This is a genomic window from Gemmatimonadota bacterium (genome assembly GCA_041390105.1).
GTDB lineage: Bacteria > Gemmatimonadota > Gemmatimonadetes > Longimicrobiales > Gaopeijiaceae > JAGQIF01.
Genome location: JAWKQO010000001.1, coordinates 560001 through 790686, shown reverse-complemented (window position 1 = coordinate 790686; position 230686 = coordinate 560001). Strand labels below are relative to the sequence as shown.

Annotated in this window: 216 protein-coding genes, 3 tRNA genes and 2 rRNA genes (2 of these 221 only partly in view); 123 read left to right on the top strand and 98 right to left on the bottom strand. The window is 67.5% G+C overall.

What is annotated here, in order from left to right; genetic code table 11:
• Positions 1-1928: the 5' portion of an aconitate hydratase AcnA gene (gene acnA, locus R3E10_03590; protein MEZ4414811.1), read on the bottom strand. 820 nt of this gene lie to the left of the window's left edge; only the first 1928 of its 2748 coding nucleotides appear in the window; its start codon is at positions 1926-1928; its stop codon lies beyond the left edge, outside the window.
• Positions 1929-2093: 165 nt separating this feature from the next.
• Between acnA and R3E10_03585 the strand changes: the two genes are divergently transcribed.
• The 3 genes from R3E10_03585 to R3E10_03575 all read left to right on the top strand — a co-directional run bounded on the left by R3E10_03585 (position 2094) and on the right by R3E10_03575 (position 4548).
• Positions 2094-2177: transfer RNA gene (locus tag R3E10_03585), tRNA-Leu, on the top strand.
• Between the two features lie 96 nt (positions 2178-2273).
• Positions 2274-3572 (top strand): citrate synthase, encoded by a 1299-nt coding sequence (locus R3E10_03580; GenBank protein MEZ4414810.1) that lies wholly within the window; start codon positions 2274-2276, stop codon positions 3570-3572.
• Positions 3490-4548: an MBL fold metallo-hydrolase gene (locus R3E10_03575; GenBank protein ID MEZ4414809.1), complete on the top strand. Its 1059-nt coding sequence runs from the start codon at positions 3490-3492 to the stop codon at positions 4546-4548. Before R3E10_03580 ends, R3E10_03575 begins: the two co-directional genes overlap by 83 nt.
• On the opposite strand, the gene R3E10_03570 is transcribed toward R3E10_03575, so the two are convergent.
• Complete coding sequence (locus R3E10_03570; GenBank protein MEZ4414808.1) at positions 4512-5321, bottom strand: enoyl-CoA hydratase-related protein; 810 nt, start codon at positions 5319-5321, stop codon at positions 4512-4514. The two genes, R3E10_03575 and R3E10_03570, sit on opposite strands and share 37 nt — an antisense overlap.
• Positions 5322-5404: 83 nt before the next feature.
• Here R3E10_03570 and R3E10_03565 point away from each other — a divergent pair, with 83 nt between their 5' ends.
• Positions 5405-5998 (top strand): ECF-type sigma factor, encoded by a 594-nt coding sequence (locus R3E10_03565; GenBank protein MEZ4414807.1) that lies wholly within the window; start codon positions 5405-5407, stop codon positions 5996-5998.
• Positions 5999-6010: 12 nt separating this feature from the next.
• Here R3E10_03565 and R3E10_03560 read toward each other — a convergent pair whose 3' ends face one another.
• Positions 6011-9424, bottom strand: a complete 3414-nt coding sequence (locus tag R3E10_03560; protein MEZ4414806.1) for a DNA polymerase III subunit alpha — start codon at positions 9422-9424, stop codon at positions 6011-6013.
• A gap of 174 nt (positions 9425-9598) precedes the next feature.
• Positions 9599-10024, bottom strand: coding sequence for a hypothetical protein (locus R3E10_03555; protein ID MEZ4414805.1), 426 nt, complete (start codon positions 10022-10024; stop codon positions 9599-9601).
• Between the two features lie 158 nt (positions 10025-10182).
• Here R3E10_03555 and R3E10_03550 point away from each other — a divergent pair, with 158 nt between their 5' ends.
• From R3E10_03550 to R3E10_03530, 5 genes are all read left to right on the top strand, one after another.
• Positions 10183-11697, top strand: coding sequence for a D-aminoacylase (locus R3E10_03550; GenBank protein MEZ4414804.1), 1515 nt, complete (start codon positions 10183-10185; stop codon positions 11695-11697).
• Complete coding sequence (locus R3E10_03545; GenBank protein MEZ4414803.1) at positions 11694-12440, top strand: hypothetical protein; 747 nt, start codon at positions 11694-11696, stop codon at positions 12438-12440. The genes R3E10_03550 and R3E10_03545 overlap by 4 nt, the downstream gene beginning before the upstream one ends.
• The gene (locus tag R3E10_03540) at positions 12440-13177 is read left to right on the top strand and encodes a ZIP family metal transporter (GenBank protein MEZ4414802.1); all 738 of its coding nucleotides are present in this window, start codon (positions 12440-12442) and stop codon (positions 13175-13177) included. The genes R3E10_03545 and R3E10_03540 overlap by 1 nt, the downstream gene beginning before the upstream one ends.
• Positions 13178-13205: 28 nt before the next feature.
• A complete protein-coding gene (locus R3E10_03535; GenBank protein ID MEZ4414801.1) occupies positions 13206-13964 on the top strand; it encodes a ZIP family metal transporter in 759 nt (252 codons plus the stop codon).
• A 462-nt stretch (positions 13965-14426) separates the two neighbouring features.
• Complete coding sequence (locus tag R3E10_03530; protein MEZ4414800.1) at positions 14427-14621, top strand: hypothetical protein; 195 nt, start codon at positions 14427-14429, stop codon at positions 14619-14621.
• Between the two features lie 78 nt (positions 14622-14699).
• Here R3E10_03530 and R3E10_03525 read toward each other — a convergent pair whose 3' ends face one another.
• From R3E10_03525 to R3E10_03510, 4 genes are read right to left on the bottom strand one after another with little or no spacing between them, the layout of a single operon-like run.
• A complete protein-coding gene (locus R3E10_03525) occupies positions 14700-15200 on the bottom strand; it encodes a hypothetical protein (protein MEZ4414799.1) in 501 nt (166 codons plus the stop codon).
• A gap of 56 nt (positions 15201-15256) precedes the next feature.
• A complete protein-coding gene (locus R3E10_03520) occupies positions 15257-16006 on the bottom strand; it encodes a succinate dehydrogenase/fumarate reductase iron-sulfur subunit (GenBank protein ID MEZ4414798.1) in 750 nt (249 codons plus the stop codon).
• 42 nt (positions 16007-16048) lie between these two features.
• Positions 16049-17860, bottom strand: coding sequence for a fumarate reductase/succinate dehydrogenase flavoprotein subunit (locus R3E10_03515; GenBank protein ID MEZ4414797.1), 1812 nt, complete (start codon positions 17858-17860; stop codon positions 16049-16051).
• Positions 17860-18663, bottom strand: a complete 804-nt coding sequence (locus R3E10_03510; protein MEZ4414796.1) for a succinate dehydrogenase — start codon at positions 18661-18663, stop codon at positions 17860-17862. The genes R3E10_03515 and R3E10_03510 overlap by 1 nt, the downstream gene beginning before the upstream one ends.
• Positions 18664-18758: 95 nt before the next feature.
• On the opposite strand from R3E10_03510, the gene R3E10_03505 reads away from it, so the two are divergent.
• The 6 genes from R3E10_03505 (at position 18759) to R3E10_03480 (ending at position 25148) form a co-directional block, all read left to right on the top strand.
• A complete protein-coding gene (locus R3E10_03505) occupies positions 18759-19424 on the top strand; it encodes a methyltransferase domain-containing protein (protein MEZ4414795.1) in 666 nt (221 codons plus the stop codon).
• A 187-nt stretch (positions 19425-19611) separates the two neighbouring features.
• On the top strand, positions 19612-21006 hold the full coding sequence (locus tag R3E10_03500) for an MBL fold metallo-hydrolase (GenBank protein ID MEZ4414794.1): 1395 nt from the start codon (positions 19612-19614) through the stop codon (positions 21004-21006).
• A gap of 35 nt (positions 21007-21041) precedes the next feature.
• Entirely contained in the window at positions 21042-21509 is a 468-nt protein-coding gene (locus R3E10_03495; GenBank protein ID MEZ4414793.1) for a cupin domain-containing protein, read from the top strand.
• Positions 21506-22657: an aminotransferase class V-fold PLP-dependent enzyme gene (locus tag R3E10_03490; GenBank protein ID MEZ4414792.1), complete on the top strand. Its 1152-nt coding sequence runs from the start codon at positions 21506-21508 to the stop codon at positions 22655-22657. The genes R3E10_03495 and R3E10_03490 overlap by 4 nt, the downstream gene beginning before the upstream one ends.
• Positions 22654-24000, top strand: a complete 1347-nt coding sequence (locus R3E10_03485) for a sodium-dependent transporter (protein ID MEZ4414791.1) — start codon at positions 22654-22656, stop codon at positions 23998-24000. The genes R3E10_03490 and R3E10_03485 overlap by 4 nt, the downstream gene beginning before the upstream one ends.
• A gap of 50 nt (positions 24001-24050) precedes the next feature.
• Positions 24051-25148 (top strand): serine hydrolase, encoded by a 1098-nt coding sequence (locus tag R3E10_03480; GenBank protein MEZ4414790.1) that lies wholly within the window; start codon positions 24051-24053, stop codon positions 25146-25148.
• Positions 25149-25156: 8 nt separating this feature from the next.
• Here the strand turns inward: R3E10_03480 and R3E10_03475 are convergent, their stop codons facing one another.
• Positions 25157-26953 carry a M1 family metallopeptidase gene (locus R3E10_03475; GenBank protein MEZ4414789.1) on the bottom strand — a complete coding sequence of 599 codons (1797 nt, stop codon included), beginning with the start codon at positions 26951-26953 and terminating at the stop codon, positions 25157-25159.
• A gap of 138 nt (positions 26954-27091) precedes the next feature.
• Here R3E10_03475 and R3E10_03470 point away from each other — a divergent pair, with 138 nt between their 5' ends.
• The 5 genes from R3E10_03470 (at position 27092) to R3E10_03450 (ending at position 33690) form a co-directional block, all read left to right on the top strand.
• Entirely contained in the window at positions 27092-28738 is a 1647-nt protein-coding gene (locus tag R3E10_03470) for an amidohydrolase family protein (protein ID MEZ4414788.1), read from the top strand.
• 221 nt (positions 28739-28959) lie between these two features.
• The gene (locus R3E10_03465; protein ID MEZ4414787.1) at positions 28960-29619 is read left to right on the top strand and encodes a TetR/AcrR family transcriptional regulator; all 660 of its coding nucleotides are present in this window, start codon (positions 28960-28962) and stop codon (positions 29617-29619) included.
• Positions 29616-30965, top strand: a complete 1350-nt coding sequence (locus tag R3E10_03460) for a TolC family protein (protein MEZ4414786.1) — start codon at positions 29616-29618, stop codon at positions 30963-30965. Before R3E10_03465 ends, R3E10_03460 begins: the two co-directional genes overlap by 4 nt.
• Before the next feature lie 18 nt (positions 30966-30983).
• Positions 30984-32090: an HlyD family secretion protein gene (locus R3E10_03455; protein ID MEZ4414785.1), complete on the top strand. Its 1107-nt coding sequence runs from the start codon at positions 30984-30986 to the stop codon at positions 32088-32090.
• A gap of 13 nt (positions 32091-32103) precedes the next feature.
• Complete coding sequence (locus R3E10_03450) at positions 32104-33690, top strand: DHA2 family efflux MFS transporter permease subunit (GenBank protein ID MEZ4414784.1); 1587 nt, start codon at positions 32104-32106, stop codon at positions 33688-33690.
• Between the two features lie 103 nt (positions 33691-33793).
• On the opposite strand, the gene R3E10_03445 is transcribed toward R3E10_03450, so the two are convergent.
• Both R3E10_03445 and R3E10_03440 read right to left on the bottom strand, forming a co-directional pair.
• Entirely contained in the window at positions 33794-34126 is a 333-nt protein-coding gene (locus R3E10_03445) for a type B 50S ribosomal protein L31 (GenBank protein MEZ4414783.1), read from the bottom strand.
• A 169-nt stretch (positions 34127-34295) separates the two neighbouring features.
• Positions 34296-37376 (bottom strand): hypothetical protein, encoded by a 3081-nt coding sequence (locus tag R3E10_03440; protein ID MEZ4414782.1) that lies wholly within the window; start codon positions 37374-37376, stop codon positions 34296-34298.
• Positions 37377-37515: 139 nt separating this feature from the next.
• Between R3E10_03440 and R3E10_03435 the strand changes: the two genes are divergently transcribed.
• Positions 37516-38238 carry an SIMPL domain-containing protein gene (locus R3E10_03435; protein ID MEZ4414781.1) on the top strand — a complete coding sequence of 241 codons (723 nt, stop codon included), beginning with the start codon at positions 37516-37518 and terminating at the stop codon, positions 38236-38238.
• A gap of 47 nt (positions 38239-38285) precedes the next feature.
• Here R3E10_03435 and R3E10_03430 read toward each other — a convergent pair whose 3' ends face one another.
• The 4 genes from R3E10_03430 to R3E10_03415 all read right to left on the bottom strand — a co-directional run bounded on the left by R3E10_03430 (position 38286) and on the right by R3E10_03415 (position 41358).
• Positions 38286-38720, bottom strand: a complete 435-nt coding sequence (locus R3E10_03430) for a DUF126 domain-containing protein (protein MEZ4414780.1) — start codon at positions 38718-38720, stop codon at positions 38286-38288.
• Complete coding sequence (locus R3E10_03425) at positions 38711-39982, bottom strand: aconitase X catalytic domain-containing protein (GenBank protein MEZ4414779.1); 1272 nt, start codon at positions 39980-39982, stop codon at positions 38711-38713. The genes R3E10_03430 and R3E10_03425 overlap by 10 nt, the downstream gene beginning before the upstream one ends.
• The gene (locus R3E10_03420; protein MEZ4414778.1) at positions 39972-40205 is read right to left on the bottom strand and encodes a hypothetical protein; all 234 of its coding nucleotides are present in this window, start codon (positions 40203-40205) and stop codon (positions 39972-39974) included. Before R3E10_03420 ends, R3E10_03425 begins: the two co-directional genes overlap by 11 nt.
• Positions 40206-40269: 64 nt before the next feature.
• Positions 40270-41358, bottom strand: a complete 1089-nt coding sequence (locus R3E10_03415; protein MEZ4414777.1) for an aromatic ring-hydroxylating dioxygenase subunit alpha — start codon at positions 41356-41358, stop codon at positions 40270-40272.
• Positions 41359-41480: 122 nt separating this feature from the next.
• On the opposite strand from R3E10_03415, the gene R3E10_03410 reads away from it, so the two are divergent.
• From R3E10_03410 to R3E10_03395, 4 genes are read left to right on the top strand one after another with little or no spacing between them, the layout of a single operon-like run.
• Entirely contained in the window at positions 41481-42710 is a 1230-nt protein-coding gene (locus R3E10_03410; protein ID MEZ4414776.1) for a membrane dipeptidase, read from the top strand.
• Positions 42701-43384: a hypothetical protein gene (locus tag R3E10_03405; GenBank protein ID MEZ4414775.1), complete on the top strand. Its 684-nt coding sequence runs from the start codon at positions 42701-42703 to the stop codon at positions 43382-43384. The genes R3E10_03410 and R3E10_03405 overlap by 10 nt, the downstream gene beginning before the upstream one ends.
• A 10-nt stretch (positions 43385-43394) precedes the next feature.
• Positions 43395-43541, top strand: a complete 147-nt coding sequence (locus R3E10_03400; protein MEZ4414774.1) for a hypothetical protein — start codon at positions 43395-43397, stop codon at positions 43539-43541.
• Positions 43538-44968 carry a sodium/solute symporter gene (locus R3E10_03395; protein ID MEZ4414773.1) on the top strand — a complete coding sequence of 477 codons (1431 nt, stop codon included), beginning with the start codon at positions 43538-43540 and terminating at the stop codon, positions 44966-44968. Before R3E10_03400 ends, R3E10_03395 begins: the two co-directional genes overlap by 4 nt.
• A 62-nt stretch (positions 44969-45030) precedes the next feature.
• On the opposite strand, the gene R3E10_03390 is transcribed toward R3E10_03395, so the two are convergent.
• Genes R3E10_03390 through R3E10_03380 form a run of 3 tightly spaced genes read right to left on the bottom strand, consistent with a single transcriptional unit; the run spans position 45031 to position 46679 of the window.
• Positions 45031-45228: a hypothetical protein gene (locus R3E10_03390; protein ID MEZ4414772.1), complete on the bottom strand. Its 198-nt coding sequence runs from the start codon at positions 45226-45228 to the stop codon at positions 45031-45033.
• 40 nt (positions 45229-45268) lie between these two features.
• A complete protein-coding gene (locus tag R3E10_03385) occupies positions 45269-46237 on the bottom strand; it encodes a helix-turn-helix domain-containing protein (GenBank protein ID MEZ4414771.1) in 969 nt (322 codons plus the stop codon).
• A gap of 34 nt (positions 46238-46271) precedes the next feature.
• Complete coding sequence (locus R3E10_03380; GenBank protein ID MEZ4414770.1) at positions 46272-46679, bottom strand: hypothetical protein; 408 nt, start codon at positions 46677-46679, stop codon at positions 46272-46274.
• Positions 46680-46997: 318 nt separating this feature from the next.
• On the opposite strand from R3E10_03380, the gene R3E10_03375 reads away from it, so the two are divergent.
• Positions 46998-47426, top strand: coding sequence for a carboxypeptidase-like regulatory domain-containing protein (locus tag R3E10_03375; GenBank protein MEZ4414769.1), 429 nt, complete (start codon positions 46998-47000; stop codon positions 47424-47426).
• A gap of 102 nt (positions 47427-47528) precedes the next feature.
• On the opposite strand, the gene R3E10_03370 is transcribed toward R3E10_03375, so the two are convergent.
• A complete protein-coding gene (locus R3E10_03370; protein ID MEZ4414768.1) occupies positions 47529-48869 on the bottom strand; it encodes a DNA polymerase Y family protein in 1341 nt (446 codons plus the stop codon).
• A 699-nt stretch (positions 48870-49568) separates the two neighbouring features.
• Here R3E10_03370 and R3E10_03365 point away from each other — a divergent pair.
• From R3E10_03365 to lipB, 21 genes are all read left to right on the top strand, one after another.
• The gene (locus R3E10_03365; protein ID MEZ4414767.1) at positions 49569-51059 is read left to right on the top strand and encodes a leucyl aminopeptidase; all 1491 of its coding nucleotides are present in this window, start codon (positions 49569-49571) and stop codon (positions 51057-51059) included.
• Positions 51035-52882: a TonB-dependent receptor gene (locus R3E10_03360; GenBank protein ID MEZ4414766.1), complete on the top strand. Its 1848-nt coding sequence runs from the start codon at positions 51035-51037 to the stop codon at positions 52880-52882. The genes R3E10_03365 and R3E10_03360 overlap by 25 nt, the downstream gene beginning before the upstream one ends.
• A gap of 45 nt (positions 52883-52927) precedes the next feature.
• Positions 52928-53818, top strand: a complete 891-nt coding sequence (locus R3E10_03355) for a YicC/YloC family endoribonuclease (protein MEZ4414765.1) — start codon at positions 52928-52930, stop codon at positions 53816-53818.
• Positions 53815-54498: a guanylate kinase gene (gene gmk / locus R3E10_03350; GenBank protein ID MEZ4414764.1), complete on the top strand. Its 684-nt coding sequence runs from the start codon at positions 53815-53817 to the stop codon at positions 54496-54498. Before R3E10_03355 ends, gmk begins: the two co-directional genes overlap by 4 nt.
• A gap of 42 nt (positions 54499-54540) precedes the next feature.
• The gene (rpoZ, locus tag R3E10_03345; protein ID MEZ4414763.1) at positions 54541-54756 is read left to right on the top strand and encodes a DNA-directed RNA polymerase subunit omega; all 216 of its coding nucleotides are present in this window, start codon (positions 54541-54543) and stop codon (positions 54754-54756) included.
• A 4-nt stretch (positions 54757-54760) separates the two neighbouring features.
• Positions 54761-56002, top strand: a complete 1242-nt coding sequence (coaBC, locus tag R3E10_03340; protein MEZ4414762.1) for a bifunctional phosphopantothenoylcysteine decarboxylase/phosphopantothenate--cysteine ligase CoaBC — start codon at positions 54761-54763, stop codon at positions 56000-56002.
• On the top strand, positions 55999-56742 hold the full coding sequence (locus R3E10_03335) for a uracil-DNA glycosylase (protein ID MEZ4414761.1): 744 nt from the start codon (positions 55999-56001) through the stop codon (positions 56740-56742). Before coaBC ends, R3E10_03335 begins: the two co-directional genes overlap by 4 nt.
• Positions 56739-58175 (top strand): replicative DNA helicase, encoded by a 1437-nt coding sequence (gene dnaB, locus R3E10_03330; protein MEZ4414760.1) that lies wholly within the window; start codon positions 56739-56741, stop codon positions 58173-58175. Before R3E10_03335 ends, dnaB begins: the two co-directional genes overlap by 4 nt.
• Positions 58176-58199: 24 nt before the next feature.
• Positions 58200-59525, top strand: a complete 1326-nt coding sequence (ispD, locus tag R3E10_03325; GenBank protein MEZ4414759.1) for a 2-C-methyl-D-erythritol 4-phosphate cytidylyltransferase — start codon at positions 58200-58202, stop codon at positions 59523-59525.
• Positions 59518-60015: a low molecular weight protein arginine phosphatase gene (locus R3E10_03320; protein MEZ4414758.1), complete on the top strand. Its 498-nt coding sequence runs from the start codon at positions 59518-59520 to the stop codon at positions 60013-60015. The genes ispD and R3E10_03320 overlap by 8 nt, the downstream gene beginning before the upstream one ends.
• Positions 60012-60833, top strand: coding sequence for a shikimate dehydrogenase (gene aroE, locus R3E10_03315; protein ID MEZ4414757.1), 822 nt, complete (start codon positions 60012-60014; stop codon positions 60831-60833). The genes R3E10_03320 and aroE overlap by 4 nt, the downstream gene beginning before the upstream one ends.
• A gap of 765 nt (positions 60834-61598) precedes the next feature.
• On the top strand, positions 61599-62621 hold the full coding sequence (gene gap / locus R3E10_03310; GenBank protein MEZ4414756.1) for a type I glyceraldehyde-3-phosphate dehydrogenase: 1023 nt from the start codon (positions 61599-61601) through the stop codon (positions 62619-62621).
• A gap of 73 nt (positions 62622-62694) precedes the next feature.
• Entirely contained in the window at positions 62695-63273 is a 579-nt protein-coding gene (locus R3E10_03305; GenBank protein MEZ4414755.1) for a sigma-70 family RNA polymerase sigma factor, read from the top strand.
• 17 nt (positions 63274-63290) lie between these two features.
• Positions 63291-64052, top strand: a complete 762-nt coding sequence (locus tag R3E10_03300) for an energy transducer TonB (GenBank protein ID MEZ4414754.1) — start codon at positions 63291-63293, stop codon at positions 64050-64052.
• A 93-nt stretch (positions 64053-64145) separates the two neighbouring features.
• Positions 64146-65360: a phosphoglycerate kinase gene (locus R3E10_03295; GenBank protein MEZ4414753.1), complete on the top strand. Its 1215-nt coding sequence runs from the start codon at positions 64146-64148 to the stop codon at positions 65358-65360.
• The gene (gene tpiA, locus R3E10_03290) at positions 65357-66106 is read left to right on the top strand and encodes a triose-phosphate isomerase (protein ID MEZ4414752.1); all 750 of its coding nucleotides are present in this window, start codon (positions 65357-65359) and stop codon (positions 66104-66106) included. Before R3E10_03295 ends, tpiA begins: the two co-directional genes overlap by 4 nt.
• 107 nt (positions 66107-66213) lie before the next feature.
• Entirely contained in the window at positions 66214-66597 is a 384-nt protein-coding gene (gene secG, locus R3E10_03285; protein ID MEZ4414751.1) for a preprotein translocase subunit SecG, read from the top strand.
• Positions 66598-66607: 10 nt separating this feature from the next.
• Positions 66608-67666 (top strand): thiamine pyrophosphate-dependent dehydrogenase E1 component subunit alpha, encoded by a 1059-nt coding sequence (locus tag R3E10_03280; GenBank protein ID MEZ4414750.1) that lies wholly within the window; start codon positions 66608-66610, stop codon positions 67664-67666.
• A 53-nt stretch (positions 67667-67719) separates the two neighbouring features.
• Positions 67720-68739: an alpha-ketoacid dehydrogenase subunit beta gene (locus R3E10_03275; GenBank protein ID MEZ4414749.1), complete on the top strand. Its 1020-nt coding sequence runs from the start codon at positions 67720-67722 to the stop codon at positions 68737-68739.
• Between the two features lie 120 nt (positions 68740-68859).
• The gene (locus tag R3E10_03270; GenBank protein MEZ4414748.1) at positions 68860-70254 is read left to right on the top strand and encodes a dihydrolipoamide acetyltransferase family protein; all 1395 of its coding nucleotides are present in this window, start codon (positions 68860-68862) and stop codon (positions 70252-70254) included.
• Between the two features lie 19 nt (positions 70255-70273).
• Complete coding sequence (gene lipB / locus R3E10_03265) at positions 70274-70948, top strand: lipoyl(octanoyl) transferase LipB (GenBank protein MEZ4414747.1); 675 nt, start codon at positions 70274-70276, stop codon at positions 70946-70948.
• 81 nt (positions 70949-71029) lie between these two features.
• Here lipB and R3E10_03260 read toward each other — a convergent pair whose 3' ends face one another.
• The gene (locus R3E10_03260; protein ID MEZ4414746.1) at positions 71030-71581 is read right to left on the bottom strand and encodes an RNase H family protein; all 552 of its coding nucleotides are present in this window, start codon (positions 71579-71581) and stop codon (positions 71030-71032) included.
• Between the two features lie 108 nt (positions 71582-71689).
• Between R3E10_03260 and carA the strand changes: the two genes are divergently transcribed.
• The 12 genes from carA (at position 71690) to R3E10_03200 (ending at position 82899) form a co-directional block, all read left to right on the top strand.
• Positions 71690-72826, top strand: a complete 1137-nt coding sequence (carA, locus tag R3E10_03255; GenBank protein MEZ4414745.1) for a glutamine-hydrolyzing carbamoyl-phosphate synthase small subunit — start codon at positions 71690-71692, stop codon at positions 72824-72826.
• Between the two features lie 13 nt (positions 72827-72839).
• A complete protein-coding gene (locus tag R3E10_03250; protein MEZ4414744.1) occupies positions 72840-73262 on the top strand; it encodes an HU family DNA-binding protein in 423 nt (140 codons plus the stop codon).
• Positions 73263-73389: 127 nt separating this feature from the next.
• A complete protein-coding gene (locus R3E10_03245) occupies positions 73390-73638 on the top strand; it encodes a MoaD/ThiS family protein (protein MEZ4414743.1) in 249 nt (82 codons plus the stop codon).
• A 5-nt stretch (positions 73639-73643) separates the two neighbouring features.
• The gene (locus R3E10_03240) at positions 73644-74792 is read left to right on the top strand and encodes a glycosyltransferase family 9 protein (GenBank protein MEZ4414742.1); all 1149 of its coding nucleotides are present in this window, start codon (positions 73644-73646) and stop codon (positions 74790-74792) included.
• Positions 74789-75211, top strand: a complete 423-nt coding sequence (locus R3E10_03235; protein ID MEZ4414741.1) for a molybdenum cofactor biosynthesis protein MoaE — start codon at positions 74789-74791, stop codon at positions 75209-75211. The genes R3E10_03240 and R3E10_03235 overlap by 4 nt, the downstream gene beginning before the upstream one ends.
• Positions 75208-76206 (top strand): GTP 3',8-cyclase MoaA, encoded by a 999-nt coding sequence (moaA, locus tag R3E10_03230; GenBank protein MEZ4414740.1) that lies wholly within the window; start codon positions 75208-75210, stop codon positions 76204-76206. The genes R3E10_03235 and moaA overlap by 4 nt, the downstream gene beginning before the upstream one ends.
• A 130-nt stretch (positions 76207-76336) precedes the next feature.
• Positions 76337-77266, top strand: coding sequence for a malate dehydrogenase (mdh, locus tag R3E10_03225; GenBank protein MEZ4414739.1), 930 nt, complete (start codon positions 76337-76339; stop codon positions 77264-77266).
• A 32-nt stretch (positions 77267-77298) separates the two neighbouring features.
• Positions 77299-77982, top strand: coding sequence for a succinate dehydrogenase cytochrome b subunit (locus R3E10_03220; GenBank protein MEZ4414738.1), 684 nt, complete (start codon positions 77299-77301; stop codon positions 77980-77982).
• A gap of 5 nt (positions 77983-77987) precedes the next feature.
• Positions 77988-79901 carry a fumarate reductase/succinate dehydrogenase flavoprotein subunit gene (locus R3E10_03215; GenBank protein MEZ4414737.1) on the top strand — a complete coding sequence of 638 codons (1914 nt, stop codon included), beginning with the start codon at positions 77988-77990 and terminating at the stop codon, positions 79899-79901.
• Positions 79901-80653, top strand: a complete 753-nt coding sequence (locus R3E10_03210; GenBank protein MEZ4414736.1) for a succinate dehydrogenase/fumarate reductase iron-sulfur subunit — start codon at positions 79901-79903, stop codon at positions 80651-80653. Before R3E10_03215 ends, R3E10_03210 begins: the two co-directional genes overlap by 1 nt.
• A complete protein-coding gene (locus R3E10_03205; GenBank protein ID MEZ4414735.1) occupies positions 80650-82413 on the top strand; it encodes an amidohydrolase in 1764 nt (587 codons plus the stop codon). The genes R3E10_03210 and R3E10_03205 overlap by 4 nt, the downstream gene beginning before the upstream one ends.
• Positions 82414-82422: 9 nt before the next feature.
• The gene (locus R3E10_03200) at positions 82423-82899 is read left to right on the top strand and encodes an FKBP-type peptidyl-prolyl cis-trans isomerase (GenBank protein MEZ4414734.1); all 477 of its coding nucleotides are present in this window, start codon (positions 82423-82425) and stop codon (positions 82897-82899) included.
• A gap of 90 nt (positions 82900-82989) precedes the next feature.
• Here the strand turns inward: R3E10_03200 and dcd are convergent, their stop codons facing one another.
• Complete coding sequence (gene dcd / locus R3E10_03195; protein MEZ4414733.1) at positions 82990-83544, bottom strand: dCTP deaminase; 555 nt, start codon at positions 83542-83544, stop codon at positions 82990-82992.
• A gap of 217 nt (positions 83545-83761) precedes the next feature.
• Here dcd and ndhC point away from each other — a divergent pair, with 217 nt between their 5' ends.
• From ndhC to xerD, 31 genes are all read left to right on the top strand, one after another.
• Entirely contained in the window at positions 83762-84118 is a 357-nt protein-coding gene (ndhC, locus tag R3E10_03190) for an NADH-quinone oxidoreductase subunit A (protein MEZ4414732.1), read from the top strand.
• On the top strand, positions 84109-84777 hold the full coding sequence (gene nuoB, locus R3E10_03185; GenBank protein MEZ4414731.1) for an NADH-quinone oxidoreductase subunit NuoB: 669 nt from the start codon (positions 84109-84111) through the stop codon (positions 84775-84777). Before ndhC ends, nuoB begins: the two co-directional genes overlap by 10 nt.
• 15 nt (positions 84778-84792) lie before the next feature.
• Positions 84793-85488, top strand: coding sequence for an NADH-quinone oxidoreductase subunit C (locus R3E10_03180; GenBank protein ID MEZ4414730.1), 696 nt, complete (start codon positions 84793-84795; stop codon positions 85486-85488).
• A 115-nt stretch (positions 85489-85603) separates the two neighbouring features.
• On the top strand, positions 85604-86758 hold the full coding sequence (gene nuoD, locus R3E10_03175; protein ID MEZ4414729.1) for an NADH dehydrogenase (quinone) subunit D: 1155 nt from the start codon (positions 85604-85606) through the stop codon (positions 86756-86758).
• Positions 86755-87417, top strand: coding sequence for an NAD(P)H-dependent oxidoreductase subunit E (locus R3E10_03170; protein ID MEZ4414728.1), 663 nt, complete (start codon positions 86755-86757; stop codon positions 87415-87417). Before nuoD ends, R3E10_03170 begins: the two co-directional genes overlap by 4 nt.
• A gap of 3 nt (positions 87418-87420) precedes the next feature.
• Complete coding sequence (nuoF, locus tag R3E10_03165) at positions 87421-88713, top strand: NADH-quinone oxidoreductase subunit NuoF (GenBank protein ID MEZ4414727.1); 1293 nt, start codon at positions 87421-87423, stop codon at positions 88711-88713.
• Positions 88714-88732: 19 nt separating this feature from the next.
• Positions 88733-90340: a 2Fe-2S iron-sulfur cluster-binding protein gene (locus R3E10_03160; protein MEZ4414726.1), complete on the top strand. Its 1608-nt coding sequence runs from the start codon at positions 88733-88735 to the stop codon at positions 90338-90340.
• On the top strand, positions 90341-91633 hold the full coding sequence (gene nuoH / locus R3E10_03155; protein MEZ4414725.1) for an NADH-quinone oxidoreductase subunit NuoH: 1293 nt from the start codon (positions 90341-90343) through the stop codon (positions 91631-91633).
• The gene (locus R3E10_03150; protein ID MEZ4414724.1) at positions 91624-92124 is read left to right on the top strand and encodes an NADH-quinone oxidoreductase subunit I; all 501 of its coding nucleotides are present in this window, start codon (positions 91624-91626) and stop codon (positions 92122-92124) included. The genes nuoH and R3E10_03150 overlap by 10 nt, the downstream gene beginning before the upstream one ends.
• Before the next feature lie 10 nt (positions 92125-92134).
• Positions 92135-92653 (top strand): NADH-quinone oxidoreductase subunit J, encoded by a 519-nt coding sequence (locus R3E10_03145; GenBank protein MEZ4414723.1) that lies wholly within the window; start codon positions 92135-92137, stop codon positions 92651-92653.
• 3 nt (positions 92654-92656) lie between these two features.
• Positions 92657-92950, top strand: a complete 294-nt coding sequence (gene nuoK / locus R3E10_03140) for an NADH-quinone oxidoreductase subunit NuoK (GenBank protein ID MEZ4414722.1) — start codon at positions 92657-92659, stop codon at positions 92948-92950.
• Between the two features lie 4 nt (positions 92951-92954).
• The gene (gene nuoL, locus R3E10_03135) at positions 92955-95096 is read left to right on the top strand and encodes an NADH-quinone oxidoreductase subunit L (protein ID MEZ4414721.1); all 2142 of its coding nucleotides are present in this window, start codon (positions 92955-92957) and stop codon (positions 95094-95096) included.
• A 6-nt stretch (positions 95097-95102) separates the two neighbouring features.
• The gene (locus R3E10_03130) at positions 95103-96719 is read left to right on the top strand and encodes an NADH-quinone oxidoreductase subunit M (protein MEZ4414720.1); all 1617 of its coding nucleotides are present in this window, start codon (positions 95103-95105) and stop codon (positions 96717-96719) included.
• 1 nt (position 96720) lies between these two features.
• Positions 96721-98229, top strand: a complete 1509-nt coding sequence (locus tag R3E10_03125) for an NADH-quinone oxidoreductase subunit N (GenBank protein ID MEZ4414719.1) — start codon at positions 96721-96723, stop codon at positions 98227-98229.
• A gap of 86 nt (positions 98230-98315) precedes the next feature.
• Positions 98316-99680 carry a phosphomannomutase/phosphoglucomutase gene (locus R3E10_03120; protein ID MEZ4414718.1) on the top strand — a complete coding sequence of 455 codons (1365 nt, stop codon included), beginning with the start codon at positions 98316-98318 and terminating at the stop codon, positions 99678-99680.
• The gene (locus R3E10_03115; GenBank protein ID MEZ4414717.1) at positions 99673-102429 is read left to right on the top strand and encodes a UPF0182 family protein; all 2757 of its coding nucleotides are present in this window, start codon (positions 99673-99675) and stop codon (positions 102427-102429) included. The genes R3E10_03120 and R3E10_03115 overlap by 8 nt, the downstream gene beginning before the upstream one ends.
• Before the next feature lie 96 nt (positions 102430-102525).
• Positions 102526-103659, top strand: a complete 1134-nt coding sequence (gene sucC / locus R3E10_03110; GenBank protein ID MEZ4414716.1) for an ADP-forming succinate--CoA ligase subunit beta — start codon at positions 102526-102528, stop codon at positions 103657-103659.
• A 6-nt stretch (positions 103660-103665) separates the two neighbouring features.
• Complete coding sequence (gene sucD / locus R3E10_03105; protein ID MEZ4414715.1) at positions 103666-104553, top strand: succinate--CoA ligase subunit alpha; 888 nt, start codon at positions 103666-103668, stop codon at positions 104551-104553.
• Between the two features lie 52 nt (positions 104554-104605).
• Positions 104606-105469 (top strand): CBS domain-containing protein, encoded by an 864-nt coding sequence (locus tag R3E10_03100; GenBank protein MEZ4414714.1) that lies wholly within the window; start codon positions 104606-104608, stop codon positions 105467-105469.
• A 68-nt stretch (positions 105470-105537) separates the two neighbouring features.
• Entirely contained in the window at positions 105538-105963 is a 426-nt protein-coding gene (gene ndk, locus R3E10_03095) for a nucleoside-diphosphate kinase (GenBank protein ID MEZ4414713.1), read from the top strand.
• Positions 105964-106207: 244 nt separating this feature from the next.
• Complete coding sequence (locus R3E10_03090) at positions 106208-106594, top strand: DUF177 domain-containing protein (protein MEZ4414712.1); 387 nt, start codon at positions 106208-106210, stop codon at positions 106592-106594.
• Positions 106595-106600: 6 nt separating this feature from the next.
• Positions 106601-106783, top strand: coding sequence for a 50S ribosomal protein L32 (gene rpmF, locus R3E10_03085; GenBank protein MEZ4414711.1), 183 nt, complete (start codon positions 106601-106603; stop codon positions 106781-106783).
• A 16-nt stretch (positions 106784-106799) separates the two neighbouring features.
• Positions 106800-107795 (top strand): phosphate acyltransferase PlsX, encoded by a 996-nt coding sequence (gene plsX / locus R3E10_03080; protein MEZ4414710.1) that lies wholly within the window; start codon positions 106800-106802, stop codon positions 107793-107795.
• On the top strand, positions 107792-108784 hold the full coding sequence (locus R3E10_03075) for a beta-ketoacyl-ACP synthase III (protein ID MEZ4414709.1): 993 nt from the start codon (positions 107792-107794) through the stop codon (positions 108782-108784). The genes plsX and R3E10_03075 overlap by 4 nt, the downstream gene beginning before the upstream one ends.
• A 4-nt stretch (positions 108785-108788) precedes the next feature.
• Positions 108789-109724 (top strand): ACP S-malonyltransferase, encoded by a 936-nt coding sequence (fabD, locus tag R3E10_03070; GenBank protein ID MEZ4414708.1) that lies wholly within the window; start codon positions 108789-108791, stop codon positions 109722-109724.
• Positions 109721-110461 (top strand): 3-oxoacyl-[acyl-carrier-protein] reductase, encoded by a 741-nt coding sequence (gene fabG / locus R3E10_03065; protein ID MEZ4414707.1) that lies wholly within the window; start codon positions 109721-109723, stop codon positions 110459-110461. The genes fabD and fabG overlap by 4 nt, the downstream gene beginning before the upstream one ends.
• 59 nt (positions 110462-110520) lie before the next feature.
• On the top strand, positions 110521-110769 hold the full coding sequence (locus R3E10_03060; protein MEZ4414706.1) for an acyl carrier protein: 249 nt from the start codon (positions 110521-110523) through the stop codon (positions 110767-110769).
• A 21-nt stretch (positions 110770-110790) separates the two neighbouring features.
• Positions 110791-112050 carry a beta-ketoacyl-ACP synthase II gene (gene fabF / locus R3E10_03055; GenBank protein MEZ4414705.1) on the top strand — a complete coding sequence of 420 codons (1260 nt, stop codon included), beginning with the start codon at positions 110791-110793 and terminating at the stop codon, positions 112048-112050.
• A 15-nt stretch (positions 112051-112065) separates the two neighbouring features.
• Complete coding sequence (gene ispF, locus R3E10_03050; protein ID MEZ4414704.1) at positions 112066-112539, top strand: 2-C-methyl-D-erythritol 2,4-cyclodiphosphate synthase; 474 nt, start codon at positions 112066-112068, stop codon at positions 112537-112539.
• A complete protein-coding gene (locus R3E10_03045) occupies positions 112536-113180 on the top strand; it encodes a DedA family protein (GenBank protein ID MEZ4414703.1) in 645 nt (214 codons plus the stop codon). The genes ispF and R3E10_03045 overlap by 4 nt, the downstream gene beginning before the upstream one ends.
• A complete protein-coding gene (gene xerD, locus R3E10_03040; GenBank protein ID MEZ4414702.1) occupies positions 113173-114081 on the top strand; it encodes a site-specific tyrosine recombinase XerD in 909 nt (302 codons plus the stop codon). The genes R3E10_03045 and xerD overlap by 8 nt, the downstream gene beginning before the upstream one ends.
• 68 nt (positions 114082-114149) lie before the next feature.
• On the opposite strand, the gene R3E10_03035 is transcribed toward xerD, so the two are convergent.
• Entirely contained in the window at positions 114150-115778 is a 1629-nt protein-coding gene (locus R3E10_03035) for a S41 family peptidase (GenBank protein ID MEZ4414701.1), read from the bottom strand.
• Positions 115779-115905: 127 nt separating this feature from the next.
• Between R3E10_03035 and nadE the strand changes: the two genes are divergently transcribed.
• Entirely contained in the window at positions 115906-117684 is a 1779-nt protein-coding gene (gene nadE, locus R3E10_03030; GenBank protein ID MEZ4414700.1) for an NAD(+) synthase, read from the top strand.
• Between the two features lie 97 nt (positions 117685-117781).
• Here nadE and R3E10_03025 read toward each other — a convergent pair whose 3' ends face one another.
• Positions 117782-118813, bottom strand: coding sequence for a hypothetical protein (locus R3E10_03025; GenBank protein ID MEZ4414699.1), 1032 nt, complete (start codon positions 118811-118813; stop codon positions 117782-117784).
• A gap of 234 nt (positions 118814-119047) precedes the next feature.
• On the opposite strand from R3E10_03025, the gene kdsB reads away from it, so the two are divergent.
• The 22 genes from kdsB (at position 119048) to R3E10_02915 (ending at position 142470) form a co-directional block, all read left to right on the top strand.
• Positions 119048-119818 (top strand): 3-deoxy-manno-octulosonate cytidylyltransferase, encoded by a 771-nt coding sequence (gene kdsB / locus R3E10_03020; GenBank protein ID MEZ4414698.1) that lies wholly within the window; start codon positions 119048-119050, stop codon positions 119816-119818.
• A gap of 33 nt (positions 119819-119851) precedes the next feature.
• The gene (locus R3E10_03015; GenBank protein MEZ4414697.1) at positions 119852-121552 is read left to right on the top strand and encodes a CTP synthase; all 1701 of its coding nucleotides are present in this window, start codon (positions 119852-119854) and stop codon (positions 121550-121552) included.
• An 18-nt stretch (positions 121553-121570) separates the two neighbouring features.
• A complete protein-coding gene (gene kdsA, locus R3E10_03010; protein ID MEZ4414696.1) occupies positions 121571-122368 on the top strand; it encodes a 3-deoxy-8-phosphooctulonate synthase in 798 nt (265 codons plus the stop codon).
• Positions 122365-122958 (top strand): HAD family hydrolase, encoded by a 594-nt coding sequence (locus tag R3E10_03005; protein MEZ4414695.1) that lies wholly within the window; start codon positions 122365-122367, stop codon positions 122956-122958. The genes kdsA and R3E10_03005 overlap by 4 nt, the downstream gene beginning before the upstream one ends.
• On the top strand, positions 122951-123982 hold the full coding sequence (locus R3E10_03000) for a KpsF/GutQ family sugar-phosphate isomerase (protein MEZ4414694.1): 1032 nt from the start codon (positions 122951-122953) through the stop codon (positions 123980-123982). Before R3E10_03005 ends, R3E10_03000 begins: the two co-directional genes overlap by 8 nt.
• Positions 123979-124521: an LPS export ABC transporter periplasmic protein LptC gene (gene lptC, locus R3E10_02995; protein ID MEZ4414693.1), complete on the top strand. Its 543-nt coding sequence runs from the start codon at positions 123979-123981 to the stop codon at positions 124519-124521. Before R3E10_03000 ends, lptC begins: the two co-directional genes overlap by 4 nt.
• Before the next feature lie 20 nt (positions 124522-124541).
• Positions 124542-126410, top strand: coding sequence for a hypothetical protein (locus R3E10_02990; protein MEZ4414692.1), 1869 nt, complete (start codon positions 124542-124544; stop codon positions 126408-126410).
• Positions 126407-127249, top strand: a complete 843-nt coding sequence (gene lptB, locus R3E10_02985; protein ID MEZ4414691.1) for an LPS export ABC transporter ATP-binding protein — start codon at positions 126407-126409, stop codon at positions 127247-127249. Before R3E10_02990 ends, lptB begins: the two co-directional genes overlap by 4 nt.
• Positions 127250-127273: 24 nt before the next feature.
• On the top strand, positions 127274-128782 hold the full coding sequence (gene rpoN / locus R3E10_02980; GenBank protein MEZ4414690.1) for an RNA polymerase factor sigma-54: 1509 nt from the start codon (positions 127274-127276) through the stop codon (positions 128780-128782).
• Between the two features lie 8 nt (positions 128783-128790).
• Positions 128791-129735 (top strand): glycosyltransferase family 2 protein, encoded by a 945-nt coding sequence (locus R3E10_02975; protein MEZ4414689.1) that lies wholly within the window; start codon positions 128791-128793, stop codon positions 129733-129735.
• A complete protein-coding gene (gene wecB, locus R3E10_02970) occupies positions 129732-130895 on the top strand; it encodes a UDP-N-acetylglucosamine 2-epimerase (non-hydrolyzing) (GenBank protein ID MEZ4414688.1) in 1164 nt (387 codons plus the stop codon). The genes R3E10_02975 and wecB overlap by 4 nt, the downstream gene beginning before the upstream one ends.
• Positions 130892-132028: a glycosyltransferase family 4 protein gene (locus R3E10_02965; GenBank protein MEZ4414687.1), complete on the top strand. Its 1137-nt coding sequence runs from the start codon at positions 130892-130894 to the stop codon at positions 132026-132028. The genes wecB and R3E10_02965 overlap by 4 nt, the downstream gene beginning before the upstream one ends.
• 12 nt (positions 132029-132040) lie before the next feature.
• Positions 132041-134491: a hypothetical protein gene (locus R3E10_02960; protein MEZ4414686.1), complete on the top strand. Its 2451-nt coding sequence runs from the start codon at positions 132041-132043 to the stop codon at positions 134489-134491.
• Positions 134484-135449, top strand: coding sequence for a hypothetical protein (locus R3E10_02955; GenBank protein ID MEZ4414685.1), 966 nt, complete (start codon positions 134484-134486; stop codon positions 135447-135449). Before R3E10_02960 ends, R3E10_02955 begins: the two co-directional genes overlap by 8 nt.
• Positions 135446-136174 (top strand): polyprenol monophosphomannose synthase, encoded by a 729-nt coding sequence (locus R3E10_02950; protein MEZ4414684.1) that lies wholly within the window; start codon positions 135446-135448, stop codon positions 136172-136174. Before R3E10_02955 ends, R3E10_02950 begins: the two co-directional genes overlap by 4 nt.
• A 97-nt stretch (positions 136175-136271) precedes the next feature.
• Complete coding sequence (locus tag R3E10_02945; protein ID MEZ4414683.1) at positions 136272-136838, top strand: hypothetical protein; 567 nt, start codon at positions 136272-136274, stop codon at positions 136836-136838.
• A gap of 41 nt (positions 136839-136879) precedes the next feature.
• The gene (locus R3E10_02940) at positions 136880-137560 is read left to right on the top strand and encodes a lysophospholipid acyltransferase family protein (protein ID MEZ4414682.1); all 681 of its coding nucleotides are present in this window, start codon (positions 136880-136882) and stop codon (positions 137558-137560) included.
• On the top strand, positions 137557-138270 hold the full coding sequence (locus R3E10_02935) for a class I SAM-dependent methyltransferase (protein MEZ4414681.1): 714 nt from the start codon (positions 137557-137559) through the stop codon (positions 138268-138270). Before R3E10_02940 ends, R3E10_02935 begins: the two co-directional genes overlap by 4 nt.
• Positions 138271-138401: 131 nt before the next feature.
• Complete coding sequence (locus R3E10_02930) at positions 138402-140660, top strand: S9 family peptidase (GenBank protein ID MEZ4414680.1); 2259 nt, start codon at positions 138402-138404, stop codon at positions 140658-140660.
• Entirely contained in the window at positions 140657-140839 is a 183-nt protein-coding gene (locus R3E10_02925; GenBank protein MEZ4414679.1) for a hypothetical protein, read from the top strand. The genes R3E10_02930 and R3E10_02925 overlap by 4 nt, the downstream gene beginning before the upstream one ends.
• Positions 140840-140887: 48 nt before the next feature.
• The gene (locus R3E10_02920) at positions 140888-141751 is read left to right on the top strand and encodes a hypothetical protein (protein MEZ4414678.1); all 864 of its coding nucleotides are present in this window, start codon (positions 140888-140890) and stop codon (positions 141749-141751) included.
• Entirely contained in the window at positions 141748-142470 is a 723-nt protein-coding gene (locus R3E10_02915) for a hypothetical protein (GenBank protein MEZ4414677.1), read from the top strand. Before R3E10_02920 ends, R3E10_02915 begins: the two co-directional genes overlap by 4 nt.
• Positions 142471-142662: 192 nt before the next feature.
• On the opposite strand, the gene R3E10_02910 is transcribed toward R3E10_02915, so the two are convergent.
• Together R3E10_02910 and R3E10_02905 are read right to left on the bottom strand one after the other, a co-directional pair.
• Positions 142663-143349, bottom strand: coding sequence for a tetratricopeptide repeat protein (locus R3E10_02910; GenBank protein MEZ4414676.1), 687 nt, complete (start codon positions 143347-143349; stop codon positions 142663-142665).
• Between the two features lie 101 nt (positions 143350-143450).
• Positions 143451-144662, bottom strand: a complete 1212-nt coding sequence (locus R3E10_02905) for an MFS transporter (GenBank protein ID MEZ4414675.1) — start codon at positions 144660-144662, stop codon at positions 143451-143453.
• A 159-nt stretch (positions 144663-144821) separates the two neighbouring features.
• On the opposite strand from R3E10_02905, the gene ggt reads away from it, so the two are divergent.
• Entirely contained in the window at positions 144822-146555 is a 1734-nt protein-coding gene (gene ggt, locus R3E10_02900) for a gamma-glutamyltransferase (GenBank protein ID MEZ4414674.1), read from the top strand.
• Between the two features lie 3 nt (positions 146556-146558).
• The gene (locus R3E10_02895; protein MEZ4414673.1) at positions 146559-146966 is read left to right on the top strand and encodes a DUF423 domain-containing protein; all 408 of its coding nucleotides are present in this window, start codon (positions 146559-146561) and stop codon (positions 146964-146966) included.
• A gap of 69 nt (positions 146967-147035) precedes the next feature.
• Here R3E10_02895 and R3E10_02890 read toward each other — a convergent pair whose 3' ends face one another.
• The 8 genes from R3E10_02890 to R3E10_02855 form a co-directional block, all read right to left on the bottom strand.
• Positions 147036-147419 carry a hypothetical protein gene (locus R3E10_02890; GenBank protein ID MEZ4414672.1) on the bottom strand — a complete coding sequence of 128 codons (384 nt, stop codon included), beginning with the start codon at positions 147417-147419 and terminating at the stop codon, positions 147036-147038.
• Positions 147420-147441: 22 nt separating this feature from the next.
• Positions 147442-148365, bottom strand: coding sequence for an acetylglutamate kinase (argB, locus tag R3E10_02885; protein MEZ4414671.1), 924 nt, complete (start codon positions 148363-148365; stop codon positions 147442-147444).
• Positions 148362-149369, bottom strand: a complete 1008-nt coding sequence (locus tag R3E10_02880) for an N-acetylornithine carbamoyltransferase (GenBank protein ID MEZ4414670.1) — start codon at positions 149367-149369, stop codon at positions 148362-148364. The genes argB and R3E10_02880 overlap by 4 nt, the downstream gene beginning before the upstream one ends.
• A 16-nt stretch (positions 149370-149385) precedes the next feature.
• On the bottom strand, positions 149386-150534 hold the full coding sequence (locus tag R3E10_02875; protein MEZ4414669.1) for an aminotransferase class III-fold pyridoxal phosphate-dependent enzyme: 1149 nt from the start codon (positions 150532-150534) through the stop codon (positions 149386-149388).
• Positions 150525-151610, bottom strand: a complete 1086-nt coding sequence (gene argC, locus R3E10_02870) for an N-acetyl-gamma-glutamyl-phosphate reductase (protein MEZ4414668.1) — start codon at positions 151608-151610, stop codon at positions 150525-150527. The genes R3E10_02875 and argC overlap by 10 nt, the downstream gene beginning before the upstream one ends.
• Positions 151582-152655: a hypothetical protein gene (locus tag R3E10_02865; protein MEZ4414667.1), complete on the bottom strand. Its 1074-nt coding sequence runs from the start codon at positions 152653-152655 to the stop codon at positions 151582-151584. Before R3E10_02865 ends, argC begins: the two co-directional genes overlap by 29 nt.
• Positions 152652-153134 (bottom strand): arginine repressor, encoded by a 483-nt coding sequence (locus R3E10_02860; protein ID MEZ4414666.1) that lies wholly within the window; start codon positions 153132-153134, stop codon positions 152652-152654. Before R3E10_02860 ends, R3E10_02865 begins: the two co-directional genes overlap by 4 nt.
• A gap of 165 nt (positions 153135-153299) precedes the next feature.
• A complete protein-coding gene (locus tag R3E10_02855) occupies positions 153300-155639 on the bottom strand; it encodes an aminotransferase class III-fold pyridoxal phosphate-dependent enzyme (GenBank protein MEZ4414665.1) in 2340 nt (779 codons plus the stop codon).
• Positions 155640-155769: 130 nt separating this feature from the next.
• On the opposite strand from R3E10_02855, the gene R3E10_02850 reads away from it, so the two are divergent.
• Positions 155770-158391 (top strand): hypothetical protein, encoded by a 2622-nt coding sequence (locus R3E10_02850; protein ID MEZ4414664.1) that lies wholly within the window; start codon positions 155770-155772, stop codon positions 158389-158391.
• Positions 158392-158488: 97 nt separating this feature from the next.
• Here the strand turns inward: R3E10_02850 and R3E10_02845 are convergent, their stop codons facing one another.
• The 17 genes from R3E10_02845 to R3E10_02765 form a co-directional block, all read right to left on the bottom strand.
• A complete protein-coding gene (locus R3E10_02845) occupies positions 158489-160414 on the bottom strand; it encodes a hypothetical protein (protein ID MEZ4414663.1) in 1926 nt (641 codons plus the stop codon).
• A gap of 12 nt (positions 160415-160426) precedes the next feature.
• A complete protein-coding gene (locus tag R3E10_02840) occupies positions 160427-160834 on the bottom strand; it encodes a hypothetical protein (GenBank protein ID MEZ4414662.1) in 408 nt (135 codons plus the stop codon).
• 41 nt (positions 160835-160875) lie between these two features.
• Positions 160876-161280, bottom strand: a complete 405-nt coding sequence (locus R3E10_02835; protein ID MEZ4414661.1) for a hypothetical protein — start codon at positions 161278-161280, stop codon at positions 160876-160878.
• 5 nt (positions 161281-161285) lie between these two features.
• Positions 161286-162395, bottom strand: coding sequence for a hypothetical protein (locus R3E10_02830; protein ID MEZ4414660.1), 1110 nt, complete (start codon positions 162393-162395; stop codon positions 161286-161288).
• A 40-nt stretch (positions 162396-162435) separates the two neighbouring features.
• A complete protein-coding gene (locus R3E10_02825; protein MEZ4414659.1) occupies positions 162436-163260 on the bottom strand; it encodes a prepilin-type N-terminal cleavage/methylation domain-containing protein in 825 nt (274 codons plus the stop codon).
• Positions 163257-163643 carry a prepilin-type N-terminal cleavage/methylation domain-containing protein gene (locus R3E10_02820; protein ID MEZ4414658.1) on the bottom strand — a complete coding sequence of 129 codons (387 nt, stop codon included), beginning with the start codon at positions 163641-163643 and terminating at the stop codon, positions 163257-163259. Before R3E10_02820 ends, R3E10_02825 begins: the two co-directional genes overlap by 4 nt.
• On the bottom strand, positions 163640-164092 hold the full coding sequence (locus R3E10_02815) for a prepilin-type N-terminal cleavage/methylation domain-containing protein (protein MEZ4414657.1): 453 nt from the start codon (positions 164090-164092) through the stop codon (positions 163640-163642). Before R3E10_02815 ends, R3E10_02820 begins: the two co-directional genes overlap by 4 nt.
• 56 nt (positions 164093-164148) lie before the next feature.
• A tRNA-Arg gene (locus R3E10_02810) sits at positions 164149-164222 on the bottom strand.
• Between the two features lie 179 nt (positions 164223-164401).
• The gene (locus R3E10_02805) at positions 164402-165031 is read right to left on the bottom strand and encodes a YqaA family protein (GenBank protein MEZ4414656.1); all 630 of its coding nucleotides are present in this window, start codon (positions 165029-165031) and stop codon (positions 164402-164404) included.
• Complete coding sequence (locus tag R3E10_02800; protein MEZ4414655.1) at positions 165028-165705, bottom strand: protein-L-isoaspartate(D-aspartate) O-methyltransferase; 678 nt, start codon at positions 165703-165705, stop codon at positions 165028-165030. The genes R3E10_02805 and R3E10_02800 overlap by 4 nt, the downstream gene beginning before the upstream one ends.
• The gene (surE, locus tag R3E10_02795) at positions 165687-166439 is read right to left on the bottom strand and encodes a 5'/3'-nucleotidase SurE (GenBank protein ID MEZ4414654.1); all 753 of its coding nucleotides are present in this window, start codon (positions 166437-166439) and stop codon (positions 165687-165689) included. The genes R3E10_02800 and surE overlap by 19 nt, the downstream gene beginning before the upstream one ends.
• A gap of 11 nt (positions 166440-166450) precedes the next feature.
• The gene (locus R3E10_02790) at positions 166451-166834 is read right to left on the bottom strand and encodes a MerR family transcriptional regulator (GenBank protein MEZ4414653.1); all 384 of its coding nucleotides are present in this window, start codon (positions 166832-166834) and stop codon (positions 166451-166453) included.
• Positions 166831-167847, bottom strand: a complete 1017-nt coding sequence (locus R3E10_02785) for an NAD(P)H-dependent glycerol-3-phosphate dehydrogenase (GenBank protein MEZ4414652.1) — start codon at positions 167845-167847, stop codon at positions 166831-166833. The genes R3E10_02790 and R3E10_02785 overlap by 4 nt, the downstream gene beginning before the upstream one ends.
• Complete coding sequence (gene plsY / locus R3E10_02780) at positions 167844-168458, bottom strand: glycerol-3-phosphate 1-O-acyltransferase PlsY (protein MEZ4414651.1); 615 nt, start codon at positions 168456-168458, stop codon at positions 167844-167846. The genes R3E10_02785 and plsY overlap by 4 nt, the downstream gene beginning before the upstream one ends.
• Positions 168455-169780 (bottom strand): ribosome biogenesis GTPase Der, encoded by a 1326-nt coding sequence (der, locus tag R3E10_02775; protein ID MEZ4414650.1) that lies wholly within the window; start codon positions 169778-169780, stop codon positions 168455-168457. Before der ends, plsY begins: the two co-directional genes overlap by 4 nt.
• The gene (locus R3E10_02770) at positions 169777-171048 is read right to left on the bottom strand and encodes a DUF512 domain-containing protein (GenBank protein MEZ4414649.1); all 1272 of its coding nucleotides are present in this window, start codon (positions 171046-171048) and stop codon (positions 169777-169779) included. Before R3E10_02770 ends, der begins: the two co-directional genes overlap by 4 nt.
• 70 nt (positions 171049-171118) lie before the next feature.
• Complete coding sequence (locus R3E10_02765; protein ID MEZ4414648.1) at positions 171119-172108, bottom strand: tetratricopeptide repeat protein; 990 nt, start codon at positions 172106-172108, stop codon at positions 171119-171121.
• 61 nt (positions 172109-172169) lie between these two features.
• On the opposite strand from R3E10_02765, the gene R3E10_02760 reads away from it, so the two are divergent.
• Positions 172170-172616 carry a hypothetical protein gene (locus tag R3E10_02760; protein ID MEZ4414647.1) on the top strand — a complete coding sequence of 149 codons (447 nt, stop codon included), beginning with the start codon at positions 172170-172172 and terminating at the stop codon, positions 172614-172616.
• A 49-nt stretch (positions 172617-172665) separates the two neighbouring features.
• Here R3E10_02760 and R3E10_02755 read toward each other — a convergent pair whose 3' ends face one another.
• From R3E10_02755 to R3E10_02745, 3 genes are read right to left on the bottom strand one after another with little or no spacing between them, the layout of a single operon-like run.
• Positions 172666-174336, bottom strand: coding sequence for a GMC family oxidoreductase (locus R3E10_02755; protein MEZ4414646.1), 1671 nt, complete (start codon positions 174334-174336; stop codon positions 172666-172668).
• Positions 174333-174935 (bottom strand): gluconate 2-dehydrogenase subunit 3 family protein, encoded by a 603-nt coding sequence (locus tag R3E10_02750; GenBank protein ID MEZ4414645.1) that lies wholly within the window; start codon positions 174933-174935, stop codon positions 174333-174335. Before R3E10_02750 ends, R3E10_02755 begins: the two co-directional genes overlap by 4 nt.
• A gap of 3 nt (positions 174936-174938) precedes the next feature.
• Positions 174939-176681, bottom strand: a complete 1743-nt coding sequence (locus R3E10_02745; GenBank protein MEZ4414644.1) for an amidohydrolase — start codon at positions 176679-176681, stop codon at positions 174939-174941.
• Between the two features lie 162 nt (positions 176682-176843).
• Between R3E10_02745 and R3E10_02740 the strand changes: the two genes are divergently transcribed.
• Positions 176844-178178 (top strand): M23 family metallopeptidase, encoded by a 1335-nt coding sequence (locus R3E10_02740; GenBank protein ID MEZ4414643.1) that lies wholly within the window; start codon positions 176844-176846, stop codon positions 178176-178178.
• 13 nt (positions 178179-178191) lie between these two features.
• Here the strand turns inward: R3E10_02740 and R3E10_02735 are convergent, their stop codons facing one another.
• Positions 178192-178842, bottom strand: a complete 651-nt coding sequence (locus R3E10_02735; GenBank protein ID MEZ4414642.1) for a porin family protein — start codon at positions 178840-178842, stop codon at positions 178192-178194.
• Positions 178843-179263: 421 nt separating this feature from the next.
• On the opposite strand from R3E10_02735, the gene R3E10_02730 reads away from it, so the two are divergent.
• Positions 179264-179767, top strand: a complete 504-nt coding sequence (locus R3E10_02730; GenBank protein ID MEZ4414641.1) for a hypothetical protein — start codon at positions 179264-179266, stop codon at positions 179765-179767.
• A gap of 16 nt (positions 179768-179783) precedes the next feature.
• Here R3E10_02730 and R3E10_02725 read toward each other — a convergent pair whose 3' ends face one another.
• The 10 genes from R3E10_02725 to R3E10_02680 all read right to left on the bottom strand — a co-directional run bounded on the left by R3E10_02725 (position 179784) and on the right by R3E10_02680 (position 190452).
• Entirely contained in the window at positions 179784-180464 is a 681-nt protein-coding gene (locus tag R3E10_02725; GenBank protein MEZ4414640.1) for a hypothetical protein, read from the bottom strand.
• Positions 180465-180467: 3 nt separating this feature from the next.
• A complete protein-coding gene (locus tag R3E10_02720; GenBank protein ID MEZ4414639.1) occupies positions 180468-181670 on the bottom strand; it encodes a phage major capsid protein in 1203 nt (400 codons plus the stop codon).
• 37 nt (positions 181671-181707) lie between these two features.
• The gene (locus tag R3E10_02715; protein MEZ4414638.1) at positions 181708-183615 is read right to left on the bottom strand and encodes a hypothetical protein; all 1908 of its coding nucleotides are present in this window, start codon (positions 183613-183615) and stop codon (positions 181708-181710) included.
• Positions 183616-183621: 6 nt separating this feature from the next.
• Positions 183622-184668 (bottom strand): phage major capsid protein, encoded by a 1047-nt coding sequence (locus tag R3E10_02710; GenBank protein MEZ4414637.1) that lies wholly within the window; start codon positions 184666-184668, stop codon positions 183622-183624.
• 328 nt (positions 184669-184996) lie between these two features.
• Complete coding sequence (locus R3E10_02705; GenBank protein MEZ4414636.1) at positions 184997-185509, bottom strand: hypothetical protein; 513 nt, start codon at positions 185507-185509, stop codon at positions 184997-184999.
• Between the two features lie 100 nt (positions 185510-185609).
• A complete protein-coding gene (locus R3E10_02700; GenBank protein MEZ4414635.1) occupies positions 185610-186611 on the bottom strand; it encodes a Rad52/Rad22 family DNA repair protein in 1002 nt (333 codons plus the stop codon).
• Complete coding sequence (locus tag R3E10_02695; protein ID MEZ4414634.1) at positions 186608-186907, bottom strand: hypothetical protein; 300 nt, start codon at positions 186905-186907, stop codon at positions 186608-186610. The genes R3E10_02700 and R3E10_02695 overlap by 4 nt, the downstream gene beginning before the upstream one ends.
• Positions 186900-188525 (bottom strand): AAA family ATPase, encoded by a 1626-nt coding sequence (locus R3E10_02690; GenBank protein ID MEZ4414633.1) that lies wholly within the window; start codon positions 188523-188525, stop codon positions 186900-186902. Before R3E10_02690 ends, R3E10_02695 begins: the two co-directional genes overlap by 8 nt.
• Positions 188526-188862: 337 nt before the next feature.
• Positions 188863-189057 carry a DUF1778 domain-containing protein gene (locus R3E10_02685; protein MEZ4414632.1) on the bottom strand — a complete coding sequence of 65 codons (195 nt, stop codon included), beginning with the start codon at positions 189055-189057 and terminating at the stop codon, positions 188863-188865.
• A gap of 948 nt (positions 189058-190005) precedes the next feature.
• Complete coding sequence (locus R3E10_02680) at positions 190006-190452, bottom strand: hypothetical protein (protein ID MEZ4414631.1); 447 nt, start codon at positions 190450-190452, stop codon at positions 190006-190008.
• A gap of 87 nt (positions 190453-190539) precedes the next feature.
• Here R3E10_02680 and R3E10_02675 point away from each other — a divergent pair, with 87 nt between their 5' ends.
• From R3E10_02675 to R3E10_02665, 3 genes are all read left to right on the top strand, one after another.
• Positions 190540-190971 carry a hypothetical protein gene (locus tag R3E10_02675; GenBank protein ID MEZ4414630.1) on the top strand — a complete coding sequence of 144 codons (432 nt, stop codon included), beginning with the start codon at positions 190540-190542 and terminating at the stop codon, positions 190969-190971.
• A 356-nt stretch (positions 190972-191327) separates the two neighbouring features.
• Complete coding sequence (locus tag R3E10_02670; GenBank protein ID MEZ4414629.1) at positions 191328-191675, top strand: hypothetical protein; 348 nt, start codon at positions 191328-191330, stop codon at positions 191673-191675.
• Between the two features lie 6 nt (positions 191676-191681).
• The gene (locus R3E10_02665) at positions 191682-192986 is read left to right on the top strand and encodes a site-specific integrase (GenBank protein MEZ4414628.1); all 1305 of its coding nucleotides are present in this window, start codon (positions 191682-191684) and stop codon (positions 192984-192986) included.
• Here R3E10_02665 and R3E10_02660 read toward each other — a convergent pair.
• From R3E10_02660 to R3E10_02530, 27 genes are all read right to left on the bottom strand, one after another.
• On the bottom strand, positions 192965-193369 hold the full coding sequence (locus R3E10_02660; GenBank protein MEZ4414627.1) for a hypothetical protein: 405 nt from the start codon (positions 193367-193369) through the stop codon (positions 192965-192967). The two genes, R3E10_02665 and R3E10_02660, sit on opposite strands and share 22 nt — an antisense overlap.
• Before the next feature lie 229 nt (positions 193370-193598).
• Positions 193599-194654 (bottom strand): hypothetical protein, encoded by a 1056-nt coding sequence (locus R3E10_02655; protein MEZ4414626.1) that lies wholly within the window; start codon positions 194652-194654, stop codon positions 193599-193601.
• A gap of 72 nt (positions 194655-194726) precedes the next feature.
• Positions 194727-194799, bottom strand: a tRNA-Gly gene (locus tag R3E10_02650).
• A 191-nt stretch (positions 194800-194990) separates the two neighbouring features.
• Complete coding sequence (locus R3E10_02645) at positions 194991-196400, bottom strand: hypothetical protein (GenBank protein ID MEZ4414625.1); 1410 nt, start codon at positions 196398-196400, stop codon at positions 194991-194993.
• Positions 196401-196582: 182 nt separating this feature from the next.
• Entirely contained in the window at positions 196583-198421 is a 1839-nt protein-coding gene (gene uvrC / locus R3E10_02640) for an excinuclease ABC subunit UvrC (protein ID MEZ4414624.1), read from the bottom strand.
• 23 nt (positions 198422-198444) lie between these two features.
• A complete protein-coding gene (gene murJ / locus R3E10_02635) occupies positions 198445-199995 on the bottom strand; it encodes a murein biosynthesis integral membrane protein MurJ (protein MEZ4414623.1) in 1551 nt (516 codons plus the stop codon).
• Positions 199992-200276, bottom strand: a complete 285-nt coding sequence (locus R3E10_02630) for a hypothetical protein (protein MEZ4414622.1) — start codon at positions 200274-200276, stop codon at positions 199992-199994. The genes murJ and R3E10_02630 overlap by 4 nt, the downstream gene beginning before the upstream one ends.
• Positions 200277-200285: 9 nt before the next feature.
• Positions 200286-201908: a bacillithiol biosynthesis cysteine-adding enzyme BshC gene (bshC, locus tag R3E10_02625; GenBank protein ID MEZ4414621.1), complete on the bottom strand. Its 1623-nt coding sequence runs from the start codon at positions 201906-201908 to the stop codon at positions 200286-200288.
• Complete coding sequence (locus R3E10_02620) at positions 201905-202375, bottom strand: 23S rRNA (pseudouridine(1915)-N(3))-methyltransferase RlmH (protein MEZ4414620.1); 471 nt, start codon at positions 202373-202375, stop codon at positions 201905-201907. Before R3E10_02620 ends, bshC begins: the two co-directional genes overlap by 4 nt.
• Before the next feature lie 2 nt (positions 202376-202377).
• Positions 202378-203376 carry a tetraacyldisaccharide 4'-kinase gene (gene lpxK / locus R3E10_02615; GenBank protein ID MEZ4414619.1) on the bottom strand — a complete coding sequence of 333 codons (999 nt, stop codon included), beginning with the start codon at positions 203374-203376 and terminating at the stop codon, positions 202378-202380.
• Positions 203369-203995: a lysophospholipid acyltransferase family protein gene (locus R3E10_02610; protein ID MEZ4414618.1), complete on the bottom strand. Its 627-nt coding sequence runs from the start codon at positions 203993-203995 to the stop codon at positions 203369-203371. The genes lpxK and R3E10_02610 overlap by 8 nt, the downstream gene beginning before the upstream one ends.
• A gap of 53 nt (positions 203996-204048) precedes the next feature.
• Positions 204049-205116 carry a lipid-A-disaccharide synthase gene (gene lpxB / locus R3E10_02605; GenBank protein MEZ4414617.1) on the bottom strand — a complete coding sequence of 356 codons (1068 nt, stop codon included), beginning with the start codon at positions 205114-205116 and terminating at the stop codon, positions 204049-204051.
• 65 nt (positions 205117-205181) lie between these two features.
• On the bottom strand, positions 205182-205316 hold the full coding sequence (locus tag R3E10_02600) for a hypothetical protein (GenBank protein MEZ4414616.1): 135 nt from the start codon (positions 205314-205316) through the stop codon (positions 205182-205184).
• Positions 205291-206316, bottom strand: coding sequence for a Gfo/Idh/MocA family oxidoreductase (locus tag R3E10_02595; protein MEZ4414615.1), 1026 nt, complete (start codon positions 206314-206316; stop codon positions 205291-205293). Before R3E10_02595 ends, R3E10_02600 begins: the two co-directional genes overlap by 26 nt.
• Positions 206316-207107, bottom strand: coding sequence for an acyl-ACP--UDP-N-acetylglucosamine O-acyltransferase (lpxA, locus tag R3E10_02590; GenBank protein MEZ4414614.1), 792 nt, complete (start codon positions 207105-207107; stop codon positions 206316-206318). The genes R3E10_02595 and lpxA overlap by 1 nt, the downstream gene beginning before the upstream one ends.
• Positions 207097-208407 (bottom strand): bifunctional UDP-3-O-[3-hydroxymyristoyl] N-acetylglucosamine deacetylase/3-hydroxyacyl-ACP dehydratase, encoded by a 1311-nt coding sequence (locus tag R3E10_02585; GenBank protein MEZ4414613.1) that lies wholly within the window; start codon positions 208405-208407, stop codon positions 207097-207099. Before R3E10_02585 ends, lpxA begins: the two co-directional genes overlap by 11 nt.
• A 106-nt stretch (positions 208408-208513) precedes the next feature.
• Positions 208514-209536: a UDP-3-O-(3-hydroxymyristoyl)glucosamine N-acyltransferase gene (gene lpxD / locus R3E10_02580; protein MEZ4414612.1), complete on the bottom strand. Its 1023-nt coding sequence runs from the start codon at positions 209534-209536 to the stop codon at positions 208514-208516.
• Positions 209537-209669: 133 nt separating this feature from the next.
• Positions 209670-210212: an OmpH family outer membrane protein gene (locus tag R3E10_02575; GenBank protein ID MEZ4414611.1), complete on the bottom strand. Its 543-nt coding sequence runs from the start codon at positions 210210-210212 to the stop codon at positions 209670-209672.
• A 71-nt stretch (positions 210213-210283) separates the two neighbouring features.
• The gene (bamA, locus tag R3E10_02570) at positions 210284-212677 is read right to left on the bottom strand and encodes an outer membrane protein assembly factor BamA (GenBank protein MEZ4414610.1); all 2394 of its coding nucleotides are present in this window, start codon (positions 212675-212677) and stop codon (positions 210284-210286) included.
• An 8-nt stretch (positions 212678-212685) separates the two neighbouring features.
• The gene (locus R3E10_02565) at positions 212686-215163 is read right to left on the bottom strand and encodes an ATP-dependent Clp protease ATP-binding subunit (protein ID MEZ4414609.1); all 2478 of its coding nucleotides are present in this window, start codon (positions 215161-215163) and stop codon (positions 212686-212688) included.
• A 78-nt stretch (positions 215164-215241) separates the two neighbouring features.
• On the bottom strand, positions 215242-216330 hold the full coding sequence (locus tag R3E10_02560) for a protein arginine kinase (GenBank protein MEZ4414608.1): 1089 nt from the start codon (positions 216328-216330) through the stop codon (positions 215242-215244).
• 8 nt (positions 216331-216338) lie between these two features.
• Positions 216339-216833, bottom strand: coding sequence for a UvrB/UvrC motif-containing protein (locus R3E10_02555; GenBank protein ID MEZ4414607.1), 495 nt, complete (start codon positions 216831-216833; stop codon positions 216339-216341).
• Entirely contained in the window at positions 216830-217540 is a 711-nt protein-coding gene (locus tag R3E10_02550) for an ABC transporter ATP-binding protein (protein MEZ4414606.1), read from the bottom strand. The genes R3E10_02555 and R3E10_02550 overlap by 4 nt, the downstream gene beginning before the upstream one ends.
• Entirely contained in the window at positions 217533-218783 is a 1251-nt protein-coding gene (locus R3E10_02545; protein MEZ4414605.1) for an ABC transporter permease, read from the bottom strand. The genes R3E10_02550 and R3E10_02545 overlap by 8 nt, the downstream gene beginning before the upstream one ends.
• Positions 218784-218787: 4 nt before the next feature.
• The gene (gene lysS, locus R3E10_02540; GenBank protein ID MEZ4414604.1) at positions 218788-220362 is read right to left on the bottom strand and encodes a lysine--tRNA ligase; all 1575 of its coding nucleotides are present in this window, start codon (positions 220360-220362) and stop codon (positions 218788-218790) included.
• A gap of 5 nt (positions 220363-220367) precedes the next feature.
• Positions 220368-221484 (bottom strand): peptide chain release factor 2 gene (gene prfB, locus R3E10_02535; GenBank protein ID MEZ4414603.1). Its coding sequence is split into 2 segments (ribosomal slippage): positions 220368-221414 and positions 221416-221484, totalling 1116 coding nucleotides; the frame shifts between segments, so codons are not numbered across the junction.
• A 160-nt stretch (positions 221485-221644) separates the two neighbouring features.
• Positions 221645-221800, bottom strand: a complete 156-nt coding sequence (locus tag R3E10_02530) for a hypothetical protein (GenBank protein ID MEZ4414602.1) — start codon at positions 221798-221800, stop codon at positions 221645-221647.
• Positions 221801-222128: 328 nt separating this feature from the next.
• Here R3E10_02530 and R3E10_02525 point away from each other — a divergent pair, with 328 nt between their 5' ends.
• Positions 222129-222266, top strand: coding sequence for a hypothetical protein (locus R3E10_02525; GenBank protein ID MEZ4414601.1), 138 nt, complete (start codon positions 222129-222131; stop codon positions 222264-222266).
• 112 nt (positions 222267-222378) lie between these two features.
• Here the strand turns inward: R3E10_02525 and R3E10_02520 are convergent, their stop codons facing one another.
• The 7 genes from R3E10_02520 to R3E10_02490 all read right to left on the bottom strand — a co-directional run.
• Positions 222379-223347, bottom strand: a complete 969-nt coding sequence (locus R3E10_02520; GenBank protein ID MEZ4414600.1) for a diguanylate cyclase — start codon at positions 223345-223347, stop codon at positions 222379-222381.
• A gap of 60 nt (positions 223348-223407) precedes the next feature.
• On the bottom strand, positions 223408-225534 hold the full coding sequence (gene rnr, locus R3E10_02515) for a ribonuclease R (protein ID MEZ4414599.1): 2127 nt from the start codon (positions 225532-225534) through the stop codon (positions 223408-223410).
• Positions 225531-226319: a hypothetical protein gene (locus R3E10_02510; GenBank protein MEZ4414598.1), complete on the bottom strand. Its 789-nt coding sequence runs from the start codon at positions 226317-226319 to the stop codon at positions 225531-225533. The genes rnr and R3E10_02510 overlap by 4 nt, the downstream gene beginning before the upstream one ends.
• A gap of 22 nt (positions 226320-226341) precedes the next feature.
• On the bottom strand, positions 226342-227307 hold the full coding sequence (locus R3E10_02505; GenBank protein MEZ4414597.1) for a PorV/PorQ family protein: 966 nt from the start codon (positions 227305-227307) through the stop codon (positions 226342-226344).
• Positions 227304-228203: a GTPase Era gene (era, locus tag R3E10_02500; GenBank protein MEZ4414596.1), complete on the bottom strand. Its 900-nt coding sequence runs from the start codon at positions 228201-228203 to the stop codon at positions 227304-227306. The genes R3E10_02505 and era overlap by 4 nt, the downstream gene beginning before the upstream one ends.
• A gap of 237 nt (positions 228204-228440) precedes the next feature.
• Positions 228441-228557 (bottom strand): 5S ribosomal RNA (gene rrf, locus R3E10_02495).
• A gap of 410 nt (positions 228558-228967) precedes the next feature.
• Positions 228968-230686, bottom strand: a 23S ribosomal RNA gene (locus R3E10_02490) (it continues 1258 nt past the right edge of the window).

Here is a 230686-nt window from a genome sequence, read left to right as displayed (position 1 = left end):
AGCGGAAGCGAACGCCAGTGCTCGTCTCCCTGGAACACCTCGCCGTAGCGCTGAACGTACATGTCCGGCTTCAACGCAGCCTGGATGGTGTCGTGGATGAGGCGAGGCGACGGCCAAAGATCCGCGAGGAACACCGGCTTCCCCTCCCGGTCGTGTCCCAGGGGCTCGTTGTACAGATCGATGTCCACCCGGCCGGCCAACGCGTAGGCGACCACCAGCACCGGCGAGGCCAGGTAGTTGGCGCGCACATGGGGGTGGATCCGCGCTTCGAAGTTCCGATTCCCGGAAAGCACCGCCGCGACCACGAGCTGGTTGTCCTTCACAGCGCCCTCGATGGGCTCGGGCAAGGGTCCGGAGTTGCCGATGCACGTGGTGCAGCCGTAGCCCACCACCTGGAACTTGAGCTGCTCCAGGTAGGGCAGCAGGCCGGCAGCGGTGAGATAGTCCGTCACCACCTGTGATCCGGGCGCGAGGCTGGTCTTGACCCAGGGCTGCACGTCGAGGCCTCGCTCTACCGCGGCTTTGGCCAGCAGCCCGGCGCCCACCATGACCGACGGATTCGAGGTGTTCGTGCAGCTCGTGATCGCGGCAATCACCACCGAGCCGTCGCCCACCGGCATGGTCTCACCGTCCAGCGCCACTTCCACCTCGCGCCGGGTCTCGGTGGCAACGGCGGTGCCTCCGTTCCCGGCGGCGGAGAGGCTGGCCCCCTGGGGCAGCAGCCCCGGGAGATCGCGCTGGAACGTGGACTTCATGTCGGAGAGGCGAACGCGATCCTGCGGCCGCTTGGGCCCGGCCAGACTCGGCTCCACCGTGCTGATGTCGAGCTCGAGCCGCGACGTGTAGTCGGGGTCGGGCGTGTCGTCGGTTCGGAACAGGCCCGTCTCCTTGGCGACCCGCTCCACGCGGTCGACCAGGTCGGGGTTGCGGCCGGTGGCCCGGAGATAGCGCAGCGTCTCGGCGTCGACCGGGAAGAAGCCGATCGTGGCCCCGTACTCGGGTGCCATGTTGCCGATCGTGGCTCGGTCCGCCAGGGGAAGGTTGGAGAGGCCGGACCCGTAGAACTCCACAAAGCGCCCGACGACGCCGTGCTTGCGCAGCATCTCGGTGACGCGCAGCACCAGATCCGTGGCCGTGGCCCCCTCGGGCAGGTGCCCGGTGAGCTTCACCCCCACCACCTCGGGCAGCAGCATGTAGTAGGGCTGGCCGAGCAACACCGCTTCGGCCTCGATCCCCCCAACGCCCCAGCCCACCACCCCCAGGCCGTTGATCATGGTGGTGTGCGAGTCCGTGCCCACGCAGGTGTCGGGGTAGGCCACCCAATCGCCCTGGTCGGGGCGGCGGTGCACCACGGAGGCCAGGTACTCCAGGTTGACCTGGTGCACGATGCCGGTACCCGGCGGCACCACCCGGAAATCCTCGAAGGCCGTCTGGGCCCAACGCAGGAGCTGGTAGCGCTCCCGGTTGCGTTCGTACTCCCGCTCCACATTGAGGCGGTAGGCGTCTCCCCGGCCGAAGTAGTCCACCTGGACGGAGTGGTCGATCACCAGATCCGCCGGAACCACCGGGTTGATGCGATCCGCCTTGCCGCCCAGTCGGGCCAGCCCGTCCCGCATGGCGGCCAGGTCCACCACGGCGGGGACGCCGGTGAAATCCTGGAGGACCACCCGGGTGGGCATGAACGGGAAGTCGGCGCCGCTCCGGGTCGGCGACCAGGCCGCTACCGCGCCCACGTCCTCCTCCGTCACATAGCCCCGGCCGGCATGGCGCAGGACGCACTCGAGCAGGATCCGGATGGAGAAGGGAAGTCGGTCGAAGGAGGCCAGACCGTGCCGCTCGACGACCTGGGGGCGGTACACGGTGGTCGGTCCCTCGGGGAGGTCCAGTCGGGTGCGAGCGCCAAAGGGGTCCGAGGTCGGCTGAGCCACGCTTGTTTCTCCAGGGCTGCGCGCTGGCCGGGAGGCGCGCCACGTACGAGGTCCAGATCGCCGGCCCGTGGGAAGCTATCGTCTGCCCCGGGTCGGGTACAACGGCGGAGCGGTTGAGGCTGCAACCTCCATCCCATTATGCTTATGGGCTGATTCGTCGGGTGAGCCGGGGTGGCGGAACTGGCAGACGCGACAGACTCAAAATCTGTTGTCCTCACGGGCGTGCGGGTTCGAGTCCCGCCTCCGGCACTGACCCGCACAGCGCTCCGAGCCGCCGCACCCAGGTGCGGCTGGCCCGGGGATCCTTCAACACGGTGACGTGCACGAGTCCAGGGGGAGACGCACATGACGGAGAACGCCCGGAATAGCCTGACCATCCGGGACAACCGCACCGGTCGCGAGTACGAGGTCGACATTCTCGAAGGGGACGTCATCCGCGCGCTCGATCTGCGCAAGATCAAGGTGTCGGACGACGATTTCGGGATGATGACGTACGACCCCGGCTTCACGAACACGGCGTCGACACGAAGCACCATCACCTACATCGACGGCGACAAGGGTATCCTGCGCTACCGCGGCTATCCCATCGAGCAGCTCGCTGAGCAAGCCAGCCACCTCGAGGTGTCGTACCTGCTGCTCAAGGGCGAGCTGCCCACGCAGGCCGAGCTCGACGCCTTCGTCTCCGATGTCACCTTCCACACCTACGTACACGAGAACATCCTCGAGCTACTCGGCGGGTTCCGCTACGACGCCCACGCCATGGGGATGATGATCTCTGCCGTGGCGGCGCTCTCCACGTTCTATCCAGACGCCAAGGACATCGAGGATACCGAATCGCGCTGGCGCCAGATCGTACGCATCATCGCCAAGATGCCGACGCTGGCGGCGTTCACGTATCGGCATCATCGCGGGCTGCCCTACGTCTACCCGGAGAACGAGCTTTCCTACACGGCCAACTTCCTGAACATGCTGTTCCGGATCGGCGTGCGGGACTACAAGCCCAATCCGGTCCTCGAGCGTGCGTTGGACATCCTGTTCATCCTGCACGCCGACCATGAGCAGAACTGCTCGACCAGCACCATGCGCGTGATCGGGAGTGCGCATGCCGACCCGTTCTCGTCCATGGCCGGGGCCATGGCCGCGCTGTATGGGCCGCTCCATGGCGGCGCCAATGAAGCCGTATTGCGGATGTTGACCCGTATCGGCTCGGTCGAGAACGTGCCGGCTTTCCTCGAAGGGGTGAAGCGCCGTGAGGAGCGCCTGATGGGATTCGGGCACCGGGTCTACAAGTCGTATGATCCGCGCGCCAAGATCATCAAGCGCACGGCCGACGAGGTCTTCGCGGTGACGGGCCGCAATCCGCTGCTCGACATCGCCCTGGAGTTGGAGAAGATCGCGCTCAACGAGGACTATTTCGTCGAGCGGAACCTCTATCCCAACGTCGACTTCTATTCCGGCATCATCTATCAAGCCATGGGCTTCCCGGTGGAGCTCTTCCCGGTGCTGTTCGCGATTCCGCGGGCGGTGGGTTGGCTGACCCAGTGGGAGGAGTTGTTGGCCGATTCCGAGCAGCGCATCGCGCGGCCGCGCCAGGTGTACCTGGGAGCGCAGGAGCGCGACTTCGTGCCGCTCTCCAAACGCTGAGCGCAGCAGGCGCGCAGCGGGGCGTGTAGGCAGGGGCGGCTCCCAGGGGAGCCGCCCCTTTCGTTTCCTGGAGGAGATTCTGGACATTCACGCGATCGATCTGCGCGTAGACGGGCTCGACGGGGCCATCAGCACCTATCTGCTCCTCGGGCCGGAGCCCGCGCTGGTCGATCCCGGGCCCTCCACGTGCCTTCCGCGCCTCGAGGCCGAGCTTGCGGCTCACGGGTTGACGGCCGAGGAGCTCAAGCGGGTCTTCCTGACGCACATCCACCTCGACCACGCCGGCGTCACCGGTCACCTGGCAGAGCGGGCGCCCGGGTTGCAGGTGGTGGTACACGAGGAGGGAGCCCCCCATCTCGCCGATCCCGAGCGCCTGGTACGCAGCACTCGGCGTACGTTCGGAGATGAGGCCCATGAGCGGCTCTGGGGTGAGGTGCGCCCTCTCCGGGAGGGTCAGCTCCGGCCCTGGCGACCGGGTCTGCCTTCGGTGGCCGGACTCCTCCCCATCCCGACGCCGGGGCACATCGCCCACCACCTGGCCTACCTGGACCAGGCCTCCGGCACGCTGTTCTCGGGCGACGCGCTCGGCATCCTACTGGCGCCCGGTGCGCCCGTGCACCCTCCGACTCCGCCGCCCAGCCTGGACGCCGCGGCCTGGGCCCTGACGCTGAGGATGCTCGAAGAGGTCGAGGCAACACGCATCGCCGCGGCCCACTTCGGCTTCCACGACGACCCCCGGGGGCGCGCGGCAGAGTTGGCCGCGCGGCTCGAGGAGTTGGTTGCCGCCGTCGCCGCGGCTCGCAGCGCCGGAGACGGGGACGCGGGCGCGCGCTACGAACGGGCGGTGCGCGACCGCCTGGCGCCGAGCGTGGGTCGGGCGCAGATCGAGCGCTACTTCGACACCTTCCCGGCGGAGACGGATTGGAAAGGAGTCGTGCTCTACCTCGAGCGACTGGAGCGCCAGTCGACCTCCTGAGGCGCGTCATGGGCCGCAGGGGCCCGCAGTACGTGATCGCGAGCCAGGCGGACCCGCACCTCGACGGCGGGCTCCAGCAGCTCGGCGCAGAATCGCTTCATCTGGGAGACCGCCTCGCGCGACAACGCTCCCAGGCGGCGACCGAGCGCTTCTACGTGGGCGTCCAGGTGCCCCGGCTCGATCACCTCATCCACCAGCCCCAGGCTGCGGGCCTGTTCCGCTCCCAACCGGCGGCCCGTCAGAAGGAGGTGGCGGAAGGCGCCGGGGCTCAAGCGGCCCGGAACCAGAAAGGCAGCAGCCGGCGCCGGCGCCAGGTGCTCGAAGGCATCCGCGAAGTCGAACTCGGCGTCCCGCGTGGCCAGGACCACATCGGCGGCGCCGAGCAGCGCGACGGCCGCGGCCGGAAGGGGCTCTGGTCCCATGGTCGTCGCGACGACGGGGACCGGGCTGGAGCGCAGCGCGCTGAGCAGGCCGATCGCTTCGTCCACCCGCCGCTCTCGACGATGGAGGCGCCAGGGGGGAGGGAGGGGGTCGAGGACCCCCGTGGCCGGTTCGGGCGCGGCTTCGTGGTGTTGGAGGAGCCGCGCCGCGCGCCGCAGCGTGGCCCGGTCCAGCAGAAGCGCGCGAACACCCGCCTGCGCGGAGAGCATGGCCACCGTGGCCGTCAAGCTGGACAAGGAGTCGTCGGCCGGAGCGGCCGGGAGCGCGCGCAGCGGTCCGACCCGTGTGCATGCGTGGGCGTCCGGAGAGGCGCCGAGATCATAGGAGGGCATGACTGGATCGCGTCGTGTCACCCGGATTGGTGGACATCTTGCCCGCAGAGGGGGTGTGGGCCAAGCTCGACCCGAACCCTAGCGTGAAGAGCGTGAAGCCAAGCGAACCCGTCACCAGTTGGATCCAGCGCCTGGGCGCCGGGGACCCCCGGGCGCTCGAAGCGGTTATCCCTCTGCTCTACAACGAGTTGCGTGCCGTAGCCGGACATCAGCTCAAGCTGGAACGGGCAGATCACACCCTGTCGGCGACGGCGCTGGTCCATGAGGCCTGGTTCCGCCTCGCGCGGCAGCGGCGCATCGCAGCCGAGGACCGACTGCAGTTTCTGTCGATCGCGGGCCACACCATGCGGCGTGTGCTGGTGGACTGGGCCCGTTCCAAGAAGCGGGCAAAACGGGGAGGTGGACAGGCCGACCTCCCCCTCGACGAGGTCGAGCCCTTCCTGACCGTGGAGGAGGCCGACGAGCTCCTCGCCCTGGACGAGGCGTTGGAGCGGTTGGCCGCCGTGAACGAGCGAGGAGCCAAGGTCGTCGAGCATCGGTTCTTCGCGGGTCTCTCCCAGGACGAGACGGCCGAAGCGCTGGGGATCTCCCCCAAGACCGTGCAGCGAGATTGGATCGCCGCTCGGGCCTGGCTGCGGAAAGAGGTGCAGCGGGATCTCTCGGTCGATCCGTCCTGACGTCGCAGGGTGTCAGCCGAAGCTCTTCACGTCAGGTGGGCTTTGCCGGAGCGCCGTCAGGTATCCCGTAGGTGAGGAGGTGGGGGCAGGAGGAGGAGCCGCGCCCCAGTACTCGAGTGTGGGTGGCCCGTCGCTGGGGAGCGCGTCTCCGCGGTCACTGCGCAAACCGCGCACATCGTAGGCGATCACGTTGGTGGTCGCACCATCTTTGCGCAGCCTGCCTCGCACCAAGAGGAACGGTTCCATGCGCACTGCCATGCGGTCCCGTTCGTAGATCTCCGGCTTGACGATCACGTTGATGGCGCCCGCTTCGTCCTCCATGAGGATGAACGTGTATCCGTTCGCCGTCTGGGGGCGCTGCCGGGCCACCACCACACCCGCTACCGTGACGGTAGCGTTCTGTCGGAGCTGCTCGAACCGATCCGAGAGCACCCGGTCGGCGGGGAGCGAGCCTCGCACGAAGAGCAGGGGATGGAGCGCGGTGGAAAAGCGCAGCATGCGATACTCGGCCAACAGGCGTTCGTGCTCCCCGACCTGCTCGAAGGCGATCGCCGCGTGGGGAGTGTCGAGATCCAGTCCGAGTTGGGCATGGTTCTCCCGTTCGCTGCTGCGACGGTCATCGCTCTCGGGGCCCAGCCAGAGTCCAACCTGCCAGATCAACTCTCTGCGGGACAGACCCAACGAATCCATACCGCCCACCCAGATCAAGTTTTCGATCGCGGGTCGCTTGAGGGTCGAGGGCGTACGGCGAAGGAAGTCGAGGAGAGAACGGTAGGAGCCGCGCGCGTTCCGCTCCCGGACCACGTGATCCGCGATGTCGGCTCCCCAGCCCCGCACGAAGCCAAGGCCGACGCGTAGATCCTGTTCCTCGGCCGTGCAGGCGACCTCGCTGCGGTTGAGATCAGGCAGATGGACGCGGATGCCGTTCCGGCGTGCGTCCCGCACGAGGGCATCCAGCGAATAGAATCCCATTGGCTGGTTGTTGAAGAGGGCCACGTAGTACTCGGTGGGAAAGTAGTGGCGCAACCAGGCCGACTGGTACGCAAGCAACCCGAAAGCGGCTGCGTGCGATTTGGGGAAACCGAACTCCGAGAACGCCACGACCTGCTGGAAGACGGTACGTGCGGTTTCCTCACCCACTCCCTTGCGCGCGGCTCCGACCCGGAATGCTTCCCAGTAGCTCTTCATGGCGTCACGCGAGCGCTTGCGGCTCATGGCCCGACGCAGGCCTTCTGCCTGTCCATCGCTGAACCCGGCGAGCGCGCGGCATACGAGCAGTACCTGGTCCTGGAAGATGATCACGCCCAAGGTATCCGCCAGGGCCTCGGCCAGCAGGGGATGGTCATAGGGGATCTGGAACGACGGGTCCTGGCGCAGCTGTTCGCGACGACGCACGTAGGGATTGACGGCTCCGGCCACGATGGGCCCCGGGCGCACGATGGCGACCTGGATGGAGAGCTCCTCGAGGGTCCGAGGTTGGGAGCGGCGCAGCATCTGGATCTGGGCGCGGCTTTCCACCTGGAACATGCCCACGGTGTCCCCGGCACAGATCCGGTCGTAGACGACCGAGTCCTCGAAGTCGATGCGGGACAGATCTGGAGTACTGCCGTGTCGTTCGGCGATGAGGTCCATGGACTCCTCCACCAGCGACAGCATCCCGAGCGCCAGGAAGTCGATCTTGATGAAACGAGCGTCGTCGCAGGAGTCCTTGTCCCACTGACAGAGCACCCGTCCTTCCCAGGCGGCGGGCTCCAGGGGGACGATCTCGACCAGGGGCCGACTGGAGATGATCATCCCGCCCACATGTTGGGAGACATGGCGGGGGAGCCCTTTGACCATGCGGGCCAACTCGGCCAGGTGCCTCCAGAGTGGGGAATCTTTGCGGCCTTTGAGCTCGGGGATCCGTTCGAGCTCCTCTTCCAGGGCCGTGTGCCGCTCGGCCACCTTCGCGACCTTCTCGATGTCGCCCAGGGGGAGATCGAGCGCCTTGCCCACGTCACGCACCGCCGAACGCAGACGGTAGGTGGGAAATGTGCAGACCAGGCCAGCGTGTTCGGCGCCGTACTTCTCATAGACTGCGAGGATGAGCTCCTCGCGGATGTCACGTGCGAAGTCGAGATCGATGTCGGGTACCGAACTCATCGCTTCGTTCAGGAAGCGGCCCAGGAAGAGGTTGTTGGCCACAGGGTCGATGTGGCTGAGGCCGATCAAGTAGCAGACGATGGACGAGACGGAGGAGCCGCGCCCTCGTCCCGGGGGAAGGCCGGATGACGCGCGAGGGGCGCTGCCCCGGACTCGGGCGGCGACCTCGTGTCCGAGGTTGAGGATATCCCGATACACCAGGAAGAAGCCGCTGAGACCGTGGCGTTCCACCAGGGACAGCTCCTGCTCCAGGCGGAGCTGCGCATCGGTGCGGAGCAGAGAACCCGGCGGATACTTCTCATCCAACCTCGCGTGACAGACCCGGTGCAGGACCTGGGCGGCGCTACCTTGTTCGCTTCCTTCGAAATCCGGAAAGGCGTAGCCCAGGTCCTGGGTCAGGTCGAAGGCGGCACAGCGCTCGGCGATGTGCAGGGTATTGGTGAGCGCGTCCGGACGACTCTGGAAGCGCCAGGCCATCTCGAGGGGAGGGACCAGCGCATAGTTGTGGTTGGGCCTGCGGACATCATGGGCTCCATCCAGCGTGGTCCGGTGGCGCACGGCCACCAACACGTCCTGCAGACGTGCGCGCTCCGGGTGGTGGTAGTGGACGTTCCCGGTCGCCACGACTGGAATGCCAAGACGGTCCGCCAGTCGGCCCAGCGCACGGTTGCGGGGTCCTTCCCCGCGGGCCTGGTTGACCTGGAGCTCTATGAAGAACCGTCCGGGACCGAGCGCCTCCCAGAGTCGTCGGGCCATGGCTTCTCCGTCCGCTATCGAGCGCTCCAGCGCGCGGGCCAGAGGCCCGTTCGCACACCCACTCAGCACGATCAAGCCCTCGCTGCGCCCCAGCAGGGCGTCGAGCGTCAACCAGGGATCGCGGCGGTGGTTGCCGCGCGCTTCGCTGATCGCGCGACAGAGATTGGCGTAGCCGGTCGGGGTCTCCGCCAACACGGTCAGGTGGGGGCGGAATACGCTGGCGGTGCCCACCCCGGGGTCGTCCGGAGCCGGGGGAGCGTACGGGTCCCAGCGTGCCGGAGGAGGGGCGCCGGGCTGATCCTCGTCCGCCAGGGTGAGCTCGGCTCCGGTGATGGGCTGCAGGCCCTCCGACTTGGCGAGCTGCGCGAACTCCATCGAGCCGTAGAGTCCGTCGTGGTCCGTGAGCGCGAGGGCGGGATAGCCCAACTCCCGGGCTCGCAGCACCAGCTCCTCGGGATGGGAGGCCCCATCCAGAAAGGAAAAGGCGGAGTGGCAGTGCAACTCGATGTAGGGGGGGGTCGGTCTCACGGGGTGCCTCCGAGACCGAATATAAACCGAAAGTCCGGGCCCGCCAGGCAGCCACGGACCCGATGCGCCCATCATGGCAAGCCGGAAGGGAGTCCTTGTCCAGGAGCCGGCCCCACCCAAAAAAAACCGCGCCCCCCCAAGGGAGGCGCGGTTGCACGCCGCAGGCGGGATACCCTAGACGAGATCGATCGTGTAGGCCACGCGCCAGTTCGACATGTTCTCGGGATCGTCCGCTCCCTCGTCCATCGGGTGGTAGCGTCCGGCCCAGTTGGCGGGGGGCCCCGCGAACGTCCGGGAATAGTGATCGAGGAAGTCGCTGGAGGAGAGCTTGTCCAGCTCCTCGCCCACGAGCTCCAAGGTCATCCCGGTCGCGATCTCGCCTTCCCACAGCACGCGATCGAGCTTGACGAAATTCCAGCCGGGCTTCGAAGAGAGCGGATAGTAGCCTTCCTCCGGGAACCGGATCTCCTCGGAAAAACCACCGCGATCGCTGCTGGTGACCTTGGCGGTGAAGCGGAACTGCCCCTCGTCTCCCATGTCGAGACTGTCGAGGAGCTTGATCCAGTTGAGCGTGATTCGAACCCGCTGGCCTTCCGCCATATCCGACTTTCTCCTTGGGCGCGCTGAGACGATACCGAAGGGCGGCAGCTTAGGCCCGGAACCCGGGGTTTGTCCAGGGTCGGGGCCGTCCAGCCGGCCCTGGTCCGGGGGGTGGGTGGCGTTGCCGGCCCCCCCGGGGGCCTGATATTTCGGTCCGCATGCAGCGATCCTCGGTTCTCCTCGTTCTGGCATTGGCGGCCTGCTCGCCCGCGGGCGTTGCTTCTCCCCAGGTCCTGGTTCGCGGCGCCCGCGTGCTGGACGGGACGGGCGCGCCGGAGCAGCGGGTGGACGTGCGCTGGGTCGGGGACCGCATCACCGAGGTCGGGGCCCTCCAGCCGGCCGCCGGCGAGACCGTGATCGATGCGCAGGGGGCGGTGCTGGCGCCGGGGTTCATCGACACGCACAGCCATCACGACCGCTCTCTCCCTGAGGAGCCCGGCGCGTTGGGGGCCGTCAGCCAAGGCATCACCACGATCGTGGTCGGCCAGGACGGAGGGTCCTCGTTCCCTCTCTCCGAGTGGTTTCGCGAGCGTGAGGCCCGGCCTTCCGCGATCAACGTCGCGTCCTATTCGGGTCACAACACCTTGCGGGCTCTCGTGCTGGGCGACGACTTCCAGCGGGAGGCGACGTCGGAGGAAGTGGATTCCATGATCCGCTTGCTGGAGGCCGACCTGGCGGCGGGGGGCCTGGGGCTGTCCAGCGGACTGGAATACGATCCGGGCATCTACGCGAGCCCGGACGAGGTGCTGGCGCTGGCGCGCCGGACCGCTCGTGAGGGTGGCCGCTACATCTCTCACCTGCGCAGTGAGGATCGCGCGCTCTGGGACGCGGTCGAGGAGATCCTGACCATCGGACGGGAGACCGGGATGCCGGTCCAGATCTCCCACATGAAGCTCGCCATGCGCGCGCTTTGGGGGCGAGCCCCCGAGCTGTTGGCGCGCTTGGACCAGGCGCGCGCCCAGGGCATCGACGTCACCGCGGATGTGTACCCCTACACGTTCTGGCAGTCGACCATGACCGTGCTCCTCACCGAGCGCGACTTCGACGATCGCGACGCATTTGCCTATGCCCTGTCGGAGATGGTGGCGCCCGAAGGCATGGTGTTGGCGCGCTTCGCTCCCGCTCCCGAGCTCGAGGGCCGCACATTGGCCGAGATCGCGACGGGGAAGGGCCTCGATCCCGTCGATGCGTACATGTGGCTGGTCGCGGAGCGGGAGCGCACCCGGACGAGTGGCGGAGACGCGGCGGAGAGCATCCTGGCCACGAGCATGGATGAGGCGGACGTAGCGGCGTTGCTCCGCTGGCCCCACAGCAACGTATCGTCGGATGGAGCGCTCGCGGGTGCCCATCCCCGTGGATTCGGGGCTTTCCCTCGCGTGTTGGCCGCCGTCCGGGAGGACGACCTGTTCCCGCTGGCCGAGGCCGTCCATCGCATGACAGGATTGGCAGCGGAACACATGGGCTTCGAGGACCGAGGCACGCTGCGCCCCGGCGCAGTGGCCGACCTCGTCCTGTTCGATCCCGATGTCGTCGTGGACCGTGCTACCACCGACGCGCCCCACCAGCCGGCGGCGGGGATCCTCCGCGTGTGGGTGGCGGGCCAGCCGGTCTATGAGGACGGTGGCGTGACTGGGGCACGGCCTGGCCGAGTGCTGCGCCGGAGCGGCACTTGAGCCCTTTCTCGACGGTCGTGGACGAGCGGTATCGTGCGCTCGACGTAGAGCACATCGTCCGCACGATCCGCACCTTGCGACAACGGATCGACGAACGCTTCCCTGGCGCCGGCCTGGCCGAGGTGTGCGCCACCCTGGAGACGCTGGCGGAGAAAGCGCGCCGGGCCACCGAATGGGCCAGCCGTCCGCACTATTGGCTGCGCACGCTCAGCGGTATGCTCATCGCCGTGGTCGTGGCGGGTCTGGTCGTCACCATCTACGGATTGTCCGCACCGTCGGAGCCACTCACCTGGAGCGAGTTCGTCCAGACCCTGGAAGCGGGCATCAACGACATGGTCCTGATCGGCCTCGGGATCTTCTTCCTGAGCACGCTGGAACGCCGGATGAAACGGAGGCGGGTTCTGCTGGCACTCCATGAGCTCCGCTCCCTGGCCCACATCGTGGACATGCACCAGTTGACCAAGGACCCTGCGCGTCGGCGTATGGTGGTGGTCGACACACCCTCTTCCCCCAAGCGCACCCTGGCTCCGGCCGACCTGGCCCGCTACCTGGACTACTGCTCGGAGATGCTTTCCCTGACGGGAAAGGTGGCCGCACTGTACATCCAGACCCTCCAGGACGATGTGGTGTTGACCGCCGTGAACGAGGTCGAGGGGCTCACCACTGGACTCTCCGGGAAGATCTGGCAGAAGCTGGTGATCCTCGAATCGAACTGGGGGCCCCAGGGCTCCCCGCAGGTCTGATGCTCTCCACGCCGATTCTCTCGGTGCTGGTGTGGAGCGCCGTGGCCGCCGGCGTGGCAGGCATTGCCGGCCTCGCGTTCCTGGGTCGGTCGGACGTGGCCCCGCGCTGGCTGGGTTGGTCCAATGCGTTGGCTGCGGGGCTGATGTTCGGCGCAGCGTATGCGCTGATACTGGCCACGTTCGCTCAGGCGGTCTGGCCGGCGGTGGCGGGCGCGTTCCTGGGCGTGGCCCTGGTGCACGGCACCCATCGCTGGTCGGGAACCGCGGAGCTGGAGCTGAATCGCCAGCACGAGCCCGATCCGATCTACGGGTATCAGGTCTTCATGGTGCAGGCCCTGCACTCCGCGTGGGAAGGTGTGGCCATCGGGGCGGCGGCGGCACTCGACCTGGAGCTGGGCCTGATCCTGATCGGCGTGCTGGCCGTGCACAACATCGCGGAGGCTGTGCTGTTGTTGGCCGTGCTCCGCTCCCGTGGCGTGCCGATCGGACTCGCCTCCACGTTGGCGGTGTTGTCCAACGGCGCCCAGGTGCTCCTGGCCGTGGCAACCATGGCCGTGTTGACCAGCACGCCTGCGGTCTTGCCCTGGGTGGCGGGCTTCGCCGTCGGTGCACTCGTGCACCTTGTACTGGTGGAGCTGCTGCCCGAGGCGTACCGGGAGGCCGGCCCCACCAGCATCGCGTTGCTCACCAGCGCCGCCATCGGGGTGGCCATTCTCCTGCTGGGGCTCGGGGCGTGAGGCAACGGTCCGCTCGCAGGGTGCGGCCATGAGCGCCGCCTGGCTGGCGTGGGCCGAGGTACACCCGGTTCTGACGGTCTTCCTGCTTGCCCTGGTCACGGCGCTGGCCACAGGCCTGGGCGCGCTGCCCTTCCTCTTCCTGAAGACGGTTTCGGAGCGCGCCGTCGCCTATTCGAATGCGGTGGCGGCGGGCCTCATGTTGGGTGCGAGCTTCGGCCTGCTCGTGGAGGGGTCGCGGTACGGTCCGGTGCAGGCGGTGGCGGGTGCGAACCTGGGTGTTTTGTTCGTGCTGGTGCTCTCGCGCGTCCTGGAGGGCCACGACGTCGAGTTCGGTCGCGTCAAGGGTCTGGGGGCGCGTCGCATGCTCCTGATCGTGGCGGTGATGACCGTCCACTCCTTCTCGGAGGGAGTTGCGGTGGGAGCGTCCTTCGCGGGTGGGGCGGCGCTGGCGACGCTGATCACGATCGCGATCGCCGTGCACAACATCCCGGAGGGGCTGGCGATCTCGGCGGTGCTGCGGCCGCAGGGTCAGAGTGTGTTGGCCTGCGCCTGGTGGAGCATCTTCTCATCCCTGCCGCAGCCACTCATGGCGGTACCCGCGTTCCTGTTCGTAGAGGCGTTCCACCCCTCCTTGCCCTACGCCATGGGCTTCGCAGGCGGTGCCATGGTCCTCATGGTGCTCTACGAGCTGCTCCCGGAAGCGTACGAGGAGGGGCGCCGGGCGTCGGTGGGCTTGGTGGTCTCGCTGACGCTGTTCGCCATGATCCTGTTCCAGGAGTGGCTCTAGCCTCAATGTGGGACGACGTACGCGTGGGCATCCGGTTTCTGGGCGGACTCCCCCGCTTCCTGAGACGTCCTCTGTCCGTGCAGGAGGCTCGCTCCCGTCTGCAGGGACGACTCTCCACGCGTAGCCAGAGCCTTCTCAGCCTGCTTCGCGAATTCTATGTCAGGACTCCCAAGTCCCCGTACGCCCGCCTGCTCGGAGCGTGCGGATGCGAGTACGGCGACGCCGAAGCGCTCATTCAGCGCGAAGGCGTCGAGGGGGCCCTTTCCACCTTCCTGGCCAACGGAGTCTACCTCACGGGAAACGAGTTCAAGGGGCGGGTCGCCACCGTACGGGGCAGCGAGACCTTCACCATCGACCCCGGTGAGCTCCTCAACCCGAACGCGGTCGTGCACGGGCTTTCCGAAAGCTCAGCTCGTGGAGCGCGTCGGCGACGATGGGGGTCGGCCGCGAGTGTCCCTCCGGGTGAGCCCCGCCGTGGACCCCATCGACCTGGAAGCCGTTCGGGAGGCGTTCCTGGACGCGATGGGCGGCGGCAGCGGGGGGGAGCGCCTGATGGAACTGCAGTGGCGAGGGGCCGGTGTCCTGGATGTGGTGCACGAACGCCCGCGTCACACGCCTTCAGGGAAGATCCTGCATCTGCACGTGGAGCGCGATTAGCGGAGCGGCGCCCCTTCGGCAGCCCGCGATGGTTGGTGCCCCGCCGTGAGCGGTCGCTCCCGCGCTCTACGCCTCCACCTACTCGAGCAGATGGGGCACGTGCGAGTGTTCGCCAGGCCGCACGTGCGGATGCTTCTGGATGAGACGGGCGCAGGTGTTCCAGCGGAGCAGGGCGTCGTCGTTTCCCTGTGGGCGGGTCTTCTCCGCCTGCTCGTAGTGCTCCATGGCCTGCCGCAGCCAGTCGTAGGCGACGGGCCCCGTGCCCGCGGTCAGCCGGTGGAGGTAGGCCTTGCCCTTCCGCTCGCAGACGATGCCGGCGTAGTACTCCCGATCGTACTCGCTGGTCAGGTGCTGCAGGAGGACGCGGGCATCCGACAGCGTGCTGCCTCCCGCGATCGAGAACTGATCGGTGATCGAGAGGATCAGCGTGATCAGCGCCTCCTGGTGATCGGGAGCCACCGCCAGGATGTCCCGACAGATGCTCTCTGCCAGGAACGGCTCGTTCAGCAGGCGGTACCGCACCGCCTTCTTCAAGGCCGCTTCGACACCGTCATTGGAGAGGGGCTTCAGATCGAACACGGGACCTCCTGGGACGACGTGAGAACCGTTGGTCCCGAGCTGGGGACCGATGCTCATCATCCCTTTCTTCCGGTGAGCACGCGCAGGACCCTTCGCACCGGGTCATAGGCGTCGTCGACGACACGTTCCTTGAGCGGGATGATCGCGTTGTCCGTAATGGTGATGTGCTCCGGGCACACCTTCGTGCAACACTTGGTGATGTTGCAGTAGCCGATTCCGTGAGCCTGACGCAGGTCCTCCCGTCGGTCCTCCACGTCCAGCGGATGCATCTCCAGCTGGCCCACGTGCACGAAGAAGCGCGGGCCGATGAACTTCTCATGGAGGTGGTGATCGCGGAGAACGTGGCAAACATCCTGGCAAAGGAAGCACTCGATGCACTTGCGGAACTCCTGGGCTCGCTCCACGTCGCGCTGCTGCATGCGCCAGGTTCCGTCGGGCGCGTCCGGAGTCCGAGGCTTGAACGGCTTGATGCTCCTTTTGGCGGCATAGTTCCACGACACGTCGGTGACCAGGTCCCGCATGACGGGAAAAGACCGCATCGGCTCGATGGTGATCGGGTTCTCGGCAGGGAGGCTGTTCATGCGCGTCATGCACATGAGCTTGGGCATGCCGTTCACCTCCGCCGAGCAGGAGCCGCACTTTCCGGCTTTGCAGTTCCAGCGTACCGCGAGGTCGTTGGCTTGCTCGGCCTGGATCTTGTGCACCACATCCAGGACCACCATCCCCCGATCATACTCGGTCTCGAACGTCTGGAAGTCGCCACCGGTCGCGTCACCGCGCCAGATCTTGAACGTCGCTCTCGGCATCCTCACTCCGCCGGTTGGATTGCGTGGTCGGCGCTGCGCCGATCAGCCCATGTCTTCGATGATGGTCTTCAGGTCTTCAGGCAGGGCTGGAATGGAACGCCGCTCGATCTCCATCCGCCCATCGGCGCCGCGCTTCAGCACCAGGTTCACACTGCCCCACGCCTTGTCCTTGCTCGGGTAGTCGTCCCGCGTGTGAGCTCCGCGACTCTCGGTACGCTCATGGGCGGCGCGGGCCACCATCTCGGAGACCGTCAAGAGGTTGTGCAGGTCGAGGGCCGTGTGCCAACCCGGGTTGTATTCCCGGTTTCCGAGAACGCCGACCCGCTCGGCCCGGGCTCGGAGCTGGGCGATCTGGTCGACGGCGGACGACAGCTCCTCGGCCGTGCGGATGATGCCGACCTGGTTCTGCATCAACTCTTGCAGCGCGTACTGGATCTCATATGGCCCGGTGCCGTTACCGGACCGCTCGAAGGGCTCGAGGGCGGCCGTGGCGCACGATTGTACGGCGCGGTCGTCCAGCGTCGCCGACCCCTGCGCGGCGGCGAAGTCAGCCGCGTGGCGGCCGGCCCGCTCTCCGAACACCAAGAGGTCGGACAGAGAATTGCCGCCGAGACGGTTGGCCCCGTGCAGGCCGGCAGCACACTCGCCGGCGGCGAAGAGGCCGGGGACCGTAGACATCTGCGTGTCGCCCTCGACGCGGATTCCGCCCATCACGTAGTGGGTGGTGGGGCCCACCTCCATGGGCTCTTCCGTGATGTCCAGGTCGGCCAGTTGCTTGAACTGGTGGTACATGCTGGGGAGCTTCTTGCGGATATGCTCGGCACCTCCCGACACCTGGCCCTTGATCCAGGCGATGTCCAGGAACGCTCCCCCGTGAGGGCTGCCGCGACCCTCACGCACCTCCCGCAGGATCATGCGGGCGACGTGGTCCCGGGTCAGGAGCTCGGGCGGACGACGGGCGTCGCGGTCCCCCTGGACATAGCGCCACCCCTCTTCCTCGTTGTCCGCCACCTGGTTGCGGTAGAGCTCCGGAATGTTCTCGAACATGAAGCGACGGCCTTCGGAGTTCTTCAGCACTCCGCCTTCGCCGCGAACCCCCTCCGTCACCAGGATGCCGCGAACGCTCGGCGGCCACACCATGCCGGTGGGGTGGAACTGCACGAACTCCATGTCCTGCAGCTCGGCTCCGGCGTCGTAGGCCAGCGTATGTCCGTCTCCGGTATACTCCCAGGAGTTCGACGTGATCTTGAAGGCTCGACCGATGCCTCCGGTGGCCATCACCACGGCGTTGGCCTGGAAGACGCGGAAACGGCCCAGTTCCCGATCGTAGCCGAACGCGCCCGCCACCCGGCTGCCATCCTTGATCAGGCGGGTGACGGTGCACTCCATGTGGAAGGAGATGCCCTGGTGGATCCCGTGGTCCTGGAGCGTGCGAATCATCTCCAGGCCCGTGCGATCCCCCACGTGCGCGAGTCGCGGGTAGGCGTGGCCTCCGAAGTTCCTCTGCAGGATGCGACCGTCGGCAGTGCGGTCGAAGAGCGCGCCCCAGGCTTCCAGCTCACGGACGCGGTCGGGCGCTTCCTGGGCGTGGAGTTGTGCCATACGCCAGTTGTTGATGTACTGACCACCGCGCATGGTGTCGGCGAAGTGGACGCGCCAGCTGTCGCGCTCGTCGACGTTGGCCATGGCTGCAGCCATGCCGCCCTCGGCCATCACCGTGTGCGCCTTGCCCAGCAGCGATTTGGAAACCACCCCGACGCGTGCGCCCGTGGCGGAAGCGGCGATGGCGGCACGGAGTCCGGCGCCTCCCGCCCCGATGACCAGGACATCGTATTGATGACGTTCCACGCCCATCAGAACAGCCTCCAGTCCGTCCAGATCCCCATCGCGCACAGCCGCACGTAGAGGTCGCTGAAGCCAACCCAGACGAGGCTGAGCCACGCGAACCGCATGTGCCGGGCGTTGAGGCAGGTGACGCACCGCCAGGCCTGGAACTGGGCCGGGCGGTCGGAGAAGCGGTTGAGGCGGCCTCCCACCAGATGGCGGAGGGAGTGGCAGCCCAGGGTGTAGGATCCCAGGAAGACGACATTGAGCGTAAGGACCAACGTGCCCACGCCGATGCCGAACTGGCTCCCGCCACTTGGAGCTTCGAACCACATCGCCATCCAGGCATCGTGTGCCAGGAAGAGCAGGAAGAGCAGCGCGAAGTAGAGGAAGTAGCGGTGAATGTTCTGCAGGATGAGTGGGAAATGCCGCTCACCCAGGTAGCTCTTGCGCGGCTCCCCGACCGCGCACGACGGAGGGTCCGCCCAGAAGGCCTTGTAGTAGGCGCCCCGGTAGTAATAGCAGGTGAGGCGGAAGCCCAACGGGAAGATCAGGATGATGAGGGCCGGCGAAAACGGGAGAAACCCAGGCCACCAAGCCGGCTTGGGTCCCAGAAGCGCGTGAGGGCTGCTCCCCCAGATCTCTGGCGAGTAGAACGGAGAGAGGTAGTTTCCGTACGTATAGTTGGCGTTCTGGAAGGCGGCCCAGGTCGCGTAGGCACCGAAGGCGGAGAGCCCGAGGAACACCGCGAGGGGCGTCACCCACCACGGATCGGTGCGCGATGTCTGGGCGAACCCCCGGCGAGGTTGAAGTTGCGTGACAGCGTGGGGCATTCCCTCTCCCTGACTTCCGTTGCGGCGGACGAGACGGGGCCGAAGATAGGCCGGCCGTGGGGGAGCGGCCAGCGGCCCTCATGGGGAGCACAACGGTGACCTGTGCGCATTGTCAGGGGGCCGGCCGTGTGTTCGGCCGGCGGGTCGCGGCCGCCGAGCTTCGTCGCTTCCGGAAGCGGGGCCTCAGGCCCACCAGCCGGGAGCTGGTCGAGGGGCTCGCGGGGATCGGAGTTCCGGGGCGCACCCTGCTGGACATCGGCGGTGGCGTGGGAGCCGTCCAGCTGGCGCTGTTCGAGCGGGGGTTGGCCGAGGCCACCAGCGTGGACGCCAGTGCGGGGTACGTCCAGGTGGCGCAAGACGCGGCCCTGGAGGCGGGGGTGGGCGACCGCGTGGAGTACCGCCGCGGCGACTTCGTGGATCTCGCCGGGGAGCTCGGGGACTTCGATCTGGTGAGCCTGGATCGTGTGGTGTGCTGCTACCCCGACCCCGAGCGATTGCTCAGTGCCTCGGCGGCTCGGACCCGCCGTAGGCTCGGCCTGGTCTGGCCCCTCGACCGGTGGTGGGTGCGCCTGGCATTGGGCTTCGTCAATCTCTATCTACGCGCCACCCGCAATCCGTTCCGCGTCTTCGTCCATCCGGACTCGGTCGTGGACGAGTCCGTTCGGAGTCGGGGCCTGGCTCGGGTCCATCACGCCCGACGGGGGCTCTGGCAGGTCGCCATCTATGCCCGCCCCGACCCCGAGGCGGCGCCCGTCGCCTAGGAACCTCGGGTACGGGCAAGGCCGAGTCCGGCGCTGTGCGGACAGCGGCTCTGGGGGCTCCGCCACCCGGGGGCAACGGCCGCCGTCCTCAACGGTTGTCGGCGTGGTCCTCGTTGGCCTATGGTAGCATCCGCCTCACGCCGGGGGGCGTCCGTTCACCGTAGCCGTTTCGGAGATCCGTGCGTCCATGAGACTGACCTTCTGGGGTGCTGCCCGCACCGTGACCGGCTCCATGCACCTGCTCGAGCTCGACGATGGGCGCCGGCTCCTCCTGGATTGCGGGCTCTACCAGGGCCGGCGAGCGGACGCCTTTCGCATCAACTCCGAGCTGCCCTTTCCAGCGTCCAGCATCGATGCCGTGGTCCTCTCCCATGCTCATATCGACCACTCCGGACTGCTGCCGCGCCTCTATCGCGACGGATTCAGGGGTCGGATCTGGGCCACGCACGCCACGTACGATCTGTGCGCTATCATGCTGCTCGATTCCGCGCACATCCAGGAGAAGGATGCGGAGTGGCTGCGCCGGCGCCGACGAGGCCGACGCTCGGAGGTCGAGCTGTTGTATTCGATGGCCGACGCCGAGCACGTGCTCGACCTCTTCGTGGCGGCGGGCTACCGCCAGATCTTCTCCCCCGTCCCCGGCGTGCGCGTCGAATTCCGCGACGCGGGACACATCCTGGGCTCCGCGACGGTGCACCTGCAGATCGACGAGCACGGCACCACCAAGCGACTGGGCTTCACGGGAGACGTGGGGCGGCCCGACCGCCCCATTCTCCGCGACCCCCAGACCATGGCGGATTGCGACTGGTTGATCTGCGAATCGACGTACGGAGGAAAGACACACGAGCCCAGGGACCGCGCTCAGGCTCGGCTCGAGAAGGTGGTCGCGGAGACCTCCAGCCGGGGAGGCCGCGTGCTGATTCCAGCCTTCGCGGTCGGGAGGACACAGGAGATCGTCCATGCGCTCGACCAGTTGTCGCGCCAGGGGCGCCTGCCGCGCATCCCGGTCTTCGTGGACTCCCCCCTGGCCGTCAGTGCTACGTCGGTCTATCAGCTTCATCCCGAGTGCTTCGACCGGGAGATGCACGAGTACCTTCGCACGGATCCGGACCCGTTCGGCTTCGAACAGCTCACCTACATCCGCGATGCGGCAGACTCCAAGAAGTTGAACGAGTCACGCATTCCGATGGTGATCATCTCCGCGTCCGGCATGTGCGAGGCGGGGCGCATCCTTCACCATCTGAAGAATGGAATCGAGGACCCGCGCAACACCATCATGATCGTCGGGTTCTGTGCCGAGCACACGCTCGGGCGTCGCATCGTGGAGCGCAGCCCGGAGGTGCGGATCTTCGGCGAGCCCTATGCGCTGCGTGCACAGGTGGAGGTGATGAACAGCTACTCCGCGCACGCCGACGAGCCCGAGCTCGTGGAGTTCCTCGCCCCCCTGGATCGGGAGCGGCTACAACGGGTGTTCCTCGTGCATGGGGACTTCGAGCGACAGCAGGCGCTGAAGACCCGTTTGACCGCCGAAGGGTATGCGGACGTGCAGATCCCGGAGCGTGGGGAGTCGGTGACCCTTTGAACGCCTGACACCATCGTTCAACACGAGGAGGCGCCATGGACGAGCAGGGGCGGCCGCGCTTGGTGCGGAACCGCGAAGCGGAGCAGGGGGAGCGCGCACCGGTGGAGAACCTGGACGGAATCCAGGTCATCCGGGGCGGCGGCGGCAGTCGCGCCTGGAACGGCATCCGCTACCGAACCGGGATGTTCGCGGGAAACGTGGGCGCCGGTGCACTCTCGATGAACGTGGCCACGATTCCGCCGGGCGCCGTGGCGGGTGCCCATATCCACGTGGACTTCGAGGTGATGCTGTACATCCTGCAGGGGAGCGTGCGACACGACTACGGGCCCGGGCTCTCGCGGTCGGTGGTGAACGAGGCCGGCGACTTCATCTACATCGAGGCGGGCGTCCCGCACGAGGTCCACAACCTGAGCGAGACCGAGCCAGTGGTGGCGGTGGTAGCCCGCTCCGACGCCAGCGAGTGGGAGAACATCGCCCCCTACGATCCCCGTCAGGACGGGTGATCTCGTTGCCCGAGCCGCCCTACGCGCTCGAACCGCTGCGCGCCCAGGTACCGCTGCTGGACCGATTCACGCCCATGAACCACTGTTCACAGGCGCCCCAGTCTCTCCGGACGCGGGCAGCGGGGCTCGCCTATCTGGATGGATGGGATGAGCGCGGCATGGATTGGGATGCCTGGATGGCGGAGGTGGAGGCCGCGCGGACGGCCTTCGCTCGCCTGGTGGGGGCGGCTCCTGGAGACGTGGCGGTGGGGAGCTCGGTCTCACAGCTGGTCAGTAGCCTCGCGACTGCTCTCCCCTTCACGGGCCCCCGTACTCGCGTGCTCGCCAGCACCGGCGAGTTCCCGACGGTCACGCACGCGTGGAAAGCTCAAGCGCGTCGCGGGGCTGTCGTCGAGCTGGTGTCCACCCGGGCCGGGACGGTCGACGTCGGCGAGTTCGTCGAGCGCCTCGACGAGCGTGTCCAGGTGGTCTCCATCTCGCACGGACTCTACGAATCCGGGTTCGTGATGGACGTGGAGGCGATCCAGGCCGCCGCCGCGCGTGTCGGGGCGCTGACCGTGGTGGACGCCTACCAGACGCTCGGTACCCGACCCGTCGACGTCCATGCGCTGGGCGTCGACGTCCTGGTGGGCGGCTGTCTCAAGTACCTCATGGGCGTACCGGGTCTGGCGTTCATGTACGTGCGCCCCGAGGTGGCCATCGGGTTGCAGCCAGGCATCACGGGTTGGTTCGGGCGCTCCCACCCCTTCGCTTTCGACAGCACGCTGGATTGGGCGGAGGGCGCCCGACGCTTCGAGCTCGGGACACCCCCCATCTTCGAAGCCCATGTATGCCGGGCGGGCATCGAGTGGATCTCGGAGGTCGGGCCTGCGGCCATCTACACCTGGACCTCGGTGCTGTCGGACGCGCTCATCGAGGGCGGACGGGCTCAGGGCCTGAAGCTGCACGGTACGGGTCAGAGTCGGGACAAGTCACCGAGCACTGCCTTCCGAGTGAACGATGCAGCAGCGTTGGAGCAGGCACTACGGGGGCGGGGCGTCCTGGCGTCCGCCCGGGGGCCCGTCTTGCGCTTGGCACCCCACTTCTACTCTACGCTGGAGGACGTGGAGCGCTCGTTGATCGCACTACAGGGCGTGCGCCCGAGGTGAGCATCGAAGAGGGAGCGGCCCGCGCTCGCTTCGCGACGTCCCTCGGCACGATGCTCACGATGATCGGCGTGGCGGTGGGACTGGGCAACGTCTGGCGGTTTCCCTACATGGTGGGGCGGTTCGGAGGCGCCGCCTTCGTGGTCGTGTACCTGCTGCTGGTCGCCCTGATCGGCGTGCCCGCCCTGTTGGCGGAGTGGACGCTGGGCCGCAACACCCGTCGCGGAACGGTCGGGGCCTTCGAGCGAGCGGGGTTACCGGGGGGACGCGCGCTCGGGTGGGCCTTCTTTTTCGTCGTGGCCGCAGCCACGGCGTACTACACGAACGTGGTCGGGTGGGTGGGTTTCTACGCCCTCAGCGAAGTGGCTCGACTGCTGGGGGCGACGCTGGAGGCCGCGCGTGTGCTTCCCTCGGAATCGACGCCCGTGCTGGGGTCCGTGCTTCGCCAGGTGCTGTGCACAGGCATCGTCGTGCTGTCCTGCGCGGTCGTGCTGAGGCGGGGCGTGGCGGCGGGCACCGAACGCGTCAGCCGTTGGGTGATGCCGCTGGTGTTCGGCATCCTGCTGGTGCTGGTCCTGCGCAGCGTCACGTTGCCCGGGTCGAAGGCGGGCCTGCTTTGGTATCTGGGCCACTTCGAGTGGGCGGCCCTCACACCAGCGGTGGTGCTGGCGGCTCTGGGACAAGCCGTGTTCTCGCTCTCGCTCGGGGGCACGTTCATGGTGGTCTACGGATCGTACCTCGGTGAGGAGCAGCCGCTGGTGGGCAGCGCACTGATCACGGCGCTGGGCGACGCCGGGGCCGGTCTCCTGGCGGGCCTGGCGATCTTTCCAGCGCTCTTCGCCCTGGGCGGGGAGCCGGGCAGCGGGCCCGGCCTCGTCTTCGTCACACTCCCGCAGGTCTTCGAGGCGATGCCCTGGGGAGCGCTGTTCGGACTGCTCTTCTTCCTGGGTCTTGCAGGGGCTGCCTTCCTTTCGGACGTGGCCGCCTTCGAAGTGCTTGTCGCCGGCCTGACAGACAATACCCGCCTGACGCGTACGCAGGCCGTGTGGTCGGTGGTGCTGCTGGTCTCGATCCTGGCGCTGCCGCCCATGCTCAGCATGCGGATCTTCGCCCCGTGGGATCTGGTGTTCGGATCCGGCATGCAGACGCTGGGTCTGCTGCTGGCCGTCTTGACCGTGGGGTGGTGCCTGGATCGAGGTCGGGCGCTGCAGAGCATGGTGGGAACGGAGACGGGGCTGGCGGCGCGGCTCCTCTGGTGGTGGGTACGCTTCCTCATTCCGGCCGCTGTGGTGGCGGTGGGAGTGTGGTGGGTCTGGACGGAGGTGCTGCGCCGCGGCGGTTGGTAGTGCTGGGCCCGCTCGCTCGTTGAGGGAGTGGACCGAACGCCGGAGGGGGGATGGGAATGGGAGTGGAGGTGGGGAAGCGACGTTGGGCGCTGCTGCTCTTCATCGGGTTGGCCGCTTGCTCGGAGCCGAGTGGACCCTCGGCGCTCGAGGGTGGCATGCTGTCGGAACCGTGGCCCGTGGGCTCCGCGGCGGCGCACGGGTTCGATGCGGTGGGGTTGGAGGCGGCTCTCGCCGCAGGGCAGGGGATCGCGCGTTTGCAGAGCCTCCTTGTCGTGCGCCACGGCGTGATCGTCGCCGAACGGTACTACCGCGGCGGAGCGCGCGACGTGCGCGCGGACGTGCGGTCGGTGACCAAGAGCATCGTCTCGACCTTGGTGGGTATCGCGTTGGCCAGGGGGGATCTGCCCAGCCTCGACCTGACCCTCGGACAGGTGATGCCCGCCGAGCTCGAGGGCCGCGAGCCCGAGAAGGCGGGGATCACCATCCGCGATCTTCTCACCATGAGCTCCGGCTTCCAGTGGCACGAAGTCGGGGCCGACGGCTATTCGGATTGGATCACGTCGGGGCGACCGGTCGAGTATCTGCTCGATCAGCCGCTGGTGGCGGAGCCGGGGGCGGAGTTCGAATACAACTCCGCCGCGGTGCACGTGCTCGGCGTCGTGCTCGAGCGGGTGCTGGGTCGCGACCTGGACAGCTATGCTCGCGAGGTTCTCTTCACGCCCCTGGGCATCACTGCAGCGGTGTGGGAGCCCTTCGCGGACGGTACGGTGAACGGAGGTTCAGGATTGGACCTCCTCCCCAGAGATGTCGCGAAGGTCGCGCAGCTTGCCCTGCAGAACGGGTGGACGGGCACCGAGCAGCTCACCGAGCCGGCCTGGTTCCAGGAAGCGAGTGCACCCCACTTCGCCTGGCGTGCGCGGGTCGCCTCCATGCCGTCCGTCAGCTACGGCTACCTCTGGTGGGTGAGCGACACGCCCGGCGCCTTCTTCGCCTGGGGCTACGGCGGCCAGTTCGCCTATGTGGTCCCGGGCCGCGACCTCGTCGTGGTGGCCACCAGCGAGTGGCGCGCGGCTGGAGCAGCCCCCTCCGAGGTGGAGCGAGCCGTCCTGGACCTCATCGTGCAGAAGGTCGTGCCGACCGCGCGCTGAGCTCAGCGTTACCGTTCGCTTGGTTGCCAGACGTTGTTGCTGCGGTCCGTATCGAGGATCTTGCGGTCGGGATCGAGCTCGATCCGCATCGGCCGCTCCTCCGTCTCCACAGTGAGCGTCTGCGCGGCTTCACGGCCGCTGACCTGGAATTGGCGACCCCCCACTTGCACCGTGAGTGGCATCCAGGCATTCCCAGAGCGGGTGATCTGCACCGTCGTGCGCCAACCGCCCGCGCTGCTCTCAGACGAGGCGTTGGCGATGGCGTAGTCCAAGGTCGCCGCCGAGTTGATCCATTGGTCGAAGAACCACGCCAGCTCCCGCCCCGACACCCACTCCATCGCGCTGCGCAGGTCCGCTTGCGTGACATGCTGGAGGGCGCTGCGCGCGAAATACGCCCGTAGACCCCTCAGAAAGACGTCCTCTCCCAGTTCCTCCCGCAACATGTACAGGACCGCGGAGGGCTTCGTGTAGGTGAGCAGGCTGTAGGTGCGGAAGTCGGGGAAATCCTCGGAGCGCCCGTCGATCGCATGCGAGAGGGGCAGGGCCCCCACCTGGTCTACGAGTCGATTCCAGACGGCACCCCGGTCGGCCCCTCCGCGGCGCTCCGCATACCAGCTCGTGATGAACGACGCCATTCCCTCGTCCATCCAGCCTTCGCGCCATTCGTTGTTGGCCAGGACGCCGTGGGCGTATTGATGGGCGCTCTCGTGCAGGATCAGACCCTGCCCGGCGTCGCCGTCCATGATCATCATGGGGAACTCGGTGCCGCCGCCCTCCAGGCGGTGCACGTTGGTGAGCTGCGGCCACGGGTAGGGTCCGAAGACTTCGTTCAGGAACGAAAGCGCGCGGGCCGTCCGCTCCACGGCCACACCCGCGCCCCAGTCCGCCTCGTCGCCCGGTTGGTAGAGCACGTGGATCGCGATGTCGCCCCAGCGACCGGCCTCGTAGCGGTACTCGGGGTTGGCGGTCCAGGCGAAGTGGTGCACGCGCTCGGCCCGAAAGCGGACCTGCTTGCGGTCGGAGGTCGGCGTGGCCGCGAGGTGGCCCAACCGCGTCGGGGTGGCCTCCCCGTAGGCGTCGCGCTGGAACGGTGCCTCGCTCGAGGGACTGCCCGCTGCCGGGCGCCAACCAGGGTCGCCCTCGACGACCACGCCGGTGCCTCCGAGGACCTGATCGGCTGCGACCTCCAGAGTGACGTCGTAGTCAGCGAACTCCCCGTAGAACTCGCCCTGCGGAAACAGGGTGTGCGCTTGCCACCCGCCGCGGTCGTACGTCGCGATCCGGGGATACCACTGGGCGAAGTCGTAGTGTCGCCCCTTGCGACATTGCCTGCGGCAGAGCGTGGACAAGCGTCCGTCCCACTCGATGCGCACGACGACGCTCTGCCCCGGCGCCAGTGGCGTGGCGAGCGGCACGCGCATCACCACGGAATCGGGTGCACCCGGGTACTCGGGCGGCACGGGACGGCCGCCCACCGTGAGGGACCGCACGCGTTCGAACCCGTAGTCGGGGTCCTGAAGGTGCTGAAAGTCGTATTCGGCGCGTTGTTCCACCTGGGCCCAGCGGCTCCCGGGTCGAAACGCGTTCAAGTACTGGTGGAAGTAGAGCTCGTTCAGGGTCTGGGGAGACCGATTGGTGTACTCCACCTCGGCTGCGCCGCTCAACACGCCGGACCCTTCGTCCAGCGTCGCTTCGATGGTGTAGCGGACGTCCTGTTGCCAGTAGGCATCCTGACCCGCGAGGGGAGCGCCCCCTCCCAGAGAGGCGAGGAGCAACAGGGGTCGGACGGCGTGGCGACCAGGCATGTGGGCAGCTCTCTGCAAGGGAATCGCGACCGAGCATGCGTACGGCCGGGCGGGCCGCCTGGTTCCCTGGGCGCGCCTCGCGGAGGGGCAGCCGGCGACCTATCTTCGGCCGCGATTTCCCCATCCTGGAGGAGGACCATGAGCGACCGCACCGTCACTCGGGCGGCGATTCGTCTGCTGGCGGCCGGCCTGATGATGCTCGGCACGGCCCTGGGCGCGCTGGCTCAGATGGCGCCCACCACGCTTCGCCGTCCCGACGAGGGGGACGGGCCCCATGAGCGCCTGATCATCCGCGGCGCCACCGTGATCGACGGAACGGGGGCTCCGCCGCGCGGACCCATGGACATCGTCATCGAGGGTGACCGCATCGTTGAGGTCCGTTCGGTGGGCTTCCCCGGCGTGGAGATCCGGGACCGCAGCCGGCCCCAGAACGCCACTCGGGAGATCGACGGCACGGGGATGTTCGTGATGCCCGGGCTGGTCGACATGCACGCGCATACCGGCGGGGCCGGCAAGGCGCCGCAGGCCGAGTATGTCTACAAGCTGTGGATGGGGAACGGGATCACGACTTCGCGTGGCGTTCCCCACGGCGAGTTCGAATGGCAGCTGCGGGAAAAAGCCGCTGCGGCGCGCAACGAGATCGTGGCACCGCGGATGTTCGCGTATGTGCGACCGGGGTCGGGTGAGGGATGGGGGGGGCGACCCATCGACACGCCGCAAGCCGCACGGGAATGGGTGCGCTGGGCGGCAGCCCAGGAGATCGAGGGCCAGCACATCGACGGGCTCAAGCTGGGCGCGTTCGACCCGGACATCATGGAAGCGCTCATCGACGAGGCGCACCAGCACCAGCTCGAGACCGTGGCCCACCTGGACCAGATGGGGATCGCCCGCATGACTGCCTTGGATGCGGCGGAGCTGGGTCTCGACATGATGACCCACTATTACGGGCTGATGGAGTCGATGCTGAAGGGCTATTCCATCCAGGACTGGCCGCTCGACTACAACTACAACGATGAGCAGCACCGGTTCGGGAACGTGGCTCGGCTCTGGTATCAGGCTGCGGAGCCGGGCAGCGAGCAGTGGAACGCGCTCATCCAGAAGTTCCTCGATCTGGATTTTGCCCTCGATCCCACCATGACGATCTACGAGGCCAGTCGGGACGTCATGCGGGCCCGAGAGGCGGAATGGCACGACGAGTACACGCTGCCGTCCCAGATGGAGTACTACGAGCCCAGCCGCGAGGCGCACGGGTCGTACTGGTTCTACTGGACCAGCGAAGACGAATACCACTGGAAGAAGTTCTACGAGAAGTGGATGCACTTCCTCAACGACTACAAGAACGCCGGCGGGATCGTGACGACCGGCTCCGACTCCGGCTTCATCTACAAGCTGTACGGATTCGACTACCTGCGGGAGCTGGAGCTGCTGCGGGAGGCGGGGTTCCACCCCATCGAGGTTCTCCGTTCGGCGACCATGTATGGTGCGCAACAGCTCTACAAGTACTCCGACACGGCGCCCGACTTCGGCATCATCCGCCCCGGCATGAAGGCGGATCTGATCATGGTCGAGGAGAACCCCCTCGAGAATCTGAAAGTCCTCTACGGGACGGGTGCTGTGAAGCTGAACGACGAGACGGGGGAAGTGGAGCGTATCGGCGGGATCAAGTACACGATCAAAGACGGCATCGTCTACGATGCCAAGAAGCTATTGGAGGACGTCCGCGAGATGGTGCGTAGGGCGAAGGCCGAGGTCGCCGTCTCCGACGGAAACCAGTCGGCAAACTGAAGCTGAGCTAGGACCCTCGGCGCCCGGGCGCCGGGGTCGAGGGGCGCGTCCGAGGTGGAGGGCGCGGAGGCGGCACAGGCTGCTTCCGCGCCTTCTTCTTGGGAGGGCGCTTCAACGTTCCTGTTCGCGAGGGGCCGGAGTCGCACACAGCGGTTGACCGCGGTTCCATGGGCAATAAATTACCGACCGGTCAGTCATATATCAACAGACAGGGCAGAGGCATGAAGAGGCGGACCGCGCCGCGCTGGCGGAGACGACCCGACGACCGTCCCGACGAGATCCTCGCGGCGGCGCTCGAGGTGTTCGTGGAGCAGGGGCTGGCAGGCGCTCGCGTGGACGAGATCGCTCAGCGGGCCGGGATCTCCAAGGGAACGCTCTACCTCTACTTCTCCGGGAAGGAAGAGCTGTTCAAGGAGGCGATCCGCGCCCGGGCTCGTGCGACCCTGGAGGCGCTCGAGACGGTCTCAGGGGGCGGCGATCCCTGGAATCGCCTGAGCCGCTTCGTCGACGCCTACTGGGCGCGCCTGCGCCGTCCCGCCTTTGCGGGTTTGTATCGGCTCGTCCTGGCGGAGTTGCACCAGTTCCCCGAGCTGACCCGCTTCTGGGCCGACGAGGTCTCCGGCCGCGTGATCGAGCGCATCGCGCCACTCCTGCGCGAGGGGATCCAGGCGGGCGTCTTCAGGGACATCGACCCGGAGGTCTCCGGGCGGATGATCGTGGGGTTGCTGGCCCAGCATGCCGTCTGGGCCAGTCGGCCCGAGTTGTTCCCCCACGTGAGCGGGCGGAGCGACACCGAGCTGGTGCGCGAGATCAAGGACTTCCTTTCGGCTGCACTCGCTTCGTCCGGAGAGGCCTCACGGATGGTGGAGGCGGAGCGATGAGGCGGATCCCCAAGGGTGGGCCGATCGCGGCTCTTCTGCTGACCCTCCTGCCCTCGGTGGTGTGCGCGCAAGCGACGACCGTGCACCGGCTGAGCCTCGGGGACGCGGCTCGTCGAGCCGCAGCGGAGAGCGCACCCGTGCTGGAGGCGCGCGCACGCATCGAGGCGGCACAGGCCCGGGTGAGCCAGCGGACGGGAGCCCTGCTCCCTCGCATCGATGCCGACGTGACCCGGGGCGCGCGCACGTTCAACACGGCCTCCTTCGGGTTGGAGTTTCCCACCGCGCCGGGAACCGAGCCCTTCTTCGATCCTCGTGGCGAGGTGGTGGGGCCGGTACGGAGCGCCGACGTGCGCACCCGTGCCGAGATTCCTGTCGTGGATCCCGGTGCGCTGGGGCGCCGACGGAGTGCGCAGGCGGGTGTCGAGGCGGCTCGCGCCGATGCGCGGGCCCGCGCAGATGCCGCTGCCGCGACGGCGGCGCGCGCCTACGTGGCCGCGTTGCGCGCTACCGCCGAGGTGGAGGCGCGTGAGGAGGATCTCTCGCTCGCTCACGAGCTGCTCGAGATCGCGCGCGGTCAGTTCGATGCCGGTGTGGGGGTGGCCATCGACGTGACGCGGGCCGAGTCCCAGGTGGCCACGATCCAGGCTCAACTCCTCGCTGCCCGGCACCGCGTGGAGGCATCCCAGTCCGCGTTGCGATACGTGCTGCGCCTTCCCGATGAAGAGCGCATCGAGTTGACCGATGCCCTCGAGGAGCAACAGACGCGGGTGCCGGACGAAGGTGCGGTGGTCGCGGAGGCGCTGGAACGGCGTTCCGATCTCGGCGCGGTACGGGCGGCCTCGACCGTCGCTCAGGCGACCGTGGCCGCGGAGCGGGCGACCCGGCTCCCGCGGGTCAGCGTCGCAGTCGATGAAGGAGTCTACGGGCGGGGGTTCGAGCGCATGCTCAACACCTACTCCTGGGGCCTTCGCGTCACTGTACCGCTTTTCGACGGGCTGCAGCGGTCGGCGCGGGTCCGCGAAGGGGAGGCCATCCGCCGGGAGATGGACCTCCGCGCCGAAGACCTCGAGGCGCAGGTGCGCTTCCAGGTGCGCGACGCGCTCCTGGCTGTGCAGTCCGCGGAGGAGCAGGTGCGTGCGTTGCAGGAACGCCTGCGTCTGGCCCGCCTCGAGGTGGATCAGGAGGAAGAGCGCGTGCGAGCGGGCGTGGCAGGGACCGGGGACGTTGTGCGTGCCGCGATGCGCTTGAACGATGCACGAACCGCGTATCTGGACGTGCTGTCGGCCCTGCACAACGCACGCATCGGATTGGCGGCGGCGACGGGGACGGTCACCGAGCTCCCCTGAGCACCCGGAACTACGAGCATGAACGACGGAGAGGAGTCCGTGGGCGAAGTCATGAGCATGGAGCAGGAAGGGATCGGACGAACCGCCGGGCGCAAGCGGATCGGACTGGCTGTCTTGAGCGCGTTGGTCGTGGTGGGTGCGGTCTGGGGTGGAGCGCGCGTGCGGTACGCGCGCGCCCACATCTCGACGGAGAACGCGCAGGTCGACGGACAGATCGTGCCGGTGCTGGCGAAGGTCGGTGGATACGTGCAGCTGGTCTCCGTGTCGGAGAACCAACCCGTCGAGCGCGGAGCGGCCGTGGTGGTACTCGACGACCGTGAGTTGCGCGTCCGGCTCAGCGAGGCGGAGGCGGATCTGGCCGGCGCTCGCGCTGCCGCAGGCTTCGAGGGCGTGGCGGGTCAGGCGGAGGCGGATGCGTCGGCGAGCCACGCGCGACGGCTGGCCCTGGAAGCACGGTTGGCTTCGGCGCGCACGGTGCACGATCGCTTGACGAAGGATCTGGCTCGGGTGCAGGAGCTCGCCGGGAAGCGTATCGCTTCCCGGCAGCAGCTGGACGCCGCCGAGGCGGCCGTGGAGTCGGCCGCGGCCGAAGTGACCGCTTTGGAGCAGGACGTGCTGGCGGCGCGCGCGGCGGAGTCGTCGGCGGGGGCTTCCTCACGTGCCGCCGATGCGCGGTTGGCGCGGGCGGAGGCCGCGCTCGCCCGCGCTCGCCTGGAGCTGTCCTACGCCGAGGTGACGGCGCCGGCGTCGGGCATCGTGTCCCGCACCCAGGTCGAGGTCGGACAGCTCGTACAGCCTGGACAGCCGTTGGCGGCGGTCGTCGGCGACTCCGCGGTCTGGGTGACCGCCAACCTGAAGGAGACCGAGACCGCCCGCGTTCGCGCGGGACAGCCCGTGCAGATCGACGTCGACGCCTATCCGGGCTGCGAGGTGGTCGGCGTCGTGGAGAGCATGAGTCCAGCGACAGGATCGAAGTTCGCGCTCCTCCCACCTGACAACGCGACGGGGAACTTCACCAAGGTCGTGCAGCGGCTGCCGGTGCGCATCGCGGTTCGGGAAGGGTGCGGTGAGCAGCGTCCGCTGCGCCCCGGCATGTCCGTGGTCGCCCACATCGACGTGCGCTGAAGGCGGGACTCCGATGAGTGCAGTGGAGCGCGTCGAAACCCTGGAGGAGCGCGTCTATCGACATCGCTACATCATTGCCGCGGCAGTCGCGCTCGCGTCGATGATGCAGGTGATCGATACCTCGATCGTCAACGTCGCCATCCCTCACATGATGGGGAATCTGGGGGCCACTGTCGAAGAGGTATCCTGGGTTTCTACCGGATACATCATCGCTGCGGCCATCGTCATTCCGTTGACCGGGTGGCTGGCCGGTTTCTTCGGACGCAAGCGCTACTTCGTCGGCTCCATCATTCTGTTCACCGTGGCTTCGCTCCTGTGCGGCCTCTCGGCCAGCCTCGAACAGCTGGTCTTCTGGCGCATCGTCCAGGGAGTCGGGGGTGGGGCACTGATCTCCACGTCGCAGGCCATCCTGTGGGAGTCGTTTCCTCGTGAAGAGGTCGGCACAGGCATGGCCTTCTTCGGGATCGGCGTGATGGTGGGACCCACGCTGGGGCCGACCCTGGGGGGGTGGCTCACCGACAACTACTCCTGGCCCTGGATCTTCTTCATCAACGTACCGGTGGGGGCGCTGGCGGTCGCCATGATCATGGCGTACGTGCACGACAATCCCGAGCAGAAGCGGTCCCGCCGGGTGGACGGCATGGGAATCGCCCTGCTGGCCATCGCGGTGGGGTCCGTCCAGCTCATGCTGGAGCGGGGAGAGCGCCTGGACTGGTTCGACGCGCCGCTGGTGGTTGGCTTGGCCGCGCTGACCCTCGTCTCCGGCGTCGGGCTGGTGGTTCACGAGCTGAGGGTCAAAGAACCCGTGGTGAACCTACGCCTGTTGGCCCAGCCGCAGTTCACGGCTGGTTCCTTGATGGGGATCGTCCTGGGTGCCGGGCTCTTCGGTTCGGTGTTCATCCTTCCCATCTTCCTGCAGGGCATGCTGCACATGACGGCGTGGCAGACGGGGCTGATCATTCTCCCGGGTGCCTTGGCCACCGCCGTGTCGATGGGGTTCGTCGGGCGCTTGAGCGCCACGGTCGACAACCGCCTGCTCATCCTGGTGGGGTCGCTGTTCTTTGGGGTGGGAATGCTGCAACTCACCCGCATCACGGCCCTGACCGGGGCCAACGATCTCTTCTGGCCGTTGATCTGGAGGGGCTTGGGATTGGGGCTGATCTTCGTGCCGCTGACCAACCTGACGCTGTTGGAGATCCGGCCGGCGGACCTGGCCCAGGCCACCGGGCTCAACAACTTCTTTCGGCAATTGGGGGGCTCCTTCAGCATCGCAGCCATGGCGTCGCTGCTTACGCGCTTCATCAGTCAGGAGCACCAGATCCTCGGCGCGCAGTTGTCGGCCTTCTCGCCGCAGGCCCGCGAGCAACTGGGGGTTCTCACGCGTGGGTTCATGGCGCGGGGCCTGGATGCCACCAGCGCCGCTACGGCGGCGCTGCGAGCGATGGACGGTCGCGTGCAGCTGCAGGCCAGCGTGCTGGCGTTCGCGAAGATCTACCTGCTCAGCGGTGCGCTGTTGGTGGGCTCGCTACCGTTGCTGTTGCTGTTCCGGCAGGGAAGACCCGCCCCTCGCGGCGGCCGGCCCGCCGTCCACGCGGAGTGAACGCCGACCGTCCGCGTGTGTGCGCTGTAGAGAACGAAGAACGCGGCCCGACCGGAGTCGGCCCGCGTTCTTGGGACCTGCGTCGGGGCACCCGCCAGGGTGCCTACTTGCCGGTGGCCTTCTTCGCCTTCGGAGTGGCCTTGCTGGTAGCCTTCTTCGCGGGCGTCTTGGCCGGAGCGTCCTCGGACTTGCCGAGGCTGCTGTAGCGCTGGGCAAACCTCTCCACGCGGCCGGCGGTGTCGAGCATCCGCTGGGTCCCCGTGTAGAAGGGATGCGAGGCTGCCGAGATCTCGAGGGTGTAGAGGGGATACTCGTTCCCGTCTTCCCACTTGATGGTCTTGTCGGTGTGGATGGTCGAGCGGGTCAGGAAGGCCTGCCCGTTGGAGGCATCGCGGAAGACGACCGGGCGGTACTCGGGGTGGATTCCAGGCTTCATCGCGTGATCCGGCTGGGGCGCGGCCCAGGCCGCGCGCGGTACAATCGAGCCTTCAAGGCTATCCAAAGGGCCCGGGTCGGTCAATATGGCGGAGGGATGGACGGGGGCTGGCACGCCCCAGGGACGACGGGCCCCGTGGCCCATCGCCCCCTGGGGCGTTGCCCTCCCGTCAGTTCTGCTCGGTCACCGTGCGGAGCACGCGCTCCAGGTCGCGCATATAGGTCTGGAGGAGCGTGTACAGCTCGTCATAGCGCATCTCCGCCTCCTCCCCCGGTGCTTGATCCGCGCTGAGGAGGTTGCCGTACAGGTACTCGAGCTGGTCCACCAGCATCGGGCGACTGTAGCGGATGGGGGAGGTCTCCATCAGGGCGTGGATCTCCTCGATGGTTCGGCGGGCACGGCCGCTCACCCCTCCCTCCAACGCCTGGTTCATGCGGGCCACGGCCATACGAGCCTCGGTCAGGGCATCCCGGGCCTCGAGGGCCATGTCCACCTGCTCGTAGAGGTCCGCGATCGTCACGCCGTTCTCGATGACGCGCGGATCGGGGAGCACCTCGAACCGTTGCGTCTCGCTCCAGCTCCCCACCGTGAGGCGGGCCTGATAGGACCCTGGCTTCACCATGGGGCCCGATGCACCGAAGCGGCGCGGATTCGGGTCCCACGGTCCCGGCAGCCGCAGGTCCCACACGAAGCGATGGGCTCCGGCCGTCTTGGGGACCCGAGCGGTGCCCAGCGTCAACGTCTGGAACTCCCGCATGGTAGGCACCGAGACCGTGGTCTGGCCCGCCCCCTCGCTGGAATAGCTGCGGATCACCGAGCCCTGACCGTCGAGGATCTCGATCTTCACCTCGCCCGCCACGTCGGAGCCGAGCGCATAGTCGATCATCGCACCCGCGGGTGGATTCTCGGGCTCGTGTGGCAGTCGGCCACCGAACCCACCGCCCAGACGCAAACGATAGGCGTCGGACACCGAGAAGAGGTGGGCGGTGGCACTGGCCAGCGTCGGCTGCACTTCCCGCAGCGGCTGCAGGTTGTCCAGGATCCAGAACGAGCGCCCCATGGTCGAGATGGCGAGGTCGGTCTTGCGCACGATGTTCAGATCGGTGATGGGGGTCACGGGCAGGTTCAGCTGGAACGACTGCCAGTGCGCGCCATCGTCGAAGGAGATGAACATCCCGAACTCGGTGCCGGCGAACAGCAGCCCCTCACGGACCGGATCCTCGCGGATCACCCGCACGGGGTAGTCCGCCGGGATCCCGTTGCTCCCCGTGGTGATCCGCGTCCAGCTCTGGCCGTAGTCCTCCGTCTTCCATCCATACGGTGCAAAGTCCCCGTCCACCTGCTGGCGCAAGACCGTGACGTAGGCCTTGGCAGGGTTGTGCGGTGACACTTCGATGTTCTGCACCCGTCCGAAGGGCGCCATCGGCGGCGTCACGTTCGTCCAATTGCGGCCGTTGTCCCGCGTGACGTGCACCGGCCCGTCGTTGGCTCCGGCCCAGATGACACCGGGCTCGGAGGGGGACTCCTGGATATCGTAGAGTACGCTGTAGTGCTCCTCGCCCGTGATATCCCGGGTGATGGGTTCACCGGAGGCAACCTGGTACTCCGGCGGGAAGGCGGTGAGGTCCGGAGAGATGGTCTCCCAGGTGCGCCCGCCGTCGCGGGTGCGGTGCACGAACTGGGACCCGTGGTAGACGGTGTTGGGGTCGTGCGGTGATACGTGCACAGGAACCACGCGCTGAAAGCGATACTTGAGGTCCTTGGGGTTGGTGCCGTAGAGGTTTTCGAAGCCGACGTAGAACTGTTGCTCCTGCCCAGTGCGTCGGTTGTAGAGCCCGAAGCGCCCCTTGCAGTTCGCGTAGACAATGTCGGGATCGCCGGGCTTCGGCACCGCCGGGCCCGTCTCGCAGCCGCCGTGGATCTCCCAATGTCCTTCTGCGCCCGTCGGAGAATCGAACGGCGCGAAGGCGGGCACCGAGATGGTGGTATTGTCCTGCTGGCCCGCATAGAGCCGGTAGGGGAACCCCGTATCCACGTCAACCTGATAGAGCTCGGCGGTGGGCTGGTTGTTCTGGGTCGACCACGTCTTGCCCCCGTCGAGGCTCACGTTCGCCCCGCCATCGTTGGACTGGATCATGATGTCCGGGTCGTCCGGGTTGATCCAGAGATCGTGGTTGTCTCCGTGTGGCGTGCGCTGCGCGTTCCAGGTCCTTCCGCCGTCGGTGGACTGGTAGTATCCCTCGGCCATGCCCCAGAGAATGTCCGCGTTCTGGGGATGTGCGTTCAGATTGGTGTAGTAGAACGGTCGGTTGCGGATGGGCTGGAAGTCGCTCACCTGCGTCCAGGTCTCTCCGCGGTCGTTGGAGCGGTAGACCCCTCCCTCGTCGTCCGGCGCTTCGAACAGCACATACACGCGGTCGGGGTCCGCGGGCGACACGGCCAGGTCCGCCTTGCCGCGGAGATCCCCCGGGAGACCCTGGGTCTTCAAGGTCCAGGTGTCGCCCCCGTCGGTGGATTTGTACAGGCCACCCTCCCGTGAGCCGGAGATGATCGTCCACGGCTTCCGGTCCACCGTCCAGGTGGTTGCGTATACCGTGTTCGGATCGTCAGGGGCGAACTCCAGGTCCACGGCCCCGGTGGAGTCGGACACGAACAGCACCTTGTCCCAGGACCGGCCGCCATCGCGCGTGCGGAAGACCCCGCGCTCCGGGTTGTCCTTGTGCGGGTTCCCGATGGCCGCCACGTACGCGATGTCGGGGTTGGCGGGATGGATCAGCACCGCACCGGTGTTGGCGGTGTTCTCGAGCCCCAGGTGTGTCCAGGTCTTCCCGCCGTCGGTCGATTTGTAGACGCCCTTGCCGATGATGATGTTGGAGCGGATCCCGTCCGAGCCGGTCGAGACGTAGACGATGTCCGGGTTGGATTCGGCGACCGCGATGGCCCCGATGGAACCCGTGGCGAAGTAGCCGTCCGAGACGTTGTTCCACGTGGTTCCCGCGTCCGTGGTCTTCCACACCCCGCCGCCGGTCGCGCCCATGTAGAAGGTGTGCGGCTGCCCCCGGTGCCCGGCGACCGCGGTCACGCGTCCGCCGCGCGAGGGACCGACCAGACGGTAACGGAGGCCCGTGAGGAGGGAGCTCGGAATGGGCTCGGCAGAGGCCATCGTGCCCTGAGCCGTGAGCGGTGCTCCTCCGACCGCGAGCGAGGCGGCGGCGAGGAGACCGATTGCCATCGAGGATGCGCGCTTCATCGGTGCCCTTCGTGGTTGGGGTTCGTTGGGGTCAGAATGCTTCCGGGTCCCTGAGCGGGCAAGGCGCTCCGCCGGCCGAACCGCGGCCCTCAGTCCGGGTATCGAGGAGAGTGCTGGGGTTCTCACGGAGGATTGGACGATGACGGGTCGGCGGGGGAGCGCGGTTCCTGCGGCGGTGGTGCTGGCGCTGGGGATGATGGCGGCCGCGGCAGTCTTCGGAGCGTTCTTCGTGCGCGCTCGCCGGGGCGACCAAACGGTCCAGGTGGTAGGGGCAGCCACACAGGCCTTCGAGTCGGACGTGGTCAAGTGGAGCCTGTCGGTGACACGCTCGGTCTCGCTGACCGGTCTGCAGGCTGGATACGGGGACGTGCAGGGAGATGTGCAGCACCTGCTGGACCGGTTGGAAGCGGCCGGTGTGGAGCGAGGCCAGATCACCGTGCAGCCGGTCACCGTCAATCAGACCTGGGGCAACGGCGGCGAGGTCACGGGCTACCAGCTCTGGCAGCCGCTCTTCCTCGTGTCGAGCGCCGTCGATGCGGTCGAGGAGCTGGCGCGAAGTCCGGGTGACCTGCTGCGACAGGGCGTTGTATTGCAGTCGTCGCAATTGGAGTACTACTACAGCGGGATCACCGAGTTGAAGCACTCGCTGCTGGCGGCGGCCACGCAGGATGCCCTGGCGCGGGCCGAGGAGATCGTCGGGAGCGCGAATGGGACGGTCGGGAGCATGTCTTCGGCCCGGGCCGGTGTGTTCCAGATCCGCGAGCCGTACTCGACCGAGGTAGAGGGATACGGAATGCACTCGACCGCGACGCGCTCCAAGGAGATCACCGTGACGGTGCACGCCACCTTCCGGGTGCGCTGAGAGCGCACGCCGCCTGTGTGGGCCGCGGGCTCCGGGTGCGACCGGCCTCAGCCTGCGTCGAGCAGGACCTGCCCGGAGGAGCCGACCGCTTCGACGCGGAGGACGTCTCCCGTTCGGGGCTCCAGCGGTCCCCAGTCGATCTCCAGGACGGGACAGGGCGCGTAGCCGAGCTCCTCCGCTACGACCGCACCGAGCGGGAGCACGGCGTCCAGGGTTCGGAGAAGCAATGCCGCTGGACCGAGGCCCTGTCGTAGAAGCTCCAACAGGATCGAGCTCGATGAGCTCGATCCAACGGTCTCGGCAATCAGCAACACCGTGCCGGTGAGGGTCGCTCCATGTTGGGGGTGACGGGGATCGACGATGCGTCCATCGCCGGGGCTCACTCCGCCCCAGAAACTGATCGGTGCATCCAGCACCAGGGCTTCTCCCCGGGCTCGTCCGGGGATCAACACCCGACCGGTGACCATTCGCGTCAACGCCACAAGGTCGCGTCCCGCTGCACGTGGCCGGCGCTGGCAGAACGCACGCATTCGGCCAGGCTTCCGAAGACGACGTCGTATCCCGTGGTCCCGGGCGTGTAGTGCGCGAACTTGCCCGAGTTCGTCATGAGCGTGCCACCGGCCGCGTCGAGGATGGGTGCCACCACGACACAGGTGTCGGTGATGACGCGGACTCCCGCCGCCTCGAAGCGCGAGAGGCGTCCGGCGCGAGCGAGCGCATCCAACACGCCACGGCCTGTGCACACGTAGAACGGCAGTCGGAAGGGTTCGCTGGGCAACAGCCCTTCCAGCGCGTCGAACTCGGACAGGGAGAAGTGCGGGCTTCCCAGGGCGATGGCGTCGAGCTCCGGTCCCTTCGTGGTCTCCAGCCTGCCGAGCTCGTCCCGTAGGTCGCGGCCCGTGGGCCGCAGGATCTCCATCGGCGGAACGCCGCCGAGGGCGGTGTCGAGATCGGGGGCTTCCGGGGTGCTTCCTACCACGTGGAAGAGCGCCACCGCTCCGGTGGAAGCAGCGGCAGCACCCAGCGCCTTGAGTCGATCCTCCCCAACCGGGCCGTCGAGGCCGTTGATGACGGGAACGCGACCGTGGGTCCTGCGCCCCAGCCAGGACCCGAGGACCGGGTAGAGGACGTCTGCGTCCTGGAGTGCCGGAGAGAGCGTACTGACGTCGATGACCAACGTAGCTCGGCGGCCTTCGTCCGTGTGCAGCCCGGCATAGGGGGCACGACCGGTGATGGCGCAGGCCAGATCGAGGAAGTCTCCATACCGATTGGTGCGAGCTCCCAGGACGGAATTCGCGAAGGCGACCGCATTCGACTCGCCCCAAGCGATCTGGCTGCCGGTCTGGGGGCGATGTCCGGCCTGGTAGGGCGCGCAGGTCCAGGTGGGTTGGCATCCCATATGGAGGTGAGCCTCCATGAGACGGCGGGCCATGTGGGTCGCGTGTCCCTGGTTTCGCACCCGGTCCGGGTGCAGGAGGTCGAGGGCACCGACGTTCAAGGTGGTGGGCACCGCGACGCGGGCCCCTTCCTGAAGGAGGCGCTCCGCGTATTCGACGCCGCCATCTCCGTGATAAAGGCAGCCGTCGACGTGGGCGGATTCGATCGGCACCAACCGGTCGGCGCGCAGGAAACGGGCGGCGGCCACCACGACCCGCAGGGCCCGCGCGGGTCCGGGACCGGCTTCGCCGCGCAGGACGGACTCCTCCTCGGGCGTCAGCGTCAGCGGGTGCGGGTCAGTGGGCAAACCACCTCCGGGCGATCCGATCGTGGAAGAGCGTCAGGGAGCGTCCGTTCTCGAGCACGACCTCGTAATAGAGGCGCGAGATGGGCGCACGCCACCACTCGTCGTCGATCCGCCAGGACTCCCTGATGTGGGCGACCACCTCCGCGCGGCCCTGGGGGCGGCGGATGCGCAGGGGCCCACCGGCCTGGTCGGTCTCGACGCGGAGCTCGGAAGGGGCACCCAATGGGCGGAGACGCTGGGAAGTCGGAGGTCGTCGCATAACCGAACAAAAACCGAATATAGAGCGTTCAGGAGGGGTCTGCCAGGGCCTGCTCGAGCAGCGTGTGGAAGTGGTGGACCCCGACCTCCCGCCGCGGAGAGAACCGCCCCCGGTCGTACAATCGTGAGCGCACCCCGCGCTGGACGGACTCTACGACTTCCTCGTCCTCCATCTCCACTCGATGGAGATCGCCTCCCACACCCCTCCGTCGGGCGGCGTCCCAGACGTAGGGGCGGAAGCGGACGCGCGTCCGCGCCGGCCCCAGGGGCTCCACGACGTTCAAGGACAGTCCCCAGGGATAGACGTTGAGCATCGTCGCGGGGAACAGCCAGAAGTAGAACGCGGCTACCCGCTCTCCGGAATGTGGATGGTCCTCGGGGAGTGTGAAGAGCTCCTCGTCCTCCCGTCCGATGCCGAGCTGCAGATTGCCCCACTCGAAGCACTCGGTCCGGTAGGCGCTGTAATCCAAGCCCTGGAGACTGGTAGCGTGGACGTAGGGGACGTGGAACTCCTCCAGATAGTTGTCCACGTAAAGCGCCCAGTGCGCTGCCACCGTGTAGTCCTGGGCGGTGGCTGCATCGAAGACCGCGCGTTCGAACGGTAGGAAGCCGGCCAGCTGCTGGACCGGCCGGATCCAATCCGCGAAGGAGATGGAGGGATCGATCCCGCTGAAGAGCAGGGGACCGAACGTCTCCAACGGCAACTCGGGCAGGTCGTCACAGGCGGAAGGGAAGCCCTCCACCTGCTCGAACTCGGGCATGGAGTGAAACCCGCCTTCCAGCGTGAAGCGGCGCCCGTGATAGCGGCAGCGCAGGGTGTGCTGGTGTCCTTCGCCCTCCACGACCAAGGCTCCCCGGTGCGTGCACACGTTGGAGAGGCAGCGCGTGGTCCCGTCCTGTCCACAGGAGAGGAAGAGAGGCTCGTCCAGACAGCCTTCCAACAGCGTGAATGGGAGCACGTGACCCGGTGCTTTCACACGGCCCCGGTCGCACACCCACTGCCAGGAGTGCGCGAACACTCGGTCGCACTGTCTGCGGTAGTGCTCGGGGGCATGGTAGGTCTCCGACGAGACCGTCCACGAGCGTCGGATATCGGGAAGGACGCGGCGTTCGCTCACTCCGCGTTGATAGCCCGGAGCGCTCTGCCGTGCAAGGCCCGAGGCTCTCGCTCGCCAGAGTCGCCGCCCGTAGGTTAGCGCGACACCGAGGTCGTCGACCCCCCTCCTGCATCGAGGCACCCATGGCCGTGAAGGCTGGCTATCGTGGCGATCGCTCCTTCGAGTACCTGGAGCCGGGCGCGGACTACCGGGCGTTCGAGTTGGCGCCCGAGTTGGGGCGGGTCCCGCCCTTCGTCGTGCCGCTCAGCGCGGAGCAGGAGGCACAAGCCCAGCGCCTGGCGGCGAGCACGCCCATGATCTCGCTGCACGAGCACCTCGGCACGTTCCCGGCCGACATCCAGCAGACCCCCGACATGGTGCGCACCGGCCGGATGCCCACGGCATACGAGGGGCTCGCCCACGGGCTGTGGGATGCGGTGTTCGACAACCTCATGGACGGGATCTGCACGATCCACTCCCACTCCGGCTGGAAGTGGACCGAGGTCGTGCACGACCTGGGGATGCGGTTGTGCGACCTCGCCCACCAGGGCTTCGTTTTCCACGCCACGCGTGTCGACGACATCCACCGCGCCAAGCGGGAGGGGCGGGTCGCCTGGATCGCGTCGATGGAAGGCGCCGCCATGATCGAGAACGAGCTCGATCGCATCGAGCTCCTGTTCGGCTTGGGCGTGCGAGCGCTGGGCATCGCCTACAGCGAGGGCAACCAGTTGGGCGCGGGCCTCAAGGAGCCGCGCGATGGGGGTCTCACCGTGTTCGGGCGGCGTGCCGTGGAACGGATGAACAAGGTGGGCATGCTGATCGATTGCTCACACTGTGGGGATCTGACCACGTTGGATACGATCGAGTGCTCGGAGCACCCCATCGTGCTCTCGCACATCGGGGCGCGTGCGCTGTGGGACTCGAACCGGCTGGCCCCGGACGAAGTCCTGGAGGCGTGCGCAGCGAAAGGAGGCGTCATCGGCATCGAGTGCGCACCGCATACGACCGTGAGTCCGGCGCACCCGAAACACTCCCTCGAGTCCTTCATGGATCACTTCGAGTACATCCGCGCGCTCGTCGGGATCGATCATGTGGCGTTCGGGCCCGATACCCTCTACGGGGACCACGTCGGACTGCACGATGTGTACGCCGCCAACCTTTCCATCAAAGAATCGCGCTCGGGTCGCGAGCGTGAAGCGAAGCCGGCCGTGCCCGGGTTCGAGCGGGTGCCCTGGGTCGAGGGGCTCGAGAATCCCACCGAGGGGTCCCACAACATCCTCCGCTGGCTGGTGCGGTCGGGGTACGGTGACGCCGACATCGCCAAGGTGATGGGGGGGAACGTGCTCCGCGTGCTCGGTCAGGTGTGGCCCTGAGCCTGACGCTCCTGGTCACGGGTCTGACGGGTGCCGGACTCGGGGCTGCGAGCGCTCAGGCACCCGATTCCAGCGTGCTGCAGGAGGTCCGGCTCGAGGTCGATCTCCGTGGGGCGCAGGCGGAGGCGGTCCTGACCGCGACGCTGTCCCAGGTCCGTGGACCGGTGAGGCTTCGCATGCTCGCCTTCGACGATGGGGTACCGGAGTGGATCGAGCTGCGGCTCCCCGCGGGGCCTCCGACTCGCGTGCCCGTGGAACGCAATGGTCCACGGGCCGAGGCGCTGCTCCCGCTCGAGTCCTCCGACACTGTGCGCTTCGAGTTGCGCTACGGGCTGCCTTTGCGGCGGGACTCCCGTGGTGACGTGCAGGTCGCTCTTCCCGTTCCGACGGTGGGCACCGCGGCGGCTTCGGCGCGCGCCGACTTCTTCGGCGGCGACCTGGTGCTGCCGGCCGGCTTCCGGGTGGCCGAGAGCTTTCCCTCCGTCTTCGGCGACGCGGACGAGAACGGCGTCGTCCGGGGCACCCTGTCGACGGTGCCGTCGCTGGTGCGGGTGCGGCTCCGACCGTCTGATCGGGGGCGCGTCGACGGGCTCGTCGTCTTCGAGGCCGCCGTGGTGGTGCTTATCGGCCTCCTGGGGTGGGCGGGATGGCGCCACTTGAGCGCGCGCGTGTAGGGTCGCCCGTATGGACCGCTTCGTCTTCTGGGGACTCTTCGTGGCGTTCGCCGGGATCATCGTCGGGTACGTGGTCTGGATGCGCCGGACCGAGCGGACCCAAGAACGCGCGGGCGAGAGCGGGGCAGACAACACGGCAGCGGGAGAAGGCCCATGACCCTCCGCGCCGTCGTCTTCGCGCTCTACTTCATCCTCGTGTTCGCGATCGGCCTGTACAGTCTGAAGCGGACACGGGACGAGGCCGACTACTGGATCGCGGGCGGGCGTCTGGGTTGGCTGGTCGGGGGCGCCACCATCGCGGCCACCCACGTCAGTGCGGGCACGTTCATCGGCACGATCGGGGTGATCTACACCGTGGGCTGGTCATTCACCTGGTTGGTCCTGACCATCCCGTTGGCGTATTGGTTCCTCGCAGCCGTGCTGGCTCCGCGCTTCACTCGGGTTCGGCAGTTGACGCTACCTGCGTTCATCGAACGGCGCTACTACTCGAAACGCGTGCGCGGGTTGGCTGCAGCGATCATCCTGATCGCCACGGTCGTCTACATCCAGGCGCAGATCGTCGCGGGTGGACTCATCGCCCACACCATCTTCGGAATCGACACTTCGGTGGGAATGGTGGGCTTCACGGCCATTCTTCTCGTGTATACGGTCGTGGGCGGAATGATCGCCGTCGTCTACACGGATTTCCTGCAGTTGCTCATCATGGGGGTCGGAGCCCTCTGCGCCGTTCCACTGGCGCTCCGTCAGGTGGGAGGCGCTACGGCGCTGTTCGAACTGGTGGAAGCCGCCAATCCACTGGTCTTCACCTGGGAGGGGCTACCCCCCGCGCTGCTGTTCACCATGGGCTTGTCGTTCCTCCTCGGCTCGGTTGCGACGCCGGAACGGCTGGTGCGCCTCCTCGCGATGCGGGACATGGCGCAGGTGCGTCGCGGCATCCTGTTCGCGATCCTGATGAGCACGGGCATCAACCTTCTGGTGTTCGTGCTCGCGCTGGCGAGCATCGTGCTCTTTCCGCTGCTCCCTACCGGCGACCTGGCCATGCCCATGGTGGCGAGCGCGGTGCTGCCTCCGGTGATGGGAACCATCCTGCTGGCCGCGATCCTGTCCGCCATGATGTCGACGGTGGATTCGCTGCTGATCGTGGCCGGGTCGGCCCTGTCCGTCGACCTCTACCAGAACCTCGTCGCGCCCGACACCAGCGAGCTCCGTCGTCGCTGGGTGGATCGGCTGGGGATCGTGGTGGTGGGGACGACGCCTGTGATCCTCGTCCTGTCCGGTGTAGGCGAAGGGGAATTGGTGCAGTTCATCGTGCTGCTGTTCACGGCGCTGATGGCCGCGTGCTTCTTCATGCCGGTCGTCGGCGGCGTGCTGTGGAAGCGCGCCACCCGCGAAGGCGCGACCGCGGCCATGATCGGCGGCCTGGTGACGACGCTTCTCTGGAAGCGGTTCGGATCGGCGGGCCTGGATCCGGTGCTACCCGGCTTCCTGGTGTCCGCCCTGGCGCTGGTGGTGGTGAGTCTTGTGACCCCACCGCCGCCTGACGACGCTGTCGAGCCCTACTTCCGGACGCGGCAGAACTCCTAGCGGCATCGCCCCGGGCGCGGTCACGCGCGCACCGAAGGGGACCCGGTCTCCGGCGCTACGACTCAGTGGTCGTCGGGCGCCACCACGTCGTGCGCGTAGAGTCGAACCTCGCGGGCGAGCTCAGGATCGCCCGAACGCTCCCAGTACTCGGCGAGATCGGCGAGGACCATGCGCAGCGATCTGCGGTCGTTGGTGCGGAGGGCGTGTTGCCCTTCCGCTGCCAGATGTGCGAAGCAACTGGTGAAGGGGGATGCGAGCATGGGGGTCGGGGTCAGGGGGTGAGGGTGGTGGAAGTGGATCCTAGCTGCGATCGGCCCCGTACTGGCGGATCTTCCGCAGAAGGGTCGGACGTGAGATTCCCAGCAAGCGAGCTGCAGCGGTGCGGTTCCCACGCGTGAGCCGGAGCGTCTGCCGAACGGCATCCGCTTCGATCTCGGCGAGGGAACGTCCCTCCAGGCGCAGGCGCTCCGGATCGGACGAAACGGCGCGCAGCGCCGGCGTGCGCGCCTGGATGGCCAGGTGTTCCAGCTCGATGGTGTTCGGCGCCCGTAGTGCCGCTTTGCGAATGACGCTGCGTAGCTCGCGGACGTTTCCCGGCCAGCGGTGCGACGCCAGTGCGAAGCGGGCTTGCGCGGACACGTCTCGTGCGCCGACGCCGGCGTGGGCGAGGAAGTGGTCCGTCAGCGCCTCAAGGTCCTCTCCGCGGAGTCGCAGCGGGGGAAGTGTGAGCGCGCGATCCTCGAACACCGCTCCCAGCACCGCCCCACCGGCGCTGCCATAGGAGTCGGCACCGTACGGCACTCTCCAGGTCCCGATCAGGCGCGGGCGGCGTGACTCGGGCATCGATGTGAAGGTGCGCCGCAGGCGGCGCATCGTCCGCGCTGCCAGGACGTCCATCCGTCGGAGCACCAGCGTGCCGCCGGCAGACACGTCCAGGAGACCCATGGTATGGGGGTCTCCGAACAGCTCTCGCTCGATCAGGTCCGGTTCCAGCTCCGAGCAGTCCATTCCAAGCAGGGGACCGGCCCGTAGTGGCTCCAAGCGGTGGAGCACATGTGCGGTCAGTCGCTTGCCGGTCCCGGGCTCACCGAGGAGCAGGAGCGGTCGGGGATCGCGGGAGGCCTGCTCGATCTGAGCGAGCACATCCCGAAAGACGGGATTGGAGCCGACCAGGTCGGACAGCAGCGCGGGCGCGTGGGTCGGCGTCCGGCCCGAAGAGCCGAGCGGGGCAGGGTGCTCGAACTCCCCGGACCGGACGGACCCGATCATCGTGGTCACGATGAGGTCTGAAACGCTCCTGAGGTCAGGATCCGCAGCCCGACGCGGTGGCGTCCGCCGCTCCGTTCAGGCCCGTGGAACCGGTCGTCCCGGTGGTCGAGGTCAGGCTCTGCGTCGTCGAGCTGCTGGTCGTCCCGGTCTTGAGCAGGGTTCCCCAGCCACCCTTCTTCCCCTTCGGGCTCTCGAAGTCCTCCTGGGCACCGGTGAGCGGGATCGCCGGGCAGGGTTCGGGCATGGGGGCGACGACCGGGTCGATCTCGGTCAGGTCGGGTCCCAGCGGACCGGAATCGGCGCAGGCGGCCAGGGCGCCCGTCAGGGCGATGAGCGCCAGGGGGCGGCTCCGTCGGGTCGAGTGCATCAGAAGCTCCATCGAGTTGGGGGCGCCGGTCACACCCTCGTGTCCGGCTCGGGAGGAGAGCAGGGCAAATGACATTCCCCGATCGAGCCGCGGTGGACGCGCGTCTGTAACAGACTGTGAATGTGTCGGTTACATATTGTGATATCAGAATCGAGATGATCTGTAGGCCGTCAAGAAAAGTGACGTCTGTTGTGGAGGCGCATCGCCACATGGAGACGTCCACACCACAGACTGACACGTTCCTTTACGGGTGGGTGAGGGGGGCAGGTGTCGACCAGTCAGGTCGAAGGAGTCGGGGAAGACAGTCGGGTCAGGTCCGTGGCTCGCGCGCCGGGCGTGGCGGTGCTATTCGTAGGGCGGGGTCGCTTCACATCCCTACGGAGTCGTCACCAGATGTGGTCTTATCATTTCGGGCCTCTCCGCGCCCGCCGTCTCTTTGCGCCCGTTCGTGCCGGGACGCTTGCCCTCTTTGTCAGCGCGATCGTGCTTTCGTTCGGGGCCTCGGCCTGTCGGGACGGGGAGGCCGGGTTCCTGCTCTCGTTCGGGGAGGGTGGCTCGGTGGAGGGAGAGGTCCTCGATGCCCAGGGGGCCGGTATCGCGGGTGTACGGGTCACGTTGAGTGACGGAGCCGGCGACGTGCGCTCCACGGCCACCGATACCTCGGGCACCTACCGTTTTGGAACCGTCGAGACCGGTAGTTGGACATTGACGGTCGAGACACCCTCGGGATTCGTTCCAGCCAGCGGCGAAAGCCTGCAGCGGCAATTCGAGGTGGGGCCGGACGCGGTGGTGCGCCAGAACTTCCGACTCACCCGTCTCTAGCAGCGCGAAGAAGAGGGATCCCCGCGCAGGAAGGGCCCCGCGACCGGAGTTCGCGGGGCCCTTTCGCGCCGATCCCGGTCGTGCGCTCGGGTCCCCCCGCACTCACGGGTCGAACTCCAGAAGCGCGTGACGTCGTTCGGGAAGGCGTGACCAGGGATCGACCTCCACGACGCGGAAGAGCGGTGAAAACCCGATCTTCAGCTTGAGTTCGCGCACGGCCTCGCGAAGTCCCTGGGGGACTTCTCCTGCGGCCAGGCCATGTCCTTCCGCTGCACGGCCCGTGGTTTCCCTGCGTGCGAACAGCTCGGCTTGGGAAGCAGGCGCTCCGAACTCGAAGAACTCGACGATCAAGGTCTCCACCGCACGGGGAGGGGACGAGAGCGCCATCTTGTTCTTGAGTACGAACCCCAGGCGTGCTCGCTCGGACGTGGGTTCCTTGAGCACCGCTTCCACCCCCCAGGAGCCGCCTCCTTCGAGCCGGGCGGCCAGGCGGAGCCCCTGTACGCTCCGTCCTCGCCGTTCGGGACGTCCCAGCGCCCGTTCCAGCAACCGATCCAGTGCGCCGTGCAGCGTATCGGATTGGCCGATGGGGGTCGAGAAATCGATCGCGGTCCGGATCGGACGAGGTCGGTGCCAGGGCCGGACCGGATCGATGCGGCGGCCGGTCCCCCAGGCATGGGCGTTGGCACCGTCTTCTCCGAATTGTGCGACCAGCGCGGATTCGGGGAGCGCACACAACTCACCCAGCGTGCCGATGGCCAGGCGGTCGAGACGCTCCAGGGTGAGGGGTTCCAGGGGGAGCGCGCTCACCGGGCAGCGGGCCAGGAATCCGACCAGCTCCTCCTCGCGCACGATGCGAGGCCGTCCTGGGTCGGCGGAGACGGCGGCGACCCAGGCGCCGAAACGGCCCGGTGCCCAGCCGACGCGGAGTGCGGCGACCAGGGGACGAGGAAGGACCTGGAGCAGGGCCCGCAGGGCGCGAGTCGCCTGGTACTCCGGAGCGCCGTACAGCCTCCCCAGACCGTCCATGCCCAGGTAGATCCTCCCTCGGCCTGCCGGCTCCAGAACCGGGCTCACGGCCGAGAGAGCCTCCATCATCTCTTCCATGGCCGCGTCGTAGTGGGCAGGGTCGGGCTCGAGCAGAGTCAGGGAGGGGGAGAGGCCCACCGCTTTGGAGACGAGCATTCCAGGGCGGACACCGGCTTCCGCGGCGCGCTCGGAAACCTGCCAGATCTCACGACGCGCTCCCTCACGGGGAGACAGCAGGGCGACCGAGGTCGAATCCAGCTCGGGGGTACGGGCGAGCTCCAGTCGGAGCTCGAAAGTGGGCATCCACAGACACAGGGCCAGGCGGCTTCCAGAGGCGCGGGTGCGTTCCGTGTGTGCGTAGCGACCCTGGCGGATCGACAGTTGGGACAGGTGCGCATGGAGGGCGTCCGACATGGGCTGACCGACCGACGGTGACCGAATAAAAACCGAAAGTCGAAGATAGGAGATTGCCCGAGCACGCGGCAAGATGCGAGGGGGGGAGAACGCAGTTCGTTGAACCGCTACCGCAGATTCCTGAATGTCCCTGACCCGGGACCGGAAACGAGAAGTCGGCTTCCAAGAGACGGGATCCGATCACAGGGCCCGGTTCAAAACCCTGCGCCGGCAATGCTTTCCCGGTCGTCAGTTCTCTTGGAAGCCGACTCGTAGTCTCGCGTTGTGGCGGTACAACATTCGATCTCTCGGTCGCCGCCGTCAAGCGTAACTGGCACGAAACGGGCCAGGGGGTGTCCGGAAGCGGTCAGTGCCGGTCGAATCCCGGGCTGTCACTGCTCCAGATTCGTGCCCATCGATGCTCGGATGCCCTGCCGGGTGCGTTCCCCAGTTGGCCCAGCACCCTCCGCTCTCGCGGTGCGGAGCACCTCCGTGGGCACAGTCACTCCCGTGCCTTGCCCTTCCTGCGCCCTTGCCTACGTTCGAGGTTTGCTCACCGCCCGGCAGAGCGCCACTCCGTCAGGGCGGGTCGTTGGGACCCGCCATCCCGAGGCCCTGAGTGCCCCCATCCGACGTCCTGGCCTGGAGTGGATGGGGAGGGCGGCCAGCCACCGAAGAAGTTCCGGAACCGCGATCATCGAGAGCATGTAGAGGGGGGTCATGGAAGTCTCTTTGAGCACCCGGTCCACGCCGGCCCGTACATCACCTTCATTCGTTGCCTTCGGGCTTTTCTCCGGCGAGTCCTCCTGCCCGTCTGTCCTTCCCGATGCAGTCCGGGAGGTCGTTGAAGACGCCCTCGCCGCCGGAGAGGTGCGCACCGATGGCGGTGAGAAGGTGCTGCTCCATGGCGGCAAGTCCGAAGCGCGCTTCCGGGTCCTGATCCTCGGCCTGGGTGCCAAGGCGGAGTTCGACGAGGAGCAGATGCGTCGCGCGGCTGGACGCGCCGTCCGTGCGGCCGAGGAAGCGCGTTGTCCGAACCTCACCCTGGTTCTGCCGTCCGTGGCCAAGCGTGCCGGCGAGATGGGCCGGTCCGCGGTCGAAGGCGTCGTGCTGGGAGCATGGTCCTTCACCGAGCTCAAGGCTCCCCCCGAGCCAGGCAAGGAGAAGGTGAGTGTGACCCACCTGGAGCTGCTGGCTCCCGGAGGGAACCGCTCGACGCTCAATCGGGAAATCAGGGACGGGCTGGCGGCGGCCGAGGGGACCAACCTCGCGCGGACCCTCCAATCCCGGCCCGGGAATCTGGTCACTCCCACTCGGCTTGCCGAGGAAGCGCGGCAGATGGCCGAGGAGATGGGGCTGGAGATCGAGATCTTCGACAAGAAGAAGCTCGAGAAGGCCGGCATGCATGCCATCCTCGCCGTCTCGCGGGGCTCGGTGGAGGAACCGCGCCTGATCGTGATGCGGCACCAGGGTGGCAGGGGCAGCGAACCGCCGTTGGTTCTGGTCGGGAAGGGACTCACGTTCGATGCCGGCGGCATCTCCCTCAAGCCCCCCAGCGGCATGGAGGACATGAAGTACGATATGTCCGGAGGTGCCGCGGTCATCGGCGCCATGCGCGCCATCGCGCAGGCCAAGGTGAGGGCCAACGTGATCGGGATCGTGCCCTCCAGCGAGAACCTCCCGTCCGGAAGCGCAACCAAGCCGGGCGACGTGATCCAGAGCTATGCGGGCAAGAGCATCGAGGTCATCAACACCGATGCCGAGGGTCGCCTTATCCTGGCGGACGCGTTGGCGTACGCGGTCGAGCAGAGTCCCGCGGCCATCGTCGATTGCGCCACCTTGACCGGGGCGGTGGTCATCGCGCTGGGGCATCAGGCCAGCGCCGTCCTGGGTACCGACGACCGCCTGGTTTCGGAGTTGGAGAAGGCCGGCGCGCGCACGGGTGAACGGGTCTGGCGTCTCCCGCTCTACGCCGAGTACCGAAAGCAGCTCGACAGCGAAGTCGCCGACCTGAAGAACGTGGGTGGCCGGCCCGCGGGCACCATCACCGCGGCGACGTTCCTCAAGGAGTTCGTGGGAGACCTCCCCTGGGCGCATCTCGACATCGCGGGCACGGCCTACGGCGACGGTTCACTCCCCTACCAGCGCAAGGGTGCGCTGGGCGTCCCGACCCGACTTCTCTTCGAATGGGTCCGGAGCAGGTCCGCCTGATCACCGCGAAGGGTGGAAGCGCGCTCCGGTCCGGCTTGTGCCGGGCCGGGGCGCTCGTCGTTCTCTTGGCGGCTCCGGGGATCGGGGCCCAGGAGAGGCCGGACACGGTAGACGTTTCGGCGGATACGCTGCGTGTGCGGGCGATCCCGGACTCTCTGCGTGTCGTGAACCTCCCGTCCATCGAAGACGCCACGGCACGGAGACCCGAGCGAGCGGGCGTGTGGCTCTGGAACCGCGGTGAGATTCTCTTTGCGCCGGGGCTCACGCTGGCGGATCTGCTACGGGATGTTCCCGGCCTGCGCGTCGTGCAGGGCGGGGACTACGGCGCCCCCGCCGTGCCCGTCGCGTTCTCCGCGACAGCAGGCCGGATCCGCGTCTTGCAGGACGGCATCGAGCTGGTGCCGCTCGGCGGAGACGTGGTCGACCTCTCCGAGATCGGCCTGGCTGGTCTCGAGTCCGTTCGGGTGGAGCGCTCGCCCGGCGGGATCGAGATCGCCCTGACCAGCCGTCGCTTCCAGGACCCGCGACCCTACACGCAGATCGAAGCCGGTACGGGCGACCTGGAGACCAACTTCTTCCGTGGCACCTTCGCGCTGCCGCGCGCGCCTGGCGGATCGCTCCTGCTCACGCTGGATCGCGTGGACACCCGGGGACGCTCCGGCGACGACAACGGTTCCGTCAACGGCGTGTTGGCGCGCTACACCCTGGCTCCCTCCGACCGTTTCGGGGGGGAAGTCACGCTCCTCAAGCGCAGCGTGACCCGAAGCTTCTATCCGCCGGCCGAGCGGGACCGGACGGATTGGCTGGCGCGACTGCGTGCCATGCCGTCCCAGGGTCTGACGCTCGGCGCCTTCGCGGGTTCGGCTCGTCTTTCCACGTCCGATTCTCTCGAGACTCCTCAAGTTCGTCAGCTCGGCCTGGAAGCGGGGTGGGCGGGGGAGCGCGTCCAGGTTGGAGTCTCCGGCAGGCGGTTGGATGGTGAAGGCCTCCCCACCTGGACTCTGGATGGAGAGGCCGCGGTCGAGTCGACCGCCCTCGGGGGCGCCAGCGTCCACCTGCGGCGTGAGTCCTGGGAGGGAGAGGGGGCATTGCGCTCCCGCGCTGCCGCCTGGACCGCGCCCCGCTTCGGGTTCTCCGCGTTCGCAGAGCTGGATCGAGGTCGGGTCGGCGTCCCGTATCGCGGATTCACCGTCGCGGGGGACAGCGCCTTCGCCGGGTTCCCCCGCACGCCGCGCTTTTTCGATGAGCGGGACACGCGCCGCCTGGGCGCCGCGTTCGAACGGGGGGGTGTGCTGTTGCGCGGCGCACGCGTGTCGGTCGACGTCGACTCGCTGGCGCGCTTCGGCCTGGCCTTCGACGAGGGCTCCAGCCGAGTGGCCGGTGGGAAGCGTATGGGCTGGGACGTCGAAGCCCACGTCCCTCTCCTCGTCTTCGACGGTCTGTCGGCGCGTGGGAGCGTCGTGCGCTGGGACGATGAGGAGGCGTGGCCCTACACGCCTCGCCTCCAGTACGATGCGCGGGTGCTGTTCCACGATACCTTCCTCCCGACAGGGAACTTCGAGCTGCTCGTCGAAGGAGGAGTGCGCGAGCGCGAGCCGATGAACGTGTTCGTGGCCGAGGAGGCGCCGGGTGATCCTGCGGTTCTCGCGACGGTTCCGTTCCAGCAGAGCTGGTTCGCCCGACTCCATATCCGCATCGTGTCGGTGCAGTTGTTCGTCATCTGGGAGAACCTCACGCTCCGCCGTGAGAATCAAGACTTTCCGGAGCGGCTCCTCCCCCTGACTCGTGCGGCCTATGGGGTGCGTTGGGGGCTGTGGAACTGAGTCTGAAGCGAACCGTTGGTGTCCTGAACGAGCGAGTCGGAAGACATGGTCCGTAGCATGACGGGGTTCGGGGAGAGCACGCGTGAGGGAGAGCGCGGCACCCTGCGCGTCGAGATCAAGAGCGTGAACCACCGGTTCTTCAACTCGAACATCCGACTTCCCAACGGAGCCGATCGTTGGGAGGCCAAAGTGGTCGAGTTGCTCAAGGAGTCGGTGCAGCGTGGCCACGTGAGCTACACGCTCGGCTTCGATCGTGCGGCCGGTCCGCGCGAGGTCCCGCTCCCCGAGCTGGATGTGGAGCGAGCCCGAGCCTATCAGTCGGCGCTTCGCCGTCTGCAGGACGAGTTGGGTCTGCCCGGTGAGGTGGACGTGTCTTTGTTGGCGCGCTTCAACGAGATCTTCCGCGCCGATCCGAGCGCTCGCGTCTTCGAGATCGAAGAGGAGCAGCTGGTGGGCATGACCCGCGATGCCCTGGCCGGACTCGTTGAGCAGAGGCGTGCCGAGGGACGTCGCTTGGAGGAGGACCTCCGGCGAGCACTGGCGGTGCTGCTCGAGCTGGCTGCGGTCGTGGAGCGTCGTGCGCCCGAGCGCCTGTTGGCCGAGCGCGAGCGTCTGCGCGCACAGGTGCGCGACCTGTCGGAAGCGGTGGAGGTCGACGAGGATCGCCTGGCCCGCGAGATCGCGTACCTGGCCGAGCGCTGGGACATCAACGAAGAGCTGGTTCGTCTCCGGTCCCATGTCCACCTCTTCACCGAGGCGCTGGACGGGCCCGAGCACGAAGGCGTCGGCAAACGACTCGGATTCATCGTTCAGGAGATGAACCGCGAAGTGAACACGATCGCCTCCAAGGCCAACGACTCCGCGATTCAGCGAGCCGCCGTCAGCATGAAGGAGGAGATCGAGCGGGTGCGCGAGCAGGTCGAGAACATCGAGTGAGCTCCGCGGCCCCGTGTCCGGCGTTGGCCCTGGTCGCACCCAGCGGGACGGGCAAGACCACGGTCGCCCATGCCCTGGTGCAACGTTCCGAGCGCTTCCGCTTCTCGGTTTCCGCCACCACCCGCAGACCCCGAGGTCGCGAGGTCGACGGCGTCGACTACCACTTCCTCGATGAGGCGACCTTCCGTGCCTGGATCGAGCAGGGCCGCTTCGCCGAGTGGGCTGCCGTCCACGGGCGTCTCTACGGCACGCCGCTGGCCAACTTCGAGGTGGCGCGTCAGGAAGGTGTGACGCTTCTGCTGGACATCGACGTCCAGGGTGCCCTGGAGATCCAGGAACGGGTGCCGGATGCCCTGGTGATCTTCCTGCTCCCCCCTACGGGCCGGGCGTTGTTGGAACGACTGCGCGGCCGCGGTACGGAAACCCGCCAGGAGCTGGCCGCGCGTCTGAGGACCGCCCTGGCGGAGCTGGACCTGGCCCCCCGCTTCCCGATCCAGCTCGTGAATCAGAACGTCGACGAGACGGCCCGGGTCCTGGAGGCCCTGGTGGATCGGCCCGCCCTGCGCTCCGGAGCGTTCGACGAAGGCGCTCGGGTCGCGGAGATCGCCGCCACGCTGAGGGAGGAGCTGGAGCGCCTGGAGGAGGGGTCCCGCGAAGCCGGGTCCCTAGATTATACTTGAGATCTGCCCGGATTCTGGCAGGTACCCTGGAAGGAGATCCAGATGCGTGTGTTCACGCCGGCTGAGCTCGCGAGCAATACCCAGAGCAAGTACCTGGGTGTGCTGGTGGCGGCCAAGTACGCCCGCGAGCTCAACGCGCTTCCTCATGAGGCCATGAGCCTCGGGGAGCAGAAGAAGCTCACCACCCGCGCCCTGGAGGCGCTGACCTCGGGCCAGATCGAGTTCCGGCTCGTGAAGCGGCGCCGCCGCGTCGAGTAGCTCCTTGCCCCGGCGTGTGCTCATCCCGCGCCGCCCCTGGCGGGGGCGCCGGGTGGTGCTGGGCGTCGCCGGAGGCATCGCGGCCTACAAGTCCGTCCAGCTCGCACGTGACCTCACCCGCCTGGGCTGCGAGGTCGACGTGATCCTCACCGAAGGGGCGCGTCGCTTCGTGCAGCCGCTGTCCTTCGAGGGCGTGACCGGCCGGCCGGTCCACACCGATCTCTTCGCCACCGACGGGGCCGCCCTCCACATCCGCCTGGGGCAAGAGGCGGAAGCCGTCGTGGTCGCCCCCGCCACTGCCGATCTCATCGCCCGGGTCGCGCAGGGTCGGGCCGACGACCTTCTGACCACCACGCTCCTCGCCACCCGCGCTCCCGTGGTGCTGTGTCCGGCCATGAACACCGCGATGTGGGAGCATCCCCAGACGCAGAGCAACATCCAGCACGTGAAAGAGGTGCTGGGGATCTGGGTGGCAGGGCCCGACGAAGGCCCGCTTGCCCACGGAGAGCACGGTGGCGCCGGGCGCCTTCTGGAACCGGACGACATCGTCGAGCACGTCGGGCGGGCGCTGACGCCGGCCAGCACCTTGACGGGTGCGCGTGTGCTCGTGACGGCGGGCCCCACCCGTGAGCCCCTCGATCCAGTCCGCTACCTGGGAAACCGGTCGTCCGGCAAGATGGGGTATGCCTTGGCGCAGGCCGCTTGGCGGCGCGGTGCCCAGGTCACGCTCATCTCGGGCCCCAGCGCGCTGTCCGATCCGGTCGGTGTCGAGGTGGAGCGGGTGGAACGTGCTGCGGATATGCTGGCGTGCGCGGCTCGGCATGCGCCGGACGCCGATCTTCTCGTGTTCGCCGCCGCGGTAGCCGACTACCGTCCCGCCGCCGTCCACCCTCGCAAGCTCAAGCGCGAGCTCGGCCCGCCGGTGGTCACGACGGAAGAGAACCCCGACGTCGCGGCTGAGGTGGGATCGCTGCGGAAGAAGGGGAGCATGGCGATCGGGTTCGCTCTCGAGACAAACGACCTGGAGACCAACGCGGAGCGCAAGCTCGCCCGCAAGGGGTTCGACTGGATCGTTGCCAATCCCGCGGGGGAGCCGGGTGCCGGAATCGAGGCCGATGCCAATCGCGCTGTCCTGATCGCGGCGGATGGAAGCCGCGAGTCACTGCCCCTGCAGAGCAAACAGGAGCTTGCCGACGTCATCCTCGACCGAGTGACCTCACGGCGCGGCCCAGAGCCAGCCGAGTGAACGACGCGCTAAGGCGGTACCTGGCCCAACAGGTCGAGCTGGGTGGCTCCGAGTTGTTCCTGGAGAGGCACGTCGCCGGAGATGCGCGGGCGCGCCTGGCCGAGTGGACCCCGGCGCTTCCCGTGCAGACCGAGGCCCCGGACTCGCGCGGTGGAGCGGATGCCGCCGCCGGACCCGCGCTGCCGACCGGCTACGAGGCGTTGCGCGAGGAGGCGCTGCACTGCACCCGGTGTCGACTGGCCGAATCGCGGACCCACGTCGTCTTCTCCGACGGCAATCCCCAGGGCCGGCTGGTCGTAGTGGGGGAGGCACCCGGAGCGAACGAGGACGCCACCGGCTTGCCCTTCGTCGGTGCCGCTGGTCAGCTCCTGGATCTCTTGTTGGCGGCGATCGACCTGTCTCGCCAGGACTCGGTCTACATCTGCAACGTGCTCAAGTGCAGGCCTCCCGGGAACCGAAATCCGCTCCCGGACGAGATCGAAGCCTGCTCGCCGTTCCTCCTCCGTCAGCTCGAGTTGGTCCGGCCCCAGGCACTGCTGGCGGTTGGGACCTTCGCAGCACAACTTCTCACCGGTACGTCCAATCCGATCGGTCGTCTCCGGGGTAGCGTCCACACCTATCACGGCACTCCATTGGTGGTGACCTACCATCCCGCGGCGCTGCTGAGGAATCAATCGTGGACTCGCGCGACGTGGGATGATCTGCAGTTGCTTCGCCAGGTGATGGACAGGTCCTCATGAGCGCTCTACCCGAACCGATGTCGGTGGCTACCGCGCCACGATACGACCGCAACCCTCCCTTCTCTCCCGAAGCGGAGGCGTCGGTGCTGGGCGGGATGCTCATCGATCCCGACTCCGTGACGAAGGTCGTGGAGCTCCTGAACGACGCGATGTTCCACCGGGAGGCGCACCGCCGGTTGTTCCGGGCCATGCTCCGCCTGTTCCAGGCCGGACAGGTGATCGATGTGATCACCGTGTCGGAGGAGCTCAAGAAGACCAACGAGCTCGAGATCGCGGGCGGGGTAGGGTATCTGGCCGACCTGCTGGATGCCGTACCCACGGCTGCCAACATCACCTACCATGCGCGCATCGTGCGCGACAAGGCCTTGCTGCGCCGCTTGATCGACCAGGCGTCCTCGATTCTGCAGGATGCCTATGATCAGGGTGATCGCAGCGTCGAAGAGATTCTCGACGAGGCCGAGGCGAAGGTGTTCCAGGTGGCCCAGAGCCACGAGCGCGAGGGGTTCGTCTGGATCAAGGAGATCCTCTGGCCGGCCTTCGAGCACATCGAGCACCTGCAACAATCGAAGTCGGGCATCACCGGTGTGCCGAGCGGATTCCCCGACCTCGACAAGATGACGTCGGGTCTCCAGCGCGGTGACCTCGTCATCGTGGCAGCGCGTCCCTCCATGGGGAAGACGTCCTGGGTGCTGAACGTGGCCCAGAACGCCGCGATCGACCACCAGATCAAGGTGGGCATCTTCTCCCTCGAGATGTCGAAGGAGCAGCTGGTGCAGCGCCTGCTCTGTGCCGAGGGGCGCATCGATCTGCAGAAGCTGCGCAAAGGCCAATTGGACGCCGACGAGTACCAACGCCTGGCGGCGTCCGCGGCCCATTTGAACACGGCACCCATCTGGATCGACGATCAGGCGGGCATCTCGCTCCTGGAGATGCGAGCCAAGGCCCGTCGCCTGAAAGCGGAGACCGACCTGGGACTCATCGTGGTCGACTACCTGCAGCTGATGTCCGGAGGAAGGCGCTCCGAGAACCGCCAGCAAGAGGTCAGCGAGATCTCACGCGGGCTGAAAGCCCTGGCCAAGGAGCTGGATGTGCCCGTCATCGCCCTGAGCCAGTTGAGCCGGGCCACGGAGCAGCGCACCGGCAACCGCCCCCAGCTCTCCGACCTCCGTGAGTCCGGGTCCATCGAGCAGGATGCCGATGTGGTCATGTTCCTGTACCGCGAGGAATACTATCTCATCCAGGCGGGCGAGATCGACCAGGCCCGCGAGGTGGAAGGGCAGGCGGACCTCATCGTGGCGAAACAGCGCAATGGACCGACGGGCCGGGTGGAGCTCTACTTCAACAAGGCCTACACGCGCTTCGACTCCGTGGATCGGCATGCCGCGACTCCGGCCGGGCCTCCGCCCGATTCGTTTGCGGACAGCCCGTTCTGACGGCCGGTGGGGCCGGCGCTGCGGATGAGCCGCGCTGCGTCGCCCTCGCTGGGCGTGGTGATCCCCGCTGCGGGTTCCGGGGAGCGAATGGGGGGCGTTCAGAAGGCTTTCCTGGAGGTTGGGGGGCGGCCGCTCCTGCGCTGGTCGTTGGATGCGTTTCTCGACGATCCCCGGGTCGTGCGCGTCAGCGTGGTCCTGCCTCCCGCCTCGGAGCGGCCCTCCTGGTTGTCCGCGCTGGCGCCGCGTGTCGCGGTGGTCGATGGCGGCACGACCCGTACGGCCTCGGTGGCCGCCGGTCTTGCGGCGTTGGGCCCCGACGTGGAGGTCGTGGTGGTCCATGACGCAGCCCGTCCCCTCGTGGACCGGCGAGCCCTCGACGCGTGCATCGAGCGCGCTGCAGCGGGTGGGGCGGCCGTGGTGGGCCATCCGGTCGTCGATACGCTCAAGGAGGTACGCGACCGGCACATCGTGGGCAGCCCCGATCGTGCGTCGGTCTGGCAGGTGCAGACGCCCCAGGTCTTCGCGCGCCGGTTGCTGGAGCGTGCTTACCACGAAGCGATCGGACTGGGCACCGGAGCGACCGACTGCGCGGCGCTCGTCGAACGCCTGGGCGAGGCGGTTCAGGTGATCGAGGGGAGCCGCTGGAACGTGAAGGTGACCTATCCCGAGGATCGCGTCATCGCAGAATGCCTGTTGGCCGAGAGCCAGCGCCCCCGGCAGGTGCCGGTCCCACACACGGAGTGGGAATGGGACCGCGTGGTCGGCCACCTCCGTCGCGGAGGGCTTCTCGCCTATCCGACCGGCACGGTGTACGGCTTCGGGGGGCGCGCTACGGCGGAGGGGTTGCAGGCGCTGGCGCGCCTGAAGATGCGCAACGTGGCCGATCGGCCGTTCCTGATCCTGATCGACCAGGTCGAGCGCGCGCGTATGCTGCGCTGGAACGACTTCGCCGAGCGTCTGGCCACCACGTTCTGGCCCGGGCCGCTCACGCTCATCCTGGACGATCCCGAGGGTCGCTTCCCGACCGGGGTGCGGGGACCGGAGGGTGGCGTGGCCGTCCGCCTCGACGCCCACCCCGTGCCGGCCGAGATTGTGCGCCGTCTCGGCGAGCCCATCACGTCGTCGAGTGCCAATCGGCCCGGTCGGCCCCCCGCCCGCACCGCCGCCGAGGCCCGTGCGGCCCTCCGGGAACTGGAGGGCGGGGGAGACGTGCTGGTCGTCGACGGCGGCCCCAGCGGTGCCGGAGCTCCATCCACCCTGGTGGACCTCACCGGACCGGTGCCACGCGTCGTACGGGAGGGCGCCATCTCGTCTGGGCGCATCGCCGAGCTGGTGCCCCTCCATGCCTGACAGCGAGGGGAGGGGCGAGGGGCTGCGCGAGCCGTTCCGGATCGTCTTCGTCTGCACGGGCAATACGTGTCGCAGCCCGATGGCAGAAGCCATTGCCAGGGACCGCCTGGCCCGTCGCGGGTGGACACACGTGGAGGTGACGTCCGCGGGTACGTTCGGCGCCGCGGGCGCCCCCGCGGCAGACGATGCGATCGAAGTGGCCCGGGAACATGGGATGGACCTGACCGGCCACCGGTCACGCGCGCTGGATGCGGGGGAGCTGGCGCGAGCCGACCTGATCCTCGGGATGACGCTGAGTCACGTGCAGCGCGCGTTGGAGATGGGCGCTGGGGAGCGCGTGGCCCTCCTGGGTGTGCTCGCCACCGGCGAGGAGCGCTCGGTGCCCGATCCCATCGGACAGGGGTTGGCCACCTACCGCGAAACCTGGTCGGTGTTGTCGGCGTGGATCGATGCGGCACTCACACGCTTGGAGCCTCTCCTTTCGCCATGACCGTTACTTCACGGACCCGCGTGTATGCGCTCCTGGGCGACCCCGTGGCCCATTCGAGCTCTCCAGTGATGCAGAACGCGGCCTTCCGGGCGGCGGGCAAGGACGCGGTCTACGTGGCCCTGCGCTCCGACGAGCTCGGGTTCGCGCCTTTGCTGCGCGGGATCGCGTTGGCCGGTGGTGGAGGCAACGTCACGTTGCCGCACAAGGAACGTGCGGCGCGCGTGATCGACGAAGCCACGGAGGACGTCCGCCGGACCGGGGCCTGCAACACCTTCTGGCTGCAGGACGGACGAGTCCACGGCGACAACACCGACGTCGAGGGCTTCCGCCGGGCGCTTGATCTGGCGTTCCCGGGCTCCCGCGTCGGGTGGCGGGTGCTGCTGCTGGGTGCAGGAGGTGCTGCGCGCGCGGTCCTGGTGGCGCTGCTGGACGAAGGCGTCGAACACGTTACGCTACACAACCGCACGGTCGAGCGGGCCCGTTCGGTGGCGCGGCGCATCGGGGGCGAACGAGTGCGGGTGGCGGAGTCGGCGGAATCGTTCTCGGGGGACCGGTTCGATCTGGTGGTCAACTCCACCTCGCTCGGGCTGCGGCCGTCGGATGCACTGCCGTTGTCCATCCGCCAGCTGCGCGAGGTCGGTGCGGTGATCGACCTGCTCTACGGGACGGAGACGCCGTTGGTCGCGGAGGCCCGGGGCGCGGGAATTCCCGTGGCCGACGGTCGCGGTATGCTGCTTCACCAGGGTGCGGTCGCTTTCGAGCGTTGGTGGTCCGAGCCTGCGCCGCTCGAGGCGATGGACGACGCGCTCCCGGGGTGACGGCCGTGGCGTGGCGTTCGGCGCTGGAGCGGCTGTTCCTGCCGCCCGCCTGCCTCGCCTGCGAAGGTGCGTTGCCGCCGGACGAGGCCCTGGGCCTGTGCCGACGTTGCCGGACCCGGCTCGACCCACTCCCCTGGCCGCGCTGCGCCCGCTGCGACGCGCCGAGGGGGACCGGCTCCGAGGGGCTTCCTTGCCGGGAATGCTCAGAGTGGCCTCCGCGGGTGCAGTGGGTACGCAGCGGCGTGGCCTTCGGAGAGGTTGCCGCGGCCCTCGTGCACGGGCTGAAATACAGGGGATGGTGGCGGGCCGCCGAGATCATGGCTCGTTCCATGGCCCCATTGCTGGACGGGGTCCGAAGCCCCTCAGGCAGCACCCTGGTTCCCGTGCCCACCACCCCGGGGCGCGCCCGGCTGCGCGGCTACAACCAATCTGAGCTCATCACTCGCAGGTTGTCGGAGATCAAGCACTTACCATGGTTGGACGGACTCGAGCGTTTGCCCTCGAGACGGTCCCAGGTCGCCTTGCCGCGGTCGGACCGTCTGGCTAACGTGTTGCAGGCCTTTCGAGTCCGCCCGTCGCTGCGAGGCAGGCTCCGGGGGGCCCATGTCATTTTGGTGGATGATGTGCTGACCACGGGGGCCACCGCTCTGGCGGTTGCCGGGGCCTTGGCACGGGTCGGCGTCGCCGGCATTTCGATCGTCACGTTCGCTCGGGCCCTACCTCCTGGAACCCGAGCGGCGCCTTGATAGAAGGAGCGCTGTAGCCATGCCCATTCGCGTAGCCATCAACGGATTCGGTCGCATCGGTCGCAATGTCCTGCGCGCCGCCAAGGAGACCGGCCGCACGGACCTCGACTTCGTGGCGGTCAACGACCTGACCGACAACGCGACCCTCGCCCATCTCCTGAAGTACGATTCCGTGCATCGGGCCTATCCCGGCACGGTCGAGCTCGCTTCGGACGGGCTGGTGGTGGACGGCGACGCCTTGAAGGTCCTCTCGGAGCGGGATCCCGCCAACCTCCCCTGGAAGGACCTGGGCATCGACATCGTGATCGAGTCCACGGGCCGCTTCACGGATCGGGAGAAGGCTGCGGCCCACCTCGACGCCGGGGCGCGCAAGGTGATCATCTCCGCGCCGGGGAAGAAGGAGGACATCACCGTGGTCATGGGCGTCAACCACGAAGCCTACGATCCCGACAAGCACCACGTGATCTCCAACGCCAGCTGCACCACGAATTGCCTGGCGCCCGTCGTGAAGGTGCTGCTGGACGCCTTCGGGTTCGAGAACGGGTTCATGACCACAGTGCATGCCTACACCAACGACCAGCAGATTCTCGACGCCCCGCACAAAGACCTTCGGAGGGCGCGTGCCGCCGGCATGTCCATCATCCCCACCACCACCGGTGCGGCCAAGGCCACGGGCCTGGTCCTTCCGGCGGTGAAGGGCCGCATCGACGGAATCGCGATGCGGGTGCCCACGCCGGACGTGTCGGTGGTGGATCTCGTGGCGAACGTGGGACGTTCCACCACCACGGAAGAGGTCAACCAGGCGCTGGCCGCTGCAGCGGAAGGGCCGCTCCAGGGAATCCTGGCCTACTCCGACGAGCCCCTCGTTTCCGTGGACTACACGGGACACCCGGCCAGCTCCATCGTGGACGGCCTCTCCACCAACGTCGCCGGGGGCACGCTGGTGAAGGTCATGTCCTGGTACGACAACGAATGGGGATACTCGAATCGGGTCGTGGACCTGACGGCCTACGTCGGGGAACGCCTGCCGGTCGGCGTCTGAGCCACCGATGTCTCGGCGACGGCCGCCACGCAAAGGTGTAACGCCGGACGCGGCGTCGCGTATGGTCCGGCCGATGCGAGACTTCGAGATTCGAGACACCCAGGGGGCCGCGTCGCCGGCCCGGGACAGTGCCCTGCCGGCTGATTTTGCCGCCTGGTACGACGACCACCGGTCGACGGTATTCCGGTACGTCCGTTTCCGGCTGGCGACCCGCGAGGCTGCCGAGGACGTCACGTCGGAGGTGTTCGTCAAGGCGCTGCGCTCCTTCGCGCGCTACGACCCCTCCAAGGCCTCGCCGCGCACCTGGCTCCTCCGCATCGCACGCAACGCGGTGACGGACCACCTCAGGGCGCTGCGCCGCCGTGGCGCGTTGCATGTCTCTCTCGACAAGGTTCCGGACCTGGTCTCGGGTGAGGACTCACCCGAGCTCCGCCTGGTCCGCGAGGAGCGCGTGCAGCGCATCCTGAACGCCAGCGGGCGCCTGCGCCGCGCCGATCAGGAGATCCTCTCGTTGCGGTACGGTTCTGGCCTCTCCAATCAGGAGATCGCCGAAGCCATGGATGTCAGCCAGAACGCGGTCGCGGTGCGGATCCACCGTGCGCTGCGCCGGCTGCGTGATGCGCTCGACCGGGAAGGCGTCGGGCACAATTGATGGAGAACGAGGACGACATGCTCGCCTCTAGAGATAGAGAAGGACTCTCCGAGGAGCTTCGTACGCTCCGTGGGGAGTTGGAATCGATCGAGTTCCAGGAACGACCGTCCTTCGGGCCTGAGCTGCGCGCCGAGCTGGAAGCGGTGGCCCGGGCGGAAGGGGTGTACGGCCGCCGTCGGGCCCCCTTCGTGCGGCCGGCGTTGCTGGCCGCCTCTGCGGTGCTGCTCACGGGTCTGTTTGCCGTTCCTTCGGCACGGGCATCCATCGTGGAGTTGATCGGCTCGGTCCAGACCCGCTTCCGCGCCGAGCCCCCCACTCCGGCACCGGTTCCGGTCGCCTTGGACCCCCCGGGGAGCAGCGACCTCGAGCGGGATCCGGTCTTCATCCCGCTGGCGTCGGTCAGCAGGGAAGAGCAGGCTCCCGAGGCGCCGGCCCCCTCCCTTTGGGACGGAGACCTCTCCGACGTGGCTCCTTTCGACGCCTACCCGGTCCTGTTGGATCGGGAGGGCGTGGACGAGCTGGTGCGGTGGTTCTATCCCGATCGACTGGAAGACCAGGGTGTCGTGGGTGTGGTACGGCTCATCCTGTGGGTCGAGGCCGACGGGAGCGTCGATGATCGCCAGATCTCGAGCAGCTCAGGGATTGCGGAGCTCGATACGGCCGCCCTCAAGGCAGCCGAGCACTTCCGCTTCACGCCGGCGCGTCGTCGAGGACAGCCCGTGGGCACCTGGGTGGAGTTCGACGTGAACGTCCAGTCGGTGGCACGTCGCGGGAGCTAGGGCGGCGGCACGCTTCCCTTCGAGGGCGTGCGCTGCCAGCTTCGAGTTCTGCCCGGGGATGCGCCCCGGGGTGCTCGCACGCCCTCCGATCCCATGCGACGCAAAACCATTGAAGACCTACCCCAGGGCGCGCTGCGCGGACGAGTCGTCGCGCTACGCCTGGATCTGAACGTCCCCGTCGCCGACGGCGTCGTCCAGGACGACACCCGTATCGACGCCGTGCTCCCCACGTTGCGCAGGCTTCGTGAGGCGGGAGCACGGATCGTGATGCTCTCGCACTTCGGACGTCCCAAGGACGGACCGGACCCGCGGTACTCCCTGGCACCGGTGGCCACCCGCCTGGCGGAGCGCCTGGAGGTCCCCGTGCACTTCCTGGATCAGTGGCGCGGGCCGGCCGTGGATGCCGCGGTCGCCGAGGTCGCCGACGGTGGGTTGCTCCTCTTGGAGAACACGCGCTTCGACCCGGGAGAGACCGCCAACGACGCGGAGCTGGGTGCGGAGTGGGCGCGCTGGGCGGACGTCTACGTGAACGATGCCTTCGGCACCGCGCATCGTGCCCATGCCTCCACGGAGGCGCTCCCGCGGGCGGTGCGGGCGAAGGGCGGAGAGGCCCTGGCAGGCTTGCTGATGGAGCGCGAACTGCGGTTCCTGGGAAGCGCTCTGTCGGACCCTGAGCGCCCCTTCGTGGCGGTGTTGGGCGGCGCCAAGATCTCGGGGAAGATCGACGTCGTGCAGGCCCTGCTCGATCGCGTCGACCGCCTCATCATCGGCGGGGCGATGGCCAACACCTTCTTCCTGGCGCTGGGGCTCGAGACCGGTGACTCGCTCGTGGAGCAGGACCGTGTTCCGATGGCGGCTGACCTGCTGGCGCGGGCGGGTGAGCGGCTTCTGCTCCCTGTCGACTGCCGCGTCTCCGATGTGATCTCTCCCGAGGCCGCCACGCGCATCGTAGAGCGCACGCAGGTCGAGCCGGGCGACCGGATCGGCGACATCGGGCCGGCCACCGAGACGCTCTACGGCACCGAGTTGGCTCGCGCCCGCACGATCGTGTGGAATGGTCCCATGGGTGTGTTCGAGATGGCCCCCTTCGCTCAAGGGACCCTGTCGGTCGCCGAGTCGATCGCCGAAGCCGCGGATCGGGGCGCGCTCGCCGTGGTCGGGGGTGGCGATTCGGCGTTGGCCGCCGAGGTGGCCGGCGTGTCGGAGCGGATGACCCACGTCTCCACCGGGGGCGGAGCCTCCCTGGAGCTCCTGGCCGGGGAGACCCTGCCGGGCGTCGACGTACTCACGATGGTGGAGGGAACATGAGCGCTCGCCCGGTGGTGGCTGGCAACTGGAAGATGCACCACGGCCCGGACGCGACCGCCTCGTTCTTCCGGCAGTTGCCCGACCTGTCGAGGGCCCAGGCCCGGGTGCTGGTGTTCCCGCCGGCGCTGAGCTTCGCGGCGGCCCGCGAGAGTGCTCCAGCCGGGGTGGAGCTGGGCGTCCAGAACGTGTACTGGGAGGCCCAGGGGGCCTTCACCGGGGAGGTCTCGGCGGGCATGGCCGCCGAGGCCGGAGCGCGCCACGTCCTGATCGGCCACTCGGAGCGCCGGCACGTGTTCGGCGAGACCGACGAGCAGGTAGCCCTGAAGACCGCCAGCGTCCTGGCCGTCGGGCTGACCCCGGTCGTTTGCGTGGGCGAAACGCTGCAGGAACGCCGCTCGGGCCGGCTCGAGCAGGTCATCGGCACCCAGTTGGACGCCGTCCTGGGAGCGTTCGCGGATGCGTCTGCGGCCGAGGTGATGGTGGCCTATGAGCCGGTTTGGGCGATCGGAACCGGCGAAACGGCGACGCCCGCCGACGCGCAGGAGGCCCAGCGCTTCCTGCGGGAACGACTGGCGGCGCGCCTGGGTTCGGCCCGATCCGTCACCATCCCCATTCTCTACGGCGGCAGTGTCAAGCCGGGGAACGCCGGCGAGCTCCTGGCCCAGGCCGACGTCGACGGGCTGCTGGTCGGGGGAGCCAGCCTGGAACCCCAGAGCTTTGCTCAGATCGTGGCCGCTGGCGGCTGAGGGGCTGCTCCTGCCAACGGGTTGACGGGCTACGGAGGGGTTGAGAGCTTTTTCGACTGTCCGGCCGTCCACTCGAACCACGCCCGCAGTCCGGGGCACCCAGGCACATGTACGCACTTCTGCTGGTCCTGCTCGTTCTCGTCGGCATCTTTCTCGGCGTCGTGATCCTCCTGCAATCCGGGAAGGGTGGTGGCCTGGCGGCCATGGGGGGTGGTGCGGCCGCGTCAGACGTCCTCGGCGGGCGGCAAGCCACGACTGTGCTGACGCGCGCCACCTGGACGGCCGGCGCCATCTTCATGGCGCTGTCCTTGATCCTCTCGATCATGTCCTCGCGCGCGCAGACGCCGCGCTCGATCCTGGAGCCGGCCGCGCCCACGAACACCGCCCCCACACCGGTGCTTCCGGGTTTGACCGACACGCCCGACACCGGTAGCGAGCCGCCCGCCGGTGAAACGGCCCCCGCGACGGAACCGGGCAACCCCGGACTCTAGCCACACACCTGTGACGGCATTGGAGACGGACGAACCGGACTGGGCCGGTCTCGACCGGTCCGAGCTGCTGGAGGTCTTTCGCGCGCTGGTCCTGAATCGGGCCGCCGAAGAGCGCCTCGATCTCCTGTTCAAGCAGGGGCACATCAAAGGCGGCGTCTATCGATCGTTGGGGCAGGAGGCGTGCGCCGTGGGTGCCGCTTATGCGTTGCGCCGACGCGACGATGGAACCGGCGACGTCGTGGGGCAGACCGTGCGAGCCACCGGTGCTGTCTTCCTGATGGGAGGGACGCCGCTCGATCTCTTCCGGCAGTATCTCTCGCGCGCCACCGGACCCACCCGGGGCCGGGAAGCCAATGTGCATTGGAGCGACTTCGAGCGGGGGCTGGTGGGCCCGGTCTCCCCGCTGGGGGTGATGGCGGAGGTCATGGCTGGAGTCGCGCTCGCGTTCAAGCTCCGCGGCGAAGACCGTGTCGGACTCGTGTTCGGTGGCGACGGCCAGACTTCGACAGGTGCCTGGCACGAGGGCGTGAACCTGGCAGCCGCACTCCGCTGTCCGTTGGTGATCGCCGTGGAACACAACCAATGGGCGTTCTCCACGCCAACGACGAAGCAGACGCGTTTGGCGAGCTTCACCGAGAAGGCGCCCGGGTATGGTTTGTGGGCAGAGTCGGTGGATGGGAACGACGTGCTCGCAGTGTTCAGCGCGGCGCGGCGCGCGATCGCGCATGCGCGCAGCGGAGCGGGGCCTGCGCTGCTGGAGATGCGCACGTACCGACGCCTCGGGCATGCCCAACACGATGCGCAGGAGTATGTCGCGGCCGAGGAGCTGGCATCGTGGGCGGCCCGCGATCCCATCGACCGGTTTCGGCGTCGCCTCGAAGAGCATGCCGGCGTAGCTGCCACCGAACTCGATGCCATCGTGGGCGCCGTGGAGAGCGAGGTGCAGGATGCCGCCGAGCAGGCGGTGGCCGAGCCTTCCCCCACGCCGAACGACGCGTTGCAGGACGTCTACTCCGGGATGGACGCGCTGCTGCCCTGGACGCGAACGCCAGTGGCGGCGGCACGGTGAGGAACGCGATGGCGTTGACCGCAGAAGGTACCCGCAGGGGCGAGGGAACCACGATGGACCGACCCGAGCATGTGTCGCGCACCGCCCGTCGAGAGCCCGTGACGTTGCTCGAGGCGATCGCCGAGGCACTCTGGGAAGAGATGGAGGCGGACGATCGCGTCTTCCTCATGGGAGAGGACATCGGCGTGTACGGGGGAGCCTTCAAGGTCACGAAGGGCTTCCTCGATCGTTTCGGGACCCACCGGGTGATCGACACGCCGATCTCGGAGGCGGGCTTCACCGGCGCAGCCGCGGGAGCCGCCCACATGGGTCTCAGACCCGTGGTGGAGATGCAGTTCATGGACTTCATCTCGCCGGCCTACGATGTCATCACCAACTACATCGCCACGTCGCTGTATCGCGGCAGTGGGGCGATGCCGCTGGTCATCCGCGGACCCGTGGGCGGCGGCAACCGCGGCGGGCCGTTCCACTCCCAGAACGTGGAGATGGCCTTCTTCCACACGCCGGGGCTGAAGATCGTCTACCCCTCGACACCGTACGACGCCAAAGGGCTTCTCAAAGCGGCGATCCGGGATCCCGATCCGGTCATCTTCGAGGAGCACAAGGGGCTCTACCGGGCGCCAGCCCTCCGCGAAGTGCTGCCGGACGAGGACTTCATCGTGGAACTGGGCAAGGCACGCGTCGTGCGAGAGGGAAGCGACCTGACTGTGGTGACGTACGGTCAGATGGTACACCGGAGCCTGGAGGCGGCCGAGGCCCTCGCCCGCGAAGACGGGATCTCGCTGGAGATCCTGGACCTGCGCACGCTCCTCCCCCTCGACGACGAGGCCATCGCCGCGTCGGTGAGGAAGACCGGCCGCTTGCTCATCGTGCACGAAGACACCCGCACGGGCGGCATCGCCGGAGAAATCGCCATGCGGGTCAACGAGCAGGCCTTCGAATGGTTGGACGCGCCCATCCTGCGCGTCACCGCGATCGACGCTCCGGTGCCGTATGCGGGCACCCTGGAGGATTTCTTCCTGCCACAGTCGGGGGACATCGTGTCGGCCAGCCGCTACCTGGCGCGATACTAGCAGAAGGGCAGAGGCCGCGGCGACCAGGGCGGCGGCGAAGGAAACCCGTGCCAGCCGGGGGGTATGTGGGCTCCGCCCGCCGACCGGCCACAGACGACCCAACGAAACGGAGTGACGAGCGTGGCTCGCATCGAGGTTCCGATGCCCCAGATGGGGGAATCGATCGCTGAGGGAACGGTGTCGAAGTGGCTCAAGCAGGTGGGTGAGCCCGTGCAGCGCGACGAGCCCATCCTGGAGATCTCGACCGACAAGGTCGACGCCGAGATCCCGGCTCCGTCCGCGGGCGTCCTGGCCGAGGTGAAGGTGGCCGAGGGGGAGACCGTGGAAGTGGGGACGGTCGTGGCCTACATCGAGACCGACGCGTCTGCTGCCGCCGCGCCGGCGCCTGCTGTCGCGCCGGCCCCGGCTGCACCCGAGCCCACCCCGGCTCCCGCGCCGGCGGCTGCCCCCGTCGCGACCGCCGTGGCCACGGCACCGGCCTCCGCGCCCGCCACCCAGGCGCCGGCCGCCGAATCGCCATCATCGGTAGAGGAGCGGCTCCGCCAGCGCTCCACGCCCGTCGTGCGAAAGATCGCCGAGGAGCACGGAATCGACATCGCCGCCGTCTCCGGGAGCGGGCACGCAGGGCGAGTCACCAAGTCAGATATCCTCAAACACATCGAGCAGGGGCCTGTCGCGCCTCCGAGCCCGGCGGCGGCGCCTGCGGCGCGCCCGGCACCGGCCGTCGCCGCGCCGGCCGCGGCCACTGCGCCCTCCGACCTCTGGCAGCGGTTCTACAATGAGGTGCAGCACCCCGAGTTCCCCGTGCGCGAGGGAGACCGGGTCGAGACGATGGACAAGATCCGTCGCCTCACGGCGGAGCACATGGTGTTGGCCAAACGCGTGGCGCCCCACGTCCACTCGTTCATCGAGATCGACTTTTCGCGCATCGATGATCTGCGACGTGCGCACAAGACGGCGTGGGCGGAGCAGGGCGCGAAGGTCAGCTACACCACATTCGTGGCCTGGGCTTGTGCGCGTACACTGGCGCGCTACCCGATGGTCAACGCGGCCGTGTCGGGGAACAACGTCATCTATCGCGGGCGCGTGAACCTGGGAATGGCGGTCGATCTCAATCCCGGGCTCATCGTTCCCGTCATCCACGACGCCGCGGACCTTTCTCTGGTCGGCCTGGCTCGACGCATCATCGACCTGGCCGAGCGCGCCCGTGCCCGGCAGCTCCAGCCGCAGGAGATCCAGGGTGCCAGCTTCTCCATCACCAACCCCGGTGTGTTGGGAACGATGGTGGGCATGCCGATCATTCCCAAGGGCACGTCGGCGATCCTGGGCACTGGGTCGATCGATAAGCGGGTGGTGGTGGTCACGGACCCGACGACGGGAGCGGACTCCATCGCGATCCGCAAGCGTTCCTTCTTCTCGCTGGGCTACGACCACCGCATCGTGGATGGCGCCGACGCTGCGCGATTCCTGTCGGACCTGAAGGATCTGCTGGAGGCGTTCCCCGAAGACGCTTGAGGGTGCGGCGCATGAAGGCATGAGCGCGTCGATCGAGGGTGCGCGGATACTGCAGGTGCGGCGGCTGGGCACCGTCGGGTACGACGAGGCCTTGAAGCTGCAGGCGGAGTTGGTCGGTCAGCGGCGCAGTGGAGCGCTCCCCGATCAGTTGCTGCTCCTGGAGCATCCGCACGTGATCACGTTGGGCACCTCGGCCGCGCCCGACCACGTGCTGGTCGACGAAGGGGAGCGTGCCCGTCTCGGCATTGCGATGCACGAGGTGGGGCGGGGTGGGGACGTCACCTATCATGGCCCCGGTCAGCTGGTGGGCTACCCCATCCTCGACCTGAAGCCCGACCGCAAGGACCTGCATCGCTACCTTCGCGACCTGGAGCAGGTCCTCATCCTGGCCGTCACCCGGCTGGGCGTTGCGAACGCTGGGCGGCGTCCGGGCTGGACCGGCGTCTGGACTCCGGAAGGGAAGATCGCTGCCATTGGAGTGCGCGTCTCGTCTGGATGGATCACCAGCCACGGCTTCGCGCTCAACGTGGATCCCGACCTCGACTACTTCTCCACCATCGTGCCCTGCGGCATCGCGGAGGCGTCCGTCACCAGCCTGGCGCGGGTGCTGGGAAGGGAGGTGCGTATGGACGAGGTGATCGAGGCGGTCCTTGACGGTTTCACGCGCGTGTTCGGACGCGCGCTGCACGCCTAGGGGAGTGTGGGGCGTTCCCCACAAAGGGGGCCGCCGTGTTCTGGCTCCCGGGCGTGCACCGGGGCGCTTTGGGGAGCGGGGTCAGAACACGTCGGGATCGTAGTCGAGGTAGCGGCCCCGAGCGCGTTCCCCGGCCAGCCACTCCAGAAACCCGGAGTCCACGAGGCCGCCCGATTGGTCCTGCACCTGCGCGGCGCGCGTCGCCAGATGATTGGCGTACTCGTTCTTCGGATGCCCGGCATGCCCGCGCACCCAGACCCAGCGGATCGTGTGGGCTTGGGCGACCCGATCGAGCCGTTGCCACAGCTCGAGATTCTCGATGGCGCCTCCCTTGCGCTGCCACCCTCTGCGCTTCCATCCGTGGATCCACTCGTTCATGCCCTTCACCAGATACTGGCTGTCGGACACCAGCTCCACGGTGCGGGGACGGGAGAGGGAGCCGAGCGTCTCGAGGGCGCTTTTCAGCGCCATCCGGTTGTTGGTGGTATCCGGTTCCGAGATCCACAGGTCGCGGCGGGCGATCTCGCCGTCGGAGCGAACCTCCAGGAGTCCCCCGGCGCCACCCGGGGTGCTGCGGTCCTGGAACTGGTTGCCGAGGCAGGACTCATCGACGTGGATGACCACTGGGTTCATGGGCAGGCGGTAGCGGGAAACGGGAAGGGCGCACGAACTTGGGCCCTGGGTGCCGTTCCGGTCCAGACCGCTTGACCACTTCCTCTGGTCTTCTACATTCGGGCCGTCATGAGTACGCCCTGGGGCGCCCCCGCCTATCTCCTCCTCGAAGACGGTCGTCGCTTCGAAGGCATCGCTCTCGGCGCCAACGGCGTCGCGGTCGGTGAAGTCGTCTTCAATACGTGCATGAGCGGGTACCAGGAGGTACTCACCGACCCGTCCTATACGGGTCAGCTCGTCACGATGACCTACCCGTTGATCGGCAACTACGGGGTCAACCCGGAGGACGAAGAGTCGCCGGGCCCCAAGGTGGCCGGCTTCATCGTCCGTGAGATTTCGCGCATCCGTTCCTCCTGGCGTGCCAACGAGGGGTTGCCGGAGTACCTCGAGCGGCATGGGGTCGTGGGGATCACCGAGATCGACACCAGAGCGCTGACGCGACACATCCGCGCGGCGGGCGCGATGCGCGGCGCTATCGCCCCGGCCGGTGCAGATCCGGATGCGGTGCTTGCTCAGATCGAAGCCCATCCGCGCATGGAGGGCCTCGACCTAGCGAGCGGCGTGTCGACGTTCGAGCCCTACGAGGTTCCCGCCCGCGGCACCGAGCGCTTCCACGTGGTCGCGTACGACTTCGGCGTCAAGGCCAACTCGCCCCACCTCCTTTCAGAGCGGGGATGCCGGGTGACGGTGATCCCGGCGTCGTACGGGCTCGCCGAAATCGAGCGCATGGCGCCCGACGGGTTGTTCGTCTCGAACGGTCCTGGCGACCCCGCCACAGTCGATCAGGCGGCGACCGCCATCGTGAAGCTCTCCGAGCGCGGGGTACCGGTGTTCGGGATCTGCCTGGGGCATCAGCTGATCTGCCGGGCATTCGGTGCTTCGACCTTCAAGCTTCCCTTCGGACACCACGGCGGAAACCACCCGGTGCGAAATCTGGATCGGGGCACCGTCGAAATCACATCGCAGAACCACGGATTCGCGGTGCGCATGGGCGAGGAGCGGGACATCCCTGGAGCACCCGACCTGGTGCTCACGCACGTGAACCTCTATGACGGAACCTGCGAGGGCGTTCGCCACCGCGACCGGCCGGTCTTCTGCGTCCAATACCATCCCGAGGCCGCCCCGGGACCCCACGACAGCCAATACCTGTTCGACGATTTCCTGGGCCTGCTCGAGGCGAGGACCGCCGGGGTGCCGGCAGCGTAGGTCCGCTTCAGGCTTGACGTTCCGAGGAACGGCCCGTTACCCTTCCGCGCAGGCCGGGACCCTCTCCACGCCCCGGCGACGGCCCTACCCCCGGGGCGCCGGACCCGGCCCCAGGGCTTCACGGGAGGGTGGCATGACGAAAGCCGATCTGGTGGAACAGGTGGCCGAGGCCATCGGGCCGGGGGTCACGAAGAAGGACTGTGCCCTCGTCGTCGACGCGTTCCTGAACGCGCTCAAGGGAGCGCTCGCCAAAGGCGAGAACATCGAGATCCGTGGGTTCGGGACCTTCAAGGTCCGGAGTCGGCGGACCCGCATGGCCCGCAACCCCCGCACCGGCGACGCGGTTCGCGTTCCCTCGCGCGCGGTACCGGTCTTCAAGCCCTCGAAGCATCTACGTGCCCGGGTCGCTCGCTTGGAGCTACCGGACGAGGACTGACGGGCCGAGGTTCGCAGGTGATTGATCGAGCGGGACTTGAGTGCTCTGATCTCACGTTGGATCAAGATCGAGAGCCCCGGCGGCTGCCCCTGAGGCGGACGCCTCGAACCATCGCTGCCCCTCGGGGATGATGCGAGTCCAGACCCTCCTCTTTGCCTCCTATCGCGACCTGACCGGCGCGTCGTCCGTCGAGGTCGAGGTCCCGGCGGGTGCCACCGTGGCCGATCTGGTGACGGCGCTGCGGGCGCAGGGGGGCCGCTGGGCCGAATTGCCCGCCACGCCCACCGTCGCCGTCAATCGACGGTACGCCCGCAGCGACGCGCGCCTGGAGCCGTCCGATGAGGTCGCGTTGATCCCGCCCGTGGCGGGCGGGTAGGGCGCTTGGAGCGGTTCGAGGATCAACCGCTCGGCGAGCGGCCCCACCTCGCGGTTTTCTCCAGCACCAAGGTCGGGAACTTCGTCGTCCTGACTCCGCTGCTGCGAGGCCTCAAGGAGAAGTATCCCGGCGCGGTGCTCGACTTCTTCGGAAGCGAGGTGACGCGCGGGTTCGAGGAGGCTGACCCGAACATCGACTTCCGGCACAGCCTCTACGGCGAGGCCGACTTTCTGCCCGCCTTCCTGGAGGCGCTCCGTCGTCGGCGCGAGGCGTACGGGCCCTACGATCTCGCCATCAACTGTGACGAGTTCGCGGAGTTGAACCTCGTGGCGGTGACCGCGCTCGCGCCTCGCTACATTGCCGGTGCCGCTCTCGCTCCGGGCCTTACCGGGAAGCTTCCCCCGGGTCGTCGCCCGGAGCAGCGGATGTTGCAGGACCCGGACTGGAACAGCCCGGAGTTCCTGCAACGGTATGCGGAGGTGCTGGAGACCAATTACATCGCCGAGATCTTCTGTCGGATGGCGTACGTCCGCACCGACTACTTCCGTCTCCAGCTCGGCAGCGCCCCTCCCTCCTTTGTCGTGCCGGACGTTCTCCTGCACGTTACGACGACGCGCAGCGCCAAGATGTGGCTCCTGGCGGGCTGGCAGCGCGTGGCGGACTGGTGTCGACAGGAGGGGCTGTCGATGGGCCTGATCGGCAGCGCCCCCGACCGGCAGCGAGCCCTCTACCACGCGGGGGAGGACGAGGACCGGTTGTTGGAGGGGGGAGGGATCGCGGACCTTCGCGGGCGCACGCCGCTGCTGGAGCTGGCGGGGGCGCTGGAGCGGGCACGGGCGCTGGTGACGGTCGACGCGGGGCCACTGCACGTAGCCGCGGCGGTGGGTTGTCCCACGGTCGCCCTGTTCGGGAACGATGAGGCCGGGCACGGCGCCAGCCCCCTCCACCTGTGGGCCCCCCGGGTTGCGCACGTACGGGTGGTGCGCAGCCGCCACCAGTGTCGGGTGTGCGAGGAGAACCGCTTCCGGAACGAGGGGTGCCTGGTGGCGGGACACCCCTGCATGCGCGAGCTTTCAACGGAGGATGTCCTGGCGGCGCTGGCAGCCGCCCTCGCTGATGGCCAGGGCCGGTCACACCGCACACGCTCGCCATGATTCGGATCACCGATCGAGAAATCGACCCGACCACCGTGCTGTCGGAGGTCGGCTCGCTGAGCGACGGGGCGCAGATCCTGTTCCTGGGAACCGTGCGCAACCACAACGAGCAGCGATCGGTGGAGGGGCTGCGCTACGAGGCCTATCCGGAGATGGCGCTGACCGAGCTGGAAGCCATCGTGGCCGAGGCGAGGGACAAGTTCGAGTCCCCGCGCATCGCGGTCGTGCATCGGATCGGACGGCTCGAGGTGGGGGACGTGGCGGTGGCCGTCGCGGTGTCGACGCCTCATCGAGCGGAAGCCTTCGGGGCTGCCCGCTACATCATGGAGGAGTTGAAGCAGCGATTGCCCATCTGGAAGGAAGAAGCGTACCTCGGAGGGGAGACCGCCTGGGTCGAGGGTCGGGAGCCGATGCCGTGAGCGGGCTCCGACCCATGGAGGACGGTTTCGGCCGCCGGATCGAGTATCTCCGCATCTCGGTGACGGACAAGTGCAACCTCCGCTGCGTCTACTGCATGCCCGAAGAGGGGCTGGAGTGGCTGACCCGCTCGGAGATCCTGCGCTACGAAGAAATCACGGGGATCGTCCGGACCATGGCCGGCATGGGACTTCGCCGCGTCCGGATCACGGGCGGCGAGCCGCTGGTGCGCAAGGACCTCCCGCGTCTGATCTCGGCGATCGCCGAGGTGCCGGGGATCGAAGACATCTCGCTCTCGACCAATGCCGTGCTGCTGGCGGCGCAGGCCGACGCCCTGCGCTCCGCGGGAGTACGACGGGTGAACGTCTCCCTGGATTCGCTGGTGCCTGAGCGGCTGGATCGCATCGTCCGACGTCCCGGCGCCTTCGACGCCATCCTGCAGGGACTCGATGCTGCCGAGCGCGTCGGCTTCGATCCCATCAAGATCAATGTCGTGCTCATGCGTGGGCAGAACGACGACGAGATCACATCGTTCGCGGAGGTGACCCGCAGTCGTCCCTGGCATGTACGCTTCATCGAGGTGATGCCAACCGGAGCGAACCTCGATCTGAGCGTCAGCGGGTTCGTCTCCTGCACGGAGGCGCTGGAACGGGTGCGGGCCATCGGCCCGCTGCAACCGGTGCAGGGTCCAACCGGAAACGGGCCGGCGACCTACTATCGGTTCCCCGGCGCGGCGGGCACCATCGGCGTGATCACGCCTATGAGCCACAACTTCTGCCACCGCTGCAACCGACTTCGCCTTACGGCCGACGGCCATCTGCGGCCCTGCCTGTTCGGCGACCTGCAGACCAATCTCCGCGACCCGCTGCGGCGAGGAGAGGATTTGCTGCCCCTCATTCTCGAGACGCTTCAGATCAAGCCGGAACGGCATCACCTGGTGCAGGGAAGCGCGGCGGGATCGGGGGGCTTGGTGGCCTTGTCCCAGACGGGGGGGTAGCCGGGAACGTCTCTCATCACAACGGGTAGCGGTCCGCCGTGCCCGAACCCGACGTCTCGCCGGCCAGGCCGGCCGGTCCGACCGACGCGACGACGGATCAACCGAACAGAAGAGAAGGAATCCGAAGACGATGAGCACCGGGAAGATCACGGTTGTCGGAGCCGGACATGTCGGGGCGACCTGCGCGCAGCGCATCGCCGAGAAGTCGTTGGCGCGCGAGGTCGTCCTCGTCGATATCGTCGAGGGGATACCGCAGGGGAAGGGTCTCGACCAGTGGGAGAGCGCTCCCATCGAAGGGTTCGACACCCGGGTCGTGGGTTCGAACGACTACGGGCCTGCGGAAGGGTCGGACATCTTCGTGGTGACCGCCGGTATCGCCCGCAAGCCGGGGATGAGCCGTGACGATCTCCTCAAGACCAACGCGGGGATCGTCCAGGCCGTCTCCAAGGAGATCAAGCGCGTTGCACCGGACGCCATCATCATCATGGTCTCCAACCCGCTCGATGTGATGTCGTGGGTGGCCATGGAGACCACCGGATTTCCCCGCGAGCGCGTGATCGGCATGGCCGGTGTGCTGGACACCGCCCGCTACCGCTCCTTCATCGCCCTTGAGCTCGACGTGTCGGTCGAGGACATCCAGGCGCTGGTGCTGGGGGGACACGGAGACACCATGGTTCCTCTGGTCTCGTACACCACCGTCGCGGGAATCCCGCTGACGCAGTTGTTGGCGCAGGATCGGATCGATGCGCTGATCGATCGGACACGCAAAGGTGGCGCAGAGATCGTGGGCTACCTCAAGACAGGCAGCGCCTACTACGCACCGTCTTCCGCGGCGGTCCAGATGGTCGAAGCCATCGTGCACGACAAGAAGCGCATCCTGCCGTGCGCGGCCTATCTCACCGGGGAGTACGGTGAGAAGGACATCTTCCTCGGCGTTCCGTGCAAGTTGGGTGCGGCCGGTCTGGAGCAGATTCTGGAGGTCGAGTTGACCGACGCCGAGCGCACCGAGTTGGCCAGCAGCGCCGAAGCGGTGCGCAGCACCATCGCGGTCGTCCGCTGACCCCCACCCCGTAGAGAGAACGGAGGGATCCGGTGCCGAAGAGCCCGGGGCTCTGGAATAGCACGGTCGGGAAGAAGATCGTGATGGCGGGATCAGGGATCCTGCTGGTCGGTTTCGTGCTGGGGCACATGGCGGGGAATCTCAAGGTCTTCTTGGGAGCCGCAGCCTTCAACCACTATGCCGAATGGCTGCGGGAGGTGGGCGAGCCCGCCTTGCCGCGCGGGGTGGCGCTCTGGTTGGTGCGGGCTCTGCTCCTGGCAGCCGTGCTCGTGCACATCGTAGCAGCCTGGCAATTGGCACGTCGCAGCCGGGCCGCCCGGCCGACCGGCTACCAGAAGGAGCAGGCGCTGTCGTTCAGCTACGCGTCCCGCACGATGCGCTGGGGTGGCGTGATCCTGCTCCTGTTCATCGTCTATCACCTCCTGCATTTCACCATCGGGACCGTCCATCCCGACTTCGATCGTGCCGATCCCTTCCGCAATCTGGTGATCGGCTTCTCCAATCCCCTCATCGTGCTGGTGTACGCCGTGGCGATGGGTGCGCTGTGCTTCCACCTCTATCACGGTGTCTGGAGCGTCTTCCAGACGCTGGGCTTCGTAGGGGAGCACCGGGGTGGGTGGCGCCGGAGCTTGGCGGCTGCGATCGCCCTCGGGCTCTTCGCCGGCTTTATGTCGGTTCCGCTCGCGGTGACCTTCGGGCTGGTGGGGCTCCCATGAGTCAGATGAAGCTCGATGCCCGGATTCCGGCGGGCCCCATTCAGGAGAAGTGGGAGCGCCACCGCTTCGAGATGAAGCTGGTCAATCCCGCCAACAAGCGCCGCTTCGATGTGATCGTGGTCGGAACCGGGCTGGCTGGCGCGGCGGCGTCCGCCACCTTGGCCGAGTTGGGCTATCAGGTCCAGACCTTCACCTTCCATGACTCGCCCCGGCGCGCGCATTCCATCGCCGCCCAGGGCGGAATCAACGCCGCCAAGAACTACCAAAGCGACGGGGACTCCGTCTTCCGTCTCTTCTACGACACAGTGAAGGGTGGGGACTTCCGCTCCCGGGAGGCCAACGTCTATCGCTTGGCCGAGCTCAGCCTCGAGATCATCGACCAGGCCGTGGCGCAGGGGGTGCCGTTCGCACGGGAGTACGGTGGGCTACTGGCCAATCGCTCGTTCGGCGGCGCTCAGGTGTCCCGGACGTTCTACGCCCGCGGCCAGACCGGTCAGCAGCTGTTGCTAGGTGCCTATCAGGCCCTGATGCGGCAGGTCGCGTCCGGCCAGGTGCGCTTGCACAACCGCTCCGAGCTCCTGGACATCGTGGTGGTGGATGGTCGTGCCCGCGGCATCGTGACGCGTGACCTGCTGTCCGGGCGCGTGGAGTCGCACGCGGCGGACGCGGTGGTCTTGGCGACGGGCGGGTACTCCAACGTGTTCTTCCTGTCGACGAACGCCAAGAAGTGCAACGTGACGGCCACGTGGAGAGCGCATCGCAAGGGCGCCGCCTTCGCCAACCCGTGCTTCACCCAGATCCACCCGACCTGCATTCCCACCAACGGCGAGTATCAGTCCAAGCTCACGTTGATGAGCGAGTCGCTCCGGAACGACGGTCGGATCTGGGTGCCTGCCGAGGCCGGTGATCAGCGCGCGCCGGAGCAGATCCCGGACGCCGAACGCGACTACTACCTGGAGCGCATCTACCCGAGCTTCGGCAACCTGAGCCCGCGCGACATCGCTTCGCGCCGGGCCAAGGAGATGGTCGACAAAGGGCATGGTGTGGGCGCCTTGCACAACGGTGTCTACCTCGACTTCCGCGACGCCATTCAGCGCATCGGTCGCAGCGCCGTCTCGGAGCGTTACGGGAATCTCTTCGCCATGTACGAGAAGATTACCGGCGAGGATCCGTATAGGACGCCCATGCGCATCTATCCGGCACCCCACTACACCATGGGTGGGCTGTGGGTGGACTACGACCTGATGACCACGGTCCCTGGTCTGTTCGCCATCGGCGAGGCGAACTTCTCGGACCACGGCGCCAACCGGCTGGGCGCTTCAGCGCTGATGCAGGGCCTTGCCGACGGCTACTTCATCCTTCCGTTGACCGTAGGGAACTTCCTGGCGCGTATCCGGACGGACGAGCTGGATACGCACCACAGCGCGTTCGTGGAGGCCGAGGCGCAGGTCGCGGCCCGGTCGAAGCGTCTCCTCGATACCAAGGGGAGCCGCACCGTGGATTCCTTCCACATGGAGCTGGGCCGTTTGATGTGGAACGCGTGCGGCATGGAGCGCTCCCGCGAAGGGCTCACGGCGGCCCTTCAGCAGATCCCGGCCTTGCGGGAGCAGTTCTGGGCCGAAGTCAACGTGCCCGGCAGTTCCGAGTCGCTCAACGAGTCCCTGGAGAAGGCTGGGCGACTCGCCGACTTCTTCGAGTTCGCGGAACTGATGTGCCTCGACGCGCTGACGCGCGACGAGTCGTGCGGTGCGCACTACCGGGTGGAGCACACGACCGACGAGGGCGAGGCGCGGCGCGACGACGTGGCCTTTGCCCACGTCGCTGCGTGGGAGTACACGGGTGATCCGTCGGTGCCGCGCCGCCACCAGGAGGAGCTCATGTTCGACTACGTGCCCTTCTCGCAGCGGAGCTACAAGTAGTGGACCTCACACTGCGTGTATGGCGACAGGAATCTCCGACTGCGCGGGGGCGCTTCGAGCGCTACACCGCATCCGACATCTCGCCGGACATGTCGTTCCTCGACATGCTCGACCTGGTGAACGAGGGAATCACCAAGGACGGGGGTGAGCCCATCCAGTTCGAGCACGATTGTCGTGAGGGCATCTGCGGATCCTGTGGCATGGTGGTCAACGGGCGGCCCCATGGGCCCAACGAGCGGACCACCGCGTGCCAGTTGCACATGCGCAGCTTCAAGCATGGCGACGAGATCTGGATCGAGCCGTTTCGTGCGGCCGCCTTTCCAGTCATCCGCGACCTGGTGGTGGACCGTGCCGCGCTGGACCGGATCGTGGAGGCGGGGGGCTTCATCTCGGTCCGCACCGGGAGTGCCCCGGATGCGAACTCCATTCCCGTGCGCAAGCAGGACGCGGACGAAGCGTTCGACGCGGCGACCTGCATTGGCTGCGGCGCTTGCGTGGCGGCCTGTCCCAACGCCTCGGCCATGCTGTTCACGTCGGCGAAGGCGACGCATCTGGCGCTCCTCCCCCAGGGACAGCCGGAACGGTACGAGCGCACCGTGGCCATGGTGGCGACCCACGATGAGGAGGGGTTCGGCAACTGCACCAATCACGGCGCCTGCGAGAATGCATGCCCCAAGGGCATCTCGCTGCGGAACATCGCACATCTCAACCGCGATCTGCTGCGGGCGTTGACCGGCTCCATCGGCGGATGAGCGGGAGCACGCTCCGGTCCCGAGTCGTGGCCTTGGCCGGAACATTGGCGCTGCTGGCACCCCTCGGTTGCCTGCCCGCGCCCGCAGGAGAGGGAGCGGACCTCCTGCTCGTCGGGGGTACGCTCTGGACAGGGGTCGAGGGAGCGCCCGCGGCGGACGCACTGGCGATGCGCGGGGGACGGATCGTCTACGTGGGGTCCTCGTCGGCGGCTCGCCGGCTGCTGGGGCCATCCACACACGTGATCGAGCTGGACGGCCGCTTCGTCGCGCCCGGCTTCATCGACAACCACACCCACTTCAACCGCGCTGGAGAGCTCCTGCTGGGAGTGAACCTCCTGGACGTCTCGGACGCCGACGGCCTCAGGGCGGCCGTGGCAGCGGCGGCGGAGCGCTTGCCCGACGGGGCGTGGATGGTCGGCGGGATGTGGGGCGCCTACGCGCAGTGGGCTCAGGGCTCCACCGGTCGTGACGAGGCGCAGGTTCGGACACCCTTCCGACCCGACCGCAGCGTGATCGATGACGTGTCGGCCGACAATCCAGCGGTGCTCTGGAACTGGGACCAGAGCCAGTTCCTCGCCAACGGAGCGGCACTTGCGGCCGCCGAGGCCGACTGCAGCTGGGCGGGCGTGGAGTGCGAGGGCGGACGCCCGACCGGCAGGATCTCCAACACCGTCCGTGACCGCATCCGGGAGGCCATCCCGGAGAAGACCATGGAGCAGCGCCTGGCGGAGGCTCGGGTGGCGCTTCGGCAGCTCCGCGAGCTCGGTGTCACGACCTTCTTCGACATCACGCCGCCGGAGCAACTGCCGGTCTTCCAGGCACTGCGCGAGGCCGGCGAGCTGACGGCCCGTGTGAACGTGCGACCGGTGCTCGACACCTGGGACGAGTTGGCTGATGTGGGGATCGGCCACGGATTCGGGGACGACTGGATCCGCTTCGGGGGCCTGAAGGGCTTCTCGGATGGGATCATGGGCAACTCATCGGCCCGGTTCTACGAGCCCTACCTGACCACCGGCGTGCGTGGCTCCTGGCGGGACGCCACCAATACGGGACATGTAACCGGGAACGGATCCGGGATGGCCCCGACCGGCAACATGCGGCGGCTGCTCTTCGGTGCGGACTCCATCGGGTTGTCGCCGCGCATCCACGCCATCGGGGACGAGGCCATCGACAGCGTCATCGACCTGATGGAAGAGGTGATCCGGGTCCATGGACCCCGAGCGGATCGGCGCTTCGCCATCATCCACACCCAGGTTCTGTCGGGGCCGGAGGTCGCGGAGCGCATGGCCCGCCTGGGCATCATCGCCGAGGTGCAGCCCTATCATGCCATCGACGACATGCGTTGGATGGAGGAGCGCATCGGCGCGCGGGCTCGCTGGGCCTATGCCTTCCGCACGCTCCACGATGCCGGTGTGATGCTGTCGTTCGGCAGCGACTGGCCCGGGACCAATGCCGCCTGGTACACCGCGGATCCGCTCCAGGGGATGTATGCCGCGGTGACGCGTCAGACCCTGGACGGACAACCCGAGGGCGGCTGGTTCCCCGAGGAGCGGATCGACATCGAAACGGCCCTGCGAGCGTACACCGTGGGAAATGCCTTCGCCGCCGGCGAGGAGGACCGCAAGGGCACGTTGGAGGTAGGAAAGCTGGCGGACGTGGTGGTATTGGACCGCAGTCCCCTTACCGCCCATCCGTCCGAGCTGAAGGACATCCGCGTGGACTACACCATCGTGGACGGTCGGATCGTCCATCAACGTTGAGGAGCATCGATGCTCGGGATCGAGTCGAGGGCACGGCTGGGCGCGTTGGCGCTGGCCTTCGCGGTTGTGGCCGGCTGTGGGGACGATGGCGGTCCCGAGATGGGGACCGGCACCCCCGAGAACACGACCTTCTCCTCCATCCTGAACGTGGATCTGGCCCAGATGACCCGCCTGGACGGCGGCCTCTACATCCAGGACCTGCGCGTGGGGACGGGGGCGGAAGCGAGCGTGGGTGACGGTGTGCAGATGGGGTATACCGGGTGGCTGCCGGACGGCACGCTGTTCGACGGCGGAACGATTTCGTTCTCACTGGGGCAAGGCAGGGTCATCCAAGGGTGGGAGCGGGGGATCCCGGGCATGCGCGTGGGTGGCCTGCGCAAGCTCGTGATTCCCGCGTCACTCGGGTATGGGAATCAGGGCATTGGCCCCATCCCGCCCAATTCGGTGCTGGTCTTCGACGTGGAGTTGCTCCAGATCGTCCCCTGAGCCGAGGACGGCGGCTGCGGCGCCCTCCGCCAGGGGGGGCGGGGCGGCCCAGCGGCCCGGACTCAGGCGCCACAGCGGGCGCGAAGCCGACTAGAGACGGGGCAGTGTGACTCCGGTCTGCTTCTGGTACTTGCCCCGACGGTCGGCGTACGCGATCTCGGGCGGCTCGTTCCCTCGGAAGAACAACAGCTGGCTGATCCCTTCGTTGGCGTAGATCTTCGCCGGCAGCGGCGTCGTGTTGGAGATCTCCAGCGTCAAGAACCCCTCCCAGGTGGGTTCGAGCGGCGTGACGTTCACGATGATCCCACAACGGGCGTAGGTGGACTTGCCCAGGCAGATCACCAGGACGTCGCGCGGAATGCGGAAGTACTCCACCGTGCGAGCGAGCGCGAAGGAGTTGGGGGGGATGATGCACTCATCCGCCTGCACGTCCACGAACGAACGATCGTCGAACTGCTTGGGGTCGACCACGACGTTGTGGACGTTGGTGAACACCTTGAATTCGGGCGCCACCCGGATGTCGTATCCGTACGACGAAAGACCGTAGGAGATCACGCCTTCCCGGACCTGGCCGGCCTCGAAGGGCTCGATCATGCCGTGCTCTTCCGCCATCTGCCGGATCCAACGGTCGTTCTGAATCGCCATTCTGCGTCTCGTCGAGCCTCGGGTTCCCTCGGGGATCTGAACCGTGGTGCCTCCCCGGGGTAGGCCTGCCCGGGAAGGGCGGGCGGCAAGATAGACGGGGTAGGGAGGGGCGGCAAACCCCTATATACGGGGGGTCCCGCGCGCTTGCCGGCACCCCCTCGTTGCCGGTAGATTCTCGCCGCTCCGACTCGTGAACGTTTTCACAAAAAGCGGGGGCATGTCGGGAACCTACATCCCGGTACTCATCCTTCTCGGTATTTCGGTTGCACAGGCCGTGGGCATGGTCATCGCCTCCCACCTGTTGTCCAACCGACGGCCCACGCCGGAGAAGGAGATGCCATACGAATCGGGAATGGTGCCGCTGGGTTCGACCCGGCACCGTTTCTCGGTGAAGTTCTACCTCGTCGCCATCAGCTTCATCGTCTTCGATCTCGAGGCGGTCTTCCTCATTCCCTGGGCCGTGCGGATGCGCGAGCTGGGGTGGGGACCCTTCCTGGCCGTCAGCCTGTTCGTGGTGGTCCTCACGCTGGGGCTGGTCTACGAATGGAAGAAGGGAGGCCTCGAATGGGAATAGAGCCCGGGTCGACGCAGGGGGCGGGGTTCGCCGGCGAGGGCAGCCCGACCTTTCTGACCACGAAGCTGGACTTCATCGTCAACTGGGCCAGGCGGAACTCGCTGTGGCCCATGCCGTTCGGGACGGCGTGCTGCGCCATCGAGATGATGGCTTCCGCAGCCAGCAATTTCGACCTGGCGCGCTTCGGCATGGAGCGCATGTCTTTCAGTCCGCGCCAGGCGGATGTGCTGATCTGCGCCGGCCGCGTGCCCTACAAGCTCGCGCCCGTGCTGCGACGCATCTGGGACCAGATGCCGCAGCCCAAGTGGTGCGTATCCATGGGTGCCTGCGCCAGTTCCGGCGGGGTCTTCGACGTCTACTCCATGGTCCAGGGGATCGATACCATCGTCCCAGTCGACGTCTATGTGCCTGGATGCCCCCCTCGTCCGGAGGGGCTCATCTACGGTCTGATGATGATCCAGGAGAAGATCCGGGAGGAGAGCCTCAGCCGGATGGACGTGCTGCGCGCCGAGGACGCGTCGGCCGTGGGGCGGCCACGCGCCGACGATGCGCTGGTGGCCCAACTCACGGGTCCCTTCGGCAACTCGACGAAGCAGAATCGGGCGAGCGGCAACGTCGACACCCACGCCCAGAGCCGCCCCAAGGACCGGATTCCCTGAAGGCCGAGGTAGATCGTGAGCGCCGATGACCGCCGTCCCCGCTTCGAGCACCTCGATGCGGGACCGTCCCGACCGCCGGAAGCCGGCCCCGAGCCCAGGGCGGCGGACGTCGAGGTCCCGTCCCATCCCAGTGTCGATGCGTTGCGGGCCCAGTTCGGGGAGGCTGTTCTGCAGCATGAGGTCTGTGCGGGAGATCAGCACGTCGTCTACGTGGCGCCGGATCGCAACATCGAGATCCTGACGTTCCTGAAGACGGATCCCGCGCACCACTACGATTTCCTCGCGGACGTGACGGCCGTCGACCACGGCGGAGGCGCTCCGCTGCAGGTGGTCTATCAGCTCTGGTCGATCCCGCACCGGCGCGCACTGCGCGTCAAGTGCCGGCTGCCGCTGGACGGCTTGCGCATCCGCTCTACGGTGCCGCTGTGGAACTCGGCCAATTGGCTCGAGCGTGAGGTCTACGATCTGTTCGGCATCACGTTCGAGGGTCATCCGGACCTGCGGCGGATCCTCATGCCCGAGAACTACGCCGAAGGTCATCCGCTCCGGAAGGACTTCCCGCTCCGTGGGCGCTTCAGCCGGGCGGAGCAGACCCGTCGCGCGCTCCTGCAGGACCCCTACGCGGACTACACGGCGTTCGAACTGAGCCGGGGCGGGACGCCGCAGTTGATCGAGGGCGGCCCCGTCGCCCCAGGGAGTGAGGATGAGTAGTCGCACCGTCGAGTTCTCCGTACGCCGGGCCCCGGAGTTGGGGGTGGACGGGCGGCCGGCCTGGGGGCCGCTGGCCCCTGTCGACGTGGCGGAGCCACGGTTCGACTCCGAGCACATGCTCATCAACATCGGCCCCCAGCATCCGGCCACCCACGGCGTATTGCGTCTGGTCTGTGAGCTCGACGGCGAGACGGTGCTGAGGGTGATTCCCCACATCGGCTATCTCCACTCGTCGTTCGAGAAGCTGGGTGAATACCGGACTTTCAATCAGATCGTCCCGCTCACCGACCGCATGGACTACCTGGCGCCGTTGATCTACAACTGCGCCTATGCCATGGCGGTGGAGAAGCTGATGGGAATCGAGGTCACCGAGCGCTGCAAGGTGACCCGCGTGATCCTGATGGAGCTGGACCGGATCTTCAGTCACCTGCTCTGGTTGGGGACGACGGCCATCGACGTGGGCGCCTTCACGCCTTTCCTGTACAGCTTTCAGCAGCGAGAGAAGATCTACAAGCTGCACGAATCGCTCACGGGAGCCCGCATCACCACGTCCGCGACACGTGTGGGCGGCATGATGGCCGATCTCCCGGAGGGGTGGGTAGAGAGCCTGCAGGAGTTCATCGACCACTTCCCGCAGACCCTGTACGAAGTGGATCGCCTGCTCACCAACAACGCCATCCATCTCGGCCGGACCCAGGACGTGGGGGTCATCTCGGCGGAGGACGCGATCAACTTTGGTTTGAGTGGCCCCAACCTGCGGGCCGCCGGGGTCACCTACGACATCCGCAAGGACCGCCCATACTACGACTACGAGACGTACGACTTCGAGGTCCCCGTGGGCACGCACGGCGACTGCTATGATCGCTATCTGGTCCGCTTCGAAGAGATGCGTCAGAGCCTCCGAATCCTGCAACAGGCCGTGGACCGACTCCCCGACGGTCCCATGAACGTCGAGGATCCCCGCGTGTCGCTGCCGTCGAAGACCGACTGCATGAACGATATGGAGTCCATGATCCACCACTTCAAGCTGATCATGGAGGGAATCCACGCACCACCCGAGGACTGCTACTTCTCGGTGGAAGGCTCGAAGGGTGAACTGGGGATGTACCTGGTCGGGGACGGCGGCCCCAAGCCGGTGCGTTGGCGTGTGCGACCGCCGTCCTTCGTGAATCTGTCCGCCATCGCAAAGCTGGCGGAGGGACACCTGGTGTCCGACCTCATCATGATCAATGCGAGCCTCGACATCGTGCTGGGAGAGATCGACCGGTGAGCTCAGGCAGCGACGCGCCGTTCCGCAATCCGGGATGGGCAGGAAACACGGGTGAGTTCGACCTGGGCGAGGCCGAGGTCAGAGGGGACTCCTACGTGGGGCTTCGACCGCTGGAGGGTGGACACGCTGCGGCCGCGGCCAGCTATCCCTACATGAAGGTCGAGAAGCACCCGGAGGCTCCCCTCTTCGAGGGGCCCTACCAGGTGCGCTTCGACAAGATCCGGACCCGGTACCCGACGGCTCGCGCCGCCCTCCTGCCAGCGCTGAACCTGGCGCAGGAGGTCCGCGGTCACATCTCTCCGGAGACGATGGACCAGGTTGCCGCACTGCTCGGGTTGTCCGAGGCGTATGTCCGCGGCGTCGCCACCTTCTACACGATGTACAACAAGCGCCCCGTCGGGCGCTTTCTCGTGCAGGTCTGCACCAACATCTCGTGCAATCTCTGTGGCGCCGACGAGGTGCTGGAGGCGTTCCTGGCCCATACGGACACGGAGCTGGGCGACACCAGCACGGACGGGGACTTCACCGTGGTGGAGGCCGAATGCCTGGCGGCGTGCGGGTTTCCCACCTGCGTGCAGATCAACTCCCGCTACTACGAGAACGTGACGGCGGATCAGGTTCCGGACCTGATCGCTCGCCTCCGGGAGCGGGGGGAATAGACCATGGCCTACCCGTACCGACATCCAAGTGAAGTGCGGCTGCTCAGCGAGCACTTCGGCGACCCCAGCGCCCGCACGTTGGCCGGTTGGCAGGCACGCGGCGGATACGCGGCGCTCAAGAAAGCGTTGGAGATCGGCCGAGAGAAGGTCATCGAAGAGGTCAAGGCCTCGGGTCTGCGGGGCAGGGGAGGCGCGGGCTTCCCCACCGGCGTGAAGTGGGGCTTCATGCCCAAGAACAGTGGGAAGCCTCACTACCTGTGCTGCAACGCGGACGAATCGGAGCCCGGGACCTTCAAGGATCGCGAGCTGATCCGCTGGACCCCGCATCAGGTCATCGAAGGATGCTTGATCGGTGCGTTCGCGATCGGCGCGCAGCATGCCTACATCTACCTGCGTGGTGAGTTCTTCGAGGCCACGCAGGTCCTGGCGAAGGCCTTGGAAGAGGTCTACGCGGCCGGCCTGGCCGGTGAGGACGTGCTGGGGTCCGGTGAGCGGATCGATGTGACGCTGCACGTGGGCGCCGGCGCCTACATCTGCGGCGAAGAGACCGGGCTGATGAACTCGCTCGAGGGCCGGCGGGGTCAGCCCCGGGTCAAGCCCCCGTTTCCGGCAGCGGTAGGCGCGTTCGGCATGCCCACCACGGTCAACAACGTCGAGACGCTATCGACGGTGCCCCACATCGTCACCCATGGTGGCCAGTGGTACCGGCAGTGGGGGACGGAGAAGAGCCCTGGCACCAAGCTGTTCTGCGTGAGCGGTCACGTCCGGCGCCCCGGGAACTACGAGCTTCCGCTCGGCTTCCCGCTCATATCGCTGATCGAGGACGTATGCGGCGGGATGCGGGACGGTCGCTCACTGAAGGCGGTCATCCCCGGAGGGTCTTCGGTTCCCCTGATGAACGTCGAGGACTGCAGCAGCTGCAGCCTCGACTACGAGGGGGTGGCGGCCTGCGGCTCGATGCTCGGGTGCGCATCGGTGATCGTCATGGACGATTCCACCGACATCGTCAAGCAGGTCCGTCGCATGGTGCAGTTCTATGCACACGAGTCCTGCGGGCAGTGCACACCCTGTCGGGAAGGTACGGCCTGGATGACGACCATCCTTCAGCGCATCGAGGGCGGACGCGGCACGGAGGATGACCTCAACACCCTGTTGGACATGAGTGAGCAGATGACGGGCACCACGATCTGCGTGTTGTCGGACTCGGCAGCCGCCCCCGTGGTCTCGTCCATCCGCAAGTTCAAGGACGAATACCTGGCCCTCATCCGCCGTGGTGAGCGGGTGGGTGTGGCGTGACGAGGGCGGACGCGAGCCGATGAGCGAAAACGGGACCACCGAGCAGGTCACCCTCACCATCGATGGCCAGGAGGTCACGGTGCCGAAGGGCACCACCCTCCTGCAGGCCGCGCAATCGATGGGCGTGACGGTGCCCCACTACTGCTACCATCCGGGCCTGTCCTCGCCGGCCATGTGCCGCCTATGCCTGGTCGAGATCGAGGGGGCGCCCAAGCTGCAACCGTCGTGCGTGACACAGGCCATGCCCGGCCAGGTCGTGCACACCCACAGCGACAAGTCGCTGGAGATGCGGCGCGGGGTGCTGGAGTTCTACTTGGTCAACCACCCGCTCGACTGTCCGATCTGCGATCAGTCGGGAGAGTGCAAGCTCCAGGACTACGTGAACCTGGAGGGGCGCCCGCACGGCCGGAGTCGTGAGCCCAAGCGGGTGTTCGGTCGGGACGACTTCGGCGGCGATGTCTATTTCTATGGTGACCGCTGTGTGATGTGCACGCGCTGCGTGCGCTTCATGACCGAGGTCGCGCAGGATGCGCGCCTGACCGTCGTGGAGCGAGGCAACCGTTCGGTGATCGACACCTTCTTCGAGAAGGGACTGGACGGCTCCCCCTTCGCCGGAAACATCGTCGACATCTGCCCGGTGGGCGCCCTGGTCTCCAAGGACTTCCTCTACAAAGCCCGCGCCTGGGACCTCGATCATACGCCATCGGTGTGTTCGAGCTGCAGCCAGGGATGCAACATCGACATCCACACGCGGGACAACCTGGTGCAGCGCCTGAAGCCGCGAGAGAACCTCCAGGTCAACGGCCACTGGATGTGCGATTTCGGGCGCCACAACTACGAGTGGCTCAACCGCTCGGATCGGATCGAGGCGCCGCTGGTTCGGCGGGACTCGGGGCTGCGAGCGACGGACTGGTCGGATGCATTGGGGAGCCTCTACGACCGGCTGGCGGCGCTGGGGGAAACTTCGGTGACGTTGATCGCGAGTGCTCATGCGTCCAATGAAGATCTGACGGTTCTCCGGCACCTGGGCGACCGCATCGGGACAGGCGTGGTGCGCTTGTTCCGTTCGCGCCGCGCAGAGGACGAGGTTCCCCTGCCGGGGTTCCCCAAGCTGATCCGCCGCGCGGAGTTGAGCCCCAACGAGAGGGGAGCCACCGTGCTCGGCTATGCCCGTACCGGAGACAAGGATGGCACCGGCGGGGTCGAGCGTGTGGGCGGCGGCGTGGTGTTCGTACTCGGGGACGCGCTGGAGGACCTGCCCGCCGACCGGCTGGAGAACGCCGACCTGGTGGTCTACCTGGGCTGGTGGCGCTCCGGCCTCGAGGCCACGGCGGACTTCGTGCTTCCCATCTGCACGTTCGCGGAGCAGGACGGAACGTTCACCAATCATGAGGGGCGGGTCCAGCGCTTCCACAAGGCGATGAATGCTCCGGGTGCGGCGCGTCCCGCTTGGTTCGTGCTGGGTGCGCTGGACGCGGCCCTGGGGAACCAGGAAGCGCCCACGCGTGTGGACCTGGCTTTCCAGCGGGCGGGTGAGGTGGCGCCGGAGTTCCGCGGATTGACCTATCTCGAGATCGGGGAGCGCGGGGCGCTCCTGAACGAGCCCACCCTGCTGGCGAGGGGATAGATGGAGCCGATCACCGCGGCCGCGGGCCTTTGGTACTGGGTCGCCATGTTGGTCAAGATCCTGGCAGGCTTCGGCGCCGTCATGTTGGGCGTCGCCTACACGACGCTGGCGGAACGACGGGTGTCTGCGTTCATCCAGGACCGCCTGGGCCCCAACCGAGTCGGCCCCTTCGGGCTGCTGCAGCCGATCGCCGACGGCATCAAGAACTTCCTGAAGGAAGAGACCCTCCCGGGGACATCGTCCAAGTTCTATTTCATCCTGGGCCCCATGGTCTCCATCACGCCCGCGGTGGTCACCTGGGCGGTCATTCCGTTCGCGGCTCCGCTACCGACCCCATTCGGCGTGGTAGACATGGTGGTCGCCGATCTCCCCATCGGGATCCTCTTCATCCTCGCGTTCGCGTCCCTGGGAGTGTACGGGCTCTTCTTGGGTGGTTGGGCTTCCAACAACAAGTACGCGTTCCTGGGCGCGCTGCGCTCGTCGGCGCAGATGGTCAGCTATGAGGTGGCGTTGGGGCTCAGCCTCATCACCGTGCTCATGCTGGCGGGCAACGTCACCCTCAGCGAGATCATCTGGAAGCAGCAGCAGTTGGACTTCTGGTTCGCCTTCCCGCTCTCCCTGGCGTTTCTCTTCTTCGTGATCTCTGCGTTCGCAGAGACCAATCGGCTGCCCTTCGACATGCCCGAGGCGGAATCCGAGTTGGTGACCGGATATCACACCGAGTACTCGGCCATGAAGTTCTCGATGTTCTTCATCGCCGAATACGCGCACGTGCTCACCTCCTCCGCGTTGATGGCCACGCTGTTCTTCGGAGGCTGGGACCTGCCCGGGCATTGGGACGACGCGTTCTGGTGGCAGGGCATGTTGATTTCAGGATTCGACGCGTCCGGTGCGCCCATCGCTGCGAACCCCGCCTGGTGGAAAACGCTGCTCACCCTGGGCGCCTTCAGCGTCAAGACACTGTTCTTCGTGGTGCTCTACATCTGGATTCGCTGGACGCTGCCGCGCTTCCGCTACGACCAGGTGATGAGTCTGGGGTGGAAGGTCCTGCTGCCGGTTTCCCTGGCGTACACGATGCTCGTGGCCGGTACGATCCTGGTGCTCGACCAACTCGGGATTCCTTACGGCTTCCTCTTCGGTCTGGTATTGACCGCGGTCAGTGGCGCAGCGCTCCTGGCGTTCATCTTCGTCCTCGATCGCGGCCGCATCATCAAGGGGGCGGCGGCTCGCAAGGCCGTCGCGGGAGGTGACATCCACTTGCTGCCGCAAGCGGGAGGCGACGCGTGGCGGTAACCGTCAAGGTGCTTCGGCGTCCAGCGCCGGAGAAGAACTCCTATCTGAGGGCTACGCTGAAAGGCATGGCGTTGACCTTCAAGCACATGATCCGGCCGGACAAGATCACACAGCAGTACCCGGAGGAGCCCACGCAGCTCAGCCCGCGCTGGCGGGGCACCCACCGCATGGAGGTTCATGCGGACGGGCGGCCCAAGTGCGTGGCCTGCGGCCTGTGTCCCACCGTCTGCCCAGCCAACTGCATCCGCTTGGTGGGGGGCGAAGACGATCAGGGGAACCGGTATCCGATCGTATACGAGATCGACGAGTTCCGCTGCATCTTTTGCGGGATGTGCCAGGAGGTTTGTCCGGTCGAAGCGATCCATGTGGGCCGCCACTTCGAGAACGCCGAGTACACTCGCGACCGCTTTGTCTACGACCTCGATCGGCTGATGGACCAGGATCATCCCACGACGTTGCTCTGGGATCCCTCCGATCCACGCTCCGAGTAGAGGAGGCCCCTTGGTCGACATCTTCTTCTACGTCTTCGGTGCTCTCGCCATCGGTTGCGGGCTCGGCGTGGTAGCCGCTCGGAATCCGGTGGCCAGCCTTCTGTTCATGGTTGTGGCCCTGGCGAGTCTGGCTGGCATCTTCGTTCTGCTGGAGGCGCACTTTCTTGCCGCCATCCAGGTGCTCGTCTACGCCGGCGCCATCATGGTGCTGTTCCTGTTCGTCATCATGCTCCTGAACCTGGGCCACGAAGCGTCCTCCGACCTGAGGAGCGGAGTCTGGTTGATCGCTGGCTTCGCCCTGACCGGAGGCATCGTGGGCGCCATCATGCGCGCCTTGGGGCGGGCGAGCCTGGGCTCCCAGGGCGAGCCGGCCGCGATGGCCCTCGACGCCCTGGTGGCGGAGAAGGGTGCCGTCGGTGTCATCGCCGACCCGTTGTTCACCACGTACGTGGTGCCGTTCGAACTGACCGGCATCCTCCTGCTCATCGCCGTGGTCGGGGCCATCGCCCTGGCCAAGAGAAAGGTCTGAGCCATGGTCGTTCCATCGCTCTGGGTGAGCGCGATTCTCTTCGCGATCGGTGCGCTGGGCGTCATCATCCGCCGAAACGCCATCATCATGTTCCTGTCCGTCGAGTTGCAGTTGAACGCCGTGAATCTGGCGTTTGTGGCCCTTTCCAGGCTGTGGGGCATCGACGGCCAGGTGTTCGTGTTCTTCGTGATGACGGTAGCGGCCGCCGAGGCGGCCGTCGGCCTTGCCATCATCATCTCGATCTTCCGCCACTACGAGACCGTCAACGTGGACTCGTTCAACCAGCTGAAGTGGTAGGGCCATGACCCTGGCGACCCTCGCGCTTCCCCAGGAACACGCCGTTGCAGGCGCGTTCGAGCCCTGGCTCGTGGGCTGGGTGGTGCTCCTCCCGCTGCTCGGCTTCCTGCTGAACGGCATGCTGGCGCTGCGCCATGCGCAGGCCTCAGCCGCCGCGGTGCGGGCCGGAGGAGAACTCTCCCTCGAGCCCAAACCCTTTACGCACACGCTGCCCACCTGGATCGGGCCGGGCGTCCTGTTGGGTGCCTTCCTGATCACCGTGGTCAACTTCACGCGCATGTTGGGCGTGGAGCTCCACGAGCCCGCGGTGGTCCACTACGGCACGTGGATGGCGACCAGCACGCTGAGCGTGAGTTGGGCGCTGCAGTTGGATCAGCTGTCCATGGTCATGATGATGGTCGTGACCGGCGTGGGCTTTCTGATCCACGTGTTCAGTGTCGGGTACATGAAGGAGGATGCGGGCTACCCCCGCTACTTCGCGTACCTCAATCTGTTCGTGTTCTTCATGCTGGTCCTGGTCATGGGGGCCAGCTATCCGGTCTTGTTCGTGGGCTGGGAGGGCGTCGGCCTCTGCAGCTACCTCCTGATCGGCTTCTGGTTCGGAGACCGGGAGAAGGCGGACGCCGGAAAGAAGGCCTTCATCGTCAACCGGATCGGGGACTTCGGGTTCCTGATCGCGATGTTCCTGTTGTTCGGGGTCTTCGGGACGCTGGACTTCGTCCCGATCTTCGAGCATGCCCCGGGTACGCTCGAGTACGGGGGCAGCCTGGTGACCTGGATCACGCTCGCCTTCCTGCTCGGGTGCGCGGGTAAGAGTGCCCAGATCCCGCTCTACGTCTGGTTGCCGGATGCCATGGCCGGCCCCACTCCGGTCTCCGCCCTGATCCACGCGGCTACCATGGTGACGGCTGGTGTGTATCTGGTGGCCCGCTCGTCGGTCCTGTTCGCGCTGGCCCCGGTCGGGTCTGCGGCGGTGGCCGGGATCGGAGCACTGACGGCCCTGTTCGCGGCGACCATCGCGGTGCAGCAATACGACATCAAGAAGGTCCTGGCCTACTCCACGGTCTCCCAATTGGGATACATGTTCTTGGGAGTGGGGGTGGGGGCCTATGCGGCAGGCGTCTTCCATCTGATGACGCACGCCTTCTTCAAGGCACTGCTCTTCCTCGGGTCCGGTGCGGTGATCCACGCGATGCACCATGCGCTGCACCACACGCACTCGCACGAGGATCCGCAGGACATGCGCAACATGGGTGGCCTGAGGCGCTATCTCCCCATCACCTGGATCACGATGTGGATCGCCACCCTGGCCATCGCTGGGGTCTGGCCTTTCGCGGGATTCTTCTCCAAAGACGAGATCATCTGGTCGGCGGCGGCCTGGGCGGGCGCCGAGGGCAACGCCTTCTCCGGGCTCTATACGGTCTATTGGATCGTCGCTTTGGCGGCGGCCATGCTCACGGCCTACTACATGACCCGCATGATGGTCATGACCTTCCACGGCCCCAATCGGACCGGGGAAGCGGAGAGCAAGCACCTCCATCGCTCCCCTGCGGTGATGTGGATCCCGCTGGCCATCCTTGCCGTCCTGTCGGTCTTTGGTGGTTGGATCAACGTACCAGAGGCGCTTCAGGAGTCCTTCTTCGGCTTGGGTGGCGCGCTCCCCATGAGCGAGTGGCTGCACCACTGGCTGGAGCCCCTCACGCACGCCGCGGACGAGGTCCGAATCGAACACATGGGCGAGATGTCACACACGGCGCCGTTTGGGGGCGGCGAGGTCATGTGGGCCGGGATCTCGACGGCGTTGGCCCTGGCGGTGGTGTTGCTGTCCGCCCGGCTGGTGGGCGCGCGCAAGGTGGTCCCCGCCCGCGACGACGCGGCACCCACCGGATTCGGGCGGGTGCTCTACAACAAGTGGTACGTGGACGAGCTCTACGACCGGATCATCGTGCAGCCGGTGGTGCGGATCTCCCGCTTCGCCTGGCGCATCATCGACGCCACGATCATCGACGGAGTCGTCAACGCAGTGGGGTACGTCGCTCGGGTGCTGGGGTGGGTGGTCACACTCGTCCAGACCGGGTCGCTCAACACGTATGCGCTGGTCCTCATGCTCGGGGTCCTTTGGATCCTGGGCTCGGTGATCTGGTAGGGGGCGATGGGCACGCTACTGACGCAGTTCGGCATGGACGGCTGGATCCTCCACGCGTTGATCTGGCTACCCCTCCTGGGGATGGCGGTCGTCCTGGCGCTCCCGGAAGAACGGGCCAAGACGGTGGCTTTCTGGTGGAGCCTCGCGGTGTTCGTCCTGAGCCTGGGACTCTGGTGGCTGTTCGATCCCGCTGGGCCCCGTATGCAGATGGTGAGCTCGAGGCCCTGGATCGAGATGTGGGGCATCCACTACTCGATCGGCATCGACGGGATCTCGCTGTTCATGATCCTGCTGACCACGCTCACGACTCCGATCGCCATCCTGGGGGCATTCAACTACATCGCGAAGCGGGAAAAGGCCTTCTATGCCCTGATGCTGCTGTTGGAGGTCGGCGTGATCGGCGTCTTCGCGGCGACCGATCTGTTCCTCTTCTACGTGTTCTTCGAGCTCACGCTGGTTCCCATGTACTTCATCGTGGGGGTGTGGGGTGGAGAGCGACGCATCTACGCGGCCATCAAGTTCTTCCTCTACACCGCGTTCGGGTCGCTCTTGATGTTGGTGGCCATCCTCTATCTGTCTTTCCGCGCGCGAGGCGTGCTCGGCGTTCCGAGCTTCAGCTACGACGCGTTTCTATCCCTTCCCCTGACGATGAGGGAACAGCTCTTCCTGTTCTCCGCCTTCGCGCTCGCCTTCGCCATCAAGGTGCCGGTCTTTCCGCTGCATACCTGGCTGCCGGACGCGCACGTGGAGGCGCCGACGCCGGGCTCGGTGGTGCTGGCGGCGGTGCTGCTCAAGATGGGCACGTACGGATTCGTGCGATTCCTGCTGCCGCTTTTTCCGGCGGCATCGCAGCATCCGACCGTGGTGACGATCATGCTGGTACTGGGAGTCATCGGCATCGTGTACGCCGCCTGGGTCGCGGCCGTTCAGCCGGACGCCAAGAAGCTGGTCGCCTATACGTCCGTTGCCCACATGGGGTTCGTGGTGATCGGGACCTTCGCCATGACCGTGAACGGCCTGCAGGGTGGCCTCTTGGTCATGATCTCCCACGGTGTGTCCACGGGAGCGCTGTTCCTCCTCCTGGGCATGCTCTACGAGCGCAGACACAGCCGCCAGATCGAGGATTTCGGCGGCCTGGGCCGGGTGGCGCCATGGTTCGCCACCGCATTCGTCATCACCGCTCTGGCCTCCATCGGACTTCCGGGCACCTCGGGGTTCGTCGGTGAGTTCCTGGCCCTGCTGGGGACCTTCGAGGCGCGCCCGGGGCTGGCCATCATCGCGTCGACCGGGGTCATCTTCGCCGCCTACTACATGCTGCCGATGGTCCAGCGGGTCTTCTTCAACCGCCTGGACAAGGACGAGAATCGGAAGGTCATGGACCTGTCCGGGCGCGAGCTCGCGGTGCTGGCGCCATTGCTGGCCCTGATGATCTGGATCGGCGTGCGCCCGACGCCCTTCCTGGAGCGAATGGAGCCGGCGGTCCAGGCCGTGATGGAGCGGCTCGCCGCTCAGCGCACCGCTGCAGCGGGAGGGTCGGACGGCTCAGGTCCGTCCGTCGTGGAGCTGGAGACGGACCAGGGGGAGAGCCTCCTCCTGGCGTGGGCCGGACAGCGGGAGAACTAAGGTGACCCTCGACTTCAGCAGGCAGCTCCACTACGTCTGGGCGCTCCTTCCGGAGATCGTCCTGTGCATCAGCGGGTTGGGGATCCTTCTGGCTGGTGCCCGACCCCCGCGTGGCGACACGCCGGTCGACGACGAGTGGCTGGGCTGGATCGCGCTGCTCGGAATCGGTCTGGCGGCGGCGGCCAACGGATGGCTGCACGGCATCGGTGAGGTGGGCAACTCCGCCATGGTGGCCACGGACGGAGTCCGCCTCTTTGCCAACTGGGTGCTCCTCCTGGGGACGGCCCTGGCCATCCTCATCTCCTTCGACTACGTCAGCCGTCAGCGGCTGCAGGCTGCCGAGTTCTACGGGCTGATGTTGTTTTCCGTGGTCGGCATGATGACCATGGCTGGGGCCCGGGACCTCATCCTGATGTTCATCGGGCTCGAGGTCATGTCGATCGCCGTCTACGTCTTGGCGGCGTTCAACCGCCGGGACCGCAAGTCGGCGGAGGCGGGTCTCAAGTACTTCCTGCTCGGTGCCTTCGCTTCCGGCTTCTTCCTCTACGGCGTCGCACTGACCTACGGCGCCACGGGGAGCACCAACATCGAGCACGTGGCCGAAGCGCTGGCGGCGGGAACGGCCAACCGGGGGCTCCTTACGCTGGGGGCGGTGCTCCTGACCATCGGCTTCGGATTCAAGGTCTCGCTGGTCCCGTTCCATATGTGGACCCCGGACGTCTACGAGGGCTCCCCGACGCCGGTGACCGCGTTCATGTCGGCCGGGGTCAAGGCCGCCGCGTTCGTTGCCTTCCTGCGTGTGTTCCTGGTCGCCTTCGCAGGGACAGCCGAGGCGTGGCACACCGTGCTCTGGTGGTTGGCCGCCATCACCATGGTCGGAGCCAATCTGATGGCGTTGGCCCAGAGCAACGTGAAACGCATGTTGGCGTACTCGAGCATCGCGCACGCCGGGTATCTGCTGGTCGCCATCGTCGCCTTGAACCAGACGGCGGCCGCGGCCCTGCTGTTCTACCTGCTCGTCTACACCGTGATGAACCTGGGGGCCTTCGCGGTCGTCATCGCCGTGTCCAACCATGGCGAGGAACGGCAGCGCATCGAGGACTACGCGGGCTTCGGGTGGCAGCAGCCCGGCCTGGCCGTGGCTCTGACGGTCTTCCTGCTGTCCTTGGCTGGCTTCCCGGGCACGGGGGGCTTCATGGCCAAGGTCTACCTGCTGCTGGGGGCCCGGGATGCGCAGCTGTGGACCCTGGCGGTACTCCTTGTCCTGACCACGATCGCGTCCTACTGGTACTACCTGCGTCTGGCCTGGACCATGTGGATGCGGGAGGGCCGGAGCCCGGAGAGTCATGCGGCCGTCTTCGCACCGTTGGCCATGCGGTTTGCCATGGTCGCCGGAGTGGTCCTGATCCTGCTGACCGGGCTGTTCCCCGAGTCGGCACTGAGCCTGGCCGGCCGGAGCGTCGCGGACCTGGGTGGTGGAGCGGCGACCCTCTTGGGGCTGGGCCACTAGAGTCCCCAGCACCGGGTACACGAGCCCCTCAGGGGAGCAGCCCCGGCCCGCTCCCGTGATTTCCGATGCCTACGAGCGAACCGAGCATGCCGTTTCCTGCACATATTTTCCGTCAGTACGACATCCGGGGCGTGGTGGGCAGCGACCTCCACGAGGGTGTCGCCCGTGCCGTCGGGCGCGCGTACGCGACCGAGCTGCGGGCCGAGATCGCGAAGCCGACCGTCGTGGTGGGTCAGGACAATCGGCCCAGCTCGCCTGGCCTGGCCGCAGCCCTGATCGAGGGCTTGCGCGCCAGCGGTGTCGATGTGGTCGACCTGTCGACCGTTCCGACACCGCTGGTCTACTGGGCGGAGAAGATGCTGGGCAGCGACGGCGCCCTTCAGGTCACGGGGTCGCACAACCCGGCGGAGTACAATGGGATCAAAATGACCGTCGGGGGACGGTCACTGTACGGGGATCGGATCCAGGGTCTGCGTAACCGGATCGAGCGGGAAGAGTACAGTCAGGGGGGCGGGGGATACCGCCAGGAAGCGATCATCGATCGCTACATCGACGACATTCGCGGCCGGATCCACCTGGCGCGGCCGGTACGGGTCGCGGTGGACTGCGGAAACGGTGCGGGCGCACTCCTGGCCGTGCAACTGTTGGAGGCGGTGGGAGCCGAAGTCACGCCCCTGTTCTGCGAGTCGGACGGCACATTTCCCAACCACCACCCGGACCCGACCGTCGACGAGTATCTGGTGGACCTGATCCGAACGGTACAGGATGGAGGATTGGAGCTCGGGATCGGCTTCGATGGTGACGCAGATCGGGTCGGGGCCATCGACGATCGCGGCCGTGTTGTTCGTGGAGACATCCTTCTCCTGCTCTTTGGACTGGACTTGCTGGAACGGAAGGGTCCGGGGCAGAAGCTCGTCTTCGACGTGAAATGCTCGCAGGTGCTGCCCGAGGTGTTCGAGGCCCACGGGGGAGAAGCGATCATGTGGAAGACCGGTCACTCGCTCATGAAGGAGAAGATGCGGGAGACCGGGGCGCCGATCGCGGGGGAGCTTTCGGGGCATATCTGTATCGCCGACGACTACCTCGGCTTCGACGATGCGCTCTACGATGCCTGCCGTCTCCTTCAGATCGTCTCGCATATGGACGGCCCGCTGTCGGGCGCCGTCGATGCGTTTCCACAGTATGTTTCGACTCCGGAGATCCGGATCGACGTGACGGAAGATGTGAAGTTCGGTTTGGTGGAGCGGGCCACCTCCCATTTCCGGGCGCGCTACGACGTAATCGACGTCGACGGAGTGCGCGTGCAGTTCGGAGATGGCTGGGGGCTGCTGCGCGCGTCCAATACGCAGCCTGTCCTGGTCGCGCGCTACGAGGCGCAGACCACCGAGCGCCTTGCCCAGATTCGTGCCGAGATCGAGGAATGGCTCCGTGATCAAGGGGTCGATGTCTGAGGGTGCTCGACGACGACTCCCTTCGGGCCGAACGCTTCTCTGGCTCCTCGCCGGCGTGGCAGGCGCCCTGGTCGTGTTACGCCTGTTGTCCGGCTTCTTGGTCGAAGTCCTCTGGTTCCGCAGCGTTGGCCAATCGGGCGTGCTGTGGACCCGCACGCTCTGGGAGCTGGCAGCGCGTCTGACGGTGACGGGCGTCGCCGCGCTCGCCGCTCTCGTCAACCTGCGGCAGGTCGCCGCGACCCTGGGAGCCATACGGATCCGGCGCCGCTTCGGCGACCTGGAGATCTCTGAACAGGTTCCCAGGCGCACCGTGCTGTTGGCATTGGCCGTGGTCTCCGTTCTGTTCGGTCTCTGGTTCGGTGCCGCGCTGCCCAGCGGTACGGGGATCGACGCGCTGCTGGCCGTGCGAGCACCGGCGTGGGGCCTCGTGGACCCGTTCTTCGGGAAGGATGTGGGGTTCTTCGTGTTTGCCCTGCCGCTCTTGCGGGGAGGGGTCGCGCTGGGGCTGGCACTCGCCTTCTTGCTGCTGGCGCTGTGTGTGGCGGGCTACGCAGCCACGGGCGCCCTGGCCGCAGACCGGGGCCGCATTCGAGTGGCGCCGGGCGCCACGCGTCACCTCTTGCTTCTGCTGGCGTCCTTCGTCGGGCTTCTGGCTCTTCGCTTCTGGTTCGAGCGCCATCACCTCCTCGTTGCGGGCTCGTCGCAGGTCCAGGGGATCTTCGGCTTCACCGACGCGCAGGCGCGAGGGCCGGCCCTGCAGGGGCTGGCCGGTATCGCGCTGCTGGCCGCGGTCGCAATCGGGTGGGCCGGTCTGCGGGATCGCGTGGCGGTTGCCGTCGGCGCGCTCGGAAGTCTTCTGGTCGCGTGGCTCCTGCTGGCGCAGGCCTATCCGTCCCTGATCCAACGCTTTCGGGTAGAGCCGAACGAACTGGCCGCCGAGAGCCCGTTCATCGAAACGAACCTGCGGTTCACCCGCGAGGCGTACGGTATTTCCGGCGTGCAGCGCAGCCAACTGGCGCCGGGACCGGCAGACGCAGAGACGTGGGCGGCTGCTGCGGAGCGCCTCGAGGGCCTACCCGTGTGGAGCCGGACCGCTCTCGCCAACACGTTTCAGCGCCGCGAGGCCCGTTTCGGGTACTACGACTTCGCTGTCGTGGCCATCGATCGCTATCCTGGTCCCGGCGGCACGGTCCCGACGGCCGTGTCCGTGCGCGAGATCGATGCCAGCCGCATTCCGGATCCAAACTGGCAGAACCTGCATCTGCGAGAGCGATTCGTTCGGGGCATGGGGGCCGTCGTGGCCCAGGCGTCCGGCGCTCCGGTGGACTTCGGTCCGCGCTTGCTGCTCTCCGGAATCCCCCCTCGTCCGGCTGCGCAGGCACCCGAGGCGTTGGCGCTCGACCGCTCGGCCATCTTCTTCGGCTCCCGACAACAGCCCTACGCAATCGTCACTCCCTCGGACAGCGCGTTTCTCGCACCCGATTCGACACGGGGCCTCGAGGCCATCGACTACCCGCGCGGCATCCAGCTACACTCGTGGCTGCGGACGCTGCTGCTGTCCTGGCGGTTCCGCGACGCAAACTTGCTGTTCGCCGGTGAAGTGGGAGACTCCAGCCGCTTCGTGTTTCGCCGCGAGGTGAGGGAAAGGGCCACCGCGATCGCGCCATTCCTGCGCTATCCGTCAGCGCCCGTGCCCGTGCTACACGAAGGGCGCGTCCTCTGGATGCTGGAAGGATACACGCAATCGCGGGAGTTTCCGCTGTCTCGCGCCTACGCTTTCGAGGAGCGGCGTCCTGTCCGCTACGTGCGCAACTCCGTGAAGGCGACCGTAGACGCCATCTCCGGGGAGGTGCGCTTCTATGTGGCCGACCCAGCCGATCCGATCATCGCGGCGTATCGGCGCGTGTTTCCGGATCTCTTCTCTTCGCTCGATGACATGCCGGACGGCTTGCGGGCACACCTGCGCTATCCGAGAGAGCTCCTGCAACTCCAGGCGCAGGTGCTGTACCGTTACCACCAGGAGACGCCGGCCCAGTTCCATGCCCAGCAGGACGTGTGGGCGGGTGCTCAACAACTGACCGAAGGCGCCGCGCCCACGCCGTATGTCCCCGAGTACGGTTGGTACCGGCTCCCGGGCGAGGAGCAGGAGGAGTTTCTCCTCACCACCGCGCTGGTTCCCACCGGCCGCCAGAACCTGGCGGCTCTTCTGGTGGCGCGCTCCGATCCCGGTGTCTACGGCGAGCTCCGACTCATCGAGACTCCGGTCGGCACCGAGGTGCCCGGTCCGGAGATGGTGGAGGCCCGGGTGGAGCAGGATCCCGTCATCTCCCAGCAGTTCTCGCTGTGGCGGCAGGGGGGCAGTCAGGTCTGGTTGGGTCACCTCCACATCGTGCCCGTAGCAGGTTCGCTTCTGTACGCTGAAGCGCTCTACCTGGCCGCCGAAGCAGGAGCCATCCCCGAGTTGCGGCGGTTTGTGGTCAGCGACGGGCAACGGGTGGCCATGGAGCCCACGCTTGCGGACGCCATCTCGGCGCTCTCAGGGCGTAGCTTGGCGGCCGCGGGTTCCGCCGGCCCGCCGGCCTCCGGGGAGCCGGCCGCGGAGGCGCGGATCCCCCAACGTGCCCTGGAGATCCTGGATGAGGCGGAGCGGCTGCTCCGCAGCGGGGACTACGCCGGCTTCGGGCAACAGATGCAGCGTCTGCGCGAGGTACTCCAGAGCGCCCGGGTGGGTGAGCCGCCCGGCCATTGATCGCCCTCCGGAGCGGACCTACCTTGGGGCGCCGATCGGCCGGGGGCGGCCGCAGGCGCGCCGCGCGGGTCCACCAACCTGCCAACCCGAGCTGATATGAACCTGCACGAGTACCAAGCCAAAGAGATCTTCGTCTCCGTCGGGATGCCTGTCCCTCCCGGAGGAGTCGCGACCACCTCCGACGAGGCCGAGGCGCTGGCCCGGCAGTTCGGTGGCAAGGTCGTCGTGAAGGCGCAGGTCCACTCTGGCGGGCGGGGCAAGGCCGGTGGTGTGAAGCTGGCCAAGACGCCTGCGGAGGCCCGTCAGCACGCCGAGGCGATCCTCGGGATGGAGATCAAGGGCCTCCCGGTCGAGAAGGTTCTGATCACGCCCGCCGAAGACATCGCCTCGGAGTCGTACGTGGGGCTACTCGTCGACCGTGCCTCCCAGGCTCCGATCTTCATGGTGTCGCGGGAAGGCGGGATGGACATCGAAGAGGTGGCGGCCACCAAGCCCGACGCCATCGTGCGTCTGTCGGTCGATCCCCGGTACGGACTCCTGGGGCATCAAGCGGAATGGTTGGCCCGGTCTCTGTACGATGATCCCGGCCACATCAAGCAGGCTGCGAAGATCATGCGACAGCTGTACCAGGCTTTCGTGAAGGTCGGCGCGAGCATGACCGAGATCAATCCGCTGATCACGACTCCGGCCGGTGAGCTCAAGGCCATCGACGCCAAGATGAGCATCGATGACAACGAGCTGTTCCGGAAGCCCGAGATCGCAGCCCTGCGCGACCTGAGCGCCGAACCGATCGCGGAGACGCGAGCGCGTGAAGCAGGCTTGTCCTTCGTGAAGCTGGACGGCAACGTGGGCTGCTGCGTCAATGGCGCCGGTCTGGCCATGGCGACCATGGACCTCGTGAAGTTCTATGGCGGCGAGCCGGCGAACTTCTTGGACATCGGTGGATCGTCCAACCCGGACAAAGTGGTGGCCGCGCTCGAGATCATCACCGCGGATCCGAACGTGAAGGTGATTCTCTTCAATATCTTCGGGGGCATCACCCGCACCGATGATGTAGCGCACGGCATCGTGACGGCCATGCAACGCACCAAGATCGATCAGCCCATCGTGATCCGGCTGACGGGCACCAATGAGAAGGAAGCACTGCGCATCCTCGAGGAGGCAGGCTTCAGCGCACACACGTCCATGGACTCGGTCGTCGAAGCGGCGGTCGAACTGGCGAACAGGTAGGCCGAGATGTCCATCTTCATCGACCAGAACACGCGCCTCGTTGTTCAGGGCATCACCGGCCGCGATGGCTCGTTCCACACGTCACAGATGATCGAATACGGCACCCAGGTGGTGGCCGGTGTGACGCCGGGGAAGGGAGGGCAGGTCTTCGAGGGGCCGAAGGGCGCGCGGGTCCCGATCTACCACGGCGTCAATGAGGCCGTACGTGAAGCCGGTGCCAACACCGCTGTGATCTACGTTCCGCCGGCCTTCGCCGCCGGCGCCATCATGGAGGCTGCGGACGCGGGCATCGAGTTCATCGTGGCGATCACCGAGGGGATTCCGGTGCTCGACATGACCCGAGCCCACGCCTACGCGAGGGACCGGGGCGCGCGCGTCCTCGGCCCCAACTGTCCGGGTCTGATCTCGCCAGGAAAGAGCAAGGTGGGGATCCTTCCCGCGCAGATCGTGACCCCGGGGCCGGTGGGCGTCGTTTCGCGTTCCGGAACGCTGACCTACGAAGCCGTCTTCCAGTTGACCGAGGCCGGCATCGGCCAGACGACCTGTGTGGGGATCGGCGGGGATCCGCTGATCGGAACGAACTTCGTCGACTGCCTGCAGGCCTTCGCCGACGACCCCGAGACCGAAGCGGTCGTGATGATCGGGGAGATCGGCGGCTCCGACGAGCAGGATGCAGCAGCCTTCGTGAAGGCGAACCTCGACATCCCCGTCGTCGGCTTCATCGCGGGCCAGACCGCCCCTCCCGGGCGGCGCATGGGGCACGCGGGCGCCATCATCTCAGGCTCCTCGGGGACGGCGGCGGAGAAGATGCAGGCCTTCGAAGAGAATGGGATTCCGGTGGCCAAGCGGCCGGCGGACATCGTGGGCCTGATCCGGGATGCGCTGGGGCGCTGACCCGTCGAGCGATGCCCACTCAACCGGGGCCACCACGCCTCGAGCCGTTCCGATGAAGCTGGCCGATCTGCTCGCGCCGGACCGCATCCGGCTGGACCTGCAGCCTGCCGACCTGGTCGGGGCGGTCCTGGAAGGGCTCAGCCAGCTGAGCGGACTCGCCAAGGACCTGCCCGAGCTTGCCGCTCGCGTCGTCGAGGGGGCCGCCGGTGCCGCCGTGCGCGTCAACGAGCAGGTCATCCTGGTCGCGGCGGTCGATGCGGTGAGGAACCCGGAGGCAGCGCTCGTCGTCGGCAGGGAACCGTTCGCGGCTCCCATCCCCGTCGACGACGCCGTAGCCCGGGCGGTGCTTCTGCTCTTCGTGCCCGGCTCGCTCAAGACGCTCAAGGTCCAGTGGTTCCCGGCGCTGAGTCGCGCGATCCGCGAGGGGGACACGACCGCGCGCTTGCTGAGCGCGCGTTCGCCGGAAGCGGTGCTCGCCATCGAGCCGCTCATGAGCACGCCGCTCCGCCGTCAGCTGTTGGTCGAGGACGTCATGGCGCCCCTCTCCTACCGCGTCTACCCGGAAACCCCCATGGCGGAGGTCGTCGATCTGATCGTGCGTCGCTCCGTTCCCGCCGTTCCGGTGGTGGGTGAGGCACACGAGCTTCTGGGGATGATCACGGCCGGTGACGCGCTGGCCGAGATGCTTCCGGACCGACTCGGCGGGGAAGACGACGAGACGCCGGAGCGGAAGGCCCGGACGGCGCGCGACGTCATGACCCGGACCGTCATGTGCGTCGGGGAAGGGCAGCAGCTTCTGGAAGCCGCCCACCTGATGGTGAAGCGCGGAGTGGAGCAACTTCCCGTGGTGCGGGAGGGCCAATTGGTTGGATTCGTAGGGCGCGATGCGCTGCTGAAGACCTTGAGCGAGCTGTAGGTTCGATCCGGCGAGGCCCGTCGCGCGTCGACGGCCACCGGCCTGTTCACCCGAACATGTTGAAATCGATGAGACACACGCTGGCCATCATCAAGCCCGATGCGGTCGCCGCCGGTCGGGCCGGGAAGATCCTCGCCCACCTCGAGGGCAAGGGGTTCACCGTGCGTTCCCTCCAGATGGTACGGTTGAGCCGCCGACAGGCGGAGGCGTTCTATGAGGTCCATCGCGAGCGTCCCTTCTACGGGGCCCTGGTGGAGTTCATGACCTCTGGGCCGGCCATCCCGATGGTCCTAGAGGCCGAGGGGGCCGTGGCGCGCCTGCGGGAGGCCATCGGGGCCACGGACCCGGCTGAGGCCGCGGAGGGGACTGTACGGAAGCTCTACGCGGAGTCCAAGGAGAGGAATGCCATCCACGCCTCGGACTCGGACGAAAACGCGGCCCGCGAGATCGCGTTCTTCTTCTCCGAGCGGGAGCGACTGGGCCTGGGCGGGTAGGGAGGCTCGGCGACGGCCTGCTGCCCTCTGCCGGAGCGGCCGGGCCGCCGCGGGTCCGCGCCGTCGCGGGCAGGCAGGGGAGGCCCGGTTTCGTTGACCGCCCCATGCCCACGGGCTACCTTTCTGGACTATGCTCCAGTTGGATCTGGCGGCACTGAGCCGGGCAGGAGCCCTGCCAGTGGTTGGTCGGCTCCCAGAGGACGGCCCTGAGTGGGGAGCCGACGCACCCCGCTTCGAGGGGCCGGTGTCCGTCGAGGGCCGGGCGCAAGCGCTGACCGAGGACGATGTACTGGTCCGGGTCACCGTCGAGGGGGCAGTGGTCGGGGAATGCTCGCGTTGCCTGGCGCCGGTCCAGGACCGCTTCCGCTATTCCTTCGATCTCTACTTCTCGTCGGTGGCGGATGAGGACGACGGTGAGGTGCGGCCGCTTCCGCCGGAGGCCGTGTCGTTGGATCTGGCTGCGCCGTTGCGGGAGGAGTTGCTCTTGGCGCTCCCCACGTACCGGTTGTGTCGTGAAGACTGTGCCGGGCTCTGCCCGAGTTGTGGAGCCAACCGAAACGAAAGTCCGTGCGGTTGCTCGACGGAGGAGATCGACCCTCGTTGGGCTGCGCTGCGGACGTTGAACGAGTGAGAAGAGATGGCAGTCCCCAAGAGGCGGACCTCGAAGCAGCGCAAGCGTAAGCGCCGGACCCACTACAAAGCGGAGGCGGTGACCATCTCCGCCTGCCCGAAGTGCGGGGACCCGAGGCGGCCCCACCATGTCTGTGGAACCTGCGGGTTCTATCGGGACGAGGCCGTTCTGAACGTCGAAGCCGACTGACACGGGCGCCGCTCCTGTGCGGATCGCCATCGATGCGATGGGCACCGACGGGGCGCCCGGCCCCGAGGTGGCCGGGGCTCTCCTGGCCCTCCGGGAGTTGCCTCCGCACATCACTCTGATCCTCGTCGGCGACGAGCCTGCGGTCCGGGCCGAATTGGCCCGCCACACCGAGGACCTCCCCCAGCGGCTGGAGTTCGTGTCCGCGGCGGATCGGATCCTGCCCGGCGAGCCGCCCGCCCAGGCCTTCCGGCGCAAGCCGGAATCGTCCATCGCGGTCGGTTTGCGCTTGCTCAAGGAGAAGCAGGCCGATGCCTTCATCTCCGCCGGCTCCACGGGCGCTGTCATGGCGGGGTCTCTGCTCACGCTGCGTCCGCTGCCCGGCGTTGACCGCCCGGCGATCGGGACCTTGCTCCCGACAGCCGACCGCCCCGTCCTGATGCTCGATGCGGGAGCCAATGTCGACTGCCGACCTTCGCACCTCGTGCAGTTCGCGCAACTCGGGCACATCTACGCGCAGGACCTGATGGGTGTCGAGCGGCCCCGGATCGGCCTCCTCAACATCGGTGAGGAGGAAGAGAAGGGGAACGAGGTGGCCGTCGAGGCACATCGCCTCCTCAAGGAGAGCGGGCTGAACTTCGTCGGCAACGTGGAGGGCAGCGACGTGATCCACGGGCGCTGCGAAGTCTGCGTCTGCGACGGATTCGTCGGAAACGTGCTCCTGAAGTTCTACGAGTCGGTGGCGGCGTTCATCGCCACGCTCCTCCGGCGTCAGGCCGAGGCCGTGCTCCAACACATCGAACTCGAGCCCGTCTTCCGCGTGCTGGACTATGCCGAGTACGGAGGTGCCCCCCTTCTCGGCGTCAACGGAGTATCGGTGATCTGCCACGGCCGCTCCCCGCCGAAGGCGATCCTCAACGCCATCAAGCTTGCGGTTCGGGCCGTGGAGACCGACATGGTGGGGGACATGGCACGCGAACTCTCCAATGGGGAGCCCTCCAAGGAGGCCTCGTGAAGAGCCCGACCCCCCTGGTGGCCATCACCGCCACCGGCCGGTTCCTCCCTGAGCGGGTGGTCACCAACGACGACCTGGCTCGGATGGTCGACACCTCGGATGAGTGGATCCGGGAGCGGACCGGAATCCGGGAGCGGCGTATCGCTCCGGAGACCATGCTGGCCGCCGAGATGGGGACGGAAGCCGCCCGGCAGGCGTTGGATCGCGCCGGCTTGACCGCGGGCGAGGTGGACATGCTGGTCGTGACCACCGCGACCCCCGACCGCTGGCTTCCCTCCACCGCGTGCGACATCCAGGCACTGCTCGGCGCGACCAATGCGTTTGCATATGACTTGAGCGCGGCCTGCACCGGTTTCCTCTACGGCTTGTCCATGGCGGAAGGGTACCTCGCCGCCGGTCGAGGTGAGGTGGCGTTGGTGGTTTCGGCGGAGAAGATGAGCGCGATCGTGGATTGGACGGACCGCTCGACGTGCGTGCTCTTCGGGGACGGGGCGGGTGCCGCGGTGCTGCGCAAGTCGGACGGAACGCGCGGGATCCTGGCCAGCCACTTCGGATCGGATGGCGCGCTCGCAGAGCTCCTGTACCGCCCCGCCGGCGGCGTGAAGCTGGCGATCGACACGGACGCATTGGATCGCCGCGACCACCTGCTGAAGATGCATGGCCGGGAGGTCTTCAAGAACGCGGTGCGCAACATGGCGGAGGCCTCGGACATCACGCTGCAGAAGGCCGGACTCACGCCAGCGGATGTGGATCTGATGGTGCCACACCAGGCGAACATCCGCATCATCGAGGCGACTGCGAAGTACGCGGGCATCCCCATGGAGAAGGTGTTCGTCAACGTGGACCGCTACGGCAACATGAGTTCCGCGACGGTGCCGATAGCGCTCGATGAAGCTCTGGAGCAGGGCCGCATCGGACCGGGCGCCAACATCTTGAGCGCAGCATTCGGCGCCGGCTTGACCTGGGGCGCCATGGCTCTGCGCTGGTAGTCCCATGTCGCTTGCGGTGGTGTTTCCGGGACAAGGCTCCCAATTCGTGGGCATGGGTGCCGATCTGGTGCAGCGCTTCGCAGAGGCGCGGCGCACGTTCGAAGAGGCCGATGCCGAATTGGGTTTCGCGCTGTCCCGCCTGGCCTTTGCAGGACCCGCAGAGGAACTGACCGCGACCCGCAACGCGCAGCCCGCGATCCTCGTGCACTCGGTCGCGGTACTCCGGGTCCTGGGGGAGCGCCTGGGTCCCGTGGGATCGACGGCAGGGCACTCGCTCGGCGAGTTCTCTGCCCACGTGTGCGCCGGGACGCTGAGCTTCGTCGACGCGCTCACCGCCGTGCACGTGCGGGGCAGCCTCATGTATGAGGCGGGTCTCGCGCGTCCAGGGGGGATGGCCGCGGTCCTCGGACTGGATGACGCCGCCCTCGTCGCGGTCTGTGACGAGGTCTCCACGCCCGACTCCGTCGTTGTCCCTGCCAACTTCAACAGTGCGGGTCAGGTCGTGGTGAGCGGTGATCGGGACGCAGTGGAACGGGCCATGGCCCCGCTGCAGCAGGCAGGCGCCAAACGGGTCGTGCCGCTCCAGGTCTCGGGAGCCTTCCATTCCCCGCTCATGGTGCCCGCCCAGGAGGGGCTTCGCCGCCACCTGGAGGGGCTGGACTTCCACGACCCCCGCGTACCGGTCTTCTCCAACGTCACCGCAGCGCCGGTCCAGGGCGGAGCGGATGCCCGCGCCCGTCTGGTGGAGCAGCTCACCGCGCCCGTACGTTGGGCCGAGTCGGTTGCGGCCCAGGTCGCTCACGGTGCGGACCGCTTCCTGGAACTCGGCCCCGGCTCGGTCCTCACGGGCCTGGGTCGGCGCAACGCGAAGGGAGTGCCGGCCCGGGCCGTCGGCACGGCAGCCGAGCTCGAGGAGTTCCTCCGGGAGGAGACGGGATGAGCGAGGAGTTGGCAGGCACCGTCGCGCTGGTGACGGGCGGCTCTCGTGGGATTGGACGAGCCATCGCCGAGGCCTTGGCCCATGCCGGTGCCCGGGTGGCCGTGGTCGCCCGCGACGAGGAGAGAGCGCGCGCGGTGGCCGCCAGCCTACCGGGGGGCGGACATCAGGGCTTCGCTTGCGACGTCGCCGACGAAGGTCAGAGCAAGGGTGTGGTGGCGAGCGTCCAAGAGGCGCTGGGCGACATCGGAATTCTGGTCAACAATGCCGGCGTGACGCGGGACAATCTCGTCATGCGAATCGACGACGAGGCCTGGGATCAGGTGCTCGATACGAACCTGAAAGGTGCCTTCCACATGATTCGCGCGGTCAGCCGCGGGATGATGAAGCGGAAGGCGGGCGTGATCATCAATATCTCGTCGGTGGTGGGGATCATGGGCAACGCCGGCCAGGCCAACTACGCGGCATCCAAGGCGGGGTTGCTCGGTCTGACCAAGAGCGTAGCCAAGGAACTGGCCTCGCGAGGCATCCGCTGCAACGCGGTGGCCCCTGGGTACATCTCCACGGACATGACGGCAGAGCTCGGTGCGGAGGCCGCGGAGGCGCTCCGGGCCCGGATCCCCCTGGGACGGCTCGGGGAACCCCGTGACGTAGCCGGGTTAGTGCGCTTCCTGGCCGGACCGGAGGCTCATTACATTACCGGCCAGGTGATCGCCGTGGACGGCGGAATGGTGATGTAGCACAGCGTTGGGCCTCTCCTCGGGGCGGCCTGAAATCCTCAGAAACGAAAGGTGGAAGCATGGCGGACAGCGTGGAGTCGAAGGTCAGAGAGATCATCGTGAACGAGCTCGGTGTCGAGGCGGAGAAGGTGTCCCGCAACGCCTCGTTCGTCGAGGATCTCGGTGCGGACTCCCTCGACACGGTCGAGCTCGTCATGGCGTTCGAGGAGGAGTTCGGCATCGACATCCCCGACGAAGACGCGGAGCAGATGCGCACCGTCGGCGATGCGATCGACTACCTCGAGAAGAACGCGACCAGCGCCGATTGAGCGGGCGGCGCTGAAGCCTCTATGAACCAGGCGCGCAAGCGGGTCGTCATCACCGGGATCGGAGTCGTGACTCCCGTCGGTGTCGGGATGGAGCAGACGTGGACCGCACTCATCGCAGGGCGGAGCGGCGGCGGACCCATCACGCACTTCGAGGCGACCGAAGATTACCCCACTCGCATCGCGTGTGAGGTCAAGGACTTCGACGCGTCGGGCGTCCTCGATGCCAAAGAGGCGCGGCGCTACGACCGCTTCGCGCAGTTCGCGCTGGTCGCCACCCAGGAGGCCATGGGCAACGCGGGCCTGGAAGGGCCTCCGCCCGGAACCGACCCGTCGCGTTTTGGGGTCATCTACGGCAGCGGCATCGGAGGGATCCAGACCTTCGAGGAGCAGTGCCGCACGCTGATCGAACGAGGCCCCAAGCGCGTAAGCCCGTTCTTCGTGCCGATGTTCATCCCGGACATCGCTGCCGGGCTCATCTCCATCCGCTGGGGCCTCAAGGGCACCAACTATGCGACGGTGTCTGCGTGCGCGTCCTCCGCGCATGCCATCGGCGAGGCGACGCGCACCATCCAGCGAGGCGATGCGGATGCAATGGTCGCTGGTGGTACCGAGGCGACCATCACCCCGTTGACGATCGCCGGATTCGCCGCCATGAAGGCGATGTCCACGCGCAACGACGATCCTACCACGGCCAGCCGGCCTTTCTGCGGGGAGCGCGACGGCTTCGTCATCGGCGAGGGAGCGGGTACCGTCGTCCTGGAGTCGCTCGAGCACGCAGAGGCCCGAGGGGCGCAGGTGCTGGCGGAAATCGTCGGCTATGGCGCTTCGGCAGATGCCTACCACATCACCAGCCCGGCGCCCGAGCATGCCGGGGCCCAGGTGGCGATGAGCGGTGCGCTGAAGGATGCACAGCTGTCTCCCGAGGACGTCGACTACATCAACGCGCACGGGACGTCCACCCAGCTGAACGATGCTCGGGAGACCGAGGCGATCAAGGCCGTCTTCGGGGAACACGCCTACCGGCTGGTCGCGAGCTCCACCAAGTCGATGACCGGCCACCTCCTGGGTGCGGCCGGCGGCCTGGAGGCGGCCGTCTGTGTGCAGGTCTGTCGCACGGGCATCGTTCCACCCACGATCAACTGCACGAGTCGCGACCCCGAGTGTGACCTGGACTACGCCCACGGCGGTGCCATCGAACGCGATGTGCGCGTGGTTCTCTCGAACTCGTTCGGGTTCGGTGGGCACAACGTCTGTCTGGCCCTCCGGCGCTGGGACGCCTAGGCGGCAGCAGCACGTATGAGGATCGGCTTCGGATACGATTCACACCGTTTCGACGCCGCACGTCCGCTGATTCTCGGCGGCGTCCGCATCGAAGGCGCGCCGGGTCTGGCGGGCCATTCCGACGGGGATGCCATTGCCCATGCAGTGACGGATGCCCTCCTGGGTGCCACTGCGCTCGGGGACATCGGACGGCACTTCCCGCCCTCGGATTCACGCTGGAAGGACGCGGACTCGATCGACCTCCTGCGGCGCGCGGTGGCACTTCTGAAGGCGGAAGGCTACGCGATCGGCAATGTCGACGTGACGGTTGTCACAGAGCGCGTGCGGATCGCACCGCATGCGTTGTCCATGCGTGAAGCGCTGGCCGCCGCGCTCGACATACCGGTGTCCGCGGTTTCCGTGAAGGGCAAGACGAACGAAGGGATGGGCTGGACCGGGGAAGGCGTAGGCCTGGCGGCGTACGCGGTCGCCTTGGTTCGTACGACATGACCGAGATCGCGGCGCTCTTCGGGCTGACGTCGGAGCCCGGCGTCGCGACGATCTACCTGCTCCTCGCGCTGGGCGCGGCGGTGGAGAACGTGGTGCCGCCGGTTCCCGCCGATACCTTTGTCGTCCTCGGAGGGGTGCTGGCGTCACGCGGGATCTTGAAAGCCGAGTGGGTCTTCGCGCTCACATGGGCCGCGAATCTCACGTCTGCGGCGGCTGTTTACGGCCTCGGAAGGCGGTACGGCGAGCGGTTCTTCTCGGGCCGGGTCGGTGCGTGGCTGCTGTCTCCCGACCAGCTTCATCACGTCCACCGCTTCTTCGGCCGTTGGGGCGTACCGGCGCTGCTGCTCACGCGCTTTCTTCCCGGTCTTCGGGCGGTCGTCCCGGCCTTCGCGGGCGTGAGCCGCCTACGCGCAACCATCGTGCTCCCGGCCCTTGGCATCGCATCCGCCGCTTGGTACGGCGGACTCGTCTGGGTCGGGACCGTGGCGGGCGACAACCTACCGGCATTTCTCGAGGCGCTCGGCAAGGTCAACCGCGGACTCCTGATCGTGGCCCTTCTCGTGTTCGTCGTGGGGGTGCTTTGGTGGCGTCGGTCGAGGGGCAGCCCGGCCGAACGGGGCGACGGTGACCCAGGTGCCTGAATCGTCAGCCGCCTATCATCTGAAGGCCTACGACGAGTACCTCCGTTTCGAGCGAGGCCTCTCCGAGCGCACGGTGCAAGCCTACGAGGGCGACGTGCACCGGCTCACGACCTGGCTCGCCGAGCAGGGCGTGAAGAGCGCCCCGGCCGTGGACTCCAGCCGCCTGAGCAGGTTCATGATCGCGCTCAAGGACGAAGGGCTGGAGCCTACCTCCATTCGACGCATCCAATCCTCGCTCCGCTCCTACTTCGGCTTTCTCACGGCCGAGGGCTACCTCGATGCCGATCCCACCGAACGGCTGGAGGCTCCACGGGCGTGGCGGCGCTTGCCTCGCGTGTTGGCAGTGGACGAGGTCGTGCAGCTTCTGGAAGCCGGAGACCTGGACCACCCCCTGTACTGGCGTGATCGGGCCATTCTGGAGGTGCTCTACGGTGGCGGGCTGCGCGTGTCGGAAGTGACTTCCCTGAAGATCAGCGACGTAGACCTCGAGGAGGGCGTGTGCCTCGTCTTCGGTAAGGGCGCCAAGGAGCGCATCGTCCCCATCGGAAGGCCTGCCCAGCGCGCGGTGGAGCGCTACCTGAGAGACGTGCGCCCCTTACTCGATCGGGGTCGGGGTGAGGGAGTGGTGTTCCTGAGCCAGAAGGGACGTCCGCTATCGCGCATGACGGTCTGGACCCTGGTGCAAACGCACGCGCAGCGAGCGGGTCTCACCAAGAAGGTCTCTCCCCACACGTTGCGGCATTCATTCGCGACGCACCTTCTGGAGGGCGGGGCGGACCTGGCGGCCGTTCAAGAACTCCTCGGACATGCGGACATCTCCACCACCCAGATCTACACCCATGTGGATCGGGCCTACCTCCGGGACGTCCACCGTGCGTACCACCCGCGCAACCAGGAGTAGCGCCAACCAGGAGTAGCGCTGGGCCGTAGCGCCCCGAACGTGGGACGCGCCGCGAGTGCTGGGCTTCCCTAGTGCTGCAGGGCCCCCGTGCGTGAGCTGGAGGGCGCCCCCGCACGCGCCATGGCTTCGGAGAAGAGCTGTCGCTGGCTGCTGACCCCCTGGAGCAGTTCGACCGCGGCGGTAAGCACCGGATCGCGCTCCATGCGGACTTCCATCGAGAGGCCCAGCGCGTCCGCTCGCTCGGCCGCCGCCACCCGGCTGCGCCAGTACAGGTATTCGCGGACGCCGGTCTCGTTCAGAGCCGCGGTGGGGAGGCCTTCGGCGACCAACCCGTCGACGAACTCATCGAATTCGGCACGGGCCACCTCCGGCCGCTGGCTCTCCGAAAGGCTGCGGCGCGCGACGCGCAACGCGAACTCGGCGATGCGCAGGTTCAGGGGCACGCCCTCCTGCGCTGCCGCGGTGAAGAGCTCGCGCTCGGCCAACGTCAGCGTATCGTCCCGCACCTCGAGATCGGGGGAGACGCCGCCACCGGCCTTGATCTGGCGGCCCAGTGCCGTGGCCACCAACGGGATGGAGTCGAGGTCCTGCGGCTGCAGGTGCCCCTCTCGATCCCGCGGACGGTGCAGGGAGCGACCAAGGGGGGTGTACCACTCCCCCGTGGTCAAGCGAATGACCCTCCCGGCGGGAAGGGGGAGCAGAGTCTGAACCACGCCTTTGCCGAAGGTACGGTTGCCGATGATCAGGGCCCGGTCGTGGTCCTGCCAGGCACCGGCAACGATCTCGGCGGCCGAGGCGGTGTTCTCATCCACCAACACGACCATCGGCATGTTCGGTAGCAGACTGGGGCGGCTGTCATCGTAGCTCTCCTCGGCGCGCTCACCGTTGCGCCCCACGGCGCGGCTACGGACGCTGGCCAGCTTCTGACCCGGCGAGAGTAGGAGGTCCGAGATCCAGAGGGATTCGTCCAGGTATCCGCCGAGGTTGCGGCGTAGGTCGAGGATGATGCCCTTGGCGCCGCTCAACTGGGCCAGAGCAGCGCCGATTTCCGCGGCCGACCCACGGGCCACCCTATCGAGGAGGATGTAGCCGATGGAGTCGTGCACGAAACCCGAATGCACCGCCTCGACGTGCACGGTGCCACGCGTGATGGTGAAGGGAATGGGCTGGCCCGCTCCCTCGCGTTGGATCTCGATGTCCACAGGAGTGCCCGGGCGTCCGCGAATCCGGTCCGAGACGTCCGATGTGCTCCATCCCTCTGTGCTCTCACCGTTGACCGTGACGATGCGGTCTCCCACGAGCAGGCCGACATCGTCGGCCGGCGTGCCCTTGAAGACGATGGTCACGGCGATGGTGTTCTCGAGCCCGGAGATCTGTACGCCGATGCCGGCGTAGTCCCCGGTGGTCTCTTCCTGGAATTGCGCCAGCTCATCCGGCGTGAAGACGGTGGCGTAGGGGTCGTCGATCTTCTCGATCAGCCCCTGGATGGCGCGCTCCCACAGGGCGGAGTCTCCGAGAGACTGGATGTAGTAGTCTCGGATGGTCTCGAACGTCTGTTGGAAGACCTGGGCCTCCTCCCCGGAGGCGGCGGGCCTGGGCCGGGAGCGGGTCGACACCCGGTCCTGCTGCTGGCCAACGGCGGCCTGTGGGAGGATCAGGATACCCAGAAGGGCAGCGGTCGCTATCTTACCGGCCATGCGTCGACTCGCGGGTTGAAGCCACGTTGTCGGTGAAACCCCGGGGCGCCGAGAGTTGTTTCCGCGCGCCCCCGACCGCACCGGCCCGTCTCCGCGCAAGAACCGAGCCCTGAGAGGAAGGGACGTCGTGGAAGGTCACAGGGGAGCAGCCACCCTACGCCTCGCGCTGGCGCAATTCAAGCCCGCCAAGGCGGAGGTCGAGGCCAATCTCGATCGGATTCGGGAGCGGATCTCCGAGTCCAGCGATGCCGTCGACCTCCTGGTTTTCCCGGAGTGCGCACTCAGTGGGTACTTCCTGGAGGGCGGAGTCGCCGAGGTGGCGTTGTCGAGCGAGGCGTTGGCCGAGCGGCTGGGAAGGCCACCCGTGGGCGCCCCGGACGTGGTCGTGGGCTTCTACGAGCGCTGGCGCCATCGGCTCTACAATGCCGTGGCCCATTTCACCCCGGTGGGTGATCGCTGGCAGATCGTGCATGTCCACCGGAAGATGTTCCTGCCGACCTACGGCGTGTTCGACGAGGACCGCTTCGTCGAGGCGGGGGCGGCGCTGACGGCGTATTCGTCTCGCTTCGGCCGCATGGGCCTGCTGATCTGTGAGGAGGCGTGGCATTCGTTGCCCGGTGCGGTCCTGGCCGTGGGGGGGGCCGAGCTGATCCTCATCGTCAGCGCCTCCCCGGCACGTGACTTCGGGGCCGGATCCGGGCGCCCCGGGAATCTGGAGCGCTGGGAGGCTCTGGCCCCGGCCCTGGCCGCCGAGCATGGCGTGTTCGTGGCAGTGGCCCAGCTCGTCGGCTCGGAGGGCGGGAAGTTCTTCGCCGGGGGCTCATTGGTGATCGGCCCCGACGGCGTGGTGCTGGAGCGCGGACCGCTCATGGAGGAGGGCTTGGTGCGGGCGGACCTGGATGGCTCCGCCATCGACCGGGTCCGCTTCGACGCGCCGCTCCTGGGGGATCTGGAGCGGGCGCTGCCTCACCTGCAGCGCTCGTTGGAGCGCGCCTTCCGGGAGGGAGCGGCAGAGGGCGCCCCGGCCCTCGCGATACGGCTACAGGGCGGTGGGGTGCGCGCCAGCGGCGCGCCCGACCCCGCGGACGCCTCGATGCTCGACCTCGACCTGGATCTGGTCGAACACACGTTGGTGGAGTTCATCCGGGACGAGGTCGTGCGCCGCAGGGGCTTCGAGCGGGTCGTGGTAGGGGTTTCCGGGGGCGTGGACTCGGCCGTCTCGCTCTTTCTGGCGGCGCGGGCCCTGGGCGCGGAGAACGTGCACGGCTTCCGGCTTCCGTACCGCACCTCGAGCCAAGACTCCCTCGATCATGCCCGCTTGGCGCTGGAGGCGGTGGGGGCCCCGGAGCGGACCATCGAGATCACCGGACCCGTCGATGCCTACATCGAGGCGTTCGAGCCGGAGATCTCGCCACTGCGCAGAGGAAACGTCTGCGCGCGCCTCCGGGCGGTCACGCTGTTCGACCAGTCCGCCAAGCTCGGTGCGCTTCCGCTCGGTACCGGGAACAAGAGCGAACGCTTGCTGGGATACTACACATGGCACGCGGACGATTCGCCGCCCATCAATCCGCTCGGTGATCTGTTCAAGACACAGGTCTGGGCGCTCGCTCGCCACCTCGGTGTGCCGGGCGTGATCGTGGACAAGCCAGCCAGCGCGGACCTGGTCATCGGCGTGCACGACGAGGACGAGCTCGGCGTCGCCTATCCGGAGGCGGATCGAATCCTCTTCTGGCTGTTGAAGGGCTACACCGAGGAGGAATTGGTGCGGGCCGGCTTCCACGCTGGAGCCGTCTCGCTGGTCGTGCGTCGGCTCGATGGCACCCATTGGAAGAGAGAGCTGCCCACTGTGGCGGTGCTCTCGAGTAGCGCCATCGGGGAGTTCTATCTTCGGCCCGTGGACTATTAGGGGCAGTCCGCAAGAGTGGGGCACCGGCGCGCAGGGGACACGCACGCCTGTGCGAGGCGGACCTGCGATGGTCGGCGGAGTGATGCTGCGAGCGGCGTCAGATCCAGCTCGAAAGCCGACGCCGGAGTGTCTCGACTGCGGGAAGGGGAGTGAGTTCCCCGTCGATGATGTCGGCCAGCTCCTCCTCGGTGCGCCAGTGCGCCTCCAACTCGGCGAGCTCCAGCTCCAACAGGCGTTGCTCCGCTGCGTCATTGGCGGCGATCTCGAGCGCGATGGCGCCGGTCCGACGCAGGTCGCCGAGCCGGCGGCCCTCGTGGCCCAGTACGATCCGCTTGAGATCGGCGGCCGACCCCGCCTCGGAGATGAGCCGGGCGGCCGAACGCACCCTCCCTTCCGAAGCGCCTGAGAAGTGGTGGTAGGCGAGCACCCGTTGCGCGGTCCGCTCTGCTTCTCTCCCCGAGAGATGGAAGCCCCCGCCCCGGAGACTGCGGCAGCGTGGACAGCGCTGGCGAAGGGTGAGCGACCCCGAGTCGCCTGCGGAGGGACCGAGAATCAACCCCTCGCGCTCGGCGAATCCGACCTTGTCGAAGAGGAAGCCACACTCGGAGCAGGCCTGCCGGCCCCGCCAGGCAGCTCCTCCAAACCGCAGCCAACGCGCGCTCTTGAGTACGCCCTCCGGCGCGTGTTCCCAAAGCATCCAGGCGCCCATCCATCCCATCCCGCCCCAGATGCCCCCGACCAGGAGTGCACCGACGCCGAACGACGCCCCGACACTGATGCGCCGGTAGCTGCGTCGGCGCTCCAGGAGCTGACGTCCGTAACGCCACCACGCTTCCTCCGTGAGGTTGGCCCGTCCCACGCGCACGATTTCCAAAGGACCGGCCTTGAGCAGCGCGATGTTGTCGGTCTGGGAAAGAAGCCGGGCGCGGTCCGTCGTGAGCCGGTCCAGCTCCTCCAGCGCCTCCCAACGTTCCTCGATGGGGGCCAGGCTCCACCGCTTGCAGCTGCGGCAGATGGTCCAGAGGCGACCCCGAGCCGGATCGAAGGCGACACGCAAGCCTGAGCGGAAATGCTCGAGGACGTCATTGTCCTCGAAGGGAGCGGCGCAGATCAGGCAGCGGGTGAACAACGTGACGGTCCGTTGGGTTCCGGGGTCTCCGGCGCGTTCCCGAGCGCCGGGAGGGTACCCACATTCTAACTACGGCGAGCGCCAGGGGTTTCTTCGGGGTCCCAGGGGGGGCACGGCGACGCGCGCGCCATCCGTTCCTGGCGCGGGGTGTTGCCGCCCCACGGACCCTCGCGGTACCTTGACGGGCGTGCATGTCACCGGGCGCGCTTCCGCACTCGGCGCGCGAGGCGCCGCGTGAGCGATCAGGTGCTGGGGATCATCCCGGCGCGGATCGCGTCGACCCGCCTCCCCCAAAAACCCCTGCATCGCATCGCGGGCCGCCCTCTTCTCGAGTGGGTGTGGCGTCGCGTCCGCGCGATCGACCTCCTCGATACCCTGGTGATCGCCACTGATTCCGACGAGGTCGCGAGTGTGGCCCGCGACTTCGGGGCGGACGTGGTGCTCACGTCTGCTGACCATCCCTCCGGCACCGACCGCGTGGCCGAAGTGGCGTTCTCCGCTCCTTTCGCGGATCACGAGATCATCGTGAACGTGCAGGGGGACGAGCCACTCCTCTCCTCGCTGGCGTTGCAAGGCGCGCTGGATTGTGTTCACGGTGGAGGATGGGACATCGGCACCTGCGCCACGCCGCTCCAGGACCAGGCGGAATGGCGAGATCCCTCGGTGGTCAAGGTGGTGACGGGGGCGCGAGGCCGAGCGCTCTACTTCTCCCGGGCGCCCATCCCTCATCCGCGTGAAGGCGAGCCCCGCTTCGGGATCGAGGGGCCGTGGCTGAGACACGTCGGCCTCTATGTCTACCGCAGGGGGGCGCTCCGGTCCTGGGTGGATCTCGAGCCCTCCCGGCTGGAGCGCGTCGAGCTGCTCGAGCAGCTGCGCCCACTGGAGGCGGGGTTGGGGATCGGGGTGGCCGTGGTGCCCGAGGCCGAGGGGGGCGTCGATACCTTGGACGATGCGCGTCGGGTCGAGGCCCGGCTGATCGAGTGGGAACGGAGCGGTTATGTTTAGCGAGTCCCCGAACGGACTGTGGATCGAGGCGAGATGAGCGACACGAATCGGACGACCAAGTACATCTTCGTCACGGGCGGCGTGGTGTCGTCGCTGGGGAAGGGGATCGCTGCGGCCTCCTTGGGCCTGATCCTGAAGGAGCGGGGCCTCAAGGTCACGCTGCAGAAGTTCGATCCCTACATCAACGTGGATCCGGGCACGCTGTCCCCCTTCCAGCACGGGGAGGTCTTCGTCACCGACGACGGAGCCGAGACGGACCTGGACCTGGGCCACTACGAGCGCTTCCTGGACCAGTCGCTGTCGCAGGCGAACAACATCACGACGGGGCGCATCTACCAGACCGTGATCACCAAGGAGCGCCGCGGTGACTACCTCGGCTCCACGGTACAGGTGATTCCCCACATCACGGACGAGATCAAGCGCGCCGTGCGCCGGCTTTCTGTCGACCACGATGTGGTGATCACCGAGATCGGAGGCACGGTCGGCGACATCGAGTCCTTGCCTTTCCTCGAGGCCATTCGGCAGTTCCGTCAGGATGTCGGTCGGGACAACGTCATCTTCATCCATTTGACGCTGGTCCCCTATATCGCGGCAGCTGGAGAGTTGAAGACCAAGCCGACCCAGCACTCCGTGCGCGAGCTGATGCAGATCGGGATCCAGCCGGACGTTCTGATCTGTCGGACGGAGCATCCGCTGGACGCGGATATCCGCCGGAAGATCGCCCTCTTCACGAACGTCGAGCCGGACGCGGTCATCGAAGCCCAGGATGTGGAGAGCATCTATCAGGTGCCGCTGGAGCTGCGCGAGCAGCGCCTGGACGATGTCGTCTTGCGGCGCTTCGGGCTCGATCTGCCGCCGCCGGACCTGGCTCCCTGGACCTCCATGGTGGAGACGTCGATGCACCCCCACCGCGGAGCCGTCCGAATCGCCGTGGTGGGCAAATACACGTCGCTGGTCGACTCCTACAAGTCCGTGCAACAAGCCTTGCTGCACGGTGGGATCGCCAACGATGTGGGCGTGGAGATCGACTGGCTGTCCAGTGAGGCCTTCGATGAGTCGTCCGCTGCGTCCCGCCTGGCTCCCTACGATGGACTCTTGATTCCAGGGGGCTTCGGGCCGCGTGGCGTGGAGGGCATGGTGGCAGCCATCCGTCACGCGCGCGAGAGCGGTCTGCCGTTCTTCGGAATCTGTCTGGGCCTGCAGTGCGCCGTCATCGAGTTCGCTCGCAACGTCTGTGGCCTGGTGGAATCGCACTCTCTCGAGTTTGCGGAGGACTCGCCCCATCCGGTGATCTGCCTCATGGATTCCCAGCAGAATGTCACGCGCAAAGGCGGCACCATGCGCCTGGGCGCCTACCGGGCAGATCTGGAACCTGGCTCGCTGGCGGCGCGGATCTACGGTCAATCGTCGATCAGCGAACGGCACCGGCATCGCTTCGAGGTCAACAACGACTATCGCGCGCTCCTGGAACAACACGGCCTCAAGGTGAGCGGCGTCTGGCCCGACGGCGGTCTGGTCGAGATCATCGAGCTGCCGCAGCATCCGTGGTTCCTGGCGGGCCAGTTCCATCCGGAGTTGAAGAGCCGACCGATGCGGCCCCATCCGCTGTTCGCGTCCTTCATTGCGGCGGCCGTGCGGCGGCGGGACGGAATCCAGCCGGGCCCCAGGACGGTTGAGGGAACTGTGGAGGAGCCGAAGGGCAGGGGTGCCCCCGTCGACGCCCCGGTCCTCTGAGGCCTGGAAGATCGCTCGATGTTCGATCGCTTCTTCCTCATCGCGGGTCCGTGCGTCCTCGAGGACGACGCCCTGAACCAGACGGTCGGCGAAGCGCTGGCCCGCTTGGCGGCAGACCTGGATCTTCCCGTCATCTTCAAGGCCTCCTTCGACAAGGCCAATCGGTCCAGGCTCCAGGCGGCCCGCGGGCCCGGCCTGGACGCGGGGCTGGAGGCCCTGGCTCGCGTCCGCTCCTCGACCGGCCTACCCCTGCTGACCGACATCCACGCATCGGAGCAGGCCGGCCCCGCCGCCGAGGTGGTGCAGGTGCTGCAGATCCCGGCGTTCTTGTGCCGCCAGACGGACCTCCTGGTCGCGGCCGGGCGCACGGGGGCGGCCGTGAACATCAAGAAGGGCCAGTGGATGGAGCCGGAGGAAATGGCCGGGGCCGTCGACAAGGCGCGGTCCGCCGGCGCGGGTCCTCTCGCGGTGACGGAGCGGGGCACGTTCTTCGGCTACGGGGACCTCGTGGTGGACATGAGGAGCTTTCGTCGGCTGCGGGGCGCCACGGGCGTGCCCGCGGTCTTCGACGGCACCCACTCGGTTCAGCGCCCCGGGCGGGGAGGTGGGCGGAGCGGGGGTGACCCGGAGTTCATCCCGGCACTGGTACAGGCCGCGGTGGCCGCCGGGTGCGACGGTCTGTTCCTGGAGACGCACCCGGACCCGGCCCGAGCGCCGTCGGACGCCACGAACATGTTGCCGCTCGACTCGCTGCGCGCGCTGATCGAGCGGGTGCTGGAACTGCGATCGGTCCTTTCAGGGTCCGGCACCGCGTGACCCCGCCCCTGAGCGGCACGCCGCGCGTGCCGCCTCCGGTCGCGTCCGAGCGCGCGGCTCGCGTCCAGCTGGTGGTCTTCGACGTGGACGGCGTGCTGACGGATGGGGCCATCTATGTCGGCATGGGGCAAGACAATAAGCCTGTTGAGCTAAAGCGGTTTGATATCCTGGATGGCCTCGGCATCACGCTTCTGATCGCTGCGGGGATCGAGGTTGCGCTCGTCTCGGGGCGAGACTCGAATGCCACCCGCTTACGGGCGGCGGAGCTTGGGGTCGCCGAGGTCCACCACGTGGACGGGGCACGCAAGGTGCCTGTGATCGAGGAGCTGCTGCGCCGACGAGGGCTGGAGTGGGAGCACGTCGCCTTTCTGGGCGACGATCTCCCCGACCTTCCTGCTCTGCGACGTGTAGGACTTCCGGCTGCAGTACGCGACGCCTCGCCCGAGGTTCAGGCGCTGGCATTGTGGACGGGTACCCGACCGGGTGGGCGGGGCGCAGCTCGCGAGTTTGCGGAGGCACTTCTGAGGGCCAGGGGGGTCTGGAGCGCCGTCGTGGAAGAGTACTGTGGAGACCGGGACGGAGATGCTTGAGACGAGGACACCGGCACAGCCGCGTGGCCACGGGACTGGGACGCTGAGCTCCGAGGACGGAGGGCCCCGTGGGCAGGCGCTGGCCACCGGCCGGCGCGTGTTGGCGCTGGAGGGCCAGGCCGTCCTGTCGCTCGCCGAGCGGATCGGTCCGTCGTTCGCGGACGCGGTCGAGTGCCTCGAGCGCGAGTCGGGGCGGATCGTGGTTTCCGGGATCGGCAAGAGCGGCATCGTCGCGCGCAAGATCGCTGCGACGCTGACGTCCACCGGGACCCCCGCGGTGTTTCTGCACCCGGTCGAGGGGCTGCATGGGGACCTCGGGATCGTCGGTCATCAGGACGTGGCCCTGTTGGTATCCAAGAGCGGGGAGACCGAAGAGCTGTACCCGCTGCTCAGTTTCCTCTCGCGGGCCGGTGTACCCGTGGTGGCCCTGACCGCCCCCGATTCAGGCCTGGCTCGGCACGCGGCAGTCTGGCTCGACTGCAGCGTATCCGAAGAGGCCTGCCCCATGGATCTGGCGCCGACGGCCTCGACCACAGCGGCACTGGCCATGGGAGACGCATTGGCCATGGCGCTGCTGGAGCGGAAAGGGTTCCGGGCGGAGGACTTCGCCCGGCTCCACCCCGGGGGCGCGTTGGGCCGACGGCTGACCGTGCGCGTCGAGGACGTCATGGTGGCGGAGGGCTATCCTGCCCTCCCTGAGGGTTGTGTGATGAAGGACTGCATCGTGCCCCTGGCGGAGCAGCGGGGCACGGTTCCGATCGTGGATGAGGAGCGCCGGGTGGTGGGAGTGATCACCGCGGGCGACCTCACGCGCCTGATGGAGCACCAAGCGGAGTTCCTGCAGGTCCCGGTCGCGGATGTCATGACCCGGTCACCCAAGGTGGGCCGCGTGGGAGATCTGGGCTCCGTGGCCGCGCGTCTCATGCAGGCCCACGGCGTCATGGCGCTGCCGGTCGTGGACGAACGAGGCACCTTGCACGGTGTCGTCCATCTGCACGACCTCATGCGCGCGGGGGTGCTATGAGCAGGTGGAGAAGGGTTCTGCTGGCGACCACGATCTTGTCGGCGGCCTGTGAGCAGGCGACGACCACGAACGTGGTACCACCCGAGCTCGTGAACCTGCAGGCGGACAACCTGGTCCTGGGGATGGAGCACGAGATCACGCAGAACGGCGTCCGTTACGCGACCTTGCACGCCGACACGGCGTACTACTTCAAGGACGACGGCAAGTACGAGCTGTTGAGCGTGAGCCTCCAGGTCTTCACGACCACCGGGGTCGAGCGGGCTACCATGACGTCGGAGTGGGGCGAGTTGACCGAAGCCACGGAAGCGATGGTGGCGCGCCGCAATGTGGTGTTGCTCCTCCCGGATCGGGACGGTCGCTTGGAGACCTCGGAGCTGAACTACGACCCGATGAACGAGAAGTTCTGGAGCGATTCGGCGACCGTGTTCACCGAGGCGGGGAGGGTCACGCGCGGCACTGGCTTCGAGGCCGATCTGAACTTCACCAACATCCGGGTCCGCGGCGCGAGCATCCGCGGCCGTGGTGTCGTCCGGTTCTGACCCCGCACGGGTGAGCCGGCATGCCCTCCAGCGTCCGCCACCTCGCCCGCTTCGTCGGCCTTTTCCTCGGCCTGGGGCTGGTGAGGCCGGCCCCGGCGGCAGGACAGAACGGGTGTGAGATCGTCTCCTCCGACTACTGGCAGGCGCTTCGCCAGGGGACACCCACCGAGACCCACATCTTCAGGCGGGTCTCCGTGGCCTGTGAGGACGGACTGAGGATCTACGCCGATTCGGCGGTGATCCTGCCGCCTCAAAACCTCTCGCGCCTGTTCGGACGCGTACGCTTCGACGAGGGCGTACGGCTGCTGACGGCGGACCGCGCGGACTACTACTCCGCGGATGAGCGCCTACTCGCGTGGGGCTCTGTGGTCCTGGCCGACGCCGGGCAGGGCTCGCGCATGGAGGGGGCCGAGATGGTCTACCTCCGACAGACGAGTGCGCGACCCCGACAACGGATCACCATGACGGGGACCAATGTGCGGGCGACGTTGTATCCGCGGCAGGCGTCCCGGCGCACGGCGGAGGCAGCACCACCGTCCCCACCGCCCCCCGATTCGGCCGGTGCCGAGGCCGTATCGACGATCCGGGTGCCCGCGGGACCGGGCCCCGAGGTCCCACGGGCCTTCCGCTTCCATTGGTTGTGGGAGCAGGTGATCGCGCTCCTGGCCGACGTGCTTCCCCGCAGGGTTCCCGAGTCCGTCATGGCGGCCGTGCCCGACAGCGCCGCAGTCCCGGCCGCAGTGCCGACGCCCACGGAGGCCCCGGAGCCGTCGGTCCAACCGACCACCGCTCCTCCCGACACGACCCGACCGCCGTATCATGTCACGGCGCATCGCCGGATCGTGATCGACGGGGAGAGCGCCTTCGAAGCGGAAGGGCAGGTAGAGATCGAGCGAGAGGGCCTGCATGCGTTCGGGGAGCGCCTTCGCTACGACGACGAGTGGGGGCAACTCCACCTTCTCGGCGCGGCTCGCTCCGAGGGTGAGGGCTATCAGCTGACGGCCGATGCGATCGCCCTCATGCTGGTGGAGCAGGAGGTGGAGGAGGTCATTGCCCGAGACCGGGCCCAGCTCTCGACCGACGACATCGACCTGAACGCCCCCCGGATCCGCGTGTTCGTGGAGGACTCGACGGTCAACCGACTGGCAGCGGGCCTGTTGGGCGCCAACGATACCGTACCGGTGATCGGGTCCGGTGGCGGCCAGGGAGCCGTCTCCTGGGTCCAGCTCACGCCGACGCCTGGGGATTCCACCCGGCCGGTAGCGGTGGCGGAGGAGTTCCGTTTGGAGGCGGACTCCCTGGATGTGCTGACGCCGGGGGAGCAGTTGGACCGAGTCACGGCCATCGGGCGGGCCCGGGGCGACTCCTTCACCCGGGATTCGCTGAACACGGCCGAGACGCCCGCATTGATCCGCAACGACTGGCTCGAGGGCGATACCATCATCGCCACGTTCGTCAAGGACTCGACCGCGGTCGCCGAAGGCGATACGCTCCAGACGGCAGAGGGCGGAGGCTACACCCTCGAGCGGCTGGATGCTCGTGGGGCCGCCCGCAGCTTGTATCGCATGGAGCCCTCCGACTCCACCCGGGTCGGGGAAGCGAGGCTCGCGTTGCACTACGTGGTGGGCAACGCCATCACCATCGTGATGGTGGACGGGGACGTCGACCACATGGAAGTTCAGGGGCAGACGAAAGGGATCCACCTGGAGCCGTTGGCTCCGGTGCCGGACTCCCTCGCCGATTCCACGGCCGTGCGGCCGGATACGGCGAGAGTGGGTCAGGAGCAGCCTCCGGGGCCACCGCGGCCCGGTGCTCCCGACCGGGAGTCCGGAGCACCGTGGGCGGGCCAGGGCTCCCGCCGAGAACCGAGAGCGAGGAACACGCGATGAGCGAGGGGTTCGACAGCGACTGGAGTCCTCCATCCGGAGGGGACCAGCCGAGTCCGGACACCTCGGCCATTGCGACGGTCAAGGATACCGGCAGCCGTCTGTGGGCCGAAGGCCTGACCAAGGTCTACCGGAAGCGCCGCGTGGTGGACGGCGTCGCCATCGAGGTGGGGCAGGGCGAAATCGTGGGCCTGCTGGGTCCCAACGGCGCCGGCAAGACGACCACCTTCTACATGATCGTGGGTCTGATCCCCCCGGACGAAGGCCGCGTCCACCTCGATGACGAGGACCTCACCGACGTCCCCATGTACAAACGGGCCCGCAAGGGCGTCGGGTACCTCGCCCAGGAGCCTTCGGTCTTCCGGAAGCTGACGGTCGAGGAGAACGTCCTGGCCATCCTGGAGACGCTCCGGCTGCCCAAGGCCGAGCAGAAGGCCCGCCTCGAGGAGCTTCTGGCCGAGCTCTCTTTGTCCCACCTGCGTGACTCCAAGGCCTATTCGTTGTCTGGGGGGGAGCGACGGCGGCTGGAGATCACCCGGGCGCTGGTGCAGAGGCCCAAGTTCATGCTCCTGGACGAGCCCTTCGCAGGGATCGACCCGATCGCCGTCAACGACATCCAGACGATCGTGCGGGAGCTCAAGACCCGGCATATCGGGGTCATCATCTCGGACCACAACGTTGAGCAGACCCTTGAGATCGTGGACCGGGCATACATCATGTATGAGGGACGCATCCGCGTGTCCGGATCCGTCTCGGAGCTCGTCTGGAACGACGAGGTCGCAGAGATCTACCTCGGTCCGACGCTGACGGCGCGCATGCGGCAGCGCTACTCCAAGCCCTAGGAAAGGAGCCCGACGGGGCAGGCCATGGCCTTCAATACGAAGCTGTACCAGAGCGCGCAGCTGAAGCAGGAGATGAAGATCAACCCTCGCCTGTACCAGGCGATGGAGTTGCTCTACATGCCCCTGCTCGACCTGCAGCAGCACTTGAAGGAGGAGATGGCTGAGAATCCCTTCCTGGAGATGCAGGAGGCCGACGTCGAAGAAGACGTGGAGGTCAATGAGGAAGGGAAGGAGGAGAAGGACGAGGACGAGATGGACTGGGAGGAGATCCTCCTGGACGGGTTCGACGTGGGTGGCCGCCGCCAGCAGTACGAGCAGCGCGAGTTCTTCCAGCCCACGCCCGTCGCTTCCCAGGATCTACAGGACCACCTTTTCGAACAGCTGCGACACTCCGATCTCTCTGAGCGGGATATGCGCATGGGAGAGGAGATCATCGGCAACATCGATGACGACGGCTCCCTGTCCTGCGCTTTGGACCAGGTGGTGATCGGCGTCAACGATTGGTTGGACGAAGCTCGCGCCGTTTCGCGCGATCGCATCGCGGGACTGGCGGACGAGGACGAGACCGAATACCGCAACGAACTCGCCTTGCTGGACGAGATCTTCAATCCGTACACCATCGAGGATGCCGAGCGGGTGCTGAAGACCATCCAGGCCTTCGACCCGCCCGGGGTCGCTGCGCGCGATCTGCGAGAATCCATCATGATCCAGCTCCGACAATTGGGTCTGGGAGACACGCTGGCCGCTCGCATCGTGGAGACTCAGTTCGACGACCTGCTGAACCACCGCTGGTCGGATATCGCCAAGGCGATGTCGATCTCGCCACGAGAGGTGCAGGATGCCGCGGATGAGATCTCCAAGCTGGATCCCAAGCCGGGCCTCAAGTACTCGGCAGCCCCCGATCACTATGTCATTCCAGATCTCATCGTCGAAGAGATCGACGGCGAGTACATGGTGTTCGTGAATGATACCAACCTCCCACGACTGCGGATTTCGCAAGCGTACAGGGAGGTCGCGCGGGACAAGAACCAGTTCAAGGGGGAGAACAAGGAGTTCATCTCCTCGAAGCTCAATTCTGCGAACTGGATGATCCAGGCGATCGAGCAGCGGCGTCAGACGATGCTCAAGGTCATGAACTACATTGTCGATCGCCAGCGGGCGTTCTTCGACAAGGGCGTGCAGCACCTCAAGCCGCTGACTCTGCGTGAGGTCGCCGAGCACATCGATATGCACGAATCCACGGTGTCGCGCGTCACCAACGAGAAGTTCGTGCAGACGCCGCGCGGGGTCTACTCGCTCAAATTCTTCTTCTCCAGCGGGCTGTCGACGGCAACGGGAGAGGACATCTCTGCCCGGGGCGTGAAGGCCAAGATCAAGAAGCTGGTGGACGAGGAGGATCCGAAGAAGCCGCTCACCGACCAGACCATCGTCAATCTCCTCAAGTCGGACGGAGTGAAGATCGCGCGGCGCACCGTGGCCAAGTACCGCGACCAGCTCGGGATCCTCCCCGCGCGGATGCGGAAGCGAGTCTGAGCGGGCACGTGCGCCGGCACGACTTCGCGGTGGTGGTGCCTGCCTTCAATGAGGCGCCCGTCATCCCCGACCTGATCCGCGAGCTCAAGGCGGCGTTCGCCGCCCACGACCTGGATGGCGAGGTGCTCCTGGTCGATGACGGCTCCACGGACGGCACGGCCGAGCTGGCGGAGCGGGAGGCCTCGGACTGGCCCAACCTGCGCGTGCTGCGCCACCGGACCAATCGCGGCAAGACCGAGGCGATGGTCACCGCCGCGGAGAACACCGACCGGTCGGTGCTCGTCCTGTTCGATGCCGACCTCCAGCACAGTCCCGAGGAGATCCCGCGGTTCCTCGATAAGCTCGACGAGGGGTGGGATATCGTGACGGGCCGGAAGATCGGTGCCTACGACAAGCGCGCCGTGTCCTCCGTGTACAACCGGCTCAGTCGCTGGATCTTCCAGGTGCCCGTCTCGGACCTCAACTCGATGAAGGCGTTCCGGCGCGAGATCCTCACGGAGATCCCGCTTCGTCACGACTGGCACCGATTCTTCGTGGTCATGGCCTATGCGCGAGGCTACTCGGTGACGGAGATCGACGTCACACTTCACCCGCGCCGGGCCGGCGAGTCGAAGTACCGGGGCCCCCTACGGGTGGTGGTGGGGCTACTGGATCTGGTTTCCGTCTGGTTCCTGCTGCTCTTCTCGCGCAAGCCGCTGATCCTCTTCGGCGCCAGTGGGCTCGTCCTCATCGCGCTCGGGATCGTGGTGGCGGCGGTGGCGTTCTACTGGAGGTTCGTGGTGGGGCAGGGCTTCCGGCCGCTGCTCTACCTGGTCATCCTGTTGGAGACGGTCGGATTCCTGCTGCTGGGCTTCGGGCTGGTCTCGGAGATGATCGCCCAGGTGTCCACCGAGATGGAGCGCCTCAAGCGGGACGTGGAACGCCTACGGGCTCCGCGAGGCGAAGGCGGGTGAGCGTCCAGGACGGACGTCCTCGCGTCCTGACCGTGGTCGGCACGCGGCCGGAGGCCATCAAGATGGCCCCGGTGATCCAGGCGCTGGAGGCCCGGGGCAGCGAAGTGGAGACCGTGGTGGCGCTCACCGGGCAACACACCACCATGGTGGATCAGGTCCTGGAGGTATTCGGGTACGCACCACAGTTCGACCTCGAATTGATGCGGCAGGACCAGACGCTCTACGACGTCGCGACAGGATGCCTCGATGGACTGCGCAGGGTGGTGCAGGAGGTTCGCCCCCATGCATTGGTCGTGCAGGGCGACACCGCGACCGTGTTCTTCGGTGCCCTCGTTTCGTTCTTCGAGCGCGTTCGTGTCGGCCACGTGGAAGCCGGGTTACGGAGCCACGACAAGTGGGCCCCCTATCCGGAAGAGATCTTCCGGCGCCTGACCGACGTGGTCACCGACTTCTATTTCGCGCCCACGGCGGGTGCACAAAACAACCTGCTGGCGGAAGACGTGGCGCCGGAGCAGGTGCACGTGACCGGCAACACGGTTGTCGATGCGCTCCAGCACGTGGCCGCCTCGGACCGCAAAGCCCGCCATCCCGACGTACAGCGCTTGCTGGCGGCCGGCCGGCCACTGGTGCTGCTGACCGCCCATCGCCGCGAGTCGTTCGGAGCGCCCTTGGAAGGTGTCTTTCGGGTGCTGCGGCAGTTGGCGGATCAGCACACGGGGGTCGAGTTCTTGTACCCGGTCCACCCCAACCCCAACGTACAAGAGCCGGCGCGTAGGCTGCTGTCGGACCACCCTCGCATCCACCTCACGGATCCGCTGGACTATGTGGATCTCGTCCGCGTGCTGGAGAGGGCGACGCTGGTGCTCACCGATTCCGGGGGCATCCAGGAAGAGGCTCCCACGTTCGGCACGCCCGTGCTGGTGCTGCGCGAGGTGACGGAGCGGCCCGAAGGCCTGGCCGCGGGCGCGGCGGTTCTGGTGGGGACCGACCCGGCCCGGATCCGCCGGGAGGTCTCCCGAGTGATCGATGGGGGCCCGGGCCACCGGCGCACCTCCAGCAACCCGTATGGCGACGGCCGAGCCGGTGAGCGCATCGCCGACATCATTGTCTCCTCGTTGACGGGGAGCGCCCGGCGTACCGGAGATTGGCTGGGCCCATGAACATCGTCATGCACTGCGTCTACTTCCCCCCGGAAGTCGGCGGCCTGGAGAGCCACGTCTACTACCTCGGTCGGGCGCTGGTGCGAGCTGGGCACTCGGTGGCGGTCGTGACCTCGCGCTCGTTGCCGGAAGCTCCGGCCTACGAGGTCATGGAGGGCATCGAGGTCTATCGCACCTGGTTCCCAGCCCGCAATCCCGTCGGGTGGATGGTGCACGCCGCGGGCTCGGTGCCCGTGACACGCCGACTCGCCTACCGCGCGGACATCATCCACGCCCAGGCGTTCCAGTCCGTACCGCCCTGCGCACTGGCGCGACGGGGCAGGAAGGTGCCGCTGGTGGCGACATTGCACACCTCGCACTTCTTGATGCGCGCCCAGAAGCCTGCCTGGAAGCCTGTCCTCAAACGCATCGTCACCGCGCCCGACCATGTGTTCGCGGCCAGCGGCGAGATCGCGGCGGTCGCCGAGTCGCTGGCGCCGGGAGTGCGCGTGGAGCCCCTTACCAACGGTGTGGAGACCGACCTGTTCCGTCCGGTGAAGGCTGCGTTTCCGCCGGGTAGCCGCAGACGGATCGTGGTGCCACGCAGGCTCTTTCCCAAGAACGGTGTGGAGTACTTCATCCGGGCTCTGCCCACAATCGTGGCCGGTGCGGACGTGGAGGCCCTGCTGGTCGGCGACGGGCCCGAGCGCGAACGGCTCGAGCAGCTGGCACAGGAGTTGGGTGTGGCGGATCGGGTACGCTTCCTGGGTCGACAGCCCAACGAAGAGATGCCGTCCCTGCTGTGCTCGGCCGAGCTCGCCGTCTTCCCCTCCTTGATGGAGGCGACCTCCGTGGCGGCGTTGGAAAGCATGGCCTGTGAGCGTCCCGTCGCGGCGTCCCGCGTCGGCGGGTTGCCCGAGATCGTGGATGACGAGGTGGGCGGGTTGTTCGCGCCGGCCGACCCCGAGGATCTGGCGCGGGTGGTCCTGGGCCTGCTCCGTCGTCCGGACCTGCGCGAGCTGGGGGCGAGGGGACGACAGCGCGTGGAATCGCATTGGAGCAACCGACGGTTGGCAGAGCGCCATCTGGACGTGTACCAGGACTTGTTGCGCCGTGCGCGAGGTCACGAGTGGAGCAAAGCGCATCCCCACTGAGGCGTTCGAGCGATGACGCGTAGACACCCGCGACGCGAGGCGGGCACGCCCGCGCCCACGCCCGACGATAAGCGGTGGCCCCGTTGGCTGCCCGCGGTCGTGTACGCGCTCGTCACCTTGGTCCTGTTCCGGAAGTTCGTGTTCTCGTCCGACATGTTGTTGGGCACGGATACGCTCTCGCTGGGCTACGCGGCCCGAAAGTTCTTCGCCGAGGCGTTGCGCTCGGGCACCTTTCCGCTGTGGAATCCCCTGATCCTCGGGGGAACGCCCTTCCTGGATTCGTTGGCGGGCGGTGATTCACTGTATCCGACGTCCCTGCTGTTGCTGGTGATGGAGCCGTACCGGGCTCTGGGCTGGAAGCTGGTGCTGCACGTGTTCCTGGCCGGGGTCTTCATGTACGGCTGGGTGCGCGCTCTGGGCGGGGGGCCAGCCGGTTCTTTCGTGGCGGGTCTGGCCTACCTGATGGCGCCCTTCATGGTGTCGCTCGTCTACCCGGGGCACGATGGCAAGATCTTCGTGACGGCCCTCACGCCGCTCGCATTCTGGACCACGGAGCGCATGCTCGCCGGTGGGGGCGCTCGCTGGATGGCTGCGCAGGCGGCCACGGTCGGGCTGGTCTTGCTCACGACCCACTTCCAGATGGCGTATTTCCTGTTCGGGGCGCTCGGCCTCTACGCGGTGGCCCGCACCGTGGTGCGACTCCGGTCCGAAGCGAGTGAGCGCTCTCGGGCCGCCCTTCGCTTCGGGGGGTTCCTGGGGGCAGCGCTCTTGGGGGCGGGGATCGCCGCCATTCAACTGCTACCGGCCGTGCGCTACGTGAACGATTTCTCCCGTCGGACCGCCACCACCAGCGAGGTGGCCTCGGAGGAGACGCGCCTCAATTACTCGAGTAGCTACTCGTTGCATCCCGAGGAGGTGATGGGCTTCCTGGCGCCGGAGTTCGTCGGGAACGGCATCGGCGATGGCGCGCCGTGGGCGGCGGGCACCTACTGGGGGCGCAACGACATCAAGCTCGGGCACCTCTACTTCGGCGTCGTGGTGCTGCTGTTGGCGGGCATCGGACTGCTGGGTCGGCGGCGCGACGCGCGGGCCTGGACCCTGGCAGGGCTCGGGGTCCTGGCCGTGCTCTACGGTCTGGGGCGGCACACACCGGTGTGGCGGCTCTTCTACGAAGTGGTCCCCGGCGTCTCGCTGTTCCGGGCCCCGGACATGGTGGCCTTCCTCACGGGGTTCGCAGCCGTCACGCTGGGTGGCCTGGGCGTGGATGCGCTCCTCGACCGCTCCAACATGCGCTGGACCGGTGCCTTGCGCTGGGCCTGGGGTCTCACGGCGGTCCTCGGCCTGCTCACTGTGTTGGCAGCGGCCGGGATCCTGGAGTCGTTGTGGTTGTCGGTGGTCTATCCGCAGGCGGGTGAACGCGCGCGCGCCGCGCTTGCCGTGCTCCACCCCCATCTGGTGCGTGGCTTCGGGATCTCGTTCTTCCTCAGTGCCGGCACGGCCGGTGCCGTGCACTTCTGGAGGTCGGGAAGCTTGCCCGTGGCCGGCCTGGTGGGAGGCCTGGCGGTGCTTCTGGGGCTGGACGCGTTCCGGGCCGACGATCCCTTCATCCAGACCTTCGACGTCCGCCGCTGGGAGGCTCCCGACGCGAACATGCGCTACCTGGAGGCTTTGCCGGACGCAGAGCCCTCCCGGCTCTTGTCTCTCATGACCCAGGATGCACAGGACGTCAAACCCGCGTTGTACGGCGTGGAGCTGGTGGCGGGCCACCACCCCAACGATCTGGCCCGCTACCGCGAGCTGATCGGCATGCAAGGAAGTGGGCCCCCGGAGAACCTCCTGGCCAACCCGCGCCTCACCGCCTTGCTGAACGTGGGGTACCTCCTGTGGCCGGAGGCCGCGTATGGGCAGCCTCCGGCCCAGGGAATGAGCCCGGTGGCGGCGCAGCAGCTCGGGGACGGCCGCATCTACACGGGCCTCTACCCCTGGAACGGGCTGCCCCGCGCTCGGCTGGTGGGTGACGTCGTGGTGCGCGGCGACGCAGAGGCGGTTCCCTACATGTTGTCCCCCGAGTTCGATCCCGCGACCCAGGTCGTGTTGGCCGAGGCGCCGGAGCCAGCGTTGCCGCCTGGCCCAGTGAGTGGCGACGTACGTTGGGTGGAGCGCGGCCTGAACCGCATGCGGCTGGCGGTACGCTCCGATCGCGAGGCCCTGCTCGTCGTCGCCGACAACTGGTATCCCGCGTGGCGGGCCCGTGTCGACGGAGCCGAGACCCCGGTGCTCCGCGCGTACCACACGCTGCGCGCGGTGCGGGTGCCGGCGGGCCAGAGCGAGGTGGAGATGTACTATTCCGCCGCGACGCTCCGCGCGCCTCTGTTCCTGACCACACTCTCCCTGCTGGGCGTGCTCGTGCTGCTCGCCGTTCCGCTGCTCGCCGGGCGCAAGCCGACGTCAACGCGTGACTGACGCCGGAGGAAATGCTGCGGCGCAACGCCCCGGCCGCCTGTGGCGGCGAGTGGGGCAGTGGACCGCCACCGTGCTGGTCACCTGGTTCATCCTCGATCGTCTCGGGGTGTCCGTATCCGAGGTGCGCTCGCTGGAAGCCCGTTGGTGGAGCCCGGACCTCGTCGGTCTGGGAGGTGCCTCTTTGCTGCTGGTGGCCTGCTACGCCCTTTCCGGGGCCCTTTGGGTGGGGATGACGCGTGAGCTCGGCGGCGGCTCGTTGGGCGTGGGCGCGGGGGTGGGTGTCTACCTCATCGCGAACCTGGGTCGCTACGTTCCCGGCAAGGTCTGGCAGATCCTGGGGCTGGCCTACCTGGCTGGCCGGCGCGGCGTCCCGTCTTCGGTGGCGACTTCGGCAGCGGTGCTCGGGCAGGCGCTGAGTCTGGCCGGTGCGGCCCTGGTGGGGAGCTTCGCGCTGTTCAGCCTCGACGGTGCGGAACGTCGCTTGGCGCCCTGGGTGCTGGGGATTGTCGTCGCCGGCATCGTGCTCACTCTGTCGAGGGGCTTCATGCAACGTGCCCTGGGGCTATGGACCCGAGTGCTGAAGGCCAGCGAGGTGCCGCGCGTGCCCGGTGTGACGTTCGGGCTGCGGTGGTCGCTCGCCTACGCGCTCAACTGGCTGGGCTACGGTCTGGCCTTCGTGCTGTTCGTAGCGGCGTTCGGGGTGTCGGCTCCGGCGGGGGCCGTGGCGTCCGCCTTCGTGGCGGCCTACGTGCTCGGCTATCTCGCGCTCTTCGCACCCGCAGGGATCGGTGTTCGCGAGGGGTTTCTGGTCGCCTTCCTCACCGGATCGCTCGGCGGCGGTGCCGTGGCGGTCGCGGCGCTGTCGCGTCTTTGGCTCACGGCCGTTGAGGTGGTGGCGGCCCTGGCCTTTGGTGGACGGGAGTTGAAACGGAACGCTCGGACGGGGGCGCGCGCATGAGCCGCGAGGAGCGCTTTCTGGTGGTCATCCCGACCTACAACGAGCGGAGGAACATCGGACAGATCGTCCCCTTGGTGGCGGGACAGGACCCGCGGATCCACGTCCTGATCGTCGATGACAATTCGCCGGACGGCACCGGGATCGAGGCGGACCGGCTCGCCAGGGACAACCCGCGGGTCCACGTGCTCCATCGTGAGGGGAAGGGTGGGCTGGGTCAGGCCTACATCGCGGGGTTCAAGTGGGGGCTCGAGCGCGACTATCAGCTCTTCTTCGAAATGGACGCAGACCTCTCCCATCCGGCGGACCAGCTGACCGCCTTCATCGCGAAGGCGGCGGAATGCCCGGTGGTGGTGGGCTCCCGCTACGTGGGTGGCCGGGTGGCCGTGGTGAATTGGCCCCTCAGTCGGCTCATGTTGAGTCTCTTCGGAAGCTTCTATGCACGTGTCATCACACGACTTCCGCTGTCTGACGCCACGGGCGGCTTCAACTGCTTTCGGCGGGAGGTCCTGGAGGCTGTGAACCTCGACCGCATCCAGTCGACCGGCTACACCTTCCAGATCGAGTTGAAGCTGAGAGCCTGGCGGAAGGGGTTTCAGATCTGTGAGATTCCCGTGATCTTCACGGAACGGGCCGAGGGCGAATCGAAGATGTCGAAGCGGATCGTCCGTGAAGCCGTGTGGAGGGTCTGGAAACTCCGGATGTTGGATCTGTTCGGCAGGCTTTGACGGGCTGGGCCGGGTTGCCGGCCGGAGGCTCGGGAGATCGCTTCCTTTGGCGCTGCACCATCTGCTCTACCGCTGCCCCCGTTGTGGGGCCGATCCGATGCAAGGAGAGCGCGACCGCGCAGTCTGCCCCACCTGCGGGCGTACGTTCGTGCGTGTGCGCGAGGGACGGCGCATTCGCATTCTCGACGCGGCGGGGAAGGTTGAGAACGCGCTCGTGCAGACCTTGGTCGGGGATATCGAGCGCCTGGGCGGCTCGTTGACCACTGCGCGTCAGGAGGACGGACGCGTGGAGTATTCGGCGCGGGTGGCCGTGCGCCGGAGCCTCAGCGAGGACCCGGTCGAGCATGAGGGTCGGTTGCTGGGCTACATCGAGCGATTGGGGGAGCCGGAGCAGGGGACGCTGACCATCACCGAAGACGCGCTGCGCTTCCAGCCGGACGTCGGGGATGCGGCCGCCTGGGCGTTGATGGATCTCGGAGCGGTGCAGACCAGCTCGGCTGCGCTGCAGATCTCCCCGCTGCGAGCACCGGTGGTGGAATTCCGGTTTCTGGGGGACTCTCCCTTCCGCTGGGAAGATCTCTTGCGGACCCTGCTCACCGAGGCATACCGCCGCGAGGGAAGGGGCGAGATCATCGAGTTCCAACCGCGGATCGTAGCGGCATGAGCGGGCGTATGCCGTCTCCCGCCGCTCGTTGGACTGCGAGCATGTACAGGCCGGTCAAGCGACTCATGCGCTACGTGCTCATGCCGCTTCTGGCCAAGGTGGACGTGGAAGGGCGGGAGCACATCCCCAGGCAGGGGCCCTTCTTCCTGATTCCCAATCACCAGAGCGTGCTCGACCCGCTCATCGTACAAGCTCTGTGCCGACGCACGGTCTTCTCCATGACCAAGAGCACGCAGTTCTCGAGCAAGCTCATGCGCTGGCTGCTTCCTCGCATCGGCGCGTTTCCCGTGCGCCGCTACCGCATCGACGCGCAGGCGGTGCGCACCGTGCTGCGCCTGATCGAAGAAGGGCAGGGGGTGGGCATCTACCCGGAAGGGGAGCGGTCCTGGGACGGGCAGCTTCAGCCCCTGCGGCGAGGCACCATCCGCGTCTTGCTCAAGGCAGGGGTTCCCATCATCCCGGTCGGCATCGCGGGCTCCTACGACGTGTGGCCGCGCTGGAGCCGCCGACCGCGCCGCTGCCGGGTCCGGCTGCGCTACGGAGAGCCGATCGTATTCGGTCCGCACGCCGATCGGCGGGCTCGCGAAGCGGCGCTGCCCGCAGCTCGCAAGCGTCTCGAGGCCGCGCTCAGGGAGCTGGTGGACGAAACCAGCGGCGCCCGTGAGGGTGAGGAACGCGTTCCGGAGCGTGCTCGCCCGGATCCGAAGGAGCGCTGGGCTTGAGCGACCAGGTCATCGGCAAGGAGTACTACGACCGCTCGGACTACTTCGAAGGGGGCACGGGTCACCTGACGGACCTCGAGAGCCCCTTTCAGCAGTATCGCATCCGCAAGGTGTTGGAGATCCACCGGCCGGCGCCGGCGGATCGGGTGGTGGACCTCGGGTGCGGCTGGGGCACGTTCTGTTTCGCGCTGGCTCCTGCCGTGACGGAAGTCGTGGGCGTCGACTTCTCGGAGAAGTCGATCGAGCTGTGCGAGCGTAGGCTGGCGGACTCCCGCTTCGAGAACGTGCGCTTTGTCTGCGCCGACGCCGGAGAGACGGGGCTGCCCGGCAGCGTCTATGACGTGGTGTTGGCCGCGGATCTGTTCGAGCATCTGTATCCGGAGGATTCGGCGCGAGTGTTCGCGGAGGCGTACCGGCTCCTGGCCCCCGGGGGGCGCTTCGTCATCTGGACGCCGCATCGCGGACATATCCTCGAGGTCCTCAAGAACAACGACATCCTGCTCAAGCGTGACATCAGCCACGTCGACTACAAGTCGATGGAGCGCCTGCTGGAGTATGCCCGGGGAGCAGGGTTCGACATCGAGCGGGCATACTATGCCGAGTCGCACGTGCCGGGGCTCTCCGGGATCGAGCGGGCCCTGCAGGGGGTCGTGCCCCTGCTGCGGCGGCGAATTGCCGTACTGGCCAGGAAGCCCATTCGGGGCGTCTGAGGGGCCCCATCCCGTCAGGCCGTGCCTTCCCGGCGCGGCCGCTGTAGACTCCATCTGCGGCCCTCGCCGCGCGGCCGTCCGCTCGTCCAGGGGCGCTTCCGAGTCGCACGTCACTTCCACCGATGCTGCCCATGCGAATCCTGAGACTCCTCCTCGTTCTCGCAGTGCTCACGCCCTCGCTGCTGGCTGCGCAGGCGCAGCGCCCGATGACCTTCCTGGACATGCAGTATCTCAAGCGGGCGGGCTCGTGGGCTCCCAGCCCCGACGGACGCTGGATGCTCTACACCGTAACGACCCCGAACTGGGAGGAGGATCGGCAGCAGTCCGATCTCTACCTCGTGTCCCTGGCGGACGGTATCGCCTCCGGCAGGCAGCTGACGTTCACAGATGAGAACGATGAGGACTCACCGGCGTGGTCGCGCGATGGCCGCTGGTTCGCGTTCCTCTCCGATCGAGATGCTCCCACCGGCGGCAATGGGGGAGCGGGCAGGAACCAGCTCTACCTCATGCGCCCGGATGGGGGCGAGGCCCGCAAGCTGACGGACGCCAAAGACGGCGTCCGGGACTTCGCGTTCAGTCCCGATGGCCGTTGGGTGAGCTACCGGGCGGGCAAAGAGCTCGACGCCCAGCTGTTTCGGCTGCCCATGGACCGTGTGTTCGAGGCGGAAGCGGAGCAGCTGACCGAGACGGAAGCCGGTGTGGAGCAGTGGAAGTGGTCACCCGACGGGGGGCGTATCTACTTCACGACGCCGGACTCCCGGAATCGGGACGAGGAGCTCCGCCGGGAGAAGGGATTCACGGTCAACATCCGCAATGCGGAGACGCCGCTGTCGTCCTTGTGGGTGATCGAAGCGCCTACGGGCGCCGTGTCCCGCCTCACGCACGATGAGAGCATCTCGGTCGACGGCTTCACCATCTCGCCGGACAGTCGTTGGGTGGGCTTCCGCGGGATCTCCGCCGATCGATACGAGCGCAACATCACCGAAGAAGGCATCAACGCCGACCTCTTCCTTCTGGAGGTGGCTTCCGGGCAGATCGAGAGACTGACGCACAACGAAGAGGTCCCCGAGAGGGGGCCGGACTTCTCTCCGGACAGTCGCTGGATCGCGTTCTCAGCGCCGGACGAGCTGACCCGCTATTCCATGACCAACGAGCGCCTCTACCTGCGTGAGACCTCGGCCCGGGGTGCCACCTTCCAGAAGTTGGGGAGTGGATTCGACGGGGATCTGTCGATCGGGTTCTGGTCGGAAGACGGGAAGACGATCTACTTCAACGAAGGGTGGAAGGCCACGCGGCAGCTCTTCGCCCTGGACATCGCCAAAGACGCTGTGCGGCAGGTCACCGACGAGGCCGCCGCCCTGGCAGTTTCGCAGGACGAAGACACGGGTGTGCTGCTGATCAACTATCAGGACCCGAGCACGCCGCCCACGCTGTTCACGGTGGCGCGCCTGGACCGCATCGCCCGGCGGGCGGAGTGGACGCAGCTCGTCGACGTGAACCCGCAGGTGCGTGACCTGGCCTTGGGTACCGAAGAGGAGATCACCTGGACCTCGACCGACGGCAGGGAAGTGGGCGGCGTGCTGGTCAAGCCGGTCGGGTACCAGGAGGGTCAGCGCTATCCCTTGATCGTCGCCATCCACGGCGGCCCGGCCTCGGCCGACGTGTTGGGATTCAACGGCGGCTATGGTGCGCAGGCGTATGCAGGTGCGGGATATGCGGTGCTGCGGCCCAATTATCGCGGATCCACCAACTACGGGCAGGAGCACCGTACCGCGATCGTGGGCGACTACTTCCCGCAGGGCTATGACGACATCATGACCGGTGTCGACCATCTCATCGCCCAGGGCATCGTGGACGAAGACCGCATGGGCGTGCTGGGGTGGAGCGCCGGCGGACACTGGTCCAACTGGATCCTCACCCATACGGACCGCTTCAAAGCGATCAGCTCCGGTGCGGGCACCATGAACTGGATCAGCATGTACGCGCAGAGCGACGTGCAACGGAATCGCCAGTTCTACCTCGGCGATGGTCTGATGTATGACGACTTCGAACCGTATTGGGAGCAGTCGCCGATCCAGTACATCCGCAACGCCAAGACGCCGACCATGGTGCACGTCGTGGAGGGAGATCCTCGGGTGCCCAGCCCGCAATCCGTAGAGCTGCACATGGCGCTCAAGAAGCTGGGCGTGCCCACCGAGCTCTTCATGTATCCGGGCCGCAGTCACGGTATTCCCGATGCGCGCAACCGGCTCGTCAAGTCCGTCAGCGAGATGGCCTGGATGGACTACTACGTCCGCGGCCAGGGCAACAAGTTCGACTGGCGCCAGGTGCTCGAGACCCTGCCGGGGAACGGTGAGCGGCCTAGGGCCGCGACGGAGCAGGGGAGATGAAGGCGTATCTCTACACGAGCGGGCTCCTGTTCGCGCTGGTCGTTCTGGCGCACGGGGCACGGTTGCTCGCGGAGGGGCGGTGGCTCCTTCGTGATCCGGTGTGGCTCCTGCTCACGGCGCTGGCAGCGGCGATGGCGGTTTGGGCGTGGCGACTCGTGCGCTCCTTGCAGCAACGGTAGCGCGCCCCGGCCGCGGGAACTCAGGCATCCTCGCCTCGTGTAGGATCCATGATGGGATCGCGACTAGGGTGCGTGTGCGGGTTGGTGGCGTGCATGCTGTTGCCGCCCCGCGGCGGCGTTGCTCAGTCCGACCTGGGAGACGATCGGCCTGACGTGTACGCTCACCTCGGGGACCTGGCCTTGAACGGACTGGTCGGAGGTGTGATTGCTGGAGTCCGACGGGAGTTGCGCGGCGGTGCCTTCCGCAGTGCGTTCCTGGACGGAATCCTCGGTGGCGGACTGTCGTACGGGGGGAAGTGGATCGCTTCCCGCGAGTTCGATGGCGCAGGTCTCCTGGGCCGAGAGCTCGCGGCAGTGGGTCACTCGGTCATTCGGAATGCCGGAGCGGGGGAGCCCCGCCTGGGACGGATCAGCTTTCCTCTCTGGTTCACCCGACTCGAGTGGGATCGAGGAGAGGGCCGCGTGCGTCCGGGAGTTCAGTGGTCCGAGCTGACGGCCCTCGCCTGGGCGATTTCCAACGAACATCTGCAGGTGAACGGGGCCCAGTCCCTTTCCGCCGGCGCAATGGTCTTCGACGCGCCCCGGCGTCTGATCCGTGTCAACGGCGAACCCATCGATGGATTCGAGCTGGAAGGGGTGATCGCGCTATCTGCGGTGCGCCTGCAAAGCTACGGCGAAAACCTCGCTCACGAGCGGGCGCACGTGCTTCAGGGCGACCTGATGCAGAGCACCATAGGCGATCCGCTGGAGACCTGGATGGCCCGGAGACTGGGGGTCGCCTGGGTGCGCGCGCTCGGTCCCATCGGTGCTTTGATCCCGCTCGGTTGGGGACCCATCAACGGCGTGGTTTTCGGAGAGCCTGGGTCAGGTCCGTTCGAGAAGGAAGCGCGCCTGCTGGCGGGACATCGATGAGCCGGAGCATCCGCTGGTGGGCAGTGGCGCTCATTGGGGTCTCGCTGAGTGGCTGTGACATCACGTTCCAGGAAGTCTCACTCGCTCGGGGCGCGTCGGCGACCGTGGCCGTCACATACTCCGATTCCCTCGGGACTGAACGATCCGAACTGGAGGTCTTCTATCGACCTCCCATCGACGTGGACCGAGTGAGTCTGCGGGTCGGGGACCCGACGTTCGAGGTGGGCGCGCGGCGTGTGCTCCTGAGCGTCCTGAAAGACGTCGCCGGGATCGGCTACGGAGCGCAATCGCCCGACGGACCGACGCCCGACGACATCCGCACGCCTCTGCGCGTGCGCGCGCCGGTAGTCCGCCAGGGCGACACTGTGCAAGGGTATCTGCCCGCGTTGCGCCAGCGCTCGACCGACCCGGCCATCACGCCAACGGGCGACCTCTCAGTGGGCTGGGGCACGACACCCGGACCTGCCGGCACCGACGGAGTGAGCTGGAGGCTGCAGATCGAGCCGCTACAGCCGGATACGGGGAGCGGCGGTCAGGAGACACTCGTGTGGTCGGGGACCGGAGAACCGACCGTACCGTTGGTCATCCCAGCGGCTCAGCTGCCCCCGGGGCGGCCTTGGTCCGTGAACCTCCGATTCGACGAGCGATCGAGTGGAGGCACGACCGCCGGGGTGTTGTCGCTCGCCGCTCAAAGCCAGTTGTGGTGGGTCGTTCCCTGAGAAGGGAGAACACCCCGGGCCGGGACGTCGGTTCGGCCCAGGCCCACGGTAGGGGTGGACGGCGTGGCGGAGAACGCGGCTTGGAGGTGCTGACAATGAGGGGCACTGATCCATGACTTTACATAATATGTATTATGCGACGTTCTGGATCAGCCGCTCCGGGGGGACAGCGGTTCTTTTCTTTGTGGTTTCCTAGGAGGCCCTGGCGCGTGCCTCGGCCAGGCGCATCTCGACCTCGGCCCGCTCCAGTGACGCTTCGTCCATCCCGTCCAGGACCTCCTGGTACAGAACTGCGGCCGCTCCAGCATCGCCTTCGGCTTCCAGGAGGCGCGCGGCCGCCATCTTGGCATCGGTGACCTGGAACGGCAGCGTTGCCGAGGAACCCACGCGGCGGTAGACGCGCACGGCGTCCTGCAAGCGGCCGGCGTTCTCATAGGCGGCCCCCAGCAGCATCGCTGCCTGGATGTTTACGGGCTCGTCCAGGTCGCCCATGGCCGGCTCCAGCACCACGATGGCCTGGGCGGCGTCGCCAGCCTCCAGATTGAGTTGGCCGAGCATCATCCGCGCTTCCGCCGCTGAACGGCTCCCACCGAACCGCTCGAGGAAAGCACCCAGCTCTCCACGGGCGGCGTCGCGGTCCCCGAGCCCGATGGTCGACTGGATTCGCTCCAACTCCCCGACGGCCTGGGTCTCCACGCCGCGCTGGAACGACCGCCAGTACCAGGCGCCACCCAGGATCACCAGCAAAGCCACGACGCCGATGGTCAGGATCTGTCGGTTCTTCTGCGCCCAGTCCGAGGCTTGGACGACGCCACTGATGAACGCGTCATCGGGATTGTCTTCGATGCGGGCGGAAGCCGCTGTGGAGCGCTTGGCCATCGGGACGCTTCAGCTCTGCAGAATGGTTGGAGAACAGACCATCAAACCTAAGAGCCGCCCCCTCCCGGTCAATGCGACCGAGCGGCGCCAGCGCATCGGGATCAGCCCGCGGTCGCCGTGGCCCGGCGCAGCGACGGGTGCAGCGCCAGGAGCGTTCCCACCAGAAGAACCGGCGCACAGAGCTGGCCGGCCCGCACCGGACCCACCAGGTCACCCAGCCAGCCGGGGATGATGAGAGCCACGGAGGCCACCGACCACGCCAGCCCCATGACGATGCCGGATCCGACGGCTGCACCCGCGGGCAGGAGCTCCTGTGCCGTGACCACGATCGGCGGTAGCAGCGCCATGTTCAGGAACCCGGCTGCCAGGATGGCCGCCACCCCGCCGACCGAGTCCGGAGGCAGAGTGATTGCCAGCCAGTGGGCGGGAGCGCCCAGCAAGGTCAAGCCCACCAGCAGGCGGCCCCGGTCCATCCGGTCGGTGAGGAAGCCCGAGGTCAGCGTCCCCATGGCCTGGGCGCTCAGGTACACGGTGAGCGCCACGGCGCGAGCGCCCTGGGAACCCCCGCCTTGATCGATGATGATGGGTTCCAGGGTCAGAAAGGTCCGCTGCACGAACGCGCCGAGCGCGCTGATCGCGAACAGCAGCCCCAACGGGCCTCCGAGGTGGCGGATCAGCTCGCCCGGCCGCGGCGGCATGGGCATGCGGCCGTCCGAAGTGCCCCCCGGGACGAGGGGCCAGAGCAGCGCGCACAGGAGCAACCCCGGGATCATCGCCAGCCACAGGCCCTCCAGCCCGAAGAGGTCCACGGCTCCCACAGCCAGAAGCGGCCCCAGCGCATACCCGGCGGCGCCGCCGAACGAGAAAATGGAAAGGCGCACCCCGCTTCCCCGCCCTTCGTTCACGCGGGTGGCGAGGGAGGCGCCCGGAGGATGGAAGGCGGCCGCCCCCAGTCCGCCGACCAGGAGGAGCGCCACCAGCGTCACGTACGTGGGTGCCAGCCCCATGAGGGAGAGCAGGCCTGCCGAAAGGGCCGGCCCCAGGATCACGAACGGCTTCCGACCGATGCGGTCGGCGAGATAGCCCAGGAACGGCTGCGGAAACGATGTCGCCAGCGAGAGCAGCATGGCGAGGGTCGAGGCCCCGGCGATCGACAGACCGTGCTTCGCCATCAGGTCGGGCAGCAGGGGCGGCAGGAAGCCCACGTAGGCGTCCGTCACACCGTGCGCCAGAGCGATGGCGAAGGCGGCCTGGGTGGTGCGGACGGCCAAGCGCTGAACGGCGGCGTCGGACGTCGGGACGCTGGTCTGCACGGGCGGGTGGCTTCCCTTCTTGCTGGGAAAGGCGACAGGAACCCCGGGTGGCGCCGGCGGTTCCCGGGCACCATGCTACGTGGATTCCACCCGTTGCGCCCCCCGGGTCCTCTCCCGGAAGGGCCCCCGGGCTCTTCGACTTCTGGAGGACCGACACCGATGTCCAGGGTCCGCCGCCTCGCTGCGGCTGCGCTCGGTTCCGCGCTGTTGGTTGCGTGTGCTCCCCCACCCGATCTCCCCGGAGAGCCGGAGGCGGTGGTCTTCCCTGCCCAGAACCGGCCGGATGTCCGCGGCACCAGCGGAGCGCTCTCGTCCGACCATCCATTGGCCACGGCCGCTGGCTACGAGGTCCTGCTCCGCGGGGGGAACGCCATCGACGCTGCCATCACCATGGCAGGTGTCCTGGCAGTGGTCCGCCCCCACATGAACGGCGTGGGGGGCGATGCCTTCATGCTGTACTACGATGCGGCCGGCGGCGCGGTCTCCGCGCTCAACGGCAGCGGCCGCGCCGGTGCCCTGGCCACTCCCGCGTTCTTTCAGGAGGCCGGGGACACGACGATGCCCCAGGTGGGCCCCCGCAGCGTGAGCGTTCCCGGCGCCGTGCGGGCCTGGGAAGACGCCCTTGCTCGCTTCGGTACGATTTCTCTGGCAGAAGCGTTGGCCCCGGGCATCCGCTACGCCCGCGAGGGCTTCCCGGTCTCCACGCGCTTGGCAGCGGACATCGAGGAGCAGAGCGGCTCCTTGGATGACGCGGGGCGTGAGCAATACCTGCCGGCGGGCGCCCCCCCTCCCGTGGGAAGCCTGCTCAAGAACCCGGCGCTGGCCCGCACCCTGGAGCGGATCGCCCGGGAGGGGGCCGACGGCTTCTATCAGGGGCCGGTCGCCCAGAGCCTCTCGGCTCTCCTGGAGGCACGCGGAGGCTATCTGCGCACGGGCGATTTCCGGGCCCACCAGTCCCAATGGGTCGAGCCGTTGGAGGGGCGCTATCAGGGCTACCGCATGTTGGTGATGCCCCCCAACACCCAGGGCTTCGCGCAGCTTCAACAGTTCGCGATGGCGGAGGACTTCGATCTGGTGGGCATGGGCTGGGGAAGCGCCGACTATTGGCATACCCTCCTCGAGATCAAGAAACTGGCGTTCGCTGACCGGGACGCCTGGGCTGCCGATCCGGACAAGGCGCAAGTGCCCTTGAGTCAATTGCTTGATCCTGAGTATCTCACAGAGCGCGCGAGGATGGTGGACCCCGCGCACGCGGCTTCCGACGTGACCACTGGAGTGCCCCGCGCCGGGGCGATCGCGGCGGGGGGTGGGCATGGGGACGAGGCGGACGGTGGGGACACCGTCTACCTGACGGTCGTGGATCGCTGGGGGAACGCGGTGAGCTGGATCCAAAGCCTGTTCGCGGGCTTCGGGTCGGGGGTCTTCGATCCGGAGACCGGCGTGGTTCTCCAGAATCGCGGGGCGCTCTTTACGCTAGAGGAGGGTCACCCCAACCAGGTGGCCCCCGGCAAGCGGCCCTACCACACGCTGAGTCCCATGATGGCCCTGCACGGGGACGGTGCTCTGGCGTTCACGTTGGGGACCCCCGGCGGGGACTCGCAGACCCAATCGATCCTGGCCATCACCAACAACCTGCTGCTCTTCGGCATGACCCCGCAGGAGGCCATCGAAGCGCCGCGCTATCGCGGCAATCCCGGCTTCTCGGTCTCGCTGGAGGACCGGATTCCCGCGGATGTGCGGATGGAGTTGGAGCAGCGCGGACACCGCATCCGGGTGGTGCACGGGTGGACCGCCACCTTCGGCGGCGCCCAGATGATCCTGGTCGATCGAGACAACGGAGTGCGGACCGCCGCGTCGGATCCCCGGCGCGAGGCCTATTCCATCGCCTACTGACCCATGGCCACCGGCACATCCCTCCAGTCTCGTTTCGGTCTCCTCGGCGCCATCCTCGGCTTCCTGGGCGTGGCCCTGGGTGCGTTCGGTACGCACGCCCTGGCCGGCTCGCTGCCCGCCGCGCGCCTGGCCACGTTCGAGACCGCGGTCCGGTACCAGCTGATCCACGCGGTCGCATTGGTGGCCCTGTCGGCCGTGGCCCGACGGGCGCCCACCCGGGCGCTGGCGCTGGCGGGCCTCATGATGGCCCTGGGCGCCCTGATCTTCTGCGGCTCGCTCTACCTGCTCGTGCTGCTGGACCAGCCGGCCCTGGGGGCGGTCACGCCTCTGGGTGGAGTCTGCTTTCTTGTTGGATGGATGTCACTTGCGGCGCATTATCTCGCGTTGCGTCGCATGCCTGTGCGGGGTTGAGACGACCCTGATCCCGCCTGGGACTTGGGGGTCGGGGCGCTCCCGCCGCGGGGGCCCCCCCAGGGTTCTCTAGTGCGCTACGAGGCGCGCACGGAAGCTCGAGTCGACCGTGAGGGTGAGGTGGTCGTCCGGCCCCACGTTTTCCACGCGGTTGGACGCGGTGCGACGTCCTCTGGGATCGAACACCAGGGCCCGGGCGCTGCTGGCGTCCCGAAACACCGGGACCGTCGTCCGCTGACCCTGGTCCACCGTGGCGAGGAGCTCGGTGTCCAGGCGGGGTCCCCACTGCAGGCGCACCTGGATCGGCGTCTCGAACTCGTTGACGATCTCGAGGGTCAGCGGGTTCCCTCCTCCGGGCTCCATCCCGAAGTCGCCTCCGCTCGAGGGGGTCGCGCACGCAGCGGCAAGGCCCAGGGAGACCAGCGAGATCAGCATGCCGGTGCGACGCATCACGGCCTCGAGTCCTCCCTTCCTGCTAGCCGGCCACCTCCGCGGGTGCCATCTGGGACACGTCCGGCACGACCAGGGTTCCTGACCCCTCGTTCGTGAAGATCTCGAGCAGCAGGGAGTCCGGCACCCGATAGGAGATCACGTGCACCCTCCGCACCCCCGCCTCGATGGCGGTGCGGATGGCGGCGGCCTTGGGGAGCATCCCCCCCGCGAGCGAGCCAGCTGCGGCCAAACGGTCGAGACCCTCCAGGTCCGTATAGGACACCAACGAGTCGGGGTCGGAGGGGTCCCTCAGCACGCCGGGCGCCCCGGTCATGATGATCCACTTCTCCGCCTTGATGGCGGCCGCCAGCGCCGAGGCGATCGTGTCCGCGTTGATGTTGAGGATCTCGCCCTGGTCGTCCGCCGAGATCGGACTCACCACCGGGACAAAGCCTTCATCCAGGATGCGCCGCAGCACATTGGCATCGACCGAGACCACATCTCCCACGAAGCCGTAGTCGACGAGGTGCCCCTCGGGCGTGGTCTTCGGCGGACGCCGCACGGCACGCACCAGTCCAGCGTCCACTCCGGAGATGCCCAGGGCCGGGACGTCCAGCTCACGGCAGCGAGCCACGATAGCGGTATTGACCGTGCCGTTCAGCACCATGGTCGCGACGTCGCGCATACCCGAATCGGTCACGCGCCGGCCGTCCACGAACGGGGCGGCCACGCCCAACGACTCCGCCACGTCGGTCATCTGGCGGCCTCCGCCATGCACCAGGACGATGCGGATGCCGAGGCGGTGGAGGATTCCCACCTGCTCCAGGAGCGAGCGTCCCAGCGCGGGGTCGGTGAACACCTCCCCGCCGGCCTTGATCACGAACACCTTGCCCTGGAAGAGGCGCAGATAGGGCACGGCGCGGCGAAGCGCGAAAACGGCGCTGACCGGGCCGTCGGGTGCGGTCATCGAGATCCTCCGAGTAGATCGAGCAGAATGGCTTTCTGGACGTGCAGGCGGTTGGCTGCCTGAGGCACGACCCGCGACCGAGGGCCGTCGAGAACCTCGTCCGCTACGACGACGTTCCTGCGGACGGGCAGGCAGTGCATGAAGATGGCGTCGGACCGCGCGGGTCGGAACCAGGACTCCTGGACACACCACTCGCGGAACTCCGAGCGCAGCGCCGATTCGCCGTTGGGGTCGCCATAGTAGCGAGGCGATTGCCACGACTTGGCATAGAGGACGTGAGCGCCTTCCAGGGCCCCCTCGCGGTCCTCGGTCTCCTGGACGCTCCCCCCCGCCCCGGCGGCGAGCGCCCGGGCCCGCTCCATGACCGGCGCCGGCAGCCCGAACCCGTCGGGCCGGAGCACGGTGACGTCCATGCCGCGCATCGCACCCATCTTCAGCACGGCGGCCGGAACGGCCAGCGGGAGGGCTTTCGGATGCCAGGCCCAGGAGAGCACCATGCGTCCACCCCGCCGGGGGACCCCCGTGTCATCCAGGGTCTTCCAGTCCCCCAGCGCCTGACAGGGGTGATCCATGGCCGACTCGAGGTTGACGAGCGGCTTGCAGGTGTGGCGCAGCAGTGAGGCGAGCAGGGGCTCGGAAAGGTCGTGCTCGAGCGACTTCCCTTCCGGGAACGCGCGGACCCCCAGGACGTCGGCATACTGACCCAACACCGGGATCGCCTCCCGGATGTGCTCGGCGGCGTCTCCATCCATCACGACGCCGTCCCTGACCTCCAGCTTCCAGGTTCCCTGCCCGGGCGCGAGGACGAAGGAGGATCCGCCCAGCTGAGCCATGCCGGCCTGAAATGACGACAGGGTCCGGAGCGATGGATTGAAGAAGACCAGCCCCAGTACCTTGCCCCTGAGGGTCTCGCGCAGAGGCTCGGCCTCCAGTTCCTGGGCCGACTCCAGCAACCTCTCGATGGCAGCGGCGTCGAGCGCTGCCAGATCCGTGAAGTGTCGCACCGGCCGCGGCTCCCGCTCAGCCACCGAGCCGGGACAGTGCCGCGGCCAGCGCATCGACGTGCTGGCGCTCGATGACCAGGGGCGGCATGAGTCGCACGACGGCAGGATCCTTGGAGGTGCCGGCCAGGATGCCCTGGTCGCGGAGACCAGCCACCACCTGGGCCGCCGGTCGGTCGCACCGCAGACCGACCAGCAGGCCGCGACCCTGGATGGCCGAGACGGGACCCACCTGGCAGGTCTCCCGGACTCGGGCGCCCATCTCGGTGACGTGATCGAGGAAGCCGGGTACGGAGAGCTCGTCCGCCACCGCCACGATGAGGGCCGCTGCCAGGGGGCCACCCCCGAATGTGGTTCCCAGGTCACCCGTCCCCACCGTCGCCGCCACTGCCTCGGTCATGAGCACCGCACCTGCCGGGAACCCTCCGGCCAGGCCCTTGGCGGTCGTGACCAGGTCGGGATCGACGCCCGCGTGCTCGATTGCGAAGATCTTGCCAGTGCGTCCCATACCGCACTGGATCTCATCTGCGATCAGAAGTGCTCCGGCCCGTCGGACGCGCTGGTGGGCCTCCTGCAAGAAGTCGATCGGGACGTCGAGCGCCCCCTGGACGCCTTGGACAGCCTCGACGATGAGGGCGGCCACGTCGCCGCCCGCCAGGGCACGCTCCAGCGCCGGCAGATCCCCAAGTGGAATCCAGGTCACGTCGAAGGGCGTGCGAGGGAAGCCGTACCACTTCTCGCTTCCGTAGGTTACGGCAGCGGAGGCGGCGGTCCGGCCGTGGAAGGCACCTTCCAGGGCCAGCACACGAGTGCGACCGGTGGCCCGCAATGCCAGGCGCAGGGCATTCTCGTTGGCCTCTGCCCCCGAGTTGACCAGGAACACCTTGGTCAAGCCGGCCGGAGCCAGCTCCACCAAGCGCTCATGCGCCCGGGTGCGGATGGCCACGTCGACCAGGTTGGTCTGGAAGAAGAGCCGATCGGCCTGTTCGCGCAGGGCGCGCACCAGGGCCGGATGCCCATAGCCCAGCAGGGCCGTGGCGTGACCGCCATAGAAGTCGAGGTAGCGCTCCCCGGTCGACGAGGTGACCTCGACCCCTTGCCCCTCATTGATCTCGATCCCGAGGCGCGAGTAGACCGGCACCTCCGCCTTCGTCGTGGCTAGCTCCATCCCAGTCCCGGTGTCAGCAGGCCGGTCGACTCGGGGAGTCCGGCCAGACGGTTCATCCACTGCACGGCGCCCCCGGCGGCGCCCTTCACGAGATTGTCGAGCGTCGAGACGACCACCGCCTGGTCACCGTCGACGACGGCGGAGATCCGGCAGCGATTGGTGCCGACCACCTCCTTGAGGGACGGGGGGTCGGCCGATACGTGCACAAAGGGAGATCCGCTGTAAAAGGCCTGCATGGAAGAGACTAGCTCGCTCGAGCTCATTGAATGCGAGAGCTCCATGTGGAGCGTCGCGTGGATGCCGCGAGCGAAGGGTCCCGAGGTGGGGACGAACAGGACGCGAGGATCCTCGCCGTCGGTCAGCCGTCCGAGCAGCATCTCCATCTCGGGTCGGTGCCGATGGGTGAGCGGCTTGTAGACCTTCATGGACCCGTGCCGATCGGGGTGGTGCGTTCCCGCGGTCGGAGTGCGGCCGCTCCCGGTGCTCCCGGTCACTGCGCTCACGCGGATCGGTCCGGCGAGCAGCCCCTGCGCGTGCAGGGCCGCCGCCCCCAGGGTCACGCAGGTGGTGAAGCACCCTGGATGGGCGATGGGCCCCTCGGGGGTGTCCGCCCTGAGCTCGGGGAGGGCGCACGTGAAGTCCGCGATGCGTCCGGGGGCCGGGTGGTCGTGGCCGTAGACGGCTTTGTAGGCATCGGCCGTCGGAAGCCGGAAGTCCGCGGAAAGGTCGACCAGCAACAGGTCCTTGCCCGCCCCCTGAGCGGCGCTGAGCAGCTGGTCGAGCGTCGCGGCCGTCGCCCCATGCGGGAGGCAGGAGAAGACCGCCACTCGGGGGCCGCCCCCCAAGATCCGGTCGAGCTCGCTGGACGGCAGGAAGGTGCCGCCCGGCAGCACGCCGTGGAGATGCGGAAACAGCTCCTCGATCGAGCCTCCGGCCTGTCCGTGGGCGAAGGCCCCCTGAAGGCGGAGCAGCGGATGGCCCCAGAGGAGGCGCATCACCTCGGCGCCCACGTATCCACTTCCGCCCAGCACCCAGGCCGGGATCTGCTCAGCCGCCACCGTTTGCCCTCCGCGCATGGATTCCCGCACCCTCCAGGACCACGTCCGCCAGCTCGGACGGGGATACCCTGGCATTGATGGCCCGCACGCCAAAGCGTGCCTCGATCACCTCGGTGCCGGCGGCGTTGTCGGTGGCGGGTCCGGTGACCACGGTGGCCCGGATCCCGTAGGTCTCCTCGAGGACCCGCAGGCCTCCGTAGGCGCCTACGGGGTCGGTGGCCGCCAAGACCACCGCCGAGAAGGACCGGCGCAGCGCCTCGTCGTCCAGGATGGCATCGACGCCGTAGTCGCCGAAGAGCCCGTCGCCCAGTTCCAGCACCAGGACGTCCGGGCGGTCCTCCGCCAGCGTGGTGAGGATGGCCCGCGCCAGCGACGGCGCGTTCTCCCTGCGGGTCGTCACCACCCCGAAATCCGTGAAGACCGCCGTGCGAACCGCTCCCGAGTCCTCCATGTGCAGGACGTCCCGGCGCAGGCTGACCCCGGTGGTCTTCCCCCCGTGCACGCGCAGATTACGGTGCGCGAGCTCCTGAATGAGGCTCGAGCACGCCAGGGTCTTCCCGGCGTTCATCGAGGTGCCGACCACGGCGATGACCGGCGTGGTGCCTACCTCCAGGCGCTCGGGCATCGGGAGGGCCTTGCGGCGGATGTTGGCCGGGATGCCGATGCGTTCGCCCAGGTAGGGGAATGACAGGACCTGTCCCAGCACCTCGCACTCGAAGGGCGGCCCCACTTCGGGGCTGTAGGAGGTGCAGGTGCCGATCACGCCACCCAGGTTCAGGATGTTGGTGGTGGCGCCCGTGGCGAGGCTCGTCGGAATGTGGCCGGCATAGCCGCCCAACGCCCGACGATGCCCCAGGGCACCGACGACCACGTCGCCGGGCTTCAAGGACGAGAAACGCCCCGTGGGGAGCTCCAACTGATTGTAGGTGCTCTTGCGCGTGAGGATGCGCACGGCCACCACGTCCCCTTCCACGCAGGGGAATTCATCCCCCACCCACACGGAACGGCCCACGGACGCGTTGCGGGTCACCGACGCGATCTTGTCGACCACGAGCTGTCTCACTCGGCGGTCTCCTCTGGATTCTTCATCTCGATGGTGTTGTCCTGCTTTTCATTGGAGGCCCACACCTCCAGTCGACTGCGAATACGGGGCAGCGCGTCCGGGACCGCCACGGCGATGAAGATTGTGTCATCTCCCGCGATGGTCCCCACCACCTCGGGCCACCCGGCCTCGTCGATGGCCACGCCGACGGGTTGGGCCGCACCGACCCGCGTGCGAACGACCATCAGGTGGTCGCCCGCCGGGACCGCGGCCTCGATCAGGCCGAGGATCGCGGATGGGATCCGGCGCGGATCGTCCGGCAGCTGATAGACGCCGCGCACCTTGGTGACGGCGAGCGCCCTCAGGTCCCGGGAGATCGAGGCCTGCGTGATGTCGTGCCCCTGCTCCCGCAGGCGGGCCACCAGCCGCGCCTGGGTGCGGATCCGTTCCCGACTCAGCAGCTCCCGGATCGCCCGGTGCCGAATCTCCCGCTCGTCCACGGCCTCCTCTCCTGGTCCGCGCTCCCTCGGCGGAACGAAACAGAGCGGCCCCCCGGGTAGTCCGGCGGGCCGCTCCATGCATCAGTATGCGCATAATATTCAGGTACGCGCGGCCGCGCAAGGGGCGCTTCAAGGGTCGGTTCGAGACGCAGGTCGGCGTGGGCCTCAGGGGAGCGCGGCCAGGCCCGCCCGCAGTGCGTCCAGGAGGCGCTCTCCGTCCTCCGCGGAAAACGGCAGGGGCGGCTTGATCTTGAGGACGTTGTGGTCCGGCCCGTCCGTGCTCAAGAGGATCTGCCGCTCTTCCTTCACCCACTCGACCAGTCTACGGGCGCGCACGGCATCGGGGGTGCGGCCCGCCCGGTCCTCGACGATCTCCAACCCCAGAAACAGGCCCCTGCCCCGGGCCTGCCCCGCATGGGGGCTGGCGCCCTCGAGGTCGGCCAGCCCGTGGAGCAGACGCTCGCCGACCCCGAGGGCGTGTTCCCGAAGGCGCTCCTCCTCCAGAACGTCGAGCACGGCCAGCCCCACCGCACAGGAGACCGGATTCCCACCGAAGGTGTTGAAGTACTCCATGCCGTTGGCGAAGGCGTCGGCGACCGATCGGGTGGTGACGACGGCCCCCATGGGATGCCCGTTTCCGATGGGCTTGCCCAGGGTGACGATGTCCGGGCGGGCCCCCGCCTGCTCCCAGCCCCACCAATGGGACCCCACGCGTCCAAACCCGACCTGGACTTCGTCGGCCACCACGACTCCGCCCCGGGCGCGGACCTCGTGGAAGGCTTGTTGAAGGAACCCCGCCGGGGGCACGATCTGGCCGCCGCAGCTCAGGATGGCCTCCGCGAAGAAGGCGGCCAGGCCGGAGCGCCCGCCGCGCGCCCGCTCGGCTGCCTCGGCCACCGCGGCCGCGTAGGCGACCCCGGCGCGCTCCCCGCGGTGCCGGCCGCGGTAGGGGTCCGGCAGCGGGGCTTCCTCGACCCAGTCCGGCCGGCCCCGCCCGCCCCTGCCCTTGTATTTGTAGGGGCTCATCTCCACCAACGCGGACGTGTTGCCATGGTAGGCGCCGTCCAACACCACTACGCCGTGCGCGCCTGTCACCGCGCGCGCCATGCGCAGGGCCAGCTCATTGGCCTCGCTTCCCGAGCAGACGAGGTAGCACACCTCGAAGGGTGGCCCGAAACGCTCGAGCAGGCGCTCGCAATAGCGCGGCAGCAGCTCGTGCAGGTAGCGGGTATTCGTGTTGAGCAGTGACGCTTGCTCACTGAGGGCCTCGACCACGCGGGGATGCTCGTGCCCCACGTGTGCCACGTTGTTCACGCAGTCCAACCAGGCCCTCCCCTCCGGGTCGTAGAGGAAGGCACCCCGACCGCGCACGATGTGAAGAGGTCGGCGGTAGGACAGGCTGAGCGCTTTGCCGGCGACCTGCGTGCGTGCGCGCTCGATGGCGCCCCTCGCCCGCGTGGGTCGGGCAGGCCTGCTCGCTTCCCCACTGAGTCGGCGGAAGACGCGTCGGTCGTCGAGGAGCGTCAACGTGGCCAACGTGCGGCGCACGCCCGCCTGGCTGACCACCAGGTAGTCGTCGTTCCGCTCTCCAGCGTCGGCGGCCAGGGCGGCCATGGCGATGCTCACGCACATCCGCAGGCGAATCAGGGGAAGCAGGAGCTCGCGCTCCAGCTCCGTCGGCACCAGTGAACGCCCGTAGCCCTCCAGCATCTGAGCCAGGACCCCGACGGGATCGGGAGTCTCCAGCAACAGATAGGTGGCAGCGATGACGAGGTCGGCCACGCGCAGGCTGTGGACCAGATCCCCGAGATCGATCACTCCGATCAGGTTCCGCTCCGAGCCCACCAGCAGGTTGTGGTCGTTGAGGTCGTTGTGGGCCACTCCCCTGGGCAAGGAAGGGAGCAGCGGCTGAGTGTGGGCCTGAAAGCGCGTGAGCTCGTCGCGCACCAAGGTACGAAGCGCGGGGTCCGTGAGGAGCGCGCTGCCCCGTTCCACGACCTCAGGCCCTTGCAGGAGGTCCCAGGCGAGGTAGCGGTGGCAGCCCGGGTGGTCGAACTCCGTGAGGGCGCGGGTGATCTCGGCGACGTGTGCGCCGACCGGGCCCGGCCCCGGCCGGGCCCCGGGGGGCGTCTCGGCGAGCGGCGTGCCCGGAACCCAGCGCAGCAGTCGGACGCGATGGAGTGCTCCCCCGTGGGTCGGGAGCCCCGGGAGGTCCTCTCCCCCGAGCGAGGGCCTGGGAGCGGGGAACCGCAGTTGGGGGAGTGCGGCCTGGAGGTGCCGCATGGCGGCGTTCTCGGCCTCGAGCGCGACCAGGGGCGTGTTGGCGTTCGCGATCTTTAGGACCCACTCATCCGCCACGCGGAAGTTCTGGTCCTGGTAGCTGGGAAGCTCCTGAGCTGCGCCGTCTACGCCGAACAACGCCCTGGCCACCCGCCGCGCCTCTGCGGCGGTCAGCGAGGGCCGCCCATCGCCCCGGGCAGGAGGGAACTCGACGGCGTCGGACATGAGGAACCTTGGCCCCGCGGTTCGGGTCTTCAATTTGCATCGAACGTTCGCAAACACCTGCCCGCAGGGCCCGGTGGCGCCGCGCAATATACCGAGCGCCACCCCATTCGACACACAACGAGGCACGGCCATGACTCGTCTTCTGGTGGCGTTCATCGCGAGCGCCCTGGTGCTCGCCGCATGCGACGGGGGGACGTCCCCGCCGGTCGCCACCACTGTTCAGGTAACCCCGTCGACGGCTTCGTTCAGCAGCGTCGGCGAAACCGAGCAGTTCTCGGCTCAGGTGTTGGACCAGGATGGCAACCCCATGTCGGGGGTGTCCGTGACCTGGACGAGCACTGACATCGGCGTAGCCAACGTGGGACCGTCCGGCCTCGCGACATCGACCGGCAACGGCACCGCGCAGATCCGCGCGACCGCCCAGGTCCAGGTGTCCACCGGGGGCAGCGTTTCGGGCGCCGCCTCCGTCAGCGTCGATCAGGTTCCTGAGTCGTTGCTCAAGACGGCTGGCGATGCCCAGACGGGCGAAGTCGGCGAAGCGCTTCCCATCAGTCCCACCGTGGAGCTCAAGGACGCCCTTGGGACGGCGGTCATCGGGAAGGCCGTGACCTTCGAAGTCGTGGGTGGCGGCGGATCGGTGGGCACGAGCACCGTTCTCACCGGACCGACCGGGCGGGCGGCAACCAGTTGGGTGTTGGGTGGCACGGTGGGCGCGCAGCTCATGCGTGCCACCGTGGGTACGCTCTCGGTGGACTTCACCGCGACCGGCGAGGTAGGGATCCTGGCGGTGAGTACCAGCGCGTTGGATCGCGGACGGCAGACACTGCCCTACGCGGAGACGCTTCTCGCCAAGGGCGGCAATGGCGGAGGGTACACCTGGTCGCTGGCCAGCGGAGCGCTCCCCGGCGGGATCAGCCTGTCGGCCTCCGGCACGCTCACCGGTACGCCGAGCGTGGCCGGCACGTTCACACCCACGTTCCGCGTCCAGGACGGCGCCGGTGGAAGTGCCACCCGCGCGTTGACACTCACCGTGTGTGATGCGCCCCTGTCCCTCGGCGTGGGCGCGCACATGGTGGTCGACGCGTCGACGTTGAGCACGTGTGGGTTCTATCTCCCCTCCAGCGCTGGCGCGGGCTACCGGGTCGGCGTCACCTACCCGCTCGCCTCCGAGTCCAGCACGTCGGTGGCGGTGAATCTGCAGATGCGCGGCGACGGGGTCACCACGACCTCGGCAGCACCGCAGGTCAGCACCACGTTCGCCGCCGATGCCTTCGCTGGACCGGTGCTGTCGGCCTCCGCACCGGCCGTACGCGGGCTGGAGCGTGCGGTGGCGCTCTCGGAGAGCACGGAGCGCTTCCATTTGGCTTTGCGCAATCAGGAGGAACGCCTCGTCGCCAGCCTGCCGCGCAGTGGTGTGAAGCCTGCCCAGGGGACGCCGCTGCGGGCCGCCTTCGACCTCGCGGCGGCGGCCCAGGCCGCCCCGGACACCGTGGTGCTCACCGTCCCCACGGACGCGTCCACCTGCAGCTTGAGCTCGGCCAAGTCGAACACGGCCGTCAAGCTCGGGGAGAACCAGTACGTCGCCATCTATCAGACGGTCTCGCAGCGGACGAGCGCACCGGTTTCACAGGGCAGTGTGAATCTGATGCTGTCGTTCTACGAGAACTACGGGCGCGAAGTGATCGAGAAGTACTTCGGTGGTACGACCGACATCAATGGCGATGGCCTGATCACCGTGCTGGTGACGCCCGACATCGGCGAGCAGGTGGCGGCCTTCGTCTGGAGCGGCGACTTCTTCTCCAATGCCACCAACGTCTGCCCGGCGTCGAACGAACGAGAGCTGATCTACTTCAACGCCAGCGTCATCAATGACATGGACGATGAGACCAGCTTCCAGGCGCTGGCCACGCTGGTCCACGAGGCCAAGCACGTGTCCTCGCTCTACCATCGGGTCGCCAACCAACCCTTCCACCCGAGCTTCATCGAGGAAGGCACAGCCGAGATTGCGGGTGAGATCGCGACCCGCCTGGCCTGGGCCGCCACCGGAGGGCCTGCGGTAACCGCCAAGGCTACGCGCAACGACTTCGTCGTCGGTGGGCAGACCGACATCCGCGCCGAGAACTACGGGATCTTCCTGCGCATGGCCCGCGTCACCTGGTATCTGGCCGCGCAGCCGAACGGTCTGAGCGCTTCGCTCACCTCCCAGCAGAATGGCATCTACGGGTCGGGTTGGCTTTTCCACCGGTTCCTGGGGGATGCCTACGGGAACGCAGGGTCCGCGACGCTCGGAGATCAGACGCTGTTCCGTATGCAGAACGACTCGTCGACCGTAAGCGGCTTCAGCGGCTTCACCACCTTCACGGGCAAGTCGTTCGTCGACTTGGAGCTCGAGTACGCCATCGCCGTGACCTTCGGCGGGACGGGGGTAGCCACGGCGCGTGACTTCACCACCTACGACTTCCGGAACGTGGCCGAGCTGTTCCGCAATCCGGATCCGGCCGGCTCATTCCCCTGGCCCGTCACGCGGACCTGCAACGGTGGCCCTTGCCCCACGGGCTTGGATTCGTCCACGACGGACAACGACGACGGAGTGGTCCACGCGGCGCAGTTCGGGAACCGCACGTATGCGGGGTCCCTGGGTCCGGGTGGTATCCGTGTCCACGAGTTCGAGTCCGATGGCAGCGGTCGTGGTGCGGAGTTCGACGTCACGGCCACGTCGGGCGTGAAGGTGATCATCGCTCGCGTGCGCTAGCCCCCGGCGCCCGGGGAGCGGCAGAAGGGGCCGCGGGGGACGGATCCCCCGCGGCCCCTCTCATTTCCCCCACGCGCTGCGGCGTGAGTCCGTCCGCTCAGGAGACCGGGCGTGAGCGCGGGGCCAACTGGGTGATCCAGAGGCCCGAGTTGAGGTCGGAGGAGTAGATGCGGCCCTTGAAGATCTGGGCTCCCCAGGCCATCGGCCAGTTGGCGACCGTGGTCTGGGCATCGGTGGTTCGGTAGCTCGCGATCTCCCGTCCCTGTGCGTAGAGATCGCCACGCAGTTCTCCCGAGATGTCCACCACCCGCAGGCCGGCCTGGTAGTATCCCACGTAGAGCTTCTCATCGTCCACCCAGACGTTGTGGGCTCCGGCCTCGGGCACCTCGTAGAACGCCACCTCCTGTGGGTTCTCGATATCGGATACATCGACCACATGGATGTACCCACGCGCCTCGATGGGGCGATCGGCGTTCCAGTCGTCTGGGAAGATCTCGTCGCCGAGGAACAAATAGCGGCCGGAGCGCCAGGCGACGTGCGTGTTTCCGATGGGATAGGCGTAGCGACTCACGAACGCAGGCGCGCGCGGCGTTCCTCCGTGCGTCCCCGCCCCCACGTCCAGGATGACGACTCCGTCGTCCCAATACGAGAGGAACGCGTAGCCATCCTGGACGATCACGTCGTGAAGGGTCTTCGCCTGCTTGGGGAGCCCCCAACGCCCCACTTCCCGGGGTGCCGCCGGATCGGAGATGTCGAGGATGTGCAGGTCGGACGTGCCGTTGTGGCATGCGTAGACCAGGTCGTTCTGACCGTCGATCCACACGTTGTGGACGCCGCCCGTGACCGTTTCTTCGTAGTGGGCCAGCACCTTCGGGTGGGCCGGTGTGGCCAGATCGAGCATCACGATGCCGTTCCGGCGATTGGAAGCGCCCTCCCGCGTCACGATGCCGACCCGGTTGTTCGGATGGATCTTCACGTCGTTGATGCGGCGGGCATCGAGTTGGATCGAGTCGGTGAGCTGTGGCTGCGCCGGGTTCGTGACATCCCACACCTTCATCCAATCGTGCATGAAGGTCCCGACGTACACGTAGTCACGCCTGTCCACGCCCTCGAAGACCCACATGTCTCCAGAGTGGTGCGTGGAGATGGCACCGCGTCCCACCTGCGCCAGCATCTCTTCCGATATGCGGGGCTCCACCTCGAGCACGGCGGACACCGAGTTCCCTTCGCCGACCAGCGCCGTGATCCGGTGGCGCCCGGGCTGCTCCGCGACGAAGACCCCTTCCCTCCCCTCGGCTTCGATCTGGGCACCAGAGCCCGCGAGGCTCCACGCCGGAAACACACGCACGGGCCCCGATCGACCGCGCGCCTCCACCTGCATGCGCAGCACATCGCCGGTCCTCACCGGGACGTTCGTGGGTGAAGGCCGCACCAGAGCCAGCGAGAGCGGGCCTTCGTCGATCACTTCGATCTCGAGCTCGGCCACTGCCTCCCCGGCCCGGACCTCGACGCTTCCCTTTCCGGGGGCGACTCCGTGGACGCGGCCCAGGCCATCGACGCGGAGTACAGGTGAGGCCGAGCGCACGGTCGCATCGGGGACCACACGCCGCTCTCCTGCGCGATCGACCCCGTAGACCGTCAACGGCACGCTGGTGCCCAGCGCGAGCACCTGCACGGGGGTGTGCGCTTCCAGTGCTACCGGTGGCAGGGCGGCTACGCGGATGACGGTGACGCCAGGCGCGGCGCCTGGAGATCCGAGCGCGAGGACACGGATCTCTGCCCTCCCAGGCCGAAGCGCTCTCACACGTCCGTCGGACGTCAGTTCGACGATATCGCCCTGCGCCGTATACCATCGCATGGGGACATCCGACCGCGGCTGGCCCGCTCCGTCCCGCAGCACGGCCTCCAACACTGCGGTCTCGCCGACTACGAGCTCGGCCTCCGCGGGGAGCACTTCAACCCGTGGGGCCTGAGCCCCCTGGGCCGCCTGCAGCGAGGCGCTGAGCAGGAGCGGTAGCAGCATCGGCCCGGACCCCTACCTGCTACGGGTCGTGACCTCGATCACGCCGTTGGAGTAGTTGGTTCCGTAGAGCGTCGTCGCGTCGCGCCCATTGCGGAAGCGCAGTTCACGGCAGTCGGTGGAGCGGATGGATGTAAGCATCTGCAGGCCGCCGGCCACGGGGCGGCCGTCGACGTGAACCTGTGGGCCCACTTGCCCTGAACGGCTCTGGAGCCAGGTGGGGCGGAGCCGCTGGATGGCTTCGTACGCCGAGGTCGCCGGCATGGTCGCGAGTTCCTCGGCAGTGATCAGGTTCCGGCCTCCGCGGGCGCTACTACTACTGCTCCCGGACGACGAGCCACCCGAAGCGCAGGCACCCAGCAGGGGTGCCAGGAGCAGCAGAGAAAGCAGCAGAAGCGGTGTTCGAACGATGCGTGTGGGCATGGTGCCTCCCTGTTGTGCAGGTCCTTTGGTGTGTGCCTTGGTCACAGGCCCTTCTTGGCGCGCAACAGCAACTCGAGCAGCTTGATGTCGGCGACCATCCCGAGCGCTTCCACCCCGTCGTAAGGATAGCGGTGACGCTCCTGGCTGACGTCTGAAGAAAAGACGATCGAGTTCCCGATCAGCTGATTGTACTCGTAGCGTGGTGTCACCTCGGCGCGCCAGACGGTCTGCTCGCGGTCCACGAACCACCGGTATTGCGGGTTCTGCACCGCCACGGTCAATGTGCCCGGCACGGGCGGCCGTGTGCCTTCCACTTGTGTTTGCAGCTTGCAGCGTGGATCGTCCACGCCCTTCAGGATCACCCGCCATTGGGGGCCGGCACGAACCGCCGAGGTGACTTCCCACGTACGCCCGCCACGCTCGATGCGCAGTCCTTGGATTCCCAAATGCCTCAGCCTTCCAGTGCGGTGAAGTCGATCCAGCTGCGCGCTGGAATGGGCTCGGCGCGGGTCAGCGCAGGGTTGTTGAGGATGGCGCGGTTGATGGCGCACCGCGACGCGGCGACCCAGACCTCGCGCACCGTGCTCGGGTTGCGGGTCGTCAGGTTCTGGGTACGGACCGTGCCGGCAAGCAGAACGCCGGCGCCTTCGATGGTGATCTCACCGTGCGCGACGATCACACCGAAGAACCGCGTGTCGTCCGTGAGGTGCAGATTGCCCTCCACCAGCAGGACCCCCTGCCCCACGGATCCGGCAGCCAGCTGCAGGTCGCCCGTCACGTGCACGACCGGAAAGTAGCGGCCGCAGGGTCCGTCGGGATTGTTGGGGTCTCCCCAGTTGGATGCGCTTGCCGTTTGGCAGGTCCCGCTCGCACCGGTTTGCGGCGCGACCGGACCGAACGCTCCGCTGGGAAGGTGCACGTCGGCCACGGCCACCAGCTCAGCCCAGGAGATCCCGCCGAAATCGACGAGCGCCGCCGCGCCCAACCCTGGATTCTCCACGACCGGCGGGGAGCCGGACACCTGAGCCCCTCCCGAAGTGGCAATGCTGGTGGCGTCCGGAATGATCACTCCGGCCTGGGCGCCACCGCTGGCGCCGCAGAGGGAAGCCCAAGACAAAGGAGTGAAGTCGGCTCCCGTGACTCCGGCGTCTCCCTCCAGCACGAGCTGGCCGAGCACCAGCGCGGCAGAGCCCGCCGAGAACATCGGGCTTCGCAGACGCGTCAGAACCGCGATCCGGTGCTGGGTTTGCGGATCGGCGTAGAGCGACGCCCGGCTGTCGAGCAGATAGAGCCGCTCCGAGATGCGTCGAACGTCGACCAGGGCGCTGCCCTCGGCGGCGATGGCGGTGACCTGATCGGCAGCGCCGACGGACAGGAGTCCGAAGCGCTCTCCCTGCCAATTGGCCAGAACGTCGGCGATGCCGGTCTCGGAGACCGAGAACGCCCGGCCCGTCAACTCGCTGGCCACCGAGATGCGTGTCTCCTGACGAGCAGCATAGAAGCTGCCCGTGACCACCAGGCCCAGAACCGTGAGGGTGACCAGCGCCAGGATGAAGGCCACACCCTCCCGGTTCCCGGGGCGCAGGTGCCCGCGCTTCGGGTCAGTTGCGAAGGGAGACACGTGTGCTGAGGGAGTCGGCGATCGGGGCACCATCGCTGTCCAGAACGGGCGAAAACGTCCGCACAAGAAGCTCAATCTGAGCGACGCTGGCCGGATTCGCCACCACGTTGCCCAGTCGGTCCAGGAAGGTGAGCTGAAGGCCCTGGCCCGGGGGGCCCAGAGGGCCAACCAGTGGGACGGGCTCGGCCAGCCCCACCCAGCGCGCGAGGTAGTGGGCTCCCAGGGCGGGCCGCAGACCGTAGCTCTCGACCTGGAATGCCCGCACCGGCGCTCCCACCGAGAGGACGTTGGCGCCGAGCGGGGGGACGAGGCCGTTCAACTCGACGCGCTCCCCCGCCCCTCCACTGGGGCACCCCGCAGTGGTGTCGACCGGACCGGCCACGCCGATCAGCCAGACATCGTCGGCGGGATTGGCGGGGTCATTCTCGGCCCAGACCATCACGGAGTCGCCCTGGGCCACCCAGCGCGCATAGGGCTCGAAGACCACGCTGGGGGCGGCCGATACATCGCACGCGACCGCGAACGTGATGGGCCGCCGCAGTCGGAGGCTGTCCGGCCCCATTCCGAGGAAGTCACCCGCCTGGGCGCTGGTCTCCCGCAGCAGGGCGGTAAGGACGTCCGTAGCGGCTCGGGCCGTCTGTTGGACACTGAGGCGTGCCGCCTGTCGCGAGAAGGTGCGTTGGCCCACGAGCACGACCTGATAGATCGTCAGCAGCAGCAGGGCCCCCAGCGCCGTGGCGATGATCAGCTCCACCAGGGTGAATCCGGTGCGGCTCGGCCGCCTCTGCCGGGGGGATCCGCTCACGGACGAGAGATCCGCAGGTGGGTCGTATCGGCCACGGCGGGTACGAGCGTAGGGGCTTGCCCGGGGGCTGGAGCTCGGAACCCGGGTCCGACCGTGACGATCCGGACCGCCTTGGCACGCGCGAGGACCTCCACGTCCCAGGTGACCTCGAAGCGGCCCACCGTGCTGCTGCCGTCCAGGATCGAGTCGTAGGGGACGGCCGCGAGGCGCTCCGCCACGCTCTGGCGGGCGGCCGCCCGTTCGGTACGGAGATCCGCGTCGGTGCCCTGCCGTACAAGCAGCGTCTGGGTTCCCAGGAAGCCGAGGATCCCCACCGCCAGGATCACCACGGCCACGATCAGCTCCACGAGCGTGAAGCCCCCTTGGGACGGGCGGCTGTTCACGGACCCTGCGGTCCCTCCACGAACTGACCGAGCGGAAGCAGCGTGCCCTCCGCCCAGCGGCCGTCGCGGGTGAAGCGGACCTGAACGGGGCCGCCGACCGAGCCGCACCCCGGAAGGGCCAGGCCCCGTGGGCCCAGGCATTGGCGCAGGGTCGGAGTCACCTCCACCTGGGCCAGCACGTCGAAGCGCAGAACCTCGATCGGGGGGCCGCCCTCGCTGATCCAGGCACTGTCGCCGTCCTCGGTCACGTCCAGGTACACCAGATGGCCCCTCTCGACGGCGGTGGCGCGCGCGCGGGCCGACAGGCTGGCAAAGGCGTTCCGCGCCGAGCGCACCGCAAAGGCGGAGCGTGCCCGACCTGTCGCGGTCCAGGCGATCCCGAGCAGGATGGCGCTCACCGCGAACACGATCAGGAGCTCCACGAAGGTGACGCCACGGCGGTCCCGCATCCGAGCGAACCCTCCGCAGGAGTGGGCGGGTCCCCGGGGGAGACCCGTTCGGTCGATGTCCCCGGCGCGACTCGAACGCGCGACCTACTGCTTAGGAGGCAGTCGCTCTATCCACCTGAGCTACGGGGACGGGAGCGGCGGACCCGTCCAGGGCGCGCCGTCCGGCGGCTGAAAAGGTAGGGGAGCCCCGGGCGCAATCCAACCCGCCGCTCGGGCCGGTGCGGTCACTGCATCGCCCCGGGCGTCCATGGGGAGCGCCCTGAGGGTTCTTGAATCTGGGAAGGTCCGGTGGGCGCGCTGGCGGAACGGCTAGAGGATGAGCTTGATGACCGCGAAGCCGAGCACGAGCAGGATGCCGAAGGCCCAGCTCAGCAGGTTGAAGTTCTTCTCGATGAAGACCTTCACGGGTGCCCCGTAGCGGTAGATGAGGCCCGCCACCAGGAAGAAGCGCAGCCCCCGGCTCAGGATGCTGGACAAGAGGAACACGCCCAGGTTGATGCCGAATACGCCGGAAGAGATCGTGACGACCTTGTAAGGGAACGGTGTCAAGCCGGCGAGGAACACGGCCCAGAAGTCGAAACGCTCGTAGAACGACTGGATCTTGTCGAAGGCCTCGGGCGTGACTCCGGGCACGTACTGGAAGAAGGGGTCGGCCAGCACGCTCCAGAGGCCAGCACCGATGCCATACCCCACCAGTCCCCCCACTACGGAGGCGGCGGTGGCGATCCCGGCGAACCGGAACGCCTTCCGATTGGCTCCCAGGCAAAGGGCCAGCAGCAGCGGATCCGGGGGAATCGGGAAGAACGACGACTCCGCCGCCGCCATCGCAGCGAGCGCGGCGGGCCCGTGCGGCGTTTCGGCCCAGTGGAGCATCCAGTCGTAGAGCCGGCGGATCGGTCCTCGGCGCTCGGTCGAGGCCTCCGGGGCAGCCAGTGTCACGTGTCCAGCTCCTTGCTCCATCCGAACTTTCCGATCAGGGGGACGAACCTACAGGGGATCCGTGCGTCCTCCTGCAAGATCTGGCCCTCCACCCGCCGAACGAGCATGAGGCGCTGCTCGTCCCGGTCTCCCACCGGGATCAGCATGCGGCCCCCTTCGGCCAACTGTTCGATGAGTGCCTCCGGGACCGTGGGCGCACCCGCCGACACCACGATGACGTCGAAGGGTGCATACTTCCGCCAACCGATGGTGCCGTCGCCCACGAGCAACGCCACGTTGCGGATCTCCAACTGATCCAGAGCCGTGCGCGCCCGCTGCGACAGGGCGCGTTCTCGTTCCACGGAGTAGACGCGGTCCGCCAAGCGCGCCAGAAGCGCGGTGAGAAACCCGCTTCCCGTGCCGATCTCGAGCACGACGTCGGTGGGCCTGGGGTCGAGGGCGGCCAGCATCATCGCTTGCAGCGAGGGCTGCGACGCGGTTTGCCCGAAGCCGATCGGCACCGGGGCATCGTCGTAGGCACGATTCCACACGCCCTCCGGCAGGAACAGGTGCCGGGGAACGCGGTCGAACAGCTCCAACAGGGCGAGATCGGTGATCCCGGCGTCGCGGATCCGCTCGATCAGTCGACGCCGCTGCCCCACGAAGCGGAACCCGTCTACTGGCTGAACTCCCACGTGCGCAGCTCCTCCATGAGCGCGTAGTTGGTCAGGTCCAGGTAGACCGGAGTGATCGAGATGTACCCTTCGCTGACGGCTTTGAAATCGGAGTGCTCTCCGCCCTGCCAGCTGGCGACACCGCCCCCGATCCAGAAGTACTCGCGACCGCGGGGATCGTTGGCCCGGGTGATGGCGTCCTGATAGCGCCGCCGCCCCAGGCTGGTGATGCGAACGCCTTGCAGGTCGGCGGGATCGATGGCAGGCAGGTTCACGTTCAGCAGCGTGTGGTCGGGGAAGCGCGCATTGCGCGCCAGGTCCCGGAACAGCACTGCCAGACGGTCGGTCCAGGCCGAGATCTCTTCGTACTGCTCACCGGTGTAGGAGACGGCTACCGAGCGGATGCCGAGCACGGTAGCCTCCATGGCCGCAGCCACCGTGCCCGAGTACAGCACGTCCTCGCCCATGTTGGGTCCGTGATTGACACCCGATAGACAGAGCCCCGGGCGCGTGTCGAGGAGCAGTTCGTTCACAGCCAACAGAACGCAATCCGTGGGTGTGCCGTCCACCACGTGTGCCCCGTCGGCCGCGCGCCGTACCCGCAGAGGATGGTGGAGCGTCAGGGAGTGGCTGGTGGCGCTCTGCTCGCGGTCCGGCGCCACCACGGTCACCGTGCCGATGCTGCGCGCCGCCTCCGCCAGCACGCGCAAGCCCTCGGCCAGGTACCCGTCGTCGTTGGTGCAGAGGATGCTCAGGTCTCGTGAGCTCACCGGGCCTGCTCCGCGCCCTGATCCGGGGTGAGAATGTCCAGCAGCGAGTGGAGCTCGTCTCGGATCTCGTCCAACAGGCCCGGGGTCACCGCCTGCTTGCGCTCGTCCTTGAGCTCGGCGGAGCGCCGGGTCTTCTTCAGATGGCGGCGAGCTCCCGTGATCGTGTACTTCTGGTCATACAAGAGGTGCTTGATCAGGAGCACCATCTCGATGTCGGCTGGTTTGAACACGCGGTTCCCCGCGCGGTTCTTGATCGGGCGCAGCGACTCGAACTGCGTCTCCCAGTAGCGAAGGACGTGTGGCTTCAGCCCCGTCAGCTCGCAGACCTCCCCGATGGAGTAGTAGGCTTTCTTGGCGATCGGTTCATCGGGAGTCGTCACGACCAATCCTCGGGTTTCGGGTCTCGCATCATCAGGCGTCGAATCGCTTCTCGGGGCGCGCGCCCCTGGGTCAGGATGGCGTGCACCTCCGAAGCGATCGGCATGTCCACGCCTTCGCGCTCGGCCAGGGCCACGACGGCTTCAACCGTCGCGACTCCCTCTGCTACCGTGTGCATCTCGCCGAGGATCGACTGGATGCTCTCGCCCCGACCGAGGCGGTAGCCGACCGTGCGGTTGCGGCTGAGCTCGCCGGTGCACGTCAGGACCAGGTCGCCCATTCCCGCCAGCCCCGCGAAGGTTTCCCGCAGGGCGCCCATCCGGATCCCCAAGCGGGCGATCTCGGCCAGTCCCCGGGTCATCAGGGCCGCCCGCGTGTTGTGGCCGAAGCCCAGGCCGGCGACGACACCGGCGGCGAGCGCGATCACGTTCTTGAGAGCGCCCGCCAGCTCGACGCCGATCACGTCGGGGGTGGTATAGACACGGAACACGTCGGTCTGGAAGAGGGCTTGGGCCTGCAGGCGCGCTTCCTCGCTGGCGCTGGCGACGACCACCGCAGTCGGTGCACCGGCTGCGACCTCGGCGGCGAAGCTCGGTCCCGAGATCACGGTGAACGTCTCCATCTGGCGCGGCGTCAGCAATGCGCGAAAGACGCCATCCATGCGCTCCAGCGAGCGGATCTCGATCCCCTTGGAGGCGGAGATGATCTGGACGTCGGCTTCCAACCCAGCAGCGATCGGCTCCATGACCGCGCGGACGTGCTGAGCGGGGCTGACGGAAACGATCACCCCAGCGCCGGAGACGGCCTCGCGGAGGTCGTTGGTCACCTCCAACGCTGGAGGAAGCCGCACACCCGGGAGGAAGACAGCGTTGTCGCCGCTGGAGCGGATGGCGTCGACCACTTCCGGTTCGCGCGCCCAGAGGCAGACCGGCAGGCCCTTGCCCGCCAGCAAACCGGCGATGGCGGTACCCCAGCTTCCCGCCCCGACGACCGTGACCCGCGCCGGCCCCTTCACGGGGTCCCTGCAGGCGCGCGGCGACCGATGCGAGGCTCCTCCCCGCGGAGCAGGCGGCCGACGTTGCTACGGTGCGCCCAGATCACGAACGCTGCCAGCCCACTCGTGAAGCCGAGTAGAGCGCGGCCACCGGGGGGGGCAGTAAGGGCGATGGCGATCGGCAAGGCCAGAGCGGCTGCGATCGATCCGACCGAAACGAAGCGCGTGAGGACGACCGTCAGGGCCCAAACCACGAACCCAACCAGAGCCGCCAGGGGCGCCAGAGCGATGAAGACGCCCCCGCTGGTCGCCACTCCCTTCCCGCCGCGGAAGCGAACCCAGAACGAGAACATGTGTCCGACGATGGCCGCGCCCCCGTACGCGAGGACCCATCCCCAGGCTGCGTCTCCATCCAGGCGGGGGAAGACCCATGCAGGCAACCAGCCCTTGAAGACGTCGACCACGATGACCGGGAGAGCGGCGCGCCAGCCGAGCACCCGGAATGCATTCGTGGCGCCCAGGTTGCCGCTTCCTCGAGTGCGCAGGTCGATTCCCTTCGCCTTCCCGACCCAGAAGGAGGTCGGGGTGGCACCGACCACATAGGCCAGAGCCGTGAGGAGAAAGGGACTCATTCGCCCGAGCTCGCCCGCACGCGGACGCGAAGGGGGACGCCCGCGAAGGGCCAGCGGTTCCTCAAGGCGTGGTGCATATAGCGAATGTAGTGTTCAGGCACCGCGTCCGGATAGTTGGCGAAAACGACGAAGGTCGGAGGTTCCGTGCCTGTCTGCGTCATGTACTTGAGCTTGACCGGGCGTCCCCGGTGGTGCGGTGGTGGCTGCTTGCGCACCGCCTGCTCCAAGACCTCGTTGACCTCGGCGGTCGGCACCCGGCGGCGGCGCTCTTGCCACACCTCGACGACGAGGTCCAGCAACTTGTGCACGCGGAGTCCGGTCAACGCCGATACAAAGAGGACCGGTACCGTCTCGAGCGAAGGCGCGCGTTTCTTGAATTCCTTCTCGAACTGGATTGCGGTGTTGGTGTCCTTCTCCACCAGATCCCACTTGTTGACCAGGATGATCAGGCCGCAGCCTGCGCTCCAGGCCGCATCGGCGATCTTGAGGTCTTGCACTCCGAGGCCCTCGTTGCCATCGACCACCAGAACGCATACATCGGCCTCCTGCACCACCCGGTCGGTACGGAGCGCGGAGTAGAACTCCACCGAGTCCTTGATGCGGGCGTGGCGCCGAAGGCCGGCGGTGTCCACGAACGTAAGCGTGTGCGCGTGATAGGTGAGAGACGAGTCGATCGGGTCGCGCGTCGTGCCGGGCACGTCGCTGACCACCGAGCGTTCCTGGCCGAACAGCCGGTTGATCAAGCTCGACTTGCCTACGTTGGGCTTGCCGATGATCGCGATGCGAACGGCCTTCTCCTGCTCCTCATCGCCCACGGGTTCCGGCAGCAGCTCCACGATGCGGTCGAGCACATCCCCGGACCCCTTCCCCGAGTTGGAGCTCACCGGAACCGGCTCCCCCAGCCCAAGGGCCCAGAACTCGTGATGCGCCGTGCCGTGCGGCAGGTCGTCGACCTTGTTGGCGACGACCAATACGGGGCGGCCCGCGGCACGCAGGACGTCCGCCAGGCGCTCGTCCAGTGGGTGCAATCCCACCTTCGCGTCCACCATGAAGACGATCACGTCCGCCTCTGCGATGGCCGTGTGCGCTTGTTCCCGGATCTGCCGGTCCATCGGTTCATCGGAACCTTCGACGATGCCGCCGGTGTCGACGATCTGGAAGCGGCGGCCGGCCCAGTCCGCGCGCGCGAAGTTGCGGTCGCGGGTTACGCCGGGTTGGTCGTCCACGATGGCGATCCGCGCGCCCAACACGCGGTTGAAGAAGGTGGACTTTCCCACGTTGGGGCGACCCACCACCGCGACGACAGGCAGGCGCTCGCTCACAGGCGGGCCAGGGCCGAGGGCAAGCTGCGTGCAACGATCAGGCGTGCGGGGGCGACTCGTCGTTGGAGCTCCACCAGGGGCATCCCGTCGATGAAGACCTGATCCTGGTTGAGAGCGTCCGCTGAAACGAGGATGACGTCTCCTCCCCGCGGGTCGTGGACCGCAGCCGCCAGGTCCGCCCCGGCCAGCAGGCCCGCAATGGTGACGCTGGAGCCGAAGAACCGGTTCTCCACCTCGAGGACTTCGAGGTCCGCCCCGGTGGCGCGGCGCACATCGTGGACCCGACTCCGGAAGAACGGCGCCATGGACGCACCCGTGAGGATCCGGAGACGGCGTCCCACGAGCGAGGGGAGGCGCTCCAAAGCCCCGTCGATGTCGTCGATGAAGCGGCGCACGGCTCCCACGCCGTTCTCCACGAGCTCGAAGTCGTCGTAGTAGGACGCGGCGGGAAGGTCCTGCCCTGCTACGAGGAAGAGCTCGTCGGCGGCGTAGCACCAGCCCCGCTGGCGCTCCGCTCGCGCCCGCACCCGCGCCCGCTCCACCTGGTCCAGCGCCCGCTCCGCCTCCGGCCGCTCGAGCAGCCGCACGGGGCGTCCCAGGTTGTAGCGGGTCAGGCCTACCGGAACGATGGACAGGGACCGTACCCCGGGCCCGAGGGACCAGAGATCGTCGATGGTGCGGTCCAGGTGCGACCCGTCGTTCCACTCCGGACAAAGCACGACCTGCGTGTGCACCTCGAGGCCTGCGCGAGTCAGCGCCGCCAGCCGCTGCATGATCTCGCCCGCCTGCTCATTGACGAGAAGACGGCGGCGAACCTCCGGCTCGGTGGCGTGCACGCTCACATACAGCGGAGAGAGGCGTTGGTCGATCAGCCGCTGGAAGCCCTTGGGTCCCAGGTTGGTGAGCGTCACGTAGCTCCCGTACGTGAACGAAAGGCGGAAGTCGTCGTCCCGGAGCCAGAGCGCGTCGCGGACTCCCGGGGGATTTCCGTCGATGAAGCAGAACACGCACTTGTTGGCGCACTCCCGGACCGCGTCCGGCTGCGGGACGATCCCCAGGGCCTCTCCCGGCTCCCGCTGGATCTCGTAGACCGCGGCCTCGCCCTCCGGGGAGACGGTCTCGATCTCGAGCTCCGTGTCCGCGAGCAGGAACGTGAAGTCGATCCCGTCCCGCACGGGCTGTCCGTTGATCCGCACGACGCGCGTGCCGATGCGCAGCTCGAGCGCCTCGGCGATGCTGCCGGCTTCGATCTCGGCGATGCGGACCACGTGACCCCGGAAAGATGCGAGAAATCGGTTGAAATACAGCCGTTAAATGTAGCTCAGGGGATGATTTGCCTCAACGCTCCCCCATCCGGGCCACCTCGGCCTCGGCGGCGATGTATCCGAAGGCAGGCCACTGCTCGCGGCCGGTCAGGATGCGGTCGAAGATCTCGCGTGCGCGCGGTGCCTCGCCGGTGTACAGGTACCAATTCCCGACCCCGTAGGCGGCCGTGGTCGCGGTGAGCGTGGCCTCCGCCCCCGTGGGGCCGAGGAGCTCCTCCGGGGTCTGGCGGCCCTCGTAGAGCCGGATGAGGTCCAGGTACGCCCCGCTCTCGATCACATCGGGGTTGGGGGGGAGGACGGTCAAGAGCTCGGCTGCGTCCTGGTCCCGGCCCAGACGCCTCAGCGTCATGTAGAGCCAGTGCGCCGTGGCGATGACGGAGTCGTCGTGCCGAGAGACCCCCATGCAGGCGAGGTAGGCCTGGCGGGCCGCCTCGAACTCGCCCTTCAGGTAGTGGGCGAGGCCCAGGTGGTACCAGATGTTGAAGTGGAGGGTGCTGGTGGGGATTCCCAGAGGGTTCGGCTGCCCATCCGGTTCCACCTCGTCTTCCAATCCGGACACGGCCGCCGCGGCGCGTGTGAGGTCCGCGATGGCCTTGTCCAACTCCCGGACGGTGATGTAGCGGTGGCCTCGGTGCCTGAGCAGGTGGGGCTCGTCCGGGAAGCGTTCCAGGGCTGCGGTGTATGTGGCGATGGCCTGCTGGAAGTGTCCGGGGTAGGCCTGGCGCCGCCCGGCCCAGATCCAGGCGTCGAGGCTGGACGAGTCCGCGGCCAGGGCCGCCTCGGCCTCTTCCAGCTGGCTCTGGCGGAGCGCGTCGACCTCGGGTGCCGCCTGCGGCCGGGTCAGTGGCTCACCGAGCAGGGAGACCGCCTCGGCACCGGGGGGCACGTCCATGCCGGGATCGGACGGAACAGGGTCGCGTCCGCCTGTCGCATCGGCGCGCCCGCAGGCGTTTCCCACGAGGATCAGGGCCAGCGTCCAAAGGATCCGGGGAACGCGCGGCATCGGGATGACTCCGGGTCGAGGTCGTGTCGTGAGGAGCACCAAGATAGGGGATGGGCTGCGCATGAAGCGACGAGCGAGGGCGGCACACTGGGTGTGCCTGTTGGCGGGGCTGGTGGGGGCTGCATCGCTCGGCGGGTGTGGCTCGGACGCCGTGGGAGCCGATCCGTCGCTGCAGGGAGGGATTCTGGTGACTTTCGCGGTGGGCTCGGAGCGCTTCCGCGTCTGGATCGTCAATCCGGCCACCATCGACGACGTGTTCGATCTGCAGACCGGCGCGAGCCTGGCCAACATCCCCAACGCCGCCATCCGGACCGGAGCCGGCGACGGGGCCCACAACGCCCCGTGGAGCTGGCATCTGGACGCTCAGGACGTCGAGATGGCCGACGCCACCATCGAGGTGTGCGACGGATCGCCCTCCTATGTCGAAGAGCACCTGCAGGACTACTTGCAGATCGGGCGCTACTGCCCTTGGGGCGCCCGCCTGGTCGCCGTGGACGACCGGCGTTAGAGCCGGAACGCCCGACGACGCCCGCCCGGGCGACCGGTCCACCGTCGGCTCAGATCACGCCTCGATTCGCGTAGTCGATGATGCGCTCCGCCGCGCGGAACGCCAGTGCCATGATCGTCATGGTGGGTTGTCCTCGTCCGGAGCTCACCATGCTGCTGCCATCACAGATGAAGAGGTTGGGCACATCGTGCGTACGATGGGTGGCGTCGACCACCGAGGTGCGCGCGTCGTTGCCCATACGCGCCGTGCCCAACAGATGGAAGCCGGCCGTCTGCTCCGTTGCGGGAAAATGCCACGTGCGACGGGCGCCCGCCGCGTCGAGCAGCTCCACCGCGCGCTCCTGCAGCCACCGCACCATTGCCACATCGTCGGGATGGTCCCTGTAGGTGACACGGATGGCGGGGCGGCCGAAATCGTCCTTGAGGGTGGGGTCCAGCGAAACGTTGTTGGTCTCCAGCGGCAGCGAGGTGCCGTGACAGAAGACGTCCATGCTGCGCGTGTAGTACTCCGCGAGCATGCGCTTGTATTCCGTCCCCCAGGTTGGCGCGTCGGGCGGCAGTCCGCCCAACGCGTAGATCATCGGACCCGGGCCGAAGCGGCCGTCGAGCGCCCCCCCACCGTAGAACCCGCGCCGCGGATCGACCTCGTAGAACGGGTCGATCACCAGGCGGGTCACCAGCGCACCCTTGTACTCGTTGAGCGGGTGCTCGAAGACCCCTGAAACCTGGGCATTCCCGTTGAACATCAGGTACTTCCCGATCAGCCCGCTCGAGTTGGCCAATCCGTTCGGGAAACGGCTGGACTCGGACATCAGCAGGAGTCGGGCGGACTCGGCCCCGTTGGCGGAGAGCACCACAGCGCGCGCACGTTGGCGTTGCTCCTGTCCGTCCGCATCGAAGTACAGCACCTCGCTGGCGCGTCCGGACGCGTCGGTCTCGATCCGGAACACGGTCGACAACGGCCGGATCTCACAGCGACCGGTCGCTTCGGCCAGTGGAATCATCGCTGCCAGCGTAGATGACTTGGCGCCGAACTCGCAGCCATAGCCGATGCACCACCCGCAATTCTGACACGCGGAGCGACCATTGTGCTCCTGCGAGAGAATGGCCATCGGTGCTGGTTGCACCGGCCATCCCATGGCGCGCGCTCCCCGCTCCAACAAGACGCCCGAGGACTTGACTGGCAGTGGAGGCATCGGATAGGGCCTCGAGCGGGGTGGGTCGCCCGGTCCTGGCATGCCGGAGACACCGATCTCCCAGTCGACCTTCGTATAGTAGGGTTCGAGATCCTCGTAGGAGATCGGCCAATCGGCGAAGCCCGTTCCCGCGATGGGGCCCAGCACGCTGCGTTCCCGAAAATCGATGGGACGCAAGCGCCAGAAGTTGGCGGTGAAATGCACGGAAGCCCCACCGACCATCTTGGCGTAGACCACAGGTGGGAAGAGCCCCTGACTGGGTGCTGCCTCCTCCGCTTCGCTCTGCCGGAACGTCGCCGCCAGATCACCTGAGCGGGTGAGGCCACCTTTGAGCCACACGCCGTACTCATCGTGCCGGAACTCGTGGGGGCGAATGTAGGGGCCTTGCTCCAGAACGACGATGCGAAAGCCAGCCGTGGAAAGCTCCTTGGCCATGATCCCGCCGGCGGACCCCGAGCCGATGACGACGAAGTCGACCGGCTCGTCGTGATCAAAGCGGGGGGCGTTCTCCTGTGTGGACGTCATGGCGTCTCTCCCGCCTGGCGCGCTTCCGCATCATAGAAGCCGTAAGGCGGCTCGTACGTGTCGGCGTGTTCCATCCCCATCAACGCCCAGCCGAGGTGGTCACGGTTGCCACCGTAGTCGGGGTGGCTCAGCGTTCCGGCCAGCACCAGGAGGCGCGCATACCCGAAGAACCCCGGGTCTTCCCGCTCCACGGTGCGCAGCACCTCGACGCGCTGGTCGAGCGGAAGATCTCCGAGGAATCCAGAGGCCGCGCCAGCGGCGCGCACCCGGTCGCCGAGGGAACCGAGCGACGCCTGGACGAACTCCAGGTTTCCCCCTTCCAGAGCAGGATCGCCCAACACCCGGTCCAGGAAATACACGGCACCCGCCTCCCGAGCCCCGGGTCCGTCGTCGGACGGCAGGATCAGCGCGGCGATCTCGTCGAGCTGTCGGCCATCGTCAGCGGACAGCGTACGGAAGGCCTCGCCTCGGGCGGCGGCGCGGCTGGCTTCCTCCGCGAGGTCCCGGCAGCCGGCCATCCCGAGCGCCCAGAGGGCACCCAAGCCGCCGCCGCTGGTCAGGACGAACTGGCGGCGGCTCCAATCGAGCTCGAACGGCATGCACTACCTCGTCTGCGAAGGGTGAACCCGGACGCCTCCGACCCAGGTCTCGAGCACGCTCAGGTGTGGGATCGAGTCGGCCGGAACCGTCAGGATGTCGTCCGACAGCACGATGAAATCGGCCAGCAGGCCCGCTGCGATGCTGCCCCTATCGGTTTCATCGAACGTGAAGTATGCCGGCTCCACCGTGTGCAAGCGAATGGCGTCCTCGACGCTCACCGCCTCTTCCGGCCCGTAGACCTGCCCGTCGTATCCGCGGCGGGTCACCGCGGTCCAGATGCTGAGCAGTGGGCCATACGGAGCCGAGTCGGATCCGTAGGACACACGCACTCCAGCGTCCAGGAGCGAGCGCGTGGGGTTCTGGGTCTGCTCGCGCTCGGGGCTCAGCGCTTCGTGGGCGTAGGCGCCCAGCCCGACCGTGAACGCCGGTTGGCTGGCGACCATGATGCCCGCGCGCGCCATGGTGGCGATGGTGGCCTCAGGCGGCTTGACCGCCACGTGGTGCAGGTAGTGTCGCGCATCCGCTCGGGGGTGGGCCTGCTGGATGGCGGCAATCTCATCGACCACCATCTGCACGGCCCCATCCCCCATGGTGTGGATGCCCAGCTGCCAACCCAGCTCGTGCGCGCGCTCTGCGACCGGCCGGAATGTTTCTGCGGGAATCCGAATGGCACCGCGGAAGCCGGGCCGTCCCGGATAGTCCTCGAGCGACCAGAACACGGGAGCGGACAGCCCACCGTCGATCGACATCTTGAGCGCACCGAGCTTCAGCCGGTCGCTTCCCCACCCGGTCCGCACGCCCAACGCCTCGATCTCATCGAGGGTCACGCGGACGCCCTCGACCGGATCGTCGAAGCTGTCGTGCCCGGGGCTTACGCGCAGTTGCACGGTGGCCCGCGGCAGGAGCGCACCGTAGCGATCGTACAGGTCCTGGACCTGGCGGAGTCCGGCCGGTCGAATGCCGGCCGCGTTGACGCTGGTGATGCCGAGCCCAGCAAGATCGGTCAGCATCTCGCGCATGGACTCGATGCCCTCCTCGTAGGAGAGACGGTCTTCGCCCCGGGGAAGCACGCGATCCACCAGCCGTCGGGCCGCCTCCAGAACGCGTCCATTGGGCTCGCCGTCCGCACGCTTGAAGATCCACCCGCCCTCGGGATCGGGCGTCGTGCGATCGATACCCGCGAGAGCCAGCGCTCGCGAGTTGAGCAGGTACGTGTGCGGGCCACGGGTCAGCATCACGGGATGGTCGGGGACCATGCGATCCAGGTCCCAACGACTGGGTACCCGGTCGTTGGGCCAGTCCGGACGGTTGAGCGCCCCTTGGATCCACGCTCCCGGTGGTGTGTGGGTAGCCTGCTCCGTCAGCGCGGCCGCCAACGCCTCCGGCGTGCTCACCCCCTCCAACCACTCTGGCACCCCGGGCAGGAGCCCTCCCCGCCAGGGCATCAAGCGACGGCCAGGACCGAGGTGGATGTGGTTGTCGTTGAAGCCAGGCAGCACGGTACGGCCCTGAAGGTCGATGACCGGTGCGTCTGCACGGACCTGTGCCCGAACGGCAGCCTCGGTTCCCACCGACACGAAGCGCCCCTGATGGACGGCGAAGGCTTCGGCCACCGAGAACGCCGAATCCACGGTGATCACATGCCCGTTCACGAACACCTGGTCCGCCGGTGCCGTCCCCGAGGGGCTGCACCCGCAAGCGGCCAGGGCCCCCAGCGTAAGGAGCCTGCACGTAGTAGTGCGCACCCGGGCCTCCCCCGTCGGATGATTGGAGCGACTGGTCAGCGAGTCTAGGGGCGATTGGGCCCGTCTGTCGAGAGATTCGCGCCCAGGCCCGATTCTTCCCATGATCGCCGGAACCCGATCGTGCGGTGCCGCCCCCGGACCCCCAAGAACCGGCAAGATTGGATGCGACGTCTCAATCCCCTGCTCCTTCTTCTGCTCACCGCCTGTGACGTGCCGGCGGAGATCCAGGAAGTCCTCCGGGACCCGACGTCCCACGAACGGTATTCGGCGTCGCTGGTGCGGGCAGGACTGGACCAGACCGGGGCCGGGCGGGACTGGGTCGAAGAGGCGGAGCGCGCCATGGCCTCGCCGCTGGTGGTCTCGCTCCCCCATCGGGAGGACGGGTTCCTCGATCCAGCGATCCCCCGTGCGCTCGGATATCGTTTCGAACTCCGACGCGGCCAACGCCTTCAGGTCGACCTGGCCTTGGACGAGGTCCGCCCCGGCCGCTTGTTCATCGACCTCTTCAGGCTGGCGTCGGACTCCACCTCCCCGCCCTTCTTTCAACTCGACCTGCCCCCCGATTCCACCCACCTGGAGTTCGATGCACCGCGCAGCGGTTCGTATCTCCTGCGCGTGCAGCCGGAGTTGTTGCGAGGTGGCGCCTTCGCCATCGAGATCCGGGTGGTGCCGCAGCTGGCATTCCCGGTCGAGGGTCGCGGGCCCAGTGCCGTGTTGAGCCGTTTCGGTGCCGACCGCGACGGCGGTCGCCGCGCCCATCGTGGCGTCGACATCTTCGCACCCCGCGGCACACCCGCGCTGGCGGCCGGCGACGGGCGCGTGACGCGGGTGGATACGACCAACCTGGGTGGCAACGTCGTGTGGATGACGACCGCACGAGGGGGCCATCGCCTGTACTATGCGCATCTGGACCGGCAGCTGGTGCGCGAAGGACAGCAGGTTCGCGTCGGGGACACGCTGGGGCTCGTGGGGAATACGGGCAACGCGCGCACGACGCCGCCACACCTGCATTTCGGCGTGTATGTGCGCCGGGAGGGGGCGCTCGATCCCTACCCGTTCATCGAGCCATTGCGCACCGGCGTCGTGGCCGCGGACTCGGCAGCGCGCACCCTGATCGGTCGTTGGGCGCGCGCCGGCGTGGACGGCGTAGTGGCGCGTGAGGCGCCGAACACGCGTGCTCCGGAGTTGGAGCGGTTGCGGCGGGGCGCGGCCGTGTGGGTCGTGTCCGCCAGTCAGGCCTTCTATCGGGTTCAGCTTCCTGACGGCCGCGAGGGGTATGTGCCGCAACGGGGAATGCAGTCCGCCTCCGCGGCCTTCGCAGTGATGGATGCGGTTGCGGGTGCTCCGATCCGCGCGGCTCCGCGCCCGGGAGCGCCCCTGCGCGGGCGGGTGCCTTCAGAGGAGGCGCGTCTCGCGGTCCTGGGGCTGTACGATCGCTATGGCCTGGTGCTCGACTCCGAAGGGCGCGAGGGCTGGATCGAGTTGGAGGACGACTAGGGGAGCGCATGCCTCACATCTCCGAGAAGCCGAGGCTGATCCGGCCGAGGATGGAATACGTGCGCAGCTTCTGCATGGGCGCTTGCGGATCGACGTCGAGATCCGTGAGACCGTAGTCGTACCGGCCTTCGACGCCCAGAATCCAGCGGCCCACCTGCCAATCCACCCCGGCGCCCACCACGAGCGCATAGACCGTGGTTGCAGTATTGACGTCGATCTCGGGGTCGTCGCAGTCGTAGTCATCGTCGACGCCATCAACGATGCCACTCACGCCGCACAGCGCCTGGAACCCGATGCTGGGGCCGGCGAAGATCCGGGGCCGCAGCCGGTTCGCCTGGGTCAGGTCCACCTGGAGCAGCAGCGGCAGCGTCACGTAGTCGACTTTGAAGGTCGCGTCGGCGTCTGCATTGTCGACCCGGAACCCTTGCTGCTGATAGAGCAGATTGGGTACGACCACGATGCGATCGTTGGCTCGGAACGACATGAACACGCCACCGGCTACGGCGTTGCGTCGGAACGTGTCGCCCAACTCCGGATCGTCGGTCTTGACGTCCGCGAAGCTGAAACCGCCGGTCACTCCGAGCGTGATCTCATGGGATTGTGCGGTGACGGGCGGTGGCACCCAAAGCGCCGCCGCGATGATTCCCACCCAGGTGGCCTTCATGGCTCCTCCTCGAAGCCAGCGAGTCCTGCCTCTCCCTAAAGGTCGAGGGAGCGGCTGGGTGGGGGCGTCGGGACCGGACCGATCCCGGACGTGGGGGGAACCCTGACGAACGTGCGAACGGCCCTCCTCCTGGCAAAGCCGCCGGGAGAAGGGCCGTCACAAGGTCCCGAAGCGGGCGACCGGATTCGAACCGGCGACCCTCAGCTTGGGAAGCGGGTCCGACTGTCGCTGCTCACCGCTGAAATGGCGTATTTGCTGGGTTTCACGCGCGTGGGCGACAGTCCAGCAGCGGGTAGCAGCAGGGTGTTTGGCACCCGCGGTTTGTCACCCGGCAACGGAGTGACGGGCGGGAGGTGGCCCCTGGGCTGCTCCGAGCCCATTCTCGTCCCATGGTAGCGGGTAGCTTGCTCGGAGGCTCCAGATGGTGGACCTGAAGGAAGTAAGATTCGACGGAGTAGATCCGGCGCACCGCGGAGTAAAGCTCATCGACGACACCCTCTGGGTTGCCTTCAATGTGCGTCCGCGGACCGTGGACATTCGAGACGAATTCGATTCGGATCCAGACGCCTGGGAGCGGTATGTCGTGACCGACGTGGAGGTCGTGGACACCGACGCCACACGATGGTGGCTGTTGCGCTTAGAGGAACTCAAGAATCCAGCGGGGAGGGTCCGCAACGGCTTCTACGATGCTCGGTTGACCCCGTGGGAAGCTCCAAGACGCCTCGAGGTAGTATACGGGTGCCTCCGATGGGAGATGCCGGCAAGCGTGCCTGACGCCGGGTGGGTGCTTCTGAAAGGGCCAGGGGAGGAAGGAAAGGAGCGTTGGTCAGCGCTCCCCGTAAGCAAGGTCGAACGAGACGTTGACGGCGCCTTGGTGATGATTCTGGTTCCCGTCGAGGACCCCGACCAGGAGGCGTCCCGTTGAAGGGGTCCCAACAAACTCAGTGCTTAGGCACCGCCGCGGTTGGCCCACTGGGCACTTCTTCGCGGGCGGGACGCAACTGACCTCGGTAGCGGGCCACAGGGTCCCGTGAGTCGCCAGGCGCCAGCCGTGCCGCCGCGGAGGCGAGGTCGCAAGCCGCCTGGCGTTCGAGCCACCACTCCCCCGGAACTTCCCACAGCTGCTCGAGACGCACGGCTACGTTGGAGGTCATCGGCTCACGCCGAGACACCACGCAATGCACAGCAGTGACGCGTAGCCCAAGCGAATCCGCCAGATCCTGCTCGGAAAGGTCGAGCATCCGCAGGGCCTCGGCAAGAATGTCTTGTGGGCAGCGACCGGCCAAGCGCGGGCCGGCGAGCAGGTGTCGAACCTTGCAGGATGCGGAGATGTCTCTCTCGATCGTCGAAAGCACGCCGGTCAGCGCGTGCCGCGCCCAGTAGGTATCGTGCTGAATCTGGCGGAGCATCCATTGCGAGGATGGAGTCCCGAGGAAGCGCTCAAGACGAAAGGCGAAGGACGCGTTGATTCTCTGGTGATGACGGACCACGCTCAGGACGCGCTTCTCAGATAGACCAGCACCGACAGCCAATTCTGCGGGGCTCACGTTCAATGGCACGAGGTAGCGCGTGTAGAGGATCTCTCCAACTGGTCGCGGGGAAACTGGCGTCTGTGCGTCCACGTCTTACACGGTGAGTCCAGTCCCGAAGGCGAAGGCCTCCGGATACTCGAACTGAATGTCAGCCATCTGGAAGGACGTCACCTCGATGATACCCCGCTTCTTGAGGGTGAGCTCGTCCACGATGAGTTCGATGACACCCCAGTCGCCGATCACCAGCTTGCTCCAGACTCCGAAGATGATGCCGTGCTCGTTGGACCCGCCTCCCAGGTTCTTCGCCACCTGGTTGGACACCGCCGCACGGTACCCGTTGACCTCCCCCAACTCGCCGGAGCCCGTCCAAATCGGCCGCCCGTTGCTACCAGAGAAGACCTCGGTGGTCTTCGCTCGTCCTCGAACCTCAGGCGTCATCAGGTAGGCCATCTCACCGAGGTCAGCGTCATCCGAGGCAACGGCAGTCTCGAGAGCCACGACCCCGGGGAAGCTGATAGCGCCGCCCATCGGAACGGCGTTGACTCCGGTGGTGGCAGTGATGCCCGCGGGCTCGTTGCCAGCCCCAGTGCCGTGGAGGGCGGCGAGGTCGATCGCGCGCGCATGGCGGGCGATCAGGCTGCGCTCCACGAGGGGCTGCATTTCCTCTACCGCTTGCCTGAGCTCTTGGCGGGTGTACTGGACGTTGGCCATCAGGGTCTTCGGCGTCAGCTGCACGACAGTGAAGCTCGGCTGGCTGCTGACAACGTCGGACCCGGGATTCTCCGCAACCCAGGTGGCGGTGGGGTCACCTGTCTGCTTCACGAAGGTAGGATTGCCGACTAGGTCCTCACGCGTCTGAGCCCCGAGGCTGAGCACCAGCGCCCGCGTGCGGAGCATGTCGAGGAAGCCGGCGTACTCCGGGAAGACGGTCTCAGCCCCCGCCGTCGGGGTGTTGGTGGAGAGCGCGCGGGCGAGCAGCTTTGAGGGAAGGAGAAGGCCACCCCGAAGCCGTACTTCATCCTTCAAGACCCCCCGGAGCGCGTCGCTGACGTCGGTCTCCAGCCCGGGCGGCTCTTCGCCGGCAAGCTGCAGAATCGCACGTTCGAGACTGTAGGCGTCCTTCTCCTTCGCGGTCAGCGGCACCAGGTCACGAACAGGTGCCCCCAGCCGGGCTTGGACCCAGCTGCGTGCGGCCGGGAGGGACGTCCCCTGCTCTACCCACCGCTGAGCCATCTCCGGAAGGCCGGCGGACTGAGCCAGCTCCACGAGTGCCGCACAGCGTTTGCGCTCGATCATTGTCACACCTTGTCTGCAAGGGTTGAAGCCGGCCGGTTCATAGGCGCTTGCCGATCCGGTATCCGTTGGCCAGGCCGTGGTTCACTGCACCGATCACCAGCTGGATGAGGGCGCCGTCGCGAGCAGCCTGTCTGGGGTCGAGGGACCGAGGAAGTCCGCTAACGTCCATATGCACGCGAACCGTAGCGGGTGTGCCGGTGGGTGCTGCGGCGGCCGCCGCTAGGAACCCCCGGTCCTTCCCCTGCGTCAGTCCGAGCCCTGAGAGGAAGAGCGATCCGAACCCCGCCGTCTGCGTCCCGAACGCGAGCCCGATCAGCTTGGTGAAGAGCGCCCCTGAGAAGGCCCTGGACAGCTGAGACAGCAATGAGTCGACGAACTGACCGAACCGGAACTCGATCCGGTCCAGGCTCACCAGGAAGGCGGACGAGAAGCTGTTCACGCTGTTGACGAGGCCGCGCTCGAGGGCGTCCCGCAGCGAGAGCACCTCCGCTTTCGTTCTGGCGATGCCCGTCTTCACCGCACTGAGGCCCGGAACCAGTTGCGCGCCGGCAGCTCCCTGGAGGAGCAGTTCCTGGCGGAAGGCGGCCGCGCCCGCCACCCCGAGCTCCCACTCCCCGCGCACCGCCCGGAGTTGTTCAATGAGCGGCTGCACGGCCGCGAGCGTCGCGCCTTCGGCCAGCTGCCGGTCGATCTCCGCACGGAGCAGCTTCCGCTTCTCTGCCACGACGTCGATCTCAGCGCCCCACAGGCGGAAGCGGGCCACCACACCATCGAGTGCCTGATTCAGCTTCTGGAGGGGGCCGGGAGCTCCCACCTCGCTCGCAGCCGCACTCAGACCGCGAATGGCTCCTGCCGCCTCAGCCGCCTTCTCTCCTGAGGTGTTGATACCCTGCGTCGCCAAGAAGAAGCTGTTGTAGTACTGGATCAGTTTGCGGCTGTAGTCACCTACGGCGTCGTTGATGTCGCCGAAGTCGGTTCGAATGCCGGCGACCGCGGCGCGGACTCCGGCGAAGTCCCGCTGCGCAAGCGACCCCAACGCAAAGCCGACGCGACCAAGGATCGTCACCAGGTTGAATGCCGTGCGTCCGATCAACCTGAAGGACGACGCGACTCCAGCGGTCCAAGCCGCAACCACCTGCCCCCAGGCCACCCACTTCCCACGGTTCTCCTCCATCGAGGTGGTGAGGCTCTGAATCCGGGCCGTCAGTCGCTGGTTGAGCCTGGTCCAGTCAAAGGCCTCGACCACCACGCTCGCCAGTGATTCGCGGAGATCGCCCTGGGCGTTGGTGAGCTGGACGAGCGATCCGCCAAAGGTCTGTGCGCGGGCCTGCGCGACCTCGAAAGCGCCCTTCAGTTTGGCGTCGCCCAGGATCTCCGCCAGCTTCTCCGACGCCGGCGCGGTGCTGTTCTCGATCTGGATTCCGTACCTGGCAAGCGCGTTGGTCGTCGAACCGAGCGTCTTCCCGAGTTGCAGCGCTGCTGTGTCGAGATTGCCGTCGAAGAACGTGTCCGCCAGCGCCACCAGGGCCGTTTGGGCGTTCTTCAGACCAGCCACATCCAGGGACGGCACCAGCGTTGCCAGCGAAGCGGAGGCCTTTAGAATCGCCTCGTCCCCCGCGCGGGTGATACGCTGCAGACGAGACGCTTCGGCGTTGAGTTCGGCGAAGGCGCTCCGCCCGGTCTTCCCCGTTGCCTGGAGCGCCGCGTTCAGGCTCGCGACGGAGTCCTCCTGCTCCTTGAACGCGTTGACCAAGGAACTGGCAAGGGCTCCAACCCCCTGACCCACCTGGGCCAGCGCGAACGTGCCGGCGCCGAGCTTGAAGAGGTTGGTGAGGTTCAGCCCCCGCCGGGACAGGCCGTCCAGGCTGCTGCCCACGCGCTTCGACACGGCCTGGAAGCCCGTGTCGCTCGCTGTGTACTGGAACTGAACCCTACGGGTGGCCATGGCTGCTCAGACCGCGGCGTCAACGACCGCCGAGAATGACTCTTCGTGCCTGAACTCCACCGTCGCGAGGGCGAACCCCACGATCTCGACCAGGCCGCGGCGACTCATTGTGATGGGATCGACGACGAGTTCGACGGCCCCGTTCCACAGGGCGATGACGAGTTCGCTCCACCGTCCGAAGATCAGCGCGTGAAGGCCTGAACCGGTCCCCTTTGCGAGATTCTCGGGAATCACCTTCGACACCAACCCTGGGTGGCCGTTCATCCCCTTCCCGTCCCAGATGGGGCCGGCACCCGTGAAACGCTCAGTCTTCTTGAGGAACTGGCGGACCCCAGGGGTAGTCGCGTACCCGAGGGTCCCGTCTTCGACGTCGGCGTTCGCTTCCGCTACCGCTGCCTCGAGGTCGACGACGTGGTCCCACGTCGGGGGCCCCCCGTTGGCCCCGATCGCGACGGTCTGCATCCCGGGTCGGTTCAAGATGCCCACCGGATCGTCTGCGGCGCCGTCTCCCGAGATTGCGGCCTGGTCCCAAGCGAGGGCAAAGGAATCGGCGATGTCGCGCTCGATCATCGACGCGACATCCTCGCTCAGAGAGCTGGCCTTCAGCAGCTGCATGGTGATCACTGTGCTCGCCATCAGCGTGCGCGGGGGTGCCACCACCCTATCGAAGGAGGCATCGCCGTCCGCTACGGGGGTCAGGGAGTTCTCCGGGACCCAAACGGCCGGGGTGGGCGCGGTCTTCGTGACCAGGGCGAGGTTCTCCGTCATGTCAGACACAACGCTTGCGCCCAGCGTCGCGACTACCGACCGCGCTCTCATGGTGTCGACGAGTGTCTGGGGTCGAGAGAAGATGGCTTCGGCGCCCTCGGTGGGGGTCTGGGTGTTCAGCGCTCGTGTCGCGGCGCTGAGCGGAACCCAAAGCCCTCCTCGCGGGGTGTTGCCGAGGCTCCGGACCAGCTCCTGGTGCACTTCGAGCTCAAGGGAGTTGCCGGTCTCGAATGAGGCGGCGCGAGCGATCGCCCTGGGGAGCGAGTATCCTCTGGGTGCCTGCATCGTCGGTGGACCCCCACGTACCAGAAACGAAAAAGGCAGCCCTGGCCCCGGGGCTCTGTGCCCGGGCAGGACTGCCTTCGTCTTGTCTGCGCACGATTCTACGCGCTGGATCGACGCCGCGCAACGGCGCCTTTCCACATTCGGGACCGCCGGATGTCGTCCGCCGTAACATGCAGGACTTCCCGACAGCATGTGACGCTCAGAAGTACTCCCGAAAGCTCCGCCTCCCTGCAGACGAGTCCAACCAGCTCCCGGGACACGCCGAGCCGGACAGGCGCGCGACAGGAAGGGCAATACGCATCCGGCCGGTAGAGCGCCCCCGAAGCGCTCATTCCCCTTCCCGCTCGGGCAGCGCCATCACCGCGTCGCGTAGATCGTGCACGAGGAGCACCGAGAGGGGCTGGAGTCGGGCGACGGCCTGGGGGATGGTCTCACATCCGACGAGGTGGGCGGGCCACTCGGCGGCGGCGTGCTCCAGGCGATCAACGAGCGTGTCGAGGAGGAGCTCGATCGCCGCGTCGGAGTGCTCGAGGAGGATCAGGGACTCCTCCTTTCGGTCGGCCTCGATGAGGGCAATCCGGGCCTCCGCCTCGATCTTGCGCCTCCGGCTCTCCTGGAGCGAGCGCGGCGCTGCACGGCGCGCCTCCCACTCCGCCCGGTATCTGATGTACCATTCCAACGCCTCCGGCCAGGGCACCTGCCCTTCCCTGGCGGCCCGGGACCGGTCGCACGGCAGCCCGCTGCCGATCAGTTCGTAGACCCACCGAGGTGTGACGCCAATCCGATGGGCGAGCTCAGCCCCAGTGATCCACTCCGTGATCACCATGCTCGCCATGAACATGAACTGCGATTCGGAGGGCTGTAGCTAGCGCGGCTTTGCGCTGGCGCGTCACCCACTGTGCATCGGCTGGGAAGGACCCGTGACCACCCGTTCGCCTCCATCACGATGCCGGCGCCCCCAGCTGGCCGGATCCTACGCGAAGGCGGTCCAGCTCCCGCTCGATCCACGGCGCGACGCCACTGTTCCGAATCCAGAAGGAGCGCTCCGCTTGGTCGGCGCTGAGGTCCGCCACCTCGAGAACGGAGGAGAGACGATCGGCGAGCTCGGGTGGAGCGCCGTGCTGCGCCCGCATCCACGCCACCGCGCGCTCAAGGGCACCCCTGCCCTTGGCGTCGAGCAGGTTGAGTGCGAGCTGGTAGTGCGCGGGGGTCCAGTGAGTCGAGGAGTCGGGGAGGTCCGGGTGAGCGGATTGCAGGGCCTCCCGCAGCAGCTCCTTCCGCCAGGCCGATGGCTCCAGCTCGGCCAGACGAGCGTGGTACCGTCCCCGCAGGGGGCCGACGTCCCGGCCCTGAGTAGGGCTGGGAGGCGCCTTCCCCCCAGGCAAGACCTCACCGGTGGCTCGGTCCACCGTCTCCGGTGGCCCAGGGACGTCAACGGGCACCGCCCAACTGGGCATCGTCGGCGGGTCCCACCGAAACCACTTCCGCTTGCTCTTTTCCTTCGGGTGCGCCGGATCCGGGTAGCTAGCGCTGAACCGTCCGGCGTCACTGATCTGCGCGAACCCCTCAGTGACGTCGTACAGGTATCGGCCGATCCCCCACTGCACCGCGGCCCGCTTCAGCGATGAGGAGAGGCCGCCCTTCACAGCTTCGACGTCCGTGCGATCGGCCCCGTCCCACTTCGTCACCCACTCGCCGCCGACGCGAATGGAGATCCCGCACAGGACGCCCCCACCCGGGGCCTCCGTGTATTCGTTGCACCAGTTTTCCGGTCCGCACACCTCGTCCAGCCGATCCTGGATGGCGCGCGCGTTGAGGTACGGGATGACCATGGCCCACGCCTTCCCCGACTTCTCCCCCGCCCTGGACACGCGCCATTCGACATGGTCGAGGCGGAATGGCTCACGGAGGCGCTTGAGGTCGAACGTGGCACCTACCGTCATGTTCTCCGCTCCGGTGGCACGTCCGAGGGGGCCTCCTGCGCCCGGAAGGCAGCTGCTGCGTTGCGCCACGCAGCAAGGACTTCGGAGAAGGCTGCGGCCAGACGCTCCTTCGCCTCCGCCGTGCCTGACGCTTCCCAGTTCGAAAGTGCGGCCATGAACTCAGCGCTCGGCGGATCGACCAGCTCCCACGCGCCCTCCCACTGGCCGAGGCCTCGCGGCGCCAGGTCTACGATCCGGGCCGTGAGCGCTCGGCAGAGTCGGTTCCCCCGATCTCGGCGAGCATCGCGCTCATTCATCGTCGAGGATCTCCAACGCATGTCGTGCGGCCGTGTCGCCCGCTGCTTCCAGGGGCCCCCCTACTGGGGCCCCCCCGGGAAGCACCCCGGGAATCGGTTCGACGGAAGTGGTTCCCACCTTGATTCCCGAGTGGTTCCCCGCTGATACCTGCCGCTCCTCGGAGCCCGGTGTAGTGATCAGCCGCGCCGGTGATCGGGAATCGTCGGGAATCAGGTGCTTCCCGAGACCGGTTCCATTGTGGTTCCCATCTGATTCCGCGGTGGGTCCCGCCGCTCGACAGACACTGAGCCTACGGCCACGGTGCACCTCTCCTGAGTCGGTGACTACTCCCTCCGCCATGAGTCTCCGGATGGCGGCGCCCACCTCCGTGTTCTTCGCCCTCACCCCCTCGCGCACGGCGTTCTGGCTGCTTTCGGGATTGTGCTCCAAGAACGCGACGATACGCGCATCCAGGGAGAGCTCCGATTCCGCGAGCCGGAAGTAGGACGGCTCGCCGTCCTCCCCCTCGACGAGCTCAATCGTCAAACGCGGCCGCAAGTCCATTCGGCCCTTCGACGTCAGCACTCGGTGCGACGGAGGGAGTTGCTGGTCCGTGGTGAGAGTCAGGATCGCATCGACGCCGGCACCGATTGCGGTGCTGTCTCGGTATCCGTCACCGCCCTTTCGACCATGGTGGACGAGCACCACGGCTGCGCCGCTCTCCCGCGCAACCCGGGCGATGCCCGTCATGATCGGGGTCCAGGCCGCCGCGGATCCCGAATCGAGGTCCAGAGACTCCGTAAAGGCCGCGAGCGTGTCGAGGACCACGAGGGCCGGGGCAACTGCGCGCACCGAAGCACGGAGGTCCGCCAGCGGGGACGTGACCAACTGACGCAGGTGCACGCGCTTAGGGTCGGCTCCGAACTGGACCATCCGTCGTGCGAAGTCCCCTACGTGCTCCTCCAGCCCCAAGTACAGGACCACTCCGGGAGCGAGCGGGGAGCCGAGAAAGCGATGACCTCCGCTCTTGGCCGCCGCCGCAGCCCCAGCCAGAGTCGACTTGCCGTCCTTCTCGCGCGCTGCCAGAAGCGTGACGCGCCCTTCCCATGCCAGGTTCGGCACCACGGGAGTCGGAGCGGAAAGGACGTCGGGGTCCTCCAGGATCTCGGCAAGACTGAGGATCGCCGCCCCCCCGGTGTCGAGGTGCAGCGAGGCCAGGCCGGTCTCGATACCGTGCACGACGTCCTCAAGCGGCTCCTCGGCTTCCTCGATCCCTGAGAGACACTCCCGGAGCAGGTCCTGCACCCTCCGCCGTTGCGCCCGGCGCCTGAGGGCTGCGAGGTGGTCAGCGAGGTGAAGGGGCGTTGGCACGATGTCCAAGAGGCCGGCGAGGCATGCGGCACCACCCGCCGCCTCGAGTTGGCCCTCCTCCGCGAGTTGGGCGAGCAGACCCACCACATCGATCCGGCTTCCGCGGTCGGCCATCCTCCGCAGAGCCGATAGCACCACCAGGTGGTGTGACGAAGTGAAGATCCTGGCGTCCACATCCGCTGGACCGATCGAAAGCTCATCGGCGCCGAATGACAGGAAGGCACCGAGCACTGCGGCTTCGAGTTCAAGCTGACCGCGCGAGCTCATGGTGTAGCGGTCCTTGCCCTCCGCCAGGCATCGAGCCGAAGCGTGTCTCCTACTTCGGGCGCGCCCTCCGCTGAGGCGGGTCGGCTCCTGATCTCGCAGAGCGCGTCGCGGGGCACCCGCCAGCATCTGCCGAGACGGTAGGCGCCTGGGAGACGCCCATCCCGGATCCAGCTGCGAATGGTCGAAGGGGAGCGGGCGAGCGCCAATGCCACCTGGTCGACTGAGAGGTCCCCTATCGGGGCCACCTCCTCCGCCTCGAGGTGGTCCCGTACCCAGCCGACAGGGAGCTGCGCCTGCGGCGGCAGCGCCCGGAGCAGTTCGCGCAGGTCTTTCAGACTCACCGGACCGGCCTCGGCTCGATGTCGATCCCTGCGTCGAGAGCATCGCGGATCCGCTTCTCCGCAGCAGGCAAGGCGACCGACCGAATGAACGTGCTGACCGGTACCCCGGCGATCCGGGCCGCGAGCTCGATGACGGCCTTCTCTCCTGCCGTGAAGCGCGCCGCGACAAGCTGTCCGTGCCGTCTTGCCACTCCCCCAACCTCCTTGGTTAACCGAGCCGAGCAGCGGTTGCCGTACTGGACCAGTGTCGTGCCCATGGGCTAGCTTGAGGAGTCCTTCAATATAGCGTTGCGTATACCATGCCCATTCGTCAGAGACCGACTCCCGAGACCCTTGAGGTCATCGCGCGCGCCAGGTCCGCGGGACTTCGCTTCGAAACGGTCCTAAGTGAAGACGATTGGGTGCAGGTACCGGAGCGAGTGGCGTTGTCCGAGGCCCGCCTGATCTTCCCACCACCAGGAAGTCTGTGGCGCGACTTCCGCATCAAGCGCCGCCGCCCACTGGAAGAGTTCATTGGTCTAGCGGACGCGGAGCCTGAATCGTTTCAGCGGTATTCGGAGGAGTATGGGCGGCTGATGCTTTGCCAACTCCATGCTCGACCCCACGGCCGCTGGACCGTGACGCCTGCCGCCGGTGCGTGCGACGCCGGCCTTGAGGAACCGCTCGACGTCTGGAGACGGTATGCTCGATCCGCGCGGGCGATGGTCAGTCTCGGCGCCGACCTCCATCGAGGGCACCTGGGTCAAGTCAGCGACTGGCGTGAAGTCTTTCCAGGGCATCGGAGAGCTCCGTGGTGGAGGCGCTCCGTCGATACGGATCGAAGGGTGCTGATGGAGGTGGTGACGACCGACTGGCTCGCAGAAGGAGGCGTGCGGCCGGAGTTCCGCTGGGGTCACGGACACCCCTTGCACTTCCGACTGGTTGCTTCCGGGCTATTCGGTCGCCTTGCTCTGGACCTGGCCTTCTCCCTGGCCCTGTCTGGAGGCCTTGAGGTCTGCGCGGGGTGCGGAAAGCCCTTCGGCCGCCCTCCTGGCGGGCGCCGCGCAGCAACGGGCCGCCGGGCCTGGTGCCCGGAGTGCAAAGCAGACGGTAGGGATCGAAAGGCGGCAGCTCGCGATGCGCGGGCCCGGCGGGGGGCCTCAAGTGAGGCGGGGTGACGCCTCCCAGAGCCGGATGATCCGCTCCTGCACCTCCGCCCGCTCGTCGTCGTACCGACCCCGGAAGCTTATGGAGCTCGGCTTCCCGTCGACGGTGACTGACCAGGTGGGCGGCTGATGAAGACCGGTACCTGCAGCGCAACTCGCGTGGAAGCGCCGGCCCTCATGCTCGAAGTCGAAGTCGGGGACATCGGGCGCGCGAAGGAGGAAGACGAGGCCCTCCAGGTCCGCCGCGGCCCGCTGGGACTTCTCTTCGGCGAGCACCGCGAGCGCCTCGCGCCACTCAGCGGGTGGCCGGCGGAATCCTTCGGTGCTCGGATCGAGCCGAGCCTGCCGGGCCGTCTGGGCCGCAATCCCAAGCGCCTCAGCGATTTCCGGGAGGGTGACCCCGTACTCGAGCAAGATGTCCGTCGCCTGCTTGAAGTCCATCCGTAAACGTCCTATTGACATTCCGTTGGGCCCGACTAGCGTAAACTAGCTCTTTACGGTCACCCTTGGGAAGCAGGGAGGCACGGGATGGACAGGTTCGCCGGCTCAATGGCAATGCGGGACGCGATGATGGAGCTCACCGACGCATGGGCCGCGGATGCTACTCGGCTTCGGAAGTACGGCTCTGGATCGGCCGAGGTGCTGGACCGCTGTCGGGTGGAGCTCCGGCGGATCCTCGACGACACGGCCCCGACGTGGATTCCCCTCTCAACAGTCCAGGCGCGGACCGGCTGGGCCCGGAAGACTCTCCGCCGCCGCTTCGCCGAGCTCGCAGGCGAGGTGGTACCGGGGACGACGACGCCACTCGCGCGAATGGCGCCACGGTGGGAGCTACACGTCAGCGCTCTGGAACGTATCGGGCGGAAGCCCGGAACTGCGCCGGTGCTCGGCGACGACTCGATCGACCAGCTGGCGGAGCGGCTCGCCCAGGATCCCAATGACGACGGCGGGGGACGCTGAGAATGGGATCGGTCGTGAGGGGTGGCGGTGTTCCGGTAGCAAGCCGTTTGGACTGCGAGCTAGCCAGGGCATTGGAGGAGCAGATCCGGACATGGAGGGGTGCGGCGAGCGTCCTGGAGGATCGACACGTCGAGCTCGCCCGCGTTCTCGTCACGGCGGCGGACGAGCTGAGCGAAGTGCTCGGCCAGCATGCACCTCGGTGGTTGCCCCTCTCAGAAGTGGAATCGCGCACGGGTTTGCCCCGCCGCGTCCTCCGACGTCGCTGCGTCGAGCTCACGCAGTCGAAACTCTCAGAAGCGGGGGGCCCGGGGGCTCGCAAGGGACCCTCCGGTGCCTGGGAGCTGCACGTGTCAGCCGTGAGTCGCCTTCCAGACCGACAGACGGTCCGAGCACATCGCCATCTGGCGAGCAACCGTAGCCGTCCGAAGGAAGTGGATGCACCGACGGCACCCTTCTGCCCGGACCCGGATACCCGCTACACCTTCGTCGCCACCGCAAGGATCGATGCCCTTCGGGTAGAACCCGGCGACGTCTTGAGCGTGGTCCTTCGTAACCGCTCGCCGGTGGTCGTGTCGATCCCGTTCGGACCAGAGGCCATCGGTGCGATCGCATGGAACCAGGATCGGCTCCGACTCCACTCCGCCCACGGCGATGATTCCGAGCGGCCGGCCGCGGACTGGCGCCCGGACCTCCGACTGGTGTAGGCGACGATGGCAAGGCGCAGAGCGTCGCGGGTCTACGCCCGCACCCGGAATGGCCTCACCCGCTTCTGGGGGGACTTCCGCGACCTGAACGGGCGTCGGGAGCCGCTGATCGCCCCCGGCGAGCGGACCGCAACCACCAACCGCGAGGTTGCGGAGGCCCTCGCGGCGGAACGCGCGCGGGCCCTCCGACAGGCGGCCCCCTCCTCCTCCGCCGTCCGGAAGGATGCCGAGGCAGAGAAGGCGGAGCGCGAGCTCCTGAAGATCAGTCACGGGATCCGGGAGGTCGCCGAGCTCGAGGCCTACGCCGCCCACCACCTCTACCGGAAGGCCGAGGCGGGACGGACCGTGGAGGGTTGGTTGGTCCAGGCCCAGGGACACCTCGAGCGCGCCGTCGAGTTCTTCGGCCCCCGCCGCCCGCTCCACACCATCCAGGTACGCGACCTGAACGACTACGCTGCCCTGCTTCAGCGGCGATCCAACGGTCGCGGCGGGACGCTGTCGCCCGGATCGGTGCGGAAGTACCTGAATACCCTCAGCAACCTCTACCGACGTGCACAGGCGGAGGGAGCGGTCCCGCTCGGGTTCAACCCGGTTGCGGCGATGCTCGAGAAACCAGTGGCCGTGCGGCGGGAGGCACGCTGGCTGGAGGTGCACGACGCGGCTCGGCTCCTCGAAGCGGCGCGCACCCAGCGGCCGGCGACGGTCTTTCGAGGCAGGGGCCAGGGCGGTGCGATCGGGCCTCACCCATTCCTGTACCTCTACGCGCTGGTCGGGACCTTCCTCCTCACCGGGGGCAGGAAGGCGGAGGTCCTGGGCCTCGAGATCGAGGACATCTCGTTCGCACGGAAAACCGTCACGTTCCGGCCGAACCGTTGGCGGCGGCTGAAGACGGCCACCTCTGCCCGGGTGGTGCCCCTGTGGCCTCAGCTCGAGGAGATCCTGCGCCAGTACTTCGCGCACCGTGAGACGACGGATCCACTGAGAGGCACGCTACTCTTCCCGTCTTCGCGCCCCGGCGCGGAGCGCATGCTCGACAACGTGCGGAGGGGGCTGGATCAGTTGGCGCTGCGTTCCGGCCTTCAGGAAGGCGACGTTCGGACGCGGATCTTCAGACACACTTACTGCGCTGCTCGACTGCAAACGCTGGACGGGGGGGCTCCAGTCTCGCCCTTCACCGTCTCACGCGAGCTGGGGCATGGCGGGCAATCCCTGGTCGATCGGATCTACGGCCACCTTGGGCACGTCCGGCACCGCGCCGAGGTCGTCGAATACTCCCCGTTTCGTGGGAGTCAGCGCGTACCCCAAGGCTGAAACCTGACGAGTTCAACGACCAAGGCCAGAATCTCGCCCGCATTCTCGCGCGCTCTCTGGAGGCGCCGCTGGAGGTCCTCGGCCAGCTTCCGTTCGTTGTCCGGATCGTCTACAACCCACACCCCCCCGAAGCGTCCGAACAGCTCGTCGATCCGTTGGCCGTAGTAGCTCCCCATCTCCAGCACCTCCACGAAGGAGATGAGTTCCTTCTTCCTCTTCGCCATATCGTCCACCTCACCTCCTTCCTGGAGACTGATCAGGAACTCCGCTCTCCGAAACAGCGGCTGGAACTGGGAGGCAAGCAAGACCGGGTCTCGGTGGACCCGGAAGAGGCGGAGAATCCCTGGCTCAATCGCGCGGGTGGGGTCGTGCTGGTCCTGCAAGTGGCAGTTCGCGCAGAGTGGAATCAGATTGAGCAGATCCCCGTTCGAAGGATCACCATCGATGTGGTGGACGTGGGACGGCTCCGACCTGCCGCAGATCGCGCACTTGTGCGAGAATGCCTTGTAGAGGGAAAGACGTGTGCTGGCGGAGACGGTGCGCCTGGGCCGAGCCACCGTCAGGCGCGTCTGTCAGAAGATTCGGGTCGTGCTCTGGTCGGACAAACGCCGTTCACTGTAGCGGCCCGAGGTCAACTCCTTCCCCATCGCCCCGGTACGCGTGATCGCCTGGTAGTCCTTCTTGAACCGAGCTGAGCTCAGCTTGGTCACGACCGTTCCCGCCTTCGCGTACTGACGGGACATCGAGTCCTTGAGTTTCTTGTTCTTCCCCTGATGAACTTCCATCCGACGTCTCCTCTGGAGGCTGGGATGCCGGCGTAAGACACGCCAGAACTGGCTTCTCGCCGGGAACTCGAAGATGCTCGGACCCCAGACGTTTCGAAAGCCCGCGCCGGACGTACTCCTCCAGCTCGAGCTCGTCGACCTCCGGGGTCCTCACGCAACGGAACAGCTCTTGAGCCTCCTCGATATCGATAACGAAGCCATGGTCAGGATAGTCCGAAACAAGGCGGTCAACCGTTTCAGCCGAAGCGCCGAGGCGGGTGCCATACTCCAAGCCTATCGAGTTCGCTCGGTAGGCCTCGCTCAGCTTCAGGGGGTCGAGCTGCGCCATCATCGGCTGGAAGAGGTTTGACACGAACTGCGTCGCGATATCCGCCGCGGTTCGCGTCGAGATCTGGCCGACCGAGCGATTGACGATGGCCAGGAAGTTGTTCTCCCAGGCCGCGAACGCACTCGTCAACATGTAGCTGACCGCTTGTGAGTAGTCAGCCCCTGAACCGAACCGAGCCAGTTCATCGTCCTTGACCATCTGGACATCGAGAGGCCCCAACTCCCCGTGCGCGGACATCACGATCTCGTCGGCTCCAAGCGCAACGAGCGTGCCCGCGCTCTTGCATCGGCCAAACACATAGAGTGTGAACCGCTCGTAGGCCCTCTTCAGGAAACGGGCGATCAGGTAGGCGGCCGCGGCGTCACCGCCATCCGTGGTCAGGATCAGCCCGCAGTTCGGTCGGTGCTGGGCGTCCGCCCAAACCCCTATTAGGCGCTCCGCCGTGGCTCGCGACATCGGGCACGACGCCACGAAGAGGTCAGCATCGAGTCGATCGCTGACGCGCTCAACCGGCGACTGGCTCGGAACCCCCGCAGTCTCTGGTTTGTCACCCACACTCTGACACCCGACTCGCCTACCGTGGCAGTCTTATTCGACAACACTATGCTACGTCAGCACTTACAGACAAGCGGGCGACCGGATTCGAACCGGCGACCCTCAGCTTGGGAAGCTGATGCTCTACCAACTGAGCTACACCCGCAGGAAGCCTGAATCTACCGGCCGGCAGGCCGGAATCAAGCGGTGCGGAGGAGCAGCGCTGCGAGCGCAGCGTTCTCCGACGTGCCGTATCCGGGTCCGCTGGGCTCTCATCCGCCGGGGACCCTGGCCCACCAAACGAAAGGCCGGGACCCCGCGTGGGGCCCCGGCCTTCCTCATCCGAAGCGGACTGCGTTACGGCGCGACGACCTCGTACCAGTAGCCGATCACGGACTGGTCGGAGTCGAAGCGGGCCGAGAAGCCAGTGGTGGCCTCTGCGGCGGGGGCGCTCACGGTCACGTCCTGCGTGCCGGCATCCATGCCGTCGACGGTCGTGAAGTGGAAGCGCAGCGTGATCGTGGTGCCCGGGGCCAACGAGTTGTTCTGCACGTCCCCATCGAGCTGGGCGCCACCACCCGACACCGGCTGGAAGAGCGGGTCGACCACCTCGAAGGTGAGCTTCTCCATCTCGCCCATGACCTCCATGGCCACCTCGGAGCTCTCCGTCTGGAGGAGCCCCTGGGCGAGCAGGCGGTAGGCGTTGGAGTTCTGCGGATCCAACTCACGCAAGTGGCGCGCAGCGCGCGGCAGGTCCTCGTAGGACTCCGCCAGGAACAGCGTCTGAGCCCAGTTGTAGGCGGCGTCCCGGCTCTTGGGATTCCGCTCCACCGACTTGGCGAAGGCGCGTGAAGCGCGGCCGAAGTCCTCGAGCTGATAGAGACCGATGCCGACGATGAACTCCTCGCGGGCGTCAAGGTCCGTGCGCGCCAGCAGCGACTCGTAGATGGCCGTGGAGGAATCCGACATCGACAACTCGTTGAGCGCGTTGGCCAACTGCGTCAGCGCATTGACGTTGCCGGGAGATACCCGGAGGTAGGCCTGGTAGGCGTCCGCAGCCGCGCGGTAGTTCTCGGCGAGACGGTAGGACTGCGCCATGTTCAGCGCGCAGATCTCCTCCCACTCCTTCCAATCGGCTTGCGTCTCCGGAGTCTGCTCGGCGTAGCCCGCTCCCTGGACCACTTCCAGGCAGGCCTTGAAGCCCTCCGCTGCCCTGGCGTTGTCACCGAGCTGCGAGGCGACCGAACCCACCTGCAGCAGCGCCTCCGGCCGCCCCGTGTAGATCGTGCCGGCGCCCTCGAAACGGTCGAGCGCACCGGTGCGATCCCCGGCCTGCAGCAGGCCGATGCCTTCGTTGTACATCTCCACCCAGGCACCCTCGCGGATGGCGGGCGTCTCCAACGTGTAGGCCGGGTAGATGTCCTCGGCCTTGCTGAGCATGGTGTCCGCCCCGACGAAGTCGTGGAGCCCCACCATGGCCTGCCCGGCCAGGTAGTACCCGAGCGGGTTGCCGGGCTCGGAGGTGATGCTGGACATCGCGGAGGTCAGGGCATCCTGGTACCGGGCCTGTGCCTCCGCGCCCTCCTGTCCCGAGGCCTGGAGCAGAAAGAGCTGCGACTGCTGCGTGGCGCCATTCTCCGAGGGGCGCGTGCCCTCGGCCATGCCTTCCACCGGCTGCGGGGCGGATCCGCCACCACCGCCACCTGACGCACACGCGGCCATCGACGCCGCCACGGCCAGCGTCCCCAACTTGAACCGGAACCTCATTCCGAGTGCCTCCTGTCGTGCGTAATCAGGGACGCGACTCGAAGCCATCGAGCCTCCGAAGCGACGCCTGCCGGCGCCGCGCGGTCCCCAGCCATCCGTGTCGAACCCGGCCGCTCGTTCGGTCCGGGCGAAGCAAGAAAAGTTAGAACTGGCCCCAGCCCATGGTCAAACTCCAGCGGGGATCAACGGGCCAGCCACGTCAGGATCCGCGAGGCCAGGGCCTTGCTCATCCCCGGCACGCGAGCGATCTCCTCCTCGGAGGCGCCCTTCAGGGCGCGCACGGAGCCGAAGCGCTCCAGGAGGGCCTGCCGCCGCCGAGCCCCGATCCCCGGGATCTCCTCCAGCTCGCTGGTGAGGGTCCTCCGGGTCCGCAGCTTCCGGTTGTATGAGACCGCAAAGCGATGCGCTTCGTTCCGGACCCGCTGCAGCAGGTGGAGCGAGCGCTGCCGGGGGTCGAGCCGGACCGGGTCCGACCGGCCGGGCAGGAACACCTCCTCCTCCCGCTTGGCCAGCGCCGCCACCGCCAGATCGTCCAGACCCAGGTCCGTCAGCGCCTGCCGCGCCGCCCCCAGCTGCCCCTTCCCGCCGTCGATCAAGGCCAGGTCGGGCAGCGGGCGCCCTTCCTCCTGGCGCCGCCGGAACCAGCGGCCCACGGTCTCCTCCATCGAGCGGAAATCATCGTTGCCCCATTCTCCCCGGATACGCATGCGGCGGTAGTCCGATTTCTTGGGCGCACCGTTCTCGAAGACCACCGCGCTTCCCACCGTGTCGCTCCCCTGCAGGTGCGAGATGTCGAAGCACACGATGAGGCGTGGGACGATCTTGAGCTCCAGGGCGGCTTGCAGGTCATAGAGCGTCCGGTCGGCCCGATCCAGCCCGTCGCTAGCCGCCAACACCCGGTCTTCCAGAGCGTGCCGCGCGTTCTCGCCTGCGAGATCGACCAGACGTCGCTTGGACCCGCGCTCCGGAATCTTCAGCCTCACGGACCGGCCCGCCGCCTCGGCCAACACGCTCGCGAGCACATCCGCGTCGTCGAACCCCTGCGGTAGCAGCACCTCGGCCGGAAGGTCCTGCAGGCCGAGCTGGCCGCGTCCGAGGTAGTGGCGCGCGGCGAACGACTGGACCAGTTCCCGGTCGCTCTCGCCGTCGAGGTCTTCGAAGCGCTGCAGGTCGCGGCCCAACAAGCGCCCGCGGCGTACGCGCAGCACTACCCCCGTGGCCACGCTGCCGTCGCGGGCCAGGCCGAAGACGTCGGAGTCCGCTCCCCCGAGGGAGTCGACACGCTGCTCCCGAGCCAGTGCATCCAGTCCCACCAGAACGTCGCGGTGGCGGGCGGCTGCTTCGAAGTCCAAGCGATCGGCGGCGCCCTTCATGCGCTGCTCCACCAGGCGTCGCACGCCTTCCGTGTCCCCTTCCAGCAGGCGCAGGATCTCGTCGATCATCTCGCGGTAGTCCGACTCGGACTGCAGTCCCACGCAGGGCGCGCGGCAGCGACCGATGTGGAAGTCCAGGCACGGGCGCGAGGGCGACTCCCGTGGCAGGTCGTAGCGGCAGGAACGGACCGTGTACTGACGCTTGACGACCTCCAAGGCCCGGCGCACGAAACCCACCGACGTGTAGGGACCGAAGTAGCGGGACCCGTCGTTGGCCGTACGTCGTGTGACGTACACGCGCGGGAAGGGCTCCTTCACCGTGACCTTGATGTACGGATAGCTCTTGTCGTCGCGCAGCTGGATGTTGAAGCGCGGGCGGTGGGACTTGATGAGGTTGGCCTCGAGGATCAAGGCCTCGGCTTCCGATCCCACCACGATGGTCTCGACGTCTCGTGCACGGCGGACCAGCTTCACGGTCTTGAGGCCCTGTTGCAGGTCGGGCCTCAGGTAGCTGCGCACGCGGTTGCGCAGCGCCTTGGCCTTGCCCACGTACAGGACCTCTCCGTCCACCCCCTTGAAGAGGTAGACGCCGGGCCCCGTGGGGAGACGGCTGATGCGCTCCGGTGTGAGTCCGGGCGGTGCTTCCATGACGGCGACCGGGCAGGGCTTTTCTAGCGGAGACGGGGCCGAACGGTGGTCCCCAGGAGGCGCGTGAGCGCCAGATATGCTACACCGAAGACCGCGAGCGTTCCGAGCGCCTGCGGGCGCCCGGGCACACCCACCAAGGCGCGGTCCACTCCGTACGCGAGTGCCGCGGAAGCCAGCGCCGAGGACCAGACCTTGGCCGCCTCGGCCAGTCCGGGTCCGTGGGTGCCGATGCGGCCCCGCAGGCGGACGCGCAGCGTGCCGTATTCGATCCAGGCGGCGACGGCGGAACCCAGGCCCAGCCCCGCTGCCCCCAGGAAGCGGTCCCCGACGGCGATGCGGTCCAGGGGCACCATGAGGAGGCCACCGACCAACAGCGAGATCACGATCCGGACGGAGGCGATGCGCGCCGGTGTCCCCGTGTCACGAAGCCCATAGAAGGCATTGGCCAGCATGCGGCTGCTGGCCGACGCCAGCAGTCCCAGCGCGAACGCGGCCAGGGTGAGCCCCGTGACGCGCGCATCCGTCGCGCCGAACCGGCCGCCCAGGAACAGGAGGGTCGCGACGCGCTGCCCGAACAGGACGTATCCGACCACCGTGGGCACCACCCAGAACTGCACGCGCGCCAGGCCGGTGCGAACGCGGGCCGCGATGCGGGCCTCGTCCGAACGCTCGCGGGCGAGCTCGGGGAGCTCGGCGGCGGCCACCGCCAATCCGAACAACGAGATCGGAAGCACGTGCAGCGTCTGCACGAACCCCAGCACCGAGAGCGCTCCTTCCGCCAACAGCGAAGCGAGCGTCACCTCCCGCAGGAGTCCGCTCAAGCTCTCCAGGCCGCGCGCGCCCACCACCGGAACGAAGTTGCGCACGGCGTCGCGCACACCCGGAGCTTCGGTATCCAGAGACGGGCGCACGCCGCCCAACAGCCGGACCACCAGAGGGAGTTGCACCAGGAACTGCAGCACTCCTCCCGCCAGCGCGCCCCACCCCATGAGCATCAGGAGTGCGCGCCCCTCCAGCGCGAGCACCTGGGCGCCCAGCAACAAGCCGCCGACGATGCACAGATTCCAGAGCACCGGCGCCGCGTAGGAGAGCAGGAAGCGGCGGTGGGAGTTCAGCACCCCGAGTGCCCAGGCGGACAGGACGAGGAACCCCATCATCGGGAACAGTACCCGCACCAGTCCGACGGTGGCGTCGCGTCGCTCGCCGCTCATCCCGAAGGCGACCAGATCGACCACGAGGGGGGCCAGCATCACACCGAGCAGGGCCAGAGCCCCGGCCACGGCCAGCAGCAACCCGAGCACCGCACCCGCCAAGCGACGGGCATCGTCGGTCCGCCCCTCGTGTTCCAACTCTGCGTAGGCGGGAATGAAGGACGCGCTCAGGCTGCCTTCGCCCAGCAGGTTCTGGATCACGTTCGGGACCTTGAGGGCAGCCGTCCACGCGTCGGCCAACGCGGTGGTCCCGAAGTAGCGGGCGAAGACGATCTGCCGGATGAGCCCCGAGATGCGGCTGAGGAGGATCCCGACAGCGACCCAGAGCGCCGCCCTTCCTCCCTTTCCCGACGCTCGCTTCAGGAGGTCTCCTCGCTTCGGCCGGGAGGCAGCTCCGGGGCGCGGGGCCGCTCTTCCAGCAGCTTGTGCAGGAAGTCACTCTCCTCGCTCAAGCGCTGCACCTCGCCGGACAGACGCTCGACTTCGCCTTCGAGCTGAAGCAGGCGGTCGGGGGCCGGTTCCTCGCCGGCGCGCAGGGAACGACCCTCCAGGCGCGCGGCAATGGCCTTCCCGAAGGGTGAGTCGAGGACGACCGCGAGGATCGGGATCAGGATGAGCAGCAACACTGCCAACTGGATGAACATGACGGCAACCTACCGGGCCTGGGATCCGCCGGCCACGCGCTCGACGCTCAACGCGCGTTCGCACTGCTCGAGGAGCTCCGTCAGGAACTCCGTACCGTAGCGGGCGAGATACTGCAGCACGTTCAGCACCCGTTCCTGTGGCTTGCCCAGCGGCATGAGATGATGACGGGCGCGCTCGATCCGGTCGAACCGGATCTGGTCGGAACGCTTGATCGCCTTGAGCACTTTCGTCTCGGCCTTCTCCAGAGCCCGCAGGGCCTGGTTGCGCGCCGTCGACACGGGTCCCTCCAGCGTCGGGTCGATATCCCGTACCGCGTCGTAGAGCGACGCACTGCCCCCCTCGATCTGGCCCCGCAGCAGAGCGAGCGCTTCCTGTGCGGCTTTGGGCAGCGCCTCACGAGCGAGCCTCGTGGTCAGCACGTGCTCGGCCACCGCCAGGTCGGGGATCTGCACGCCGGTCTGGTCCAGCAGCGAGCGGATCTTGGGCTCGACCACCGTGACCCCGAGCCTCGGGTGGACGATGGGCATGGGGACGCCGAGATCGGCGAACAGCGGTTGCAGTTGTGCCCAGTAGGCCATCTCACCGGGCCCCGCCACATAGGCCAGCACCGGGAAGACGGCGCTCTCCACCACGGGCCGCAGGAGGACGTTGGGCGAGAGCACCGAGGGGTCGGCCTCGATGCGCCGCTCCACGTCGGCCTGATCGACGGTGGTTTCCGAGCCGTGCAGGCGCAGCTGGGCACCATCGCGGTAGAGCCGCTCGCGGCCCGCGGGCCCCTCCATGAACAGGTTCAATCCCCGCTCGAGGACGTGGACCTGGACGTCGTAGCCGGCTGCGGTGATCGCGCGGGCCCGCTCTTGCAGGGCCACTTCGTGCACTGCCGCCCGCTCCAGCTCGGCCCGCAGCAGGGGAAGCGACGCCTCCTTCAGGGTGGGCTGGTCCGCTCGCACCACAAGGAGCCCCAGGGGGCCCAACCACGTGCGCAGCAGGTCGGTGAAGCCGTCCGGGAGGGTGGCGCCTGGCGGATAGGCGTCGCGAATCTGCGCGAAACAATCGGCGCCAAATCCATTGTCGGGAACGAGTTCCGACAGAAGCCCCTGGATCTGCTCACCGCCTACGAGCGGAACGCGGAAGAGAGGCCGGCCCGCGGGGGCACTCTGGGGTTTCGCGTCCAGGCGACGCACCCGCTGGGCAGCGTCCAGCAGATACGCATGATTGGCCTCGTCCCAGTCGTGGTCTTCCGAGGCCACCCAGAAGACGGGGAGGACGGGGCGCCCCAGGCGCTCTTGCCAACGTCGGGCCAGCGCCATGGTGGTCAGCGCCTTGTGTACGGCAAAGAGGGGGCCCGTGAACAGCCCTGGTTGCTGGCCGGTGGTCACCACAAAGCCACCGGCCTTCATACAGTTCTGGATGCGATCACGGACCTCCGGATTGCTCTCCATGAGGATGCGGGCCGACGTGGCCCGACGGTCGGCGTCGAACCACGCCTCCAGGGCGGTGACGCGGTCCTCCAGGGCCGAGGCGCGTTGAAACGGGTGCTCGAAGAAGCGACAGGCGTCTGCCGAACCGGCGACGTAGTCGCTGGCCAGGCGCCCCCCTCCCGGCCAATCGATGCGCAGCTCCAGTGTCACCGTCGTGTCCCGCCTTTGTGGTAGGGCTCGCCTCGCGAGATGGTACCGGCTCGGTACAGCTGTTCCAACATCACGACCCGCGCGAGCTCGTGCGGCAGCGTGATGCCGCCCAGCGACACGTGCTGCTGGGCCCGGTCGAGCAGCGCCTCTCCGAGACCGAACGCGCCTCCGATCACGAAGGTCACCCGGGGCGTCGAGCGCAGCGCCGCTTCCTCCAGCAACCGGGCGAGGTCCTCCGAGCTGAGTGGCTCTCCCGTGCGGGTCAGCGCCACAACCTGCTCGCGGGCCTCGATCCGATGCAGGAGGCGTTCGGCCTCGGCAGTGCGTACCCCGGAGGGATCCGCACCGCGAGCACCGGCCGCCACCTCTTCCACGTCCAGCGTCCAGTAGTGGGCGGCGCGCTTGACGTACCCGTCGGCCAGGTCCGCGGGCGGCCCCTTCATTCCTCCTACGGTCAGCAGACGCACCTTCACCGCGCGACCTTGGTCAACAGCGCCTCCAGGACGTCCCTTCCCTGCTGCACGTCCACTCGGAGCGGCAGCACCCTCCAGTCCGCACCGGTGCGGCCCGCCAGCTTCACGGCGTCCTTCTCGGTGGTCAAGAGCGGGCGCCCGGCCGCCCAGCGTTCCATGGCGGAGATCTCCGCGTCCGTGTAGGCGTGGTGGTCGGGGAACCAGCGCCGGTCCGTGATCTCGACGCCGGACGCTTCCGCCATCCGCTCGAAGTCCTCGGGCCGCGCAATCGAGGCAACCGCGACGGCGGCAGCGGTCGGCGCTCCCGCCGGCCTACCGGTCAGATCGATCCACGCTCCCCCGCTGAGGCGCAGCTCCACGATGGGGAGATCCGGAGCCGTTTGGCGGATGCGGGACCGGAGTTCTCCCGTGTCGGCGGTCCGTGCGGTCAACACGGCCGCGCTGGCCCTCCCCAGGGCCGCGAGCGGCTCTCGCAGGGGTCCCCGTGGCAACAGATGGCCCTTCTGGACGGCCCGCAGCTGTTCGGCAGAGATCAGCACCAGGTCCACGTCGCGAAGCAGGCGCATGTGTTGAAACCCGTCGTCCAGGATGGCCACGTCGGCACCAGCGCGGGCTGCCTGGCGCACGCCTTCGCGCCGGTCCCGGTGCGCCACCACCGGGATATCGGGCAACCACCGCCGGTGCAGGGCCAGCTCGTCCTCCCCGTACCCCCTCAGCACGATGCCGGGAACGCGTCCCCGTTGCAGGAGCAGACGAGCCAAGAACGCCGCGACCGGTGTCTTGCCGGTTCCGCCGACGCTCAGGTTTCCGACCGAGACGACCGGAATCTCCGCCCCGGTCGACCGCAGCCAACCATGTCGATAGGCGAGCGCGCGGAGCCCGACCAGCAGACGAAACATCATCTCCAGCGGGAGGGCCGCGAGATCCGCCGCACGGAACCCGACGCCGGCGCTCCCCGCCCACCAGCGCCGGACCCACTCGTGCGCGCTACCCATCCTCGCCCTCCGACTCCTCCCCTCGGGCCGCTGCCTCCGCGCGCTCCGTCAGGGCCGCCAACTCCGCTTGGAGCTGCGCAGCCAGACCCCTCAAATCCTCGTCGGTAGCCTGTGCTCCCACGGAGACCGGCGCGCCATAGTGCACGTGGATGCGCGAGAACGGTTTGGGAATCACGAATCCGTCCCAGCTCTTCAGTCGCCAGGACCGGGACACCCCTACCGCGACCGGCACCACGGGGAGGCCGGAGGCCCGTGCTGCCAGCAGCGCACCCGGCTTGAACTCGCGGGCGGGCCCCTTGGGGCCGTCGGGCGTGATGGCCAGATCGGACCCTGCTCGACCAGCGCGGATGAGCCCCTTGAGGCCACGCACACCGCCGCGCGTGCTGGAGCCCCGGGTCGTGGCAAAGCCGTACCTGCGGATGATGCGGGTAATGTACTCTCCGTCGTCGTGCTCACTGACCAGCACCACCACTCCCTCGTCCCGGTGGAGATAGACCAACGGAAGGAGGCGGCCATGCCAGAAGACGAACATGAGCGGTTGCCCGGCGGCACGCGCTTGCTCCACGCGATCCACGCCGACGGTGCGATAGCGCGTGGTGAACAGGAGAACATCGAGCACCGCCTTTCCCAGCAGGCCAGCCCACCGGAAATGGCGTTCCCGCCGCGGGGGCTTCACGCAACTCGCCCGTGTCTGCGGAGCAAGGCCAGGGCAAGTTGAGCCACGCGGTCGGCGGCGCCCGGGCCACCGAGTCTCTCGCGCACCGACGCGAGCCCCGTGCGCATGCGCTCGCGCACGGAGTCGTCGCTCCAAACGGGCGCAAGCGCCTGTGCGAGGCGCTCGGCCGTCACGTCCGCCTGTAGCAGCTCCGGCACCACTCGTGTTCCCGCGACCAGATTGGCCAGCGCGACGTGCTCGACCTGCACCACCCGTTTGGCTACGGCGAATGTGAGGGGATGCGTACGGTAGGCGCACACGAACGGCGTGCCGGCCAATGCCGCCTCCAGCGTGGAGGTGCCGGACTTGACGATCGCGGCGTGGGCGTGGCCGAGCAGCGCGCGACTCGCGTCGACTGCGACCGCACCCCGCGGCAGCGACAGCGCCTGGAGCGAGGGGGCCTGGGCGACCGCGATCTGCGCGTCCGGAAACGCGCCCTGCAAGCGCTGGGCGGCGCCCAGGAACGGTCGCAGATGACGCTTGATCTCCTGACGCCGCGAGCCCGGGAAGAGAGCAAGGATGGGTCGCTCCGGATCGAGTCCGTACTGCGCGGCGAATTCGCCCCGCGCTGCGATCTGTGGAGGATGATCCAGCAAGGGGTGTCCCACGAACTCGACCGCAGCCCCGGCACGCTCGAAGATCTCCCGCTCGAAGGGGAGGATGACGGCCAAGGTGGAGGCGTCCTGGGCCAGACGCTGCGCCCGCCCGGCCCGCCAGGCCCAGACCTGGGGAGCGATGTAGAAGAGGACCGGGATGCCCCGTTCCCGGGCATAGCGCGCCACCCGAAGGTTGAAGCCCGGGTAGTCCACCGCCAGGACGAGATCGGCCTCGCCTCGGTCGAGCGCGGAGCGAACAGTGCGCTCCAGTCGTCGGAAGAAGCGAAGGCGTCCCAGGATCTCGGCGAACCCCATCACGGCCAGATCCTCGAGTCCGGCGATGCGTTTGAGCCCCGTCGCCGCCAACCGCTCCCCACCCGTTCCCCACAAGCGGAGGCCGGGCTGCAGACGCTGCAGGGCCCGCACCACGGCGGCTCCGTGCTGGTCTCCGGACTCCTCGCCCGCCAGGACCAGGACTCGGGGCGCTGCGTCGCTCAGAAGGCTCGGGACAGGTACCAGAGGGCCACCAGCACGAGCACCAGGAGCAGGCTCAGCTTCCACGGGGATTTGTTCTTCTTGGCGTCGATCCAGTCCCGCTTACGATCACGCCGTACGCGAATCAGCGACATGGCTGCGGATCAGCTCCTCGATGGACAGGGCCACGGCGAGGGCATCTCGCCCTTCCAGGCCCGAGACGATCGGCGTGCCTCCACCGGAGAGCACGTCCCGGAAGCTCTCGAGCTCGCGCTTGAGGGGCTCCCCTTCTCCGCCGACGATGGGAATCCGCTCCACCAGAGCAGCAAGCGCGGCTTCCCATGCTTGACCCCCCGAGACGGGCACAGGATCCCCAGCCCGGAGTCCCTCCAGTGCGGGCAGCCCGCCGCGGAGGCGTAGGAACTCGCCCGTCCCGCGCGCGAGATCGAGGCTCAGATAGCCCGAACGCTGGAACACGCGGATCTTTCGCATCCGCTCCATGGAAACGCGACTCGCCGTCAGGTTCGCCACGGCCCCACCCTCGAACGTGAGGCGGGCATTGGCGATGTCTGCGAGACCTGTGATCACCGGGACACCGGTCGCCGCGATCGATTCGATCGGCTGACCGACAAAGGCTCGCACCAGATCCACGTCGTGGATCATCAAGTCCAGCACCACGGGCACATCGGTGCTCCGAGGCACGAAGGGCGCCATACGATGCACTTCGATGAACAGCGGCGTCTGCAGGTACTCCTGGGCGGCGAGCACGGCGGCGTTGAATCGCTCAACGTGGCCCACCTGCACCTGCGCTTGTGTGCGGGCCGCCGCTTCCAGAATACGATCGGCCGAGGCGAGGCTCGGCGCGATCGGCTTCTCGATGAAGACGTGCACGCCCCGCTCCAACGCCGCGCACGCCACCGACTCGTGGGAGTGCGTCGGCGTCGCCACCACCACCGCGTCCAGGCGGGCCAACAGCTCCTCCAGGGAGTCGAAGGCCGGCACGCCCAGTTGCTCGGACACCGTAGCCGCCCGAGCCCGATCGGTGTCGTAGACTCCTACCCGGGTCACGCCCTCGAGCTGGCCCAGGATCCGGGCGTGGTGGAAGCCGAGGCTACCGACCCCGACGACACCCATCGCCAGCGGGGGGGCCGTCATCAGCCGATCGTGATTCCGCGTTCGCTGGCGCGAATGAACGCAACCAGATGATCCACCTCGGGGATGCCGGGAATCTCTTCCTCGATGCGCGCCAGGCCCTGGGAAACGTTCAGGGCGGAATGGAAGAGAATGCGGTAGGCCTTCTTGAGCGCAGCACGCGTCGGCTCGGCAAACCCGCGCCGCTGCAGACCCACGCTGTTCAGGCCGTAGAGCTTCGGATCGTTCCCGGCCGAACGGCAGTACGGCGGCACATCCTGTGGAACCCGCGACCCACCGCCGATGAATGCGTGCGCTCCGATGCGCACGAACTGGTGGATCACGCACCCGCCACCCACGATCACCCAGTCTTCGATCGTGACGTGCCCTGCCATCTGCACTGCGTTGGCGAGGATCACGTGGTTGCCCAGGCGGCAGTCGTGAGCCACGTGCGTGTAGGCCATCAGCAGGCAGTCGCTGCCGACGCGGGTCTCGCTGCTGTGCGCGGTTCCGCGGTTCAGCGTCGCGAACTCCCGCACCACGGTCCGGTCGCCTACGATCAGGCGCGTGGGCTCCGCCTTGTATTTGAGGTCCTGGGGGTCGCTCCCGAGGACCGCGCCGTGATGGAGAGAGCACTCGGACCCGAGCACCGTATCCCGCTCCACCAGAACGTGCGACGCGATGGACGTGCGGGCTCCGATCTCTACGTTCGGCCCAACGATGCTGTAGGCACCCACCTGCACTCCGACGTCGAGCTCCGCAGAGGGATCGACCAGGGCGGTCGGGTGGATGTCGACCTCGAGCTCAGCTCGCATCGGGTCCCCCCTTCTCGCGGTCCACGATCATCGCCATCAGCTCTCCCTCGACGACACGGTTGCCATCCACCGAACCGGTGCCGCGCATTCGGCACACGTGGCGACGGAACTGAACCATCTCCAACTCGAACACGAGCTGGTCTCCGGGAATGACGGGCCGTCGCCACTTCACGTTGTCGAGTGACATGAAGTACACGACCTTGCTCTCCGGATTCTCCACCGCCTCCATGAGCAGGAGACCGCCCACCTGTGCCATGGCCTCGATGATCAGCACGCCGGGCATGACCGGGTGCCCCGGGTAGTGTCCCTGAAAGAACGGCTCGTTGATCGTCACGTTCTTCAGCCCCACGATCCGCTTGCCGCTTTCGAACTCGACGATGCGGTCCACCAGGAGCATGGGATAGCGGTGCGGAAGGTAATTCAGGATCTGCGCTGCTTCCACGACCGGCGCGGCCGGCGCCTTGCGGGCCCGCTCACGGAGGGCGGTAGCGAGCGCCACGTTCCCACGGTGACTGGGCCTTTCGGCGACGATGTGCCCTTCGATGCGACTTCCGAGCAAGGCCAGGTCGCCCAGGATATCTCCGATCTTGTGCCGAACATACTCGTCCGGAAACCGGAGGCGCTCGTTCATGACCCCGGCCTCGTCGAGGACGATCGTATTCTCCAGAGACGCCCCGCGGGCGAGCCCGCGAGCCAACAACTGCTCCGCTTCGGCCCGAAACCCGAAGGTGCGCGCCGACGCCAGCTCCCGTTCGAACGATTCCGGAGAGATGGGGAAGGATCCGTACTGACGCCCGATGGCGGGGTGCTCGAAATCGATCGCGGCCGACACCTTGAGGTCGCCGCAGGGGGTCGCGACATAGGACTCCCCCTGGGTGCCCTCTACGGTGACGACCTGCTCGACCATCAGAACGCGAGCGGGCTCGGCTTGCGAAACGATCCCCACATCGCGAATGGCCCGGCTGTAGTCGGCGAACGATCCGTCGCGGATGGGTGGCTCGGGCCCGGCCAGTTCGAGGACCGCGTTGTCCACGCCGTGGGCGTGCAGGGCCGCCAGTACATGCTCGACGGTGAGGACGCGTACGTCGCCCGCGCCGATGCTCGTACCCAGGTCGGTGCCGACCACATGATCCAGGTCGGCCGGCACGGCCGGGCACCCGTCGAGGTCGACGCGCACGAAACGGATGCCGCTCCCCGGCTCGCCGGGGAGGAAGCGGAGCACCGCCCGTTCGCCCGAATGCACCCCAACGCCCTCGAGCGTCACGGTGCCGCCAAGCGTCTGTTGTGAGGGCTGACCCATCCACCGCCTCTTGGATTCAGGAGTTCGCTACGGTTCTGCTACAAATCCAGTGAATCTAGCGATGGCGCCCCGGAGTTCCCAGTGATCCGAGGCCGGGGTGCTCGCTTTACCCGGCGTCGGCGTCGGGTCTCCCCTTGGCGCGCGGCGCATGCGCTCGGTTGAAGGCGGCTTGGGCCCGGAGGAACTCACGCCGCGGCCGCGCCGGGAAGCCCATCACCACCTCTCCGGCGGCAACGTCCCCGATGACACCGGCTTGCGCGGCGATCTGCGCCCCATCGCCGATTTCCAGGTGGTTGATCAGGCCTGCCTGGCCCCCAAGGACCACGCCCCGACCCAGTCGCGTCGATCCCGCGATTCCCACCTGCGCCACCAGGAGGCAGCCGGCCCCCACCTGAACGTTGTGCGCGACATGCACCAGGTTGTCGATCTTCGTGCCGGCCCCGATGACCGTGCGGCCGATCGAGCCACGATCCACACAGGTGTTGGCTCCGATCTCCACGCGATCCTCCACCACACAGCCGCCGACCTGGGGGACCTTTCGATGCTCCCCGCCTTCGAAGACATAGCCGAAGCCGTCAACACCGAGGCGCGCTCCGGCATGGACGATCACGTCGCAGCCGATCTCCGTCCCGTCGTACAGAACTACGTGGGGGTGCAGCCGGGTGCGCGCACCGACGCGGCAGTGCGCGCCGATACACACATGCGGCGCCAGGGTGGCATCATCCTCGATCCGCGCGCCCTCGCCCACCACGACATAGGCGCCGATGGTGACTCCGCTCCCGAGCTGGACGCCGCGCCCCAGCACCGCCGTCGGGTGGATGGTGGGCGCCCGCAGCTCCTCGGGATGAAGGCGCTCGAGAAGGACCCGCAGAGCCCGATGTGCGTCCGGCACCACGATACAGGGACGCTCTCCGCACGCTTCGACCAGCGCCGCAGTCGTGAGCACCGCGCCCGCCTGTGACGCCTGCAAGCGCGGGAGGTAGCGGCGCGAAGCCAGCAGGGCGAGATCTTCCGGCCCGGCTTCGCCGACCGGGGCCACGCGCCGCACCGTCTGCTCCGGTGGACCGTGGAGTTGGCCGCCCACCAGGCGGGCGGCCTCAGCGAGCGTCAAACCATGACCTGCGGGCATCGCGTGCGTCCTCTCCGCTCGAGCTGTGGAACGGACGGGGCGCTGGCGAAACGCACCGCCCTGAACGAGAACCGGCCCACAGGTCGAGAGGACCTGCGGGCCGGGCGTGTGCCATCGAAGACTGCCAGCGGGCTCAGGATGCGTCCGCGTCGTTCCCGTCACCGTTGGCGCTCAGCCGACGAAGCACCTCCTCCGTCAGGTCGAGCGCTGGATCGGCGGCGATGATGGCCGTCGATGAGGCATCGAGGATCAACGCGTAGTTGCCTTCTCGCCGAATGGCATCGATGACCTGGTTGATCTGCTCCATCACGGGCTCCACCAGGGCGGCACGGCGCTGCGTGGCCTGGTTCTCGAGCTCACGGAGTCGCGTCTCGTACTCGGTTTGCCGCAGGCGGATGTCGTTCTCCTTCTGCGTGCGGGCCGTGGGAGTCATGGTGCTCTTCTGTGCGTCGTATTCCGTGATCATGCGCTGGAGCGCTTCGCCCAGCTGATTGACCTCGGTGCGGTAGCGTGCGACCTCCGTCTCGAAGGCCTGCTGGGCTGCCTGCGCCTGCTTCGACTCGGAGATGATCTTGTCCGAGTTGATGTACGCGATCCGAGGGACTTGCTGCGCGCTCGCGGCCGCCGTGGCCGCGAACACCCCCAGAACCGCCATCACATACCTCAGTGCTCTCATTGTGCTGCTCCGTTCATGACGCGTGTTCGCGGTCCGCCCTGACACCCGCCACGCAGTTACGAGGTGACTCCTCAGAATCCAGGGCCAAGTCTGAAATGCAGCTGCCAGCCCGGGGTCGGCTTGTCGAACCCGTAGGCGTAGTCCAATCCGAGTGGACCGAAAGGCGTCACGATCTGGACGCCGAAACCCGCGCCTCGGAAGAAGCTGCTGGGATCGATATCACCGGGATCGCGCCATACGTTCCCCGCATCGTAGAACAGCGACAGCGACAGGTTGTCGTTGAAGCGCACCGCGTACTCCGCTGTCACGCTGGCGAACGCGTCGCCCAGGCGGTTGATGTCCAGCACGGAAGCAGAGTTCTCGGGGACGAAACCGATCGGCGTGACCGATGTCTCGTCGTATCCGCGAAGCTGCTCTCCGAATTGTACACCGCCCATCCAGAAACGCTCGAATGGGAAATCCTGAGCGTTGCCGACGATCGCCCCCAGGCGGGCCTTGAGCCCGACCGTGAAACGGAGGCCTCCGGCTTCCCCGACCTGCCCGGCCGGCACGTACCACTGGGTCTCCACGAGGTGCTTGGAGAACGAAGCGTCGCCGCCCAGCACCCTCAGCGAGAAGTCGCTGTTCAGGCTCTGGCGAGAGCCGCTCGTGGGGAAGAGCGGATGGTTGAGGTTGTTGCGCGTGATACCCAGAGTGAAGGTGCTGAGCACTCCGTCCGGGCGCCCGAACAGAGAGGTGTCGTCAACGCCCTCGAAGAGGTCGTAGCGGGTGTTGACCCAGGAATAGCCCATGAAGGCACGGGTCCGGATCGAGTTGAAGAACGGGAACCCGACCTGTGCCGAGCCGCCCAGCCTCGTGTAGCGGCCGGTGGAGAACTGGAAGTAGCGGTTCCGGGAGTTGAACAGCGAGAGCGTGCCGCTCACCCGGCTCTGCTTGATGGCTGGGTCCGTGTAGGACACCGTGAAGTTGTTGATCAGGCTTCCGAAGTCCCAGCGCAGGTGCCCTTCCTTGCCCTGGCCAAACAGATTGGGCTCGTCGTAGCCCAGGAAGCCGCTCACGCCCACCCCACCACCGACGGCCGTACCGAAGTTGACCGACCCGGTCTGGCGCTCCTTCACGTGGAAGGTGATGTCCACCTCTCCAGTCTCCGGATCGGGCTGGATGGTCGGAAACTCCATGGGGGTCTCGAAAAAGCCCAGGGACGAGATCTGCTGGTAGCTCTGCAGGAGGCGCTGCTCGGAGTAGACGTCTCCCGGAAGCATGTAGAGACGCTCACGCACCACGCGGTCGTACGTCTTCTCGTTCCCCTGGATCTCGACCTTGCGAACGTAGGCCGGATCGTTCTCGCGGATCGCCCACCCCACCGAGACGCTGGGTGGACCACCCTCTTCGGGTTCATTGCGCACGAGATACGGATCGACCTGTGCGTAGAGGTAGCCCTCGTTGCGATAGAGGCGCTCCACCTCGGACGTCGCATCCTGGAAGGCCACGCGGTCGAAGAAGCGCACGCCCGGCTCGCCCCCTCCGAACCCGAGGCTGGCGAGCAGCCCACCTTCGTCTTCAGCGTAGAAGCCCTCGAGCTGTTCCGTCGAGAAGACCCGGTTCCCCTCGATCCCGAATTCGGCGACCTGGTAGCGGGGGCCCTCCTCGACCATCAACTCGATGCGGGCCTTGCCCGTGTTGGGGTCGACGATGACGGTGTCATTCAGGATCTCGAAGTCCAGGAAGCCGCGCGACTCGTAGAGATCCACCAGGTGCGTGTCGAGATCCTCGCGAAAGCGCGCCTCATCGAAGGCGCCTGAGCGGAACCACCAGAATCCTTCGGGCTTGGTGCTCATCGCCCCGACGATGTCGCCCGTGCTGACCTGGCTGTTCCCGCTCACCTGCACCTGGGCGATGGTGACGCGCTGCCCCTCCTCGACCTCGAAGACCAGCTCGATCTGGCCTTCGGCCTCGGCCATGGGGGCTGTCCGCTCCTCGATACGTGCAAAGGGAATCCCCTTGGACGCCAGCTCGGCCCGAATGAAACGACGCGCGAGGACCACACCCCGGGGCGAGTATGGAAGCCCCGGTCGGAGGTGGGTGGTGTCACGAACCTCACTGTGACTGACGTTCTCGAGACCCTCGAAGACCACGCGCCCCAACAGGGGCTGCTCCTCGACCCGCACGATCAGCGTGACCGGTTGGGTCGAGTCCCCCACCGCATCGACGCGAACGTCCTTGAACTGCTCGGTGGACCAGAGCGCCTTGATGCCGTCGCGCACCTCCCGGTAGGTGATGCGGTCACCCTTGCGGATGCCGAACACCTGCGAGAGCGACTCGACACGCTGGCGCACGGCGCCCTCGATGACGACGGTGTCGACGGTGATGCGAGCTTCCGGAGGGGCCTGTCCAGCCGCCGGTGCCCCAGCAAGGGCACCAAGGGCGAATGCGACGAGGACCGCGCGAGGCGCGAGCCGCAGCATCGGGTCGGTCAGGTTTTCTGAGGCGAGGCGACGCGCATGCTCAAGGCCTCCCCACTGTCGTCCACCCCCACCTCGATCTCATCTCCGCTCGAGAACTCGCCCAGGAGGATCTTCTCGGAGAGGGGATCCTCGAGGTAGCGCTGTATGGCCCGCCGGAGCGGCCGGGCCCCGAACTTCTCGTCGTACCCGCGCTCGACCAGGAAGTCCACGGCGGCATCGGTGAGCCGCAGCGTCATCTCGTCGTCCGCCAGGCGCTCGCGCAGGTTGGCGAGCAGGATGTGTACGATCTGGGCGATCTCTTCCTTGCTGAGCGGGTGGAAGACGATCACGTCGTCGACGCGGTTCAAGAACTCGGGATTGAAGGCGCGCTCGATCTCCTGCTGCACCTTCTCCTTCATGACGTCGTAGCTCGTCTTGACCTCGTCGTCCTGGAAGCCCAGGGCGCGACCCTTGGAGATATCGCGAGCCCCGAGATTGGACGTCATCACGATCACGGTGTTCTTGAAATCGATGACGCGTCCGTAGTTGTCGGTCAGGTGACCCTCGTCCAGGACCTGCAACAGGATGTTGAAGACATCCGGGTGTGCCTTCTCGATCTCGTCCAGCAACACCACCGAGTAGGGGCGCCTGCGCACCGCCTTCGTCAGCGTTCCGGAGTCCTCGTAGCCCACGTAACCCGGAGGCGCGCCGATCAGGCGCGACACCGAGAACTTCTCCATGTATTCGCTCATGTCGACGCGGATGAGCGCGTCGTCGTCCGCGAAGAGGAACCCGGCGAGCGCACGCGCCAACTCCGTCTTCCCGACGCCGGTGGGGCCGGAGAAGATGAAGGAGCCGATGGGCTTCTTCGGGTCCTTGAGGCCGGCGCGGCTGCGGCGAATGGCACGCGAGATGGCGACAATGGCGTCGTGCTGGCCGACCACGCGCTGGTGAAGCTCGTCCTCCATCTTCACCAGACGTTCGGTCTCGGCCTGCTGCAGCCGAGTCACCGGAATTCCCGTCCAGCGGCTCACGATGAAGGAGATCTCCTCCATGCCGATGCTGGGCCGGTGCTTCTGGCGTTCCTCCGCCCAACGCTCCTGCGCCTCACGGATTTGCTGTTGCAGCGCCCGCTCTTCGTCACGAAGCTGGGCGGCCCGTTCGAAGTCCTGGTCGCGGATCGCGCTGTCCTTGCGCTCGGCGATTTTGCCCAACTGCTCCTTGAGGTCCTCGACCTCCGGGGGCGGGACCTGGCTGGCGATGCGCGCGCGGGCGCCTGCCTCATCGATCACGTCGATGGCCTTGTCCGGCAGGAACCGATCGGTGATGTAGCGGTCCGAGAGCTTCGCGGCCGCCACCAGCGCTTCGTCGGGAATGACGATGCGGTGGTGATCTTCGTAGCGCTGCCTCAGACCACGAAGGATCTCCACCGTCTCCTCGACTGCGGGCGGATCCACGATCACGGGCTGGAAGCGACGCTCCAGAGCGCCGTCCTTCTCGATGTACTTGCGGTACTCGTTCAGGGTGGACGCCCCGATGCACTGCAGCTCGCCCCGTGCGAGAGCGGGCTTCAGCATGTTGGATGCGTCGATGGCACCTTCCGCGGCACCGGCACCCACCAGGGTGTGCAGCTCGTCGATGAACAGGATCACGTTCTGGTTCTGCGAGATCTCGTTCATCACGGCTTTCAGCCGCTCTTCGAACTGTCCACGGTACTTGGTGCCGGCAATCACGGCCGCCATGTCCAGGGCCAGCACGCGGTGGTCCTTCAGCGCTTCGGTGACCTCACCCTTGGCGATGAGCTGGGCCAGCCCTTCCACGATGGCGGTCTTCCCCACGCCCGGCTCTCCGATGAGGACCGGGTTGTTCTTCTTGCGGCGGCAGAGGATCTCGATCACGCGCTCGATCTCGGCGTGCCGTCCGATCGTCGGGTCCAGCGTTCCCTGGCCGGCCAGATCGGTGAGGTCCCGGCAGAAGTGATCGAGGGCGGGCGTCTTGGACTTCTTCTCGCCCTTGGGCGTGGGTCCGCTGGGACCGCCCCCCAACCCCGGGGGCTCGGAGGGAGTGACGTCGGAGCCGAGCACCTTCAGCGTCTCGGCCCGCGCCTCTTCCAGGGTCACCCCCAGCGAGTTCAGGACCTGGGCGGCAATGCCCTTCTCCTCTCTGAGCAAGCCCAGGAGGAGGTGTTCGGTTCCTACGTAGGAATGACTGAGCTCGCGCGCTTCCTGCATCGCGAACTCGAGGACCTTCTTGGCACGCGACGTATAGGGCAACTCGCCCAGGGCGATGGTCGCCTTCCCCTTGCGGACCGACTCCTCGACCCGCTCGTGCACGTGCTCGAGGTCGACGCTCAGCTTGGTCAGTACCGCGGCAGCCACTCCCTCGCCCTCGCGGATGAGGCCGAGGAGGATGTGCTCGGTGCCGACATAGTCGTGTTGGAGCTGGATCGCAGCCTCCCGAGCCATCGAGAGGACCGTCCGCACCCGGTCGGTGAAGTTGTAGTTCATGATCGGTCCGACACCCCACTCCAGCAGAGCGGGCCTCTTGAGGGGGTCACGCTCCGTCCTCTCCACCTGGCCGCGGGCTCATTCCGCCTCCGAGACGCCTTCGGTCGCCAGCGCCCTGCGTACGTACGCCGCCCGGTGGGCGTCACACTCCGCAGCCGACAACTCCCGTCCGGCAGCCTCCTCGAGGTGGGCGGCCTGGGTGAAGATCATGATTTTATTGAGCGTGTATACACGGAGCCCTGGGAGTAGTTTCAGGCTGGCCCCCAGGCGAACCCCGCTCATCAGGTTCATCATTTCCTCGAAGGAAAGGGCCCGGGCATAGCGGAGCAAGCCGTATGCCCGCCACAGCTTGTCAGCCGTGACCTGGGGGGCATCCCGGAGCAGCACCTGGCGGGCGTGGAGCTCGTGTTGGATGACCTGACCGATCATCCGCTCCAGGTGGTCGACCAGCTCCTCCTCGCTCTGCCCCAGAGTGGTCTGGTTGGAGACCTGGAAGAAGTTTCCGACCACCTCGGACCCCTCCCCATAGAGGCCCCGGAAGGTCAGTCCGACCTGGCCGAGGCCCTCCAGGACCTTCCCGATCTCCTTGGTGAGCACCAACGCCGGCAGGTGCACCAGGACCGAGGCCCTGAGACCGGTCCCCACGTTGGTGGGGCAGCTGGTGAGGAACCCGAACTCGGGGTGGAACGCGTAGGGGACCACGGCCCCCAACTGGTCGTCCAGGCGGTCCACGAGGCTCCAAGCCTGCTGGAGACGAAGCCCCGAAAGTATCGCCTGGACACGGAGATGGTCCTCCTCATTCAGCATGATGCTGAAGGGCTCTTCGGCGGAGAGCACGACCGCTGCCCCGGCCGCCGGACCCTCGTCCCCGCCCAGGAGGTGGGGCGAGATCAGGCGCCGCTCCTGCAGCACCCGCCGGAGCCGCGGCTCGACCCGATCGATCTCCAGGACGGAGGCCCGGTCCAGGAGCGGGACAGCCCCCTGGGTCGCCTCGGCCAGTCGCTCGAGGACCGCCCGCGTGTCCTGGGGGCGGGCCCTTTGTCCGAAACAGTGGCCCTGGAGATTCCGGGCCAACCGCACCCGGGTGGACAGGACCACTTCCGCGTGCGGACCGCTCGCGTCCAGCCAGCCGAGGCCTGCGTCCGGGATGAAGGACAGGTCGTCCATGGGTGGGCTCAGGAGGCGTCGAGCGCCCGGATCTGATCCCGGATCTGAGCGGCCCGCTCGAAGTCCTCACCGTCGACCGCACGCTGCAGTTTGAGGCGGAGACGCTCCAGCCGGCGCTCCCGGTCGGGGGAGGCCGCCCCGGGGCTCAGGTAGACCTTGCCGACGTGGCGGGAGGAGCCATGCACACGCCGGAGCAGCTTGCGCAGCCCGGACTCGAAGGAGACGTAGCAGTGGGGACAGCCGAAGCGGCCCGACTTCCGGAAATCGGCCAGCGTGAGCCCACAGAACTCGCACTGCCCCACCAGCTCCGCACTTTCGCGGTCCGCCACCTCGCCCACCTGTTCGAGCAGGCTGGAGAGCGCCAGGCTGCTCGGCGGGGGCTGCGTGTCGACGCCCTTCTCGGCCGCGCACTTCTCGCAGAGGTGCATTGTGCTCATCTCGTTCTTCTCGATGTGCATGAAATGCACGACCGCGTCGGCCGCCCCACAGTTCTCGCAGGTCACGGGGCGCTCTCCTCGAGGAGACCCAGCACCCCGTCGCTCAGCTTGAGAATCCGATCCGCCCGCTTGGCGAGATCCCGGTTGTGTGTGACCACCACCATCGACGTTCCCCGCTCCGCCCGGATGCGGAACAACAGATCGTGCAATAGAGCGCTCGTGCGCTCGTCGAGATTGCCGCTGGGCTCGTCGGCGAGCAGGACATCCGGATCGTTCACCAGCGCACGCGCCACCGCCACCCGCTGCTGCTCACCCCCGGACAGCTGCCAGGGCCTGTGCTCCAGCCGCTCTCCCAGGCCGACCCAGCGGAGGAGTTCGAGTGCGCTCGCGCGCGCATCGGACTCCGGGCGCCCCGCGATCAGAGCCGGCATCATGGCGTTCTCCAACGCGGAGAACTCCCGCAAGAGATGGTGAAACTGGAACACGAAACCAATCGCTCGGTTCCTGAGGGCCGCCAGCGCGCCGGAGGAATCCTCCAGCACGGTGTGACCGCCCACGGCCACGCTCCCGTGGGTGGGTCGGTCCAGAAGCCCGAGCAGGTGGAGCAGCGTTGTCTTGCCACACCCGCTCTCCCCCACGATAGCGACGGTCTCGCCCCGGGCGACGCGGAGATCTACCCGTCGTAGGACCTGGAGTTCGCTCCCGTCCGCGAGGGGATAGGTCTTGACCAGCTCCCGGGCCTCGAGTGCCGCGACCCCCTCGGCCTCATTCATGGCGAATGGCCTCGACGGGCTGGAGCCGGGACGCCTGCAGGGACGGATAGATGGTGGCCAGCACCGAGATCAACACACTTCCCAGCACGATGCGGGCGACGTCCCAGGGATCGAGCGCCACCGGAAGTCGGTCGAGGGTATAGACGTCCGCCGGAAGGGTGATGATGGGAAAGCGCTTCAGCAGCAGGGCCAACACCAACCCGCTCACCGCCCCCACCACCGTGCCGATCACACCGATCCAGACTCCCTGCAGGAGGAAGACCCGCAGAATGCCCTGATCGGTCATGCCCATCGACTTGAGGATCCCGATCTCACGCGTCCGGTCGGCGACCACCATCACCAGCGTGCTGACGATGTTGAACGCCGCGACCACAACGATGAGGAACAGGATGACGAACATGGCCAGCTTCTCGAGCTTCAGAGCCGAGAACAACGCCTCGTTCTGTGTGATCCAACTCTGCGTCAGGTAGGGGAAGCCCAACTTCTCCTGGACCCGGGCCGCCACCTGGTCGGCCTCGAAAGGCTCGGAGACCTGGGCGCTGATGCCGGAGACTTGATCTTCGGTCCCGATGTCCAGCAACTGCTGCACGTACCGCAGGTCGGCGTACGCATTGCGGAGATCGTAGTCGTAGACGCCGGTCTTCACCGTGCCGCTCACGACGAAATAGCTGATCTTGGGAATCAGGTCGCCCAGCGGACCCATGCGCGGATTCTCGAGGGCGATCACTTGCACGGTGTCTCCCTTGAAGAGATCCATGCGATTGGCCAGCCTTTCGCCGAGCACCAGACCAGGAAGGCCGCTCTCCGGAGGGGTGCCGAGCAGGTCCGGAGCACGCAGCTTATGCTCCAGGTCGGTGACTTCTCCCAGCCCGGCCTCCAAGGAGATTCCGTAGAGGTCCGCGGGTTGGGCGTACCGATCGCGGTTGAGCCCCACCTGCGTGATCACGAACGGCGAGGCAGAGGTCACTCCGGACACGGTGGCAACCGAATCTCGCACGGAGCGCCAGTTGTCCATGCGAAGTGCCGCGCCGTGCTGCAGCACCATCACATGGGGGCTCGCCCCCAGGATGACGTCGCGCAGGTCACGCTGTGCTCCATTCATGACGGCGAGGACCACCACCAGGGCCGTGACGCCCAGCGTCACGCCTCCCAACGCGATCCACGTGATCAGCGAAAGGAAGCGACCCTTGCGTCTGGCCGCGAGATAGCGCCGCGCAACGAACCAGTCGAGTCGGGTGAACATGACCTCAGGGCCGCGTCGCTGTTGCGTCGGCGGGCGCTTCCGCTGCGGGCCTCTCGTCCGTCCCTTCCTCAGGGCGAAGCGTCGGGAAGAGAATCACGTCCCGAATCGACGAAGCATCGGTAAACAGCATCACCATGCGGTCGACGCCTACGCCCACGCCACCGGTAGGAGGCATGCCGTACTCGAGCGCCCGTACGTAGTCCTCGTCCAAGGTCTGGGCCTCTTCGTCCCCGGACTCGCGCAGCCGCATCTGATCCTCGAAACGGGAGCGCTGATCGAGAGGGTCGTTGAGCTCCGAGAAGGCGTTGGCGAACTCCTCCCCAGCCACGAAGAGCTCGAAGCGCTCGGTGAGTCCGGGCTCGGAGCGGTGGACCTTGGCGAGGGGGCTCAGCTCCACCGGGTGGTCCGTCACGAAGGTCGGCTGGACCAGAGAAGGTTGCACGAGGAGGCCGAACAGCTTGTCCAGCACGCGCCCGCGCCCGTTCAGGTCCGAAAGTCCGCGCCGGCGCGCCTCCGCCACCAGGGTCTCGTCGCTGGCGGTCCGGACATCGAAGCCGAGCGCCTCGCTCAGGGCGTCCGTGAGGCGAAGGCGGGCGAAGGGACGGTCGAAGCGAATCTCCTGGCCTTGGTACGACACCCGCGGCGCGCCGTGCAACGCCATTGCGACATGGATGAAGAGATCCTCCACGGTATTCATCATGTCGTTGTAGTCCGCGAATGCCTGGTAGAACTCCAGCATCGTGAACTCGGGATTGTGAAAGCGATCGATGCCCTCGTTGCGGAAATCCTTGGAGATCTCGTAGACGCGCTCGAATCCCCCTGCGATCAACCGCTTCAGGTACAGCTCGTCGGCGATGCGGAGGTAGAGCGTTGCATCCAGCGCATTGTGGTGCGTCGTGAACGGCCGCGCCGACGCGCCTCCGTAGATCGGTTGCAGGACCGGTGTCTCGACCTCGAGAAAGTCGCGATCGTCCAGAAAGCGCCGCAACTCGCTGACGAGTCGGGTGCGTGCGCGGAAGCTCTCGCGCACGTCTGGATGTACGGCGAGGTCTGCGTAGCGCTGCCGGTAGCGACTCTCTTGATTGGCGAATCCGGAATAGGTGATCCGCTCTCCCGTGGCCTCGTCGGTCTGCACCTTTCCGAACGGGAGCGGCCTGAGCGCCTTGGTGAGGAGCGAGCACTCGCTCACCCGGACAGTGACCTCCCCGGTGCGCGTGCGGAAGGTCGGCCCCTCCACCCCCACCCAGTCTCCCACGTCGAGCAGATCGAGGGCCGCGAACGGGTCCTCCCCCATGACGTCACGGCGGAAGTACAGCTGAATCCGTCCGGCGCCGTCCTCCAGATGGGCGAACGCGGTCTTGCCGTGGCCCCGCCAATTGACCAAGCGCCCACCGACGATCACCCGCGGACCGTCGTCTCCTTCCAGCGTGCCGGCGCGTTCCGCCGCTTCGAAGGCGCCATGGGCTTCGGTGCTGGTATGGGTCCGCGCGAACGTATAGGCGAAGGGGGCCGTGCCCCGCGCGATGAGCTCCTCCAGCTTGCGCCGCCGGTGCTGCAAGACCTGACTGAGATCTTCCATCGGTTTCAGACTGCCGTCGAGGGGGTGGCCCCGAACCGCTTGAGGTAGGCGTGGATGAAGGGATCGAGGTCCCCGTCCATCACGCGCTGCACGTCTCCGACCTTCAACTCGGTGCGGTGGTCGTTGACCATGGTATAGGGCTGAAACACGTACGACCGGATCTGGTTGCCCCAAGCGATCTGAGTCTTGGTCGCCTCCAGGGCCTCGCGCTCCTTTTCGCGCTCTTCGACTGCTCTCTGATAGAGCGCCGCGCGGAGCATCTTCATGGCCGTCGCGCGATTCTTGTGCTGGGAGCGCTCCTGCTGGCAAGAGACGACGATTCCGGTCGGCTCGTGCGTGATGCGGATCGCGGAGTCCGTCTTGTTCACGTGCTGACCACCCGCCCCCGACGCCCGGAACGTGTCGATGCGGAGGTCGGCTTCGTCGATCTCGATCTCGATCTCGTCCTCGACGAGCGGATAGACGAAGACGCTGGCGAAGGAAGTGTGCCGTCGCGCCTGTGCGTCGAAGGGAGAGATGCGGACGAGCCGATGCACCCCCTTCTCCGCGCGCAGGTACCCGTATACGTGGTCCCCCTTGATCTCGAGCGTGACGCCTTTGATGCCCGCCTCCTCGCCCGGCTGCAGATCCAAGACGCTGACAGCGTACCCGCGGCGCTCGGCCCAGCGGACATACATGCGCTGGAGCATCTCGGCCCAGTCCTGCGACTCGGTGCCCCCTGCCCCGGGATGAATGGTCAGGATCGCGTCCCGATGGTCGTCCTCGCCTTGGAGCATCGTGCGAAGCTCGAGCTCGGCCAGCCCCTCGTCCAAGGCCTCGACCTCGCGCTCCCACTCCTGAGCCAGATCCGCATCCGGCTCCGCCTCCAGGAGGTCGGCCATCTCGAGGAGGTCCCGGGCCCGGCGGCTGAGGTCGCTCCAGGGCTCCACCCAGCCCTTCAGGCGATTCGCCTCGTCGATGACTTCCCGAGCCCGCTCTGAATTGCTCCAGAAGTCGCCGCGGGCCATCTCCGTTTCGAGCTCTTCGATGCGCACCCTCTTCGCATCGACGTCAAAGATACCCCCTGAGCTCGCCGATCCGCTCTGACGCGGTCTCCAGCTGTTCGTATCGCTCGTTCGTCATCTGAGTTCGGCCGGACACCAATTGCAAAAGAGGGGTCGGCCCGGCGGGCGACCCCTCGGGGAGACCACATGGGTCCCCGGTCTGGGATGGCTGAAGCTAACGGCCCTGATCGGCGAGGGACAACCGGCCGATCTTCTGGCGCGGCGCGCCTGGGCAGGGTCTAGAAGATGGCTTGTCCGCGCGCCAGCACCTGGTTCAGCGCGTCCTTCCAATAGCTGGTGCTCTCGGCCATCTCCTTCCCGACCTGCTGTACATACTCATTCCACGACTTCTCGATCTCGTCCTCGAAGTCGGTCGCTAGCGTACCTGCGCGCACGCTCGCCTCGTGGCGACCGGCGTGGTACGTGATCATGTCCGAGACCAACACCCTCGCCAGTCGAGCCGCTCGCTCATGCGGGTCACGCTTTCCGAACGTCGGTCGTTCCGACGGGGCGGGTGCGGGGGCCGCTGGCGCCGGCGGGGCGTGAGCGAGCGGCGCAACCGGCGGGCTGACCTGAGGCGCCGCGGCAGGAGCGGCGGACACCGGCGGGCTGACCTGAGGGGCCGCAGCGGGAGCGGCGGCGACCGGAGGCTCCGAAGCGGTTGGGGACGCGGCGGCCGGGGCAACCGCGTGAGCCGAGGGAGCTGCAGCCGGAGCGGGAGCCGTGGGCGCACGGGTCGCCCCGCTGGACGGGGACGCCTGGACGGGCGAGGGGGCCGAAGCCACCGCCGCGACCGGGGCGGGAGCCAGCATCTCCCGGTCGACCCAGAAGATCTGCGGGCAGACCGAGCACTGGGCGTAGACGCCATCCTCGGGGACCTTCCTCCGGTCCACGGGGAAATCGGTGCCACATCCCGGACAGGTCACGGTGAACAACATTGGCGTCTCTCGTTGTTGAAAACCCTGGAAATCCCTCAGACGGCGCGGCCTCGCCCCGGACCGACCACACTCTGGCGACGATCGACTACATAAACCGAGCCAGGGAGGGATTTGGCATAGGTCTTCATCTCTCCAGCCAACGAACTCACCTCGGCGGTGTGGGTGAACCGCCGGAACTGATTGGTGACCACCCCGATGGAGAGGGTCATGAGAGGAATGCGGTGGATGGAGCCCCGCCGGTCTTTCCCCAGGAAATAGCCGGCCTGGCGGTCCTCCTCCGTGTATTGGTAGGGGATCAGCTCGTCGAAGACCTGCAGGATGTCGTCGCAGCAGGGCTCGAGGTATTCGAGGGGCACGTTGAAGATGAAGTCGTCCCCGCCGATGTGGCCCACGAAACCACCGGGAGCCAACACCCGCACCAGATCCCGTAGAATCCGGGATACCAGCAGAATGACGCGGTCGCCGCTCGCGTAGCCGTAGCGGTCGTTGAACTCCTTGAAGTGGTCCAGGTCCGCGTAGCACACGGCAAACATCTGACCGGATGCCATCCGCTCCGCCAGATCCCGCTCGATCTGGACGGTACCGGGCAGGCGCGTGGTCGGATGGACGTTGACGTCGCGGGCGGCTCGCTGGAGCACGAGATTGAGGCGCAGTCGATTCTCGGCCACTTCCTCGACGTCGGTAATGACCTCGTCCGCCCCGGCCTGTAGACCTTCGGGGAAACGGACGCGTGCTCCCCCTTCGTAGACGACCACGATGGGGACGAGCGATGTGAAGGGGTCGTTCTTGAGCTCCGCGGCCAAGCGCGCACTCTCGCCGCCCCCGCCGTTGCGCGCGTCGAGAACGAGGCAGGCCGGAACCGCGCGGTTCACGAGGGCCAACACGTCCGCTGCACTGGCCGGACGATCGACCTCCAGATTGCGCTCCGACGCAAAGGTCGAAATGAGCTCGGGCGGCGCTCCGCCAGATGGCGAGTAGTAGACCAACGTCCGGTCGGAGGTCATGCCGTTCCCTGTCTCGGCGTCCTGAAGCCAGCCGACTCTATCGCGCCACCGCGACAGGTGTCAAACCGCACCGTATGCTCCACCCGCGGCGTCCTCGGCCAACACCAGGTCGATGCGGCGCTCGGAACGGTCGACCCGAGCCACGCGCACCGTGACGGGATCACCGATCCGGAAGATGCGCCCCCGGCGCTCGCCGACCAGCGCCAGCGAGCGCTCGTGGAAGTGATAGAAGTCGTCCGCAAGGGAGCTGACGTGGACCAGGCCCTCGGCGAACACGTCGTCGGGAACGACGAAGAATCCGAAAGGCACCACGCTGGAGATGCGCCCGGTCAGGTCGTCTCCGAGATGGCGCTCCATGTACTCGATCTTCTTCAGCTCCACGCTATCCCGCTCGGCCTCGTCGGCCACACGTTCCCGCCGGCTCACGTGCTCGGCCAGCGAGGCCAACGCCTCCTCGGTCCACGCCTCGGCGCCGCGCTCAGCGCCGAACAGGTCGGCTGCCAGTACTCGGTGGACGTGAAGGTCTGGATAGCGCCGGATGGGAGAGGTGAAGTGGGCATAGTGCTGCGCAGCCAATCCATAGTGCCCATCGTCCGTGGACGCATAGCGGGCCCGCATCATCGCCCTCAGGACCGAGGTCGCCACCAATGCTTGCTCTGGCCGTCCTTCTGCCCGTTCGAGCACCTTCTGGAGGGCACCCGGAGAGACCCGCTCCGGGAGGGTATAGCCAACGCCGGACAGCAGCTCCCGCAGCTTGTCCAGTCGGTCGGGATCCGGGGAGTGGTGAACCCGGAACAGCAGGGGCCACCCCTTTCTGGACCCTTCGCGCGCGATGGTCTCGTTGGCCAACAGCATGAAGTCCTCGACGAGTCGGTGGCTCTCGAAGCGCGCCCGCCGCTCGATCTGGATGGGAGAGCCTCCCTCCTCCAGCACCACCCGAGCCTCCGGAACGTCGAAGTCGATGGAACCACGTAGTTTACGCGCGCGCCGCAAGACTCCTGCCAGCCAATCGAGCCGCTGCAGGGCCGCATCGGTCGCCGGGTCCAGGGAGCGGCTTCCCGTCAGCGATTCCTGGGCCTCCTCGTAGGAAAGCCGGTGGCGAGACCGGATCCAGGACCGCTCGAAGCGGTGGCCCACGACGGCCCCCTTCGCATCGAAATCGACGTATACCGTGACGACCCGACGCGGCTCCCCGGGGACCAGGGAACAGGCGTCCGCCGAGAGGGCCTCGGGCAACATGGGAAGGACGCGATCCACCAGGTAGACACTGGTTCCGCGCCGGAGCGCCTCGAGGTCCACCTCCGAGCCGGCAGTGACGTAGTGGGCGACATCGGCGATGTGGACGCCCACCCGCACCAGCCCCCCCTCGAGCTCCTGAACGGAGAGAGCGTCGTCATGGTCACGGGCGTCGGCGGGATCGATGGTGACGACGTGGAGATCCGTGCGGTCTTGGCGATCCGCTTCGGGCCGCCGTTCGGCAGCCTCCACGGCGGCCCGGGCGGCCGCGCCCAGGCCGGGGGGAAGCGAAGCGGGCAGACCGTGCGAGTGGATGATGGCCAGCACGTCGACACCGGGCTCGCCTTCCTGGCCCAGGACCTCGAGGACCCGGCCGACCGGGCCAGCCCGGCTGGAGCCGTAGGAGACGATCTCCACGCGCACCAGGTCGCCGTCGCGGGCGGCGCCTGCTTCCCCTTCCGGGATCAGGATATCGCGCGGGAGCGCCCGGTCCGCCGGCCGCAGTGTTCCGAAGCGCCGGTGCGCCTGGTAGGCTCCCACCACGGTGGGGTGAGCCCGTTCCAGGATGCGCACCACGCGCCCGTAGCGGCGGCCCCGGGAGCGCCCCTCGATGCGCACCGCAGCGCGGTCGCCGTCCATGGCCGTCTCGAGGGCCTCTTCCGGCACCAGGATGTCGTCCCGGCCCTCACCAGTGACCAGGAAGCCGTGTCCGCGCCGGGTCACCTCCAGGGTCCCGACCACCAGGTCGATGGAGGCGGGCACGGCGTATCGCTTCCCCCTGACCTTGTAGACCAGGCCCTGGAGTTCGAGGTCGCGGAGTTGGCGCCGGAAGGAGGGGTACTCTTCGGAGCGTACGCCCAGCGTCCGCGCGATGTCGCGTGGCTTCATCGGGCCTCGCCGGGATTCTCGCAGCACCCGCTGGATCCGTTCTGCCTGAAGGTCGTGGCTCATGGCAGACTCCAGTACACCCCCCACTGCAAGGCCCGGGTGCCGGTCCGGAAACCAGGAACCAGGCTGCCCCGAACCTCCATCCCAGGAAGGCGCGCCGAGAGCAGCGCGTCCACACTGGAGATGAGGTGGTTGGTCAGAACGAGGCCCACAGCCGTGGATGCGGTGCGAAAGGCGTCGTCACTTCGGCGGATCAAGCTCCGGAATCGCTCCTGCTCCGCGCTCCGATCGGTCCAATCCCACACAAACGCGTCCCCGTAGGCGCGCTCGGCGTAATACTCCAGCGCTCGCTGGTAGCCGGGCGAAGCGGGATCCGGTGTCCCGGGGCCCAGGAAGATGCCCTGCGCGAGCACCCACACGCTGCCGTTGTAGGTGCCCACGTCCGCCTCCGGCTGGATTCCCGGAGTCGAGGGGTCCCGGTCGAACGCACCCGAGCGCACGAACTTGCTCATGCGCTCGTAGTAGTCGAAGTCCCCGTCCGTGCGAGGAGTCGAGGCGCCCCGTGCGACCTCCCAGGCGAGGTCCCGGTAGTCGCGTCGACCCTGGCGGCCGCGGCTGCGGGCATCCAGAAAGAGCCACCAGGTGGCCACCTCCGCCCCCAGGTAGATCCAGGAGCGGCGTTGGCCCAGGGCCCACTGCCCGAGACCCGGAACGGCAGCCGAGCTGGTGGAAGCCCAGAGGGGTCGGATGGTGCGCTCCGGGGCCGGCTGCGCATCCAGCGGGCCGGCGGAGAGGGCCCGAAGGGGCTCCTGGGCTGCCAGGGGTAGTCCCCACAGTCCCGCGCTCAACGCGAGGACGCGGAGCGCCGACCTAGAAGCCAATGCCCAGCGTGACGTAGACGGGCTCCGTGTCGGGGCTCAACTCGGCGGCCGCCAACGAGCGGGCGATTCCGACGTTGAAACGATCGTAGCGCAGACCGAGGCCCAGCGCGGCTCCCTTTCGCTGGTCGAGGTCGCGAAAGACGTACCCGGCTCGGACCAGCAGCGCTTCCTCGGCCCCTACCGTGAGTTCGGACCCCAGGTAGACGGACGGATCCCCGAAGTCATGCCAGCGATCCTCCACTTCCAGGTTCACCCAGAGTCTGAAGGCATCGGCCTCTTCCCAATGCCGTAGAACCTCATAGGCCCCTGCGACACGGAGGCGGGTTGGGAGGCGATCAGCTTGTTCCGCGTTGATGAACTGCACCCGCGGACCCAAGTGGGCGACCATGAGGCCGAGGCGAGTCGATTCGCTCGGCCGAGCCAGGACGCCCGCGTCCAGGGCGACCGAGGTGGAGGAGACTCCCGCCTCCGGGCATTGCCCGCGACAGCTCTGGCGGAAGTGGGCGACCTTGAGGTTCACGCCGGCGTCCAGCCGCTCGATCAGAGTGGTTGCGAAGCTCGCGATGGCCACGTGGCTCCGGACGGTGATCGACCCCAGCAGCTCTCCGGTCTCGCTGGTCAGCCCCCCTTCCCCCACGTCCGTGAGCTCGTACGAGAGCCCGAAGGTCCCGAGCCGGCCCTGCCGTCCCAGAAGGGACACTCCAAACTGCTCCACCGCGAAGTTGTTGCCCCGGAAGAGCTGGACGTGGCCACCGTCCACTTCGGCGAGGCCCGCGGGATTCCAGAACGCTGACTCGGGACCTGGGACCGCCGTCATGGCCCGGCCCAACCCTACGGCCTGAGCGCCGAGCGGCAGGAGCAGGAACGGCGCTCCTTCGGCTGCCTGCCCGGCCGCCATCGCAGGCAGGAGGGCGCTGATCGCTCCCAGGATCACCCAAGCCCCGCTTCGCCTCATGGAGCTCCTCCCTCGGGTAGCACGAAGCCGAAGCGCTGGAGTTGCTCCGCCTTCTTACGCCAGTCCTTGAGCACCTTCACCCACAGATCCAGATACACCGGCCGACCGATGAGGTCCTCGACCTTGCGCCGGGCCTCGATGCCCAGCTCGCGGATGCCGGCCCCCTTGCTTCCGATGAGAATCCGCTTCTGGGAGTCCCGCTCCACGTAGACCGTCACCTGGATGTAGACCGGTGTCTCCGACTCGCGAAACTCCTCGACGGCGCATACGACCGCGTAGGGGATCTCTTGCCGGTATTGCTGGAGCACCGTCTCGCGTACCAGCTCGGCCACGAGGTCCCGTAGCGACTCGGAGGACAGCTCGTCTGCTGGAAAGAGATGGGGCCCCTCGGGGAGACAGGAGGCGAGACTGCCCAGCAGGTCCGACAGGCCTTCGGCACGCGGCGCGGAGACGACGTGCACGGCCTGGGGTGCGAGCGTCTGCTCGGCCCAGCGCGTCAGCTGGCGCACCGTGGCGGGATCCGCCACGTCCCCCTTGGACACGGCAGCTACGATGGGCCTGCCACAGTCGATCAGGGCGTCGCGGAGTCGATCGAGGTCTTCCGGAGACTCTCCGGAACCGTCCAGGAGGGCCAGGACCACGTCCGCATCGCGGACCGAGAGGCGCGCCGCCTCCAGGAGGGATCGATCGAAGAGGGTGCGTGGTGTGAGCAGACCGGGCGTGTCGACGAAGATCCACTGCACCTCGCCGGAGGTGAGGATTCCGGTCATGCGGCGTCGAGTGGTCTGGGCCTTGGGAGTGACGATCGCCAAGCGTTCGCCCACGAGGGCGTTCAGGAGTGTGGACTTCCCGGCATTGGGACGCCCCACCACGGCCACGAAGCCGGCCTTGCTCACCGCGAGTGGCCTCGCGCGCGCACAGCCAGCGCTGGATCGGGCCGGACCGGAGGGCTCAGCGTAGGCATGTGCGTCTGGAGTGCGGGACACGTGATAGGCGGGCAGCGAAGTTCCCGCGGGACTTCCGGCAGGTCAAGGCGGCGCCACAGGCCGCGGGCGGGCTGGAGGGGGAAGGGGGGAAGAAGCGGGGACGCCCCGCGGGGACCGGAGGTCGGCCCGCGGGGCGTCTGGAGATGAGGCTGGCGGCGTCGTACTCTCCCACCGAGCTGCCTCGGCAGTACCATCCGCGCTGTGGGGCTTAACGGCCGTGTTCGGGATGGGAACGGGTGTGACCCCCACGCCATCGCCACCAACCACAAGTGCCGCGCACTGGATCGTGGCGCTGGAGGTCGTCAGGCTGCGGGGACCTCCCTGCGACGTACCATCCAGGTACGTCTCAGTCGGTCTCCTCGCCTTCCTACTCCAGCATCCACGCTGCAGCGCGCCATACCATTGGGGCGTCGATCCGGGCCCTACCTGGCATCCCGGCTGAACGCCCCAGACCGTTCTGGTGGATACCCACCTGAGGCAGGCCCACCGGAGCGATCCAAGAGCGAGTTGGGGAAAGGGAGCAGCGAACCGAGTTGCTGCGGGCGACCGTTGCGTGCGGGTGCACGTGGAGCCGCTACCGTTCGTGCAGTCCGTCGCCTACCGGACTGCGCTGTGCTACTGCGGTGGTGACACGCTTCGACGACTCCGGGATGAACCCAGGGACGTCGAACGTGCCGGTCAAGCCTCTCGGGCGATTAGTACGGCTCGGCTTCACGGCTCACACCGCGTCCACCTGCCGCCTATCAACGTGCTCGTCTCGCACGGCCCTTCTGAGTGCTTACACACTGGGAGTGTTCATCTCGAGGGGGCTTCCCACTTAGATGCTTTCAGCGGTTATCCCGTCCCGACGTCGCTACCCGGCGCTGCCCCTGGCGGAACAACCGGTACACGAGGGGTCGGTCCGTCCCGGTCCTCTCGTACTAAGGACGGCTCCTCTCAACACTCCAACGCCCACGACGGATACAGACCGAACTGTCTCACGACGTTCTGAACCCAGCTCATGTACCACTTTAACGGGCGAACAGCCCGACCCTTGGGACCTTCTCCAGCCCCAGGATGTGATAAGCCGACATCGAGGTGCCAAACCGCCCCGTCGATGTGAACTCTCGGGGGCGATAAGCCTGTTATCCCCGGCGTACCTTTTATCCGTTGAGCGACGGCCCTTCCATTCAGAACCGCCGGATCACTAAGGCCTGCTTTCGCACCTGCTCGATCTGTCGATCTCGCAGTCAAGCTCCCTTCTGCCTTTACACTCGTCGCGCGATTACCGACCGCGCTGAGGGAACCTTTGCGCGCCTCCGTTACTGTTTGGGAGGCGACCGCCCCAGTCAAACTACCCACCTGCCACGGTCCCCGAGGAGGATTCACTCCCCTGGGTTAGAGCCTCAACATTGTAAGGGTGGTATTTCACCAATGACTCCCCGACCCCTGGCGAGGCCGGCTCATAGTCTCCCACCTATCCTACACGTGCAAAGCCAAGACCCAATGGCAGGGTATAGTAAAGGTGCACGGGGTCTTTTTGTCCTGTCGCGGGTACTCGGTATCCTCACCGAGACTCCAATTTCGCCGAGCTCGCGGAGGAGACAGCGCCCAAGTCGTTACGCCATTCGTGCAGGTCGGAACTTACCCGACAAGGAATTTCGCTACCTTAGGACCGTTATAGTTACGGCCGCCGTTTACCGGGGCTTCAGTTCAGAGCTTCGGGTTTCCCCTAACCCCTCCCTTTAACCTTCCGGCACCGGGCAGGCGTCAGTGCCTATACGTCGTCTCGTCGACTTCGCAGACACCTGTGTTTTTGCTAAACAGTCGCTTGGGCCGATTCTCTGCGGCCTGTCTCAGCTCCCCACGCATCGTGGTTCACCTACTGCAGGCTCCCCTTCTTCCGAAGTTACGGGGACATTTTGCCGAGTTCCTTCTCCGCGGATCACTCGAGCACCTTAGGCTTCTCGCCTCGCCTACGTGTGTCCGTTTGCGGTACGGTCTGATGCACTACTCCCCTGCGAGGCTTTTCTCGGCGGCATGATTACAGACCCTTGGCGGGGCCCGAAGGCCCCTTCGGCATCGGCGCTCGGCTAAGCGGGTCTTTTATCCCCCACCATCGCCTACCACCTTGCATCGGATACTCCACCACCCGACGGTCTTTTCACTCCCGCGTCCCCCCTCAGGGTCGAACGCACTACACCAGGTACAGGAATATTGACCTGTTTCCCATCGCCTACGCCTTTCGGCCTCGGCTTAGGGGCCGACTAACCCGGAGCGGACCAGCCTGGCTCCGGAACCCTTAGGCTTTCGGTGACAAGGATTCTCACCTTGTTTCTCGCGTACTCATTCCGGCATCCTCACTTCCCTGCGCTCCACCCCTGCTCTCTCGAGGGGGCTTCTAGGCCCAGGGA

Coding starts and splice junctions, on each gene's coding strand:
- R3E10_03580 (MEZ4414810.1), top strand. CDS start 2,274: ATGACGGAGAACGCCCGGAATAGCCTGACCATCCGGGACAACCGCACC.
- R3E10_03570 (MEZ4414808.1), bottom strand. CDS start 5,321: ATGCCCTCCTATGATCTCGGCGCCTCTCCGGACGCCCACGCATGCACA.
- R3E10_03555 (MEZ4414805.1), bottom strand. CDS start 10,024: ATGGCGGAAGGCCAGCGGGTTCGAATCACGCTCAACTGGATCAAGCTC.
- R3E10_03550 (MEZ4414804.1), top strand. CDS start 10,183: ATGCAGCGATCCTCGGTTCTCCTCGTTCTGGCATTGGCGGCCTGCTCG.
- R3E10_03540 (MEZ4414802.1), top strand. CDS start 12,440: ATGCTCTCCACGCCGATTCTCTCGGTGCTGGTGTGGAGCGCCGTGGCC.
- R3E10_03535 (MEZ4414801.1), top strand. CDS start 13,206: ATGAGCGCCGCCTGGCTGGCGTGGGCCGAGGTACACCCGGTTCTGACG.
- R3E10_03520 (MEZ4414798.1), bottom strand. CDS start 16,006: ATGCCGAGAGCGACGTTCAAGATCTGGCGCGGTGACGCGACCGGTGGC.
- R3E10_03515 (MEZ4414797.1), bottom strand. CDS start 17,860: ATGGGCGTGGAACGTCATCAATACGATGTCCTGGTCATCGGGGCGGGA.
- R3E10_03510 (MEZ4414796.1), bottom strand. CDS start 18,663: ATGCCCCACGCTGTCACGCAACTTCAACCTCGCCGGGGGTTCGCCCAG.
- R3E10_03500 (MEZ4414794.1), top strand. CDS start 19,612: ATGAGACTGACCTTCTGGGGTGCTGCCCGCACCGTGACCGGCTCCATG.
- R3E10_03495 (MEZ4414793.1), top strand. CDS start 21,042: ATGGACGAGCAGGGGCGGCCGCGCTTGGTGCGGAACCGCGAAGCGGAG.
- R3E10_03480 (MEZ4414790.1), top strand. CDS start 24,051: ATGGGAATGGGAGTGGAGGTGGGGAAGCGACGTTGGGCGCTGCTGCTC.
- R3E10_03475 (MEZ4414789.1), bottom strand. CDS start 26,953: ATGCCTGGTCGCCACGCCGTCCGACCCCTGTTGCTCCTCGCCTCTCTG.
- R3E10_03470 (MEZ4414788.1), top strand. CDS start 27,092: ATGAGCGACCGCACCGTCACTCGGGCGGCGATTCGTCTGCTGGCGGCC.
- R3E10_03465 (MEZ4414787.1), top strand. CDS start 28,960: ATGAAGAGGCGGACCGCGCCGCGCTGGCGGAGACGACCCGACGACCGT.
- R3E10_03460 (MEZ4414786.1), top strand. CDS start 29,616: ATGAGGCGGATCCCCAAGGGTGGGCCGATCGCGGCTCTTCTGCTGACC.
- R3E10_03455 (MEZ4414785.1), top strand. CDS start 30,984: ATGAACGACGGAGAGGAGTCCGTGGGCGAAGTCATGAGCATGGAGCAG.
- R3E10_03450 (MEZ4414784.1), top strand. CDS start 32,104: ATGAGTGCAGTGGAGCGCGTCGAAACCCTGGAGGAGCGCGTCTATCGA.
- R3E10_03445 (MEZ4414783.1), bottom strand. CDS start 34,126: ATGAAGCCTGGAATCCACCCCGAGTACCGCCCGGTCGTCTTCCGCGAT.
- R3E10_03440 (MEZ4414782.1), bottom strand. CDS start 37,376: ATGAAGCGCGCATCCTCGATGGCAATCGGTCTCCTCGCCGCCGCCTCG.
- R3E10_03435 (MEZ4414781.1), top strand. CDS start 37,516: ATGACGGGTCGGCGGGGGAGCGCGGTTCCTGCGGCGGTGGTGCTGGCG.
- R3E10_03410 (MEZ4414776.1), top strand. CDS start 41,481: ATGGCCGTGAAGGCTGGCTATCGTGGCGATCGCTCCTTCGAGTACCTG.
- R3E10_03400 (MEZ4414774.1), top strand. CDS start 43,395: ATGGACCGCTTCGTCTTCTGGGGACTCTTCGTGGCGTTCGCCGGGATC.
- R3E10_03395 (MEZ4414773.1), top strand. CDS start 43,538: ATGACCCTCCGCGCCGTCGTCTTCGCGCTCTACTTCATCCTCGTGTTC.
- R3E10_03390 (MEZ4414772.1), bottom strand. CDS start 45,228: ATGCTCGCATCCCCCTTCACCAGTTGCTTCGCACATCTGGCAGCGGAA.
- R3E10_03385 (MEZ4414771.1), bottom strand. CDS start 46,237: ATGATCGGGTCCGTCCGGTCCGGGGAGTTCGAGCACCCTGCCCCGCTC.
- R3E10_03380 (MEZ4414770.1), bottom strand. CDS start 46,679: ATGTCATTTGCCCTGCTCTCCTCCCGAGCCGGACACGAGGGTGTGACC.
- R3E10_03375 (MEZ4414769.1), top strand. CDS start 46,998: ATGTGGTCTTATCATTTCGGGCCTCTCCGCGCCCGCCGTCTCTTTGCG.
- R3E10_03370 (MEZ4414768.1), bottom strand. CDS start 48,869: ATGTCGGACGCCCTCCATGCGCACCTGTCCCAACTGTCGATCCGCCAG.
- R3E10_03365 (MEZ4414767.1), top strand. CDS start 49,569: ATGGAAGTCTCTTTGAGCACCCGGTCCACGCCGGCCCGTACATCACCT.
- R3E10_03360 (MEZ4414766.1), top strand. CDS start 51,035: ATGGGTCCGGAGCAGGTCCGCCTGATCACCGCGAAGGGTGGAAGCGCG.
- R3E10_03355 (MEZ4414765.1), top strand. CDS start 52,928: ATGGTCCGTAGCATGACGGGGTTCGGGGAGAGCACGCGTGAGGGAGAG.
- rpoZ (MEZ4414763.1), top strand. CDS start 54,541: ATGCGTGTGTTCACGCCGGCTGAGCTCGCGAGCAATACCCAGAGCAAG.
- dnaB (MEZ4414760.1), top strand. CDS start 56,739: ATGAGCGCTCTACCCGAACCGATGTCGGTGGCTACCGCGCCACGATAC.
- ispD (MEZ4414759.1), top strand. CDS start 58,200: ATGAGCCGCGCTGCGTCGCCCTCGCTGGGCGTGGTGATCCCCGCTGCG.
- R3E10_03320 (MEZ4414758.1), top strand. CDS start 59,518: ATGCCTGACAGCGAGGGGAGGGGCGAGGGGCTGCGCGAGCCGTTCCGG.
- aroE (MEZ4414757.1), top strand. CDS start 60,012: ATGACCGTTACTTCACGGACCCGCGTGTATGCGCTCCTGGGCGACCCC.
- gap (MEZ4414756.1), top strand. CDS start 61,599: ATGCCCATTCGCGTAGCCATCAACGGATTCGGTCGCATCGGTCGCAAT.
- R3E10_03305 (MEZ4414755.1), top strand. CDS start 62,695: ATGCGAGACTTCGAGATTCGAGACACCCAGGGGGCCGCGTCGCCGGCC.
- R3E10_03300 (MEZ4414754.1), top strand. CDS start 63,291: ATGCTCGCCTCTAGAGATAGAGAAGGACTCTCCGAGGAGCTTCGTACG.
- R3E10_03295 (MEZ4414753.1), top strand. CDS start 64,146: ATGCGACGCAAAACCATTGAAGACCTACCCCAGGGCGCGCTGCGCGGA.
- tpiA (MEZ4414752.1), top strand. CDS start 65,357: ATGAGCGCTCGCCCGGTGGTGGCTGGCAACTGGAAGATGCACCACGGC.
- secG (MEZ4414751.1), top strand. CDS start 66,214: ATGTACGCACTTCTGCTGGTCCTGCTCGTTCTCGTCGGCATCTTTCTC.
- R3E10_03275 (MEZ4414749.1), top strand. CDS start 67,720: ATGGACCGACCCGAGCATGTGTCGCGCACCGCCCGTCGAGAGCCCGTG.
- lipB (MEZ4414747.1), top strand. CDS start 70,274: ATGAGCGCGTCGATCGAGGGTGCGCGGATACTGCAGGTGCGGCGGCTG.
- R3E10_03260 (MEZ4414746.1), bottom strand. CDS start 71,581: ATGAACCCAGTGGTCATCCACGTCGATGAGTCCTGCCTCGGCAACCAG.
- carA (MEZ4414745.1), top strand. CDS start 71,690: ATGAGTACGCCCTGGGGCGCCCCCGCCTATCTCCTCCTCGAAGACGGT.
- R3E10_03245 (MEZ4414743.1), top strand. CDS start 73,390: ATGATGCGAGTCCAGACCCTCCTCTTTGCCTCCTATCGCGACCTGACC.
- R3E10_03235 (MEZ4414741.1), top strand. CDS start 74,789: ATGATTCGGATCACCGATCGAGAAATCGACCCGACCACCGTGCTGTCG.
- mdh (MEZ4414739.1), top strand. CDS start 76,337: ATGAGCACCGGGAAGATCACGGTTGTCGGAGCCGGACATGTCGGGGCG.
- R3E10_03215 (MEZ4414737.1), top strand. CDS start 77,988: ATGAAGCTCGATGCCCGGATTCCGGCGGGCCCCATTCAGGAGAAGTGG.
- R3E10_03205 (MEZ4414735.1), top strand. CDS start 80,650: ATGAGCGGGAGCACGCTCCGGTCCCGAGTCGTGGCCTTGGCCGGAACA.
- R3E10_03200 (MEZ4414734.1), top strand. CDS start 82,423: ATGCTCGGGATCGAGTCGAGGGCACGGCTGGGCGCGTTGGCGCTGGCC.
- dcd (MEZ4414733.1), bottom strand. CDS start 83,544: ATGGCGATTCAGAACGACCGTTGGATCCGGCAGATGGCGGAAGAGCAC.
- ndhC (MEZ4414732.1), top strand. CDS start 83,762: ATGTCGGGAACCTACATCCCGGTACTCATCCTTCTCGGTATTTCGGTT.
- nuoB (MEZ4414731.1), top strand. CDS start 84,109: ATGGGAATAGAGCCCGGGTCGACGCAGGGGGCGGGGTTCGCCGGCGAG.
- nuoD (MEZ4414729.1), top strand. CDS start 85,604: ATGCTCATCAACATCGGCCCCCAGCATCCGGCCACCCACGGCGTATTG.
- nuoF (MEZ4414727.1), top strand. CDS start 87,421: ATGGCCTACCCGTACCGACATCCAAGTGAAGTGCGGCTGCTCAGCGAG.
- R3E10_03160 (MEZ4414726.1), top strand. CDS start 88,733: ATGAGCGAAAACGGGACCACCGAGCAGGTCACCCTCACCATCGATGGC.
- nuoH (MEZ4414725.1), top strand. CDS start 90,341: ATGGAGCCGATCACCGCGGCCGCGGGCCTTTGGTACTGGGTCGCCATG.
- nuoK (MEZ4414722.1), top strand. CDS start 92,657: ATGGTCGTTCCATCGCTCTGGGTGAGCGCGATTCTCTTCGCGATCGGT.
- nuoL (MEZ4414721.1), top strand. CDS start 92,955: ATGACCCTGGCGACCCTCGCGCTTCCCCAGGAACACGCCGTTGCAGGC.
- R3E10_03130 (MEZ4414720.1), top strand. CDS start 95,103: ATGGGCACGCTACTGACGCAGTTCGGCATGGACGGCTGGATCCTCCAC.
- R3E10_03120 (MEZ4414718.1), top strand. CDS start 98,316: ATGCCGTTTCCTGCACATATTTTCCGTCAGTACGACATCCGGGGCGTG.
- R3E10_03115 (MEZ4414717.1), top strand. CDS start 99,673: ATGTCTGAGGGTGCTCGACGACGACTCCCTTCGGGCCGAACGCTTCTC.
- sucC (MEZ4414716.1), top strand. CDS start 102,526: ATGAACCTGCACGAGTACCAAGCCAAAGAGATCTTCGTCTCCGTCGGG.
- sucD (MEZ4414715.1), top strand. CDS start 103,666: ATGTCCATCTTCATCGACCAGAACACGCGCCTCGTTGTTCAGGGCATC.
- R3E10_03100 (MEZ4414714.1), top strand. CDS start 104,606: ATGAAGCTGGCCGATCTGCTCGCGCCGGACCGCATCCGGCTGGACCTG.
- ndk (MEZ4414713.1), top strand. CDS start 105,538: ATGAGACACACGCTGGCCATCATCAAGCCCGATGCGGTCGCCGCCGGT.
- rpmF (MEZ4414711.1), top strand. CDS start 106,601: ATGGCAGTCCCCAAGAGGCGGACCTCGAAGCAGCGCAAGCGTAAGCGC.
- fabD (MEZ4414708.1), top strand. CDS start 108,789: ATGTCGCTTGCGGTGGTGTTTCCGGGACAAGGCTCCCAATTCGTGGGC.
- fabG (MEZ4414707.1), top strand. CDS start 109,721: ATGAGCGAGGAGTTGGCAGGCACCGTCGCGCTGGTGACGGGCGGCTCT.
- R3E10_03060 (MEZ4414706.1), top strand. CDS start 110,521: ATGGCGGACAGCGTGGAGTCGAAGGTCAGAGAGATCATCGTGAACGAG.
- fabF (MEZ4414705.1), top strand. CDS start 110,791: ATGAACCAGGCGCGCAAGCGGGTCGTCATCACCGGGATCGGAGTCGTG.
- ispF (MEZ4414704.1), top strand. CDS start 112,066: ATGAGGATCGGCTTCGGATACGATTCACACCGTTTCGACGCCGCACGT.
- R3E10_03045 (MEZ4414703.1), top strand. CDS start 112,536: ATGACCGAGATCGCGGCGCTCTTCGGGCTGACGTCGGAGCCCGGCGTC.
- R3E10_03035 (MEZ4414701.1), bottom strand. CDS start 115,778: ATGGCCGGTAAGATAGCGACCGCTGCCCTTCTGGGTATCCTGATCCTC.
- R3E10_03015 (MEZ4414697.1), top strand. CDS start 119,852: ATGAGCGACACGAATCGGACGACCAAGTACATCTTCGTCACGGGCGGC.
- kdsA (MEZ4414696.1), top strand. CDS start 121,571: ATGTTCGATCGCTTCTTCCTCATCGCGGGTCCGTGCGTCCTCGAGGAC.
- R3E10_03000 (MEZ4414694.1), top strand. CDS start 122,951: ATGCTTGAGACGAGGACACCGGCACAGCCGCGTGGCCACGGGACTGGG.
- lptC (MEZ4414693.1), top strand. CDS start 123,979: ATGAGCAGGTGGAGAAGGGTTCTGCTGGCGACCACGATCTTGTCGGCG.
- R3E10_02990 (MEZ4414692.1), top strand. CDS start 124,542: ATGCCCTCCAGCGTCCGCCACCTCGCCCGCTTCGTCGGCCTTTTCCTC.
- lptB (MEZ4414691.1), top strand. CDS start 126,407: ATGAGCGAGGGGTTCGACAGCGACTGGAGTCCTCCATCCGGAGGGGAC.
- rpoN (MEZ4414690.1), top strand. CDS start 127,274: ATGGCCTTCAATACGAAGCTGTACCAGAGCGCGCAGCTGAAGCAGGAG.
- R3E10_02965 (MEZ4414687.1), top strand. CDS start 130,892: ATGAACATCGTCATGCACTGCGTCTACTTCCCCCCGGAAGTCGGCGGC.
- R3E10_02960 (MEZ4414686.1), top strand. CDS start 132,041: ATGACGCGTAGACACCCGCGACGCGAGGCGGGCACGCCCGCGCCCACG.
- R3E10_02950 (MEZ4414684.1), top strand. CDS start 135,446: ATGAGCCGCGAGGAGCGCTTTCTGGTGGTCATCCCGACCTACAACGAG.
- R3E10_02945 (MEZ4414683.1), top strand. CDS start 136,272: ATGCAAGGAGAGCGCGACCGCGCAGTCTGCCCCACCTGCGGGCGTACG.
- R3E10_02940 (MEZ4414682.1), top strand. CDS start 136,880: ATGTACAGGCCGGTCAAGCGACTCATGCGCTACGTGCTCATGCCGCTT.
- R3E10_02930 (MEZ4414680.1), top strand. CDS start 138,402: ATGCGAATCCTGAGACTCCTCCTCGTTCTCGCAGTGCTCACGCCCTCG.
- R3E10_02925 (MEZ4414679.1), top strand. CDS start 140,657: ATGAAGGCGTATCTCTACACGAGCGGGCTCCTGTTCGCGCTGGTCGTT.
- R3E10_02920 (MEZ4414678.1), top strand. CDS start 140,888: ATGATGGGATCGCGACTAGGGTGCGTGTGCGGGTTGGTGGCGTGCATG.
- R3E10_02915 (MEZ4414677.1), top strand. CDS start 141,748: ATGAGCCGGAGCATCCGCTGGTGGGCAGTGGCGCTCATTGGGGTCTCG.
- R3E10_02910 (MEZ4414676.1), bottom strand. CDS start 143,349: ATGGCCAAGCGCTCCACAGCGGCTTCCGCCCGCATCGAAGACAATCCC.
- ggt (MEZ4414674.1), top strand. CDS start 144,822: ATGTCCAGGGTCCGCCGCCTCGCTGCGGCTGCGCTCGGTTCCGCGCTG.
- R3E10_02895 (MEZ4414673.1), top strand. CDS start 146,559: ATGGCCACCGGCACATCCCTCCAGTCTCGTTTCGGTCTCCTCGGCGCC.
- argB (MEZ4414671.1), bottom strand. CDS start 148,365: ATGACCGCACCCGACGGCCCGGTCAGCGCCGTTTTCGCGCTTCGCCGC.
- R3E10_02875 (MEZ4414669.1), bottom strand. CDS start 150,534: ATGGAGCTAGCCACGACGAAGGCGGAGGTGCCGGTCTACTCGCGCCTC.
- argC (MEZ4414668.1), bottom strand. CDS start 151,610: ATGCGCGGAGGGCAAACGGTGGCGGCTGAGCAGATCCCGGCCTGGGTG.
- R3E10_02855 (MEZ4414665.1), bottom strand. CDS start 155,639: ATGTCCGACGCCGTCGAGTTCCCTCCTGCCCGGGGCGATGGGCGGCCC.
- R3E10_02850 (MEZ4414664.1), top strand. CDS start 155,770: ATGACTCGTCTTCTGGTGGCGTTCATCGCGAGCGCCCTGGTGCTCGCC.
- R3E10_02845 (MEZ4414663.1), bottom strand. CDS start 160,414: ATGCTGCTACCGCTCCTGCTCAGCGCCTCGCTGCAGGCGGCCCAGGGG.
- R3E10_02840 (MEZ4414662.1), bottom strand. CDS start 160,834: ATGCCCACACGCATCGTTCGAACACCGCTTCTGCTGCTTTCTCTGCTG.
- R3E10_02815 (MEZ4414657.1), bottom strand. CDS start 164,092: ATGCGGGACCGCCGTGGCGTCACCTTCGTGGAGCTCCTGATCGTGTTC.
- plsY (MEZ4414651.1), bottom strand. CDS start 168,458: ATGAGTCCCTTTCTCCTCACGGCTCTGGCCTATGTGGTCGGTGCCACC.
- R3E10_02765 (MEZ4414648.1), bottom strand. CDS start 172,108: ATGCCGCGCGTTCCCCGGATCCTTTGGACGCTGGCCCTGATCCTCGTG.
- R3E10_02760 (MEZ4414647.1), top strand. CDS start 172,170: ATGAAGCGACGAGCGAGGGCGGCACACTGGGTGTGCCTGTTGGCGGGG.
- R3E10_02755 (MEZ4414646.1), bottom strand. CDS start 174,336: ATGACGTCCACACAGGAGAACGCCCCCCGCTTTGATCACGACGAGCCG.
- R3E10_02750 (MEZ4414645.1), bottom strand. CDS start 174,935: ATGCCGTTCGAGCTCGATTGGAGCCGCCGCCAGTTCGTCCTGACCAGC.
- R3E10_02740 (MEZ4414643.1), top strand. CDS start 176,844: ATGCGACGTCTCAATCCCCTGCTCCTTCTTCTGCTCACCGCCTGTGAC.
- R3E10_02735 (MEZ4414642.1), bottom strand. CDS start 178,842: ATGAAGGCCACCTGGGTGGGAATCATCGCGGCGGCGCTTTGGGTGCCA.
- R3E10_02730 (MEZ4414641.1), top strand. CDS start 179,264: ATGGTGGACCTGAAGGAAGTAAGATTCGACGGAGTAGATCCGGCGCAC.
- R3E10_02720 (MEZ4414639.1), bottom strand. CDS start 181,670: ATGATCGAGCGCAAACGCTGTGCGGCACTCGTGGAGCTGGCTCAGTCC.
- R3E10_02715 (MEZ4414638.1), bottom strand. CDS start 183,615: ATGGCCACCCGTAGGGTTCAGTTCCAGTACACAGCGAGCGACACGGGC.
- R3E10_02710 (MEZ4414637.1), bottom strand. CDS start 184,668: ATGCAGGCACCCAGAGGATACTCGCTCCCCAGGGCGATCGCTCGCGCC.
- R3E10_02705 (MEZ4414636.1), bottom strand. CDS start 185,509: ATGTTCATGGCGAGCATGGTGATCACGGAGTGGATCACTGGGGCTGAG.
- R3E10_02700 (MEZ4414635.1), bottom strand. CDS start 186,611: ATGACGGTAGGTGCCACGTTCGACCTCAAGCGCCTCCGTGAGCCATTC.
- R3E10_02695 (MEZ4414634.1), bottom strand. CDS start 186,907: ATGAATGAGCGCGATGCTCGCCGAGATCGGGGGAACCGACTCTGCCGA.
- R3E10_02690 (MEZ4414633.1), bottom strand. CDS start 188,525: ATGAGCTCGCGCGGTCAGCTTGAACTCGAAGCCGCAGTGCTCGGTGCC.
- R3E10_02680 (MEZ4414631.1), bottom strand. CDS start 190,452: ATGGACTTCAAGCAGGCGACGGACATCTTGCTCGAGTACGGGGTCACC.
- R3E10_02675 (MEZ4414630.1), top strand. CDS start 190,540: ATGGACAGGTTCGCCGGCTCAATGGCAATGCGGGACGCGATGATGGAG.
- R3E10_02665 (MEZ4414628.1), top strand. CDS start 191,682: ATGGCAAGGCGCAGAGCGTCGCGGGTCTACGCCCGCACCCGGAATGGC.
- R3E10_02645 (MEZ4414625.1), bottom strand. CDS start 196,400: ATGAGGTTCCGGTTCAAGTTGGGGACGCTGGCCGTGGCGGCGTCGATG.
- uvrC (MEZ4414624.1), bottom strand. CDS start 198,421: ATGGAAGCACCGCCCGGACTCACACCGGAGCGCATCAGCCGTCTCCCC.
- R3E10_02630 (MEZ4414622.1), bottom strand. CDS start 200,276: ATGTTCATCCAGTTGGCAGTGTTGCTGCTCATCCTGATCCCGATCCTC.
- lpxK (MEZ4414619.1), bottom strand. CDS start 203,376: ATGGGTAGCGCGCACGAGTGGGTCCGGCGCTGGTGGGCGGGGAGCGCC.
- R3E10_02600 (MEZ4414616.1), bottom strand. CDS start 205,316: ATGTCGCTGATTCGCGTACGGCGTGATCGTAAGCGGGACTGGATCGAC.
- R3E10_02595 (MEZ4414615.1), bottom strand. CDS start 206,316: ATGACGGCCCCCCCGCTGGCGATGGGTGTCGTCGGGGTCGGTAGCCTC.
- lpxA (MEZ4414614.1), bottom strand. CDS start 207,107: ATGCGAGCTGAGCTCGAGGTCGACATCCACCCGACCGCCCTGGTCGAT.
- R3E10_02585 (MEZ4414613.1), bottom strand. CDS start 208,407: ATGGGTCAGCCCTCACAACAGACGCTTGGCGGCACCGTGACGCTCGAG.
- lpxD (MEZ4414612.1), bottom strand. CDS start 209,536: ATGCCCGCAGGTCATGGTTTGACGCTCGCTGAGGCCGCCCGCCTGGTG.
- R3E10_02575 (MEZ4414611.1), bottom strand. CDS start 210,212: ATGAGAGCACTGAGGTATGTGATGGCGGTTCTGGGGGTGTTCGCGGCC.
- bamA (MEZ4414610.1), bottom strand. CDS start 212,677: ATGCTGCGGCTCGCGCCTCGCGCGGTCCTCGTCGCATTCGCCCTTGGT.
- R3E10_02565 (MEZ4414609.1), bottom strand. CDS start 215,163: ATGAACTACAACTTCACCGACCGGGTGCGGACGGTCCTCTCGATGGCT.
- R3E10_02560 (MEZ4414608.1), bottom strand. CDS start 216,330: ATGGACGACCTGTCCTTCATCCCGGACGCAGGCCTCGGCTGGCTGGAC.
- R3E10_02550 (MEZ4414606.1), bottom strand. CDS start 217,540: ATGAATGAGGCCGAGGGGGTCGCGGCACTCGAGGCCCGGGAGCTGGTC.
- R3E10_02545 (MEZ4414605.1), bottom strand. CDS start 218,783: ATGTTCACCCGACTCGACTGGTTCGTTGCGCGGCGCTATCTCGCGGCC.
- lysS (MEZ4414604.1), bottom strand. CDS start 220,362: ATGGAAGATCTCAGTCAGGTCTTGCAGCACCGGCGGCGCAAGCTGGAG.
- R3E10_02520 (MEZ4414600.1), bottom strand. CDS start 223,347: ATGACCTCCGACCGGACGTTGGTCTACTACTCGCCATCTGGCGGAGCG.
- rnr (MEZ4414599.1), bottom strand. CDS start 225,534: ATGAGCCACGACCTTCAGGCAGAACGGATCCAGCGGGTGCTGCGAGAA.
- R3E10_02505 (MEZ4414597.1), bottom strand. CDS start 227,307: ATGAGGCGAAGCGGGGCTTGGGTGATCCTGGGAGCGATCAGCGCCCTC.